The organism is Sediminibacillus dalangtanensis, from assembly GCF_017792025.1.
Classification (GTDB): domain Bacteria; phylum Bacillota; class Bacilli; order Bacillales; family Amphibacillaceae; genus Sediminibacillus; species Sediminibacillus dalangtanensis.
The window spans coordinates 114951-345636 of the sequence record NZ_CP046956.1; the positions used below are offsets into that span (position 1 = coordinate 114951).

Genomic DNA, 230686 nt, shown 5'->3' on the forward strand with positions numbered 1-230686 from the left:
ATGGATGTAAATTCTTTCTGATGTAAAAGCTGCAAAAGCGCCTTCCACGTGTTATGTTTTTGGACAACTTCCAGTTGGGACAGCATGTCTGCAGACAAAGCATCCTTGATGGTTTTCCACTCCGACTCCTTCTTTTCCAAACTGCTAAGCAACGGTGTATTGGTGATAGCGGCAATTCCCAGGGCGCATTCCCATAATAAGGAGGACTTTACTTCGACTTTGTAGGATTCTCTTTTTCGTGCACTCGTTTGGATAATCTCCATGTTCTTCCCTCCATAAGTGTCTTTTTCTGTATACTATACTTATAGAATATATAATTCAATATATTTTGAATATCTTTTTAGATTCTATCTGTAGGGAATTGGGAAAAGGATAGTAAGAAAATATATCCATAATGGAAAGCAGGTGAAACGATGGGTGAATGGAGGCAAGGCCATGACCCCCGTCAAAATGAGCAGTTAATTTCCAGGTATTTTCCTGGTGAAATACGACCAAAGCAAACCGCGCGCATTATCAAGAAACGATACCGGCAGGTCCAGTCTAATCGTCGTATAACAAGGTGTGAACAACAAAGCGGTACATCGTTATGCCAAAAGTTGTTGGAAAGCTTGAAAGGGATCTTTTCGCAAAGAGCAGCGCCCGAGCGAACGAATCAGGAGCCAGTGTTTGAAAACGCAAACACTGTCTACCCCAATTGGAAGATCACCCTGGATGCTCAGGAAAAATGGTTATTCAAAAAAGTAAAACGCGAGGTCGATGTGACAGATTTCGGGGCGGTTGGAGATGGACAGACGGATTGTACAAAGGCATTTCAAAAAGCGATTGGAAAAGGCAGCGTGAAGGTGAACATTCCGGCTGGCTGTTATGTGGTGAAAGGAATCAAGTTGCCTTCTTTCACTTTTCTTTTTGGAGCGGGAAAAGGGAAAACGATCTTAAAACTGGCCGATTCTGCGCCAAAATGGAAAAGACTGATTACCAATGCGAATCACTTTCGAGGCAATAGCCATTTATATGTGGAAGGAATGACCCTTGATTGGAATGTGGAAAGGCTAAAAGGGCACGAGAAGATCAGCTTTGGCAACAATTTTTCCAGCTGCTTGACTTATGCCCATGTGCTTTACGGCTGGGTAAGACAAGTGGAAGCTGTCAATCCGGGGCTTCATGGCTTTGACATCTCGTCAGTCTATTACATTTATGCTGGAGACGGTTTTCGCGGAAAGGGCGAAAGCAGTTATATCTGGCTTGATCAGCTAACAGGCCGTGGGTTTGGAGATGATGGCATCACTACTCATCACAGCAGGAAGATTTTAATCTCCAACTCCCACATGGCTGATCCAAGCGGACGTTCCCATCGCAAGGGGTATTCCAATTCCAACGGCTTCGAAGTGGATGACGGTTCCCAACATGTCTGGCTTGTAAACAATTCCTCGGCCCGGTGTTTCGGAGGGGTGGAGGTCAAAGCGCATGTTAATGCTTCTGCGGCCATGCATACGGTTATTGCAGGACATCTATCGACAAATGATAATCGATCCTACAATTTCCGACATATCGGACATCATTACCATGGAGAACCTTATTCCAAGACAGCGGAAGGTATCTTGGCCGTAAATCTGATTTCGATTTGCCCTGTTTATTCTCAACTGTATCAACCATCATCGCCGCGTGCTTTGGTAGTTTCCGGCTATCGTAATGTCGGCATAGAAAACTTTATAGCGATCGGTAACCCTGATTATGACTATCATGGCAATCCGGTTATCGCGGTACAATACCGAGCAGACAACACCTGGCTGAACAATATCTTTACAAAAGACTTTGTGATGGCAGGAGCAGACGTCCAGTTGTTTGGCGGCAAGCATCACGCCGGTGAAGTAGTGATAGGAAGGATGGATAGTGAGAATTCTGCCTCGGAAAGGCTGAAAATAGGAAAAGAAGTACTGGTTACGCCTCTCGAACAAAAGCGCTAGAAAAAACGAGCCTGCCGTCCTGAATGACGGCAGGCTGTCAATGCTGGTAAACTTCCTGGTTAGCCAAGAACTTCTTGACAAGGGGGATTGCTTCCTCGGTGCTTGTTGCATGTATTGTATGGTTATCGTGCTTGTTAGCTGAATAACTGTAAAGCGGATCATAATAATATTCTAGCAGCAGCCTGGTAGCTTGACCGTAATCCGCTTTCCGCAAGCTGGACTCGATTTCGGCGGCTACTGGTGTATGGATCCGCTTTTTGATCCGTTTAAATGCCTCGAGGGCTTCCTCGTGGTGTTCCCAAGGCTGGTAATCGTCTAAAATATTTTTCACCCGCTCCTCGATAGGGATGTCGATAAACAGGTGTGTTCCATGCTCTTTCTTTTCCACCATGAACTCGGGCAATGTTGCTTTTCCGATCCGCTTGCTTTCAGCTTCCATGACAACAAAGGGAGCCTGCTGTACCTTCAAAAGCTGATGAAGAAGAAGTGATTCGAACTTTTTCTGTTTATTTGGTTCCAAACCGATTTGGCCGAAAATTGAACCACGGTGATTGGCCATTTTTTCGAAATCGAGTACGGCATATCCATCCTTAGCCAACTCTTCCAAAATAATTGTTTTGCCAGCACCTGTATAACCATTGAGCACAATCGCTTGAGGTGCAAGCTCAAAGGATTCCAGTGTTTTGACTACCCACTGGCGATAAGAACGGATCCCTCCCTGCAGCCGGTTCACTTTGATTCCCATTAAATCAACCACCGTCGCAGCGGTTTTACTGCGCATCCCGCCCCGCCAGCAGAATACTGTTTTATCATTGTCTATTGCTTGGAAAGCATTGATGAACGCAGGAAGCTTGGCAGATACAACCTCGACGCCGCGCTGTTTGGCAGCTTCGGGGCTTTCCTGCTTGTACAATGTCCCAATCTCCGCTCGTTCGTCATCATCAAACAGGGGAATGTTGATGCTTCCGGGAATCGTCGCTTCGGCATACTCGGATGGCGAACGTACATCAATTAATGTATGTTCCCCAGTCTGCTGTAAATTGGCGATTTCTGTCCAACTGATATCTTGAAACAATTCCTTCACGCCTCTCTATGGTGAAATTGCAAAAAAAGTCTCTTAGAATTGGGTTCTCCCTCTATTTTAATGATAATTAGCCGATTTGTAAAAAAACGTCACTTTTTGCTTGTGCCGCACACGGAGCATATTTGGAAAAAACAGTATAATAGAACTGGAATGTAGCACATCATTATGCATAAATATGGAAATAAAAAAGGTTGGGGAAAAAATGAGACAGCTTAGAGCGAATGAACTGTTTAATGACGTGGATTTGGCAGGTCAATACTTACCTATCGTGAAAACAGGTTTGAATCCGGCTGGAAGTGCTAAGAAGGTCATCATTATTGGAGCGGGAATGACCGGTCTGGTAGCAGGCTCGTTACTTAAAGAAGCCGGGCACGAGGTAACGATCCTCGAAGGGAGTAATCGCGTGGGTGGCAGGGTTTATACCGTAAGAGAACCGTTTATCGGGGATGATTATATTGACGTCGGGGCAATGCGGATACCTGCCGACCATCAACTCACAATGGGGTACATAGAGAAATTCAAACTACCGATAAATCCGTTTATCAACAACTCTCCAGGTGACTATCTGCATTCCAACCATGTTACGTTGACGCGTCAACAATACGAACGAGATCCAGATTTATTTGGTTATCCGCTCCCGTCCCATGAACAAGGAAAAACAGCGACAGAACTTTTTCAGGAAGCAGTCGATCCATTTCTATCGCTTTATGAACAGTCGACACCGGAACAGAAACGGGAATTGATTGCCCATTATGATCGATATAGTATGGAAAACTTTCTGCGCCATAATCCGATAGGGCCGCAGCTTTCTTCGCAGGCTGTACGGAAAGTAAAAGTACTGCTTGGAATTGAAGGATTTCCCGAATTGTCGTTTCTCAATATTCTTTCTGATATTGTCGGTACGGTCTTCAATGGGGAGATAGACTTCTATGAAGTCACCGGCGGCAATGATCGGCTCCCGGCTGCCTTTGTACCACTTTTATCCGATAATATTCGTTTAGGAATGAAGGCGAATCGTATTATTCATCAGTCTGACGGTGTAACTGTCCATTGTCGGAATACGCAAACGGGTAGTTTGGAATGGTTTAATGGGGATTTGCTGCTAACTACCGTTCCATTTCCAGTCTTCCAATTTATCGAAGTGTTGCCGCATCACACCATAAGCTTTATGAAAAGAAAGGCTATTCATGAAATGCACCATGTTGCTTCCACTAAAATTGCGATGCAGTTCAAAAACAAGTTTTGGGAAGAACAGGGCCTGCGGGGTTCCAATATTATCAGTGACTTAACGACCAGGTTTACTTATACGCCAAGCCGAGGTATTGGCACACCGGGCCCAGGGATTTTACTCGTCAGTTATAGTTGGGGCGAAAACGCGACACCATGGGATGCGTTGCCACAACGGGAGAAAGTCAGGCAGGCAATGCAAGGCCTTGCTAAGTTTTTCGGCAACGTAGTGTACGAACAATTTCTGACCAGTTTTGCCTTCAGTTGGAACTTAAATCCATTCTCGGCGGGGTGCTTTACCTTATTCAAGCCAAATCAAATAACAGAGTTTTCTCAAGTGATGAAGGAACCGGAAGGCAGGATCCATTTTGCTGGAGAGCAAACTTCCTCTCATCATGGGTGGATCGAGGGGGCGATAGAATCCGGCATCCGGGCGGCACTGGAAATGGATCAGCGATAATCCTAGACGGCGGAAGGATAGAAGTGAAATGTAGAACTGGTCTGATTATGTCTAGCTTCAGCGTCTAATCATGCGGAAAAGACAGTTGCTCTGAGGCTTGGCTTAAGGTCTTCTTTTATGTTTGGTTTAAAAGAGCAACGACGTGTTTTGCGACACCTTTAGTGGATGCGGGATTTTGCCCGGTTACGATCCGTCCGTCTTTTCTTACACATGATTTGAACGGTAAAGCAGCCTGTTCATAGTCGGCTCCGTGGGCCTTCAATTTATCCTCTAAAGAAAAAGGTAGGTACTTGAACAACATCATTGCTTTTTCTTCTCGGTCGGAATACCCGGTTACTGTTTTTCCGGCAAGTAGATAATTGCCATTCGTCAGCTGAAGATCATAGAGTGCACTTGGTCCATGGCAAACAGCCGCCACAATTCCTCCATTTTCATAGATTGCCCGGGTAATGGCCTGAAGTTCGCGGTTTTTCGGGAAATCCCACATGGTCCCGTGTCCACCGGCGAAATAAATCGCTTCATAGTCAGACGGGTTTATTTCTCCGGGTGAGTATGGTTGTTTCAACCATTCCATGAAAGTCTGATCATTGTAGTAATTGCGGAGTTGCTTGCTTACTAACAGCTCCGTTAAACTGCGAGGGTCTATTGGAACTTCACCGCCGGAAGGGCTGACAATATCGATTGCAAATGTATGTTTAACCCGGTGATAAAATTTCGTGAACTCGCTTAGCCATAGTCCGGTTTCTCTCGAAGGATCACCTAATGATTTGTGATTGGTGACGACCATTAAAATCTTCTTCATTTTATTCCTCCTCAACCTTTTAGGTCTATAGACAACAATATTATTCCACATACAGGGTTGCCTTAACCGGCTTTTCTGAGTCAATGACAATACTGCTGCGGTATTGTTTCTTTCGAAAAGGTATGAATCCCTTGATTTATTGGCAATATGGTTTATAATGATAATGATTCTCAATTAAGGTCATATTTAGATATAGCAGCTTTGAAAGCGTTGTTATTACATAGTAGTTGAAACAGCAGAAGCAGATTTGCAGGAATAACGGCAAGGTGAGAATAGACAAGAATCCATAAAGGAGTTTTTTTGATGGCCAGAGACAAGGAGTTGTATGAGGTAACGATCGTCGGGGGAGGCCCAACTGGATTGTTCGCTGCCTTTTATAGTGGAATGCGGCAAATGAAAACGAAGGTGATAGAGTCCGGCCGGCATCTTGGAGGAAAGGTTGCTCAGTTTTACCCGGAAAAATACATTTATGATGTAGGAGGTATTCCACGCATATCCGGTGAGGACCTGGTTCGACAAATGCAAGAACAAGCGGAACGCCACGAACCGGAAATGATTTATAATCAATATGTAACAGCGATAGATAAAATGGAAGATGGAAACTTTGCTTTGACCACCGAATCGGGAGAAATACATTATTCGAAAACGGTAATCCTTGCGACCGGATTCGGCATATATGAGCCGGTTCGGCTTACAGCAGAAAACGCTTCTGCATACGAAGGCGGTCAGCTCCACTATTCGTTGAATAATAGAGACAAGCTCAGCGGGAAAACGGTCATGATCGTTTCAAAAAACCGAGTCGGGATTGACTGGGCGTTGGCATTGGAAGAGCAAGCAGAAAAAGTAATTCTTGTGAATGAATCTGGAGAATTCCAGCACGTTGGACCGGGAGACGAAGAGCGGCTTGCACAGTCGACGGTAGAAGTCAGACTGTACCATGAAGTGGTCGAACTGATTGACCAGGAGGGCCGTCTTAGTCAGGCAAGGCTGGTGAATCAGGAATCGGAAGAAGAAATTCAGGTAACAATCGATGAGGTATTGGTATATCAAGGTATTGAATTCAAAGCCGCCCCGTTTAAACAATGGAATCTGGCCGTTGAAAAAAGTAAAATCACGGTTGATGCAGGCATGGCAGCAAATGTAGAAGGGATATTCGCGGCCGGTGACGCTGTTCATTATCCGAGAAAATCGATGCTGATTGCATCTGGTTATACCGAAGCATGCACGGCGGTGAATAGTGCCAAGTTCTATATTGACCCCAAAGCAAGTGCGCAGGTTTACAGTACAGTAGAATACAAATACAGTGAATAACATATCGGGCTGTTCTCCTATGGGGATCTAGCCCGTTGTGTATTGGTCAGGAAGTTGGTGCGATGGTTCTCCGTAGAGGACAGGAATTGCACAAAGAATTTTCACGCTGTCATTGCAGTTTGAATCACTAACGGAATTGGTAAATAAAGAAAAGGTGGGGACATACTATCAACTCATTTTTAAAAACGATAACTGGATAGGAAGTATGAAAAGAATTTACCTTACCAATGAAAGAGGAAAAACAATCCACTTCGGCAAGGTACTTCGCTGTCCGTGGTATATAAAAACAAAAAACCGAACGAATTCGAAAGTTTAGCATTTCGAATCGTCCGGTTTTGGTTCGACACTAACTAGGGCTCCGCCGCTTGGTATCTTTAAAAGTACCTTTTACTGTTAAAAAGTGCCCTCTGTCTTTCGGATTGGAACAAAAAGCACGATTTTCTGACAAATTTGCCGAATAAAATATAGTAACTAATCAGAAACAGGATCATCCGGACGTTTGCCTCGTTTCAATTCATAGATGCTCAGTCCGAAATCCATCTGTAAATGGGGATAGTCTTTGAATCGAGCCCAATCGCCACCCCACTCGAATCCTAGCTCCTTGGCAATTTCGACGACTTCCATCCAATCTGATTCGCCATTGTTATTTCCATCATAGTTCATGTCCCAAATGGCCCGCCCTTTTTCATTCTGGAGGGCGAAATCGATGGCCAAGCCGTAATTATGATAGGATTCTCCTCCTTCCGCATAGGTGACAATGTCGCCCTCCTCTGAACGGCCTTGTTTGAACAATTCATCCTGGCGTTCTGCGGTGCGAAAGCCTTCGGTAATGATAATGGTGATCCCTTGTTCCTCCGCTCGTTCTACTAATTGGTTCTTTTTCTCTTCTACAATAGGGTGCAGTTCTTCAGGTAACTCGCTATTTTCCGCAATATCTTCCTTTTGGGGCTCAAACTCCAAACGTTGATTTTCTATATAGAATACAATAAACAGGACGCAAGCCGTCAGTATGACCAGCCATACTAATATATTGACTTTCACCTATCCTATTCCCTTCGTTGTCTAAGATTGTCTTAACTCTTTTTATGTGCACACATGAAAGACTATCATAATTCGAATAAAGCCGACAACAATTGCACTTGTTCTTTCCGTTCTTTTTACTGCTGAATAAATTGTTTCTCACGCCTCATTTCCGGGTACTTAGTCCATAGCAGCAAACGTGAAGGGGGATTTTTATATGTATCCGGATTTAGCAGGAAAAACAGCCATCGTTACAGGGTCTTCAAAAGGGATCGGTCAAGGGATCGCTGTGCGGTTTGGAAGGGAAAATATGAATGTAGTCGTTGATTACCATACCGATCCAAATGGTGCGGAAGAAACGGTGCGTTTGATTAAAGAACAGGGCGGCAATGCCTTGGCGGTGGAGGCCGATGTTTCCCGTGAAGAAGGGATGCGCCAGTTGATTGACGCCGCAATCCAGCGTTTCGGTGCTATCCAAGTAATGGTGAACAATGCCGGTTTCAGCAACGGCTGTCCTTCACATGAATTAAGCCTCCAGGATTGGCGGCGTGTATTGGAGGTCAATTTAACCGGAGCATTTCTCGGTTCCCGGGAAGCAATCAAGTACATGCTTGACCATGATATTAAGGGAAGCATCCTCAATATTTCAAGTGTCCATCAGCAAATCCCCAAAATTCATAATGTCCATTACTCTACTACAAAGGGCGGACTGAAGATGATGACAGAAACACTTGCCTTGGAATATGCCGGGCGTGGAATCCGAGTCAATGCCATAGCACCGGGAACCATTGAAACACAGCAAACCCTGCAGAGGAAAAACAAGGGAAAGAAAAGGAAGCGACTTTAGAAAAAATACCGATGAACAAAATAGGTAAGCCAGATCAGATTGCGGCAGCGGCGGCCTGGCTTGTTTCTGAAGAAGCTGGATATGTTACCGGGACCACCCTGTTCGTCGATGGAGGCATGACGCTGTATCCTTCTCAACTGGCATAATTGTTAATGTTCTCCAATTAGCAAAAAGCTGTTTGTCCGCCATCTGAAAAAGGAAAAGACAACTAGTTGTTGAATAGGAAGGGTGAAATAAATGCTACGAACCATCTTGATGATTATCGGAGCTATTGTAGTGATCAGTTTTATAATCTCTCTACTGTAATTCGAAAAAACGGGAAGGGAAGCTTGGATACAGGGCTTCCCTTCCCGTTTTTTTCGGGGAAGGAGTTTAACTATTTTGCTTTATTTTTCGTAAATCTGCAAAAACAGATAAATTTTTCAGAATAGAATAAATATATTGAAACCTTCTGAAAAAGCTATTATAGTTGTTAGAAAGAAAGAGGGAGGCATACATAATGGAAAAAGATTTACGGATCAAAAGCAAAGTGTTCAGCGATGACCCCAAACGGGCCCCGAATCGGGCGATGCTTCGCGCGGTAGGGGTGACGGACGAAGACTTCAAAAAGCCGATGATCGGGGTGGCAAGTACTTGGAGTGAAGTGACTCCTTGTAACATTCATCTGCATGACTTGGCAGTAAAAGCCAAAGAAGGCGCCAAAGACGCCGGTGGAGTTCCCCTGGTGTTCAATACAATTACAGTATCGGATGGCATTTCGATGGGAACGCAAGGAATGCGTTACTCACTCCCGAGCAGGGATATCATTGCTGATTCGATCGAAACTGTTGTAGGGGCAGAAAACTTAGATGCTTATGTAGCGATTGGCGGCTGTGATAAAAACATCCCGGGCTGTATGATCGCCATCGCCCGCTCTGATGTTCCGGGTGTATTTGTCTACGGAGGTACGATTTCTCCTGGATTTCACAAGGGACAAAAGCTCGATATTGTTTCTGTCTTTGAAGGAGTCGGTCAGCATAACAATGGCGACATCAGTGATGAGCAGCTGCATGGAATCGAGTGCCATGCATGTCCTGGAGCAGGGTCCTGTGGTGGGATGTATACGGCGAATACGATGGCCACTGCTGTGGAAGCATTGGGAATGAGTTTACCGGGCAGTTCTTCAAACCCGGCAGAATCGGAAGAAAAGCGGAAGGACTGTGTGGAGGCTGGTAAAGCAGCCTATAAGATGTTGGAGCTCGGAATTTATCCAAAAGACATTATGACGAAAGAGGCTTTTGAGAATGCCATCACGGTAGTCATGGCGCTCGGTGGCTCTACCAATGCGGTTCTTCATTTGTTGGCGATTGCTCAATCCGTCGAGGTCGATATCACCATCGATGATTTTGACAGGATTCAGAAGAAAGTGCCACATGTTGCCGATTTACGACCGAGTGGAAAATATGTCATGGAGGATTTACACAGGATCGGCGGTGTACCCGCTGTCATGAAGTTTCTTTATGAAGCTGGTTATTTGCACGGCGATTGTATGACCATTACTGGAAAAACAGTGGCGGAGAATGCAGCAGAAGCATCTTCCTTTAAAGAAGGACAGGAAATTATTATGCCGATTGACAAGCCTTTGCGGGAAAATGGTCCTTTGGTTATTTTAAAAGGAAACTTGGCTCCGAGTGGTGCGGTAGCCAAGGTATCGGGAGTGAAAGTGAAACGGCACACCGGCCCTGCTCGTGTTTTCGACACCGAAGAAGAAGCAACAGAGGCTGTCATCAACAATGAAATCAACGAAGGGGATGTATTGGTCATTCGTTATGAAGGCCCGAAAGGCGGACCGGGCATGCCGGAAATGCTTTCTATCTCGGCTATCTTAGTCGGAAAAGGGCTGGGTGAAAAGGTGGCATTGTTGACAGACGGACGTTTCTCTGGTGGAACGCATGGCCTGGTTGTCGGCCATATTGCTCCGGAAGCCCAATCTGGCGGACCAATCGCCTTATTGAAAGAAGGGGATATCGTCACGATTGACTCCGATAAACAAGAAATTACGATGGATGTTCCGAAGGCAGAATTGGAAACGCGCCGCGAACAATGGACAGCTCCACCGCTTTATAACAAAGGAGTGCTTGGCAAGTATGCACACACGGTTTCTTGTTCGTCGAAGGGAGCTGTCACCGACCAATTTTAATAACAAAAAACACCGGTTCCGAAGGGTTGGAGCCGGTGTTTTTCCATTAGGAACGCTGGTAGATACAATTGCCCCGAAAAAAGGTCGCTGCCACTTGCAGATGCTTTAATTCGGCTGGTTGTATTTCAGTGGGATGATCAGATAGCAGAATAAAATCTGCCTGATAACCAGGTTTCAGTTTTCCTTTTCTATGTTCATGAAATTCCAGCCATGCCGGGGTTTCACTATAAGCTCGGAAGATAGCATCGGTTGATAACTTCTCTTCAGGTATCCAGCCGCCCTCTGGATTGTCTTGTTTATCGGTACGATTCACTGCCGCAAACATATTCATCAGCGGAGCCAGCGGGCCGATCGGCGAGTCTGAACTGCCTGTAAACGGAATTTGCAATTGATGGACAGTTGCCCAGGGATTGCAGTAACGTTCTCGTTCTTTGCCTACCCATTCAACCGTCTGGTCGTGCTCTTCCATGATAAAGCCAGGCTGGGTTTCTAAAAATGGCTTGAGCTGTTGGAGCCGTTCAAGTAAATCAGGCGCCAAGACCTGCGCATGAATGATCCGATGGCGCATCCTGTGAGTACCGGTATTTTCCAAAGCGGTTATTGCCTGCTCGACCGCCCTGTCACCAATAGCGTGCATGGTAACTTGCATGCCGTTCTGGTCAGCGGTTTTTACCATTTCGTTTAATTCTTCCTGCGGGTATATTAAATTTCCTTTGGTGTCAGGCTTGTCGTGATATGGCTGACGCAAAGCGGATGTGTGCAGGCGTTGGGTGCCATCTAGAAAAATCTTGAACGCACCTACTTTTACTTGCTTGGTTCCATCGCCGGTTCTTTTGCTATTTGCTTCCAAATAGGCTTGAATGTCAGTTAGCTTGTAAACATAATGATGAAGTTGCACATCGATGTTCAGCTTCCCATCCTTTTCAAGTTGGGTATAGGCACTCCATAATCTTTGATAGTCCCCTGCATAGTTAAGGTCGTCCGTATGGACAGAAGTAATTCCCATTTTGGAAAGATGGGGGATGGCATCTTGAACCGCTTCATAAATTTCCTGTTTGCTCTTCTGGCGAAAATGGAATTTGATAAAATGGACAGCGGAATCCTTGAAACGCCCGGTCCAACGGCCATCTTCGTCTTTTTCAATAAACGGGTCATGTCCTTCAGCCAATCCATCATTCTCCTGTATAATGGATAACGCTTTATGATTGACGATGCATTCGTGTCCGTCGTCATGAAGCAAAAACATCGGTTTGTTGTATTCCAGTTCATCTAGATCAGCAGCGGTGAGCAAGTGATCGAGGTCGGTAAACTGGCTGTCAATAACGCCCCTTCCGATCACCCAATCGTTTTCTTCCATTTCTTCTTCTATAAAGCGGTCTTGGATAATTTGCTTCATGTCAGTCCAGCTTGTAACTTGTCGAAGATCCAATTCTTTTTTCATTAAACCGTACCGCAACAAATGTAAATGGGAATCATTAAAAGCAGGGGCAACAACTAGTTGTCTACCATCTATGGTATGTTCGTCTCGCTCTGTTGCGGTTCCTTTATAGATCCCTGTGATAAATCCTTCTTCGATTTTCATGTGATAGAGGTCATCAGGAGTCCCTTTTTCTCCCGGTCTGTATAAGCGAACATTATCTAGTATGGTCAAGATCCGTTCCTCCTCTTTCCTTATTCTATTTATCTATACCCGCCAGAATATGCCTTGACACAACCTTCCTTTTCTACAAAATACAGAGCCCTTTCTCGTAAAAATCTCCTGCAATATCAGCTTGTGTTTGTGATATAATGTAGCTTAAATCTTTTGTATCTTTTGTATGGATTGTCGTTTTAAAAAATGTTCTAAAGGTCCGTTGCGGCCGTTAGCAGTAGTGGTGCATGGCTTGGCTCTAAAACAGTGACTTTTTAGTAGACTGCCAAATATTTTTATTGATTTTACGGGAAAGAGCAGACTTTTACGTATCCGGCAGTTGGGGTAAACGAAAAATTGATGGTTCAACAAATTTCGATAAATGACGACAGAGATGGAGGACATAACATGAATGAAAAAGAATTGGAGATTTTGGAGATTCTTGAAGGAAATGCACGGACACCGTTGGCGACTATTGCCGATATGATGGAAATGGAGAAACAGGAAGTCGAAAAAATTGTCAAATCTTTGGAAGAGCGGGATATCATTCTGAATTACCAGGCTGTGATCAATTGGGATCATGTTCCATCCAATGACGGTGTAACCGCGATGATTGATGTGAAGGTGGCACCGAAGCGGGAAATCGGCTTTGATGGGGTAGCTGAACGGATTTATCGCTTTCCGGAAGTGAAAGCGGTCTATTTGATGTCTGGCGCCTATGATCTGTCGGTCCAGATTGAAGGAAAAACCATGAAGGAAGTAGCTTTTTTTGTATCAAAGAAATTGTCGACACTAGATTCCGTACTATCTACGACCACCCATTTTCTCCTGAAAAAGTATAAACACGATGGCGTCATTTTTGAACCGGAACAGAAGGATAAGCGGGCAGTGGTGTCGCCATGAAACAGCTATCTTCCAAACATTATCTTTCGGAAACAGCAAGAAGCATAAAACCTTCGGGAATCCGAAAATTCTTTGATTTGGCGAATGAAATGGAGGGAGTGGTTTCCCTTGGGGTAGGGGAACCCGATTTTGTAACCAGCTGGAACATTTGTGAAGCGGCTTATGCTTCGATGGAAAGTGGATATACTTCCTATTCAGCGAATGCAGGGCTGTTGGAGCTTCGTCAGGAAATTTCGGCTTATTTACAAAAGCAGTTTCAGCTGGAATACAAAGCAGAGAAAGAAATCATCGTCACCACTGGTGCCAGCCAGGCGATCGATATTGCCTTCCGGGCACTGGTCGATCCAGGTGACGAAGTTTTGATAGCGGAGCCTGGCTTTGTAGCCTATGCTCCGATTGTCCAACTGGCGGGAGGCACTCCGGCTCCTGTGCCGACTACGGCGGAAAACCATTTTAAACTGACGGCGGAGCAGTTGGAAAGTCATATTAATGAAAAAACGAAGATGATTCTGCTTTGCTTCCCTAACAATCCAACCGGTGCCACGTTGAAAAGAGAAGAGCTGGAGAAGCTGTCTACGGTCATCCGAAGGCATGATTTATTAGTGCTTTCCGATGAAATTTATGCCGAGCTGAGCTACGATCAATCTCATTGCAGTATAGCGTCACTTCCGGAAATGGCAGAGCGAACCGTGGTTATTTCCGGTTTTTCCAAAGCATTCGCGATGACGGGTTGGCGGCTCGGATACTTGGCCGGGCCAGAGCCACTTCTGCAGGCGATGTTGAAAATCCACCAATACACGATGATGTGCGCCCCTACGATTGCCCAGCATGGTGCCCTGGAAGCCTTAAGGAATGGACGCGAGGATGTCGATAAAATGGTGGCCAGCTACCGCAGGCGCAGAAATTATTTTGTGAAAGCGAGTAACCGGATCGGCCTGCCTTGCCATATGCCAGGTGGAGCATTTTACGCTTTTCCGTCCATCAGGGAAACGGGCTTGACGTCGGAACAGTTCGCCGAACAGTTACTGAAGGAAGAAAAAGTGGCAGTCGTTCCTGGTTCTGTGTTTGGAGCAGGCGGAGAAGGGTATGTACGCTGCTCTTACGCTGCATCCATGGAGGCATTGCAAACAGCAATAGAACGAATCGGACGGTTTGTGGAAAAGCGGTTATAAAGAAGGAAGAGCCTATGCCATAGCTGGCAAGGCTCTTTTTAGGATGGAGGGGAACAAAATTTGTATCTGAATAGTTTATATGGGAATAAGTTAATCAACAAGAGGTAGGGTTTTATTAGATTAGTAAATTTTTTCGATAATTTTTTTTACTAATTCAGGTTTATTTTCAACGGATACTAAATGGATGCTCATTTCGTGATCATTGTGGTCAGAATAAACGATTCGCCCACTTTTTAATAAAGCTAAATAAAAAACTGATTCTGTCGTTCTATTGTCTAAATCCTTTTGAGTATAGAATGATAATATATATGTTCCTTTCTCGTCTAACTGCGATTTAATTTTTTCTATCTGTTTAGTTCCGGGTGATTCTACTGGAACAGAATTAAGTAATTTTTTGATTTCGTTTATCTTATCCTTATCCCAAATTTTTTTATATTCGACATCTCCTATGTGTGAACTAAGTCTTTTTTTTACAAATAACTGAGTATAATTATAATTAGGAATCAAATTATCCGAGTTCCCAAAAGCACACCCACTGCAGATAAGCATTATTATTATGGTGATAGATGGTATAATATTTTTTTTGATATTTTCCCCTCCAGAATTAATTATCCTTTAGGTTTTATTTTAACTCTTTGTCATAGCTTAGTCTGTAATTCATAAACACACCCGATAATTAATCCAAATAACTTAAACCAACATAATCTTTGTGCATGCTCCAACCAGATCCAGTCTCTACATTTACAAAGAGTTCTGCTTTATTATTACTTCCATCTACTGCATCACGAACATCAAAAACATGTGACTCCCCGGTTTTAAGTCTAACGGTCTCTATTTTCTCGTAAGTATCACCGTCGTCATCCCATAATGTAAGCAAAAGGTCATCAGAACCAGTGTAGTTATAGTCCACACGGACTTTGTAATCTCCCCCACCGGAACTAACTGTTTCAAAGGTTCTAACATAACTTGGTGTTACAACTCTTTCAGAAATACAAGTGTTAACCGATTAAATACCTCCGCCAAGCGTCGAAGCACTTTACAGGTGTTGTTATGTGCCCCCGGCTATAGCTTCATCTTGCCAGCAGTCCAAGGAAGAAAGCGACCATAAAGATAATGAGAAAAAAAGATCCCAGTTTGATAAACCCTTTTTTGGTCAACGCCTTATCCTCGTTGACATCATTGCGAATGAATAGGTATAACAGTGGAAATCCGATAATAAAAGAAAGTGGAAAAAACCACCCTTGCATAGCTACACCTCCAAAGATACCGATTTAGTAGATTTTTGATAAAACAACCCAGGAAATAAAAACAGTGCAAATCATCAGGGAAGTAAGGATGCTGATGGTTTCTGAACCAGTCAGCTGAATGAGATTTGTGTGTAACAAAGTAGTCAATAGGATGGAGTAAAACAGAAAAGCAAAAAAGGAAAAAAAGATACCCTTCTGCCGGATAAGCTTCATCCGTTCGTCTTTTTGAATGAACTGAGGAAATAAATAACTTAAACAAAATGCCATGACAGCCATGGCAAGCCATATCAGGTTTTCCGACAGCAACCCGGTGTCACCGGTTATGGTGGCAGCGACAGCCAAAAAGACGAATAATACCAAGTCGACAATACCGATAAACAAAAACGCAAGCCGTGAATACTTCATGAAGCTCCTCCTTTTCGTGTAGCAACCACTATTCATCTAAAAAAAAGATATTTTCCACATAGGTGTTGAATAGCCGGGCAATTTGCAAAGCTAAAGGAAGTGAAGGGTTGTATCTGCCTTTCTCGATCGAAATGATGGTTTGTCTGGACACACCCAGCTTTGCTGCCAAACCATCCTGGGAAATCCCGTGTATTTTTCTGTATTCCGGTAGGTCATTTTTCAACGCTTCCTGCTCCTTTCGCTGTCATATCAAGCCTAACGTAAAGTAAGTTTAACGTCAAGCGAGCTTTACATCTGATGCCGAATAATAGGGTGCATCATGTCAATGCACCCGCTACATCATAAAGGTTTAAGTCAATTTCCGTCGTTTCTCCAAGCGCCAGTTTAGCAAGTTCGGAACCGATATACGGCCCCATCGTAAGGCCGGACGCCCCAAGTCCATTCGCAGTCAACAGGCCTTCAAAACCTGGAACAGCGCCGATGACTGGCAGAAAGCCGGGGGTGAACGGCCGAAATCCCACCCTTGCTTCCAGTAGCGTACTTTCCGATAATCCAGGAGCAGTTTGCAAGCTCTTGTCGAGGATTTCCTTTATACCGCCGGCAGTTGCCCGAGTATCATAATGTTCGATATCCTCGTGTGTAGTGCCAACTACAATTCGGTTCGGATCAAAGGCGAGTAGATAATGGTTGCTTGGCGGCATCACGACCGGCCAGTCAGCGGTTTGTGTATCAGGGAGTTCCAAATGGAGGATTTGGGCTTTTTGAAAGCGAACATTGAACGGGATGCCTGCTTGATTGAATAGTTCCTGTGCCCAGGCACCTGCTGTTACAATCACTTTATCTGCGTAAAAGACTTCCTTATCAACCCTAACGCCATATGCCTTGTTTCCTTTGACTGCGAGGGAGGCACTACCGTTTATTCTCTCGGCGCCATGTTTCGCTGCTGCACGCAATAAAGCGTTCAGCAGCAAACGGCCATCAACACGAGCGGCACCACTGACATGGACAGCCTCCATCTCACCTGAAAGCGGTGGGAATAAAGCTTTAGCCTGGTCTGCTGAAAGTCGGCTGATTTCTCCCATTTCTGGTGCACTCTCACGACGCTTCCATGCCCGTTCCTCCATCGCGTCCAATTTTTTTTGGTCATGGTGAAGACTGATGGCGCCTGATTTGGTGTATCCGGTGTTTTTTTCTCCATCGGATGTTAATTCCTTGATCAATTCAGGGTAATAACGGGCACCACCCTTTGCAAGCTGATACCAGGCTTTATTTCTTCGTTGGGACAACCAGGGACAAATAATTCCAGCAGCCGCGTCTGTAGCTTGTCCGGTATCCTTCCGATCAACGATCATCACTTCCGCTCCAGCCTTTGCGAGTCGGTAGGCGGTGGAAGCTCCGAGTATGCCGGCCCCGACTATAATAAATTTTTTCATTCTATCATCCTTACCGTTTATTCTGTGTCCTTTAAAATATATCAGACAAATTCCCACTGCAAAAGGAACACGTTGAAATTACAGACGTCTATATGGTCAAGAGCCAAATATCATCATAGTCCGCCATAGCTCCCCCCCGACTTATTAACTAGTTATGCATTATAGAGGAAAGATGGAATGCCATCCTGCTGCTAACTGCCCGGAATGACAGGGGAAAGTCCCAATACCCAAACGTTCGTTCTTTCTGTAAAATAAAGTAAATAAGAATTTTATAGACAAAGGTTGTTAGTTGGGGGAGGAGGACTTCTTTATAGAGTAAGCAAGCCAAGTCATATCATTAGGGGGGTTATCTGAATGGAGGAAAAGTCACTGTATCAGTTAACGACAGAGTCTAGGAGTAACCCGTCCGCCTTGATAGCCATTCTCGATGCATTCGAGCCAAAAGTCAAGAAATCCCTTTACCAGACAGAAGAGAAAAACAGGGAAGATATGTACCAGGATTTACAGTTGAAAATGGTAGAAGCCGTAAGCCGTTATGATATTTCTGCGGTTCCCGGATTTTTCGATTTTCAAGTTCAGGTAGAGAGTAACATTGTTTGAAAAAATGAAGGACAGGGAGGCGATGTTAATGAATTCTTTTGACTTTCCACTTTGGGTCACTTTGTTGGGGAATTTCGGTTTTCCTATCGCAGTCACTGTTTATTTGTTCTTTCGCTTTGAACGAAAAATTGAAAATCTGGAGACAGTGATTAACGAGCTCTCGACCAAGCTATCCCAGAAGTAGAGATGCTCATCCCGTTTTCAGGAAAACAGGAAGGGGGGATTAGTTGGTGAAAGAACGTGAAGATCCCTGTGCGTCCGAGGTAAAGAAATATATAGATGAACATCAGGAGTTCCTTAACAACACGATTGTCTCCGCTTTTTTGAAAGAGAAGGATAACTACCAGTTGTTTGTCCAGACCATTTGTTATCCATCCCATGCCAACACGAAAAAGTTAGATGATAAATTCCGCGCCTACTACTTTAATATCAGGCTGACCACTTATCTCTCTAATACCCTACATTTCAATGCCATAAATTATGATAAAAAATACAAAAATGTGAAAATGCGCAATCAGCTCATTCTTGACTCCCCTCTAACAGATGATTCCGAATACACGTTAAAAGATGTTATCGAAGACAAACAGCAGGAGTCCAGCCTGGAAGCAGTATTCTCCACTGGGCGGAATTATACGCTTGAGGATCTGGTCGTTGATGAAAGGCTGTATCAGGCCATCACCAAATTGACAGAGAACCAGAAAAAAATTCTCAACTTGGCCTATGTACACGAGCTTAGTGACACGGAAATAGCTGCAGTTCTAAAAAAATCCCAACAAGCTGTGTCTAAAAGCCATAAAAAAGCCCTTAAAAAACTGCGAAGGACTCTGAACGAGAAGGATGACCTTGTAAAATGAAAAGGAAGTGGATGGATTTTGTTGAATCAATATAATAACTTCCCCTCTTGGGATTCCAACTGCAAAAGGATGCGATTGGAAAACAGCCAGGAGGGGAAGGTAATACTGACCTTGAAAAAGGGGACGAGTTGCTATGTGCGTCATGCACAGGACGAGTCCTCTTCTTTTATGGCTTGACAATATTTTTACAAGGTTAGGGAATACTTCAGATGAAAGGTTTAATTGTTTTACAAAGCGATCTTAACTGGGGTATAATCACGTCTGGACAACAATTCCGATAAACATACTGGGGGTTTTCGATATGAAAAAAATAAGTGCATGGCTGGTTATCATCGGCCTAGTTGCTGTTTTGGCAGCATGTGGAAGCAATTCAGAGGGAGATTCCGGGGCCGACGAAAATAATGGCAGCTCGGACAGTGGCTCTGAATCGTCTGCGTCACTATATGATCAAATCATGGAAGAAGGAGTCATTACGGTAGGCACGGAAGGTACGTATGCACCATTTACCTTCCATAATGACGAAGGTGAGTTAACTGGTTATGATGTGGAAGTTATCCGGGAAGTGGCTGACCGGATGGGAATCGATGTGGAATTTGAAGAAACACAATGGGATTCCATGTTTGCCGGCCTGAATGCCGAACGCTTTGACGTGATTGCCAATCAGGTCGGCATTGATGAAGAACGTAAACAAAACTATGATTTCTCCAATCCATATACGTATTCCTCTGCGGTAGTAGTCGTCCCGAAAGATAACAACAATATCACTTCTTTCGAAGACTTGGAAGGCAAGCAATCCGCACAGTCATTAACGAGTAATTTCGGAGAAATTGCCGAGGAAAATGGCGCGGAACTTGTCAGCGTCGAAGGTCTGGCGCAATCCATTGAATTGATCAAGCAAGGCAGAGCAGATGTCACGGTGAACGATAAACTGGCGGTATTGGATTATATCAACCAGCAAGGGGATGAAAGCATCAAAATAGCCGCGGAGCAGGGTGATGCTTCAGAATCTGCCTTCGCATTCAACAAAGGAAACGAAGAATTAGTCGAGGCTGTCAATAAACAGCTAGAAGCCATGAGAGAAGACGGAACCTTAGCGGAAATCTCCAAAGAATGGTTTGGTGAAGATGTCTCTTCTCAATAATGTTTTGCTGACCATTACAGCAGACATGGGGGGCTGGGAGCTGTTTAAAAACTCCCTGCTCCCGATGATCACCGGGGGGATTAAATACACCATCCCTCTAACGCTGATTTCCTTTGCAGTAGGAATAGTACTGGCTTTGTTGACCGCGATGATGCGGCTGTCCAATTCCCGGTTTTTAAGGGCGCCTGCCATCGCTTATGTGTCCGCAATCAGAGGGACACCTATGCTGGTGCAGCTGTTCATCGTGTTTTATGGGATGCCCAGCCTAAATATAACGATTGATCCGTTTCCGAGTGCGATTATCGCTTTTTCCTTGAATGTAGGGGCCTATGCATCTGAAATTATCCGTGCATCTATTTTATCGATTCCAAAAGGCCAATGGGAAGCAGGTTATACAGTCGGCATGTCCCATTCTACTACCTTAAAGCGGATCATTCTTCCACAGGCGGCAAGAGTCTCCATTCCACCGCTGTCCAACACGTTTATCAGCCTGGTCAAAGATACGTCGCTGGCCTCGTTGATTCTGGTAACCGAGCTGTTTCGCCGGGCGCAGGAGATAGCTGCGAGGACGTACGACTTCATGCTGATATATGTGGAAGCCGCAATTTTGTATTGGGTGATCTGTTTCTTGCTGTCACTCGTCCAGGAAGCAATCGAAAGACGACTTTCGCGTTACACGGCAAGGTAGAGAGGAAGGTTGAGCAATGTATTTATCAATAAAGGGATTATCGAAATCCTTTGGCGAATTAGAGGTGCTGAAGGATATTGATGTCAGCGTGGAAAAAGGCAAAGTATTGACGATCATGGGACCATCCGGTTCCGGGAAAACGACACTGCTTCGCTGTTTGAACGCCCTGGAAGAGCCGAGCGGCGGTGTTTTCACCTTTGAAGATGGTTTTAGTCTTGATTTTGGCAAGAAAGTGAGTAAACAAGACTGGCTGCGGTTAAGAAGGAAATCAGGTATGGTTTTTCAGTCATATAATTTGTTCCCGCACAAAACGGCATTGGAAAATGTGACAGAAGGGCCGATCATTGTTCAAAAGCGCGAAAAAAACCAGGTTCAGGAGATGGCAGAACGGCTGCTTGCCAAAGTCGGCCTGAGAGATAAAATGCACTTGTATCCACATCAACTTTCCGGCGGACAACAACAGCGGGTCGGGATTGCCCGTGCTTTAGCCATCGAACCGGAACTGATGCTGTTCGATGAACCAACTTCCGCTCTCGATCCGGAATTAATCGGAGAAGTACTGGGAGTCATCAAAGAGCTGGCCAATGAAGGCTGGACAATGGTGATTGTCACACACGAGGTACAATTCGCGGAACAGGTTTCCGATGAAGTGTTGTTCATGGACGGTGGCTACATTATTGAACAGGGACCTCCTAAGCAGGTATTGAAAGAACCGAAGGAGCAAAGAACACAGCAATTCTTGCAGCGGATCCTCAACCCTTAAATGCAACATCCAGTCTTTACATGGACTGGATGTTTTTTTATACGGGCATTTGTTTAGACGATAGGCTTTCATAAGTGCGTGAAAAGTGAACTCCAACGCATGAGCAGACTTCTGCTTGACTGATTGCAGGTTAAACGACACAATAAAAGATAGAATAAGTAAAAAGTATTGTAAAGCCTAGGAAGTGATAGTAATGAACGAAAAAAAGAGAAACATAATCGAGGCTTCCATTGCGCTTTTTGCTGAAAAGGGGTTCTATGCTACCTCCGTTCAGGAAATTGTCGATAAAAGCAATTTATCCAAAGGATCGTTTTATCTCCACTTTCGTTCCAAGGACGAATTAATGCTCCGTATATTCGAATACTATTACGATTTGATGAATACCAAAGTGGAAGAAGTCAGGCAGGAAAATCTACCGCCAAAAGAAAGTTTCATCAAACAAATCCGTATTCAATTGGAAGAAATTCTAAAACATAAAGATTTTATCATCACCCAGTTTCGAGAACAGACCATATCCCTCAATGAGGAGTTATTTGAGTTTATAAGACAGAAAGATATCGAAATCAAGCGTTGGTATGAGCAAAATTTGTTAAATATGTACGGGAATCGAGCAGAAACATATGTTGTCGATTTGGGTGTTATTGTCGAGGGGATGCTGTCGAATTATATGCAATTGAGCATCAAGTACGATGTCGAACTTGACTTTCATAAAATGGCCGTCTTCCTTGTCCGGCGTTTGGATGATATCGTCAAAGGTATTTTTGAGAGTGGGGAAGAGCCGTTGATCACAAAGGAGCAACTGCTGGAATCCACAAAACATATGAAACTACCGCCGGACTCTGTTAAACAGGAAATGGAAAAAAACTTACTGGAAATGCAGGAGGTTGTCAATCAATTGGATATCGATTCTGCTAAGGCGACGGAACTCCAAGGTGTGATCGACTATTTGTCATCAGAAATGAGAAAAGCCGAGCCTAAAAAGTTTTTAATCCAGGGTTTGCTGGCAAATTTTAAAGGGATAAGCGAACTGGATGAGATCCGGCATCGTATAGCCGAGTGTCTGCAAATACGATTGCTGTGAAAGGTGCAACTAGCAAGAGGTAATAAAAAACACTGTACGGGGAGTCAGCTGTTCCTGTACAGTGTTTTCATTTTGGCAGTTGTAATTCATTTTAAGAAGTTTTTTTCCAATACACTGCTTTGTGGGAGGTTGGGGACGGTGGAAACTGTTCCCCTTCCTCGACATTGATTTCTGTGTCGTCTTGTTGGGAAGCGTCGTCTTCATTGACAAATCCGTCTACTTTGTACTTTCCTGTTTCAGGTACGTTTTCTCCAGTTTTTAAACGGTTTTCAGCCATTCTCTACACCTCCGTTGGATTTTTTGATAAGCTTGTACTGCTTTTCAAGTACACTAAACTATTTCACCAGTGGTGTTGAAATAAACTTTTTTGGCTGAATGTTACGCAAATGTAATGGCCGTCAATTACTCATCGTTCTGATAAACCAAGCCACTTTTTAAGCCTCGACTTTATCCCCCGTGAGCTGTCTGCTGCTCCGGAGGCTGGAGTCTCTTCTTCCTTCTCGATAAAGATTGTCTCACGGTCTACTGCAGCTTTACTCGTTAAAATAATCCCGATATCTGTCTCAGCCTGTTTATTCGTAACCGCTGTATAGTGGATGTTATGCTGACGTGCCAGCTTTTTGTATTCTTTAAAGAAACGGGAACTGATTTTTCCATTCAGCAATAACCTTGCATCCGGATTTGTATCCATCTCAGCTGCTAATTCCTCGAGCCCTTTTTGTTGCATGACCTGAGATTTTTTTAGTGCGAGCAGAATCCTTTCTCTTAACGTGCCTAAGTACCGTTTTCGCTCGGCCGGCTTTGTTTGCTTTGTGCCGTACATTCCTTCTTCTAGATAATTGTCTAAGTTTTTCTTGTTCATCCTGATGCTCCTTCTCACGATTGTCTAAGCCTGTCCTGCCCGTCTATCTATTATAAAACGGTGGAAGTTGCTTTTAAAGTATGGTGGAGATGGGCTTTGCCAGTGTGTTCTCTTCATAGAATGTCCAAATGAAGCATATAGATATTTTGAAAGGGGAGGGGGGAAGCAATCGACGATATTTAAAGAATTTCGCCAATTCATCCTGCGTGGAAATGCTGCCGACATGGGAATCGGCATGGTTCTTGGAGCTGCATTTAGCAGTATAGTGGATTCACTGGTGACGGATGTCCTGCTGCCTCCAATCGGATTGCTCCTTTCCCAAATGAATTTTTCCAACTTGTATATTGTCTTGGGGAGTGGTCGATATGAAACTTTGGCAGAAGCTCAGGCAGCAGGAGCTGCCACAATCAATTATGGACTGTTCCTTACTTCACTGATACGGTTTCTGATTATTTTTTTCGCTTTGTTTCTGGTCATCCGGCAAATGAATCGTTGGAAAAAACTTGATCGACATCCAGGAATGGCCATGCAGAAGAAAGAATGTAATTACTGTCGCATGCCCATACCGATTCACGCCGTCCGCTGTGCGCATTGCGGATCTGATCTTGTGAAAGTGGAGACAAACGATAGGAAGGAGCCATGGATTCATGTAAAATAGTCAAACAACGAGGCTGAGACAAAGCATAGTGACCATCAAAAAAAACGTTCTAGCCTTCTTTTGAATCGTGCACATCTCCACTCCGGCAAGGTACTTCGCTTTCCGCGGGCACGGCTTCAGCTAACTTGGTAAAGAAAATCGCTATACCAAGTGGATCTTCAGCTCGCGCTCTTCCCGCTGGAGTCTACATACCTTGCCTCCGTTGGAGTGAGATATTTCCCCTGCTGGTGTGGTTTCCGTTTTTGCTTCGTCCCTACATTTGAAAATACCAGGGGTACTTCTTTATCATTGTATAGGAAATAATACATTTTAACTGTCTAGGGATCATTATTGGCTGAAACAGCCACGTCCAGCTCCAGCGCCTACCCCCCTCGAGGTCTTAAGCCCACCCTCTGTGTGGCATAAAGCGCCACGCCGAAGCTGTTCTTAAGCTTGTCGGAGGCCCAAACGATGTGGGTTATGCAGGCGTTGCCACAGGACGTGGCGGCTCTAGCCTGTACTCCTTTAAACAGGCGCTTGCGCTTTTGTCCTTTTTATGCAGTTAGAATGCACACACTCCCATTGCCGAAAAATAAAGGAAACTCCCCATCCTGATTTTTAATCTCGCCAAAAATGAGTTTGTTATCGCTGTTTTTTATTGTTTTGAAAAGCTGTTTAGGTACTCATCAAACAATAGAAGAAAACGGCTTTATTCATACATATCTGATCATGTGGAAATCCGAACACGAAAACGGAGCGGTACGAAGCACTCATTTAGAATTCGTTCGGTTTTTGCTTTGGTGACTACGCTTTTGTCTTGGCCACATTCTGTATCTGTTAGCTGTGAATAGTTGTTCTTCCAATTCACTTTACAGGTTACAGATTATGTCCTTGTTATCGGAATAGCACACGTCCCGGGCAAGCGTGTTTATTTTTCCGATTTATTTTGTTCCTGGCGTTTATTCGCTTTTTTCATTCTTTCCATTGCTTCCATGTCTTCTGAGTCGGCCAGCTCATAGGAAAATTCGACTTCTTCTGTTTTCTCGATATTCTTTAGTGCTTTCCTGGCTTGTTTATTTTCGTCCATTACATACCATCCTTTCTGAAAAGGGATAAGGAATCTTCCTCTTCCTTCATAATATGGAAAAGACAACAGCATCCTATTCATATAGCGGATAAATAGAGACATATATTCCGGCTGAGTTGTGGCAAAGCCTTTACTCTGAGATTTATTTTGCCAAAAACATGGAGGAATTTCAGAGGGGGTAGTTGTATGTAATTTTCTTTTTTCTCTAAATCCGAAAGAAAAATCACCAGCATTTTACGAATGCTGGTGATTTTCTCGAATCCTGGGTTTGTGACCCGCTCGTCCATACTTGTTTACTGTTGAAAGTCATCCGGATTCTTTTCCTGGTTCTTTTTATTGTTGCTTTCAACTTCACGTTCAGGATCGGGGTCTTTATTGGGATCCTTCCGTTTCTTTTCTTGTTCTGGTGAATTGTTTTCATGATTGTCGAATAGTTTGTCTTTATTTTCAGCCATTATCGGACACCTCACTTATCCATTGCTCGATTTTTTGATTTCGCCTAAAGCATCTTCAGCGGATTGTTCCTTGTTGGAGACAGCCAAATCACCTAGAGAAACAACCCCTTTGATTTTTCTGTCCTCAGCAACGATCAGTCGTTTAATCTGGTGATCTTGCATGAGGCGCGAAGCTTCTTCCACCTGCATATTAGGAAGTGCTGTAATGACTTTTTCGGTCATGATTTGTTCAGCCGAAACGCCATTCGATTTGAAATCCTTGGCCAGTCCTTTGCGTACAATATCACGGTCGGTCACTACGCCGACAAGCTTGTCTTCATCTACAATAGGAAGGAAACCGACATCGCGTGCATCCATTTCCTGCGCTAACGATTCTAAGCTGTCACCAGGTTTAGCTTTTGTTACATTGTCTGTCATTACTTCCCGAACAGTTGTCATAAGCTAATCCTCCTTTTGTTTAGGAACTGACGTATAGTTATCAATATCCTTTATCGAGCAATACAAAACATCATCTTATAAGTAGGAAATGTATCCCCAAGGTGCATATCTTTTATTTGTAACGGGAACAGCACAAGGAGATCATTACTAAAAGGAGGATGACATTGGCACCATTAAAAGCATTGATTTTGAACTGCTCCTTAAAAAAATCGGATGAACCCTCGAACACCGATGCCCTGTTGAATGAATTCGTTAAGATTTTTGTAGGGGAGCAGGTAGAAGCAGAACTGATCCGGGTAGTCGACTATAATATTGCTTATGGAATAGCGGAAGATATGGGAGACGGCGATGAATGGCCACAATTATTCGAGAAAATTAAGGAAGCGGACATATTATTGATGGGTACTCCTGTATGGCTCGGTGAAAAAAGCAGTGTCTCGAAAAAAGTGCTGGAACGCTTTAATGGCTCTTCTACGGTTAAAAATGAAAAAGGTCAGCCAGTGTTTTATAACAAGGTGGCCGGTGCGGTGGTCACAGGGAATGAGGATGGAGCAAAAAATGCTGCCGGCGACCTTATTTTCGGATTATCGCAAATCGGTTATGCGATTCCGCCCAATCCAATTGCTTATTGGGTAGGCGAAGCAGGGCCAGGACCATCCTTTATTGAAGCAGAGGGATATAAAAACGAATTCACTCAGTCAAACGTTCAAATGGCCGGCCATAATCTGGTTCATCTTGCGCGCATCTTTCAACAACAGCCTATTCCGTTGAAGGGAAATGCTTCCTAATCCAAAAAGTGATCGGGAAAAATGGGTAGACATTAAAGCAAAACCGGACGAATTCTAAAAGCTAACTGAATTCGTTCGGTTTTTTGACTGTACAGGAAATTATAAATTTAACTGTCTGTGGAAAATTATTGGCTGAAACAGCCACGTCCAGCTCCAGTGCCTACCCCCTCGAGGTCTTAAGCCCACCCTCTGTGTGGCAAAAAGCGCCACGCCGAGGCTGTTCTTAAGCTTGTCGGGGGCCCAAACGATGTGGGTCATGCAGGCGTTGCCACAGGACGTGGCGGCTCTAGCCTGTACTCCTTTAAACAGGCGCTTGCGCTTTTGTCCTTTGTAAGTCCTTTTGATAAACATCCTTTTTATCCTGTTGTTTGATAGGTGCTGAATCGCTACGTTTTCGCGGTCTGATTTCCACATAATCAAGTGGTTCAAGCGATAAGGGAATGCCGGTTTCCTTTTTGCTAAGCCAGGTTATGAAAAAAGTCAACAAAGCCGAACGAATTGGATTCGTTCGGCTTTGTTTTGGTCACTATGCTTTTGTCCCGGTCACTTTGTCTCGTATATAGCTTCTTGCAGAAAATAGCAGCTTAAAGTTGATCAATGTGCGAGACTGCCTTTGATTTTCTTGATTTATTAGTCTTCGTCGACTGGATATACGCCATTTTCGTCATGAACTTCTTTTCCGGAAAGCGGTGGGTTGAATACACATACCATTCGCATATCCGTTCTGGCGCGAAGGAGGTGCTCGTCATGCTCATCCAGAGCATATAGTTCATCTTTTTTGATCGGCCATACTTTGTTATCTTTCAGGGTAACAACTTCGCCTTCCCCTTCGATGCAATAAACTGCTTCCAAATGGTTTTGATACCAAATATGAGTTTCTGTTCCTGCTTTGATAATTGTATCGTTTACAGAGTAGCCCATGCCATCGTCTTTTTTAATCAGACGTCTGCTTACCCAATTGCCTCCGTCTACATCATGTTCCGTTCCTAATACGTCATTTAAAGCTACAACTTTCATTTTTGGTTTCCTCCCGGTTTCGTTGTTTGATTGATGAAGCGCTTGTATAGCACAGTTTAGCGATTAGTTGACAACTGGTTCTTTCACGAGGCTTTTAATGCTTTCTTCGATGATGGCAAAGCCCTTTTCCAGGTTTTCTTCTTTAATATTCAATGGCGGGAAAAGCTTGAATACTTCATCTTTCGGACCGGAAGTTTCCATGATCAGTCCGTTTTCAAACGCTTTTGCAGCCACTTTGTTTGCCAGACCGTCCACTTCGGAAGCAATACCGGTCATCAAACCTCTTCCGCGCACTTCTCCTTTTAATTCAGGATATTTCTCGACCATTTTATCCAGGAAGTTCCGGACCATTTTGGCCTTGACTTGAATATTCTTTTCGAAGTCTGCATCTTCCCAATATTCCAAGGCTGCCGTAGCGGTAATAAAGGCATGGTTGTTACCGCGGAAAGTACCGTTATGCTCGCCTGGTTCCCAAATATCCAAATCAGGGCGGATAAGGGTGACGGCGAATGGCAGTCCATAACCGCTCAATGACTTGGAAAGACATACAATGTCCGGTTTGATGCCTGCTGGTTCGAAACTGAAGAATGTTCCGGTTCTACCTACTCCTGCCTGCACATCATCAATGATCAGCAGGATGTCCCAGCGCTTACAAATATTTTCCACGCGTTTCAACCATTCAAAACGGGCAGTGTTGATTCCGCCTTCGCCTTGAACCGTTTCCAGAATCATGGCTGCAGGGATGGCAACTCCGCTACCTGCTTCCTCCAGGAATCGCTCAAGATAATCTAAATCATCATTGACAAAATTATCATATGGCATGGTCACCACGTTTTGCAGCGGTACGCCTGCCCCTTTCCGCTTAAAGGAATTACCTGTTACGGATAGCGATCCAATGGTCATTCCGTGAAAACCATTTGTAAAGCTGATTACATCTGTACGTCCGGTAACTTTTCTTGCCAGTTTCAAGGCGCTTTCCACCGTATTTGTTCCTGTCGGTCCAGGGAACATCACTTTATAATCTAAGTCGCGCGGCTTGAGAATGACATCATGGAACTTGGTTAGAAATTCAGCTTTTGCTGTAGAAGCTTTATCCAAAGAATGGGTGATTCCATCATCCATAATATAATCAATTAACTTGGCCTTCATTTTGTTGTCATTGTGGCCGTAATTCAGGGCTCCGGCTCCGGAGAAGAAGTCTAAGTATTCGTTTCCATCTTCATCCCAGATTTTTTCCCCTTTGGCTTTATTGAAAACAGTAGGGAAGCTGCGTACGTAGCTTCTTACCTCAGATTCCAGTTTTTCGAAAATCGATAAATTTGTCTGGCTCATTTACAATTCCTCCTTGATTATAATTGTGTTGCGAAATTTTGTTCAGGAAGTCTGATTTACTTTTCAATCGGACCGATTCTGAAACTCAATTCCCCTTCATGGTCGTCCGTCGGAAACAGCTCCTCTGGAAACAACTCTTCTACATGGCAGCCTGTATTGTATTTTTGGGCTAGCCCGCGGAACAAGGATTGAGACGCGTCATTTGAAGGGGTGACTGTCGCTTCGACAAAGCGGACATCCCGACAGGCATCGCGGCTGACCAATTCTTGGAGCAACCTGGAAGCAACTCCTTTTCCACGTTGGTCAGAGGAAACGCCAATCTGCCATACGAACACCACATCTTGACGCTCTGGAGGAATAAATGCGGTAACGAAGCCAACTAATTTATCATTTTCCTTGGCAACTACGCAAGTCTCAGCAAAAAACTCACTCATCATAATATATTTATATACCGAGTTTTGATCGAGCGTCGAATTGTTTACCAATTCCCACATTGCTGCGCCGTCTTCAACAGCTGGCTTACTGAATGCCAGTTTGTCAGCTGCTTCTGCAGTCGCAGTTACGCTTGAACTGTTAATAGCAAGTGCCTCCTTTAATGGTTATTTTCATTTTTACAAAGCACATTAATAATCATAGGAGAGTTGGTAAATTTACTCAAATATCAATAAACTTGATTAAAAGGGATTAGGAATGCTTAGTCAGGCTTAGAAGCAAACAGCTAGTCAAAAACAAAAGAATGCTCTTATATTGTTAATTTTTCTAACAATTTTAATTTATCTGTTCAATTTTTAGATTGGTTAAAATCACCGCCACCGGTAAGTGTACCTGTCTAAAATCGAAATGCCTGGAGGATTTAGCTGTACCTTTATCAAATGGTTTAGGGGAGCAGGGAAAGGGAAAACTATCTATAAATAATTCGGGTAAAAGGAGTGGTAAATGTGCCTTGGACGATGAATGATTACCCTGCTTCATTAAAAAATTTCAAACCAGTCATTCGAAAAAAGGCGATTGATATAGCCAATGCGATGCTTGATGAGGGATATGATGAGGGAAGGGCTATTCCGATCGCGACAGACCAGGCAAAAGAGTGGTATGACAATGCATCTAAAAAAGAAATCGAGGAGTATAAGGATGAAGGGGATCCTCAATCACGTTCCAAAGAAGACGAGCAGTACGATAAGCGTCCCGAACTAATGGATGAGGGAGAGCATGTCGTAGCACATGAAAACGGCTGGGCTGTACAAGCAAAGGATGCAAAAAAGCCTTCAAAGGTTTTCGACAAAAAATCGGATGCTGTCGAACGGGCGAAAGAAATTGCTGAAAATAAAGGAACAGAGGCTGTTATCCACAAGAAAAATGGAGATGTCGAAAAGCGACACAGTTTTTCTGAATAAAGATTCGCTGCTTATCTTCTAGTTTTTTGAAATACATGCAAGTTGGTCGGAACATATGCATTTAGGCGGGAGAAAAGCAAAGTGGACGAAGGAGAAACCAAACGATGATTCGAAGCCTTAAACATTCTTCGAATTCGTTCGGTTTTTCTTTTTTTGTAAGAAAGCGTTTTGTGGTTTCTAAGGACTGGTTAGGAAGTATGAATAATTCCTTCTTATATTGGCCGATAGTAAGGATTCTGTTTCCAATGGACAAACCTTGCCCCCGTTTGGTTGAGATACTTCCCCCAGCTACGCTGTTTTTCATGTGATACCCCACTTGCTTTTTATCTAGACACAAATCGGTTGTCTTGAATCCAGAAACGCCACGGATAGAACTTCGCTTCGCCTGTATTGTCGATACCTACTCTCGGTCCTGCTTTCGTGACAAATTTATCTCTATCCGGGCCGGAGGCAATCCATAACGGAGGCTGATCCAGCCGATGGCCATAATCCTCCATGGATATTCCCAAAGCCTTGCAAAGCTTTCCCGGTCCATTGGTAAGTTGACGTTCGTTTTTGGCTTTTGGCCGCCGGGAGTGGATCAGAGACAGACCGGAATACGGCTCTACAGCCCGAATCAAGACGGCTTCCGGGACATCGACTCCTCCGCTGACAACATTCATTAGACAATGCGTATGCATCACATAAGTATAAGTACTACCAGAGGTACCGAACATGATTTCCGTACGTTTCGTGCGCCGGCTTTTGAAACTGTGTGCCGCCTGATCAAATGGGCCTTTGTAAGCTTCTGTTTCTACAATGATTCCAGAGGCCGTGCCTTCGGATGTTTCTTTTACTAAGAGACAACCTAATAAGGCGGGGGCAAGCTGCAGGGTTGGCTGATCGTAAAAATCGAGAGGTAATGGAGAAAAGATTTCCTGTTCCGTACTCATTTATTAAAACTCCTAACTAGGTGGGATTCCATCATGGTAAAGTCTCTAATTGCATGATACACAGTACTTCAGCATGGGGCAACAGCCAGGATTCCTAAACAGTGGGATATTTCCACTCTCCTATAATAAGCGCGGAACACCTTGTACAACGCCCACTAGCCTAAATCGAACCTGGGAGTGGTGGTTCTTTGCCACACGGAGGTTTGCTTAAAGTCCTCAAGGGGGAAGGCTAGAGCCGGACCACGTCACATCCCTACTAGGACTTTATTATCTCATAAAAAAAACCGCCCAAAAATGGGCGGCAAGCAATGTGGAATGGATTAGATAATGATTGTTGATTATGCTTTCACAGGCACAGACAAACCAAGACCTTCAGCTACACGAGTACCGTACTCAGGATCAGCTTTGAAGAAATGCTCGATTTGGCGTAGCTTGATTTCGTCTTTTTCAACAGGCTTCATGCCTTCGACGATATTATTTACAAGACGGGTACGCTCATCTTCACTCATTAAGCGGTATAAGTCGCCTGCTTGTGTATAATGATCGTTATGATCGTAAGCTACACTGTCTGCCATCCCGGTAACTTCATAAGCTGCAGGTTTGGTTTCAGGCGCTTCTTGCGGTCCGCCATAGCTGTTTGGTTCGTAGTTAAGAGAACCGCCGCCGTTTCCGTCAAAGCGCATTTGACCGTCGCGCTGATAGTTGTTTACTTCAGCGTGGGAACGGTTGATCGGTAATGCCTGGTGGTTGGCGCCGACACGATAACGATGAGCGTCCGCATAGGAAAACAGACGGCCTTGCAGCATTTTGTCAGGGGATGGTTCAATACCAGGTACCAATGTTCCTGGAGAGAACGTTGCCTGTTCTACCTCTGCAAAGTAATTTTCCGGATTTTTATTCAATACCATTTTTCCAACTTCGATCAATGGATAGTCTTTGTGAGACCATACTTTTGTAACATCGAACGGATCGAAACGATAAGTGTTGGCATCCTCGATCGGCATAATTTGAACGTAGACAGTCCATTCAGGGAAGTCTCCATTATCGATTGCATTATATAAATCCTCGATATGATAATCAGGATTTTCCCCGGCTAGTTTTGCCGCCAGATCAGGATCCAGGTTTTTAATGCCTTGATTTGTTTTAAAGTGGTATTTTACCCAGACAGATTCGCCTTCAGCATTCGTCCATTTGAACGTATGGCTTCCGAAACCATCCATATGGCGGTAAGTTGCTGGAATTCCACGATCAGAATGCAAAATTGTTACCTGATGCAGTGACTCAGGGGACAGGGACCAGAAATCCCATACAGCATTCGGATCTTTCAAGTGTGTTGCCGGGTTGCGTTTTTGTGTATGGATGAAGTCCGGGAACTTGATCGCATCGCGGATGAAAAAGACTGGGGTATTGTTACCCACTAAATCATAATTGCCTTCTTCTGTATAAAACTTGACAGCAAAGCCCCGTGGATCTCGAACGGTATCAGCCGAGCCCAATTCACCGGCAACAGTGGAAAAGCGGATGAACATTGGGGTTTGTTTGCCTACTTCTTGTAAGAAAGCAGCTTTTGTATATTTAGATAAGTCGTTGGTAACTTCAAAGTAGCCATGAGCTCCGGCACCTTTTGCGTGGACAACACGTTCCGGCACTCTTTCTCGGTTGAAGTGAGCCAGTTTTTCAAGCAGGTGTACATCTTGAATTAACGTCGGACCGCGATGACCGGCAGTCATGGAGTTCTGGTTGTCTCCTACTGGAGCGCCAGCAGCATTCGTTAAGTATCTTTTTTCATTTACCATCTATATAACACCTCTCCTTAACTTAGTACAACTATAATTATAATATAAATCTACTAAAAATCAATGTTTAATTATAATAATTTTAAATTATCAATGATTCTAATTAATAAATGATACGTTTCATAAGCGGTTACTATGCATAATCCCCGGAAAATTATCGATTGAGGAAACCTGTTGATAAAAGAATGGGAAAACGTTGCTGGGGAAGATAAGCAAAAAAGAAGACTGTCTAACTGACAGTCTTAAAAGAAGATCAAGGTACTCAAAGGGATGAAACAATTATTATTTTGGGGGGTAACAAAAGCATCATGTTAAAAAGAGTACCTTTTCTTCTGTAAAACTAAGCATAGGAAAGTGTATTTCCTCTTCATTATAAATGATAATGAGAATCATTTGCAATAAGGATGTGTGAATTATTTTCCCTTGTTGTCAAAATAGTCTTTTTGTACTAAAGAAGCAGGGCCGTTCGATCGAACGACACCCTGCTCTTTTATTCTTTCCGATCATGGGGGAACGCGATCCTCTGTTTTTCAGTGATTAATTAATTAGATAATCTATTTAAAAAATGAGCGGATGGATTGGAAGATCTCAATCCCCTGGTAGGTGAAGAGACATATAGCGGAAAATGAAAAAGCTCCGATTAATAAAAAGCGCACCAATGCAAACATCACTGTTCAACCTCCTTTATTTAAAGGGTTCTGAGGTCGAAACGATGGTTGCGGAGATAGGAAGATTGATAAAAGACGGTTACATAATGTGGATACCACTGCTTAATGGCTGTGCGTTTCCTGAGGAATGGATGAACCGTTGCGAATGCGGCTGTAAGAAAAGCCAGAAGCGAGAGGTTGATAATTTTGGAATCCTTGGAGGCTGTTTCGTTATCTGGAACCATGTGTGAATCGAGCATGAAGATCGTGCTTTCATCAATAAAACCTTTAGTTGGATGGACGTTGGCTTGAGGAGAAAGGGAGATGGACAGGGTAGATAAAAAGATTACTAGAATGGTGGTGACATGTATTCTTTTCATCATTTTCCTCACCTCCTTCTGTGTAGTATGTAAAAACAAATAATAATACATGAAACAGCAATTGTAAATAAAAAGCATTCTCCAGAAACATCGTTTGTTTGCAGGTAAAGCTCGAAGGGTATCTAAGAAAATCAGTTTGTGTTGTAAAGGGGCAATTGTTTTGCTATCGATGATGATCTTCTTTGTTACAGCGGTTATATCTGTCTTCTCAGCCATTAAACTATCGACCTATGCCGACATGATCAGTAGGCAAACCAGAATTGGCGGCATGCTTGCAGGCACACTGCTGCTGGCAGTAGCGACGTCGCTTCCGGAACTTACGGCTACTGTTTCTGCTGCTGTGATCGGCAATGCTGATATTGCGATAGGTAACGGTTTGGGAAGTATTATTTTCAATTTCCTGGTACTGTTTTTGCTCGATCTCTATTTTCGTAAACAACGATTATTTTTACGCGTGTCGCATAATCACTTTCATACCGGACTTCTATCATTGGGATTAGGGGTTATTGCTGGACTGGCGATCTATTTCCAGCCTGATCAGTCTTCCTTCGGAATAGGGCTGACCAGCTGGATTATTGCAGCTGTTTACTTCATTGGTATCAGCCTTATTTCACTGAAACAGCGGAAAGATAAAAAGAAAGAAGCGGATGTTCCGGAAAGCGAAAATACGATGTCCTTGCGAAAAGTAATAGCTTTATTTATTTTCTATGCTGGCATCATTTTTTTCTCCGGAAGTGGGTTAAGTATCTCCGGTGATTGGATGGCTAGTACCACCGGGATTTCCGCGACGGTTGTCGGCAGCTTGCTGATTGCCATGGCGACATCGCTGCCTGACGCTGTCGGTGTTTATGTGGCGTTGCGGAAGGCAAACATAAATTTGGCGATTGGAGCGATACTGGGTAGTAACTTATTTAATATCTTTGTAGTTACGATATCGGATGGTTTTTATCGGAGTGGAAGCATTTGGATAGCCGGAGATTCAATGAATATGTGGACGGCGATTGTCGGTTGTCTACTCACTTTTGCCATATTACTGTTATTGAAACGGGATAAAACAAAAAATGCATTCACGTATTCGTTGCCCTCGCTTCTTGCGATTTTCTGTTATATCCTTTTTACCGTTTTTATTCTATAGTAAAAGGAATTCGTAAAAAGGAAGTGAAGGGATGATTGTCCATCTGGATCACACCAATCCGGAAACAGCAGCAAAGCTGTTAAAGGTGCAAATACCTGCTTATCGGATGGAAGCTGAACGAATAAAATTCGATGGGATTCCTCCGTTGCATGATACAGTAGAATCCATCCAAGGCAGCAGGGAATCGTTTTTTGGCTACCTTGAAAATGGACTGCTGCTTGGTGCTCTTGCATACGAGCAAACAAATGACCGTTATGTTTTGTCCAGGTTGTTCGTTGGACCGGCGTATTTTCGTCAGGGAATTGCTTCCTCCCTCCTGCAATTTTTCCTGCACGAGATAGTCCGTGAGTCAAAACCTGTGACAGTTACTACCGGCACAGCAAACCTGCCGGCAATAAGCTTTTATGAAAAATGGGGATTTACCAAAATCAAGGAAATACCCGTTGCGCAGGGAGTTTCACTGGCTATGCTGCAGACCATCCGTTAAGGGATAACAGCCTGTTTTTCGTCTATGGAGTATATCTGCGTTCGATCATTGAATAGGATAGAGGAGAACAATGATCAGAGGTGAAGCGGATGATTTCCTGGTTTACGCTGGGTCTTTTAGGTTTGGCAGCATTCCGATTAACAAGGTTGCTTGTCTACGATGATATCGCACGATTTATCCGGGCCCCTTTCCATGAGGAAAAAGAAGAAACCTTGGCTGATGGTACTACTGAAATAGTTCTTTATATTAAAGGTAGAGGAGTCCGTCGATTCATAGGAGAGTTGTTGAGCTGTCAATGGTGTACGGGCATCTGGTCATCAGCCTGTTTGTATGCTGGATATGTATTCTGGCCGGTTTTATTTTTGCCGGTTATCATCATTCTGGCTGTAGCTGCCATCTCTTCGATGCTGGAAGTGCTGGTCGGCTTTTTTCTAAGCCAGACGGAGCAGTGAACGCCAATGAATGAAGGAAACCCTAGCTTTGTAATCAGCTAGGGTTTCTGCCGTTCTATTGTTTTATCTTTTATTTGCTACTTTTCGGATGCTTTTACCGCACCCGCACCCTTTTCCGCTTGCAGCTCGCATTCTTCTGGAGCGTGACTTCCTTCTATTTGTTTTCTTCCGTTCGATTTGTTCGGTCATGATTGACCACTCCTTCCTGTTTCATTATCCAGAGAAACCTCAAAATCCTCGTATGGTCCTCTGTGGCTTTCTTTTTGGAAAAAAGATGGCCTTAACTACTTTATATGCTGCTTTCTTGTTTCGGGAAGGGCGCAGCAAAAAAATTTGGAAGTACAAAACAGTAGGTCCTTATTATCGTTGGATTTTTTTGGCTCCGTAATTTTTACACCCGCATCCGCCCGTTTTTTTGGCGACATAATTTCCGGCAGCAACTTGTTGAGCCGGTACTGCTTTGACTCCTTTTTTGCCATTTAGGTATTCGATTTTCATGGTATCCACTCCTTGTTTGGGATTTTCATTTTCTTTATACAAGAACGATAGGCCGATGGTAATACTGGCCGTCAGCAATGGTATATCCTTGCCAGATAACTGGCTCTGCCTGCAAAGAAACAATCAGCATACAGATTTGCGGTTCCGGATGATGGAGAATATCTTCCTTGGAAGGGACCGGCTGTGCTGTTGGGTGGGAGTGATAGATGGCTAAAACTTGTTCGTGTCTTGATTGAACAGCTTCCATCGTTTTATTCACCGTCTCTTTACTTACAAAGTAGCGGTAGCGATGCTTGATTTCACTTTCCAGTTCCCAAATAGAGGAAATGTGGTTCGTTGTTCCGCTTAGAAGTCCGCACGTTTCGTAGGGAAGGCATTCACGGGTATGCTGGATCATTTTTTTTTCAATATATGCTGGCAGATAGATGGTCTCTAAATGGTTACCCATTTTGTTGTTTTTCCATTCCAAGTGCTTGCATGTTCATCTGCCATACTCCTTTATTGCTGAAATAAACCTTATATCTTTGGTATATGAACGATAGTGAGATTTGGAGCGGGCTGCAGTTTGCCTTTTACTGAATCCTTTCAAAATCCGCACCCTGTTAATATTCCGCTTCTGCTGTGCATAGGATGAAAATGATAAGCAATCATTACAAAGTGTTGGGAGGAAGGACCATTGGCTGGGTATGAGGAATTAAAGGAAAAGTTGACAGCATGGAATCAACAGACGGCTGCGTATTTGAATCAAATCAGCCAGTTAATAGAAGAAAAACAAAACCAGACACTGCCATTGCCACGGCTTACAAGTTATTTCACTTCATCCCTGCATGCAGCCCATCATAAAAAAAGGGAAAATATATTGTTCGGCGATTTTCACATAAAAAATACAGGCAGTCAGCCAGTACGTGATCTTGGTATTTGCTTGAGAATCCGGACCACGGTTCCCTATGATTTTTCGGGTAAATACCACCTTCCCAATTCCAATGCCTCGTCTCGCCAGCTGAGTGAGTGGGAACGAGTGGAACAGGAAAGCGAGGAAGATTACTGGTTTAAAAGGATGGGGGACGGTGAGTTGTTACCTGGGGAAACCGTTTCATTCTCCAATTTTCAGCTAAAATGGAAAGCTGACGACCACTACACAATGGTTGTAGAAGGTTTTGTCTATTGTGACCTTGATACAGATGGCATAACCGCCTTGAATCAACTTAACATAAGCGGTGAAATTTAATCCGGGGGAGGGCGCTGGCTTGGCAAAACATGAACTCTGGCCGATTTTATCCGGAGCAATCAGCCGGTACATTGCTGATAATGAAGCAGAAATATCGGACAAGGAAATCATTGATCTGTCTATTCTTCAGTTGTTGATTGAAATGAAAAGCGACAGGGAGGAATGGGGAAGTGAGAAGAGAGCTTCCGTTACGGAAGGTTTGCCAGTCGATGTGGAAAAGGAATTAGAAACGGCAATCGAAACCAATAAACGCCAATTCATTCAATTGATTGAATCCTTGCAGTCGAAAACGGAATAACAAGGTTTGAGAAACGGTATGTATGATCAGCGAAACTCTTTCCTATTTTTGATATAATAGATTGAAAGGATAATCTTCTTAAAAAGGATAATATTAAATAGGATGATAGATGATGCCGAAAAAGAAATTGTTTCGTAGATCCTCGCTGTCATACCGTTTTGCAAGGAGCGGACTGAAGACGATCGCTGTGCTTGCCGGTATGTTCTTTTGTTTTGCCGTGTTGTTTTCGCTGTATGAAAAACAGCATGAGAGCAGTAACCCAGAACATACAGAAAAGCAGCTGTCAGAGGAAGTCATAGAATACAAACCACTTGTGCAAAAGTATTTAAAACAGCATGAGTTGGAAGAATACACTGGAGTAGTGTTAGCATTGATGATGCAAGAATCCGGAGGAAGAGGGACAGATCCGATGCAGGCTTCCGAGAGCTATTGTGGCGAAATAGGCTGTATAGAGGATCCAGAGCTCTCGATAAAACAAGGGACGAATTATTTCGCCGGTGTATTGGAAGAAGCAGATGGTGATGTGAAACTTGCTCTGCAATCCTATAATTTTGGCAGGGGTTTTATCGGGTATGTAAAAGACCGTGGCGGAGAATATTCTGAAGACCTGGCGGTTAATTATTCTAAAAAGATGTACAAAAAATTGAAATCGACCATGGACTTTCGTTGTATTCGAGAGGAATCAAAAGAATTGAATGCCTGCTATGGAGATATTAAGTATGTCGATGCCGTCCTCGCTTATTATGAGGATGCAAAAACCAAAACCGGCACCGACGACGTGAGACTGGCAGCGTTGATCGAGTAAAAGGGTCAGAGACAAAAGCATAGTGGCAAAAGCGGTACCGAACGATGATTCGAAATCCAAGCTTTCGAATCACCGTTCGGTTTTTTTAACTGTGTAGGAAATGATAAATTTAACTGTCTGTGGATCATTATTGGCTGAAACAGCCACGTCCAGCTCCAGCGCCTACCCCCTCGAGGTCTTAAGTCGAGCCTCTGTGTGGCACTCTGTGTGGCAAGAAGTACCACGCCGAGGCTTGTCTTAAGCTTGTCGGAGGCCCAAACGATGTGGATCATGCAGGGTTGCCACAGGACGTGGCGGTCCTAGCCTGTACTCCTTTCAACAGCGCTTCCGCATTTCTCTGTCCAGCTCCAGCGCCTACCCCCTCGAGGTCTTAAGTCAAGCCTCTGTGTGGCAAGAAGCACCACGCCGAGGCTTGTCTTAAGCTTGTCGGGGGTGGGCAAGGCGCTTCCGCATTTCCGTTAACAATAAGCGGTTGTTTTTATACTGCCAATGGTGTTAACGTTCGGTTCTTGCACGGGCTTTTACGTTAAATTCCAACCTCTTTACTTTTTTGGAGAAAAAGCGTAAGGTAGTTGCTATGAAATTATTTACCTAGGTAAATAAAAGAGGTGTTAGCAGTTGGAGAAAGACAGAAAGCCGATTCACTTGTTAAAACAAAAGGTGCGTTATTTAAATAAACATATGGATGAAAGGTTGAGAGAATATGGTCTCTACCATTCCCAGTGGTCAATCCTTTTCTGCCTTTACCATAAAGGCCCGATGACGCTTACAGAGATTTGGCAGTATTTGCACGTAGAAGCGCCTACTGTGACCAGAACAATTAAACGGCTGGAAAGCAAGAAGTGGGTGTACCGGAAGCAAGGACAGGATAAACGGGAGAAAATCATCGGAATTGCCGATAATGCCTTCGACAAGGTAGTAGAAGTTGCAGAGATGATGGAAGCTTTTGAAGATGAAATGCTGAACGGACTGTCAAAAGAACAACAAAAAGAGTTGCTTCAGCTGCTGACGTTAGTCGGAAACAAGGAGTGAATGATCAAATGACAGATAAGCAACAACCAATATGGACTAGGAGTTTTGTCAGTATATCGTTAACCCATTTTATGGTGTTTGTCGCCTTTTATACCCTGCTGACGACGCTGCCGATGTATGTAATCGAGGAACTTGGCGGAAGTGAAGCGGAAGGGGGGCTGTTGGTGACGATTATGTTGATTTCGGCCATCATCGTCCGCCCCTTTTCCGGTAAATTATTGGAAGCAGCAGGAAAAAAGCGGATACTTCTTGCCAGTGTCCTTCTGTTTGCTGTAACTACTTGTTTGTATATGTGGGTGGACCAGTTTTCCGGTTTGCTAGTGCTGCGCTTTTTTCATGGACTTTCGTTTGGTGTGGTTACCACAGCCACTGGCGCGATAGCAGCAGACGTGATTCCTCCTGCCCGGAGAGGAGAAGGGCTTGGCTATTTCGCCATGTCAATGAACATAGCTGTCGTAGTTGGCCCCTTTATTGGTCTGACAATGCTGCAGTACACGTCGTTCCTAAGCCTGTTTCTGGTACTTAGTCTGATCATGGCCGCCGGTACAGTCGTTGCCTGTCTTGTTCATGTGCCCAAAGAATTGAATAAGATAAAGCCAGCAGGCAAACAGGGATGGAGCATTCATGATTTGTTTGAGGTGAAAGCATTGCCGATTGCTATTATCAGCTGTCTGGTGGCTTTTGCCTACTCAAGTATTATTTCTTTTATTTCCGTGTATGCAAGTTCGCTCGGTCTTTCTGCAGTCTCCAGTTACTTTTTTGTGGTTTTTGCCATGGTCATGATTTTGACGCGGCCTTATTTGGGGAGGGCTTTTGACGTGAAAGGGCCAAGCTTTGTCATTTTGCCTTGCTTATTGGTATTCGCAGTAGGACTTACGGCGCTAAGTATCACACATTCACCATGGATGCTGTTAGTTTCAGCAGCATTGATCGGCCTTGGATATGGTTCGTTGCTGCCAAGCTTTCAGACCATGGCGGTTCAGACGGCAGCCAACCACCGCAGCGGACATGCGACAGCTACTTTTTTCACGTTATACGATACCGGGATTGCTCTCGGTTCCTATGTCTTGGGTGTGCTTGTAGCCTATATGGATTTTGCGAACATTTACTTGCTTTGCGCGGTGATTCCGCTTGCGGTTATGGGCTTTTTTCTCTTTTATCAAGCGAAATCCAAGCAGCGAAATCAGGAGCCGGCATTGGGAGAGGCGGAATGACTGGACCTGGACAAGTGGTATGATAGGATAAAGATGAATGTAACCTGATGGAAGATAGGAAGTGATAAGGAATGTCCAGAAAAGTTTATTTCAATCACGATGCAGGGGTCGATGATCTCGTCTCCCTATACTTATTGTTAAAAATGGAAGATGTCGAGTTGCTTGGTGTTTCCGTGATACCGGCTGACGGCTATCTAGAAGCAGGCGTGCGTGCCAGCAGAAAGATTATCGACCGATTTGGCAAAGGTGGTTTTACTCAAGTCGCCAAGTCTAATTCCCGAGGGGTACATCCTTTTCCAAAGGAGTGGCGTATGCATACCTTCCATGTTGATGCACTGCCGATCTTGAATGAAGGAAGCATGATGAAAGCTCCTGTCAGCTATTTACCGGCCCATCAGCATATGATCGAGAAAATCCGGAACAATCCGGAGAAAACGACGTTACTGTTCACGGGGCCACTGACTGATTTGGCAAGAGCTTTGGAGGAAGCACCGGATATTGAAGACAAAATTGAAAAGCTGGTATGGATGGGAGGAACCTTCCAATCCAAAGGCAATGTGGAAGACCCGGAACATGATGGTACAGCCGAATGGAATGCTTTTTGGGATCCGGAAGCAGTGGCCAGAGTATGGGATAGCGGTTTGACTATCGACATGGTGGCACTGGAAAGTACAAAGCAGGTTCCGCTGACACCTCAGGTTAGGAATGATTGGGCGGCCCTGCGCGGATATGAAGGGATCGACTTTCTTGGCCAGGCATATGCGGCTGTTCCACCGTTAGTGTATGAAGAAACAAATTCCACCTATTACTTGTGGGATGTGTTGACCACCGCTTCTTTGGGTAATCCGGACTTAGTCCAGGCCAAGACCGTTTATAGTAAAATTCACACAGAATTTCCGGAGCAAGGAAGAACATCTCAAGATGAACATGGCCGTCCAGTCCAATTGGTTTACGATGTGGCGGCTGAACAGTTTTTTGCTTATATTGCCGAGCTGGCTAAAAAGTGAGCAGATGCAAAGAGGATATTTATTAGTGGAGAAAGACCAGGTCGTTGCTGCCCTGGTCTTTTTACAATTTTGCGATGTTTATAGATAAATGATCGAGCAGTGCTTATTCTCCAATAGTACGTGGAAAACCTTTTGACCATGTATTGATGGTAAGAAGAATGACATGGTGTTCCCTATGTAAGGGAATCGGTTAATGTGAATTTGAAATAATTGACGGAATTACTAAAAAAAGAAACCTTTTGAATGCTGTATCGTAACGTTAGTAATGGTTTTAAATTCAGGATTAGGAGGTGAAATGATGGATTACGGTTTACTGATTATTGGGGTAGCGCTTTTACTGGTTGCGTATCTAGTAGCAGTTAAAAAACAAACGAGCTTATTAGCTGGCTTCAATGAAAAAGCGATAAAAAACAAGGAGCTATTAGGAAAAGTGGCGGGTGGATTGTTTTTCCTTCCATTAGGCTTGTTGGTGATAATAAGTAGCTTCATTGATTATCCTTATGAAAATGCCGTTCTTGTAAGTGTCATGTTAATTTTATTAGGAAGTGTGTACTTGTTTATCAACCGAAAATTACTTGACTAACGTTAACAGAACTTGCGGATTGTTATCTCACAAGGAGTGTAGAAAAATACGCATGGACTTCCGGTCCAAGCGTATTTTTCTGGTATTTATTAACTTTTATGTGTAATGTTGTCGGATCACTTTGATTTAGTTTTGTCATATTTCTTACCATCTCATGCGGACAGAACTGGGGATGTCTTTTTTACTGTAATGATCAACGTCTGACACTGCCGGCGGAAATTTTAACGGATTCGCCGACGATGTTTTGTGCGGCATCCGTCAACAGAAAGCATATGGTGTTGGCAACTTCCTCTGGTTTTGTGATACGGCCGGAGGGAAGCCCTTCTTCGGTAATCTTAAGCTGCTCTTCAAACGAGCGGCTTTGTTTTTCCCCTTTGCGCTTGATGGCGTTTCTTCCCATACTCGTATCCACATAGCCTGGGCAGACTGCGTTTACCCTGACACCATGTGCAATTGCCTCTAACGAAAAAGAATGCGTGAACCCAATCAAAGCAAATTTCGAAGCTGAGTATGCCGTGTTTCCATGAGTCCCTCTTAAACCTGACAAGGAGGAAACGTTGACAATGGCACCTTTTCCCCTTGATTTCATTTGTTTATATACCTGCTGAGAAAGAAGGACGGGCACCGTATAATTGAGATGCATGATTTTTTCCATTTCTTCCTGCTCCAGTTCCTCGACGAGTCCGCCTCCGCCGATACCGGCGCAGTTGACAAGCAGCGTTATATCCCCAATTGCTTGTCCAGCGGCAGTCACAAGGTTGCTGCGCTCTTGTTCATCACTAATATCCGCCCGGTGGGCAAGTACCTTAACTCCCGGGTATTTATTGGCGATAGTTTGTTTTAACTGTTCCAGCTTCTCTTCATTTCTTCCCGTTATGGTCAAGCTGGCGCCCATATCGGCAGCAGCCAGCGCCGTCTCATAACCGATTCCGCCAGTAGCACCAGTTATCAAGGCATGCTCTCCTTCTAATGCATTAGAAGCAAATACACCCATATACCAACCATCCTTTCACAAAATATTATACCCCTAAACATTTCCCCACCGCACCTCAACCTAACCATGTATGGGGTCAGTCCCCTTTACAAGAAAATCCCTCGACGGGGACAGACCCCAATTCACCGAGAATCCAACTTATAAACGGGCGGAAATACTGGGGCGACAGGATTTCACAGGATGAGGGGACAGTCCCCATTAAGGTCGGATTTTGTCGAAACGATGGTATGAGGGTCAGTCCCTCCCAGCGATTTTACCAGGGTATATAGCGCGAATTGTCGGCGGGAGGGACTGACCCCCTCGTATAGGTTTAGAACGAACGTTGAGTGGCAATTAGTAGTGTAAATAGAAAGGGAGTGTTTAATCAATGCAAGCTGTAACCTTTCAGGGGAAGGATAATATCCAAGTTAAACAGGTAGAGGACCCAACGATTCATGAAAATACGGATATTATCGTTCGGATAACAGCCACAGGTATTTGTGGATCTGATTTGCATTTAATGAAGGGTAGTATCCCTTTAGGTGAGGACTATGTCATTGGCCATGAGCCGATGGGAATTGTGGAGGAAGTCGGTTCCCATGTAAAAAACCTAAAAAAGGGCGATCGAGTCGTCGTGCCATTTAATATTGGCTGCGGTGAGTGCTTTTATTGTAAAAACCAGATGGAGAGTCAGTGTGATAATTCCAATCCACATGGTGACGCTGGCGCATTATTTGGTTACTCTGAACAGTTCGGAAATTATCCGGGCGGCCAGGCTGAATACTTACGTGTGCCATACGCAGACTTTACTTCTTTCAAAGTCCCAGAAAACAGTGAATTGGAGGACGAAAGCGTACTGTTTTTATCCGACGTCATTCCGACTTCTTACTGGAGCGTGGAACACAGCGGAGTAAAATCCGGTGATACGGTAGTCGTTTTGGGATGTGGGCCGATCGGACTGATGACGCAGAAGTTCGCCTGGCTGAAAGGCGCGGAACGGGTCATTGGTGTAGACCAAGTTCCGCATCGTCTGGAACATGCCAAACGAGTCAACAACGTCGAAACGTATGACTTTAGCAATAACAGTGAGCTTGGTTCTTTGCTTAACGAAAAAACCAAGGGCGGCGCCGATGTCGTGATTGATTGTGTCGGTATGGACGGGACAGTCCCGAAAGGAGAATCGTTTGGCTCTGATCAAGATAATCAAGTTGGAACCATTCGCCCGATCGTTACCGCATCGCAAGCTGTCCGTAAATTTGGTACAGTCCAGCTTACCGGGGTATATGGCAGCAATGCAAACGATTTTCCGCTCGGAGACTTCTTTTCACGCAATGTTTCCTTGAAAATGGGACAAGCACCGGTGATTCATTTAATGCCGGAATTATACAATATGGTCGAAAATGGCTATGTCAATCCAACCGATATCATTACCCACCGAATGGACTTGAAGGATGCAGCTGATGCCTATAGAATCTTTGATGAAAAGTCCGATGGGAATATTAAAGTGGTATTGAAACCATAAAGTTGAACAATCGAACCATGAATTTTTCTTTTTAAATAATAGAAGATAGAGCACAACGATCCTACTTTAATCCGATATACGAAAGAATGGGAAAAAAATCACCCCTTGTCCATTTTGGGATAAGGGGTGATTGATTCATCGACCACAAATCTAGGCGGTTACAATCCCAGTACTTGTGGACTGCCTTCCTTGGTATTCATCAATCGGATTTCACTCGGCTTGATTTCCAGCACAATGTAGTCTGGATCGTCCGGACCTTCAAACCATGCTTCCAATTTATCGTTCCATATTTTTTTCTTGATGTCATTCGACTCTTTGATTGCCGCTGTCCCTTCAATCTCCAAGTAGGCATCTTCCAGCCCTTCCCCTTTATATCCAAGCAGGATGTGGACGCGATTGTTTTTGTCAATGTCTTCTACTTTATGGGTGTCCTTGTCGGTGGCAGTATATAACGTAAATTCCTCATTGAAAAACGTCATATAACGCGAAAATGGTTTGTCGTCTTTTACTGTAGCCATCGTTCCGATTAAATTACTATCCAGGATACTGACCACTTTATCTCTAACTTGATTTTGTTCCATTCATTCCTCACTCCTTCCATCTACACATGTATTGTTATGTTACCTATTATTCCAGAAACTTAACCAAATTATTGCTTTTAATTCCGAAGATCACATAGGCGGAGCAGGGAAACGATGGTATACTGTGATTCGAAAACATTAAATGTTAGGGGTAAAACGGACTATGATGATAATGGTATCCATTATTTGTGTAATTGTGGTGGCACTGATTATCGGATTATCATTGCTAACCACTTCGAAAGGGTATGCATATAAACATAAAGTTGACCCACATCCGGATGACTTGGCAGAACAGCAAAGGGATGAACGGGAACAACAGAAAGAAGCAAATGCACAGAATAACCGGACATGATAATTGGAATAAAGCCAGGGACCGTCTAAGCAGCTGATTTGTGCCTTCAATCAGCACGCTGGCGGTCCTTTTTTCAGAAACATATTAAAATGACTTGCAAGGTAAGTGTTTCGGTACCATAAAGAAAGGTTAAAGACATTTAGAGAATGGAGGGAAAAATGATGGCTGAACGAGCAAAATGGCCGTGGGTGGCAGAACAGCACTGGGATGATTTACTATTCATTCACTGGCCTGTTCCTTACGAAGCATTACGTCCGCATGTACCAGAGCCGTTTGAGCTTGAAACATTCAACGGGACCGCATGGATCAGTATCGTGCCTTTTCTTGGTAACAAAAATCGCTTCAGGGGAATGCCAGGTGTCATTCCGTTCGTATCTTCTTTTTTAGAGCTGAATGTGCGGACTTATATCCGATATAAAGGAGAATCCGGCGTTTACTTCTTTTCCTTCGATGCAGATAGCAATGCCGCGGTGGCAGGAGCTAGAACGGTGTTTTCTCTCCCTTATATGAAAGCAGAGATGTCGATGAAGAGGAATAGGAAAGAGAAGGAGGTTCTCTTTCGAAGCCAGCGTATCCAAAAAGATGCACCTCCTGCACACTTTTTCGCGCGATATCGACCGATTTCGCAAACTTCCCATGCAAAAGTGGGTTCCTTGACTCATTGGCTGGCCGAACGCTACTGTTTGTTTAATATAAAGGGAGACAAAGTCCTGAAGGGTCCGATCAATCACTCCCCATGGGAGTTACAGGAAGCGGAACTGGAGGTGGAGATGGATGATTTGGTTCCATTTCTTCCTAAAAAATATTTTTCCGAAAGGCCACTTGTACACTATTCCAAAAGGAAGAAGGTTCATTTTTATCCCTTTGAGACCGTTGGGGAAGTAAATAAATAATAAATAAACCCCGGCTGCACTGCCGGGGTTATGTCCTTACAAACTTGCTTTCAGGATTTCCAAGGAATCCTGTTTATTGAGTTTTTTGAAGTTGCCGTATTCGCTGTTGGCAGTCACGGTCTTTTCCGCCATTAATTCGATGCTGTCTTCCTTGATACCATAGTCGGATAAACGGGAAGGTGCATCAATGCTATTCCAGAATTCACGCAGTTTTTCGATTCCTTCCAGACCTACTTCCCGTTCGGATTTTCCTTCCGGATCGACGTCGAATACTCGTACGGCTAACTGCTTGAAGCGGCTTGGGTCTTCATCAATCGTGTGCTTCATCCAGTTAGGGAAGATGATCGCAAGGCCGCCTCCGTGAGGGATATCATGGACAGCCGATACAGCGTGTTCCAGGTTGTGGGTTGCCCAGTCACCCCGGTATCCCATGTTCACAACACCGTTAAGGGCCATTGTTCCATTATATAAAATCGTTGCCCGGTGCTCATAGCTTTCCAGATTGTCAAGCAGCTTTGGGGCTGTTTCCATCACGGTGAGCAGCAACGATTCAACCATGCGATCCTGCAGCAGGGTATTGCTTTCCTTGTGGAAGTAATGCTCCAGCGCATGGGACATCATGTCCACGATTCCGTAAATGGTCTGATCGCGAGGGACCGAAAACGTATTAACAGGGTCCAATATCGAGAATTTAGGGAACGTATAAGGGCTTCCCCATCCATATTTTTCATTGGTTTCCCAATTGGTGATAACCGAACCGGCGTTCATTTCCGATCCTGTAGCTGCCAATGTCAGAACGGTGCCGAATGGAAGGGCATCTGTAGCAGCCGCTTGCTTGGTTACAATCTCCCAGACATCGCCGTCATATTTAGCACCAGCTGCAATCGCTTTGGTACAGTCAATTGTACTTCCGCCACCGACAGCCAAAAGGAAGTCGATTCCTTCTTTTTTACAAATTTCAATCCCTTTCCGGGCAGTAGATACACGTGGATTCGGTTCGACACCGGATAGTTCGAAGACCTCTGCATTGATTTCGGCCAGTGTGTTTTTTACATCATCGTAAAGGCCATTCCGTTTAATGCTTCCGCCACCATAGACCATTAATACTTTCTTGCCGTATTGTGGCACTTCTTCTTTTAATTTTTCCAACTGTCCCTTACCGAAAATTAGTTTGGTTGGATTGTAATATGTAAAGTTATCCATATTATCAGCCTCCTTTCTCTAATAATGACGAATTAAAAAATCGTTGTAAAGAAATATACAATCAAGGAGGCTGTCATTTTACCCCGGAGGATTAGGAACTTACCATAGTGCCGCCGTTTACGTGGATGACCTGACCTGAAACATAGGAAGCATCATCCGAAGCAAGATAAACATATGCTGGCGCAAGCTCAAAAGGCTGACCGGCTCGTTTGAAAGGGACATCCTGCCCGAAGGTTGTCACATATTCCGCAGAGAAACTGGATGGAATCAAGGGCGTCCAAATTGGTCCAGGTGCTACCGCATTTACCCGTATCGGAATGCTGGCCAGGTTTTGAGACAAGGCACGGGTGAACCCAACGATCGCCCCTTTGGTGGCAGAGTAGTCGATCAATTTTTCATTCCCTTCATAAGCCACGACGGAGGCAGTATTAATAATGGCACTCGATTTTTTTAAATAAGGAAGAGCTGCCTTGGTTAAATAGAAAAACGCATAAATGTTGGTTTTGAACGTATCATCGAATTGCTCAGAGGATACGTCCAGAAGACTGTCTTGAGGAAATTGCACACCATGGTTATTAACCAGTACATCCAGCCGGCCGAAAGTTTCCAATGTTTCAGCTATTACGGCCCGACAGTTTTCCTCTTCTCGCAGGTCGGCAGTCATGAGCAGGCAGCGCTGTCCAAGACTTTCAATGCGTTGTCTGGTCCGGAAGGCATCTTCGTTTTCATAGGAAGAATAGTAAGCAATGGCGATGTCGGCACCTTCTTTGGCAAAAGCAATGGCAGTTGCGGCACCGATTCCACTGTCCCCGCCGGTGATAACAGCAACCTTGCCGGCTAGCTTACCTGAACCGCAGTAATCTGGGTCCTCCACGATGGGTTTTGGAATCATCAGTCCTTCGATACCCGGTTGCTGTGGTTGATGCTGTGGTGGAAATGCCGGTTTTGCTTTGTCGTTTTCTTCCTTGATATGGACATACGTTTTTTTCATCTTACCCCTCCTGGTCAAAAGTCTATTCTTCAGTACTTTATTCAGCCCACACTGGAGGGGTTCCTAATGGGCACGCAACCGGCTCAAATAATTGACACTCCGCCTTTTTTCTTACTATAATGCTCCATAGTATAAAAACCGGCGGGTATTTTTGTGACTTACCGGTCACGGAGGTGAGAGGGTTTGACGGAAAGGCGGATGGAAATCATACAATCAGCAATCAAATGTTTTTCCAGGAAAGGGTATTTCTCTACGTCGATGCAGGAAATTGCAGAAGATTGCGGTGTATCCAAAGGACTGCTATATAAGCTGTTCGATTCCAAAGAAGATTTGCTTATCCAGGTGTTTGAATCCAACCATAAGCGAATGTTCGAGAAAGCAAGGACAATTTATCTGGATAAGACGCTGGTTCCAAGGGAGGTATTTAAGCAGTCCATCCTGATCGAGTTAGAGGGGATGTTCGAGAACAAGGACTTTTTCAATATATTGTATAAGTCGCTCCCAAAGGAGAACAACAAAGAAATACAGGCGTTGAGTAAACGGACAAGAGCGGCAATGCTCAGCTGGCATAAAAAGCTGCTGCTGGATGCTTACCAGGAAGAAGCTGAACCGATCATCTGGGACCTAACCGTCACGCTGCAAGGAGTCATCAAGGAGTACGTCCAGCTGATAGTCCAGGAACAAAAACCTGCGAATTTGCATCGGATAGCAGAATATATTGTCGATACGCTCGATGCAACTGTCGAAAAACACAGCGATAAGCAAGCGGTATTGACGAAGGAATTGATGGAGGAATACGAAACATACCAGTTCGATTTAGAGCCGCTTGAGCGGCATGAGCAGCTTGAAAAATTGTTCCGTCAATTAAGGGAACAAATCGTTTCGCTGCCGAGGCCGGAGCGAAGCGAACTGGGTGATGCAATCAATTTAATGGAGCAGGAAGTGAAAGAAGAAAAGCCGCGCGAGTTTCTTTTGCAGGCTTTGCTCACCTACCTCAAACAACACGTCGAAACGATTGGGACGTTGGAACAAATAGAGAGACTGCTCTAATTCCAAAATAAAGGAGATGACAGCATGGCAGAAGTACAACCAGGACAAGTGCAGAATCGGTTTCCGATAGTAGCGGTACTGCTTGCTGGTGCGTTTGTAGCGATATTGAACCAGACTCTGATGGCAACAGCAATCCCGCATATTATGGGGGACTTTCATATTTCAGAGAACACCGCCCAATGGCTGACAACGATTTTCATGCTTGTTAATGGAATCATGATTCCGATCACTGCATTTTTAATTGAAACATTTACAACGAGAAAGCTCTTTATTACCGCAATGACCTGCTTTGCTGCCGGTACCTTGATATGCGGCATTGCCCCATCTTTTTTTATCTTAATGGTGGGACGGGTCGTGCAGGCTGCAGGGGCTGGGATAATGCTGCCTTTAATGATGACTGTATTCTTGACCATTTTTCCAATCGAGAAGCGCGGTGCTGCAATGGGGAATGTCGGTCTTGTCATTTCCTTTGCGCCTGCCATTGGCCCGACTTTATCAGGATATATCGTGGAAAGCTATCCATGGCGGGTCATGTTTTTCATCATTTTACCAATTGCAATCATTGATATTGTCATTGCTTATTTTGCATTGAAAAATGTAAACGAGCTCACCCATCCAAAAGTGGACATCATCTCCATTATTTTGTCTTCCTTAGGGTTCGGTGGATTGTTGTATGGATTCAGCAGCGCCGGCAACAGTGGCTGGGACAGCATACAAGTTGTTGCATCACTTATCGTCGGTGCATTGGCATTGTCGGTATTTATTATCAGACAGTTCAAGCTAGTACAGCCGATCTTGGAATTCAGGGTGTTTAAGTATAAAACGTTTACCATCACCACCATTATCGGGATGATCGTGTTTATGAGCTTGATTGGTTCTGAGACTATTTTGCCGATCTATATGCAAAACATGCTTGATTTTTCCGCGCTGGAATCAGGAATAATGATTATGCCAGGGGCTTTATTAATGGGGGCAATGTCGCCGATTACTGGTAGAATCTTCGATCGAATCGGCGCCCGCTGGCTGGCGATAACCGGGTTGACCATCATGACAATTACTACGTTCCTGTTTACCAATTTGTCGACAGAGACATCGCTGCTTTACTTAACAGTAGTATTTGGTATCCGCATGCTGGGCATGTCAATGGTCATGATGCCAGTCACCACAGCAGGGCTAAACCAGCTGCCACTGAAACTGATTCCTCATGGGACAGCGATGAATAATACCATGCGTCAAGTGGCCGCTTCAATTGGAACAGCCATTCTGGTTACCGTGATGACCAGTGCCGCTTTAGATAGCGGCCCCGACGCCGCGACCAGCGATCTGATCCACGGAGTAAACGTCTCCTTTTGGGTAGCCACCGCCTTATCTGTCGTAGGCTTGGCGCTCAGTTTTTTCATAAAAGGCACCACCCCCGCCCAAGAAAGAGCCGAGCAGGAAAGAAAAGCGGAAGCGACCGGGGAGCGGCGATAGAAGTGCGCCCCCGCAACGGGGGTGGTTCGGCATTGCCGCGCAAAGCGGCGGTTTTCGCCGAACTTCCCATGTACCGTAGGAGGTAAAGGAAATATGCCCCTGCAAAAGGGGTGTGCCGACGTTGGTGCAAAGGCCGAAGTTAGTCGACCATTCTTATAAAGCGATATAGTAAGATGGGGCTTATTTTCATGAAGCTGTCGGAAGCAAATCATTGTTTCTGGCAGCTTTTGGTGTTTTCGGAAAAACTCCTTTTCCTGGGTGCTAATCCAAAAAGCATCCAATCTTTTCCCCGTATAAATCCTCTGTTTCTCAGTAACAATAAACTCGATAAAGCTGGAGGGATACAGATGAAGAAGCAAGGGGAAAGCCAGAAAAAAATAAGATGGTGGCAGCTTTCCATGATTGGTATCGGGTGTATTATCGGTACCGGTTATTTTTTGGGATCAAGTATTGCCATCAGGCAAACCGGTCCTTCGGTATTGTTTGCCTTCATTTTAGCAGCGACAGGTACATATGTCGTATTTGATGCACTTGCTAGAATGACTGCGGAACATCCGGCAGAAGGTTCCTTTCGTTCCTATGCAAAAAAAGCCTATGGTCATTGGGCTGGATTCAGCAATGGCTGGGTATATTGGTCGTCGGAAATGCTGATCATGGGAAGTCAGCTGACAGCACTTGGTATTTTCTCGCAATTTTGGTTTCCAAAGGTGCCGTTGTGGATTCTTGCCTCGGTATTCGGTGTCCTGGGACTGATTGTCATCCTCACCGGAGTCAGTGGTTTTGAACGGTTTGAAAATATATTTGCTGTGGTAAAGATCGCAGCGATATTGATGTTTATCATCATAGCCATATTGGCGGTTTCTGGTGTTCTCAATGGCCAGAAAGAGTCTCCGTCTTTCGCATTTGGTTTTCAGGAATTATTCCCGAATGGCTTGGTCGGGTTTTGGACAGCTTTGATTTTTGCTTTTTATGCTTTTGGGGGAATCGAAGTAATGGGAATAATGGCTAACGAGCTGAAAGAACCGAAGGAGGCTCCTAAGTCGGGTAAGATCATGCTATTATCTTTGACGGTCATTTATTTAGCCTCCTTATGGCTGGCTCTGCATCTGGTGGCTTGGAATAAATTCTCTACGGATGAAAGTCCCTTTATTCTGGCGTTGGATAAGTACCATATTGCTTTTGTACCCCATGTGTTCAATGGAGCGTTAATTATTGCCGGCTTTTCCACAATGGTTGCCTCTTTATATGCGATTACCACCATCATTGTCAGCCTGGCGAAAGACGGGGATGCCCCGAAACTTTTCACCAAAAAAACCGGAAAAAGGGAGCTCCCCCTTCGGGCTTTATGTCTGACAACCAGCGGACTGATTTTGTCCATCATTGTTTCTTTACTATTGCCTGAAAAAATTTATGAGTATTTCACCACAGCGGCTGGCTTGATGCTGCTCTATACCTGGCTGTTTATTCTTTTTTCTTATAAAAAGGTTATGAAGCCTTCGGGGATGCAGCTGGCGAAAAGATATATTGGATTACTGCTGATTCTTCTGGCCGTATCGGGAACATTGTTTGATAAATCCAGTAGACCTGGCCTTTTTATCAGTTTGGGATTTTTAATCCTTATCGGCTTGATCACCTTATCAATGAAAAAGAAATGGAAACGCGGGACAAAAGCATAGTGACCAAAACAAACACCGAACGATAGTTTGAATTCGTTCGGTGTTTTATACTTTCATAATCTGCGAATTAACTTAGCAAAATTTATGAATAGTGCAAATCTCCACTCCGGCAAGTTCATTCGCTTTCCGCGGACACGGCTTCAGCTATTGTGCCCACGTTTTTCCCTAAGGATGTGTGGATTTTTTATTACAGAATGGTGGTTGTCCTTTACGTGATCCGAGTTTCCTTCATATAAAGTAGTATAGCGGTATCAAGGATATGGCTATGCCACTTATGGTGCTAACCAGGAAGGGGTTGAGTGACTGCTATGTTTGAAAATCTGACATTTATCCAGTTGATTAGTAATCTGGGCTTCCCTATCGCAATCACTGTCTATCTGCTCCATCGGTTTGAAAAACGAATCAAAGCATTGGAAAAAGCAGTAAATGACCTGGCCAAGCTAATTGAATCCAGTAGGGACTAACGTTGCTTCGGATGGAATGGACAGCTTTGACTGGAGGTTTGATCTTCCCTTAAAAAATATTGCTTCGCTTCAAAGTTATCCCCCTGGCCATAAGTATTCAAATCTGGATGAGGAGGTACCTCATCATAGGCAGTTAATCGTTGCCTTATTTTTTCTTTTATGGACAAGGCATACGGCTGGCTTGTGAATCGCTCAAATGCCCATCTCGGTGTAAAGGCAAGAAGAAAACAAGGAAAACTGCGGCTTTTGCGCTTGTGATGACTAGGAGTAGCCGTGTAAATGAAATACCGCTCTCCATGAAAGCAAAATTCCCATAGAGGTTCAGAGGGATGGACAGGAATTTCGGCTGGCCAATTAAAGGAATCGCTGTCATGGAGATCGGTCAACAGTTTCCAAAATAAATATTCATAGTCGGCAACTGAACGTTCCTTATCGTTTTCAAATAATAGAATGAGGGACGTGTAACGGCCGAATCCTTTATAGGAATGACTGTATTGTCCAAGCAGGTCAGCCAACGTTTCCACGGCATGGACATTGCCGGGCCGAGGTAGGAAGCCAAACCGAAAATGCTTCAAAGAACTCCCCTGTACGGCAGGAATACAAGGGAAACGGTCCTGTTTGTCAGCTAATTTTTCAAGAAATGCTTGATAGTTGGAAAAGTGAGAATGGCTAATATCTTCTGGTTTCCTGATTAGGTCCTCACTTGTATAAAGCCTCATGTTTGTCACCCTTTCCTTGATAAGTTATTATCAAATGCGAAAATGGGTGACTGTCATTTGTTTATTGAAGAGGAAACAGCAATGCTGCCGCCTGCCAACCGAAATAAATTCCGAAACAAATCAGGGAAAGTCCGGATAGGACGGAGATGATAATTAACACCCGATCGGTCAGGAGGCGACGGAAACTGCTGGCTATGAGGGCCATCGTAATATCCCAGATAATCAAGCCAAGGATAACGGCACAGCTGTATAGGACTAAATGGGAGGTGTCATATTGGGCGGCTGTTTTTGCCAATACGGACCCATAGATACCCAACCAGAACAAAATGGTCAAAGGATTGGATAGTGCTAAGAAGAAACCAGTAAAAAAGGTCTTTGCTGCCGAACTTTCATTGTTTCGATCTTGTTCCCCAGAGAGTTTTTTGGCACTCAGGAGGCTTTCAAAGCCTGTATATAGCAAGACAAAACAGCCGAAAGACCAAAGGAACGTTTTCATGAACGGGGTTTCCAAAAAATGAACGATACCGAAATAAACAGTCAACATGTACAAAATGTCTGCTGCTAAAGAACCGAGTCCTATCAACCAGGCGTGGAAGAAACCGCTTTTGATCCCCTTGTCCAATTGTGCAGCGTTGATCGGTCCGATCGGAGCAGCTAGAGAAAGCCCCAAAAATACATAGCTAAAAAAAATCCCCACTTTATCTCTCTCCCTTATGGATAGCTTGTACAGTTTATTCATCTGAAAGAAGAGTTAGCACAGGAAAATTTCAAATAAGGCAGACGTGACTGGAAGTAGTGGACAAACTGTTGGTAAAATGAATGGATAAATGTAAAAAAAGCTGGTGAGATACATGATAAACGAACTGATCATTTACCTGGTGGCGGTGTTCTTTGTTTTGGGTGCTGTCGACAAATGTATTGGCAATAAGTTGGGACTCGGAGAACGATTCGGTGAGGGGTTTCAGGCTATGGGTACTATTGCCTTGGCCATGGTTGGTATCATTTCATTGGCACCCGTGCTTGCCAAGTTACTTACTCCTTTGGTGCTGCCGGTCTATAGTCTGATAGGTGCTGATCCGGCTTCCTTCGCCAATACGATTTTGGCTTTGGATATGGGAGGTTATTCTCTGGCTGAAGCCATGTCACAAACAGAACAGGCTGAACTATTCTCCTGGGTGTTCCTGGGAACCATGCTAGGACCGACTATTGCTTTTACGATTCCTGTTTCGTTAGGGATGCTTGAAAAGCAGGACTATCCTTATTTTGCGAAAGGGATTTTGCTCGGTGTGATTACCGTTCCTATAGGATGCCTCGCTGGCGGCATGATTGCTGGTCTTGATTTCCTGATGATCATTCGTAACTTAATCATTCCTGTTCTACTGGCTATTTTCATTTCCATCGGATTGTGGAAACAGAAAGAGAGAATGCTGTTCATTTTTTCTCTATTTGGAAAAGCCGTACAGCTACTGGCTATTGTAGGCCTTGCCGCGATAGGGACGGAATCTCTTACAGGATTGGTGATCATTCCGGATATGACGCCGATCAATGAAGGGATACAGATTGTCGGAGCCGTTGCGTTATTTCTGGCAGGTGCTTTTCCGATGCTGGCTTTTATTCGGAAAGTATGTGGTAAACCGCTGCGGAGTATAGGAAATAAAGCTGGGATCGATGAGGCGTCAACAACAGGTATACTTGCCTCGCTTGCCCATATCATCCCCATGCTGGCAACGCTGAAATATATGGAACCGAGAGGGAAGGTGCTCAATGTAGCTTTTGCTGTAAGTGGGGCATTTACGTTTGGCGGTCATCTTGGTTTTGTCGCTGGAATCAATCAGAATGTTGTGTTTGCCGTTGTAGCTGGGAAACTGATCGGTGGCGGCAGCGCCATGATACTGGCTTTGCTTACGACCCCGAAGCATACTGGACGGAATGCTAAATGATGAAGTGGGTATGATGAACTGGTATTCGGCCAAGTTATTTAGCGGATTTTTATGTAAGACCTCTGGAGTAGGAAATAAAAAAACAATGGAAACATCAAAAAGTCCGGCCGGTATGTTGGCCGGACTTTTTTAACAGATAAGAAGGTATAAATCTCAGAGATGTCCAGCTCCAGCGCCTACCCGCTCGAGGTCTTAAGCAAATCCTCTGTGTGGCAAAAGCCCGCCACTTCGAGGCTTTGCTTAAGCTTGTCGGAGGCCCAAACGATGTGGGTCATGCAGGCGTTGTCACAGGACGTGGCAGCTTTAGCCTGTACTCCTTTAACAGGCGCATGCGCTTTTGTCCCTTCAATGGATTATCGATTGCTGTGTCTGCTTGAGGAGTCGTAACAAATCATCTGCTCGTTGGAGCTGCTGTTTCTCTTCTTCGTTTAACGAGTTTAAACTTTGGTGGGCCAATGCCAGTTGTTCTTGTGCATAGGTAAGGTGGTTTTGCGACTCCGTAAACTTGCCAGGGTCAGTCTGGGCAAGCTCTGTCCATTGCTGTGCCCGGTTGATTGCTGTCGTTGCAGCCTCCAAGGGGTTATCTTCTTTCTTCAAGCTCATCACCTCTGCTGTCAATGGACTTCTTTTGTTTCCTCAGCAATTGCTTCGTCATAAGCATCAATTAGTTTAGCCATTTCTTCTTCGGAGACGTCGAGCAAAAATTCATCATCGTCTTCATGTAGAATCCGTTTCATTTTAAGTTCTTCACCGGAAGAATACAGCACGTATTCTTTTTTATCCATTTCGATGACTGCATCGACTTCGTAATCCTTCTGGTTACCCGCTTCATCTTCTATGGAGATAGTTTCTAAATTATCTTCTGGTTGTTTCACCTGCATCACCTCTCCTATAGTTTTTACTGCATCGATGAATTTATACGAAGGGGAAAAACGGACAGGTTGTTTAAAAGTATCGAAAAAAAGGAAAATTAAAAAGGAACATAAAAATGCGAGGAGGATGATTTACTAATGAGTGATGTATTATTCACTTCCCATGCAACGGCAAAAGGCGGAAGAAACGGTCATGTAAAATCCGATGATGGAATCATCGATTTGGATTTAGTCAATCCAGCCGACGATCCCAAATCAAAAGGATCAAATCCTGAGCAGTTATTTGCTGCCGGTTATGCTGCATGCTTCGATGGTGCGTTGAACTTAGTAGCCAGCAAGCAAAAGAAAGATATTGATTCCACCATTACTGCTGATGTTGATTTTCTAAAAGATTCAGAAGACAACGGCTTTAAAATCGGTGTTACCTTAAATGCTGAGATTAAAGGGGTATCTCAGGATGAAGCTGAAAAACTGGTTGAGCAAGCCCACGAAGTATGCCCGTACTCGAAGGCAACCCGGGGAAACATTGAAGTAAAATTGAATGCAAAAGCTGTTTAAAACCAATGAATAGAAAGAACAGGAAGTCCGAGCTATTGAGCATGGGCTTCCTGTTCTTTATGTGGAAGATGTTAGAGGCTTAATGCTTTTTTCGCTAGCTGCATGTCATGCTTAAACAATTTCTTTAAATCGTAAGCTGGATAATTTCCTTGTTTGTGCATGAATTGGAAAATATCATCATGCATCAGAATCATCTTATTCAGTTGATTGACCAGCACCTTTTTTAAAGCCGGTGTCGCCGTTTCGGTAATGGCGATACTATAGTTGCGGACAGCAGTTTTAGTCAAAACCAGTAAATCTCCCTGGAACAGCGTTTCGTCCACTTGTTTTCTTTCTTCGTCTTCCTCTCTTGGTGTATGAGGATAAAATGCAAGCAGTTCCTTTATACTGGCTTCCATTAGTTTGATCGCTTGCTGATACAATCCTTTTAGTTCCGGATTTTTGATTTTTGGCAGTGTCGTCTTCAACTTCATCAGTCCAATAGAATTAAAAGCAGTAATTTCGTGCAATTCAAGTGATTCATGCCAGGCTAACGTATTATCCAATGTTCACAACTCCCCTGTCTGTTTAAATATGTCTTTTTAGTGTATGCGAACACCCATATACTGGTTCGGTTTTTTAGCTATGGAGAAATGGAGGGAAAATGACCCTTAAACAGGAGGCGGTTAATAGCGAAGTGTATCCCGCGGAATCGATTAGCTCGCTTCTCATTACGGATAGAGGAGCGTCATAAGCATTCATCTACAGTTTATATTTTTTGGTAAACTTTTTATTAAACTTTGTTTCACAATCTAAACCAAGCAGAAATCCGTGCGGCATGCTGGAATATTCAGGTCCGAGTAAAGGGATGCATGGCTCCAATCACCAGTAAATATAAAAAATACTTTCTCCTTGTTGGATGTTTGACTGTCACCTTAGGTATGTAGTTAACTTAATGACAGTACATCCTGTGGAAGGGAGCTAGTGCCATTGTTGGAGAAAAGCAAAATAGTATTTATTGGAGATAGTATCACAGACACCGGACGGAAAGAGGATAGGCAAGGAATAGGATATGGGTATGTAAGACTTCTTCATGATTATTTGATGACGGAGTTTCCCAATTCTTCTCCCGAAATTATTAATAGGGGAACGAACGGAAACCGGATCACTGATTTGGCTGCAAGGTGGAATCCGGATGTCATCGACCTACATCCGGATTTTGTCTCCATTTCCATCGGGATAAACGATGTATGGCGGCAATTGGATCATCCGGAAATGAAACAGGTTTACCCGGATATATTTCATGAAATCTATAGGCAACTGCTTGATTTGTTAAAGTCTTCTGGAGCTATTCCGATTTTAATGGAGCCTACCATCATAGAAGAGGATCCTGGTTCTCCCGGTAACCAGAAGCTAAAGCCGTATGTGGACATTGTCCGCCAACTAGCGGTACAGTATGATGGGTTCCTTGTTCCAACCCATCAAAAGTTTATAGCCTTTTTAACCGGTAATCATAAAGAAAAGCTGACCACAGATGGGGTTCATATGACATCCCTGGGGAATATGCTGATGGCGAAAACATGGCTTCAATCGGTTCTGGAGCAACAGGAGGAATGCAGATGTTCAAAATAAGACAAGGCAGTGCGGAAGATTTTGAAGAGCTTCTGGAGATATACAAAGAACTACAACAGCGAAGGGCTGCTGCGAAGCCGGAATACTTTAAACAAAACCAGGCACCAATTAACGAACAAGATTTTTTGAAAATCATAGCAGATGAACGGAAACGATTATATGTTGTAGAAAGAGCCGGAGCCATACAGGCCTTTACTATTTTTAAGGGCGAAAAACATGAGGAAACAGCTTTATATAAGGAACGCCGGATTATTAAGATTGAAGAGTTATACATTAAACAAGACCAGAAATACAAAGGGATCGATCAATATTTGTTTGAAAAAATCAAGAAGTTTGCTTCCAGTATCCAAGCTACGGAGATTGAATTGGAGCTTTGGGAAGATGATCTGGAAATGATCGATTATTACGAAGAAAGACTGGAACTGATTCCAAAAACAAGAACGATGGTTTTTCCGGTCAGCAGTCTGGAAGGAGAATGAAATGATACAAGAGACAACCAGAATTTTATTCATTGGAGCCGGTAGAATGGCGCAGGCTATTATCGGCGGCTTAGCAGGGAATCAACGGTTTGTCATTACTGCTTCCAATAATGGCAATCAAGGACGGCTTGAATATGTGGAAGGGACCTATGGTGTTTTCGTATCAGACAATTGGCGGCAGGAAGTAAGTCATGCTGATATCATTCTGTTGGCCATGCCGCCGGAGACCCATCCCGGGCTGTTAGAAGATTTGGCTGGACTGATGGACAAGCAGCTGGTGATAACAGTAGCCGCGGGTATTTCTCCATCTTACTTGGAAGAGGTGCTTCCAGAGGGAACACCTGCTGCCTGGGTCATGCCGAATACAGCAGCAAAGCTGGGTGAATCAAGCACGCTTTATGCCATAGGGAAACATGTCGACCAGCATCATAAACAGCTTTTGGAAGAAATTTTGGAGGGTATCGGGGCATTCGAAAAGGTTACGGAGGAGCAGCTTTATGAATTGACTGCGATCACCGGAAGTGCACCTGCTTTCATTTACCGGATCGCCGAGTCCTTGAAAAACCAGGCCGCAGCTGTCGGTATTTCTGAACAGCAGGCACGTAAGCTGGTTGCCCAGATGATCGCAGGTTCTGCCGAAATGCTGAAGACTGGTGAAGATCCGGCTGAATTGGCAGATCAGGTAGCAACTCCCGGAGGGTCGACTGCAGCAGGTTTACATCTATTGGACAATCATCATATCGACCAGCTCATGCAGCAAGCAATTATAGCCTGTCGGGAAAAAAGCAGGCAAGATCATTAATCAAGTAGAAGGAACAAGAAGGCCCAGGCGTGTTTATGCCTTGGCCTTTTCCTCAGTTTTCGTTCATTTGAGATGGATTCCGGGAAGGAGTAAGATTTTCCTTTATTTTGGTTTCACTGCTGGAAGCCACGTTGTCGAGCATTCCTTTGAGATCAAAGCCGGAGACATCTTTAAGGGTTTCCGGAAGCTGACTCATTAACTTTGTCACATAACTGCTCATTCTTGCAGCTCCGTCCCCTTCGCCATTGCCGTTATCGACCACCGTCACTTTGTCGATAGAGCGGACCGGTTCGGCAATTTTGCCGGCAAATTCAGGCAGCATATTTACGATCATTTCTAAAATAGCAGCTTCGCCATATTTTTCCATGGCCTCGGCGAGTTTTTCTTTTGCCTCCGCTTCTGCCAGTCCTTTTTGACGGATAGCATCTGCTTCCGCTTCCCCGTCCAAGCGAATTTGTTCGGCTTCTGCTTCCGCATTTTTAACACGGGTCCATTTGTCTGCTTCCGCCTTTTGTTCTGCAGCATAGCGCTCTGCTTCTGCTTTTTTCGATATGTTTGCTTCATATTGCCGTTGTTTTCGCTGTACTTCTCGTTCATCCAGGTCGATTTGTTTATTTTTCTCTACCAACTGGACTTGCATTTCTTCTTCCATGACCTGCTGTTGGGCTTTGGCTTCTTGTAACTTATAGGCCATGTCGGCCTCCGCTTTGGCTGTGTCTTGTTCTTGTTTATAGGAAGCTACTTTCAATTCTTTTTCTTTGGTTGATTCTGCGATTTGTGTTTCGCTCAACAACTCAGCACTTTTACTTTCACGCTCTGCGCTTGCCTTTTGAATACGCGCATCACGCATCGCATTAGCTTCGGCTATTTGAGCATCCCTTTTTACTTCAGCAATCCGCGGTTTTCCTAAAGCCTCCAAATACCCGTTTTCATCTTGAACATCTTTGATGGTGAACGACACAATTTGCAGACCCATTTTCTTTAAATCGACTGCCGCCTGGGTTTGCACTTCCTGGGCAAACCGTTCGCGGTTTTTATAAATTTCCTCTACGGTCATGGTGCCAAGAATGGCTCGCAGGTGACCTTCCAAGACTTCTTGCGCTTCTTTGCGAAGTTCCGAATCATCCTTGCCTAAAAATTGCTCACCGGCTGTCGCGATTCCCTCTGTCGTACTTTGAACTTTGATGATGGCTGTACCATCTGCCATTACAGGAACCCCGTTCTCCGTATACACATTCGGGGTAGAAATATCGAGGCTGTGGGAGCGAAGACTGATCCGTTCTTGCTGTTGAAAAATCGGCAGAATAAAAGCACCGCCGCCCCGAACAATTTTTATCCCGCTTCCGTCAGTTGCTTTATGTACATTTTTACTCCCGAGAAAGCTTCCGGTTACAATCATGGCATCATCAGCGCCTACTGTTTTATAACGAACGGCAAACAGAATGGCAAAGGCCAAAATCACGGCGGCTATGACACCGACTACAATGAAAACATCCATGGTTTATCCCCCTTATAATAATTCATCGTCCAACGTGGAGACGTAGACAGCTTCCTTGCTTACTTGTACGATGACAATCCTGGTTCCTTGTTTAATCTCTTTTTCATCAAAACTTTTAGCCGTTTCACTTCTGCTGCCATTGGGAGATTCGATGAATACTTCCCCCATTCCATCTGCGGGTACAGTGGTAATGACTTCTCCGATTTTGCCTTCTAAGTCAGCCATCGAAATCGATGTGGAGGCTTCGGCATTCGCCATCGGGATGACCAGAAAGTGATAGATGAGGAAATATGCAGCAGCTCCGACTAACACACTGAAGAGCAGCGTCACGAATGGATGAAACGAGGAGTATTTAGTGAATAGTACTCCGGATCCGCCAATAACGGATAAAGTGCCGAATAGTAGTAGCGGATTTAAAAACTCATCAAGCCCTTCAAACAGACCATCTAATAAATCTCCTAAAAATAAAGAAATAATGGCAATGGCCAGGCTTCCCCACAATAGCCACCAGTAAATGTCTAAAGCTCCAATAGGATAACCTCCTTTTTTACAGAATCTGTTGTAAGGTTGTAGTTGTTGATTGACCTCATTACTAACTTTTACGTCTTATTAGTCGAAAAGTTTCATTCTTTTACTGATTTGTTGAAAGATTCTTTTTTCTTATTGGTGGAAGCTAAATGGCATGATGCCGTTAGCAAAGGTTTGCTATAATATAGCGTATAGAAGCCAGGTAAGAATGATTACTGTCATCAAGTGTTGATAGCGATGATATATATTTTAGAAGAGAAAGGAGAAAGGGAATGAAATTTTTACGGAATGTGATAATCGTTGGCGTTATTTTAGCAGGAGTCGGATATGGCGTTTACCATATCGCCGCTGGGGTGATTGCAGATAAGGTGGTCGACCAGGTCGAACAAGAGATTTATTCCGGTACAGATGAGGAGAAGATCAAACAATCTCTCGACAACAATCCCGAGTTACAGAAATTCCTTGCAGATGCTCCGCAAATTGACCAAAGTCAATTACCGTTCACGACCAAGGAAGGGGCAGTGAAAAATTTGATCAAGAAGTTCAGCGTTGGGGAGATACAGGAGTTAAGTGAGACGGTAAACAACGGGATGTCGCAAGAAGAACAAATGGCTTTGCTTGAAAAAATCGAGAAAAAGCTGTCACCGGAAGAATTGGAAGCGATGAAGGTTGTTATGTATAATGAATTGAATAAGTAAAGAAAAAAGCGACAGTATTGTTGGGCGCAAGGGCCGGGATACTGCCGTTTTTTTTATACAATCATCGTTTAAACGTTTCAAGCAAGATAAGTACTATAGCTTAGACCAGTTTATTGCGCGCTGCACCCAATCCTGCGATGACCATAAACAATGAAACAGCAAGGATGGCGGCAATCGGAAGGTTCCACTTTCCTGTAGCATCGACGAGGAGTCCGATGAAAAAGGGACCAGCCGCAGCCAGCAAATAACCAAAGGACTGGGCCATTCCTGAAAGTTCGGCTGCTTGTTTTGCATCTGCAGCCCGCATGCTTAAAAAGGCGAGTGCAAGACTGATGCTGGCACCGAGAGCGAAACCGATAAAGGTGATCCACACAATCAACAGCCAAAAAGATCCGCCGGCTAATAAACCGCCATACCCTGTGACTGCAAACAATCCAATTAGCAGAATGATCCCCCGCTGGTTTTTAAACTTATCTGCTAAAATCGGAGCAATGAATGTAGCCGGAAGACTGACAAACTGCATATAGGATAGCAGCCAGCCAGCAGTTCCGATCGTCAACCCATAGTCATGGAGGATTTCAGGAAGCCAGGAGATGGTCACATAAAAAAGAAACGATTGCATGCCCATAAACAAGGTTACCTGCCATGCGAGCGGTGATTTTGTCAGCCGTGCCGCCGATGGTTCGAAAAATTGTTGTTTCGGCTGCTCGTTTTTTTGTTTGCGTAAATAAACCGACCAAACAGTAATGCCGATGAAGGCCGGGATCACCCAGCTGACAAGCGAGAGCTGCCACCCCAGTTGCAAGCTGTCAGCCAACGGAATGCTCAAACCGGAAGCAAGTGCTGCAAAGGAAGCCATACAGGTGGAATAGACACTCGTCATAAGTCCCACCTTTTCGGGGAACTTTTCTTTAATCAGCCCGGGCAACAGTACGTTACAAACCGCAATTCCCAGTCCTACCAGGGTGGTCCCGATATAAAGGGTTGGCGTATAGGCAATGGAACGGCTTATAATCCCGATAATCAACAAAAGGAGTCCGAGTTGTAAAGCGCGCCCACTACCGATGCGGTTGCTGAGTCGGGGAGCGATTGGAGACATTACCGCAAATGCAAGAAGCGGCAGGCTGGTAATCAACCCGGCCCCCCAGTTGGCTAGCCCAATATCATCTCGGATTGTTCCGAGCAACGGTCCGACAGAAGTAATGGCCGGCCTTAAGTTAAAGGCTATCAGAATAATTCCCGCAATTAGCAGGAAGCGGCCCGCGGGTTTTGTCGCATATAGGGATTTTGTATTCATATGTAAAATCGATCTCCTTCTATTTCTGGCCTTTTTCCATACCGAATGTTTTCTTTTTGATTGGTGGAACATACGTATAAGAGTATAAAAGAAGTAAGAACGTTCATCAAAGAAAAATGACTTGCCTGCTTAATTTACTGTTCTGTTTTCGGGATGGCTTCATAAAGTTTTTTTGTTTCCAAAAAGCGGGCATTTTCGTTTTCGGTGCCCATGATAACGGATAGGTACCGGACATTACCCCGTTTTATCGTACCGGTAAAACAATACCCCGCTGCATCTGTATAACCCGTTTTCAAGCCATCGACACCTGGATAGCTGATTTTTTCCGTATTCATTTCAGGAAGCATGGCATTGGTGTTATAATAAGTAGTACTATCCTGGCTGCCGTGGGAAACGGTGTCATCGGCTAGCGAAGATGTTTCCAGGATTTCCGGGTGCTTGTTCAGAAGCGCCAAACCTAACGTCGCTACATCTTTTACCGACATTGCATTATCTGCATGCTCTAGATCTTCGTAGCGATAGGCACCTAAATCTTGATTGTTCAGTCCCGTACTATTGACGAAAACGGTATCATCCATTCCGAATGTTTTGGCGGTATCATTCATTCTCCGGACAAAATCTCGTTCATTGCCAGCAACAGCTTCAGCAAGTGCGATAGCAGCTCCATTTGCGGAATGAATGGCTGTGGCATGGAATAGTTCTTCTATGGAATAGGTAAGGTCTTTTCTTAACCGTATCGAAGAGTAGCCGGGTGTATTAGAAATCGTGTACGCATAGTCACTAATGGGAATTTGTTGATCCCAGGTTATTGTTCCTTGGTCGATTGCTTCCAGGACGAGGTATTCGGTCATCATTTTTGACATGCTTGCTACCGGAAGCGATTGATTGATTTGTTTTTCATATAATATTTGGTGGGTATCTGCATTTACCAATATGGCAGCCTCCGCTTTAAGTTGAAGGTCCGGAAGAAGGACTTCCTCTTCCACATGGAGAGAGGAGTCCTGGTACCTGACTTTTGTCGATTTCTCTTCTTCTGGTTCATCTGGGATCCCGCTGTAGAATGAAATTGCGATAAAGCTGGCAATCAGTAACAGAAAAACAAAAATGAGTGTGTACGTAAATGTTTTCATTTGAATTACCTCCGTGAATAAAGACGAAACAAAACGCGATCAGTCTACAAAAAAATGCATCGAAAGTTTTTATCTTGCAGGATAAAATGTTTAGGAAGAATTACCTGTGGCTTTGTAACTCGTACTGGATTCGATTAGGTAAGGTTCTTCTACTAAGTTAAAGTAAAAGGTAGGAAGAATTTCGCTTTCTATTACGCGATGGGCTTCCTCTCAAAAAGGTTGGGGAGATAAATGAATAACAATAGCGTGAAGCATGAAGTGCTATCCTGGCTGAAAACGATTTTGGTGGCACTAACGATTGTCATCGTTTGCCGTCATTATCTGATTACGCCTTCGATTGTGGAAGGCGAGTCGATGATGCCGACTTTGCATGACGGTGATCGCATCATCCTCAGTAAAATAGGTAAAATTGAGCGTTTCGATGAGATTGCATTTCAGGCACCAGACTCTGACGATGCTTACGTGAAAAGGGTTATCGGCCTTCCGGGCGATAAAATCGAAGTGAAGGAAGATATCCTTTATATCAATGACAAGCAAGTGGAAGAGCCATACTTGGAAGAATACAAAAAAAGTTTATCGCAAAGCCAGTATCTCACAAACAATTTCACACTGAAAGAAGTTGCCGGCAAAAGCATCGTGCCGGAAGGCTGCCTTTTTGTTCTGGGAGACAACCGTCTGGTCAGTAAGGACAGCAGGTACTTTGGTTTCATCGAAGACGACAGTGTCATCGGCGATGTTAAATTGAGAATATGGCCCTTAAAAGCCATCGGCATACCCGAATAAAACTAAGGGGGCGGTTCCATAAGTCTTTCACCGACTTATGGAACCGCCCCCTTGTTGATGCGTGGATAACGGGGCCAGTCCCCAAAGGGTGGACTTCTCAACATATTGTTTTGGCCGCGCTGTTTTTAGTCTGTATATTGTGTTTGCCGTGTAAGAGATCTGTACAGGAGGGTCAGTCCCCAGAGCCAGTCATTAGCACTTCTGGGTTGTTGTCGGGGACTGACCCCGTTTTTTTATCCTGTTTTTTATAATAATTTTTGGGGGGATTGGGATAATAAGGTTATCTTGATGGAGAGTTGGGTGAAATGATGGAGTATAATCAGGGTTATATGCCAGGTGAGGTGGTTTATGTGATTATCCGGAATCCGCATGTGCAAGGGGTGGCCAATGTGCAGGAGGCTGCAGTGGTGGCTGATCCGGACAATGGAAATGAACTGGCGCTGTTTTTGTACGATACATACTATCCATTAACGGAAGAAGTGGCAGTATATCGCTCAGAACAAGAAGCAGAACACGCATATCAGGTTGCATTTGGTACAGAGGGTTCGGAGGGGTTGCATGGTTAAACCGTTTGTTCCGCAGCTGGTATATGTAGAGCCAAGGGCCATGGAGTATCCGCTTGGTCGCGAGCTTATCGATAAATTTAAGGGGATGGGAATCGAAATCCGGGAAACGACCTCCCATAATCAAGTCCGTAATTTGCCGGGGGAAAACGACTTTCAGAAATACCGTAATGCAAAATCGACGCTCGTTGTAGGGATAAGAAAAACACTGAAGTTTGATACATCCAAGCCGTCTGCCGAATATGCGATACCATTTGCGACAGGGTGCATGGGGCATTGCCATTATTGTTACTTGCAAACGACGATGGGCAGCAAGCCGTACATCCGGACATATGTCAACACCGATGAAATTTTTGACGCAGCGGAAAAGTACATGCGTGACCGGGCGCCGGAATTCACGCGATTCGAAGCTTCCTGTACTTCGGATATTGTCGGGATTGATCACCTGACCCATACGTTGAAACGTGCAATCGAATATTTTGGAAAGTCGACCTACGGGAAACTCCGATTTGTGACAAAATTTGCCCATGTCGATCACCTGCTTGATGCTGAACATAACGGCAGAACCAGGTTCCGGTTCAGTATTAACGATGATTATGTGATTAAGTATTTTGAACCAGGGACTTCCAGGCTTGCCGAACGGATAGGTGCAGCGACAAAAGTAGCGGAAGCCGGATATCCGCTCGGTTTTATTGTCGCCCCGATTTATTTGCATGAAGGTTGGCAGGAAGGCTATCCGGAAATGCTGGAAAGGCTGGCGGATGCGCTGCCGTCTTCCGCAAAAAAAGATCTGACATTCGAACTGATCCAACATCGATTTACGCAGCCAGCTAAACGGGTCATTGAAAAAAATTACCCGATGACTAAACTGGAGCTGGATGAATCGAAGCGGAAATGGAAATGGGGCAGGTATGGTATTGGCAAGTACGTCTATAAGGATGAGGAACAAGAAGAAATGAAAGATGTTTTGAAATCGACCATCCATAAGCTGTTTCCTAAGGCAACAATTGAATATTTCACATGATAATAGCTTGTTTGACATTCTGATCCATTCATGTTTTAGTAAAAGTAGTTAAATATTTTGGAAGTCCACTAGGGGCGCCTCTAAGGCTGAGATAAGGAATAACCTTGGTCCCTTTGAACCTGAACTGGTTAGTACCAGCGTAGGAAAGTGGAGACGGGATTCGTCTATCTTTGGATAAACCTTACCAAGATTGAATAAACCGCTCCAGTTTCCTGGAGCGGTTTTTTGCGTTCCGGGAACGGAGTTCGGCTTACCAATCAATTGTTCTTTTCTTCGATATTATTTCCCCTCCATTTCCCAGAGGTTCTGGGCTTCCTCCAAAACAAGGGAGGAGTTTTACCGTGACATTTTCTGAACAATTAAGAAAGCAGGCAGATGAAGTTTTTGAAGGAATTCTACAGCATCCTTTTATCAGGGGAATAGCGGAAGGGAATGTACCTAAGCAGGCTTTGATTCACTATGTAAAAGCAGATTATGAATATTTATCTGCTTTCAATCGAATATACGGCCTGGCGATTTCGAAGTGCGAGGACCGGTCCGACATGGGCTTTTTTCAGGAACAAATCGGATTCGTCCTCAACAGTGAAATTCATCCACATGAGAATTTCTGCCGGGTGGCAGGCGTCAACTACGACGACCTGCAAGGAAGTCCGTTGCCACCTACTGCTGATCACTATGTCGCTCACATGAGCAAAGCCGCATACAGCGGAACGATGGGCGAAACCCTGGCAGCGTTGCTTCCATGTCCATGGACCTATCTGGAAATCGGCCGGGCCATATTGGAAGAAAAACAGCCGGATACTTCCCATCCGTTTTATGAATGGATTTCCTTTTATGCAGATGGGGAAATCGCGGAAGTCACCCATGAGTTATGCAGGAAAATCGATCGTTGGGCATCCAACGCCAGTGAACAGGATAAGCAAAAAGCGGCCCAAGCCTTTATAAAAAGCTGCCAACTGGAATATCGTTTTTGGGATATGGCCTATACGCAGGAAGAATGGCCGTTTTCGTTATCGTCTGATCAACAGATACAGACGTTTCATTAAAAAAACAGAGAGGGGGAAGCAGCATGATTGCAAGTGCTTTGACCATTGCTGGGACCGATCCTACAGGCGGAGCTGGCATTCAGGCAGATTTGAAAAGTTTCCAGGAAAGAGAAGTGTACGGGATGAGTGTGGTCACTTCTGTAGTTGCCCAAAACACAATGGGAGTGAAGGATGTTCAGCACTTGCCAGTCGATTTTATCGAAAAACAGCTGGATGCAGTATTTCAGGATATTATGCCTGATGCGGTAAAAACGGGAATGATTGCTACCAGTGAAATGATGGAGTTGATTGCCGGTAAACTGGTAAATCAACAATCCCCTTATGTAATCGACCCTGTCATGGTGGCAAAAAGTGGTCATGAGTTGATGGAAGAAAAATCAAAACAAACAGTCCGAGATAAACTGATTCCCTTGGCAGCTATTGCCACACCGAATATTCCGGAAGCGGAAATACTGGTCGAGTTTCCGATAAAGAATTTATCAGATGCCAAACGGGCGGCCAGGCTGATTGTAGAAGAGCTTGGAGCTGGAGCGGCAATCGTAAAAGGCGGACACCTGCCGGGAGAGGCTGTTGATGTTTTATATGACAAACAGGGATATCAATTGTTTCAATCGCCAAGGCTAGAAACCAAGCATACGCATGGAACCGGCTGTACCTTTTCTGCAGTCATCACTTCTGAACTGGCAAAAGGAAGAACAATACCGGAAGCGGTTGCTATAGGCAAGGAATTCATCACTGCCGCTATTCACCATACACTAGGAATCGGTAAGGGGAACGGTCCGACCAACCACTGGGGATACCGGATGAACGGACTGCCCGGTAAGAAGAAAGGGGTGGATTCTAATGAATGAGATTGCCAGTTTACTAATGAATGTGAGAGATAGACAACCGTTAATTCACAACATTACCAACCAAGTCGTCACTAATTTCACGGCAAACGGGCTGCTGGCCATGGGGGCTTCCCCGGTCATGGCTAATGCGGAAGAGGAAGCGGCTGACATGGCAGCGGTAGCGGATGCGCTAGTATTGAATATCGGTACGCTGACTGCACCGCAGGTTACTGCGATGCTCAAGGCAGGACAGGCAGCTAATCAAAAGGGAATACCTGTTGTGTTTGATCCAGTAGGAGTCGGAGCAACCTCTTTTCGAAACATGGTTGCCTTGAGAATTCTGGAAGAAATCGACGTTTCCTTGATCCGTGGCAACGCCGGGGAAATTGCTTTTTTAGCCGGGGCGGATGCAGAGATGAAAGGCGTCGATTCCGCTTTTCAAGGAGATGGGCGAAAGATAGCGGTTGAAGCCGCGAAACAGTTGGAGACAGCCGTGGTGCTTACTGGGGAAGAAGATGTTATCACAGACGGGAATTCTCTTTACTTGAGCGGGAATGGTCACCAACTACAAACGAAGATTACCGGGGCAGGCTGCCTGCTCAGTTCGGTGACTGCAGCGTTTTTAGCAGTGGGAAGCGATAAACTGTCAGCGGCAGCAGCTGCTGTCAGCTATTATGGAGCAGCTGCCGAATTTGCTGCTTCAGCGAGTGATGGACCCGGCAGTTTTCAATCAGCATTTCTTGATGCCTTGCATCAGTTGGACGAGGAAGGTTGGCTGAAAAAAATGCAATTAAAACGGGTGGATGGATAACCGATGCATATACGTCAGTTTTTACAAGTCTACTTGATAATGGGAAGTAATAATTGTATCGAAAATCCGCTTTACGTTTTGGAGCAGGCGCTAGCTGGTGGCATAACCTTGTTCCAGTTCAGAGAAAAGGGCAGAGGTGCCAAGACAGGCGCAGATAAGCAAAAACTTGCATTGCAAATGAAAGAACTGTGCCGTCGTTACCATGTCCCTTTTCTTGTAAACGATGATGTGGATTTGGCCATCGAGGTGGGGGCAGATGGTATACATGTCGGTCAGGAAGATGAACCGATTGAATCCGTCCGCCGCCGCTGTCCAAAGAATTTTATTGTCGGAGTTTCGGCAACCAATGTGCAAGAGGCTGTCGAAGCCGGCTCTGCAGGGGCTGACTATATTGGAGCCGGACCGGTTTTTGTTACTGCTACCAAGCACGACGCTAAGACACCGATCGGGCTAGAAGGTTTAGCAGAGATAAGAAGGTTGATCGGCAACACACCACTTGTTGCGATCGGCGGTATTCAGGAAAAAAATGCAGCAGAGGTGATCAAGGCCGGGGCGGACGGTATATCGGTCATCTCAGCCATCAGCGGGTCGGAAAATGCATTGACAGCAGCACAGCAGTTAAAACATCAGACAATGCTAACCGAATAATATCTGTTGAAAAGGCAGTCTGATTTCACAGGAAACAGGCTGCTTTTTTCCTATCGCTCAGAAGCGGGGTTATTCATTTCGTAATTTGACGTTTGATGATAAACTGTAGGTTAGTAAAGTTGCCCAAAGGGCGAATGTAGTGAAGGAGGGTGCAAAAATGCGCTTGCAGGACAAAAAGGTCATTGCACTTGTGGCCCATGACTTCGAAGATTTGGAACTGTGGTATCCGATTCTTCGTCTTCAGGAAGAAGGGGCGACGGTGCATTTAGTCGGGGAAAAAGCCGGCGAAAAATACATTGGAAAATATGGAGTGCCTGCGGTCTCTGATTATGCCTATGCTGATGTGAAAGCAGAGGATTATGATGCAATCCTCGTCCCGGGAGGCTGGGCGCCAGATAAAATTCGTCGCTTCCCTGAAGTATTGGAAATGCTTCGGCATATGGATCATTATGAAAAACCAATCGGTCAGATTTGTCATGCCGGCTGGGTGTTAATTTCCGCAGATATTGTCAGGGGAAGAAACGTCACCAGTACACCTGGTATCAAGGATGATATGATCAATGCAGGTGGCAATTGGCAGGACTTACCGGTAGTAGTAGATGGTCATATCGTATCCAGCCGCCGTCCGCCGGATTTGCCTCCATATATGAAGGAATTTGCTGATTTACTTGCCGATTCCTGATAGAAAGCGGGCTGTACATGTTTTTGTACAGTCTCTTTTTCATGTTTGAAATGGTCTCAATCGGAGCAAGGGCCATGTAATCCTGGCCAAGCCTTTTTCTGTAGTTGAAATCGGCAGAAAGAAAGGAGGGGATTGTCATAGATATCGTCATTTGGATTTTGATTGTAGCTTGTTTTCTACTGAGCTTTGCCGGCATCATTTTTCCGTTGATTCCCGCTCCGGTAATGCTTTGGATCGGTTTTTTGCTGTACTTTTTCTTCATAGACGGCGATTTATCGCTTCTGTTTTGGATCGCCATGGTGATACTTACCATCATTCTGATAGTATCTGACATCATTGCCAATAGTTATTTCGTGAAAAAATATGGCGGTTCCAAGTGGGGAGAAAGAATTGCTGCTGTTGGAGTAATTGTTGGTTCCTTTATCATTCCGCCGTTCGGAATCATCATCGTCCCGTTTGTCGCCGTGTTCTTGACGGAAATCATCCAACAGAAAACAACCGAGGAGGCATGGAAGGCTTCGCTGGGTTCCTTGATGGGGTTTCTCGGAGGAGCTGCAGCCAAAGTGGTCATCCAGTTAATTATGATTATTTGGTTTTTCTTCGCTGTCTGAGAAATGGCAGCCTTTCATCGCCGGATGAGGCGGGAGGGCTGCCTTTTATTTCGTTCTTGTATAGGAAATGATAAATTTAACTGTCTGTGGATAATTATTGGCTGAACCAGCCACGTCCAGCTCCAGCGCCTACCCCCCCTCGAGGTCTTAAGCCCACCCTCTGTGTGGCAAAAAGCGCCACGCCGAGGCTGTTCTTAGCTTGTCGGGGGCCTACACGATGTGGGTCATGCAGGCGTTGCCACAGGACGTGGCGGCTCTAGCCTGTACTCCTTTAAACAGGCGCTTGCGCTTTTGTCCTGGCGAAGTACCTTGGCTTCTTAAGCCAAGCCTTTGTGTTGAAAAAACAACAGATTTGGAGGCGAGGACAAAAGCGTAGAGACCAATAAAAATCGAACGACTCCATAATTCGTTTCGGTTTTTATAATTCTCTCATAGCCTGGCTAAGCAAAAAGCAAACCGTTCTAACCCTTCTCATGTGAATAGTGCAACTCTCCACGCCGGCAGGGTACTTCGCTTTCCGCGGGCTAACTTGGTAAAGAGCGCTTTACCAAGTGGATCTTCAGCTCGCCTCTTCACGTTGGAGTTAGCATACCTTGCCCGTGGAATGGAGATACTTCCCCTTCTGGTGTATTTCCGTTTTCCCCTCGTACCATTACGCGTGGGTAAGCTAAGCGGCCTGGTTTTTTTAGACATAGCGTGATTTCTGCAGTCGATAATCCAATACATAGTTGCCAAAAGGGATGAAGGCTACCAGCAAGGAGCCAAAGAGCCACCTGAACGCCCAACGAATTTTAAATGTCGTATAGGCGATGACCAGCAGATAAACGATAAAGAAAAATCCGTGAAGGGAACCCACCAGGGTGACCACCTCGGGAAAGCCTGCTATGTACTTCAATGGCATGGCGATAAATAGAAGGATGACAAGAGAAGTTCCTTCAATCATGCCGAATATCCGGAACAGTCGAATCGGGGAGTTCAACATAAGCTACCTCCATTCCAAACATTTTTTCTTCTTTAGTATAATAGATAAAAGGATGCTAAACTATAGATTGCCAAATGTTCTGCATAAATTATCAATACAGAGGAGAGAATGCGTTGAAAAATATATTGCCGTTGATCCTGCCGACTTTCTTGATTGTTTTTGGTGTCACTAGCTATCTGACCACGGAAATGGCGGTGGGAGCACTCATTATCCTGTTGATAGGCATTGTTGTATTTTTAGTCGAGTTAAGATACATAAGAAAAGGCGTGCCGAGATATCGGACAGCTGTGACATTACTGACAGCCGGGATTGTTTATCTATTGTTCGTTGTGGTGGAACAGTACCTATATGGAAAGGTTTTTAACTACTTTTTCGCGACTGTTTTTGCTATTGGTGCAGGTGCGATAGTGAACGTACTGATGCGTGATGAAAAAGGGAATTAAAAAATGGAAAGGGGTTTCAATATGATTGCAAGAGTGTTGACGGTTGCTGGATCTGCGGCGCAAGGCAGTGCAGGTATCCAGGCCGACTTAAAAACATTTCAGGAACGGGACGTCTATGGCATGGCCGCGATTACAGCTATTGTCGCCAATAATCCGGTGACGAGTAAAGGAATGTTCACCAACTCGTTGGAAGCGATAGAAGCACAGTATTATACAGCAAAAAAAAATGTCGGAGTGGATGCTGTCAAAACCGGGATGTTGTTTACGAAAGAAATTATCAACCTGGTTGCCCGTCTTCTGGAGGAACATCCACCCGCAAATTTGGTAGTAGACCCAGTCATGATCGGAAAAATGGGATCGCAGCTTTTAAAAGATGACGCAATTGATGAAATGAGGAAAAGGTTGTTTCCACTTGCTACCGTTATCACCCCTAACTTGCATGAAGCCGAAAGAATATTGGAGAGCGGCCCGATTACCGACAAGGAAGAGATGAAACATGCCGCACGAGCGCTACATCGCTTTGGCTCGGATTATGTCATCATCAAAGGGGGTGCTCGGAAGGAAGATGCTGTCGACATCATGTATGATGGGAGCGAATTTAAGGAGTGGAAGCAGCCGCATATCGATACCATTCACACGAGCGGGGCAGGCTGCAGTTTTTCGGCAGCGATTGCCGCTGAGCTGGCTAAAGGAGCAACGATGGAGCAGGCGGTTGATACAGCCAAGGCATATGTCACTGCGGCGATCGAGCATGCCCTCGATTTTGGCAAAGGAATAGGTTCGACTTATCACGCGGCATACAGAAAACACCAGCCTCGCTAAAAGACGCGAAGGGTGGAGACAGGTGTGATTATTTGCTTTAGCGAAAGATAGAATTGCGCTGCAACGATCAAATGTTTAGTAGATGCATCCTTTTGCATGTAAAAGATACAACGTCGATGTGCCTCCATTTCTCCCTTTCTTAAACAAACGTTTGATCAATAATCTCGGAACCCAGCTATCTTTCCTTTCGGTTGAAGGAAATAGTCATTTTTAATGAAACCTCTGGAAAGGCAGATACGTACATGAAAGAAGAACGCATTACAAATGGAGGTGTCCAGTAAGTGGCAGTAGAGCCGGCAATGAAGTTAATCGATTTAAAGAAAGATATCGGTAAAAAGCAAATAATCAAAGGGTTGACGTTTGATATAAACCCAGGCGAAGTGTTCGGTTTTCTTGGACCAAATGGAGCAGGAAAAACAACGACAATCCGGATGATGGTCGGATTGATGAAAATCAGCGAAGGGGATGTGTTGATCAAAGGCAGCAGTATCAAGTCCAACTACAAGGATGCTATTCGACATGTGGGAGCAATCGTGGAAAACCCGGAAATGTATCCCTTCATGAGCGGTTGGAAAAACCTTCTCCATTATGCAAGAATGATGCCTGGCATTACCGAGGAGCGGATCAAGGAAGTTGTTTCATTAGTAGGGTTGGAGAAGCCGATTCACGAAAAAGCCGGTAGATACTCTCTTGGAATGCGCCAACGGTTAGGTATCGCCCAAGCCTTGTTGCATCGACCGTCGGTTTTGATTTTAGATGAACCAACCAACGGACTCGACCCGCATGGCATTAGAGAAATCCGTCAGTATATCCGGACTTTGGCGGAAAAAGAAAACGTGGCCGTCATTGTCTCCAGTCACCTGCTTTCCGAAATAGAAATGATGTGCGACCGCATCGGCATTATAAAAAACGGGGATCTTGTCGCAATCGAAACAGTCAAAGCGCTGACAAAAACAGACGAAGATATGATACATATTGAGGCTGTGCCGCTTGACCGGGCAAACGAGCTTCTGCGCCAGACGTTACAGCTCGAACCAACCATGGAAGGCGATCATATCAAACTGACAGCGAAACGTGAGGAAATTCCGAGCATTGTAAAATGTCTTGTACAAGGGCAAGTGGACGTATTTGGTGTACAAGTGCAACGCTCGACACTTGAAGATAAATTTTTAGATGTGATTGGGGAGAATGCGATTGAGTAATTTTTTCAGGCTCGTCTATAACGAGCAAGCGAAGCTTTTTGCCAGAAAGTCTACCTGGATCATGTTCGGCATCCTTGCAGCTATCATCCTTGGTGTAGCCATTCTCGGTAAAACAGTAGGAGATGTGGACGAAGCACAGTATGGTGATGACTGGCGGCAGCAGTTGGAGCAGGAAAATGCCGAAATTGCCGAGGGAAGCAGTGAGGAGGATGTCGCCAATCATTGGGGGATACAGGAAAACAACTATTATCTGGACAATGACATTAAACCTTTAGAGTACGATGCGTGGCAGTTTGTGGTGGAAAATGTGATGTTGTCCGCTCTGTTGAGTCTATTCACCATCATTGTAGCAGCAGGCATCATTGCCCACGAGTTTCGGTGGGGAACGGTCAAACTTTTGTTGATCCGGCCGGTTGCCCGGACAAAAATCTTGTTTGCTAAATATGCATCTGTTTTGTTGTTTGCCTTTACATCGCTTGTGTTTTTGCTTGTGTTTTCCTGGATTACCGGGGCGGTATTTTTTGGGGTCAATGGTGCCAACCCTTTGCTGGTGATCCAAAACCAAGGTGATTATACGCAAATAGCTGCTTGGGCAGAGATGGGCCGATCTTATGGATTGCAATTGATCAATCTGGTGATGATGGCCACTTTTGCATTTATGATTTCCTCGATTTTCCGAAACAGCGGCTTGGCGATTGGGTTTGCGATTTTCCTGATGATGGCCGGGAACTCGATCATAGGCTTTTTCATGCAATACGATTGGGCCAAATATATTTTGTTTGCAAACACAAACTTGGAGCAGTATTTTAGAGGAACACCGTTGATTGAAGGCATGACGTTGTCATTTTCGATCGGTGTTCTGATCGTTTACTATGTTATTTTCATGGTCCTGTCCTGGTTGTTTTTCACAAAACGGGACGTAGCGGGACACTAAAGAATTCAAAAAGAGGAGGAATTGGAAATGAAACGAACGGCAGAAATTGTACTTGGGGTTATCGGGGCTATCCTGTATGCTCTTTTCACGTTTTTCGGGATAACGCTAATGACGTTGAAAAATAACGATGATTTTGTACAGGAAATGGAAAATATGTTTGCAGAACAGGGTATGGAGAATATGGGAAGCATCTCTGAAATGATTTCCGGCGGTAGCTGGTACTTGATCATTATTTCGCTGCTGGCCATTATTCTGGGAATTGTAGCCATCGTATTGTTGAAAGGCAATAAAAAGCCAAAAACAGCAGGAATCATGTTGATTATCACCGCTGTTTTGTCTTTCGTCTTGTTTATGGGAATGAGTCTGATTCCGGCAGTGTTGTACTTAATTGCTGGTATTATGGCCTTGGTAAGGAAGCCTAAAACAACGATAACGGCCTAAATAATGATATTATCACAAAGCCTGGATGCTATCCAGGCTTTATTTCTGCTTGAGATTCACTTATTTCAGTTTGTATAAGTCAGTCCGACGGTCGCTGTATATCGGAATGGTCGCTCTGATTTTCTCTACTTCCTCCAAATCAATGGTTCCCGTCAAAATCGTCTCCTCCAGCCCTGCTTCTGCAAGAACTTCTCCCCATGGGCCGATAATCATGGAATTTCCGCCAAACTCGTTATTAGGATCAGAACCGGAGCGGTTGCAGGCAACCACAAAGCATTGGTTTTCGATAGCCCTGCTGATCAGGAGAGCCCGCCAATGATCAATGCGCTGTTTCGGCCATTCAGCGACGACATAGAGAACCTTTGTGTCATCCAGCATGTGCGTCCGGATCCATTCCGGAAAACGGATATCATAGCAAATAACCGCTGCACTCTTTTGGTTTTCCAATACAAAAGTTCCGTCGCTGTTTCCTTCTATTAAATATTTTTCCTCGTCCATCAATCGGAACAGATGCGCTTTGCTATATTGCTTGATAATATCCCCTGTCCGGGCAACTACTAGCAAGGTGTTGCTTGTCGCTTCGTCCACTCGATTGGCTACCGAGCCTGCTATCATATTAATGTCCAGTTCCTTTGCCAATCTGCTCAGAAATGCAATCGTCACATTGGCATCTTCATCAGCGATTTCATCGAGGCGTGTCAAGTCATATCCAGTTGTCCAAAGCTCCGGCAGCAGAATGGTATCTGGTGCTCTTTTCTCCACCGCTTCTCTAATTAGTTCTTCCGCATGCCGGAAATTGGTTTGCGGATCACCGAAAGCGATGTCCATTTGGATTAGTGCGTAGGTCTGCTTCATGAATGGTCCGGTCCCCTTTCCTTATTGCCGATTACGGAGCCGCATTCTCCAGCCACTGTTCCAGCTGTTGAATGCCGTCTGCCACCTGATGTGTTTCCGTTATATTCATCAAATGAATCGACTCTCCCGGCGCTGTCGCGGCAGCGGCAATCGTTTCTATTGCACCCTTCCGTTCCGGTTCAATGCCTAAATCGGACAAGCTTGTTGGCAGCCCCAGCTCCCGATAATGCGGAAGCAGTCTGTTGATTTCATCCGGTCGCCCTTCTAACGCTAATTGAACCAAAATACCATAGGCAACTTTGTCTCCGTGCAGAATCGAATGGGTTTCCGGCAAGTGGGTTAATCCATTGTGAATGGAATGGGCCCCTGAAATGCGTCCGTATTGATCCCCGAAACCTCCCACCATTCCTCCGGCCATAATGATGGTTTCAACCGTCCGTTTAAATGAATCAGTGACCGAACCGGCTTTGAGTGCCTTCAGTGCTTCCGTGCCTTCTGTAAGCAAAGTATCCCGACAAAGGCGGGCAGCCTGCAACGCGATTTCTAAGGGAATCGCTTTTGTCGGAAGATCGCGTGTTAGTACGTCAGCCTCATACCATTTGGCGATAGTATCCCCGATTCCTGCACGTAAAAAGGAAGATGGCGACTCGATCAGTATGTTCGGCTCCACGAGCACCATCCAGGTGCTTCGAGGAAAAACAATGTATTCTTCGAAGTTCCCCTCCTGGTCATAAAATACGCTAAGCGGTGTCCAGGCTGCACAGTTCGAGGCCAAGGTCGGGATCAAAATCACTGGCAGTCCTGTTTGATTTCCGGCTGCTTTTGCCAAATCCAGAACTTTCCCCCCGCCTACTCCGATAATGAACTCGGAATTTTCCTTAAGAGCTGTTTTGCCAATCCGGCCGGCTTCTTCATGGGTGCATTCATGATGATAAGATAGGTAGGTCAGCGGCACTCCGGGATCGACAAAGTGACGCTTCGCTGCTTCCCATGATTTCACGCCATGCAGCAGCAGCCCGCGGGAAAATCGTTGTTCCGCAATTTTTTTAGGAAGTAATTCCAATACCCCTTGATAACAATGATAGATGGCAGGAGCACCTTGCACTTGGATTGAACTCAATGTAAGCACCTCGCTTTCTATTAATATAACAATAATCCATCTCCATATAAAAACCTCTTCCACAAAAGGAAGAGGTTGCGTGCCGGCTCTTCCTCTTATCTTGCAGCAGTGCTGCAGGATTTAGCACCGTGTGAGTCTATTCACCGGTTGCCGGGCTTCGCAGGGCCATTCCCTCCACCTTCTCTTGATAAGAGTATAAGATTCTCTATAGATGCTTGCATTATCCCACCACGAGTACATCCTGTCAAGAAAGGCTGTTGTTCCTGCTCTATTGTAATGCCTGTAAAGTTCTAGCCAGAAGACTGTAAGAGTTGGCATCATTTCTACTTGTAATACGTAAGTACGTATAAATGTATATTAACTAAAATATCATAGTTGTACGTATGAATAACCGAGTGTATAATGGAAAAAGAAGGAGGGAGAAAATGAAAAATCCAACAGTGGAATCGTTTACAGTTGAAACGAAAACAGGAATGGAACCGGTTTTACCCGGAACAGTGAAATTGGAGATGGAAGGAGGAGTAACCGGGGATTTTTGTGTACAGTGGGAGACGATAACTGAAGAAATGTATTCCACCCCAGGATGGCATACCATTCACGGAAAAATAGTTGAGTCATCGTTTGTCAACCCATTGATTGAACAACGAGCAGACCCTTATATACTTAAACATACAGATGGCTACTATTATTTTACCGGTTCCTATCCGCTTTATGATCGGATTGTTTTAAGAAGAGCAAAGACAATCGAAGGGCTTCGGACTGCGGAAGAAACAGTAATCTGGAGAAAACATGAAAGTGGGATAATGTCAGAGCATATTTGGGCTCCGGAAATACATTTCATTGATGGAAAATGGTATATGTATTTTGCAGCCGGTGATCAAGAGGATATATGGGCGATTCGTCCGTACGTTCTAGAGTGTTCAGACGCCAATCCATTAGAAGGTGAATGGGTCGAAAAAGGAGCAATAAACACCGATTTCCAAAGCTTTTCACTCGATGCTACAACTTTTGAGCATCACGGAGACCGCTATCTTGTTTGGGCGCAAAAGGTAAACAATGATACCATTTCCAACCTCTATATTGCGAAGATGAAAAATCCCTGGACTATCGTGGGACCGCAAGTCTTACTGGCCACACCGGAATTTGAATGGGAGCAACAAGGGTTTCATGTAAACGAAGGCCCTGCGTTTCTTGAACGGAATGGGAAAGTATTTATTGCCTATTCAGCAAGCGCTACAGATGACCGCTATGCGATGGGACTGCTTTCAGCAGAATCGGACAGTGACCTTCTTAAGAAAGAATCTTGGTATAAAGAAAAAGAGCCTGTTTTTCAATCATCAGAGGTAACCGGGGAATATGGACCAGGTCACAACAGTTTCGTTGTAGATGATAAGGGGATTGACTTCATTGTCTATCATGCTCGTCCATACAAGCACATCACTGGGAATCCTCTATATGACCATAATCGCCATGCAAGAGTACAACAGTTGTTTTGGGAAAAGGACGGGAAGCCTTATTTTGGGATTCCTGGCCAAAAAGTGACGTTGCCTACTGACACTGTGCAGGCCAGGCTTTACGTGAGATAAAAAGCAGGAGGTTACATGGTGAAAAAAAGAATCGTTTTATTCATGATGGCTTTGTTTGTTCTCGCGGCGTTTTCCTATGGAGTTGAAGATCAGAGCGATGGACAGGTTGTGGTGGCAAATGGAAAGCCGCCCGTTGGTAAAGTGCCGATGTCAGGAGATATTGGGGATTACGTCGAAGGGGTGGTCGATGACCCTGTTCATGATCCGGCTTTATTTAAAGATAACGGCACCTATTATGTCGCTTCCACGGGTATCGCCAGAACCCCGGACGACCCGGGCGGTATATATTTGCGAAAGTCGAACGGAACTATAGGCGGCCCCTGGGAAGCTATCGGAGAAGTACCAGCACCCGATTGGGTGCAGTCGTATGGAGTAAGTCATTTATGGGCACCTGACGTTGTGAAAAAGGGGAATACCTTTTATTTATATTATGCTGTTTCCACTTTTGGTACGAATCGTTCTGCAATAGGTGTTGCCACAACACGTACTCCTGAAGATCCTGAAAGCTGGATAGACAAGGGGCCGGTACTGACTTCTACTCCGGGGCAGGAGCAGTATAACGCGATTGACCCCATGGTATTTCATGACAACGGAAAGTGGTGGTTGGTGTTCGGTTCCCATTTCAGCGGTATCCATTTGCAAGAGTTGCAGAATATGACAACGCCGACAGGACCAGTATATACACTGGCAAGCAGAGCATCAACAACTGAACATAATGCCATTGAGGCACCAACTATTTTCAAAAAGGGCGATTACTATTACTTGGTTACCTCCTGGGATCGTTGCTGTGCAGGACTTAGCAGTACATACAAAATTGCTGTCGGACGATCCGAGTCGATTACAGGGCCATACGTTGATCAAAATGGTGTCCCTTTGATAGAAGGAGGAGGAGAAGTGATCCTGGGAAATCTGGACAACCAAATCGGTCCGGGCGGCCAGGACTTTCTGAAAGACAGAGGTATTGATTATATGGTTCATCATTACTATGACGGAAATGCTGGAGGAATTATCCGTATGCAGATATGGGGAGTTTCCTGGCGTGATGGATGGCCATATTTAGAAAAGAAGCCTTCGAAAAGCTCTTGAGAGAAAATTATACGTATAAGTTACCCAGAATATCGACCAAACTTATTGACGAGTTATTGGAAAGGTGCTAATATTCAGATAAACGAAGAATACTTGATGGAGTTGGGTGCCTCTGAAAGCTTGTAATAAAAGTAAAATGTATGCGTTATCATATTGTTCATACAAGTTAAGTCATTGGTAACGCAGCCAGTCATTTCAGCGATTTTTTATGTGTAGAAATGTAAGCGATTTAAAAAGGGGAAGGGGATAAAAAAATGGAAAAAAAGACTTTGTTATCCATCATTATTGGACTGATTGTTCTTTTACTCGCCGCGTGCGGTGGGGGAGGGGAAGAGGCCTCTGGAGAAGCGGAAGAGACAGAAGTGATAGGTGGTGATTTGGAAGGTGCTACAGAGTTGACCTATTGGACGTTTGTCGGTCAGCACGTTGACTTATTTAGGGATGCTGCGGAAAGATGGAATGAAGAAAATCCGGATAGGCCAATCAAACTTGTGGCAGAAACGTATCCTTATGACCAGATGCATAACAATCTTCTTCTTTCGCTACAATCAGGAAAGGGTGCTCCGGATATTGCAGACATTGAATTAGGACGTTACGCGAACTATATGCAGGGAGAACCGCAGCTTGAACCAATGAATGAGTATATTGAGCCTGTACTGGATCAAGCAGTTACTTCACGTTTTGAATTGTATGCGAAGGATGGAAACTACTATGGTGTTCCCACACATGTGGGCGCTACGGTGATGTATTACAATACAGAAATCATGGAGGAAGCCGGGGTAGATATTGATTCGATTAAAACGTGGGACGATTATGTCGAAGCAGGAAAAAAAGTAACGGAAAATACAGATGCTGTTATGTGGAATGTTGGTACAACTGATTTTCTGATGGATTTTTGGCCAATTGTTTCGCAGAGAAATTCCGATTTTTTCAATGAAAATGGAGACGTAACGATTGATAACGAGGTCAATACAGAGACGCTGCAATTTTTGCATGATGTAATCTATAAGGAAAAAATTGCGGAAATAACACCGGGTGGAATGAACCAGTCTGAAGAATTTTATGGATACATGAACGATGGTGGTGCTGCGTCAATTCTTGCTCCTATTTGGTATATGGGAAGATTTATTGACAGCATGCCTGATTTGAAAGGTAAGATAGCAATCCGTCCAATGCCTGCCTGGGAAGAAGGCGGCAACCGTTCCGCAGGAATGGGTGGAACAGGTACAGTAGTTACCAACCAGTCAGAGGACCCGGACCTGGCCAAGGAATTTTTAGCATACGCGAAGCTCTCGGAAGAAGGCAGTGAAAAGTTGTGGACAGTGCTTGGTTTTGATCCTCCGCGCTGGGACGTTTGGGAAAGTGAAGTAGTACGCGAAGACAACAAGTACTATGATTACTTTGGTGATAATATTTTTGATGTCCTTCTGGATGTCCGCGATGAAATTAACACATTGAATATTACAGAAAAAACGCCGGATGTTGCTACAGAATATAACAGTAACACTGCGGAAAATGTGCTGCGACAGCAGTCGAAGAGTCCAGAGGAAGGTCTGAAGGATTTAGCAGAGTATGTAAGGCAGCAACAATAAAGTAAAGGCGTAAAAGGGAAGCATGGCAAAAAGGGCTCTGCTTCTCTTTTTTATTGGAAAGGTAAAACATTGACGAAAACCCTCACCTTTTATTTGAAAAGTAAAAAAACTGTTGATAAATTCAATCCATTTAGGTATACTTTATATAACTTATACGTACATATTATAAATAATAGTGATGTTTTTATTAGACGTTCGTATAATACGCAAACAAACTTCCTTTTTGCAGACACTATTGGAAGCGTATTCAGAACGAGGGATAATCATTTCATCACCCGCTCTATGGATAAGATCAGTTAAAGGAGTGAGTAAAGTGGCAGATAAATGGAAGGCAAGCATGATACTGGATAAAAGTTATCAAATCGCTAAGGTAGATAACCGGATTTATGGATCGTTCATTGAACATTTAGGACGTGCGGTTTACGGAGGAATCTATGAGCCTAGTCATCCGGAAGCAGATGAACAAGGATTTCGCCGGGATGTAATGGAATTAGTAAGGCAGCTACAAGTTCCCATTGTAAGATATCCAGGGGGAAATATGGTATCCGCCTATAATTGGGAAGATGGTGTGGGACCTAGAAAAGAACGCCCGCGGAGATTGGAGTTAGCTTGGAGAACGATTGAAACGAACGAAATGGGGACCAATGAATTTGCTGATTGGGCTGCAAAGGTAAATGCCGAAGTAATGATGGCGGTTAATCTCGGTACTCGCGGGGTAGATGCAGCAAGGAATTTAATTGAATACACAAATCATCCTGGCGGTACGTATTGGAGCGAATTAAGAAAGCAACATGGTTATAAAGAGCCACATAACATCAAAACCTGGTGTTTAGGAAACGAAATGGACGGTCCGTGGCAGGTCGGCCAAAAAACACCTTATGAATATGGAAGAATTGCACAAGAAACCGGAAAGGCAATGAAACTAGTCGATCCGACCATTGAATTAGTAGCATGTGGAAGCTCCAATTCAAGCATGCCTACGTTCCCTGAGTATGAAGCGACTACCCTGGATCTCGCTTATGAACAAATAGACTACATTTCTTTACATCAGTACTATGGAAACAGATCAAACGATACGGCAAACTATTTGGCCAAAAATCTGGATATGGACAACTTTATCAAAACGGTGATCTCAACTTGTGATTATATAAAAGCAAAGCATCGAAGCAAGAAAACAATCAACTTAAGCTTCGATGAGTGGAATGTCTGGTACCATTCCAACGAGGCGGACAATTTGATTGAGCCTTGGTCTGTAGCTCCTCCCCAGTTGGAAGACATCTATAACTTCGAGGATGCATTATTAGTGGGCAGCATGCTGATCACTTTCTTACAACATGCAGACCGTGTCAAAATGGCGTGCCTTGCACAACTGGTAAATGTAATCGCTCCAATCATGACGGAGAACAATGGACGTGCGTGGAAGCAGACGATATTTTATCCATATTACCATGCCTCTGTGTACGGCAGAGGGATTTCTTTGAAGCCAATACTGAACAGTCCTAAATATGACAGTGCGGATTTTACGGACATACCATATGTGGATAGTGCTGCTGTGCTGAATGAAAAAGAGGACGAGGTAACGATTTTCATGGTAAATAAGCATTTGCATGATTCCATTGTGTTAACTGCGGATCTTCGAAGTTTCGAAGGGTTTGCCTTAAAAGAACACATTGTACTGGAAAATGATGATTTGAAGGCTGTAAACACAAAAGAACGGGAGGAAGTAAAACCGCACAACAAGGGAAAATCTGTTTTACGCGAAGGAATTCTGGAGGCTGACTTACCGAAGACATCCTGGAATGTGATTCGGTTGGCCAAAAAGAAAGTATGATTGTATGCCGAACGAGTTCGGATCGAACAGACCATATTTAGAATAAAACGATGAATAGGGAGGGGTTCTGATGTCTTCTATTTCTTCTGCTGATACAAAAACGGAGACACGTACTAGAAGAGAGCCAAATAAATTATTGCGATTTTTGAACTCGAAAAAAGTTGTTCCATACATTTTTGTAAGCCCTTTTATCCTAACGTTCCTTGTGCTTACACTTTATCCTGCTATTCAGGGAATAATCATGAGTTTTCAAAGTGTATTGCCAGGACAGGTGGAGTTTATTGGGATGCAAAATTATACACGGATATTTAACGATACGTTCTTTACGGCTCTTTCCAATACAACAATATTTGTCGTATTGACAGTGTTGATCCTGACGATTCTGCCGATGCTGTTGGCCGTTTTACTGGATTCCAAGTATGTTAAATTGAAAACTTTATTCCGTGCTTCATTATTTGTTCCGGCTCTTACTTCTACTATTGTAGGCGGTATGATTTTCCGGTTGATGTTTGGCGAACAGGACACAGCAGTTGCTAACCAAATACTCAACTTTGTTGGAGGAGATTCCGTCAACTGGAGATTTACAGCTTGGGCAGGGATGTTTCTAATGGTAGTGCTTGCTTCCTGGCGCTGGATAGGAGTCAACATTTTATATTTCCTGGCCGCACTGCAAAATATATCTGATGAATTGTACGAAGCGGCCGATATTGATGGCGCATCTGCTTTTCAGAAGCTGCGGTTTATCACCATTCCCCATTTGAAGCCTATCATCATTTTTGTCAGCACGATTACGATTATCAATGGATTCAGGATGTTCGAGGAAAGCTTTGTTTTTTGGGAAGCAGGTTCTCCGGGAAACATCGGTTTAACGGTTGTCGGCTATATCTATCAACAGGGGATACAGCAAAATGACATGGGCTTCGGCGCTGCTGTCGGGGTTGTTCTGATGCTGATTATTTTCCTGGTAAGCTTTGTTTATTTACTGCTTACAGGAACCTTTAAAAAGGGGGAAGAGTAAATGGCTAAGGACCAAAAAAATAAAACGTTATGGAAATGGGTTGCCAATATAGGTTTGGGTATCATTTGCTTTATCGCTTTATTTCCGATAATCAGTCTGGTGGTTTCGTCTTTTATGCCTTCTTCTGTGCTAATGCGAAATGGGATAACATTCAATATTGATTGGGAGCAACTAAGTTTCTATAACTATCAATATATTTTTACTGAGGCTGCCAGTTACTGGTCTTGGTACGGAAATAGTTTAGTCATATCGGCTCTTACGATCGTCCTTTCGTTGTTCTTTTCTTCCATGGTCGGTTACGCCTTGGCAATGTATGAATTCAAAGGAAGGAATTTCTTTTTCGTGCTGGTGTTATTCATCCTGATGGTTCCTTTCGAGATTTTGATGCTGCCGCTATATCAGTTAATGATCAGTACACAATTAATCAATACGTATTTAGCTGTTATTTTGCCTATGGTTGTGGCTCCAGTCGCTGTTTTCTTTTTTAGGCAGTATGCACTCGGGCTGCCGAAAGCATTGATGGATGCAGCGAGAATAGACGGATCGACCGAATACGGTATTTTCTTTAAAATCATGCTTCCGCTGATGGGACCGTCGCTAGCTGCCATGGCGATTTTACAAGGACTGGCCAGTTGGAATAACTTTTTGTGGCCGTTATTGGTCCTCCGTTCCAATGATATGTTTACCTTACCAATCGGGTTAGCCACATTGCTTACTCCTTATGGTAATAACTACGATGTCTTAATAGCGGGCTCTGTTATGACAATTATTCCGATTATCATCCTGTTCATTGTTTTTCAACGTTTCTTTATATCTGGCTTGACCGTCGGGGGCGTAAAAGGATGAAAAATATCTATTGGGAGATTGCGATTTTCCAGCTCTATAGTCTGTGAAATAAACGGAGGAAGGTGCCTGAAGTGAACGCCAAAACAGTGGTGACGACATTAGATACAATCTTAAACTGGATAACGAAATTGGCTTTGCTTAATTTCCTTTGGATTTTGTATACGTTTAAAGGACTAATTATCGGTGGGGTTTTCCCAGCAACAGCAGCCGCAATGGGAATCGTTAGAAAATGGTTGAGAGGGGAAAGGGATTTGAAAACCTGGCAAACTTTCGATCAATTTTTCCGGATCGAGTTTAAAAATGCAAATGTTCTTGGATGGATTCTTGCTGCTTTTGGGATGCTTCTCTATCTAAACTACCAAGTGATCGCATCATCGTCTGATGAGTTGTTTTTTGTTATTCCTTTTGCCTTTTACTTTGTTTTATTTCTATACAGCTTAGTGGTCATTTGGTCGTTTCCATTACTGATTCACTACCAGACAAAAGTCTATCAATACATAAAAAATGCACTCATCATCGGTCTTACCAAACTGCACATTTCCGTGAGTGTTGCCGTATTAATGTTCGTCTTGCTATACGTTTCCGTTGATTATCCATCGATCATCCCTTTCTTTCTGTTTAGTTTGGGCGCTTTGGCCTGGCTATGGCCGACTCTGCCGATTCTGATGAAATTGGATGCCAAATTATCAGGCAAATAAACAGTCGACCTTATGCAGAAAGAACGGTGATTTAAAAAATACGTTTGCAATTGTTTACTTATCTGTTTGTAAAAGGAGGGGCTTATTATGAGTAATAGCCTGGTTATCAATGCCGACTTAAAGGAAGGAAAAATAAACAAGAATATCTATGGGCACTTTGCTGAACATTTGGGGAGATGTATTTATGAAGGTATCTGGGTTGGAGAAGAGTCCGAAATCCCCAATACGAATGGCATCCGTAATGATGTACTGCAAGCATTGAAGAATTTAAACATCCCGGTGCTTCGCTGGCCTGGAGGCTGTTTTGCTGACGAGTATCATTGGAAAGATGGTGTCGGTCCGAGAGAGAAGCGGAAACGAATGGTCAATACTCACTGGGGCGGTGTGGTTGAAAACAACCATTTCGGTACCCATGAGTTTATGATGCTATGCGATATGCTTGGAGCGGAACCATATATTTGCGGAAATGTTGGCAGCGGCACAGTGCAGGAAATGGCGGAATGGGTGGAATACATGACGTTTGATGGGGAATCCCCTATGGCTGACTGGCGCAGACAGAACGGGCGGGAGGAACCGTGGAAGCTACAATTCTTTGGTGTCGGAAATGAGAACTGGGGCTGCGGTGGCAATATGCGTCCCCAGTATTATGCAGATCTGTATCGCCGCTATCAAACGTATGCCCGGGATTATGGAGATAACAAGCTATTTAAGATTGCCGGCGGCGCTAACATAGACGATTACCATTGGACAGAGGTATTAATGAGAGAAGCTGCACCATTTATGGATGGGCTTAGCCTGCATTATTACACCATTCCAGGCGACTTCTGGAAAGGAAAGGGTTCTGCTGTAGATTTTACGGCCGATGAGTGGGATACCACGTTAAGGAAGGCTTTGTATATGGAGGAGCTAATTACCAAACATGGCACAATCATGGACAAATACGATCCTGATAAACGGATCGGCCTGATTATCGATGAGTGGGGAACCTGGTTTGATGTGGAGCCTGGTACAAACCCAGGTTATCTGTTTCAGCAGAATACAATTCGGGACGCACTGGTAGCAGGTGTCACGTTAAACATTTTTAACAATCACCAGGATAGGATACAAATGGCCAATATAGCACAGACAGTAAATGTTTTACAGGCAATGGTGTTAACAGAAGGCGCACAGATGATCCTTACTCCGACTTATCATGTGTTTGACATGTATAAGAAACATCAAGATGCTGAAAAACTTTCTATCAACCTTAATTCAGACAGTATTGCAACTTCAGATCAACAGGTATACCAACAAGTAAGTGCTTCTGCTTCCATATCGGAAGAAGGGGAAGTACTTGTTACACTTTGTAATTTAGATCAGGAGAAACAAGCTCCCCTTCATCTTACGGTCCGCGGCATGTCGTTTGCAAAGGTAAACGGCAGAATTTTAACAGCAAATGAACCGAATGCCAGAAATACATTTGAACAACCGGATTCTATTAAACCAGAAGAGTTTACGCAGTTTCAGCAGGATGAGGATATGCTGCACGTGGATCTTCCTTCTAAATCTATCGTGTCATTGACGATCAAGTAGCCGAACGAGTGGAAAATTTTGTGAGAAGGAGCTGTAGGATGAATATTTCACAAAACATATACAAGCTAGCTGACCAAGTCTCCGGAACAGCCATTGACTTGCCGGACATTCAGGTGTCCCGCTATGCGATAGAACAGGTTCCTGATTATGTTAAGGAAAATACGTATAAACAAACTGTACTTGTAGCCGATGAAAATACAAAGTACGCTGCAGGTGAAAAACTGCAAAATCTTTTGACTGAAACAGGGGTCGACGCGAAATTAGTCCTTCTTCGGCCGAATAGGCATGGCCAGGTGATAGCTGATGAACAAACGATTGTCCAGCTATTATTGGAAACACCACCAAAAACGGAATTATTGATTGCGGTTGGATCAGGAACAATTCATGATATTGTTAGGTTTGTCGGTTTCAAAATGAACATACCCTTTCTATCTGTCCCGACAGCTGCATCTGTCGACGGGTTCACATCCAAAGGAGCTCCATTGATTTTACGCGGAGAGAAAAGAACGATTCAAACGGCTTTCCCTATTGCGGTGTTTGCTGATATAACAGTGTTGAAAGCAGCGCCTCGACAACTGACCGCTGCGGGGTTTGGAGATATAATCGGAAAGTATACATCCTTGTTGGATTGGGAAATCTCCGCACTCGTCGGCGGCGAGCCATACAATAAACTGGCTGCAGATATCACCAGGAAATCTTTAGTAACTTGCGTTGAAAACGTAGAAAAAATAGCCGCTGCGGATGAAGAGGGAGTTCGGATATTGACAGAAGCTCTCATAGAGTCGGGATTGGTCATGCTCTTATTGGATTTTTCCCGTCCCGCCTCAGGGGCTGAACATCATCTGTCCCATTACTGGGAAATGGATTTGTTAAAATCGGATAAACCGCAAATCTATCATGGAGCGAAAGTGGGAGCAGCAACAGCAATTGTCACTGAATTATATAAACGATTTGCATCCTGCTATCAACCAGCCGGTGACCCTGGCAAGGGGACAATTAGTGACAAAATCGAAAAGCTATATAAAAATTGGAGTTACATTGAAAAAGCAATCGAAGCGTTGCCTGATCCTTCTTCTATAATACAACTGTTGCGAAAAGTGGGTGGTCCTGGCGTTCCAGGAGAATTAGGGATTCCGGAACGGCTTGTCGAGCAAAGCTTAAATGAGGCCTACCAATTGAGGGACCGTTGGACCGGCCTGCGCTTGATAAATATGATTAAAAAAGAACCGTTAAATTACCCCTTATCGGAAATGTGTTGGCCGGATGAGTTGTAAAGGCTGTATGCAGATAGTGGATACTACTGATGAAGTGAAACAACTTGTCGCTGAACAACTGAAATTAGAAACAAATTTAGTAAGTGACAGCGAATATGAAGACAGACTGAAAATTTGTAAGGACTGTCCGTCATTGTCAAGTGATATAACTTGTATGCACTGCGGATGTTATATACACTTTCGGACAAGATTAAAAGATAAAAGCTGTCCTCACCCTTCTGGCGCTAAATGGTAAGCTCGTGCAAGAAACCTTATCCGTTATATTGGATAGGTTTCTTTTTTTGTAAATTCAAAAACAGATTGTTCATAGCTTTACAAATACCAGGTTAGTAGCTATGATTAGATACTATAATTTTATTGATCAATCGGGAGTGTGACACAGTGTGAAAAATTTTGAGCAATCGGATTTATTGAATAGACTGCCTGATCAGTTTTTTGCCAATCTAGTGGCAAAAGTGAAAGGCTTGGTTGAAGAAGGACACGATGTAATTAATTTGGGGCAGGGAAACCCGGATTTGCCGACACCTGATGCCATTGTAAAAGAATTGCAGGCCGCGGCGGAAAATCCGGCTTATCATAAATATTCGCCATTTCGTGGCTTTTCGTTTTTAAAGCAGGCTGCAGCAGATTTTTATAAACGGGAATACCATGTAGACCTGGATCCGGATTCGGAGGTTGCTGTTTTATTCGGTGCAAAAACAGGGCTTGTAGAATTAAGTCAATGCCTGCTTAATCCAGGGGACCTCGCATTGCTCCCTGATCCCGGCTACCCGGATTACATGTCGGGTATCGCTTTGGCGAATGCTGAAACGTACTTGATGCCATTACTGAAAAGCAATGCATTTCTGCCAGACTATCAATCCATTAATCCGGAACAGTGGGAAAGAGCCAAACTGCTGTTTTTGAATTATCCTAATAACCCGACTTCTGCTGTAGCGGACAAGTCTTTTTTTGATGAAACGATTGCGATGGCAAATAAGCATAATGTGTGTGTCATCCACGATTTCGCTTACGGGGCACTGGGGTTTGACGGAGAGAAGCCGCAAAGCTTTCTCCAGTCTGAGGGTGCCAAGGAAGTCGGTGTGGAAATTTATACGCTTTCCAAAACCTATAACATGGCAGGTTGGAGAGTGGCTTTTGCAGTCGGAAACCGCTCGGTAATCGAAAGCATCAACCTGTTGCAGGACCATATGTATGTCAGCTTGTTCGGTGGAATTCAGCATGCCGCTGCCAAGGCGCTTACTGGAGACCAGACAGCAGTGTCTCAACTGGTGCAAACCTATCAAAATAGAAGAGATCGATTTATTGATCGATTAAATGAAATCGGTTGGAAGGTAGAAAAGCCGAAAGGAACTTTCTTCGCCTGGCTGCCGGTGCCAGATGGCTTCACCTCTGAATCTTTTGCCGATTTATTACTGGAAAAAGCCCATGTGGCGGTGGCACCGGGTAACGGATTCGGGGAGAATGGCGCAGGCTATATACGTGTTGGCTTGTTGGACAAGGAAGAACGCTTGGAGGAAGCAGCAGATAGGATAGCGGCATTGGGGCTATTTGATAAGTAGGAGTGAAAAGGGCTGCCACCATAAGTATCTGGATTGATGACTTATGAGGGCAGCCTCTTAATTTTTTTATCATAATGGGGTCCCCGAACTGGTTGATGAAGCTGCTTGTGCTCTTCTACAATTAGTCAGCTGACCGCACAGCGGTTAGGGCCTGCTTCCATCACCTGCTGCTGCTGTGGTTCAGGCTGGACGAGACCTAAATTAGCTTGCCTGATTTCCTGATAGCTGTTTGGCTGTGGCGGCAGGTTTTCTGTAACCAATTCGATAAACCGTTCCTGCGGGGAAACATTCAGTCGCTGATTGTTTGTGTATAACGCTTGTAATGTACTCAGGACCTTGCCGTTATTTGTCAATTCCTCACTGCTGCTGAAATGAGTCGGCAGTACCACCAAGTCTTGAGAAAGAGAAGGGAAGCGATCATACAACGTGTTATGCAGATATTTCGCCCACTCGTCTGCTTTTCCTGCTAAATCCGGTCGACCGATCGATTGGACAAATAGCGTATCACCCGTCAGCAGATACTCCTCATCCACTAGGAAGCTTGTACTTCCCAATGTATGACCTGGGGAAGCTAAGATGGTAACAGCCTGCTGATTGTCTCCCAAAGCAATGGGCATGCCATCTTCGAGTGGAGTATAAGCAAACGAAGCCCCTTCATCATCTTCTGGCGGGAACCAATACATAGCCCCGGCAGCTTCCGCTAGATTCTTTCCTCCTGATAGATGATCTGCGTGAAGATGGGTGTCGGCTACATGCTTAATTGTCCACCCATGCTTGTCTGCAAAGGCTTGATAAACTTCCGTAAATCGGCTCGGATCAATTACCATGGCCTCATTATCGATGACTATCATATAAGACAGACAGCCTTTTCCCAGCCGGATGAATTGATAAATACTTCCTCCGCTTGCGAGAGTTCCTGCCTTTACCGGTTCCAAATGTTCTCCCCAGCCGGTTATGCCGCCGATCAAGTATGTAACGTTATGCATGCCTTCTCTTTTCAGAAGACCTGTGGCTGTCTGGGCGGATATGCCTCTGTAGCAAACGATGTAGACTGGACGATCTTGGGGAAGCTGCTGCTTGGTTTCAGCTGGAGCTGTCTTTATTTCTGCCAGCGGTATGTTGATGCTTTCTACGTTCCTGCCTTCAATTTTCCAATCTTGGTAATCTTCCCGCCTGCGGATATCCAAAATAAAAATATCCTCGTGATGTAACACACGATTGGCAAGCTCTTTTACAGTCAATGGATCCATATTCCGATCTCCTCCTCCTTTTTTCAACCAGTATAACAAACTGTGATTCCAGTTGATAATATATATGCAAGTACCCCCGATTGGTTGTAAAGAAACGAAAAAAAGCCATACAGTCTCAGATTATATGGGATGGCTGCTCTCGAGATTCAATAATAAGGCACAGCCCGAAGCTAGCTGAAAAAAGGTGACAGAGTGCTCTCAGCTTATCTGATGAACTCTAACCAACTATCACGGAAAAATGCCCATAGGATTTTTGGTGGAACCAGACTTCTATCAGCGAAGGAAATACACGTAGACTCCCGCGGGAGGAAAGGCCTAGGGGAGACCCCGGAGAGCGTTAGCTCGAGGAGGCTCACCAGCCGCCCGCGGAAAGCGTAGTGTATTTCCGTAGCGCAGGATGTAGAACCAATATAAGAAGTCTGGGGAAGTCTAAAATAAATTATCATAGCTGATAAAAATCTTTTGTGTTAGCAACTAGCTGATGGTAGACCGCTTCAACTGGAAGTCGCTTCAATTCAGCGATTTTGGCAACACTGGCGTGGATCATCTTCGGGTGCGTCATCAATCCATGGAACGGTCCTTCAAATGGCCAGGGCCCATCTGTTTCAACCATCAATGAAGTGAGGGGAATTTGCCGAATCAACCGCTGTATTTCCGATTCATACAAACAGTCTGGCGTAACGGAAAGCATATATCCGTTTCCGACTATACGTCGGACGGTGCTTTTGTCCCCTTTAAACCAGTGAAAATGAGCTTGGCGAATTGAATGCTTTTCCAATAGTTCACAGACAATTGGGGCATCTTCATATATAGCGTGTAAGACCACTGGTTTATTCCAGTTTCCTGCATGGATGATCATTGTTTCTAATAGTTGCTTATAGGGTTCGATGCTTATTGTCGGATCCTCTTTGCGCATGTAGTAAGGCAAGCCGACCTCCCCTACTGCTTTCATGTCAGTGTGATGCTGTTCCATAAAGCCTACCAATTCATATAGTTCTTCAGCTGTCGGAAGCTGCTGTTCGGGGTGGTACCCAAAAGCAGGTTGGATACGCTTATCGACTTTGGCAAGCTGCCATGTCTGTTTAGCCGAAGAAAGATGGTTTGATACTGCAACCAACCCCTCTATATGATACTCGTCCAGCTCCTGCAACAACTGTCGCTGTTGTGTATTTGTGTACATATCAAGGTGTATATGGGCATCGATCACTTGCTTCATGCCATCACTCGCAGTTCCTGGTAAATTGTTTTTTTCCACTCTAAGAAATCTTGGGATAAAACCATGGATTCCTTGCGCGGGCGGGGAAAAGGAATCGTGAAATCTGCCTTTACCCGGGCTGGACCACTGGATAAGACAATTACCCGGTCCGAAAGGAATAGTGCTTCTTCAATATTATGGGTGACAAACAGGATGGAGCGTCGGTGCTCCTCCCACATAGAAAGCAGCCATTGCTGCATGTCCAATCGGGTAAACTCATCCAATGCCGAAAAAGGTTCATCCAGACACATTAGCGGCTGAGGGCTCAACATGCTGCGTATAAAGGCAGCACGCTGCTTCATCCCGCCTGACAGGTAATCAGGATAAGCATCTTCGTATCCTGCCAGCCCAGCTTTTGCCATCATATTGATCGCTTCGCTCCGATTTTTCTCCCCTATGATTTCTACGCCGAGCATGATATTCTCCAAGACAGTGCGCCAGGGCAGCAAAGAAGGGGACTGCGGCATGTAACTGATTGCTCCTCTTTTTCCATTCACCCGCTTGCCATCCAAGTAAATGTCGCCGCTATCCGGTTCCAGCAATCCGCCAATCAAATGAAACAAAGTGCTTTTACCGCTTCCGGAAGGACCGACAATCGAGACAAATTCGGCATCAGAAACAGACAAGGAAACGTTCTCCAATACTTGTCTGCCACCGAATGATTTGGAAATATCGATAAGTGATAATTCAGCCATGCTGTTCAGCCCCTTTCTTTTTCCAGCGGATGACTCGTTTTTCTATGGTGATAATGACGACAAAAAAAAGAAGGCACAACACCATGATAAAAAAGATCGCGACAAAAACCCTATCGGTCCTGAACGATGAAGATGCTAAGGTCATGTACACTCCGATTCCTTGTTGTGCACCGAGCCACTCGGATATCACGGCTCCCATTACGCTGTAGGTAGCGGAAATCTTAAGGCCGGAAAACAACGATGGAAGGGCGGTAGGCCATTCCAGTTTCCAAAATATTTGCCGTTTGTCTGCCCCGGCCATTTTTAAGTAATGGAGCAGCTCCGGACTTGTTTGACGGAAACCATCCAATGTAGCAACGGCAATCGGAAAAAAGCAGACCAACGTAATGATGATCAGCTTGGGAAGAATGCCGAATCCGAACCAGATAACCAACAACGGGGCAAGGACGATGATTGGAATGTTTTGCGAGAGAATCATCAACGGATAAACAGTTTCTCTCAGTTTAGGAAGCAAATGCAGACAGACAGAAGCTGTAATCCCGATACTGGTACCAAGGAGAAATCCGATCAGGGTCAGCTTGATAGTCGAGAACAAATGCAGCTTGTAATCCCCCCATCCTGCGACTGCCTCCTGCCATATTTGTGACGGTGTCGGCAGCAGCCAGGAGGGTATTTCCGCAGCTCTGCCTGCTGTCTCCCAAATCACCAATAAAAGCAGGATGGCTATAACCGGGCGCCATCCTGTCTTTAATTGTTTCATTTACGGTATTTCTCCGTCAGTTTATCCATGGAAGCGCCGTCGGGCTGGTAAAGAATTTTTACTTGGGAAATGACATTAAGGCTCCCCAGCTCGATCATCCGTTTGTTCATTTTTTCGATAACAGCAAACAGCTCGGTTAAATCTCCCTCCATCGTCGTTTCCAGCGGGTTTACCTGATAACGTACCCCGGATTCCTCGATTACCGCGATTGCTTCATCTACATAAGGAATGACATCTTCGCCGTTTTTGGTTTTTGGGATAATTTGAATACTTACCAGTGAATCACTCATTGTTTTCTTCTCCTCCGTCCGGTAAAAATTTGTTGGTGAAAGCTTTTTCGGCTTCTAACTCATGATCGAGCAGGCCATTGTCATACATCCAGTCGGCATAGTTTTCCCAGACTTGCTGTTGTTGTTCGCCCCATCGGGGTGCATCATCCTGATATTTCGGAGACAACCATTGCTGACTCGCTTTAACCAGTTCGGCGTCCAAATCTGGAACCGCATCAATGAGAATGTCGGCGGCTTCATCTGGCTGATCCGCTGCAAACTGATAACCTTTGGAAACGGCAGCTACGAAGGCTTCGACGGTCTCTGGCTCATCGGCGATTTTCTGTTCACTTGTCGTGAGTACAGGTGTATAGTAGTCCAGTTTTTCGGAGTAGTCTGTCAGGTACTGCATATTCAACTCTTTCCCGCGAAGCTCTGCTTCAACGCCGGTCCAGCCGTAATAAATCCAGGCGAAGTCAATATCACGCTCGACTGCTGTAAAGAAGTCAGTATCTCCCATATTGACGATATCGACTTTTTCTACATCGGCATTTTCCTGCTTCATTAGGGAATCGATCACCGCTTTCTCCACGGGTGCACCCCAACCGCCATACGTTTTTCCTTCAAAATCTTTTGGCGAAGTGATTCCTTTTTCTTTTGGTGAAGCAAAACCGGAAGTATTATGCTGAATAATGGCAGCAATCGAAACAATCGGTATATCTTGTACACGGGCTTCCGTCAAGGCTTCCTGGGCGCCTATTCCAAAATCTGCTTTCCCAGATGCGACTAATTGATCTGCCCCTGCTTCTCCGGGCATCAGAATTTCCACATCGAGCCCTTCTTCCTTGAAATATCCCTTTTCCTGAGCAGCATATATGCCAGTGTGGTTTGTATTAGGCGTCCAATCCAGCACGAGGGACACTTTCTTTAATGCGTCCTTTTCTTGTGAACCGGAGTTCTCTTCGCTACTGCAGCCAGCTGCCAACAGCAGCAGGGCGGTAAGTAAAATTAGTAACTTTTTCATCCTATTTCCTCCTAGCGGTTAATGATGAAACACTTAGACGATGCAGGACTGAAATAGGGAACAGGAACCGTGTGAACTGCCACGAAAATTGCTTACGGTTCTGTTGAAGGTTAGCCATTGAAGGGCAATAAAAAAATGCACCATAGGCCATACCCAGGGTGCATATTATCGCATACTACCGTTCAAATATGTTCCCTACGCTGGTGTCAGCCAGATCAGGTTCCAAGGGTCAGTATCTTGACGGATACAATCTCAACCAGCAGCAACTGGTCCCCCTACATGAAAGTGATTCATTTAATTGTCTTGATTACACTATAACCTTGCCACAGCCTGCTGATTTTTTCAAGAGCTAGTTTTCCGTTTTATCCCGCTGCTTCGTTTTCTGGACTGCTTTACGTGCGATGAAAATCCCCAAAAATACCAGAACGCCCAGCAACAGCAGTATCGGCAGGTTACCAAATAGAAACACGATCAATCCTGAAAAGAAAGATAAGAGAAGATCGATACTTTTGACAAACTGTTCCTTTGTCTTTTGCCAGGTAGTGGATTCCCCACTGCTGCCGGAGATCCGCACATCATTCTCCTGAAGGTTAATATCAACAGTGGCCAAGTCCGTTTTATTTTCCAGATAGTTGATTCTTCCAGTGATCGTCTCAATCTCTTCTTGTACACCGGCTAAGTCTTCGGATATTTTCAGCAAATCTTCGGTTTTCTCTGCTTCCTCCATAAAAGCCATCAACCTTTTTTCGACAGCCTGCTTGGACTTGAGGCGGGATTGCAGGTCGACGTATTCTTCGGTGACATCCTGTCCGGAAACATTGTTTTCCAATACTTTGCTGCTGCCCTCTTTGACAAAATCGATGAACGGCTGGAATTGTTCTTGAGGAATCCTTGCGGTGATATGTCCCTCGGTACGGTCATCTTCAGGGTTTTGATAGGTACTCGATTCAACCACATAACCGCCGGCTTCTGTCACTTGTGATTGAATATTTTCCAAAGTCTGCTGGTAATCTTTTACTTCAATCCGCAAATTTGCGTGGTAAATCACTTTCCGGTTTGCTTGACTTGCTTTCTCGACTGCTTTTTCCTCTTCCTGTTGGGCTCCCTCTTCTCCGTTTTCCTCCGCCATCTTGTCGCTTAAAGCTGCATTGTCTTGACTGCTTTCTGTTTCAGCGCTGTCCATCTCCATGGGCATGTCGGCACTTTCCTTGGAGTCGTTGCTGCAAGCTGCCAAAAGCAGGAATAAACAGACTGAGAATAAATGGAAATACCGCTTTTTCATGTTTTGACCACCCTTTAGTTTTTTAGGTAGACGTCGGTAAGCCGTGAAAGTTACAACTAGCTTTCCTTTTTTGCATGGGTATGAATGAATATGTATAAATTCATGCATTTTTAGAGGAGGAGAACAAAGGAGAACCAGAAATCAATTGACGGCAGTGTTTTCGACCGGCGTGATGGAAAATGGGCGGTGGGCAAGAATCACAACTGTGTCCGCCCATCATAAATTACATTATAAATAGATGGCATGGAAAAATGTCACCGAAAAAAAGAGTGTATTATTAATAGATTTACAGGATAATTCACTTTTTCCTAAAAAAATGAGTTTTTATTGTTGAATTAATATACCTAATAGTGCATAATAATTCATACAAACTAAACATGATCAAACTATTAATAGATAACAAGCAGAAGGGGAGCGTTAATCAAATGAAAAAAGAAAAGATTGTTTTGGCATATTCAGGTGGTCTTGATACTTCTGTCGCCATCAAATGGCTTCAGGATAAATATAACTTCGATGTGATTGCAGTCGCTTTGGATGTTGGAGAAGGGAAGGACCTAGAGTTTGTTAAGAATAAAGCGCTCGATGTTGGAGCGATCAAATCATATGTGGTGGACGCGAAATCACTCTTTGCAGATGAATACGTACTTCCGGCCTTGCAAGCCAACCTATTGTATGAAAGCAAATACCCCTTGATTTCAGCGTTGTCCAGACCTTTGATCGCCAAAGTCCTTGTCGGGATTGCGGAAAAGGAAGGTGCTGTGGCTGTAGCCCATGGCTGTACGGGGAAGGGTAACGACCAAGTAAGATTCGATGTGGCATTTACCGCCTTGAACCCGGATTTGAAAATTGTAGCACCAGTACGTGAATGGGCGATGTCAAGGGATGAGGAAATTGCTTATGCTGAAGAAAATGGGATTCCTGTTCCGGTTGATATCGATAATCCGTACAGTGTTGACCAGAATTTATGGGGAAGAAGCAATGAATGCGGCATTTTGGAAGATCCTTGGGCGGAAGCACCTAAAGGCGCTTACGATTTAACAACAGACCCGGTCGATGCGCCCGACAAGCCTCAGGTCGTCCAAATCACCTTCGAGCAAGGAAAACCTGTATCACTTGATGGAGAAGCCATGGAGTTTTCTCAGCTCATCCTGAAATTGAATCAAATCGCCGGGAAGCATGGTGTCGGACGGATCGACCATGTGGAAAATCGTTTGGTCGGTATTAAATCACGCGAAATCTATGAGGCGCCGGCTGCTCTGACATTGATCTCGGCACACCAGGAATTGGAAGCATTGACCCTTCCTCGTGAAGTGGCTCAATTCAAGCCGACGGTGGAACAGAAGCTGGCACAAACCGTCTACGATGGTTTATGGTATTCTCCATTGACAAAAGCATTACAGGCGTTTATTGAACAAACGCAGACCCATGTGTCCGGAACGGTCAAGGTCAAGCTGTACAAAGGTCATGCACAAGTCATCGGCCGGGAATCGGCACAATCGCTTTATGATTTTGATTTGGCAACCTATAAACCAGAGGATTCTTTTGATCATGAAGCAGCTCTTGGCTTTATCAAGCTTTGGGGTCTTCCTACAAAGGTCCATGCCGCAGTCAATCAGACCAATGCTGTAACAGATGAGGCGATTGAAAATGTTGTCGTCGATGTAAAGGAAGCTGTTAAACAATGAAACTATGGGGCGGACGGTTCACCAAGCCGACAAATGAATTAGTCGATGAATATACAGCATCTATTCATTTTGATCAAAAACTGGCAGTCTACGATATACAAGGGAGCCTTGCCCATGTGGAAATGTTGAAGGTTTGCGGCATCGTATCGGAAGAAGATGCAGACGCCATTACAGCTGGCTTGAAAGCCGTAGGGGATAAAATAGCAGCGGGTGAGGCAGTCCTCAGTGAAGAAAACGAAGACATTCATATGAATATAGAGAAACTGTTGATCGAGGAGATAGGCTCTGTCGGTGGAAAACTTCATACCGGCCGGAGCCGGAATGACCAAGTCGCTTTGGATATGCGGTTGTATTTACGGGAAGCCGTGGTGACGATCAGCCAGTTACTGTTGGATCTGCAAAGGGCATTGCACAAACAGGCCGAGGGCCATTTGGAAACAGTGCTTCCCGGGTACACCCATTTGCAGCGTGCCCAACCTGTTTTGTTTGCCCACCATATGATGGCGTATGTATTTATGTTTCAACGGGACATCGAACGGCTATCTGACAGCTGGAAACGAGTTAATCAGTCGCCGCTTGGTGCAGGAGCGCTGGCTGGGACAACATTTCCGATCGACCGGCAATACGTAGCCGACAAACTGCGATTTGAAGGAATTTGCGAAAACAGCCTCGATGCGGTAAGTGACCGGGATTTTGTCGTCGAGTTTTTGGCCAATGCCTCCCTGGTATCCACGCATTTGTCCAGACTTTGTGAGGAGCTTGTCCAATGGTCTAGTGCTGAATTCAACTTTATCGAGCTGGATGATGCATTTTGTACAGGAAGCAGCATGATGCCGCAAAAGAAAAATCCGGATGTCGCGGAGCTTGTCCGGGGCAAAACGGGTCGAGTCTATGGACATTTGATGGGAATGCTGACGACTTTGAAAGGACTGCCGCTTGCTTATAACAAGGATATGCAGGAAGACAAAGAAGGAATGTTCGACACGGTGGAAACGTTAAAGGGGGCACTAGCGCTGTTCGCCCCAATGATCGAAACCATGGAAGTAAAGGCAGACAATATGTACCAGGCGGTTGCGAAGGATTACTCCAATGCGACGGACCTGGCGGATTATTTAGTGGGAAAAGGAATGGCCTTCCGGGAATCCCATGCTGTTGTCGGGCAGGCTGTTCTGTACGCTATTAATCAACAGAAATTTCTATTGGATTTGTCCTTGGAGGAATTCCAGCAGTTTTCTTCTTTGATTGAGGAAGATATCTATGAGGTGTTGACGCCAAAGGCAGTTGTGGACGCAAGGAATGTAGCTGGAGGTACTGCGCAAAACAGGGTGGAGGAACAGATTGCTTCTGCAAAACAACTTTTCCAATTGAGTTTGGAATGGATTGAGCAGCATAAACAGTTGATCAGCTACCAATAGCTTCTTTCAGAAAGGGTTGAGGTGACGGCTTGCTCCAGAGAAAATGAGAGCAGGCCGCATTTTCCATTTTAAATGTATAAATATTCTTATTTACGAATAAATATCAAAGAGCCGCGAGAGGAGTGGAACAATGATTGAAACACCAGGCTATCTTGTATTGAGCACTGGGGACGTGTTGGAAGGAAAATGGCTGGGAACAGAAATTGCCGTTGAAGGGGAATTAGTATTTAACACGGCAATGACGGGTTATCAGGAAGTGATGACAGACCCTTCCTATGCCGGACAGATTGTCACCATGACGTATCCGCTTATTGGCAACTATGGAGTGAATGAAATAGATCACGAAAGTATCAAACCGGCACTGGCAGGACTGATTATCTCTAGTGCCTGCCGTACACCTGAACATTATCAGGCAAAGTACACTGTAAAAGAAATGGTGGAGCAGTATAAGGTGCCGACTTTGTATGATATGGACACCAGGGCATTGACCAAGATTATCCGTGAACATGGGGAAGTATATGGAAAAATCACAACGCAACCGGAAGATCTGCCGGAAGATCGGAAAGTAGATCCGGAGATTGTCAAACAGGTTTCCGTTAACAATATGATCGAGATCTTGGCAAAACCAATGCCTGCTTTCTCCGGCCAGAAGACCAAACATATTGTCTTGTATGATTACGGTTATAAACACTCCATTACACATACCTTGACGGAGCTTGGCTGTAACGTGACAGTCGTGCCCTATGACACCGATCCGGCAGTACTGCACAACCTGAAGCCTGACGGAGTTGTGTTATCCAACGGACCTGGAAATCCGGAGGACTTGGCCGGATTAGGCAATAACATCAAACAAATCACTGAGACCTATCCAACCTTGGGCATTTGCTTAGGACACCAGCTGGTGGCTCTCGCATATGGAGGGAAGACAGAACGTCTGCCATATGGCCATCGGGGGAGCAATCACCCGGTGAAGGATTTGCTAACAGGGAAGGTATTCATCACTTCGCAAAATCACGGGTATGTAGTGGATGAAAACTCGATTTCCCTGACCGAGTGGGAAGTATCCCATATCAATGTCAATGATCGATCAGTTGAAGGATTGATTCATCGTCACAAGCCTGTCCTGACCGTCCAATTCCATCCGGAAGCACATCCAGGCCCGGTTGATACGTATTCGATTTTCCGAGAATATTTACAGATGATACCGAGCAAGGGAGAGAAGCAGCATGCCTAAGTTTTCACACATCCATAAAGTTTTGGTCATCGGTTCGGGTCCGATTGTCATCGGCCAGGCTGCAGAGTTTGATTATGCGGGTACACAAGCTTGCCTTGCATTAAAAGAGGAAGGAATCGAAGTGGTGCTAGTCAACAACAACCCTGCCACGATCATGACGGATCATAACATTGCAGATCAGGTATATTTAGAACCGCTGACTTGTGCTTCTTTGACGGCGATTATCGAAAAGGAAAGACCGGACGGTATTTTGCCGACACTGGGCGGACAGACAGGCTTGAATCTGGCAGTTGCTTTGTCCGAATCCGGTGCATTGGAAAAATACGGGGTCGAACTGTTGGGAACGCCGCTTGATACCATCCAAAAGGGAGAAGACCGAGAAATTTTCAAATCGATGATGACGGCTATCGGTGAACCTGTTCCCGAAAGCATCACCACCAGTTCGGTAGAAGAAGCTGTTCATTTCGCGAGTATAGCCGGTTACCCGATGATCATCCGGCCCGCCTATACGTTGGGAGGCGGAGGCGGAGGAATCGCCAACAATGAAGCAGAGCTTAAGGCAATCGTCCGTAATGGCCTGCATGCCAGTCCAATCGGCCAAGTCCAAGTCGACCAAAGTGTGAAAGGCTGGAAGGAAGTCGAGTATGAGGTGATGCGCGACGCTAATGATACATGCATTATTGTCTGCAATATGGAGAATATCGACCCAGTCGGTGTTCATACCGGCGACAGCATCGTTGTTGCACCTTCTCAAACGCTTAATGACCGGCAGTATCAGTTGCTTCGTTCCACTTCGTGCAAAGTAATCCGGGAATTAGGGGTCGTCGGGGGCTGCAACATCCAGTTTGCCCTCAATCCCGATAGTGACGAGTACGTCATCATCGAGGTGAATCCGCGAGTCAGCCGCTCCAGTGCCCTTGCATCAAAGGCAACTGGTTATCCGATTGCCCGCATTGCTGCCAAGCTGGCATTGGGCTATCAACTGGATGAAGTGATCAACCCGATCACCGGTCATACTTATGCAAGTTTTGAACCTGCAATCGACTATATTGCCGTTAAAATTCCACGCTGGCCGTTTGATAAGTTCACAGGTGCAGACCGGCTGCTTGGTACGCAGATGAAGGCAACAGGGGAAGTCATGGCACTTGCCCGCAATTTTCCAGCTGCCTTGAACAAGGCCGTCCGCTCGCTCGAAATCGGAACGGAGTACCTGAGCTGGCCGGCACATGCCGAACTGGATGACGCTGTAATCGAGCAAGCGCTTGTCCATGCGACAGATGAGCGGCTATTCATCATAGCAGAGGCTTTTCGCCGCGGATACTCTGTAGAAAAAATACATCAATTAACGGAAATCAATAAATACTTTTTAAGTGAAATGGCAGTGATGGTCGAGACGGAAACCGAGCTTCGCAGTAAAAGCTGGCAATCCCTTGATAAGCAGGAATTGAGCAGGCTTAAATATTATGGATATTCTGATCGGCTGTTGGCGGATATTTACCAGATCAGCCAGCAGGAGGTTCATCAACGTTGCAAAGAACTCGGGTTAACTCCGGCTTATAAAATGGTCGATACATGTGCCGCAGAATTTTCAGCAGAGACGCCTTACTTTTATAGCTCGTGGAAGGAAAGCGATGAAGTAGAACCAATCAAAGGCGATAAGAAAATTGTGGTACTTGGTTCTGGTCCGATCCGCATCGGGCAGGGAGTGGAATTTGATTATTGCTCGGTTCATGCCGCCATGTCGTTACAGGCACAGGACATAAAGGCAATCGTCATCAATAACAACCCGGAAACAGTTAGCACCGACTTTAATACAGCAGACCACCTTTATTTTGAACCATTGACAAAGGAAGATGTTCTGCATGTCCTGGAAAAAGAAGAGGCAGATGGAGTGCTCGTACAATTTGGCGGCCAAACTGCCGTGAACTTGGCAGATGGGCTAAGCAAAGCAGGCATGCCAGTTTGCGGCACCTCGCTGGCTGCAATTGAAGCCGTTGAAGATCGCGATCAATTTTACCGTTTATTAAAACGGCTGGCGATTCCGCATATTCCGGGTGAAACAGTGATGGATACGAAGGATGCAGAGGAAATAGCAGAACGAATCGGTTATCCGGTTTTGCTTCGTCCTTCTTATGTGATCGGTGGCCGCGGCATGGTCGTCATCCAGAACCATGAGCAGTTGATCAGCTACATGAACAGCTTGAAACAGGAAGCATCCGATTCGCGGATATTCCCGCTGTTGATCGACCGTTTCATCTCCGGTTATGAGGTGGAAGTGGATGCGGTATGTGACGGAGAAGACGTCCTGATTCCTGGGATTTTTGAACACATCGAAAAAGCCGGTGTCCATTCCGGGGACAGTACGGCCGTATTTCCGGCACCAGGCCTGACGGACCAACAGCGCAATACAATTGCGCAATACACAAAAAAGATTTCGACAGAACTGGATTTAAAGGGAATCATCAACATTCAATTTGTCATCAGCGAAGACAGACAGGACCTTTATGTACTGGAGGTTAATCCCCGGGCTTCCCGGACAGTACCGATTGCCAGCAAGGTTACCGGTGTCCCGCTTGTCGATTTGGCTACTCGGGTGCAAATGGGAGAATCCCTAGCAGAGACGGAATGGAATACCGGTCTTCATGAGCCCGTCGGCTACTATGCTGTAAAGGTTCCGGTTTTCTCGACCAACAAGCTGCCAGGCGTCGATCCGTTTCTCGGTCCGGAGATGAAGTCCACCGGGGAAGCGATAGGTTTGGGAATGACGGTGGAATCAGCAATGGCCAAGGCATTCGGATGGAAAGAAAACAACCTGCTGGAACTGGATGGCAATCAGCCAATATATTTGTCCTTTGGAAAGGATTTCGGCAAACTACCTGCAGAGTTAGTTGCCCTGCTGGAGAAACTGCCGGTGGAAATCTGGGCTGACCAAGCTACTGCTGATGCCCTTGAGAGCTGGGATATTGCTGTTAGTCAGGTTTTATCCCTTGCCGAGGCCGGACAGAGATGTCTGGACAATGCTTTTGCATTGGTAGGTGATCTACTGCATGGTTCTGGAACGGATGATCACATGCAACTTAGAGAAGATGCCTTAAAAACCGATACTTTATGCATTACTTCTGTGGAAACGTTGACGGCTTACTTGAAAGCCTCCACTCAAATAAAAGAACAACCCTATGCAATGAATCAATATTTGTTGATGAGCGAAGGGTTAAACAAAGCAAAGGAGCGTGTGTGAAGATGGGATTGACGAAAGAAGTCAGTATGGAGCAGCAACTGGCAGGAAAGGATTTTTTGACGCTTGCCGATCTCAGCAAACCGGAAATCGCCTATTTACTGGAACTGGCTGCTTATCTGAAAAAACAACGTCTGCGGGGAATAGTAGAGCAGCCTTTGCAGGGTAAAACCCTGGGAATGATTTTTGAAAAATCGTCGACCCGTACACGCGTTTCTTTTGAAGCTGGGATTTATCAATTGGGTGGCACAGGATTGTTTCTAAGTTCTGATGATATCCAAATTGGCAGAGGGGAACCAATTTCGGATACAGCCAAAGTGCTTTCCGGTTATTTGGACGGCATTATGATTCGGACTTTCTCCCAGCAAGTGGTAAAGGAGCTGGCTGAAAGTGCCACAATTCCAGTTATCAACGGTTTGACGGACAGTTATCATCCATGTCAGGTTCTCGCAGACCTGCAAACGATTGAAGAGGTAAAGGGCGGATTGTCCGGAGTCAAACTTGCTTATATCGGTGACGGCAATAACATGGCCCATTCCTTGATGCTTGGTGGGGCCATCATGGGTCTGGATGTTTGTATAGCTGCTCCTGGAGGATATCAACCCGAAAAAGCTATCACCCAGCAAGCCCAGTCGCTTGCGGCACTGAATGGAAGGAAAGTAGAGGTGACTACTGATGTTCACGCTGCTCTCGATCAAGCAGACGTCGTTTACACCGATGTATGGGCCAGTATGGGGCAGGAAAGCGAACAATCGGTGCGTGAGCAGGCATTTATCGGTTTTCAGGTGAACAAGAAGTTACTTGAACTGGCTCAACCGGATGCTGTTTTTATGCACTGCCTGCCCGCCCACCGTGGGGAAGAAGTAGCGGCAGACGTGATTGATGGGGAAAGTTCGGTCGTCTTCCAACAGGCAGAGAACAGACTCCATGCCCAGAAAGCTTTAATGACCGCCCTGATGGGATGAGGAACATGGAAACGTATTGGCACATCAGTCGTACCGATGTGGAGATGTGGAAGCATTCTCCCCGGAAATCGAGTGTTTTTCCGTAACGCAGGATTAGCACTTTATCTCATGTGCAGCTTCTATCAAGCATGCCGATTAATAAACAACAACATTTGAATAGAGCCAAAAAAGGGGTTGTCCAAAACCAATCGGACAACCCCTTTAACAATATCTATATGTTTTTGTTTAAGTTTAAGGTGCCTGCACTATAGTTTTGTTCCACTCGTTGATTGACTAAATACTCATCGAGGGCTTGCTGCAAGGTTCCTTTTATTTCCGCTTTGTTATCGAAAATCAGGTCCTGTGCCATCAAATTTCGAACCGTTTCCGGACGTAACCCTGTGATAACTGGGGTACAGCCCATCATGCCAATCCCGTCTAACAGTTTTAAAAAGTTTGTGGCGATATTGGACTCCATTTCCAAAATACCTGACAAATCCATAATCAAGGTGCGAATGCGCAGCCTGCCAATTTCCATTAACACCTTTTCCTCGATGGTGTTGACACGGGAAGCGTCAATTTCGCCAATCAAGGGGAGAATACACACATTTGGTGTAACAGGTATAATCGGGACGGAGAGATTTTCAACCATCTCCTGCTGTGCTTCGATCAATTCATCTTTATATTTGGAATAACTGATAAAAAATCCGTTAAGAAATTCGTCGATTAAAGCATTGATGTTGCTTTCCGTTTCGTAGAATCGCTCTCTGTCTACATCCATTCCGGACAGCAACTCATAGTCGTGTAAAGCAACCCATAAGGTTCTGCGGATCGCCTGTACCCACTCCAGTTTAAATGCAAGTGTCAGGGAATAATTGGCCCATGCAATTCCTTCTTTTCTTGCAAAAGCCACCACTTCATCTTTTTGACCGTCCACAACATAGAGGACAATCTTAAGCGCGTTCTCCAATAAATTGATATTGCCAATAACACGAATTTCTTCGATTTTATCCCGGACATTTACTGCTTCATTTAGTAATTTTTCTTCAAATGGCTGTTTGTTTTGGATGAGAAAATCCTTAACGCTCATCCCTTCTTCGTAATACCAATCCAAGATTCTTCACGTTCCTTTCCTTAAAATAGGAATTATAAGATAAACTGACTGTTTCTATTTCAAGCGTTGCTGCTTAACATTTTAATAGTGACACTATTATATCAAAATCCTTGTACGTTTAAAATTAATAGGGTGCCATCAAGGATGATTGGAAAAAATTGTTGTCAAACTCTAAGAATATGAGTATGATAAAAGTGAGTAATCACTCACAAGAGGAGGGCCTGATATGGAGATAGTGAAATTGCGGCATGTATCGCATTCATTCGATAGGCAGCAGGTTTTGCAGGATATTAACCTGTCAATCGGCTCGGGAGGAATATTTGGTTTGCTCGGTCCATCCGGGTCAGGAAAAACGACGCTTGTAAAAACGATCGTTGGCACGCTAACACCAACTGCAGGAGCAGTGGTTGTATTGGATACCAGGATGCCGTCACTGCAAACGATGGGATCCATTGGTTATATGGCACAGGCGGATGCCCTCTATCATGAGCTGACTGCAAAGGAAAACCTCGCTTTTTTTGCAGCCATTTACGGAGTGCAGAAAAAACAAGCGGCCGTACGTATCGACCAAGTGTTGGAGGATGTTGAATTGCAAGACAGCAAGCATAAAATCGTCCATGGTTTTTCTGGCGGTATGAAGCGGCGGTTATCATTAGCAGCTGCGTTGATTCATCAGCCGGAATTGTTAATTCTGGATGAACCGACGGTTGGGATCGATCCTTTATTGCGCAATAAAATTTGGGGCAGGTTTGCTGATTTGAAAAGACGGGGGACAACAATCATCGTAACCACCCATGTGATGGATGAAGCGGAACGATGTGACACGTTAGGGCTGTTAAGGGATGGGAATATCATTGCCCATGGTTCTCCTGATGCGTTAAAGCAGGAAACCGGTACGGATTCGATTGAGCAGGCATTTCTAATTTATGGGAGGGGAAAGGCATGAAAATAAAGGCGATTGTAGTTCGGATTCTGCGTCAATTTATTCACGATAAGCGGTCCCTTGCCTTGATGATTGTTGCCCCGTTATTGATTTTGACGTTGACCTGGCTGGTGTTGGACCAGGAGGCTTCTCAACCAAAGCTAGCAGTCGAGGGGGCTCCTGCTCCGCTTGAAGCAGCAGTGCAGGATAGCATGCTCGAAATCGTCGACGTGGAGGATCCCGGCCAGGCGCTTGCCGATTCGGAAATCGACGCCATCCTCGAAGCAGATGGACAACGTATCCATGTCACGGTGGACAATAGCGAACCTAATCAAAGCGAGGCTGTGAAAATGGGATTGCAGGAGGCATTGGCATCCCGGTCAGACAGGCAGGCTCCGGATATATCCATGGAATATTTATATGAAGAGAATGCAGAGACAACATTTGATTATACGGGGCCGGTTTTGATTGGGTTCTTTGCGTTTTTCTTCGTGTTTTTAGTAGGTGGTATTTCCTTTTTGCGGGAAAGGTCACAGGGCACGATGGAGCGGCTGTTCGCCATGCCGCTGAACGGTTGGGAAATCATTCTCGGTTATATCAGCGGTTTTGGGTTGTTCGCAGTGCTTCAGTCGTTTATCGTCGCGTTGTATGCTGTTTACGTTTTGGGAATTCCGCTTAACGGATCCTTATGGCTTGTCATTCTGGTTACCATGCTACTTTCATTGAGTGCACTCACACTCGGCATCCTGCTATCCTCTTTTGCCAGAAATGAATTTCAACTAATGCAGTTTATCCCAATCGTCATCGTTCCACAGGCGTTTTTTTCAGGGATGTTCAGTCTGGATAACGCTGCTGACTGGGTGGCGTATTTAGAATACGTTATGCCGATTTCCTATGGAGCTGATGCCCTCAAGGAAATCATGATTAAAGGGAACGGACTGGCGGAAATACAGGTCGATCTCTATGTTGTCCTTGGATTTTCTCTGTTATTTTATCTTTTGAATCTTGGTACACTTAAAGCATACCGAAAATAACGATAAGGTGAGGGTCAACATATGCAAGAGTCCTATTTAAGAGAATTATTGAAAGTGGATGAACAAGAGATAAGGTTAACCGAAAAGCAAGCAAACATACTTGCAGCTGCAATTGAAATATTTGCCGAGAAAGGGTATGCAGCAACAGCCACAAGCGAAATCGCAAAGCGTGCCGGGGTAGCGGAAGGGACCATTTTTCGCCATTACCCGGCAAAAAAGGATCTGTTATTGGCTATTGTGAAGCCAGGAGTGCTCAAGCTTGCTGTTCCTGTGTTTGCCAGCAATATGGTCGAAAATATTTTTAATCGGGAATTTCATGGTTTTGACGAGCTGTTAAGAATATTCATTTACAATCGGTTGGACTTTGCTAGACAGAATGTCGCGATTTTGCGGATAGTACTCCAGGAGTTTGCCTTTCACCCGGAAATCAAGATGATCATCGAGGAATCGTTCCTTGAACAGGTGTATCCGAGAATCAAGCAGACAGTTACGAGATTTCAGGAAGCGGGACTGCTTAAAGAAATGCCGATTAATACTATGGTCCGTTTTATAGTCTCCCCCATACTAGGATTCATCGTCACCCGTTTTCTTTTGAATCCTGATGCTGAGTGGGATGAGGCGCGGGAAGTGGAGCATCTCATTGATTTTATTTTGAAAGGCATTGAAGCATAACATAGAAAGAGCCTGGGTCAAAAGCATCGTGACCAAAATAAAAATCGAACGATTCCACAATTCGTTCGGTTTTTGTTTTGGTGTCCGTGCTTCTGTCCCGGCCTCTTTGCATTTTTAGGATGTTTGGCTGGTCGGCCAACGGGTAGGTGATAGGGGGATCGGATGAATAGGCACGAATTCTTCTGAGTAGACATAACCTTTTAATGAAACAGATAAAGATTGGGAAAATCGGAGTTGGCGCTGTTACGTCCACCTGTTATAATCAAGGTTATGGGAAAAGAGATTTCTGTGTCGCTTTTAACCATCAACGAAGAGGACAATCCAAAGGAATGATTTAATTTGATAAATATCGAACATGTTTATCAGGAAATATCACATATAACAGCTGAAGAAAATATTATGCTGGATGAGCTGCTGAAAAACCATACGTACACCCGTCTTGGCGGAAAGGCGGATATTCTTGTCACGCCGGAAACATTTTCTGAAGTTCAGGAGCTGGTGAAGCTTGCCAGGCGGGAAAACATCCCGTTCACGCTTCTTGGCAACGGCTCCAATATGATTGTGAAGGACGGTGGAATTCGCGGCATTGTCATGAGTCAAAAGCAATTTCAGGATATTCGGGTCGAGTCCGGTACGATATTTGCCCAAAGCGGTGCAGCTATTATCGATGTTTCACGCCGGGCATTAAAGGAGAGACTGACCGGCTTGGAATTTGCCTGCGGAATCCCAGGTACAGTGGGAGGCGCCCTGTTTATGAATGCAGGGGCTTACGGCGGGGAAATCAAAGATGTGTTAGAAGAGGCGGTGGTCGTCGATCGGGATGGGACACTATTGACCCTTCCTGCCAAAGACCTCGATCTGGAATACCGGACCAGCAATATCCCCGACAATGGATACATCGTTTTAGAAGCGAAATTTAAACTCCAGCCAGGAAAATATCAGAGCATCAAAGCAGTTATGGATGACCTGACGTATAAACGGGAGTCCAAGCAGCCTCTCGAATATCCATCATGCGGCAGTGTTTTTAAGCGCCCGCCGGGTTATTTTGCCGGCAAGTTGATCCAAGACAGCGAGTTACAGGGGAAAGGAATCGGGGGCGCTGAAGTCTCCACGAAGCATGCTGGTTTCATTGTCAACAAAAACAATGCGACAGCAACCGAATATATCTCTGTTATTGAGCTGGTACAAAAGACAGTCAAGGATAAGTTCGGTGTGTTCTTGGAAAGAGAAGTGAAAATCATCGGAGAAGATGCCGATGCGGAAACGGTTAAAGCAGTAAAGCAAAATTGAAAAAGTGACTGGGGCAATTTAGAGACCAAAGCAAAAACCGAACGATGATTCGAAATCCTAAAGATTCGAACCCGCTCGGTTTTCTTTCATATCAGTGGGCAAATCGAAGGTTTCTGCAGTCATCTCATCCGATTTTGGCAGCTGGCGAAGTCCGGAATGACAGAGCCAGACGATTGTCACAATCAGCAAGCCCACTCCGGCACAGCTGAAAATCAGGGAAGGGGAGAATGCAGAAGCAAGGTATCCGCCAGCCAGCGACCCAATCGGCATAGCTGAAGCACTCATACTGCGGGAAACGGTATTGACACGTCCTAATAAATGGAGCGGGACAACGGATTGCATTACGGCAGCAAACAAAACATTGGTCGCACCAACCGGTACCCAAGCCAACCCGAATAGTACCGCTCCCAAAAGGACAGGTGATAGAAATGTACTGGCGACCCAGCAACAAGACCCGAAAAAAAACGTCAGAATGGAAAGCTTCCCCACAGGAAACCGGCCGAAAAAAGTACTGGTCAATGCTCCAAGCAGGGAACCGGTAGACATAGCCGCCAAGTAAAAACCGTATATTTCCGCTCCCCCAAGCTCCGCCCCCAAACTGGGAAGGACGGCTAATCCCGCGCCTATTGCAAAGTTGCAGACGACCGATCCAATTAAAAAACTCGCCAGCAATGAACGGAAAACAAGTGAAAATCCCTGCTTCAATTCCGTCTTATAGTCCAGGAATGTCTGTTTTATTGATGCTTTTTCTTTCTTCTTTTCTTCGGCCCATGGAAGTTTACACATAGTGAACAAGAGAGCTGCCAAAGCAAATGTCATGGAATCTGCAAGATAGAGAGAGACAGCCCCTACGATAGCAACGAGGATTCCGGAAACGGCATTGAATAGCAAGTCAATCCCCTGATAGGCAAAAGCGAACAAGGAATTTCCCTTTACAAGCTGTTGTCTGGAAAGAATATGGACAAGCGCTTTTGTTTGGGAAGGATAGGCAAACTGTTCAATAAAAGCGACCAATGGCATGATGATCAGGATGAGATGAACGGTCAAAAAACCGAGCCAGTGAGCCATCGGAATGATTAAAATCAGGAGGCATTGCAGCAGCTGGGTAAACACAAGTACTTTTTTAATCGGCCATTTATCGACAAACGGTCCCGTGAAAAACTGTAACGCCGTCGGAAGTAACGTTAAAAATCCCGCCAAACCAGAGTAAAATGCACTGCCGCCTAAATCGTAAACAAGCCACATGGCAGCTACATAGTAAATGCTGTCCCCGATATTGGTGACAATTCTGCCAATAAACAACAATAGAAAGTTTCGATTGGTCCATAGTAAGTTCATTTTCCGCCTCCTAGTTTTAAAAAAATCACACGGTCAAAAAAAAATGACCGTCACCTTAAAAAAAGAACCTATTCGGATTCTTTTTTTGATTGATTTTTTATTTCTCGTTTTTGAAATAACGACTCGTCGATTTCAAATCCAAAGGCTGTAATGCTGTATAGCTTTTGGTCCGGATGGTTTTCCGTCTCGGCGCTTAGGGCCCTTAATTCATCTATTAGATCAAAAAACTTTTTGATCCATTGCTTGAAATCTTCCTCCGTTGCCGAGATTTCCCATGTCGAGCCAAGATGTGACCATTCCGCAGGTTGGGTTATAGCAGTCTCTTGCTTAAAGGCATTCTCTGGAGCGGTGATTACCCTCATTTTCGTCCTTTCCAGCATGCGGGTGTACATTTGCCGGATTGATTCACTTAATTCTTCTTTATACGGAAGCAGTTCTTCCGAAGGCGTAAACCCTCTTGCGGTGGATTGGTAAAATTTTTGAACGATTCCGTTTTTTTCTTCTGTTTTCACAATCTCGACTAGTCCATTTTTGGCTAACTCCTGCAGGTGATAATGAATCTTTGCCCTGGAGAGGTTGAATTGGGCGGCTAATTGCTGCCCGGTGTATGGCTGTTCCATCAGCCGCATCACTAGCTGACTCCGGAAAGGATCGCTCAAAGATTTTAACTGTTCATAAGTCTCTAACACCATTAATTGTTTCATCCCAAGTCACCCCTTTGTTAAAATTACACGGTAAAATTTATTTAACCGTATACTAACATGTTCATAGGTTACACACAAGGTAATTTGGAGAAATTTTCACAAGGCTAGTTAGATGCATTTTTCACAAAATAATGCTATGATGTCTTTAATTAAATACGAAATTCCTTTGGGGCAGGGTGTAAATCCCGACCGGCGGTGATGGACAAGTTCATGTCCTCAGTCCGTGACCCGTTTGCGTACGCAGCGGTGGATTTGGTGAAATTCCAAAGCCGACAGTTAAAGTCTGGATGGGAAAAGGAAGCGAAACAGCACAGTAGTGACGTTTTATTCAGGATACGGAAAAAGCCGCGGGCATAAGCATGCCTTCTGCATTCTTTGCCGTATTCCCGAAGAAGATCGTCCCTGCTTAACTTTACCGATTTTTAAAAGCCCCGGCATCTACCGGGGCTTTTTTACGTTCAAAATGAGAAATGGAAACTCTTTGCTCCAGGGAATGAGAGGATGAAGGATTTGGCATCAAAAGAAACCTATATGGATACAGCGTTGGCATTGGCAGAAGTGACCATTGGACAAACGAGTCCGAACCCTTCTGTCGGTGCGGTCGTCGTGAAAGACGGCAACGTGATCGGCATGGGCAGCCACTTGCAGGCAGGGAGTGCACATGCAGAAGTGCATGCGTTGAGACAAGCGGGAGAAGCGGCGGCAGATGCAGTGATGTATGTCACCTTGGAACCGTGCTCCCATCATGGCAAAACTCCGCCATGTGCCGATTTAATTGTGGAACATCAATTAGCGAAAGTCTACATTGCGTGTTTGGATCCCAATCCCGAAGTGGCGGGCCGTGGTGTGGAAAGGTTGCGTCAGGCAGGAATCGAGGTCGAAGTGGGCTTGAGACAGGAAAAGGCGGTGGAGCTCAATCGCCGGTTTTTTAAACAAATCAGAGAAAAGTCACCTTTCGTTACATTGAAAGCGGCCATGACTTTGGACGGCAAAACGGCAGCCAGTACTGGTGACAGCCGCTGGGTCACGTCGGCAGCGGCAAGAGAGGATGTTCATCGGCAGCGTGACCTTCATGACGCTGTTCTGGTCGGTATTGGAACAGTAATGGCAGATGACCCGCGCCTGACTGTCAGGCTTCCGGAAGGCGGCAAACAGCCGATCCGTATTGTGCTGGACAGCGATTTGCGCATTCCTGCTGGCAGCCACCTGCTGACTAGTCCCGAAGCGCCAACGTGGTTGATTTGTGGCTCCTCAGCCGACACGGAGCAATCCAAGCTGATAAAACCGCATGTGAAAGTATTCCAGCTCGGCACAAAGAAAGTAGAACTGGACTCCGTGTTGAAACTGCTGGGAGATGAGGGTGTTCAGTCTGTCTATGTAGAAGGCGGAAGTGCCGTTCATGGCTCTTTTATCGAAACAGGATTGTTTGATGAGTGTCATTGGTATATTGCTCCGCTCCTTCTTGGTGGCAGTGATGCCATTTCAGTGGTGGGTGGTGTCTCGCCGGAACGGATGGGACAAGCAAAACAGCTGGACATTAAATCGGTCGAAAAAATCGGCGGCGACCTCAAAGTCATTGCCATACCAAAAAAGGAGGCGGAGTGATTGTTTACTGGTATTGTCGAAGAAAAGGGAAAAGTAACATCCATTCATCGCAAGCAGGAGTCGTTGACGATGAACATAGCGGCTGAAACGGTGACAAGCGATGTGAGAATAGGCGACAGTATTTCGGTGAATGGTGTCTGTCTGACCGTCACGTCTTTTCAAGAGACTGACTTTACGGTGGACATCATTCCCGAAACATTCCGTACCTCCTCGCTGTCCGATGTCGCTCCTGGAACTTACGTTAATTTGGAACGGGCCATGCGTGCTCAGGATCGATTCGGGGGGCATTTTGTCTCCGGGCATGTAGACGCGGTAGGTATCATCACCCATAAATGGAAAGAAGCAAATGCAGTTTATATAACCATCGAAGTCTCCTCAGAGGGGATACCATATCTTTCGGAAAAGGGGTCAGTCGCAGTGGACGGCACTTCCTTGACCGTGTTTGCCGTCCATCCATCGGCTTTTACGATCTCGTTGATTCCCGAAACGCAGCGGGCAACCATTCTCGCTGAAAAGCAGACAGGAGAAACCGTCAACCTGGAATATGACGTGCTGGCAAAATACATCGATCGTCTCCTGGCGGCAAAATATCAATCTTCTGCAGAAGGAACGGCCGGGAAAGTAACCGCGGAAAAACTACAGCAATTTGGCTTTTTAGATTAGGAGGACTAGTTATGTTCCAAACGATAGACGAGGCATTACAAGACTTGCGGGCAGGAAAAATGGTCATTGTCGTTGACGATGAAAACCGGGAAAACGAAGGGGATTTGGTTATGCTTGCAGAGCATGCCACTCCTGAATCGATCAACTTCATGGCCAAGGAAGGCAGGGGGCTCATCTGTGCCCCGATGGACAAAGAGCTGGCCGATAAATTGCGTCTGCCGGCTATGGTGGAAGAAAACAGCGACACCTATGGAACGGCGTTTACCATCAGTATCGACCACGAGGAAACCGACACAGGAATCAGTGCTTACGACCGGGCACTGACCATCCAAAAATTGATTGAGGAGAAGACAGAAGCGGCTGCTTTTAAACGGCCGGGTCACGTGTTCCCGTTGGTCGCCAAACAGGCCGGTGTTCTCGAGCGTACGGGTCATACGGAGGCTGCAGTCGACCTGGCGAAACTTGCAGGTTCTAAGCCCGCAGGCGTGATCTGTGAAATCATGAACGGGGATGGCACCATGGCGAGGCTGCCGGAGTTGGAGAAAATGGCAGAACGGTTTGACTTATCGCTGATCACCATTCAAGACTTAGTTGCCTACCGTAAAGTGAATGATATCTTGATCAATAAAGAAATAACGATCAAGCTGCCGACAGCCTATGGGGAATTTAATCTCACTGCTTACACGGAAAAATTCACAGGCAAGGAGCACCTCGCCCTTTTCAAGGGTGAGATAAGTCCAGAGAAACCTGTCCTCGTGCGGATTCACTCAGAATGTTTGACGGGAGATGTTTTTGGTTCCCATCGCTGTGATTGCGGACCACAGCTCGAGCAGGCTCTGCAAGAGATCGAGGCAGCTGGAACTGGCGTGCTGATATACATGCGTCAGGAAGGTAGAGGAATTGGCTTGCTGAATAAACTGAAGGCTTACAAGCTGCAGGAGCAAGGTTTTGACACTGTCGAAGCAAACCACCAGCTGGGTTTTCCAGCAGACTTACGAGACTATGCAGTTAGTGCCCAAATGTTAAAGGACCTTGGCGTCCGGAAGCTGCAGCTATTGACCAATAACCCGCGGAAAATTTCCGGGTTGAGCGATTATGGGTTGGAAGTGACGGAAAGAAAAGCAATCCAAATACCGGCAAACAAAAACAATGAAAGATACTTGCAAACGAAAAAAGCAAAGCTTGACCATTTATTTGATTTTCCCAGCAGCAACTGATTTCAAGGAGGATAATAAAATGACAAATGTTTATGAAGGAAACCTGGTAGGTACAGATTTAAAGATCGGAATCGTGGTTGGAAGGTTCAATGAGTTCATCACCAACAAATTATTAAGCGGTGCCCAGGATGCATTGAGGAGACACGGAGTGTCGGAAGACGATGTATCGGTTGCCTGGGTTCCTGGCGCGTTCGAAATACCGTTGGTTACGAAAAAAATGGCTGCTTCCAAAAAGTATGATGCGGTGATTGCCCTAGGGACGGTTATCAGGGGATCGACTCCACATTTTGATTATGTAAGCAGTGAAGTTTCAAAAGGAGTAGCAAATGTTTCCATACAGGAGGATCTGCCGGTTATTTTTGGGGTGCTGACGACAGATACGATTGAACAAGCGATCGAAAGGGCCGGGACAAAAGCCGGCAACAAAGGAGCAGAAGCAGCTGTTTCAGCAATAGAAATGGCCAACTTGTTGAAAAACCTGGCTTGAAGCACTAAATGCAAAGAAAACCGGGCAGCCCTGCCTTGAGGGTTTTGCGGTTTTTTACTGCTCGATGGAAAATTTTTAGCAACGTTATTCTCTAGCACAAGGAAACGTAGTAATCAGATGGAATAATGCCGTATATTTTTCAATATCCCAAAGATGATTGTCTAGTGGTAAGATAACCATAGGAGGGATTCGGTGATTACGTATGAAATCTTTGAAAGTAATTTAGGCAATGTAAAGCCTATGGATGAACAGTTCATTTGCGATGAAATCGAAGAACTGATCGAGCGCTTTGCTTTGACCATCACCCAAAGAACCACCTTAAGTACAAAAAAAGGCTGTTACCATTGGCACGCAAAAAAAGAAAGACAAAAAGGGGTACTCGAGGTCACCTATTGGCCAAAACACGGAAGGCTTTGGCTGGAAATAGCGGATAACCGTAAGGCGGAATGGAATATCGAGCTAATTGCCGAGCTTGCCGATGAGCTCGCTGAAAGATACGGCGGCCAAGTAGGGTAGCAGTGTTTCAGCAAAAACGAAAAGTTTGACAACTGGAAGAAACCTAGATAAAATGGAAACTAGAAAAACTGAATAAGTTTCCATGATTTATTTTATTCATGGAGATAATCTAGAAGGGGTCATAGCGTGAAAGAAAGAATTATCAAGCAGGTTGTCGAGGAAATACAGCAAAGCGGGATGCGTTTCACGGTAGATGATATTACCAACCAACTAGGGATTAGTAAAAAAACGATTTATGAGCATTTTTCCTCGAAGGAAGAAATAATTGAAACCATCGTAGATAATATTTTAGAAGAGACAGATCAGAAGACGAATCAATTGATGGCTGATGATTCTATTTCATTCATCGACAAAATCAAGCAATTGATGCAAGTGCTGCCGGAATATCACCAAATCTATGATCGCCCGATACTGGATGAAATGAAACGGTATTATCCCGATCAATGGGTGAAGATGGAAGATGCACTGGAAGAAGACTGGGATGATTTGCAGAAATTGATCGAGCAGGGCATCGAAACGGGTGAAATTGTTTCCAACTACTCGATTCCTGTTATCATGAAGGTGCTGATCGAGGCAATCAATACGACGTTAGACCAGCACTTTTTCAATAAAAACAACATAACCGTAGCAGAAGCTTTGTCCCAAATTGTCGATATCCTGTTATATGGATTGGTACCAGAGAATAAAAGATAAGACGCTTTTATTCTTTGATTTTTGTATAAATAAACGATAAAAACGTTTATAGTTTATTGGTTTTTTAACCGGGAATCCGGGAAAGAAAATCAGAAAACGGAAGCAGGGAGGTATTCAAGATGGCATATTTACTATTGGCAGGAGCCATTATCAGTGAGATCGTCGGAAGCTCGATGTTGAAGATGTCTGCAGGGTTTACAAAGCTGATTCCGGGTGTAATGGCGATCATGAGTTATGGTGCATCCTTTTATTTTCTGGCATTGGCGTTGAAAGAACTGCCAATGGGGCTTACTTATGCTTTGTGGGCCGGCATCGGCACCGTGATGACCGTGATGATTGGCATTGTATTTTGGAAAGAGCAATTTTCTATTCAAACGCTGGTTGGAGTGACGGCTATTGTAATTGGTGTCGTGGTCCTGAATATGCCACAAGGGGCCTGACCTTTACCGCGTAGCCTGGACAACTTGACAAGGAGCCGGTTAATTCATATAGTATTTATACATTTGAATTTACGAAAAGCAATGACAAGGATTAGTACTGGAAGTAGCGGTGCCGCAGAGAGGAAATGGTTGGTGAGAATTTCCGTACAGCTATCCAGGAACCTGCCTTGGAGCTCAGTATCGATAAGATACAAGCGGAGACATCCGTTATCAAAGAAAGAGTGCACAGGTAACTGTGAACAAGGGTGGTACCACCAGACCTCGGTCCCTTTTTAGGGATCGGGGTTTTTTGTTTATCAACGTACTAACGGAAAATAGGAAAAGAAAAGGTGGTTGAAAATGGCCAAAAAGAACAAGCAATTTGTAGAAAAAGTCACCGCAATGGAAGACGATTTTGCCCAATGGTACACGGACGTCGTAAAGCAGGCTGACTTGGTCGATTACGGTCCTGTACGAGGATCGATGATCATCAGACCTGAAGGATACGCAATTTGGGAAAACATCCGGGACATTCTCGATGCAAAAATAAAAGAAACCGGGCATGAAAATATGTATTTTCCACTGTTCATCCCGGAAAGTATGCTGCAAAAAGAAAAAGACCATATCGAGGGATTTGCTCCGGAGGTTGCCTGGGTAACACACGGCGGTGATGAAGAGCTACAAGAGCGACTGGTTGTCCGTCCGACCTCCGAGGTGCTTTTTGCTGAGCATTATGCAAAAATCATTCACTCCTACCGCGATTTACCAAAGCTGTACAATCAATGGAGTAACGTTGTGCGCTGGGAAAAAACGACCAGGCCGTTTCTTCGCTCCCTTGAATTCCTGTGGCAGGAAGGACATACTTGTCATGCGTCTGAAGAAGATGCGGCGAAGGAAACACGGCAAATGCTCGATGTGTATGCGAGTGTTTTCGAGGATTACATGGCGATTCCTGTTCTAAAAGGAAAGAAAACAGAGAAAGAAAAGTTTGCTGGGGCAGCTTATACGTTGACGATTGAAAGCTTGATGCATGATGGGAAAGCACTGCAGGCGGGAACATCCCACCATTTGGGGACCGGTTTTGCAGAAGCGTTCGATATCCGCTTTACCGATGAAGCGGGTGAATTGCAGCCTGTTCATCAAACATCCTGGGGGTTCACGACTAGATCGATCGGAGCCATGATCATGGTTCACGGGGATAACCGCGGCCTGGTAGTCCCGCCGAAAATCGCCGCTAAGCAAGTGATGATTGTACCAGTCGCCCAACATAAAGAAGGGGTGCTCGACAAGGCGTATCAGTTGAAAGAACAGCTTGGCAACATCGCCCGGGTCGACATCGATGCCAGTGATAAGATGCCTGGTTGGAAATTCAATGAGTATGAGATGAAAGGTGTTCCGATCCGGTTGGAAATCGGACCGAAGGATATCGAAAAAGGGCAAGCTGTATTGGTCCGCAGAGATACCGGTGAGAAATTGTTTACACCGATCGGTGAACTGGAAAAGGCCATCCCGGAATTGTTGGAGGATATCCAGCGGAACTTGTTTGAAAAGGCCAAGAAGCATCGCGAAGAGAAAACCAGTGTTGCGACAAACATGGAGGAGTTCAAACAGAATTTGGAGCAAAATCCCGGGTTTATTAAAGCAATGTGGTGCGGAGATCAGCAATGCGAGGATCAAATAAAAGATGAAACCACCGCAACTTCCCGCTGTATCCCGTTTGAACAGGAAAAAGTCGCGGACACCTGTGTCTGCTGCCAAAAACCAGCAAAAGAGCTGGTCTACTGGGCTAAAGCATATTAATAAAAAAGCGGAGGATACCCGAAAATCACGGTACGGAGGCAAAGGAAGTCTCCGCTAGTTGCTGGGGTCTATGGCTAATCAAAAAAAGCATAAAAGGAAGACGCAGAAACAGGTTTGTCCTCCTGCCCCTGAAGGGAACAGTAAAGAAACACTTCATAGTGGAGGGTGGTAGCATGGACAAGTCGGAACGTGAGAGGGGCAGCATGCTCCCGGACCAAAAGGATGAAATCAAGTTCAAGGAGTCCAAAGAAAAACAGGATAAACGTGATACGTTTGCTGAACCGCAGGAGGATTTCCCGATTGATCAGGTAGAAAAAGATGAAAAAGCGGACAGAAAGAAAACGACTTCTTATAAAGATATCGAAACCGATAAAGAAAAGGAAAAAGATCAATAACTTAAGGCTGCGGCTTCTCCCTTCGGGGGGAGGCCGCAGCCTTTTAGGAAGAAAGAAGCTGTTGGATGTCCGTTTCTATACTCTCTGGTTTGGTCGACGGGGCGTATCGTTTAACGACATGTCCGTCCTTATCGACTAAAAACTTAGTGAAGTTCCACTTGATTTGTCCGGAAAGGATGCCAGGAGCTTGCTTACTTAAATAAGCAAAAAGTGGATGGGCGTTTTTTCCTTTGACGTCGATTTTGCTGAACAATGGAAAGGTTACCCCATAATTTACTTCGCAGAAGGTTTGGATTGTTTCCTCTGAACCTGGCTCCTGATTCATAAACTGATTGCTGGGAAAGCCCAGCACGACTAAACCATCATCCTGGAATTTATCATACAACTGTTGCAAGCCTTGATACTGAGGTGTAAATCCACATTTGCTGGCCGTATTGACGATCAACATCGCCTTTCCTTTATACTTTTGAAGCGGTAATTCTTCGCCTGAAATCGAAGTGGCAGAAAAATCGTATATGTTCATGCAAAACGCCTCCTTTATTGAAGGATAGCATAATCGAGTAACAGATCTGATAAAGGATGCTCAAATCTCTATAGAATCCAGCTTTTTGGCACCTTATGCAGGGTATAGCTCTCGGATTTCCCGTTTCTCTGCAAATGCTGCGGGGTGGTTTTTTGCTCGACCAACTCTTTATCGAAAGGCTTATTCCATAAAAATAGCGATTACACTTAGGCCGCAGAGGAAATAAAACTCGCTTTCCGCGGACGAACGCCCAAGCCTCCTCGCAAAGCCCGCTGTGGGGTCTCGATCGCCCGTATTTCCGCAGGAGTCTCGCTTATTTCCTCTGCTACGCTTTTTCGCTCTAAAGAGCCAACCGCTTGCTACCATAAAAGTCTATCACTAATCCCCGATAATTCGGTGACAAAATGGGGTTGTACTCTATCCCGATCTTTTACCGTAGTTTTAAGCAATTATCTAAATCAAGGCAGGGGCATCACCACATACAGTATGTAACAAGAATTCCCCCTTAAAAAAAGACGACCAGTACGGCCGTCTTTCACATGTGGTGTTCCTCTTTAGATAACGCTTGATTAGCACTTTGAAAGGAAACCAGACTTATTGATGGGCTACTCCATCTTCACGTTCGATTCTTTCCAGTCTTGCTTGGATTTCTTCCTCAGATAAATTGTGCTCTTCCACATACATGTTGCGTGGTGATACACGGCATTCATGCGTACATCCGCGCATGTACTTATGCTCATTCTCTTCTGAGCAAAGGAATTGGCGGTTACATTCAGGGTTTGCACAGTTTACATAGCGTTCACAAGGCTTCCCATCAAAGAAGTCTTTTCCTACTACTACATGTTCTTTACGGTTGACCGGTACGGAAATCCGTTCATCAAACACGTAAAGCTGTCCGTCCCACAGCTCGCCTTGTACTTCCGGATCTTTTCCATAGCTAACGATTCCGCCATGTAATTGGCCGACATCTTCAAATCCTTCCTTTACCAGCCATCCAGAAAATTTCTCGCAGCGGATACCGCCGGTACAGTAGGTAAGGACTTTTTTGCCTTCTAATTTGTCTTTATTTTCTTTCACCCATTCAGGTAATTCCCGGAATGTTTCAATATCAGGACGGATGGCACCGCGGAAGTGGCCAAGGTCATACTCATAATCATTCCGTGCATCTAAAACAACCGTATTTTCATCCCGCATGGCTTCATAAAATTCTTGGGGACTTAAATATTGGCCGGTTGTTTCATTCGGGTCAACGTCATCCTCGAGACGGAGTGTAACAAGCTCGGGACGCTGACGTACATGCATTTTTTTGAACGCATGGCCGTCAGATTCATCTACTTTGAAGACCATTTCGGCAAAACGAGGATCAGCGTGCATGTCGTCCATATATTTATTGGTTTGTTCCACTGTTCCAGAGACCGTGCCGTTGATACCTTCTTCGGCAACCAGAATGCGACCTTTCAAGCCGAGTTCTTTACAATACTTGAGATGCTCGGCTGCATAGGTCTCCGGATCATCGATTGGAACATAGTTATAATACAATAATACTTGATACTTTTCTTGGTTTTCCATTTTATTACCACCTATCAATTCATATTTGCAAGATATAAATGTAGGGTGGGATCTATTATAACATTGTCTCTTGCAAGCATATATTTTAACAGAGGTTTAAGAGAAAAATCAACTTGTATTTAAAGGTAATCATAGCTATCACCTGGTTTAGGTGAAGGGAAAAGTGGAAATGAAAATAAAGAAAAGAAAGTGGGAGTTGAATATTTCGTTCCCATTTCTTTCACAATAAAGAGATGTAAGGGAATAGCTTTAATCCGTTACCCGCATTTTTTGTAAGAAGGAGGTTTTTTCATGACAGGGAAAGTCAAATGGTTTAATGCCGATAAAGGGTTTGGGTTCATTGAAAGAGAAGATGGCGACGATGTATTCGTACACTTCTCGGCTATCCAGACTGAAGGTTTTAAAACGCTTGATGAAGGCCAGGAAGTCGAATTCGACATTGTCGAAGGCGATCGCGGTCCGCAGGCGTCCAATGTTCAACCTTTATAATCTGCTATTACAAAAAAGCGCATCTGTTGATGCGCTTTTTTTGACAGATAAGAAAGTATAAATTTCAGAGATGTCTAGCTCCAGCGCTTACCCCCTCGAGGGCAAAAGGCCGCCACTTCGAGGCTTTGCTTAAGCTTGTCAGAGGCCCAAACAATGTGGGTCATGCAGGCGTTGCCACAGGACGTGGCGGCTTTAGCCTATACTCCTTTTGTCCTGGGCGGAAAAACGATAAAATAGTAATTGACTACATTTGATTAGTAAGCTTTACTGTTAAAACACGGAGGAGGAAAGCAAAGTGGATGACAAAACGTTTGACTGGCATCAAGAGGCAGGGAAGCAGTGGGATGAAAGGGCATCATTTTGGAATCAAAACAGCAAAAGTATGTGGGATACCGGCAGCAGAAAAGAGATTATCCCGTTTCTGAATCACTATTTGCATCCAGGTGCTACCGTGTTGGACGTTGGCTGCGGAGATGGTTATGGTTCTTATAAGCTGAGCCAGGCAGGCTATAAAGTGACAGGTATGGACCTTTCAGAAGAAATGATCGAGAAGGCAAAGCGCTTGGCCGGAGAATTCATCACTTTCCGAAGGGAAGATATCATTCATCTCTCGTTTGCGGACGAAAGTTTTGATGCCATCATGGGAATCAACGTTTTGGAATGGACAGAGCATCCACTGAAGGCCCTAAAGGAGTTGGACCGGGTTTTGAAGCCGGAAGGAAGCGTGTGTATCGGCCTATTGGGACCGACAGCAGGGCCGCGGAACAACAGTTTTCCAAGGCTATACGGTGAAAAGGTGATCTGTAACACGATGATGCCTTGGGAGTTAAAAAGGCTGGTTGAAGAGGAGATCGGCTGGGAGACGATCGGTGGAAAAGCTGTCTCCAAAAAGGATGTAACGGAAAAAGAGATGGCTGCTTTACCGGAAGAATTGCAACAGGCAGTGAGCTTTATGTGGCTGTTTTTGTTTCAAAAAGAGTGAGGTGACGGATATGGATAAAAAAGAGATGGAAGAAAAAATTATCGAACAGTATCGCCAGGACGAAAACATGATGATTCTTGTTTTTGCCCAATGGTGTGTCAATAACGGCCTCAAGCCGGAAGAGCTCTATCATGAAGCTTATCCAGAGCAGGGGAGCAATAAAGAGCTGGAAAAAACACTGGAATTGACCGTGCCGAAGGAGGAGTCGGAACCTATTCCGGATACCACCGTATTGAATGTATTGCAGTTATACGGAAATGATGACCTGGCTTTCATCGTGAACAGGGAAATCGAAAAGCGTAAGAAGCAGGAGAACGATTAAAAGAGGCCCGGACAAAAGCATGGCCACAAAAGCAAAAACCGAGCGAATGCTAAATGCCAATCAAATTCGTTCGGTTTTCATTTTGGTCACGATGCTTTTGTCCCAGGCTCTTTTTCATTAACCTCTGAACAATTTGATCAACGCATGTGTTCCGTGATCTTCGCCTCCAGACTCAGCCAACCTTTGATACAGCGACAGGGACAGCTCCAATCCTGGGGTGAGAAGCTCCATTTCCTTTGCAGATTCCAAGGCAATCTTCATATCTTTAATAAAGTGTTTGACATAAAATCCCGGATCGTAATCACCGGCAATCATCCTGGGAGCAAGGTTGCTTAACGACCAGCTTCCTGCAGCCCCGGTAGAGATGCTGCTTAATACTCGTTCTGGATCCAGGCCAGCCTTCTCTGCATAGGTGATCGCTTCACAAACCCCGATCATATTGGAAGCAATGGTGATTTGGTTGCTCATTTTTGTGTGCTGGCCTGATCCGGCTGGACCCTGATGGACAACATTGCTGCCAAGTACGTCGAAAATCGGCTTTAGCTCCTGATAAGCAGCTTCAGACCCGCCGGCCATGATGGCGAGTGTTCCGTTTTTTGCCCCGACGTCCCCACCCGAAACTGGTGCATCGACAGATTCGATTTCTTTTTTCGCCGCTTCTTTATAAATTCTTTCAGCAAGCTTGGGCTTGGAAGTGGTCATATCGATGACGAAGCTGCCGGCCTTGGCGTGAGCCAGGATACCGCTGTCACCGAAGTATACTTCTTCTACATCAGAGGGGTAACCGACGATAGTAATAATCACATCTGATTCTGCTGCAAGATCAGCTGCGCTTTCCTTCCAGACAGCTCCAGCTTCCAAGAGTTCCTCTGCTTTTGTTTTGGTTCGCGTATATACATTCAAAGGGAATCCGGCTTCCATCAGGTTGGCAGCCATACTTTTTCCCATCACACCTGTACCGATAAAGCCAATGACTGTATCTTTTGCTAAGGCCATCATTCATCCTTCCTTTCTGTCTCTTTATGTCTAAACTTAGTTCGATAAAAAAACGAAAAATCCTTTCTATAAAATCACGATACTTCGACAAAAAATTTTTTAATCCGGCATTTTCCGCGTAACGCCAGGGTTTACTCCTAGTGAAAGAACAATCAGGGAATTATTTGGATTGCAACAAAAAAATGATTGTGATAAAGTCATAATTAACACAATATATTGTTTAGTTATTGAAAGTGAATACTATATGTTGATTCCGTGCAAGAATAGGTGACAGCATTGTCTTAAAAGGGAATCCGGTGAAAAACCGGAACTGTCCCCGCAACTGTAAGTGTGGACGAACGAGAAGTTCCACTAAACCGCTTTGCTTTACGGCGCCGGTTTGGGAAGGTCTCTAGTAGGCAGAAGCACGAGTCAGGAGACCTGCCTTTTCTTGTAGCGTTTCATTTCTTCGGGGACTGGGGAGTGAAAACGATAGGGGAAAAGTGGCTGTTTTTGCCATGTTTACTGTCTGTCGTTTTCAATCCGTCCATGTCTCATGGGCGGATTTTTTATATGCATAAAAGTGCCTTTACCGGAAGAAAGAGATACATAACCTCATTAGAAAATCTCAACATGATAGTACCTTAACACTTATAAGGTGACTGGGCTCTGCCCTTCAACCTGTGTTCACTTGGACAAAAGGAGGAGTAAATAATGATCGAAACAGAAGTTAAACGAAGTGATTGGAAGAGAGAAATACCGAAGATTCTGACCGGTCGTTTTCCGGATTTGGATATTCAAGCATTAGTTGAACACGGTGACAAAGTATTGGAGCAAAAACCATGGCTCCCCGATGATGAATGGATCCACCAGTTGATTTTGGAGGCGCTGGCCAACCTGGACGAAAATGCACCGGATTGGACCTATGCAGCAGCAGCTTTATACTTACAGCAGCTGTATCAGGAAGCAGCCGAGAACAGGGGATACGATCCAGGCAGGAAATACGGTCCGTTTGGGCAAGTCATCCGTCATCTGACGGACATCGGCATCTATGACCGCTTCTTACTTGATACTTATAGTGAACAGGAAATACAGGAACTGGAACAGGCGATCGATCCAGACAAAGACAACATGTTCACATACATCGGTCTCCGGACATTGGCAGACCGTTATATTGCCAAGGATTACCAAGGCAAGGTTTATGAGCTGCCACAGGAACGATTCATGATCATTTGTATGACGTTGATGAAAAATGAGCCTGCAGAAAAACGGATAGAGTTGATTAAAGAAGCATATTGGGCATTGAGTAACCTGTACATGACGGTGGCTACACCGACGCTTTCCAACGCAGGAAAAAGCTATGGTCAGTTATCCAGCTGCTTTATCGATACAGTAGACGACAGTCTGCAGGGGATTTTCGACAGTAATACCGATATCGCCAACCTGTCTAAGAACGGCGGCGGAATCGGCGTTTATTTGGGAAAAATCCGCAGCCGCGGCAGTGCGATTAAAGGGTTCAGTGGAGCATCATCCGGTGTTTTGCCATGGATGAAACAGTTGAACAACACAGCGGTCAGTGTCGATCAGCTTGGCCAGCGCAAAGGAGCAATCTGTGTCTATCTGGATATTTGGCATAAAGATATATCTTCTTTTCTGGATGCGAAACTGAACAATGGGGATGAGCGGCTTCGGACACACGATTTGTTCACAGGAGTATGTCTTCCGGATCTTTTCATGGAGCAGGTAGAAGCTAGAGAGAACTGGTACTTGTTCGATCCTCATGAGGTCCGGACAGTAATGGGGTATTCGCTTGAAGATTATTTTGACGAGTCAAAGGGCGATGGAAGCTTCCGGGAAAAATATTGGGAATGTGTTCAACACCCAGATCTTAGTAAACAAGAAATCCCTGCAATTGACCTGATGAAACGGATTCTGAAAAGCCAGCTCGAAACCGGTGGTCCTTTCATGTTTTATCGGGATGAAGTGAATCGGCATAATCCGAACAGCCATCTCGGCATGATTTATTCGAGCAATCTTTGCACGGAAATCACGCAAAACCAAAGCCCGACTGTAGTAGAAGAACAGCAGACCGTCGACGGGAAAATAGTCGTGAATAAGCAACCTGGTGACTTTGTTGTCTGCAACTTGTCCTCCATCCATTTGGGCAGGGCAGTGACAGAAGGCGTTCTGGAACGATTGGTTCCTATCCAGGTGAGGATGCTCGATAACGTAATCGATTTGAACACGATTCCGGTATTACAAGCACAGCTCACCAATCAAAAATACCGGGCAGTCGGTCTTGGTACGTTTGGATGGCACCATCTTCTGGCGTTGAAAGGAATCCGTTGGGAAAGCGAGGAAGCAGTAGCCTATGCGGACAAGCTGTACGAAAAAATCGCTTTTCTGACAATCCGGTCCAGCATGGAACTGGCTAAAGAGAAAGGTGCTTGTGCCGCATTTGAAGGTTCAGACTGGCAAACAGGCAAATACTTTGAAAAGAAGGGCTATACAACTGAAACAGATTCAGACTATGCTTGGTCCGATTTGCAGGAACAGGTGCAGGAATTCGGAATCCGGAACAGCTATTTAATGGCAGTTGCGCCGAATTCCTCGACATCTTTGATCGCGGGGAGCACCGCCAGTATTGATCCGATTTTCCAAAAGTTTTATGCCGAGGAGAAAAAGGATTACAAAATTCCTGTGACCGCTCCGGATTTGAACGCGGATACCACCTGGTATTATAAATCGGCTTATTTTATCGATCAGCACTGGAGTATCAAACAGAACGCAGCCAGACAGAAGCATATCGACCAAAGTGTATCCTTCAACATCTACGTACCTAACACCATCCAGGCCAAAGAATTGCTGAGCCTTCACCTGGATGCTTGGGAATCAGGGCTTAAAACTACCTATTATTTACGGTCGACCTCATCCGAACTGATCGACTGTGAATCATGTTCCAGCTAAGGAGAGGAGACTAACGATGGTTGTATCATTGAATAAACGGAATATCATGGACAAGACGGCACCGAACAATTCTACAAGTATTATCAACGGAAAAAGCTCTAATATACTCAATTGGGATGATGTCCGCTTCGCCTGGGCATATCCCAAATATAAAAAAATGCTTTCGAACTTTTGGACGCCTTTTGAAATCAACATGTCGCAGGATATGCGGCAGTTTCCAGGGTTATCTGACGATGAAAGGGACGCCTTTTTGAAAATCATCGGGTTACTGGCTTTGCTCGATAGCATCCAAACGGATTACGCCGGGAAGGTTGCTGATTATTTAACGGATTCGAGTCTGAATGCGCTCATGATCATTCTCGCCCAGCAGGAAGTCATTCATAACCACTCTTATTCCTATGTCTTATCCAGTCTTGTATCCAAGCAAGAGCAGGATGAAGTCTTCGAATTTTGGCGGACGGAACCCATTTTGGAAAAGCGTAACGATTTCATCACAGACGGTTATCGAGCATTTGCAGAAGAACCGACGGTAGATAACTTGTTGAAATCCGTTGTTTTCGATGTAATTCTGGAGGGACTATTCTTTTATTCAGGGTTCGCCTTTTTCTATCATTTGGCAAGGAATCAAAAGATGGTCGCCACCTCTACGATGATTAATTATATCAACCGTGATGAACAGCTGCATGTCGATTTGTTTGTACGAATATTCAAAGAAGTGTTAACGGAGCATCCGGAATATCATACAAAAGAACTGGAAACCTTTGTACAAGATACCTTTAAGCAAGCGGTGCACCTGGAGACAGAATGGGCTCGCCACATAATCGGCAACAAAATCGATGGTATTCTGTTGCAGGACGTGGAGGATTATATTAAATTTTATGCCAATACACGTTGTAAACAACTTGGCTACGAAAAACCGTATCCGGAAATCACCAAAAATCCGCTGCGCTGGATTAAAGCATACGAAGAAGTGGATTTGGGCAAGTCCGATTTCTTTGAACAGAAGTCCCGACAGTACACCAAAGTAAATTACACCGATAATGGTTTTGACGATTTGTAATAGGACGGGAAATCCCTGCTGATCATCAGTGAGGGATTTTTTTTTTCCCGATCCCGCGCTTTACAAATTTGTCTGCATTGGGGAAAGTAATAACTGTGCACATATACTTTGCTATCTTGCAACAGGCTAAACAAGGAGGATTTTGATGGACTGGATTCGCAAGTCATTTGGTGAGTTGGATACAAAAGAACTATATACCATCATTCAAACAAGAATCGATGTTTTTGTCGTTGAACAGCAATGTCCGTATCGTGAGCTCGATGGACATGACTATCGTGCTATTCATTTATTCTGCAAGGATGGAGAAAAGATTGTAGCATACGCACGCTTGCTTCCGAAAGGAACAGTATATGAACAAGCGTCCATCGGAAGGGTGCTGGTACATAAGCAATACCGCGGACAAGGCTTTGCCAGAGAGCTCTTACAAAAAGCAATTTCCCATATAACCGAACAGTGGCAGGAAACAATGATAAAAATCCAGGGTCAGGAATACCTGCGGAACTTTTACGCCTCCTTTGGCTTCCAAGAGATATCCGATGTCTATCTTGACGACGATATCCCTCATGTCGACATGTTGCTCACTACTTTTCCAAAGGAACTTGATAGCCCGATGGGTGACAGTCCCCGGTGAATTTCCAAAATCTTAACTGGTTGGCGGATTGTTTTCGGATATACTAAGAATGTTCTGCATGATCTTTCACAGCAGGAGGCGATAATGTGCTAACGCAACAACAGCTGCAAAAGTGTGAAAAGATGTTAACAGAACGCAAGCGTCACCTGGCCGACCATCTTGAGGACCATTATGGAACGCAGTATGAATTGATCAAGGAATCAATGGGAGAGTTATCGAATTATGATAACCATCCCGGCGACCATGGATCAGAGCTTTTTGAACGGGAAAAGGATATAGCCTTGAATGATCATGCAGAACAGGAAATGAAAGATATCAACCATGCCTTGACCGCGATACAAAATGGGCAGTATGGTGTATGTGAAGTGTGCGGCAAAGACATTCCGTTTGAACGGCTGGAAGCGATGCCGACCACCACAAGGTGTCTGAAACATGCCGAAGACGACATTTCCAACGACCGGCCGGCAGAAGAAGATGTCTTCCATCCGAGTGTCAACGAAATGGAGACAGAAGTGGAGGAAGAAGAATCCACCATTTTTGATGCGGAGGATTCCTGGCAGCGCGTTGCAAAATATGGTTCATCCGAAAGTCCGTCCGACTTTTATGACACGGAAAAGGATTATGAGGATATGTTTTTCAATTCCGATGAATTAGTAAGTGGAACGGAAGAAATCGAAAACTTTTTGACAGCCGATATCGATGGGAAATTCAGCGGTGTAAACCCCGCACACGAAAAATACGAAGACTACCTTGACGAAAACGAAGTAAACTCCATCCTTTATGATTAGAAGAAAAATCAGGCTGGATTAACCACTATGCAAGCCTTCTTTTATCTTACGCAAGCAAAGAAGGCACTTAGTTGCTGGTGTCGAAGCCGGACAAAGAAGAGGTTGGGCAAAAGCATCGTGGCTAAAACAAAAACCGAACGATGATTCGAAATGGGTAAACATTCGAACTCGTTCGGTTTTTGCAAGTGGAATTAGGTTATATCCTAACTTAACATATCCTTATTTTTTCCGTGGAATGAGAAAAGCGTTGTCTGCTTTTTGAAAGCCTGCTTTCGGATAGTATCCCATTGCTGAAGGCGCGGAAAGGAGAATCAAAGCTGTTTCTTCACCGATTTCCTTTTGAACGCGGGAAATCAACTGACTTCCAATGCCTTGATGCTGGTACTGTTTGTCGACTGCCAAATCCGACAAGTAACAGCAATAGCAATAGTCAGTCAATGCTCTGGCTATGCCAATCAGCTTACCGTTATCTCGTGCTGTAACCAGTAAATCTGCTTGTTCAATCATTTTTTCCATCCGGGCCAGATCTTCATAAGGCCGCTTTATGCCGGATGAGGCAAACACGTCTGCCAGTTCCTCGCGCAAAATCTTCTCATGGATAGCATAGTGAACTGTCATAAAAATCCTCCCTGTTTTATAATGCTTTTCAGGTTAACTGCTTTGAGAGCCGAATCATATCCCTGCAGATAATCCCGTTTTCTTCAATCTTTTCATCATAATGGTTCGTAAAAAAGTCTTTGATAATCGATTGCATGTGAAAACCACACTTTTGATAGAGAGCAAGCTGCCCGATGCTTGAATTACCTGTGCCGACCTCAATAAGTTCGAACCCCAGGCTTTTGGCTTCGGCAATGGCGTGCTCGATCAGTTTACGACCGATCCCCTCGTTTTGGCGATCGGGATGGACAGCGATATTGGCAATTTCTGCTTTGGTTGAGGATTTTTTAATTAATACATAGACACCGACCAGGCTGCCCCTCTCATTGGCCCCGTAACAGTGTCCGTCAACCAGGTATTTCTCCACCATCTGTCTATTGGGATCTGCCAGTAACAATAAATCCATGGGAGCATTTTTCCTGTCCGTGATTTGTTTTATTTCCATTGTCTTTCCCCCTCTGTTTTTCATTATGGATGATTTTATAGAGTCCTGTATATCTATCTCTGTTAACGCCCAATGGCGTTCTTTTTAGCAGGGGTAAACAAGGCGCCCCGCGTTTTTTCATTGTATCAAATTATCCGTGTTTGATGCCGAGGAGCGCAGGGAAATTTAATAAGAGGATTTGGTTGCGGAGGGATGTTACCATGAGCACTTTGTTTTTATTGTTGCTGTTTATTCTCAGTCTGGTTTACCTGGCCGTCAAACATAGAAAAACGATTCGTCGTTTACACCCGCTTGTGACCGGGGGAATTGCTATCTTGTTTGTGATGGCAGCCGCCGTTGCATTCGTTTGTTTTTACTATGGCGGCCAGTGGCTGGCGGGAAATGTTGATAATATTTTTGCGCTGGTGATTTTGCAGTTTGTCCTGTTGTTTGTACTCATTGGTTTGTGTCTGGGCATCTTAACGATAATTCTTGATCGAATGGAAAATCTGGAAAATAGTAAGCGGCATCTGCGATAGAAGCAGGTGCCGCTTTGTCATAGTAAGAGGAGGATCATTATTAATTGCCAGTCTGCATTTTTTGCAGACTGGACTATCTATATAAAACCCCAGCGTTCGGGGGAGTTGTCCGCCGGGGTTTGTTTGCTGCTTGCTACTTAGCTTGTTTGCTCGTCCTGTTCACTCAGGGTCAGCGAGGTGTTCTGCTTTTTACCATCGCGGTAATAGGTGACTTCCACTTGGTCGCCGACCTCGGTTTCATCATAAAGGTATTTTTTTAAATCAAGCATCGACCCGATCGTTTGATCATTGATTTGAGTGATGACATCATACTTCTTCAATCCTGCTTGTTCTGCCGGAGAGCCGGTTTGTACCTGGGCAACAACGATTCCTTCTTCTACATCTTCAGACAGCTGCAGTGTTTCCTGTTTATGTCGCTCTGGAACAGTTGCCAGGTCCATGGCACTTATCCCGACAAACGGACGGGTGACGGAACCTTCTGTTTCAAGCTTTTCGATAATTGGTTTTGCTGTATCGATTGGAATGGCAAACCCGATTCCTTCTACAGCACTCTCGGCAATTTTCATCGAGTTGATGCCGATCAACTCACCATTTCCGTCGACCAATGCACCGCCGCTGTTACCCGGATTTATCGCAGCATCGGTTTGGATGACTTCTGTGGTCCAATCTGCTACCCCATCTTGATTAGAGTCTATTTCAACCGAACGTTCCAGTCCGCTGATGATTCCTTTAGTGACCGATCCAGCAAATTCCATGCCAAGCGGGTTCCCGATGGCAATTGCTGTTTCACCGACATTCAAGTCATTGGAAGAACCTAGTGTAGCGACAGTATCGACATTGCTGCCGTCAATCTCCAACACGGCCAGATCGCTCAATTCATCAGCGCCGAGAATTTTGGCGCTGACCGTCGTACCATCTTGTAAATAAACTTCTACTTCGCTAGCGCCATCTATGACGTGATTGTTCGTAACGACATAGGCTTTGCCGTTTTCTTTTTTATAGACGACACCGGATCCTGTTCCGGCTTCTTGCGTATCATCTGGTTGCTCCCAGAAATTCGCTGTTGTTTTCTGTAGGTTGGATACGCCGACAACAGCTGAAGCAGATTTTTCAAGTGCGCTTTCTACTTCCGGGTCGTCCGACGTGTTTGCCGTCAGGGTGATGTTATCACTGTCGGCGGATTCTGATCCTGTTTGCGTGTCCGCGCTTTGCGATTCAGAATTCAGGGATTGTAATGGTAGAATATTTGTATAGATTAATAACAGACCAATGATGGCGACAATCAATCCACCAGTGATGCCGCTGATAAAGTAACCTTTTTTACTTGAACTGGAACCGCTGTCCGGTTTTTTTGGTTGCGAAGCCGGCGGTGTGTTTGCATCTTGTTCATTTTCGATATATACCTGCTTTTCACTTTCCGGGCCGTGTTCGTGATCATGCTCGTGTTGATGTTCATTTTCGTGCATGTAAACTCACACCTTTCTTTGTGCTATTTATTAGGGAAATATGTTTGCTCTCGCGTCTACATTTCTTATTGTAAACAGCGGGTTCGGCAGTCCTTTGGTAAAATTGTGTAAAAAGTGTGGAATTCTTAAAAGGGAATCGATAATCGGTGGATATATGCGACAATATAACGAGTAGGGAGGCATTTGGATGAAACACAGCATTGTTGTAGTGGAGGATGACGTGAACATTCGTAATATCGTTTCGGCTTATCTTAAAAAAGATGGATACCAGGTTACGGTAGTGGAAAGCGGAGAGGATGCGTTGACGATATGGAAAAACGATCCGCCTGATATGTGGATTCTCGATATTATGCTGCCGGGGATAGATGGCTATGAATTATGCAAAACCATCCGGCAAGAGAGCGAAGTCCCGATCATCATTATTTCGGCGAAGGATGAAGAACTGGATAAAATCCTCGGGTTGGAATTGGGCGGGGATGACTACTTAACCAAGCCATTCAGTCCAAGGGAGATGGTGGCCCGGGTCAAGCGGTTATTTAAACGTGTGGACAGAACCCGTCCGGAAAAAAAGGATGATATGAAGAAGCTTCAAGCAGGCAGCCTCGTACTTTATCCAGATGAAAGGCTGGTCTTGTGGGAAGGGGAGGAAGTGGAAATTACCGCTAAAGAGTTTGAGATTCTGAACATTTTTATCACCAACCAAAACCGTGCCTTTTCAAGGGAAGAATTGCTTACCAAGGTATGGGGCGAAGATTACTTCGGCAGTGATCGTGCCGTTGATGACTTGATCAAGCGGCTGCGTAAAAAGATAGACGGACTTCCGGTTGAGACGGTGTGGGGCTATGGATACCGTCTGAAAATAGAAAAAGAGGAATCAAAATGAAGCTTCAATCCCAACTTAACATTGCCTTCACCACTTTACTGGTAGTCATCATGTCTGTTGCCGCGTTCACCATTTATTCTTTGATTCTGAATTTGCTGATTCACAACGAACAGACCCAACTGGAGAAAAACGGCAGGATTATCACTGGTATGATCAATGAATCTCCCAGCCTCAATATGCAGCAGTTATCTGGATTATTGGAGGATTTGAAGCTGCAGGGGATCTTTTATTACCGTAGCGGAGGCTCGGAAGACACGATTATTACCAACCTGCCCCGTGATGTTGCAGAAAATTGGGTGAATAACTACGATTTATCGCAAAACGAACAGCCGTTATGGAAAGCGGGGAATGAGCGTTATGTGGTGTCCAGAATGAGTTTTTCGCCACGTTTTCCTGCCTGGGAATTGATTCTGGTGACGCCGCTCAATGATTTACAGGCAGTCCAGCGGAACTTTATCGGTATCTTGCTTATCGTATTTGTTGTAGGAATTCTTGTGGCAGTATTATTGAGTTATTACATGACCAACCGTTTGGTGACACCATTGACAAGATTGAAGGAACAGGTCAAAAAAATCGAAAAACGGCAATTCAACGAAATTCAATCGGTAAATGCCAGTGGCGAAATCAAAGAGGTGGAAGAAAGTGTCATGGAAATGGCCCAGGAATTGGAACGTTATATTCAGTCGCAACGCCAATTTTTTCAAAATGCCAGCCACGAACTGAAGACTCCGTTGATGACCATCCAGGGTTATGCTGAGGGGATTAGAGACGGGGTATTTGAAAGAGAGGAATCCGAGCGTGGATTCGAGGTGATGGTGGCTGAAATCGGCAGGTTGAAAAAAATCATCAACGAAATGATTTTACTGGCAAAACTGGATAGTGAAGAAAACATTTATCGGGAAGAAAACATAAAAGCAGCTGATTTAATCAAACTAACGATGGAGAGGGCGCTGCCACTAGCCAATGAAAGGAACGTAAAACTGGACACATCAGGTATCGATGATGCAACCCTGACAGCCGATAAAGAAAAGCTGTTGCAGGCGATGATGAATATTGTGGCCAACGCCATCCGGCACGCTAATTCTGTGGTAACAGTCAGCGTCGAGAAAGTCGATGGTGTGATCATCAGAGTAGCGGATGATGGAGCAGGCGTACCGCCAGACTTAATGCCACATCTCTTCCACCGATTTGTCAAAGGGGAAGGTGGCGAAACAGGTCTGGGCTTGGCGATTTCCCGGGCGATCATTGAACGATCAGGCGGACGGATAACCGTTGGCAGCTCTGAGAGCGGCGGTGCCTTATTTTCCATCCATTTATAAGAAAGAACGTGAAAATACTTTTAGATGTTTCGCTGAAAGGGAATAGTATACCATCTTCTTTATATTTGTGTTACAATAGATTGGTTGTAGTCGGAATGTAGAATTCGATACAAAAGAGGAGAGTATATTCATTATGCAATTAAGAGAAGATCTTCGCAATATTGCAATCATTGCCCACGTTGACCATGGGAAAACAACGTTAGTGGACCAGCTGTTGAAGTATTCTGGAACCTTTCGTGAGAATGAACAGGTCGATGAACGTGCGATGGATTCAAACGATTTGGAAAAAGAACGCGGAATAACAATTTTAGCGAAAAACACGGCTATTAATTATAAAGACACTCGTATTAATATTCTGGACACACCAGGACACGCCGACTTCGGCGGAGAAGTAGAACGGATCATGAAAATGGTTGACGGTGTTTTGCTTGTGGTCGATGCTTACGAAGGCTGTATGCCGCAAACCCGTTTTGTCTTGAAAAAAGCGCTGGAGCAAAAACTTACTCCAGTTGTTGTCCTAAACAAAATCGACCGGCCGAATGCCCGCCCGGCAGAAGTCATCGATGAAGTACTTGATTTGTTCATCGAACTTGGTGCCGATGACGACCAGTTGGAGTTCCCGGTGGTATATGCTTCTGCGCTGAATGGTACTTCCGGCAATGAACCGGAAGAACAGGAAGAAACAATGGAACCGGTTTTCTCTACCATTATGGATCATATTCCGGCGCCAATTGATAATTCGGATGAAGGATTGCAATTTCAGGTTACCTTGCTGGATTATAATGATTATTTAGGAAGAATCGGCGTTGGCCGGATTTTCCGTGGATCGATCAAGGTTGGGCAGCAGGTGGCACTGATGAAAAAAGACGGTTCTGTCAAGTCTTTCCGCGTGTCCAAACTGTTCGGTTTTATTGGTCTGAAACGGATTGAAATCGAAGAAGCGAGAGCGGGAGACATCATTGCTTTGGCAGGAATGGAAGACATCAACGTCGGCGAGACGGTCTGCCCGCAGGATCAGCAGGAAGCCTTGCCGATTCCGAGAATTGACGAACCAACCTTGCAAATGACATTTGTGATTAACAACAGTCCTTTTGCCGGCAAGGAAGGAAAGTATATTACGTCCAGAAGAATTGAAGAACGCTTACTGACCCAGTTGGAAACAGACGTCAGCTTGCGTGTAGAACAAACGGAATCGCCGGATGCCTGGACTGTATCAGGACGCGGTGAATTACACTTGTCGATTCTTATTGAGAACATGCGACGTGAAGGGTATGAACTACAACTTTCGAAACCGCAGGTCATCATCCGGGAAATTGACGGTGTGCAGTGTGAACCGGTTGAGCGTGTTCAAGTAGACGTGCCGGAAGAACACCAAGGCGCTGTCATGGAATCGCTCGGTTCCCGCAAAGGGGAAATGATTGACATGGCCAATCACGGAAACGGACAAGTCCGTATGGAATTTAAGGTTCCTTCCCGCGGTTTGATCGGTTATGCAACCGAGTTTATGACACAAACAAGAGGGTACGGAATCATTAACCATACGTTCGATTCTTATGAACCTCTCTTGCCAGGACCAGTAGGCGGAAGGCGCCAGGGCGTTCTTGTGGCGCTGGAAAATGGCAAAGCCTCCACGTATGGCATCATGGGTCTGGAAGATCGCGGTACGATTTTCGTCGAACCAGGAACAGATGTATATGCAGGAATGATCGTCGGGGAGCACAACCGTGACAACGACCTGACAGTTAATATAACGAAAGAAAAACATTTGACTAACGTCCGTTCTGCAACGAAAGATCAAACGGCAACCATCCGTAAAACGCGGACGTTGACCCTTGAGGAAGCAATCGAGTATTTGGACGATGATGAATATTGTGAAGTAACACCGGAGTCCATCCGCCTTCGCAAAAAGATACTCAACAAAAATGAACGGGAAAAAGCAGCTAAAAAGAAAAAAACGGTATAATTGAAATTCGATTAACAGCGGCTGAGGCCGCTGTTTTTTTATTAAAAAATCCAGATTGTGCATCATCCCATACTTTAAGCCAATCCCTCTTGTGACAAAGACACGCACATTTGGTTTGCCCCAGCGCTTAAGCTGGTTGCTGCATTATTTTTTTACGAAAGGGTTATCGGTAAGGATAGTCGAAACAGAAGGTAATGAAGGAATAATGGAGGGAAAATATGAAGAAAACGGCTTTGACAGGACATTATTCCTGCTAATTGCTTCAGGATGTTCTGATTCCACCAAGCCAGAAGGTAACCAATTGGATGACAATCAACCGGAAGGCCCGTTATCCGGTAAACATGAGGTCGACACAATCGCCTCCGAACTGGAAGAGCCATGGGAAATAGTAAGATGGGAAAACACCCTTTATATAAGTGAGCGGACGGGTACTATTGTGAAAATTTCTTTAGATGATAGGGATTTAGCAAGAAAACCGGTCCAATTGGATGAAACGTTGGCAGAGGTGTCAGAAGCCGGATTGCTCGGATTCGCGTTCCCGGATTCATTTTCAGAGGATAAGGAAGCGTTCGTTTACTATTCTTATTCCAAAGGTCAAAATGTCTACCAGCGGGTAGCCAGAGTGGAAGAAAAAGCGGACAGGTGGAAGGAAACCGGGGTCCTGCTCGATAACATCCCCGGGGGACAGGTACATCACGGAGGAAGGATAGAAATTGGACCTGATGATAAATTGTATGTGACCATAGGGGATGCTACGAAACAAAGTGCCGCTCAGGACCTGGGCAGCTTATCGGGAAGCATTTTGCGGATTAACCAGGATGGCAGCATTCCAAAAGACAACCCAGATCCACAGTCGCCCATCTATAGCTGGGGCCACCGCAATCCTCAAGGTTTGGCATGGGATGATCAGGGTAATTTATATGCAACGGAACATGGTGACCAGGCCCACGATGAAATTAATTTAATCAAACCGGGCAACAATTATGGATGGCCGCAAATAGAAGGTGACCGGAAACAGCAGGAAATGGAAAGACCGCTGGTTCACTCCGGGGAAAAAACATGGGCTCCATCCGGAATGGATTACAAAGATGGAGTTTTTTTGTTTGCCAGTTTGCGGGGCGAGGCACTTCGCAGGTTTGACCCGGAATCAAACAGGCAGGAAGTGGTCGTCGAAGGATATGGCCGCATCCGGGACGTACTAGCAACCAACGATGGTGTGTACTTTATCACCAATAATACCGATGGACGTGGAACGCCAGTGAAGCAGGATGATCGGCTGCTGTTTATGGCTGATGATTGACCAAAAAAGCTTAACAAAGAAGAAAGGGAAGGCATATATGTTGAGGTTTGTACGCAGGTTGAAGTTTCTGGTTAACTTTAGAAAGTCATTGCCTTTTTTAAAGGATTTTTTCTTATCGAAACAAGTAAGTTTGGCAACCAAAGCAATATCGATTGTGCTTATTATCGGTTATATTTTGTTTCCGTTCGATATCATCCCCGACTTTCTTCTTGTTTTCGGGATATTCGACGATGTAGCGGTTGCAGGTTTTATTCTCCAGAAACTGGTAAAGATGGCCCCGGAAACGTTGAAAGAAAAACACGGCCTTTACAAAGCATAAAGAAAAAAATCCTGCCTGCCGGCAGGATTTTTTTCTCGCTGTATAGGAAATTATAAAATTTATGATTAAGAGTCTTAGTTGATAGGTCTAATAGTTGATGAAAAATAAAAACCGAAATGGATTGACACTTTAGATAGAGAGTCATACACTGATGAAGGGATAGTTTTTCCTTAGGTAAACAAAAATGCGCAAGTCAAAAACGCATGTTGGTTTGGAATAGATGTGTAAAAGGAGATGTCTCTGTGGCGGAATGGTTTTCTGAGTTGAGTCCAGTGTTACAAGCATTAGTCATTACGATATTTACCTGGGCCAGTACGGCTTTAGGTGCTTCGTTTGTGTTTTTTACCAAGAAGGCGAATCAAAAGCTGTTTGACAGTATGCTCGCTTTTGCGGGCGGTGTCATGATTGCAGCCAGTTTTTGGTCACTGTTGGCCCCGGCTATTTCAATGGCAGAAGAGCAGGGATTTCCCCCGGTGATTCCGGCGGTGACCGGTTTTTTACTTGGCGGATTATTTCTGATGCTCGTAGATCGCGTGATGCCGCTTATCGACGAACGTTTATATTTCAAGGATATTAAAGATAAAAAGGCAAAGCGGCGAACCGCAATGCTGGTCTTCTCCATTACATTGCACAATATCCCGGAAGGCTTGGCAATCGGGGTGGCATTCGGTGCCTTGTCGTCAGAATTCACCACCGCGTCCTTATCGGGGGCGATTGCGTTGGCGATAGGAATTGGAATTCAAAATATCCCGGAAGGTACGGCCGTTTCCCTGCCGCTTCGAAGAGATGGGATGTCGAAATGGAAAAGTTTTTACTACGGACAATTTTCCGGAATGGTGGAACCGATGGCGGCTGTTGTAGGCGCATTGGCTGTCGTGATTATTCAGCCGCTTTTGCCTTATGCGTTAAGCTTTGCCGCTGGAGCGATGATCTTTGTAGTCGCAAAAGAGGTCATACCTGGATCACAGGAAAAAGGGCATGTCCAGCTGGCTACGATGAGTTTGATGGTCGGTTTTGCCGTTATGATGATATTAGACGTAGCACTAGGATAATTAGAAAAGCGGAAGTGGCTGTTTAAAGGAGTACAGGCTAAATGCGGCTACCCCTGCATGATCCACATCGTGTGGGCATCGTGTGGGCCTCCGACAAGCTTAAGCTAAGGCTAGAAGTGGCGTTGTTTGCCACAAAGAGGACGGGCTTAAGACCTAGAGGTGTAGGCGCTGTAGCTGGACAACAGCACCACAAGAACTTCTATTTTCTGATATGTGAAAAAAAGGAGACGAACCTGGCCACACAGGTCCGTCTCCTTTTTCGCATGTACTCCTATTTTGCAGTTATTTATACCTCGCGACGCATTGCTTTTAATACATCAATTTGGGTTGCACGTTTTGCTGGACGTAAACCGGATAAAACCGTGACCAACAAGCAGATGCTTGCAGCAATTAGGACAAGCGACCATGGAATCATGGAAAAGCGCAGTTCGGGTGGCAGTTCCTCCTTGGAGATACTTTCGAGAATCAAAGGAAGCGCAAAGTTCACAGCCATACTAACGATATAGGCGACAGCTGTACCGATAATAGCTCCGGCCAATCCGATCATACCGCTTTCCAATATAAATATCCGTTTAATCGTTTTCGGTTTGGCCCCGATCGCTTTCATGATTCCGATGTCGGGTGCCCGTTCGGTTACAGCCATGGTCATCGTGTTGTAGATGCCGATGGATGCAATCAACACAGCGATCGTACCGACGATGATGAGTCCTGTTTTGATGATGGTAAATATCATGTTGATTTGCTCGATTTCGCTAACCACGGAATAGGAAGCATAGTTCTTGTTTTCCAATTCATCGGAAATGGCTTGTACCACTTCCATATTTTCAGCATAAATGGTCACCTGATCATAGAAATCTTCTTGTTGCTGACCGGTAGATAAATCTTCTTGACCAGGTGTGGTAACCATTCCCCGATCCGTCCCGGTAAATTGTTCTACTTCTTTTAGTACCGATTCAGATATATATACACTCTGATCCTGAAACCATTCTCTGGTAGGGGCTTCGGTAATCCCTGTAACCGTTAAAGGAATCGTATGGGATTTTTCCTCATTGTCTTCAATTTGAATCACTTTCATCTCGATTTCTTTACCAATCAGGTCCCCATCGTACTGGTATTCTTCTTTGATCTCACCTTGCTCATTAGTAAGCTCTTCGTCACTTACTGTGTTTTTCTTGAGATTGGAGACGAAATCATAGCCGATAACAATTTCGTTGTCTTTTTCAGGAAGCCTGCCTTCTGACAATTCGAGGCCGGCCTCCAATTCAGATGGAAAGTCGGTTGTCATTGCCTCCGTCTGAATTTGATAGTCATCAATCGAGAAAACGGGTGACTGTTGGAGTCTTTTATTTCTTGTTACTGCCTTGACACCGCTGATCGATTCAAAATAATCAATATCCCCATCCGTCAACGATTGATAAGATCCATCAACTTCCTTACCGTGTACCTGAATTTCTGTCACAGCTCGATCTTGCATAGTATTTTGTATCAAGGAATCATGAAGGCCGAAGCCCACAGAGGCCAGCACGATCAGAAAAGCACATCCGATAGCCGTGGCCAGCATTGTCATGAATACCCGGACTTTGTTTTTCCCCATATTTTGTCTGACAAATTGGAACTGATCCTTAAATTTCATGGGTAACGCCTCCTTCCACCAATGCCCCGTCGGCAATTTCGATTGTTCGATTACCGATCCGGGCAACTTGCTCATCATGGGTGATAATCAGAAAGGTGATGCCCATCTCTTCGTTTAGCTGTTGAATTAGTTCCAACAGATTCTCTTCTGTTTCGCTGTCGAGGCTTCCGGTTGGTTCATCGGCCAATATGAGCGGCGGATTCAACACAAGTGCCCTGGCGATACTCACTCGCTGCTGCTGTCCTCCGGATAGTTCGCTGGGGTAATGTTCACCGTGGTTTTCCAATCCTACTTTGCGCAATGTATCTTCGACGATTTTTTTTCGGTTTTCTAGTGCCATGCCACCCAGGATCAACGGTAGCTCTACGTTTTGATAAGCCGTCATACTCGGAATCAGTTGAAAGTTTTGGAAGATGAATCCAACGTGCTGTAAACGGAAAGCGGCAAAATCAGTCTCATTCAAATTGGTTACTTTGGTGCCGTCAATCCAAATTTCTCCATGGACGGGGCGGATGAAGCCGCTGATTAAATGAAGCAGTGTTGACTTGCCAGAGCCGCTCCTTCCTTTGATGGCTACGATTTCTTTTTCCTTTACCTGAAAGGAAATATCCTGTAATACGGAAAGGGTTGTTTTATTCCCTTTTTTGCCAAGTTCGAAGTGATGATATAAGTTTTTTACGGTTATCACGTTTTTCCCCCCTGAATTCTGTTCACTATGTAGACGGCTAGAACAAAGAAAGGACTACAAAGAATTAAGAAAAAAGTCGGGTTTTTTTATTACCAGGGAACATATGTTCGTTTTTGTGTTATACTAGGCGATAGGATAGGCTGTTCTCGGAGGGTGGGTCGGCTAGCTCCCATAGCAGGGAAGATTGGGGGTGATGCCAGTGGAAACGTTTGAGGTGTTCATGGTTATGTTTTCGTTTGGAACTTTTCTCATTGCGTTGTTCACATTGGTGATTAAATTGACCAATAAAAAATAGACCTCCCTGCCGGTAAAAAGGGAGAGGTCTATTCGCCAGGCCGATCCCCTGAAGGAACGGCTATCCAGGGCCGCAGTTGCAGCTGCGGCCAATTTCATGCATGTTATCTCTTATTATGATACCACATTTTGTTTTCCTTTTGATAAAAAAAACAAGAAAAATGGTCAAAAACATTTCCCATTTTTCGTGGCGATGTTTACACTCTTCCGGAAATCCAGTGGTTTAATGCACAAAAAGGGCTGTCCAAGAATGCCACATGCGACTTTCGGGACAGCCCCTATACAAAACGAATGGATTATTTCAACAAGTCAGGATTTTCACTTTTTGCTTCTTTTACTCTTTCCCGTCGATAGCCACCGGCTATGTCAGCCTGCTTGAATTCTTTTGCATATCGCACTTCCTGTGCATCCGACAACTGTACCCCTTCTCCTTTAATAGGCTGATACTGCGTTTTTTTCGCCATTTTGTTTCATCCTTTCATTGGATTTGGGATTTCCGTATACCTGTACCCTGGATGCTTGGGAGGTAAAACCTAAAAGAAAAAAACTTGCATAATTTGATCGTTTCTCTATAATGGAGATAACATTTAGATTGTCGATCAGGAAGAGAGTACTCCTTTGAAAGCCTTAGCGAATTGGGGATGGTGGAAGCCCAATGGCGGAAAAAGCGGGGAACCGGACTTTCTGGACAGCGGTTTTGAACGGACAGTAGGGACCGCCGGTTAGTGACCGATATCTCATCAAAGCAGGTTCAATTTGAACAATTAGGGTGGCACCGCGGGAACAGACTCTCGTCTCTTTTTTACAGGAGACGGGAGTTTTTAATTTTAGGATAAGAAAGTATAAATTTCAGAGATGTCCAGCGCCTACCCCCTCGAGGTCTTAAGCAAATCCTCTGTGTGGCAAAAGGCCACCACTTCGAGGCTTTGCTTAAGCTTGTCGGAGGCTCAAATGATGTGGGTCATGCAGGCGTTGTCACAGGACGTGGCGGCTTTACCTGTGCTCCTTTAAACAGGCGCTTGCCTTTTGTCCTAGCGGAGAGTGTATTTAGGAAAGGAGTAAACAAATGAAGATAAAGGAACAATTTGCTGGGGATTTGGAAAAACAATTCGGGGAATACCTTGACCGGAACAGCATCTTTCATCTGATTGAAGTACCGAAACAACCAGAGCATGGTGATTTGGCGTTCCCTTGTTATACACTGGCTGGAAAGATGCACAGAAATCCGGCATTGATTGCCCAAAAAGCAGCAAATGAGTTAGAAAACAACGACTATGAAAGAGTAGAAGCTGTAGGGGCCTATTTGAATGTATTTCTTAATAAGCAACAGACAGCCAATGACATTTTGAAAAAGATCATCCAAGAGAAGCAAAACTATGGAAACAGCCAGGGTGGTCTGGGAGAGGTTGTTGCCATTGATATGTCGTCACCCAATATCGCCAAACCATTTTCCCTTGGTCATCTGCGCTCTACTGTCATCGGCCATTCGTTGGCCCTGATAGCGGAAAAATGCGGGTACAAGACAGTGCGAATCAATCATCTGGGGGATTGGGGAACACAGTTTGGCAAATTGATTGCTGCCTACAAAAAATGGGGCAGTGAAGAAAAGGTGAAGCAAAACACGATAAAAGAGCTGCTAGCCCTTTATATCCGTTTTCATGAAGAAGTAGAACATTCTCCTGAACTAGAGGAAGAGGGGCGCTTTTGGTTTAAACAACTGGAAGAAGGGGATGCGGATGCGTTAGCGTTATGGAAATGGTTCCGTGCAGCATCCTTGCAGGAATTTGATGAAATTTATAAGCTGCTCGGTGTTTCGTTTGACTCGACCAACGGGGAAGCCTTTTTCAATGACAAAATGCAGCGTATTGTCGATATATTGACAGAGAAGGAGCTGCTGACCGAATCAGAAGGAGCGATGGTGGTGGATTTAAGTGAAGACAACCTGCCTCCATGCCTCATTAAAAAGTCTGATGGAGCAACGCTTTATGCCACAAGGGATTTGGCAGCTGCCGTTTATCGCAAGGAAACCTATCAATTTGCCAAGTCTATCTATGTGGTCGGCAACGAGCAAAATTTACATTTTCAGCAACTCAAAGCTGTTTTGCGTAAAATGGATTATTCCTGGTGGGAGGATATCCGGCATGTTTCTTTTGGAATGATCCTGAAAGAAGGGAAAAAGATGTCGACACGAAAAGGGAAAGTTGTCCTTTTAGAAGATATCTTACAGGAAGCGATTGAGTTGGCAAAAACCAATATAGAGGAAAAAAACCCCGGGCTTGCTGATAAGCAATCGGTTGCTGAGACTGTCGGAGTCGGAGCGGTTATTTTTCATGATCTAAAGAACCACCGTCATAATGACATCGACTTCTCTTTGGAGGATATGCTTCGAGTGGAAGGAGAAACAGGCCCTTATGTACAGTACACATTTGCGAGAGCTTGCTCTCTATTGCGTAAAGGAGGGTATCAACCGGCTGCGGAAGAGCTGATCGGGTGTGACCAGGAAGCATGGCCAGTCGTGAAACGATTGGACGCTTTTCCGACGGTGATCCACCGGGCGGCAGAACTGGATGATTCATCCGAAATAGCAAAATACGTCGTCGACCTTGCCCAGGCTTTCAACAAATATTACGCTGGTACGCGGATCCTGGAGGAAGGGAAATGGAAAGGGCAACGTTTAGCGCTTACTTTTGCGGTGTCCGTTGTCTTAAAAGAAGGCTTGCGTTTGCTCGGTATCCACGCCCCCGAAGAAATGTAGGCAGAGGAATGGCTGTCCTGTTGAATGACGGACAGCCATTGCTGTTTCTCTGTTAACCTTTTGTCCATAATGCCAACAGCGGCCCGTCTTCTGCAAACACTGGATCCAGGTCCGGGACAGGAACTTCTGCGATATTTTCGAGTGCTTGCTCCCTTTCCTCTGGTTTGCCGGTCAGTAAATCATGCGTAGCCCCATCAGGGTATGCGCCTACCACACTGAAATCGGAACTTGCTTCGACTTTTTTGTGGCCGACACCTGCAGGGATCACGACTACATCGCCGGCTGCAACAGGGATTTCCCTCCCCTGTTCACCGCCAAACGCAATCAGCGCCTTGCCGCTGATAATGCCGAGTACTTCGTGGGTATTGCTGTGGAAGTGATGGTAATCGAACACTCCGCCAGTCCAGCTGTTAAGCCAATTGTTCCCGTTAAAGATCATTTCACAATCGACTACCCGGTCCAATAACACTTCCGGATACACCACTAACGGAAGGGTGGAGTTGTTCGGGATCTTTCCGTCATCCGAAAACAAAAAAGTGGAAATCCTATCTCTAGTCATCGTATCACTCCTTCAGCAAACTTGTTCCACTATCGGTGTAAAGCCAAACCAGTTGGAAGACTGTTTGCAGGAGAAAGAGGGTTCACAACGGTAATTTCATGATCAATGGGGATCTTTTAGTCTCGGCGAGGTCGGATCACAGTCGGGAGGGGCCGACTGGGTGGATTCTGCCAGTTTCATCAAGTAGTAGCATTCTTCCCGGTACATATGATCGGCCATTAAACCGGAGAATGTGCCGAGCACCGTTTCCGATAACTCCATTTCTTCCAGTTCATGCAAAAACGTCTTGAACAGGTTGATCTCGATTTGTACGTCGCTGTTAAATCGATTTAAGGCAGGGAATGACTCCAGGTTAGTCCGGAGATAGCCAGTAAGCTCGACGGCTTTTATATAGAACTGGTCGAAATGCTTGCTGAAGTCTTTGCTTTTTTTCTTGAGCCGCTTTTCTACTCCATCAAGCTCGTCGTTAATGGCGCCGGCATGGCCGGATGCATCCAGAAGCCAGATTAAATGATGATGCAATTCATGGAAGATCGGTGGTGATTCCCCTTGTTTTAAATAACGGATGACGAGCTGGTATTCTTCCAACTCGTTGACCATATGATTGATAAACGTAGGAGTCAAATGGATACCGATTTTTCCGGTTAAATGACGTTCAATGATTGACAGCTTGAAACCCTTCATCTCATCCACGGCGGACTCTGCCTGTTTGGTAAAGGCAATCACATTTGAATGAGTAATCGTTTCCGTTTCTTCTAGCAGCGTGTCAAATCGGTTGACGAAACGTTTGGCCAACTCGACATCCTTTCTCTCCGATGGGTACAGGGAATCACGGATAAAGCGTGCGTGATCTCCCAAAACCTGTAGCCAGAACCGATGTTCAAACATGGCACTTTCAATAAAATCGCCCATAACACTCATCCCCCTATAAAGAAGTATCAATTAAGTTTATTTACACGACAGGAGGATTATCACTGTTTTTCCAAGCAAGGAAATCGAGGGACAGTCCCCCATCGAAGTAACACTGCGTCGCGCTAAATCGGTGGGGGACTGTCCCTCGATATACTATCGCAATTGATGGTTCAGGATGGTGAAATGGTCCAGGATTTGTTTTTCTTCTGGATGCAAAAGTTTATTGGCGTTTTTACGTCTTTTTTTCGATGTCTCGGATTCCAGCATGTGCAGGCTGATAAGCTTAGCTGTGGAGTGAACAAAATCATGAGAATAATCCAGGCTTTTCAATAGTTGAATGGCCAGATAGGCGCTGACGTTTTCGTGCCCGTCAAAGTGGGCGTATTTCCGTTTCACTCCCTTGAAATGGAGGAACGATTTGCAGATCCCTTTACCAAGGTCATGCAACATACTAAGCCAGAGCAATTTTTCCTTGGCCGGGCTGTGATAATGATGTAACACTTCTTGATGGAGGTAGTAACTATGCCTGCTTACCGATAAATGATGCAGTCTGGAATCGTGAGGGAGCTCGTAAATTTCCGGAAATCCGGGAAAGTGATTTAGCACCCGGAAAAAATCCTGATAGGAAACAGCTTCACCCATGATACGCTTGACGTCTTGTTTATGGACACAATCAAGCGATAAATCGGGAGTATAGTACGCCACCCGGTAGAATCCTTCTTCGGAAAAAGGCAACTCGAATTGTTTATACATCCGGTTCAATACCTGTTCATCCACCTTGCGTCCCCGCTGCTGGTTTCTAAGCAGACAAGTATGATAAGGAGTGCAAAGGACATGGGCGACCACCGGGAAGCCGCGCACGTCGTTACGGGTGAAATGGATCCGTTTCCTTCTGGATAGATTGGTGGCATCGAAAACGACATCGCTGCCATCTGCCAGATGGTTGCGGATCATCCTTCGAATGGCATCAAAAATCCTGCTGTTGTCTCCCTGGATACCGGCATTTCCGTACCACTGTTTTCGTATATCATCACTCGATATGTAAACCGCTTGATTTGATACGGCCAGTTTTTTTGCAAAAAAACTTTTGCCGCTGCCGGGAATGCCTGCCATCAAATGAACGGTCGGCATTGCAAATCCACCTCCCATCTTTTTTCTGTTTCCCGCGAATGAATCTTTCTATTCCCGTGGCCTGAATGATAAGTATTACCCGGTGGGCAGGGGGAGAAAACCATATAAATGTGGACACATTTTTGGTATGATATTTTCTGTAACAAGTCGTTAATTAAAGGAGACCATAAACGTATGGAATGGAAAAATATTTATCGAGGTTTGCTGATGGGGGCCAGTGATGTGGTTCCGGGCGTAAGCGGCGGAACGATAGCAGTAATACTGGGAATATATGATCGGCTGATCGCTTCGGTGAACGGTTTCTTCAGCAAGGAATGGAAACGGCATCTCGGCTTCCTGGTCCCTCTGGGAATTGGGATCGTCGGAGCAGTCTTTGCTCTGGCTAACCTGATTGAATGGCTGTTCGAGCATTATCCGGGCCCGACACAGTTTTTCTTTCTCGGGCTAATTATCGGTGTCCTGCCTTTCCTGTTTCATAAAGCGGAAGCGAAGAAAACTTTTAAGGTGAAGCATGTCATCCTGTTGTTGCTGGGTGCCATTCTGGTAGCGTCAATTGCCTTTTTCCCGGCCGAAGAACCGGATCAAATAGCCAATCTTGACTTCGGTACATACGTGTACTTGTTTTTTGCCGGTTTTATTGCAAGCAGTGCAATGATCCTGCCTGGTATCAGCGGGTCTTTGATTTTGCTGATAATCGGAGCCTATACGACCATCACCTCTGCTATTTCCAATTTTAAGCTGGACATTATTTTTGTGGTAGGTGCCGGAATCCTTATCGGAATCGTCGTAATGAGTAAAATCATTCATTACTTTATGGCGAGGTATCCATCAGCTACCTATGCACTGGTGATCGGGCTTGTCATCGGTTCTGTGGCGGTGGTTTTTCCCGGATGGCCGCAGGAGATGCCCATGGTGATCGTCAGTATCGTCACTTTTGCGGCCGGTCTGGCTGCAGCGGTATTGCTTGGCAGGGTTGAATACGAGTAGGCGGGCATTTTCACTCGATGAATGATTTCTATCAAGCGTAAAACTTGAATATCAGCGGTACCGGTGGTAGTTTTATTGCAAAGAAAGGGGTGTAGAACAATGGAAGAAATCAAAACGCACGAGCAGTTCCAGGAAGTAATCAATTCTGCGGATCCTGTCATCATTAAATTTTATGCAGATTGGTGCCCGGACTGCAAACGGATGGATATGTTTATTGGCGATATTCTTGATGAGTATAATCAATATAAATGGTATCAAGTCAATAGTGATGAAGTGAAGGGATTGGCGGAAGAGCATGAGGTAATGGGAATACCAAGCCTGTTGATCTTTCAGAATGGGGAAAAGCTTGCCCATCAACACAGCGCTTATACGAAAACACCTGAAGAAGTACAGGAGTTTCTCGGTCAGCAACTGGGTTAATCCAGGCAGAAACCTTACCGTCAAACGGTAGGGTTTTTTTTAAGTATAGGAAATTATAAATTTAACTGACTGTGGATAATTATTGGCTGCAATAGCCACGTCCAGCTCCAGCGCCTACCCCCTCGAGGTCTTAAGCCCACCCTCTGTGTGGCAAAAAGCGCCACACCGAGGCTGTTCTTAAGCTTGTCGGGGGTGAGCAAGGCGCTTGCGCTTTTGTTCCTTTATAGGAAATGATAAATTTAACCGTCTGTGGATCATTATTGGCTGAAACAGCCACGTCCAGCTCCAGCGCCTACCGCCTCGTGGTCTTAAGCCCGCCCTCTGTGTGGCAAAAAGCGCCACGCCGAGGCTTTCTTAGCTTGTCGGAGGCCCACACGATGCGGGTCATGCAGGCGTTGCCACAGGACGTGACGGCTCTAGCCTGTACTCCTTTAAACAGGCGCACTTTTGTCCCAGACACCAGGAGGGAAATGAATGATCAGAAAAGCGGAAATGAAGGATTTAAACCGGATTATGGAAATCGTCAACGCTTCCGTTGAGGTGATGAATAGACAGGGAAATTATCAATGGGACCACACCTACCCTTTACCAAGTCATTATCAGGGTGACATCGAGGCTGGCGATTTGTATGTGGTCGAACAGGATGGACAAGTTATCGGGACGGCTTGCCTCAGTGAAAAGGAACATGACGAGTACCCAACCATCAACTGGCGAAGCCCAGCAAAGGCGATCACCGTGAAACGGGTGGCAGTCGATCCAAAGAGTCGCGGTTTGGGGATAGCCACTAGCCTATACCAGCATGCCGAGAAGGTCGCGGCAAAAAGGGGCCTGAATTACATAAAGACCGACACGTTTTCTAAAAACGCTTCCGCCCGGCATCTGTTCGAAGCAAATGGATATCACTATCTACAGGAGAAGTATGTAGAAGAAAAAAACGATTCCCTACGTTATTATGATAAAATGCTGTAAAAAAAGCGGGAAGTGGAACTCATCCGATCCAGAAGGAGAGTCCATTTCCCGTTGCCAATTCCAGTCTGGCGTTAGCCAGTTCCCATGGGCCGACATCCGTTTCATCCAAATGATAAATCCCTTCCATCTTCTTCTGAGCCTGCTGCACGTCCTTGACACCCAGTCGGACCGTGTGGATGGAAACAGGATTGACGGTATTCACATCTGGAGCTGTATTGCCTGTGCCGCTCCATTCAATCAAAAATGGCAGCTTAAGCCCCGCTTCTCCTACTGGAAACAGCATCCGCCATTCCAATTTCGTACCGTCCTTCCTGATTCTGCTGCCTGGATACGGGCCTGTGAAAGGGATGGATTGCCGACGAAAATGTTCGATAAAGGAATCCATGTTTTCTGTTCGCAAGGCAAACTGCATTGCGTTACCTGCAGATGGGGCGGTTAAATGGTCAAGCAAATCATGAATCAACGGATTTTCTGCAACCCTGGCTTTGTTGTAATCGTAGGGGGAAAGCCATTCGACATAGCATGCATTTTTCAGGTAGCCGAGATAGTTATAGGTTCCCCATTGCTCATGCGTCCCTCCCTGCACGGCGATCAGCGAAGATTCTCCGCTTTGTTGTTTTGCATTGGCGCAACCAACAATAAGATGGTCTAATGCAAGCATATCTCCGATTACCTCCTGTTCTCCATTTAGCGTGAAACAATTCCTGTCAAAAAAGATACCGGCTTGAATGTGCCTTCGTTTCTATGGAAAATTTGCCGCCAAGGAACGAGATTTTCTTTAATAGGTGTTACAAATTGTGTTCCGGCCTGTTGGTATCCTTTTTCGCTATCCACGATCCATTCTCCTGTCGAAGCCCCAGAGGCTATGCCCTGGTAAACATCCATGTTGAGACCAAGTTCAATCGGACGCAACTCCAATCTTCCGTTCTCGTTCAACACCCAAAGGGAAGGAATTAACTTGTCCTTTGCCAGCTGACGGGTGAACACAGCAGCCGAATCGAGTTCTTGTTCGGTTATAATTTCCAAATCTGCATGGTAGCCCGCTAACAGGGTTTCTTCCGGTTCGGCAACGGTATCTTCTTCTTCAGTTGTTTGTCCGTTTGTTTCACCCGTTAGCTCTTCTGTTATGCCACCCTCATTGTTTTGGTCGGGTTCTTCGTTAAACTCTATTTCAAAATGGTAGTCGCTTTGCTTTTTTTCATTATCTTGCTCGGGAACGTCAGCCAAGGACTGGATGGTTCCATTTAACTGGATAGCGGCATCCGGAATCGAAATCCTTACTTCCATTCCTTGTTCGATCATTTTTCGCTTCCCTTCCGGCAGTGTCCCCTCAATTATCAACTCTTCACTCGAAACGACAGTCAGTGGATTTGCCAAGGACTGATTTAATTCCGTCACAATTCCGGCCACAGGACTCTCGATCGTTACCGTGTCCCCTCCGGCGGCCAGTTCTGCTAGCTGTGATTGAGCGTTGTTCAACGCCGCTTGTTTTTCTGCCAGCTCGATTTGCTTTTCTGCTATGTATTGTTCTTTTAGATACTTGGCTTCCTCTGCAGAAGAGGAGTCAGATTCTATGTCTGTCTCCGTTTCTGCTGCTGAATCCGTATTGCTGGTGGTGTCCGGTCCAAACGGTGCAAGCGAACTCGGTAAAGAGGACGGCATGGTTTCTGATTCAGAAAATTGATAGGCATTGATTTGTGCAATCGCATTTTCGATTGCAGCGATTTCCTCTTCAAGTTGTTCCGTTTGCTGCTGTAATTGTGCTTCTGTTTCTTGGTAGTCGCTTACCTGATACTCGAATAATCCGTCTCCCGTTTGTACATGTTCCCCTTTTTCGACGAGAAATTGGAGGAATCGTCCTTGGTCATCATCGAAGTAAACCGGGGTATCTTCTGCAGGTGTCAGAATCCCTTCTGTAGAGGAAGTATGATACAAATCATGCGTGAAAACCTGCGTCCACTGTTTCACATAGGATTTTTTGTCAACTGTCTGATCGGCGTCGAAAATGACTAGTAAGATATTGATGCCGATAAACAAGAGGATTGCAGGAACCACGATTCTTTTTTTGGCTTTTTTCCTTAGCATGCTAGTTCCCCCTTTCCGTAATCAAATCGACCAAGTACATCCCATCCATGGAGAATATCGCCGTACAAATCCAATATGCCAAATGAAGCAGCAGTACACCTGTCCACACCCAGCGTAGTCGGACAGAACCAAGACTGGCTATGCATCGGACTTGAAAAAAGATAATCCATAGCTGGAAAAGGGACGCAGCACCGAAAAAATAGATGAAAAATGGAGCATCGGTTATGTAAGAAGCGAGAATTCCGAACGAAAGCGGTGATACCTGCCATTCTAATCCAGTGTAAACAAATAATGGAATCCAAATCACTCTTTCGAAAAGCATAGCAAGCAAAACGACCAGTTGGACAATCAGCAGTTTGCTGTAACTGATTTGATATGCTGCATGAAAAATCAGCGATGGGATGAACAAAATAAAGAGAGCGAACAACAACCCGTACAGCAGACGACCAGCGAAGAACCAAACTTTTTCCAGTTCGTATTCTGTTGGCGGACTGGTCAGTGCCTGGGAAGACAATGGTTCAGATCCGATTCCCAGCCATGCGCTCCATCCGAAAATGACGATAGACAAACCGGTCAACAGGAAAATCAATTTTATCACGTTGGTTATTTTTTCTGCCTCTCTTATGCGAAAGAGATGGTCCTCGGTATGGAAAAGCAGCCTGATCAAATTGCTACGATAAATCATGAAGTCATCCCCTATTTCTCTATTGTTTCGACTATTATTCTTTTATTTTATCTTACCTTTCCAAAAAATTCTAACAGAATCATAAAATACGTCGAAAGTCCTGATAAACAGTCGTTGGTCGCATATAGTTGTTTTGAATCATGCATAATAAGGAATCTATTACTATAAAAAGGGCGGTTGTTGAAGAACTCCGCTAATATGACGTTTTACATCAACTGTATGGTTTAAAAAGCAACAATCAATCTGAAAATGTGTTTTTAAGGGTTTATCTAGTCGATAACAATGAACTGCTCGTGGTTAGAGCAAAGGAAAGAAAGCGAGTGTCAGACGTGAACCAATATGAATCAGGGTTATTTTTATACAATGGAAATAAAAAAGAAGAAGCCGGACAGAATCTGCAGCAGGTGCTGCCGGTTCTGGCAAAAGCAATCAGCAGATTGCATGTCATGCAAACGACAAGCTTGGAAGAGCTTCATGAAACGTGTAAAGAGTATGCACCTGCAGTAGATGTCATGATTATTTTAGGAGGCGACGGGACGATCCATGAATGCATCAATGCCATAGCCGGTTTGAAAAAGCGGCCTGCAGTAGCCATTTTACCTAGCGGTACGTGCAATGATTTCAGCAGAATGCTCGGGATGCCACAAAACATGCGGCAAGCTGCAGAAGCAATTGCGAATGGGCAAACCAGAGCTGTCGATATCGGGCAATCCGATTCCCGCTATTTTCTCAATTTTTGGGGGATAGGACTTGTCACTGAAACCTCGATTAACATTGACAAGGAACAAAAACGTCGTTTAGGCGTATTGAGTTATTTTTTAAGCACATTGCGGACCATTAATCAGGCAGAGCCTTTTGGTTATCGGATCAAGGCGGATGGAGAGGAGATAAAAGGGGAGGCGGTATTGATTGTCATTTTAAATGGGAAGTATATCGGAACACAGGAAATTCCAGTGTCAGCCATCACCCCCCACGACGGTATGCTTGATATTCTCATTGTCAAAAATTCGAGTCTTGCCATGTTCCGGGAGCTGATGATGATGAACCAGGAGGATGTGAATACAGAGACGTTGACAGAGCTTTCCCATCTGCAAGTAAGTCAGGCGGAAATTGAAGTAAAGGGACAGGAAGAACGACAAATCGATATGGACGGGGAAATCGTCGACACCGTCCCCGCATCTATCCGGGTTTTGCCCAAACATGTGAAGATGATAGTTAATGAATAACGGATTATGTTTAACATCCTCCTTTATGAGAAATAGAACATTAGAATATACATTGAAGGAGGATACATCATGAGGAAAAAAATATTAATAGTTGCAGTATTGGGCATGCTTGTCCTCTTGCTTGCGGCTTGCGGAAGCAGCAGTGATGATGAGTCAGGCGAAACAAAACAGGAAAGCGATGAAAATACAACAGAAGAAACGACAACAGGTGATGGAGGAATGGCGGAAGAAGGCTCCTCCGATAATACACTTAACATATCTGCAACAAACTTTAAGTTCGACCAAGAAGAATACACGGTACAAAGTGGTGAAGAAGTAACCATCAACCTGACCAGCGAGGAAGGGAACCACGGACTGGCTATCGATGAATTTGATGTAAATATTGAAGGGGATGGAACAGCCACCTTTACTCCGGAAGAACCAGGAGAGTATGAGATTTATTGCAGTGTCCCATGTGGTGAAGGACATTCCGATATGAAATCTACCTTAGTGGTTCAATAATAGATTGAAAGAAAAGTGGCTGGGATAAAAGCATCTTGGCCAAAGCAAAAACCGTACGATGATTCGAATTTTAAAGCATTCGAACTCGTACGGTTTTTTTTTCGTTCTATCAGCATTTTAAGATTTGATGTAATGCTGATAGTTCCAGCAACTACCCCTTCGAGGCAGTAAACCGTCCTTTGTGTGGTAGAACCTCCTTTTCTGCGAAGAAATCAGAAAGATAAAAGAACGGGAATCCCATCCTTTTTCATATTGTGGTAGTATAAACATGAAATGGAAGGAAAAAGGGAGAACGTGATCAAACCCTTGGAAAGAGGCAGGAGAAGAAGAAAACGGGATGGAAAACAAGATATGGGAGGGCGGTACCTATGACGAAAAAGTTAGCAAAGTCTGCGAATGATAAAGCGATTTATGGTGTATGCGGAGGAATAGCGGAATTCTTTGGCATCTCCTCTTTCATTGTCAGGCTCCTTTTTTTCCTCACCGCTTCCACGTCGGTCTAGATTTATCTGTTGCTGGTTTGGTCATTAAGAGAGAAGCCGCTTTAAAATAACCTGGTTAGAGGGAGGATGAAAGAAATGGGGGCATATGGAAAACTTGATGAAGGGAATGGAAGATACAGCTGACGTTTGAGCGTCGTTTCCCATACAACCAGAAAACGTATTCAATGCCGTGACAAATCCTGCTAATTTCGTTCAATGGTACCCTTATAAAGAAAAATTCAATTGAGTTGACTTTGGTAAGGCTGATGGACGGATAAGCCTATGCTTCTCCACCCATTTCAACCTTTTATCAGTCCTTGCAACTCCGGCTCTGGGAAGTCAGGCTGCTTTTTTACAGACGGCAATCCCCAGTGGATAGTCCTTCGTCTCTTGAGCTGGTACGATCAGCACACCCTTTTGATAAAAAAAGGTAGTTTCCCGATACTGGCTGAACAATGCCTGAAATTCCTCCGGCTTCAGCTGGTGAACGTGAAAGGGAGATCCGCATGGTACACCGCGGCCTTTGCCGAAGGGGGTGGAAACTAGTAGCGTGCCGCCCGGCTTCAGTAATTGAAAGTAGTTGTTCAACAGCTTTTCTTCTTCTGCAATGTGTTCCAATGTTTCGAAGCTGACAATCGTATCAAAATGGCCGAGTTTATCTACAAGCGTTTCATCTGTAGCATCCGCCTTTTGAAAAGAAGACTTCGGGTGATAGTAAGCGCCTCTGGCATATTCGATAATGTCCTGATCGATATCGATTCCGACCACTTCTTCAATTTGATTTTTCTTTTCTTTGGCAATCATATGGGTGCCATATCCGGCTCCGCAGGAAAGATCCAGCACTCTTCCGCTTATATAAGGCAGAGCAAATTGATACCTTGCAATATGCTCCAACAACAGTTTGTTTGTAGGCTTCATATACTCTGGAATTACCCGTTCTCCTGTGTCTAAGACCAATGTGTCCACCGCTTTCTTTTCGTTCTTCTTTTATTATGACATAAATGGAAGGCCTTGTTTAATACGGAGGACTAAGTTGACATGAAAATCGAGCTTCTACTATACTATTTTTAATTTGAGTTAAAAGGATGAGCGGAATGGATGTTAATCAATCATATGCAGAAAAAAAGCAAGATCCGTCTTTAAAACTATTCGTTGTACTCTCGAAAGCATACCGTTCCATTGCCGACCAGGTCGAGGTCGATATCAGAAAAAAAGGACTGAATCCGACGGAGTTTGGTGTGTTGGAACTTCTCTATCATCAGGGGGACCATACCCTTCAAAAAATTGGAGATAAAATTCTGTTAGCCAGCGGCAGCATTACGTATGTTGTCGACAAACTGGAAAAGAAGGGCTACCTGGAAAGGAAACCATCCATCGAAGATCGGCGGATAACGTATGCTTCCATCACGGACACCGGGAGGGACCTTTTGCACCATATCTTCCCTGATCATTGGGCGCAAATTGAAAAGATAACCGGTGGTTTGTCCCAGCAGGAAAAGCAGCAAGCCATCGAGCTGTTGAAAAAATTAGGGCTGTATGCAGAACAATTAAAGCTGGATAAGAGTTAGAAAATTTAGTACAATAGAAATAGCAAGGAAAATTTGCCGGAAAAGGAGGGAAAAAGATGCCATACACAGAAACGCACGCGTCCTACAAAAGCAACCTGTATATGTACCGTGCGATTATTCATGATTTAGCTGCTAACGGGATACGTATGTCCTTTTTTAGCAACTGAATAATGAATCTGTGTAGGATCTTACACCCAACTAAACAAGCTTGCCACAGCGAGATCCACACATTACGTGTGGATTTTTTTATCCTGAAAATAGAAGTTCAGCAGAGGGATTTACGCCCTCCTGCAAGCAGGATAAGGGAAACAGGGGCTTTGCTATTTGTCTCAAGATCCGCCGGTTTCGTAATACTCTTAATCATCGGCGGTATCTTTTGACGAGAGCATACCTCTCAGGGCAGTTACCATGGAGACTGTTTTCGAAGAGAAGCGGAGCAGGAATATGGAATTTGTCCGGAACGTATTGGCCGGGGGTGAAAGACACCCCCGGCCTTTTTTATGACCACTTCATAAAGGAGCATGAATATGTTAGTCACATTAAAGGATATAAAGAAAATAATCGGAGGCAGTATCCTCTTTGAAAAACTAAACGTGGAAATAAAGGCTGGAGAAAAAATAGGATTGGTGGGGAGAAACGGTTCTGGTAAAACAACGATATTCAAACTGATTGTCAAACAAGAATTATTTGACAAAGGAGACTTGTTCATTAAAAAGGGAACAAAAATTGGCTATCTTAGACAAGTACCGCAGTATTTTTCTGGTACTGTGAAGAGCTTTCTCTTGTCTGGGCTGGAAGAACTTCTTGCATTCAAGCAAAAGATGAAAGAACTAGAAACAAAAATGCAGGAAGAGGGGAATCTCGAAACGATATTGCAGGAGTACGGGAAAGCCCAGGAAGCATTTACCGCAGCCGGCGGTTATGAGATGGATGCCCAACTGGATAAGATAGCCAACGGTTTAGGTATTGACCACTTGATTCACCTGTCCTTCTCCTCGCTGAGTGGCGGAGAAAAAACAAAAGCAGGATTGGCGAGACTGTTGTTGCAGAACCCTGATTTACTTTTGCTGGATGAACCAACCAATCATTTGGATTTGACTGCAATCGAGTGGCTGGAGCAGTACATTGCCAACTATCAGGGAGCAGTATGTGTGGTTTCGCACGATCGGAATTTTTTAGATCATAGTATAGAAAAAATCATCGATCTGGAAAATGGAGAAGCCAGTTATTACAAAGGGAATTATTCGCATTTTGTCCGACAAAAGGAGGCGAAACTGCTTAGTGAGTTTGCCGCCTTCCAGGAACAACAGCGAAAAATCAAAAAAATGAAGGAAACAATTAAACGCCTGAAACAGTGGGCCAATCAGGCAAATCCGCCAAATGAAGGATTGCATAAACGGGCAAGGAACATGGAAAGAGCCTTGGAGCGAATGGAAAAAATCGAACGGCCCGAAATCGACCCGGATAAAATGAAATTGACGTTGCAAGCTGACCATCGCTCCGGAAAAGACGTCATTAAAGCGGAAGCGATATCCAAACAGTTTGCTGGGAGAGCTATTTTGAAGGAACTGGATTTGCATTTACGGTACCAGGATCGCTTGGCAATCGTCGGCGACAATGGAAGCGGTAAGTCTACTTTGATGAAAATTCTTCTGGGGGAGCTGACTCCTGACAGAGGCAGGGTCGCAGCCGGAACACAGCTGGAAATCGGCTATCTTTCCCAACAGCCAATCGAAGAAGAAGAGGAGGAAAAACGCTTGATTGACAGGTTCCGGGAAGAAGTTTCGGTCTCCGAGGGCCAGGCCCGCGGCTTGCTAGCCAACTTCATGTTCTATGGGTTTTCTGTCTTCAAGAAGTTGGGACAGCTGAGCGGAGGAGAAAGAATGCGGTTGAAACTCGCTATTTTTATGCACAGAGGAGTCAATGTCTTATTTTTAGATGAACCAACCAATCATTTGGATATGGAATCGCAGGAAGTACTGGAGGAAGCCCTGGCTAAATTCAAGGGGACAGTGCTTTGTATATCGCACGACCGCTATTTTTTGAATACGTGTTTCCCGGAAACGGCCTATTTAGTTGATGGCAAACTGGAACGGATGCCGGGGACTTATCAAGAGACGAACCATAGATGGAAGCACTGGAAAGAGTCGACAGCCAAGAAGGAAACTACACCAAATAATCAAAATCCGCCGATCAACAGGGACCCGGTTGATTATGAAGGGGCGATTTTGGAGTTGGAGGAACAGCTTGCGTCACTAACCCAACGTAAGGAGCTATCGAATGGTCAAATAAAAAAGGAAAGACAACAGATCGAAGAAAAAATAGAAGCCTGCTATGCAGCATGGTTGGAATAAATGCTGTTTTTTATGGTGAACGGGCATGGTGTTCTTAGCTATATGATGTTTGACTGCTTTTTTCCATGGGAAGATATTGGCAGCATTCATTGACGTAGTTGTAGCGGGATGAATGGAATCGTTAGGCGAACCTGTAGAGAACTGTAGAAAATTATCGTCTTTTAGCATGATGAGTGGTTGATGCCGAAATGGTGCATGGCCTTGTCATCGATTCGTAATATTTGTCACGAAAATTAAATATTTAGGTTTTGACACAGTAACGGCGGGTATATGGGTATAGATAAGTTTTAGTAGGTAACGGTAAATAGGCCAAGTGACTAGAAAAAATAGCCCAGGAGGTACATCTATGACAGAGCAGAATGTCGTCGTTTATGTCAGTGACAATTGTTCACAATGCCACGAACTGACAGCACAGCTTGACCGCTGGGGAATCGAATATACAGAGAAAAACATTTCCAGGCACAAAGCTTATACTCAGGAGATGCAGAGTCATAATATTTATGGAACACCAGCCGTTTTTATAAATGACTACAAAATTTTAGGATTTCAGAAGCAAAGACTACGGAATGCTTTGATGGTGAAAGGCGGCCGCAGTGTAATGCAAGAAAAACAGCCCTTTGTTAAAAAACAGTAGGAACGAGATGTTCCTGCTGTTTTTTGTGCGGCTTTACTCCGGGATGGAATGGGGTGAACGGATCTTAATGAAGGGTTCGCTCTTTGCTTAACCTTTTTCATGATAGACGCATAGGGTATTGTAAAAGGCAAGAAGGGGTGTTCATATGAATCAGTGGAGAGCGCCATATTCAGACTATGGTTACCAGCCATATGAAAGCTATCAGCTGCCTGGACTACCGAACCAGCTGCATCCGTTTATGACTCCAAACCAAAATGCCGGGATTCCACCAGCTGGTCCGCCTTACAATCAATTTATGAAACCACCACATCCTTCTCCTTGGCCCCAGCAAAATCCTTCTGCATCCGGATCGGGAGGGCCGTTCGGCCAAGCACCTGGAGGAGGGTTCATTCATTATTTCCAAGACAAAAACGGTCAGATGGACATCGACAAAATGCTGAATACGGTTGGACAGATGGCAACTACTTTTCAGCAGGTTGCACCGCTGTTTAAAGGTTTCGGCTCTTTTATAAAAGGAATAAAGTGAAGACCCTTTGCCATCGTTCCGGCAAGGGGTCTTTATCCTGAATGCAAAAAGGAGTTGTTCGAAGGGGGAAAGACAGCAATAAAAGATAAGTGCAGCTGCAGTTCACTTTTGGCTTCATCGGGTTTCCTTTTTGGATTAGCAGGCAGGAAGAGGGGTATAAATAAATAGTCCCTAGTGTAATGTTTTGATTTATAGGGGGCAGTTCGCATAAAATTGATATAGCAAAGGAGATGCAACATGATCGGCTGTTTATGTATTCACGGATATACGGGCGGTCCTTATGAAGTAGAGCCATTGGCAGAGCGGTTAAAAGAAAATACCGACTGGCAGGTGGTAGTGCCCTGTCTCCCCGGCCATGGAAGTACGCTGGCATTGAAAGGTGTTCCTTTCGAGCAATGGGTATCAGCTGCAGAGGAAGAAATGAAAAAGTTAGTCAGGAAATGTGACAGTGTCTATGTCATTGGCTTTTCAATGGGCGGGATGATTGCAAGTTACTTGGCAGCCAAATACCAAGCAACCAAACTGGCATTGCTGTCACCAGCAGGAAAATACTTAAATTTTAAACAAATGGGCATTGAAATGGCCCGCTTTATGGTAAAAGGGGTCAAGGGACAGCTCAAGCAGGATCCGCTTTACAGCAACTATAAAGAGAAATTCGGGTCCGTACCCTTCACTTCCATGCTGGAATTTCAAAAATGCGTCCGATTCACACGTCCGTATCTCCGGAAGATCGAATGCCCGGTGCTGATTGCCCAAGGCCGTCAGGACAGCATGGTTCCATATAAAACTGTACTTTACCTGGACAAAGAGATAGCAGCGGAAACCGAACTCATCTTGTATGATCAATCGAAACATCATATATGTCTGGGAGAGGAAAAAGAAGAATTGATCCAGAATGTTTATTCATTTTTAACTAGCAAAAAAGGGGTTTTCGATAAAGGTGAAGTCATTATCCAATAATCAAGTTTTGGTTCATCCACCCTTCTTTTATGGGTGGATCATTGTGTTTATCGCCGGGTTAAGTGTGTTTTTTTCCGGACCCGGCCAAACGTATTCCATTTCGATTTTCATTGATTACTATATTGCAGATTTTGATTATTCACGTTCTTATGTATCGGGAATTTACTCGACCGCCACATTGGCTGCCGGGTTTTCTCTGTTCTTGGTCGGGAGACTGGTCGACCGTTTCGGGCAGCGGGTAATGATGGCAATAGTGGCCATCATGCTGGCAATTGCCTGTTTTTGGAACGCTCTTTTGACAGGGGCGGTTATGATGTTTCTCGGTATTTTCATGCTTCGTTTATTTGGACAAGGTTCGATGACTCTCCTCCCCAATACCCTGGTTCCGCAGTGGTTCCGGGCGAAAAGGGGAAGGGCACTGAGCCTGATGACCATCGGTGGTTTCGCAGGTCCTGCTTTGTTTCCACCAATCAATACCTGGTTGGTCGACGAGGTTGGCTGGAGGTGGACATGGACGTTTTGGGGTATCATGCTGCTTATTGTTTTTGTCCCCTTAGCAATCTTTTTCGTGCGAAACCAGCCGAAGGACATTGGAGAAAAGCCAGATGGAGAGTTAAAACAAGGAACTGCACAAAACAGTTGGAGCCTGAAAGATGCTGCCAGGACGAAGTTGTTCTGGGTTATCCTTGCAGCCCTTTCTCTGATTGTGAGTATCTGGATAGGTATCAGCTATGGTTGGCAGACCGCATTGATTTTTTGGAGTGTGCTCCTAATCGTAGCCGGTCCTTCTGCCTATTTGTTTAAACGATTTTGAGCCAAACAGAAATCTAACGGAAAACAACCGATTAATCCGAATGTCGATGAAAATGAGGTCAGCTGGACACTGAAAGAAGCGATGAGGACCCGGGCTTTCTGGTTTATTCTATTTGCTGTCAGTGTGCCCGCATTGGTCAATACTGGTATAACCTTTCATATTGTTTCCATTGCGGACGAAAGGGTTGTCGGCGGAAACAGCAGCCCTTGTGTTATCGTTGATGGCGATATTCGGCTTTCCGGTCAGCTTTGTCGTCGGTTACCTGGTCGATCGGATTTCCGTCCACTATATCTTGGCGATCACGTTTCTTGGCCACATTATATCGCTGGTTGTATTGTTGTTTACTGATTCAGCCGCCATGGCGATAGCTTTTGGGGTGATATGGGGAGTGGTCAACGGGTTTGAACGAATCACCCTCAACATCGTCTGGCCAAATTACTTCGGCCGTGAACATCTTGGCAGCATAAAAGGACTGGCCCAAACATGCATGGTTATTTCATCTGCCTTCGGGCCGCTGCCGTTTGGCTTGTTTTATGACTTGTTTGGCGGTTATCAAGAAATCCTGCTGGTCATGCTGCTGCTTCCGATAACTGCAGGAACATTGAGTTTGTTTGCTCCTCGGCCGACTTATCAAAAAAATTAACAAACGGTTAGGATTTTAGGTTCTCCGGCAAATGTAGTGGTGTGATTTTTCGCTCCGCTCTCTCTTTATCGAAAGGCTCATTCTATAATAAGTAGCGATTTTACTAAGGCCGCAGAGGAAATAAACTCGCTTTCTGCCGACGAACCCGAGCCTCCTCGCAAAGCTCGCTGTGGGGTCTCGTATGCCCGTTTTTCCGCAGGAGTCTTGCTTATTTCCTCTGCTACGCTATTCCTCTATAGAGTCTTTTTAACCGCTCGTTTCCTTAAAAAGCAAAAAATGCCTGGAGCATAATCTGTTCCAGGCATCTTTCTAATTATGCGGGATGTCAGGGGAGAGAACAATTGGTTGATCAAACGTTTGATCAATTCATCAATCTTTGAAAAAGGCAATAACCAGGCCGCCTTCTCCGGCATAAGTCGAGATGAGCGGTCCCATTTCCGTTAAAATGGTATCTTTGAATGGATACTTTTTTTTCACATCTTCCAATACTTTCTTGGCTCGCTCTTCCGCATTGCAATGGGTCATGGCTATAAGCTTGTCTTCGAAGTTGCGGGTATACTCCCCGATTTGTTCGATAAACCTGCGGATCGATTTTTTATCACCGCGCACTTTTTCACTGACTTCGATGACTCCCTCTTCCTCACTTGCCTTCATCAGCAATTTAATGTTAAGTGTTTTGGCGATCGTTCCTTTCATACGGTCCAATCTTCCCCCTTTAATGAGGTTATCGATTGTTTTCAGAACGAACAGGGTAGTGGTCTGCTCCACTTTGATATGCAAGTGTTGAACAAGCTGTTCATAGGAAAAACCTTCATCCATCTTTTTAGCAGCTTCATGCAGCAACAAGATAAGGCCGGACGATGCTGTTTTTGTATTGATTACTTCAATTTTTCGCTCAGGCTCTTCCTGGAGAAGCATTTCTTTCCCGGCTTCAGCATTCTCGTACGTACTGCTTACGCCTTTGGTCAGGGAAAGCATAATAATCGGTGTTTCCGGATCGACTTCTTTGTATGCATTGTAAAAATCATTTGGGTTCGGTGCAGCAGAACGGGGAAGCTCCTCTGCTGCTCGCATCATTTGATTGAAGGCAGGTATGTCTAGGTCTATCCCGGTCCGATATTGCTTTTCGCCAAAGTTCAGGTAAAGCGGAACCACCTTCACTTGCAATTCCTCTTCCATTTGCTTAGATAGGTCTGCACTTCCGTCTGTCATTAATTGAATTCTCATGGCATCTCCTTTAAATACGTTAGTCAAAATTAGTTGTTTTCATTATAGCACGGGAAACGGGCGGTATAATACCTATTACGATAGCCACATTTCGCCATACTTTTTGGCATTATTATCGCGGTTGACAAATACAGCCGGCACTACATCAGGTGATTTAATAAAATTTAAATCGAATCATTGCTAGTACTGCGTTACGAAAATACAATGCGCATTCCGTGGTTGGCTGCTAAGCCCTTTGAGTGGAATATCACCATGGCCATCTCTCCCGCTGCACAAGTATTTCGGTGGGACGGTTAACCGCAGTCCCAAGGATGCTTTCGGCAGCACCCTCGTACGGGAAATCAGCACGTATTTTTGAAGCTTCTTCGTGTATTTCCCGCGCTGAAGGTGTGCGTCGTGTTTTAATCAACCCTAAGATTTGCCTATTGTTATTGTGGGACGATGTTTATGATCGGTGTTTACTACCGTTTGCTTGTTCGGGACAATGTAAGCCTGGATTTTCTCCCAGAGGTACTGACGATAAACAGAAACAAACCGAAGAGGATAATCGTTCCTCCCAGCCACTGTGACCAGGTAATTTGCTCGTCGAGAATAAGGTAGGCTAACACCGAAGCGCCGATGGGTTCGAAAATAATGCTCATTGAAATTACAGCTGTACTTACCCATTTGATCGCCCAATTAAACAGGGTATGGCCAAAAAAAGTTGGGATGATGGCTAAGGCAATAAAGACAAGCCAATCGTTGGCGGGATATCCGGTAAATGGTTGCCGCAAAATCAGATTATAGATGATCAAGGTGACGGCGCTTATTCCATACACGACAAAGGTGTAAGGCATCAAGGCAAGCCTTTTGCGGGTATTCTGTCCCAACAGTAAGTATCCAGTCACCATGATAGCGCCAAACAGAGCGAGAAAGTCGCCGAACAAAGCCATCCCGCTTACTTGAAAATCACCCCAACTGATGATGACGCTGCCTGTCACGGCGATGGCCATACTAAGCAGTGCTCCTGGCGAAAACCTTTCCTGAAAAAACAGGAAAGTACCGAGAAATGCAAAAATCGGCTGTAACGTGACCAGAACGACAGAGCTGGCGACAGATGTATAATTTAACGACTCAAACCAAAAAATAAAGTGGAAGGCGAGAAATATCCCTGCGAGTGCTGCCAGCAGCCAATCTTTTCTGGAAATGGCCGTCAAGTCCCTGCGATGCTTGAGAAGTACATAAGGAGACATGATGAAGACAGCCAGCAACAGCCGATAGTTTGCAATGATGGAGGCGGGAGCTGTTTCGGCCAGCTTAACTAGCACGGCTGCGGTCGATACAGCAATCACCCCGATACTGATAGCGATCGATGGATGTACCGATGGTTTGTTCATGGCGTTTCTCCTTATTCTCAATGTTTTTTTACATTCTAACACTCATTTATTTGAAAATCATTTTTAATACAGGTAGAATTAGGACATAGAGTGTGATAAGATTTATTAATCCATTGAATGCTTGCCATAAAAGCCTCTTTCGGGAAGGTGAAGGAAGGCTTTTTCATTTGCAGCAGAGCGTATTTTCAAGAAAGAACGAAAACTGGACGCAACAAGGATTGTATCGCCTGGTTTTTTCATCACACGGCAGGACTGTGGAACTTGAAGACAGAAGTCGATTCGACACAAATGAATTGTTTAAATAGATGTATTTGTTTCTAAGAGCGGTTTAGAAGCCAAGAGGATCGGCTTGAAGGACAAGTTCTCAAATCGTGCTGAATACGTGCATATGAGAATTTTGTTAAAAGGAGTAGAAAAAAATAGTGACAACTTTTAAATCATTAGACATATCCAACCCAATTATGAAGGCTTTGGAAAAGATGGGGTTTGAAGAGGCGACCCCGATTCAGGCAGAAACCATTCCACTGGCCAAGCAAGGAAATGACGTTATTGGGCAGGCTCAGACAGGTACTGGGAAAACAGCTGCTTTCGGAATACCGATGATCGAGAAAATCGACCAGGATCTGAAGCGAATCCAGGGATTAGTCGTAGCACCGACAAGGGAACTTGCTATCCAAGTCGGGGAAGAAATCAACAGACTCGGACGTTTTAAAGGAGTAAGAACGTTGCCAGTCTACGGTGGACAGCATATGGAACGTCAAATCAGAGCATTAAAGGATGGTCCGCATATTGTGGTTGCCACACCAGGACGATTGCTGGACCATATCCGCAGAAAGACCATCAATATCAGCAATGTCCATACGGCTGTGCTGGACGAAGCAGACGAAATGCTTAACATGGGCTTTATTGATGATATTCGTGATATTTTGAAGGCTATTCCGGAACAGCGTCAAACGTTGTTGTTCTCGGCTACAATGCCAAAAGAAATCCGGGATATCGCCACCACTTTGATGAAGAAACCGGAAGAAGTCCGCGTAAAAGCCAAAGAGATGACGGTCGAAAATATCGATCAGTTTTTCGTGGAAGTCCATGAAAAACAGAAGTTTGATACATTGACCAATCTGTTGGATGTACATGTGCCGGATCTGGCTATCATCTTCGGAAGGACGAAAAAACGAGTAGATGAAGTAACAGAAGGTCTGCAAGCACGTGGGTTCCGCGCGGAAGGCATTCATGGGGACCTGACACAAGGCAAGCGGATGTCCGTTCTCAACAAATTTAAAAACGGACGCATCGAGATTCTTGTGGCCACCGATGTGGCGGCAAGAGGATTGGATATTTCCGGCGTTACCCACGTATATAACTTTGATGTACCACAGGATCCGGAAAGCTATGTGCACCGAATCGGACGTACCGGAAGAGCTGGCAAAGGCGGTGAAGCCGTTTCTTTCATCACACCGAGAGAAATACCGCATTTGCACTTGATTGAAAAAGTCACCAAAGGCAAAATCAAACGGCTACAGGCTCCGTCCATGGACGAAGCGCTACGCGGCCAACAGCAAATCACGGTCGAAAAAATGCAGTCTACGATTGAAAAACAGGATTTGCAGTCTTATCGGGAAACAGCCAATGAATTGTTAAATCAGTATGATTCGGTCACAATCGTTTCGGCTGCCTTGAAACTGTTGACTAAGGAACGACGCAATGCACCGGTCAAACTGACTTCGATTGCGCCTGTCAGTGTAAAACAGGCACACAAAGATAAAAACAAGAAAAAGTATCGCGGTAACGATAAACGGAACTATTCCCGTAAAGGCAAGCCATCCGGCAAACCTTCCCGAAACCGTAAGTTCCAGAATAAGCGTAATTCAAACAATAATCGCGGCCAAAACTATTAATAAAATGGAGATGGCTGGGAAAAAAGCAAAGTGACGAAAGCAAAAAACCGAACGACGATTCGAAACCGTAAGTATTCGAATCCGTTCGGTTTTTCTTTTTTGCTTTATAGGAAATGATAAATTTAATTGACTGTGGATCATTATTGGCTGAAACAGCCACGTCCAGCTCCAGCGCCTACCCCCCTCGAGGTCTTAAGCCCACCCTCTGTGTGGCAAAAAGCGCCACGCCGAGGCTGTTCTTAAGCTTGTCAGGGGCCCACACGATGTGGGTCATGCAGGCGTTGCCACAGGACGTGGCGGCTCTAGCCTGTACTCCTTTAAAAAGGCGCTTGCGCTTTTGTCCCTTTAACTTACAAAGGAATTTGGCAACGAATAAACCCTTCTAAAATACAACTCCGGTAAGGTACTTCGCTTTCCGCGGGCACGGCTTCAGCTAACTTGGTAAAGTAAAGCGCTTTACCAAGTGGATCTTCAGCCCGCGCTCTTCCCGCTCGAAGCACCTTGCCTCCGTTTGGTTGGAACATAGTGATTATTGTGGAGTCCCGACTTTCAAAATGTTTTGCTTAATGACATCTAAAGAAAACCAAAAAAATCAATCGATTTCTTTTAATGCAATAATCAATCCGCGAACATAGCTTTGTGAAAGTACATCCAACACACTAAAATCAGAACACTGTAACATAGCGAAGGCAAGATACGGAGACTCCTACGGGAACAGCACGAGCTGAAAATCCCGCAAGAAAGCGTCTTGTGCTTTCTGAGGAAGTTGAAGCCGTGCCCGTGGAAAGCGTAGTATCTTGCTTTAGCGGGTAGAAACACTTTTTAAACAACAGAATGAAAGGAAGTCTCTATTGAAGGAGTTTGCTTACACTCGCTGTTTTTTATTTCGAAATCACCTGCATGGATAAAGAAGTTCTTTTCGCTAAAAAACAGTTGTGTTGAATACTTTCTCTGTGCACAAGGATAACTGTGAAAATGAAACCCAAACTCTCTCTGTTCCGTATTTACTAGAAGGCATTGTGTGGTACGATGCTAATAGAAAGTAAATACGGTTTCCCGGAGAGTTGGGGACGAGAAGGCTGGTGAAAAATAGTGCGGCAACCACCTGAGAATTATATTGCAAAAGAAGCGGTGAAGGTTTGGAGAATCACGGCACTTATCCCTACGGTCATTTTATGGATCGTTTTAATCGTGCTTACTTTTCTGGCGGGGAAGTTTTCGATTCCGGTCTGGGTTGTTCTGGTGGCTTGGGCAGTAATGGCTGTGGATACATATGTTACAGGCTTCCTGATTCCTGCCATAAAATGGCGCAGATGGAGGTATCAAGTATTTGAGCAGGAAATTGATATCCAACATGGTATTTTGATCATAAAACGGACACTTGTGCCGATGATCCGGGTACAACATGTCGATACCAAGCAGGGTCCGCTGCTGAAGCGGTTCAAATTGGCGACGGTGACCATATCGACCGCAGCCACTACGCACGAAATACCCGCGCTGCTCGAAGAAGAAGCCTCTGCTTTAAGGGACAAAATCTCCCAGCTGGCTAGGGTGGATGAAGATGATGTCTGAAGCGAAACGGATGCACCCTGCTGCCACGATATTTAACTTTATTGCCATGATCAAGGATGTTCTTATCCCGGCCGTGATTGGTTCGTTTGCTTTGATCCGCAATATTGATGCCCCCTCCTGGGTTTGGGCGCTGGTCATCCTTGGGTTGCTGCTCGCGATAATTGGATTCAGTTTCTTATCCTGGTACCGATTCACCTATCGAATCGAAGGAGAAGAGCTGCGGATTGAATCCGGTATTTTTATCCGGAAAAAGCGGTACATCTCCAAAAATCGGATTCAATCGATCGATCTCACCGCTGGTGTTATCCACCGGATATTCAGACTCGTAAAAGTGGAAGTACAGACGGCGGGAAGCGATAATGCAGCGGAAGCGGGTTTGAAGGCAGTGTCCCGGAAAGAGGGAGAACTGCTGAGAGAAGCGTTGAAAAGAGCCAAAGCAGAGGCAACTGCTGAAACGGAGGAATCATCAGGGGTTGAGGAACCAAAAATGGTTGCACAACGGACAATCGGAGTGAAACGTTTGCTGCTTGCAGCCACGACATCCGGAGGAATAGGTGTTTTCTTATCCTTGTTTGCTGTAGTCGGATCCCAAATCAATCAAATCATCCCTGATGGATTTTTTACCAATGTTTATAATTGGGCTATTCACTTAAGCATTGTGCTCCTGCTCGTTTTCATTTTGCTTGTTTGTGTGGTTGTATGGCTGATGGCGGTAGCAGGAACACTGCTTCGTTATAGCTTCTTCTCTATCCGCAAGTATGAAAAAGAATTGTTCATTACGCGCGGTTTATTGGAGAAAAAACAGGTGACCGTACCACTGAACCGAATTCAGGGAATTCGCATCCAGGAAAACATTTTCCGGCAGCCGCTTGGCTATGCGGCCGTTTATGTAGAGGTTGCTGGAGGTGCACTGGACAAAAATGATGATTTTTCGATTGCGCTGTTCCCGTTGTTAAAAAGAACAGAAATACAATCATTTGTACAGGAGTATTTACCTGGCATCCAGATTGAGGATAGGTGGGGACTCCTTCCGACACGTTCAGCCCGCCGGTTTGTTCTGCGCAGTACAATCCCGGTTGTCGTGATTGCTGCACCATTACTGTACTTTTTCCCGTCTTACAGCTGGATGGCTCTGATCGTAATAGCTGCGGCAGCCGTTTTAGGCTACTTGCGTTTCAGGGATGCCGGTTTTATCCTCACCGAAAAACAGCTGTCATTCCGTTCCAGGATGTTGAGCAGAGAAACAATTGTGGTAGATAGGAAACGGATACAGTCTTTGTCAACATCCAATCATTGGTTTCAGCGGAGAAAATCATTACAGACAGTGTATTTTTCAATTGCCTCACACAGTGGTGTCGGGAAGAGCTTCCTTGTAAAAGATATGGAGAATAAGGATGCAGAAGCTATACGGGACTGGTATTCCTTTCATTCCCAGTAGCTATCGTGAAAAAAGGCTTGCATAAAGAGGCCGGGAAAAGCATGGCCACTAAACAAAAACCGAACGAATTCAAATGCTTATTGAATTCGCTCGGTTTTTTTGTGGAGTTAGACTTCCTTTTATCCTGCTGTTGGATGAGTGCTTCGAGTCGCTACGGCAAGACACTACGCGTTCCCGCGGAAAGCGAAGTACCTTGCCGGAGTGGAGAGTCACACTTTTCATAAGAGAAGGATAGAACCGTTTACTTTTTTCTAATCAAAAAAACCGAACAAATCGTTGGTTTTTATTTTTGTCACGATGCTTTTGTCCCAGTCTGTTTTTTTGCTCTCCGGGACAAGAAGTTCGATGCAGTGAGGGTGGGTATCGAAGAAACGAACCAGCGAAAGAAGAACGGAATAACCGATCCCTCTCTCTACTGTTTGAACTTCTGCTAAAGAAACCTTCCCAACACACCCAAAACAACCAACAAGCCGATAAAAACCCACAAAGCAGGAACAAGATACTTTTTCCATGGAATCCTTTTTTTGTTCCAGCGGTTTGGGTCGAAGTGTACATTGCCATCCTGGCTGCGGCCGCGATTATTCCGCCACATGGCGAACGGCTTGACATTGTTCAAGAAAATCGGTGCAAGCGCCAGTCCCCCGATGAAACCAAATAGATGACCGAGAATATTGATTCCCGGACGCAGGAATGTCATAATCAGCCCGATAACCAAAATGGTTGTGACAATTTGGGCATTGGCCCGGTCGATTAAATGCTTACGGAAAAATACCATATACATATACATTCCGAACAATCCATAGATTGCTCCCGAAGCCCCAACGTGAACGTAGTAGGCCGAAGGGTCAACGATAAAGGTAAATAAATTGCCGGCAAACCCGGTCAATAGATAAATCAATAAAAATCGCAGTTTTCCGGTCATCTGCTCAAGAGCGGGACCGAAAAGCACTAGCGAAAAGGAATTGAATAGTACGTGCATGACCCCGTTTGGATCATGAAGGAATATTGGCGTGATCAACCGCCAGTATTCGCCGTTTTCGATAAACAAGTTGACTCCGGCACCCATTTGGAACAAAGGTCTTCCCGGCCCCAAGATAATTAGAAGCCAGACGACAAGCTGTATGGCAACGAGTGCTGTGACCACCGGATAGAAACGGATAAAGTCTCGAAAGCTTTCATTTCTGATGAACATTTGTCTGCCCCTTTGATTGGTTAATGATTCTACATATGTATAATACTTTATTATTATAGTTATTCACAAACATCACGGATTTCTCCTGCCTGTCCGACTTGAATTTTTTCTGTGACCTTTTACATTTACACTTTTTTATGCAGTCTGCTTGTTAGCAATGTTCTTTGCAAAGACGGGTAAACTCAGGCAAATGACAGTAGCAGTAAATCCATATGTACTGCTCGTTAAGAAAAGGAGCTTAGTGTATTTCCTTAGTGTAGGTTTCGAACTCGCCCCCTGGTTAAGGATAAAAGTTAGTGTAGTTAATATATTTTGTACGAAAGTATTAATCTTCTAGCAAATGCTTATTCAGCCAAGCCGAAAGAGGCTGGGACAGGCTTACTTCTAGAGAAACGAACGAGCAGAAGTTATACTGATGGTAGATGAATGAAAAGGTTGGGGTTGGATGATTGTCGGGATTGGAATCGATATAATCGAGTTGAATAGAATCCAGGACAGCTTTTTAAGAAATCCGCGATTAGCAGAGCGGGTGTTAACAGACAATGAACTTGCTGTTCTGCAGAAACTGGAAGCTCCGGGCAGGCAGATTGAGTATTTAGCAGGAAGATTCGCTGCAAAAGAAGCTTACGCCAAGGCGCTCGGAACCGGCCTCGGAAAATTAAGCTTTCAGGCAATCGAGGTCATGCCTGATGAACAAGGTGCACCGCAGCTGAAAGTCAAAAGTGACCATAACCGAAAGCTATTCTTGTCGATTTCCCATAGCCGAGAGTATGCGGTGGCGCAAGTGATCATCGAAGCATAGGCATTTTTAAAATGTTCCTTGGCTTGGAAACTGGAACGATAAGGAGAAAAGCAACAGCGAATAGGGACTTTTTCTAGAGGTTGTCAGGCTAGTCTGCATATTCCGATAGGTTGTCTCATACTATTTTAGTGCGGGTAGGAGGGAACATTGTGCATATTGTCACCGCAAAAGAAATGTACGAAGCTGATCGTTATGCAATGGAAACGATAGGAATCGAAGGGAAACTGCTGATGGAGAATGCCGGCAGGGCGATAGCTGATAAAGCGGCAGAACGGATGTCCAAAACCATGCGTATACTGGTGATGTGCGGAAGTGGCAGCAACGGCGGAGATGGCTTTGTAATTGCCAGGACGCTATTGAACTGGGGATATACTGTTCGAGTATTCCAGCTTGCCCCTGACGGGAAAATCACCGGCGATGCTGCTTATCATAAGCAGCTTTATCAAAACATCGACGGAAAAATCGAACGGTGGGAAAGTGCCGCCAATCTGGTTGTTGCCTTGCAGGAAAGCGATGTGGTCATCGATGCAATGCTTGGAATCGGCGTAACAGGTAAGCTTCGGCCGCCGTATGATCAGGCGGTAGAGACGGTCAATGAAGCTGGCTTGCCGGTCATATCCGTGGATATTCCAAGCGGTGTACCTGCAGATGAGGGGCACGATGGATTTGACGGTATAACAGCAGATCACACAGTGATTGTGGCTGAGCCCAAACAAAGCTTATTCGCCCAGCAGACCGCTTCTTACTATGGCAGCTGGGAGGTAGTGGATATCGGTTTGCCATCCCGGGCATGTGCTGATTCCGGCAGGTACGTGTGGGGCATGGAAGAAACGCGGGCCCATCTGGGGGAACGAGGCCGTTTCTCGCATAAAGGCAGCCATGGCAAAGCGTTGTTGATCGGCGGTTCCCAGGAAATGCCCGGGTCGATAACGCTGACAACAAAGGCAGCATTACGAGGCGGGTCCGGTCTTGTAACAACGGGGACTGTCCCTCAAGTTATTCCGTCTATCGCTGCCCACTGTGCAGAAGCAACCTATCTTTCTTTAAACGCAGATGGTCGAGGGCGAATTGTCCTTCAGGATGTCGATGTTTCCGGTTATGATGCATTGGCGGTCGGAATGGGGATGGGCAGGGAACAAGCAACCGCAGATTTTACTAGAAAATTAGTTTCCGAGGCGAAAATTCCGGTGCTGGTAGATGCTGATGGGCTGCATCACTTGAAACAGGATATGCGCATTCTGACACAGCGTCGTCATCCTTCGATTCTTACACCGCATCCTGGTGAGATGGCAATGCTGACGGGGTTCGGGGTGAAGGACATCATCCAGCGGCCGTTTGCGACTTCCCGGCAATTTGCCATTGAGTACGGTGTTTATCTAGTCCTGAAGGGTTCATTTACCATTGTTACTGATCCGGAGGGGAATCAATGGGTCAATACCTCAGGTAATGCCGGACTCGCCAAGGGAGGGAGCGGTGACGCTTTATCTGGTATATTGCTGGCTCAAGTCATGCAGCAGCAAAACATCCAGCAGGCATTGTCCACTGGATGTTATATCCATGGTATGTCCGCGGACCAGCAAGTCACCGGCAACCATTCCATGCATGATTTAACAGCCAGTGATGTCATCGATGGACTCGCCTCTGTGTTTCGTACACTTTCTTGACTCGGACACTTATGCGTTCCCTTTGTCCTTTGAAATGAGACAAAGGAGTTGTGACCATGAGAAAAAAACTCGGATTAGGGGTCATGCTGTTATTATTGATCCTGGTCTTGGCTGCCTGTGGGGAAAAGTCGAAAGAAGACGTTGCGGATAAGTTGTCGGGGAATTTAGAGAAAATGAATGGCTACAAGGCGGAAGCAACCATGAGCCTGCAGACAGGCGAAGAGAGCCAGGCATTCGACATTGAAATTTCCCACAAAAAGAAAGATTTCTACCGGGTGCTGTTGAAAAACGAGAAAGATGAAAAGGGCAGCCAAATCATTCTGAAGAATGAAGATGGAGTGTTTGTCCTGACCCCCGCTCTGAATAAAAGCTTCAAGTTCAAGAGTGAATGGCCGAACAACAGCAGCCAGCCTTATTTATATCAGTCGTTGGTGAAAGACGTTTTAGAGGATTCAGAGGCTTCTTTCAAAACAACCGAGAACTATTATGTGTTTGAAACAAAAACGAATTATCAAAATAACAACAACCTTCCTTATCAAGAAATCTATTTTGACAAAAAGGCCTATACACCGGTAATGGTGAAAGTGTTGGATAAGGATAAAAACCCGGTAGTGGAAGTTCAGTTCTCATCCTTCGAACTTGATCCGGAATTTGCCGGAGATGCTTTTGAAATCGAGAAAAATATGACCAGCGGAACATTGGGTATTCCAGTATCTGCTGAAGAAAATGACAACGGCGAACTGGAAGTCTTTTATCCATTAGAACGTGCCGGCGCCGAATTGGTGGAAAAGAAAGAGGTAGAAACGGAGAACGGTGAGCGGGTGATCCTATCCTTTGCCGGAGAGAAAAATTTTACACTCGTTCAGGAAAGAGCGGATGCTTATCCAGCCAGCGCGATGGTTCCGGAGCAGGTCAACGGAGAAATCGTCAACTTAGGTTTCACGATGGGAGCTTTGAGCGAGGCGTCCTTGCAATGGCAGGCCAATGGCAATACGTATTATTTAGCCAGTGAAGATCTCACCAAACAGGAAATGATTGAAGTAGCAAGCTCTGTTACAGGGCAGGAAATAAAATAAAATTCGCTAGCAGGCTCCATTACCAGGGTCTGCTTTATTTTTTTGTGGATGGGTTTCTATACGAATGGACGATGGAGACCCCAATTATTGACACTGTTCAGTGTGATTATCATCCACGGGGTGAGTGCCATTCAGGTGCTGCGGGAAAGCGAGTGCTTCTTCGAGAGCGGCGGATCAGCATTTGTCTTAAAAGGATAGTAGGAATTCTTGGTAGCCATATTGCCTTTTGTTTTCACTCAGAGAGCAATAATTATGGCAAAAGAGATTTTCGGTAAAGTATATCATCGGCATCTCCCGCTGTTTTCGCTATGCGTGTCCGAACTATTTCTGATACGATAGAAGAAAAATGATAGGAGAGGTCACCTTGCAAAACTTTTACCGGGACTCCTGGGTGGAAGTCGATTTAGACAACATCGCATTCAACATTCAGCAAATACGCCGACACCTCTCGTCAAAAACAAAAATTTTCGCTGTGGTTAAAGCGAATGCCTACGGTCATGGCGATGTAGAAGTCGCTGAAAGAGCCTTAAGGTCTGGTGCAGACAGATTAGCTGTATCATTACTGGATGAAGCGGTTAAGCTTAGAAGTAATGGAATAACTGCTCCAATCCTGGTAATGAGCAGGATCCGGCCGGAAGATGTTCCGGTGGCAATCAAGCATGACATCGCCGTTACGTTTTATCAAGAGGAATGGATAAAGCAGGTCAAGCAGTTGAGTCTGTCCGGCACACTCAAGCTGCATTTGAAATGGGATACGGGAATGGGGCGAATCGGCATCAGGCGCGTGGAAGAGCTGGATGCCATTTTGGAAGAGTTGACGGACCACAGGCTGGAACTGGAAGGGATTTTCACTCATTTTGCTACGGCCGATGAAGCTGACACCGATTATTTTGAACGTCAGCAGACTCGTTTTGATGAATTGCTTGATGCCTTCGAAACCAGATGGCACAAGCCTGTGCTTCTGCACACCGGCAATAGTGCCGCAAGTATGAGGTTTCCGGAACGAATGGCTCACTTTGTCAGATATGGAATCAGCATGTATGGATTGTATCCATCTTCCCAAGTGAAACAGGAAAAGCCTGTCGAACTAAAACCCGCCTTCTCCCTTCATAGCCGATTGACACAGGTGAAAAAATTGCCAGCAGGAGAATCGATCAGCTATGGAGCCACCTATACAACCGAGAAGGAAGAGTGGATCGGCACAGTTCCGCTCGGTTATGCAGACGGAATCCTCCGCAAACTGCAGGGCAAGGAAGTACTTGTTGATGGAAAAAGGTTTCCGATTGTCGGGCGCATCTGCATGGACCAGTTCATGATTCGCCTGGATGGACCATATCAAGTGGGGACAAAAGTGACCGTGATCGGCCGCCAGGGAGAAGAAGAGGTGACCATGGACGAGGTAGCTGATTATTTGGAAACGATCAATTATGAAATTCCGTGTACGATCAGTCCCAGGGTGCCGCGCGTCTATCTGGAACAGGGGAAAGTAACGAAAATCAGCAACCCGCTGCTGACTTGACCAAGCTTTAAGCATGTTCGTTTTTAGAAGTCCGGGAATTTGGCTTTTCCTGCTTCATCCAGCAATTGGCAGAGGAAATTTATTTTTTAATGAAAAGTTCCAGAATGCCTTTGCAATGCAGTTTATACAATGATATGATTAGGTTGGATTAAAAAAGACTGGGCTTGTAGATATGGTGGAGGTGTATGGTTGTGTCAGAGAGCTTACAAGAGATAATTGTGAGACTGCCAAAAAACCTGCTTAGCGAGGTGGATGGGTTAATGGAAACCGAGAACAGTGATCTGAGCGACTTTATTTGTCAGGCAACAAAATCGTATTTGCGTGAAAAGAAAAAACGTCATATTCGTGAATCTATGCAAAGAGGCTATATGGAAATGGCCAAAATCAATCTCAACATTGCTTCAGAGGCTTTTCAAGCTGAAGAGGAGGCCGAAAACACCCTAGAACGTTTAGTGAGTGGGGTGTAAGGGGTTGATTGTAAAAAGAGGCGAAGTTTATTTCGCCGATCTTTCCCCTGTAGTGGGTTCCGAGCAGGGGGGCGTTCGTCCAGTATTGGTTTTGCAAAACGATATCGGCAACCGTTTTAGCCCTACGGTTATCGTTGCAGCCATTACCGCGCAGATACAAAAGGCAAAACTGCCGACGCATGTTGAAATCGATGCGAAGAAGTATGGATTTGAGCGCGACTCTGTCATTTTGCTCGAGCAAATTCGAACAATAGACAAACAGCGTCTAACTGATAAAATCACCCATTTAGACAAACACATGATGGAAAACATTAATAAAGCCTTGGAAATAAGCCTGGGTTTAACCGACTTTTAGAAGTTATTAACGTATAAACTGAACACCCAAACATCCATGTCCCGGGAGGCCGGCGCATGGATGTTTTTTCATGTCTTATCCAATATGGGAGAGTACGCTTCAGTATGTCGGGGAAGCAGACACTTGCGCTATTCTTACAGAACCTCCGACGGAAAGGTAAATAATGGTTAGAGGAGTAGAATGAATCGCTGTATTACCGTGGCTGGCCAAGGAGGAATGAACTCCTATCGCATCAAAAAATTTGCGCGTCAGCCATAAACATGTGACAATAAGTATATCTATTTTAGGGAGATTTGGCAGGGGGTAGTGGAATGGATAGAAAGCTGAAAGATCTTGTAATAGAAAATAGTGATACAATCGTGAAAATGTGGCTGGAGGAGATATCGAAAAGCAGACAAAACGATTATACATCGACGATATCCGAAGAATTGTTTGAAAGTACTAATCGGGAATTTGTCAATGTCATTTTTGCAAGTGTGGAAAAGCAGGGTATCACCACGGCATTAGAGGACTTTTCGGAAAGGCTTGTCAACCTGGGATGGCCGCTCAGTTATTTGACCGACGGGTTGCAATCATTCCGCAGGGTGACAATTAATTATATCTTAAGCGAACAAAATCAGGTAGGGACAGATTACTTTTCTGAAGTTCTGCAGGCGGTGGATAATTGGGTCGATCCGATTATCAATAAATTGGTCAATGAGTACTCTGGCAGCTGGGAACACATAGTATCTCTGCAACGGGTAGCCTTGCAGGAGTTGTCGGCACCACTGATTCCGGTGATGGAAAATATTACCGTCATGCCGCTGATTGGCACGATTGATACCGAAAGAGCAAAGCTGATTATGGAGAATCTGCTTGACGGTGTCATCAAACACAATGCAGAAGTCGTGCTGATTGATATCACTGGTGTCCCGGTTGTAGATACCATGGTAGCTCATCATATCATTCAGGCGGCTGAGGCGGTACGCTTGATTGGTTCGACTTGTATTCTGGTGGGGATCCGGCCGGAAATTGCACAAACGATTGTCAACTTAGGAATCGATTTAAGTAAGTTCCCGACGAAGAGTTCGTTGAGAAAAGGATTCCAGTCGGCACTGGAATTGACCAATAGAAAAATCGTGAATACGGCAGACAGTCATGAAAATGATATAGAACGATTAGTAGATTCTCTGGATGGGGAGTGAACGGGGTCATGAGAATACCGATTTTAAAGCTTCATAATTATTTATTGATTTCTATCCAAATTGACCTGGATGACCAGAGCGCCATTCAGTTTCAAGAAGATCTTTTGAGTAAAATTCACCAAAGCGGAGCTACCGGCGTAGTAATCGATTTAACGTCTGTCGATATTATTGACTCCTTTATTGCTAAGGTGCTTGGAGACGTAGTAACAATGTCGGATTTAATGGGGGCAAAAGTCGTGTTGACTGGCATTCAGCCAGCGGTAGCTATGACGCTGATTGACTTGGGCATCCATCTGCAAGATGTTCCAACAGCCTTAGACTTAGAGCAAGGCTTGATAAAATTGCGTCAGGAATTGGAGGAGTGAACATGGATTTCCAATCCTGCGTTAATATCAATAAAGAGTGGGATATAGTTGGCGCCCGCCAAATCGGACGGGACTTCGCCAGAAAAATCGGGTTTGGAACAGTGGATCAGGCACGTATTGCCACTGCTATATCTGAGCTCGCCAGAAATATCTATTTATACGCTGGAACAGGAAAAATCTGCTTTGAAACCATTGAAGAAATTGACCGTAAAGGATTAGTCATTTTAGCAATGGATGATGGCCCCGGAATAGCAGAAATCAGCAAAGTGATGGAAGACGGCTATTCTACTTCGGGAGGCCTTGGCGCGGGATTGCCGGGTGTGAAAAGACTGATGGATGAATTTGATATTATTTCCGAGCAAGAAAAGGGGACAAAGATAAAAGCAGTAAAATGGGTTCGTTGAGGGGGGGTAAGCGATGAATACGTTGAACTTGGATTTAAGCAATTATCGTGACTTACTAAAACAGTATATTCGAACACAAGACGAGACTGCCCTGTACCAGGCTGAACAATTCAGTAAGCTGTCGATGCAACAAAACATTTCCCCAGAAGAAATAATCAATGTCCATATCCAGGCATTGCAGGATTTGTATCCTGAACTGCCTGAAGGGATCGAATCCTCGATGAATTTCCTGCTGGAGGCAATGATTTCCTACGGACTAGCCTACCAGGAATTCCAATCCCTGCGGGAACAGCAGCTGGCACTAAAATCGGAAATTTCCGTCGCAGCCAGTATGCAGCAAACACTTCTCACAACGGTAAAGCCGGAGGTGGAGGGGTTGGAAATCGGAGCGATCAGTATCCCTGCCAACCAAATGAACGGAGATTATCATCATTTCGTGCAAAACGATGATAACAAATTAGGAATTGCGATTGCAGATGTTATCGGAAAAGGGATCCCTGCTGCACTAGCCATGTCGATGATCAAGTACTCCATGGATAGTATTCCGGAGAATCGGATGGATCCCAGCAACATACTGGAAAGCTTGAACAGGGTGGTTGAGCGAAACGTAGATCCGAGCATGTTCATCACCATGTTTTACGGCCTGTACGACCCTGGCGATGCAAAGTTTTACTATTCTTCGGCAGGGCACGAACCCGGCTTTTATTATAATGCGGCAGAAGATAAATTCGAGGAAATAGAAGCAAGGGGAGTCGTACTTGGCGTGACCCGGGATACGAAGTATCGTCAATATGAACGGAAGGTAAGCGCGGGGGACATGATTATTATGTTAACTGACGGGGTGACGGAGTGCCGGCAGGGAGACCGCTTTATCGAACCGGAGGAAGTGCTTGATGTAATCAAGGCCAATATGCACCTGCCTGCCCAGAAGTTGGTTGAGCAAGTGTATAAGCACTTCGAACGCCTCCAGGATTTTCATTTGCGGGATGATTTTACTTTGATTATTTTACGTAAGGAAGTTTGATGGGGATCTGGTCGGGGTAATATCCAATATTGAGTGAATATTACGGAAGTAGGAGGATAACCATGAACTTAGATATTAATGTCTCAGATAATGACTCAACGGCAGTTGTGACACTTGCTGGAGAGATTGATGCTTATACTGCTCCTCAATTGAAGGAACAGCTGCTGCCCTTGACGAAAGTGTCGGGCAAAGTAGTAGAAGTGAATTTGGAAAATGTCAATTACATGGATAGCACAGGACTCGGTGTTTTTGTCAGCGCATTAAAATCGACAAAAGAAAACAACAGCGAATTGAAACTTGTTCAGCTGCAGAACCGAGTAATGCGATTATTTGAAATAACAGGCTTAACCGATATTATAAATATTGATTCTACAGTACGGGGTGGATCTTAATATGGAACCTTTTGACTTCATTGAAATTAAAGTTCCGGCTAAATCAGAATATGTAGGGGTCTTAAGATTAAGCACATCTGGTGTCGCAAATCGAATGGGGTTCAATTATGAGGATATTGAGGACCTGAAAGTGGCGATATCGGAAGCGATGACCAATGCGGTCACACACGCATACCGGGAGGCAGAAGAAGGAGAGGTCACGGTTGGTTTCGGAGTTTATGATGATCGATTGGAGGTAATGGTAGCAGATCATGGCGGCAGCTTCGACCTGGGTAAAGTAAAAGCCGAAATCGGCCCTTATGAACAATCGGAGCCGATTGAGAACCTGCGTGAAGGCGGATTCGGCCTATTCTTGATCGATGCTTTGATGGATAAGGTAGAGATAACCAGCGACCATGGGGTTATCGTATTGATGACGAAATATATCCAGGAAAATAAGGTGGGATTAGATGACGACCAAATCTCAACCACACAATAGACGTGAGGATGAGGTTTACCAATGGATAAAGCATCTGCAGGAAAATCCCACAGACGAAACGGTTCAAGAAAAAATTGTATTGGCTTATCAGGATCTTGTGGAGTCAATAGCCCGCAAGTATTCCAAAAACAGTTCGATACATGAGGATTTAGTGCAAGTTGGGATGCTGGGGTTACTGGCGGCGATTCGCAGGTATGACCCTGAATTTGGTAAATCCTTTGAATCATTTGCAATACCGACCATCATCGGTGAAATCAAACGATTCATCCGGGATAAAACATGGAGCGTTCATGTCCCGCGTCGAATCAAGGAATTAGGTCCGAAAATCAAGAAAGCAATCGAAGAATTAACGTCGGATAATCAGCAATCTCCTTCTGTAACCGAAATAGCTGCTTACTTGGAAGTAAGCGAAGAAGATGTCCTGGAAACGATGGAAATGGGCAAAAGTTACAAAGCTCTATCCGTCGACCGGAAAATCGAGGCAGATTCCGATGGCAGCACGGTTTCCATATTAGACTTGATCGGGAACCAGGATACAGGTTATGAGAATGTGGATCAGCGTATGCTGCTTGAAAAAATTCTGCCGATTTTAACAGAAAGAGAACAGGAGATTCTGAAGTATACCTACTTTGAAAACATGAGCCAAAAAGATACCGGCGAGATGCTTGGCATTTCGCAGATGCATGTATCCCGCTTACAAAGGCGCGCATTAAGAAAACTTAGAGAAGCATTGCAGTCAGAAAGCTCGGAGGTTTTCTAGTGAGTGAATTAGACAAGCAGCGAATGCAGGTTTCCGTCTATCAGACAGCGAAAAAAGGCAACTATTATTGTGGTGACAGCTATTACTATAAAGAAACAGAAGACGAGTTTATCTGTGCTTTAGCTGATGGTTTGGGCAGCGGGGAATACGCTAAAGAGTCTTCACAGGCTGTTATGGACGTTATTGAGGAAAATATTTTCGCGAGCGTCGATGAAATAATAAAAGTTTGCAATGAAAGACTGGTTGGAAAACGCGGCGTCGTGTTAGGTGTATTGAAAGTCAACTTCATTTCGAATGCTTATTCGTTTAGTTCCATTGGAAATATCGGTATTATGACGATAACAGACAAGCAAGAGAAAAAACGCAGCATTCCTAATGCCGGTTACTTGGGCGGCTACAAACGCCCTTTTAAAGTATTTGACGGGACAATGATACCAGGTATGATTTTTATTATGTTTTCAGATGGGGTCAACTCCATGGATTTATCTTCCAAATATTTTTTAGGCAAAGATGTCGAAAGAATTACCGAAACATATGCTACCATGGTTGGGCAGAACAAAGATGATGACACCACTTTGATTGCCATGAAGTTTGCCAAAAATGAATAGTTTGTCGAAAGCATACTCTTATCTTGGCTGATGGGAGTATTCGTTTTTTAGACAGCCCTTGACCGGTCCGCTCTAAGTGAGAAGTGGGCTGGTCTTTTTTAGATGGTCATGAGTTGGCACGGAAAGATAATTATTTAGAGGAGTTAGTCGACGTGGTTAATTTGCAGAAGCGACGGATTGCGCAATGACGCCTCTCTTATCGTCTGCAGGCTCGTCGATCGGCAAGTTTTCTTCAGCGGAGAAGCAAGGTATCTCATCTTACGTTTATTCTCTCTGTGTAACAGGGAGACTGATTTGGTACAATGGAGACAAGAAGTGTAAGGAGGAAATTGATATTGAATGAAGCAAACGAACGTAACCAGTTAATAAAATGGGTGGCAGGAGAAACAAAGGTTTCAGCTGCACCTATCAAGCAAGTGATTTCCTTATTGGAAGAAGGGAATACGGTTCCGTTTATCGCCAGGTACCGCAAAGAGCAAACGGGCGGATTGGATGAAGTACAAATCAAAGCGATTGAAGATAAATGGACGTATGCGCAAAACCTGGCAGAACGTAAGCAGGAAGTCATTCGCTTAATCGATGAACAGGGCAAATTGACTCCCGAGCTGGAAACGAGTATACGGAATGCAGCGCAACTGCAGCGGGTGGAAGACCTTTACCGTCCTTATAAACAAAAAAGAAGAACGAAGGCAACCATTGCCAAAGAAAAAGGATTGGAACCATTGGCGGAAAAAGTGTGGAGTCATCAGGTGGAGGATATAGATAAAGCAGCATCAGCTTATTTGTCGGACGAGCATGAATTGAACTCTACGGAAGAAGTAATAGGTGGAGTCAACGATATAATCGCTGAGTGGATTGCTGATGATCCCCAATACAGGGAATACATAAGGGATAAAACGTTCAAGGCCGGAACGATTCGTGGGGATGCCAAGGACCAAGCGAAGGACGAAAAAAGCGTTTTTGAAATGTACTATGATTACGAGGAGCCGATCAGATCGATTGTCGCCCATCGTGTACTCGCTCTTAACCGTGGGGAGAAGGAAGAGGTCATCAAAGTATCTGTGCATCCCCCGGTAGAACAAATAACTGAATACCTGAATAAAAGGCTTGTAAAACGAAACGATACAGCTGTCATAAAGCAATTCTGGAAAGCGGTTATCGAAGATAGTTACAAGCGCTTGATCCAGCCGTCGATTGAACGGGAAATCCGGAACGGCCTATCGGAAAAAGCAGAGCAACAAGCGATCGATATCTTTTCGACTAATTTAAAAAACCTTCTGCTACAGCCACCGCTTAAAGGGAGAGTAGTGTTAGGGGTCGATCCGGCATTCCGTACAGGCTGTAAGCTGGCGGTTATCGATGAGACAGGCAAGGTTCATGCGATTCAGGTAATCTATCCAACTGCCCCTAAGAACGATAAAAAGGGGGCGGAAAAGGCACTGTTGTCGTTGTTAAAGGAGTACCCTATCGAGCTTATCGCAATCGGCAATGGTACTGCTTCGCGAGAGACCGAGCAATTTATTGCAGACTTCATCAGTGACCATCAGTTAGATATCGCCTATATCATCGTAAATGAAGCCGGGGCTAGTGTTTACTCTGCTTCAAAACTGGCCCGCGAAGAATTTCCGGATCTGCAGGTGGAAGAACGAAGCGCTGTTTCGATTGCAAGAAGGGTACAGGATCCGCTGGCGGAGCTGGTGAAAATTGATCCGAAATCCATAGGGGTCGGACAATACCAGCATGATGTCAGCCAAAAAAGCTTGAACGGGTCCTTGACCTTTGTGGTGGAAACCGCCGTCAACCAGGTCGGGGTTAATGTCAACACTGCGTCAGCTTCCCTGCTACAGTATGTATCAGGATTAAGCAAAACAGTTGCGGGAAATGTGATCAAGCAACGAAACGAAAACGGCAAATTCACCAGTAGAAGCCAGCTGAAAAAAATCCCGCGTTTAGGCAATAAAACGTACGAACAGTGCATTGGCTTTCTCCGGGTACCCGACGGTGATGAACCACTGGACCGGACGGCGATCCACCCGGAAAGTTATTCCGCGGCCAACCAGTTGTTGAACATGCTTGGCTTTTCCACGGATGATTTGGGTTCAGAAGCATTGAAACAAGCGCTATCCGAAGTTGCACTAGGGGAAACTGCTGAAAAACTCGGTATTGGGGTACCGACTTTGGAGGACATCATGAAAGCATTGGCGAGCCCTGAGCGTGATCCACGGGACGACTTTCCGCAACCGCTTTTGAAAAAGAACGTGTTGGCCATGGAAGATCTACAGCCTGGAATGGAACTTCAGGGAACGGTAAGAAACGTCGTCGACTTCGGAGTGTTCGTGGATATCGGTGTTAAACAGGATGGTTTGGTTCATATTTCAAAAATGTCCAAGCAATTTGTGAAACATCCGACAGATGTTGCGGCCGTCGGAGATGTAGTCACCGTTTGGATAGACAGTGTCGACGTAGACAAACAGCGAATTGCTTTGACAATGGTACAGGAGTAATAAAAACAAAAGGGCTGTTCCTGCAGCCCTTTTGTTTATGGTTAAGTAGAAGCATTTCCCGACTGTTGGTTTATTTAATGGGAGTTTGTATCCCGGTAAAAAAACCAACATTGATTCAATACTTTGATTTGGTATAAATCTTTGGAAAGGAAGGCTTTTGTCATTTGCTTTTTAAACCAATTGGGCATCTGAACCATCCTCCTGGACAAATAGTGGTGGAAATCAGGCAGAAATCAAGTTATTGTAGGGTATGCAAATCAAGTAAAAGGTGTGACAATAATGGAGGAAACAATCAGTCAGGAAAAATTAGAGGAATTGGTAGACGAACTGTCGAAAAAGTACTTTGATAAGCCTTTTATCGACGAAGTAACTTTCAACAACCGTTTGCGTACAACCGGAGGAAGGTACATTCCTTCCAGAAGAACAATTGAACTGAACCCGAAGTTTCTGACAGAACTGGGAGAAGAGGAATTTCTCGGCATCATCAAACATGAGCTTTGTCATTATCATTTGCATATTGAAGGAAAAGGATATAAGCATCGCGATCCTGACTTTAGAGAGTTGCTGCGTAAGACTGGATCCCCTCGTTTTTGTCAGGCTCTTCCTTCTGCTAGAAAGCAAACCAGACATCGGTATCAATGCAAGGATTGCGGGCATGTATATGAAAGGGCGAGGAGAGTGGACACCAAAAAGTATCGATGCGGGAGATGCAGGGGAAAGCTTGTCAAAGTATCGTGTTGAGGGTGTCAAATAAAATGGCATTTGAAAAAACGTAAGAAACCATTGACGAATCATGTCTTCCGTGTTAAATTAAATAAGCCCTTGAAAAAACAAAGCTTTTTACCGTTTTTTCTTTTTTATTTTGTCGATTACTTTCTCGAAGAAAGTTTTAAAAAGCATTTGACAAACCGGGCAAAATAATGTATTATACTTAACGTCGCTGTTATTCAAGGCGATATAAATACTTTTTATTCCACCGTAGCTCAGTGGTAGAGCAATCGGCTGTTAACCGATCGGTCGTAGGTTCGAATCCTACCGGTGGAGCCAGTGGAGAAGTACTCAAGTGGCTGAAGAGGCGCCCCTGCTAAGGGTGTAGGTCGCGTAAGCGGCGCGAGGGTTCAAATCCCTCCTTCTCCGCCATTGTTATGTTGGCCCGTTGGTCAAGTGGTTAAGACACCGCCCTTTCACGGCGGTAACACGGGTTCGAATCCCGTACGGGTCACTTTCATTTTCGCTATATAGTAATCGGTAAGGTCCGGTAGTTCAGTTGGTTAGAATGCCTGCCTGTCACGCAGGAGGTCGCGGGTTCGAGTCCCGTCCGGACCGCCACTTTGTTGGGCTATAGCCAAGCGGTAAGGCATCGGGTTTTGATCCCGTGATTCGCTGGTTCGAATCCAGCTAGCCCAGCCATTTTCTTTTATAAGGAACATAAACATGAGCCATTAGCTCAGTTGGTAGAGAAACCGTAAGCCTCATTGAAAATTATCAATGAAAGGTTTTGCGAGGAGCGTGTGCTTCGCCGGGTTCCCTTTCAACGTGACGAGCACAAAAGAGTATGCTTCACTCCTGTAAAGGGGTAAGCACACAACATGGTTAGGTAGTATGACAATAATTAATCATGAGCCATTAGCTCAGTTGGTAGAGCATCTGACTTTTAATCAGAGGGTCGGAGGTTCGAATCCTCCATGGCTCATCAAAGAAGTTGTGGTTCGGATTCTCATCTACGGTTCCCCTTGCTTCCATTCACAAAAAGGGATGCAAGGACTAGCCTGCGGCGTCGGAATCCTCCATGGCTCATCAAAACAAAGGAAGTTCTTAACTGGATTCTTCTATAAGTTGAATCCAGCTCATTCCTTTTAGTCATTATATTACGCGGGTGTGGCGGAATTGGCAGACGCGCTAGATTTAGGATCTAGTGTCTTCGACGTGGGGGTTCAAGTCCCTCCACCCGCATTGTGTTTTGTCTACTGCTGTGGGATCTGCACGGCATTTTATTTTTGCTTGAGCGGTCGTGGCGGAATGGCAGACGCGCTAGGTTGAGGGCCTAGTGGGGGCGACCCCGTGGAGGTTCAAGTCCTCTCGACCGCACCAAAAAAACTATTGACACCGATTGATCGATATGGTATATTAAAAGATGTCGCTTCAACGAGCGCCCGTAGCTCAATTGGATAGAGCGTTTGACTACGGATCAAGAGGTTAGGGGTTCGACTCCTCTCGGGCGCGCCATTATCGGGAAGTAGCTCAGCTTGGTAGAGCACTTGGTTTGGGACCAAGGGGTCGCAGGTTCAAATCCTGTCTTCCCGACCATGCTTCACCATTTCATATATTTACTCACCATGCGGGTGTAGTTTAGTGGTAAAACCTCAGCCTTCCAAGCTGATGATGAGGGTTCGATTCCCTTCACCCGCTCCATTAAGGGGCCTGTAGCTCAGTTGGTTAGAGCGCACGCCTGATAAGCGTGAGGTCGGTGGTTCAAGTCCACTCAGGCCCACCATTTTGATCTTTGAAAACTGAACAAAACAACCAGTATGTCAAGCAAGATATACAAGCTAGTTTTTGAACGAGCAAGCAAGCTCGCTTTTTATGGAGAGTTTGATCTTGGCTCAGGACGAACGCTGGCGGCGTGCCTAATACATGCAAGTCGAGCGCGGGAAGCAGGCAGATCCCTTCGGGGTGAAGCCTGTGGAACGAGCGGCGGACGGGTGAGTAACACGTGGGCAACCTGCCTGTAAGATCGGGATAACTCCGGGAAACCGGGGCTAATACCGGGTAATCCCTTCCTCCGCATGGAGGAAGGTTGAAAGGCGGCCTTTTGGCTGTCACTTACAGATGGGCCCGCGGCGCATTAGCTAGTTGGTAGGGTAATGGCCTACCAAGGCAACGATGCGTAGCCGACCTGAGAGGGTGATCGGCCACACTGGGACTGAGACACGGCCCAGACTCCTACGGGAGGCAGCAGTAGGGAATCTTCCGCAATGGACGAAAGTCTGACGGAGCAACGCCGCGTGAACGATGAAGGTCTTCGGATCGTAAAGTTCTGTTGTCAGGGAAGAACAAGTACCGTTTGAACAAGGCGGTACCTTGACGGTACCTGACGAGGAAGCCCCGGCTAACTACGTGCCAGCAGCCGCGGTAATACGTAGGGGGCAAGCGTTGTCCGGAATTATTGGGCGTAAAGCGCGCGCAGGCGGTTCCTTAAGTCTGATGTGAAAGCCCACGGCTTAACCGTGGAGGGTCATTGGAAACTGGGGAACTTGAGTACAGAAGAGGAGAGCGGAATTCCACGTGTAGCGGTGAAATGCGTAGATATGTGGAGGAACACCAGTGGCGAAGGCGGCTCTCTGGTCTGTAACTGACGCTGAGGCGCGAAAGCGTGGGGAGCGAACAGGATTAGATACCCTGGTAGTCCACGCCGTAAACGATGAGTGCTAGGTGTTAGGGGGTTTCCGCCCCTTAGTGCTGAAGTTAACGCATTAAGCACTCCGCCTGGGGAGTACGGCCGCAAGGCTGAAACTCAAAAGAATTGACGGGGGCCCGCACAAGCGGTGGAGCATGTGGTTTAATTCGAAGCAACGCGAAGAACCTTACCAGGTCTTGACATCCTCTGATCCCTCTAGAGATAGAGGTTTCCCTTCGGGGACAGAGTGACAGGTGGTGCATGGTTGTCGTCAGCTCGTGTCGTGAGATGTTGGGTTAAGTCCCGCAACGAGCGCAACCCTTGACCTTAGTTGCCAGCATTCAGTTGGGCACTCTAGGGTGACTGCCGGTGACAAACCGGAGGAAGGTGGGGATGACGTCAAATCATCATGCCCCTTATGACCTGGGCTACACACGTGCTACAATGGATGGTACAAAGGGAAGCGAAACCGCGAGGTGAAGCAAATCCCATAAAACCATTCTCAGTTCGGATTGCAGGCTGCAACTCGCCTGCATGAAGCCGGAATCGCTAGTAATCGCGGATCAGCATGCCGCGGTGAATACGTTCCCGGGCCTTGTACACACCGCCCGTCACACCACGAGAGTTGGCAACACCCGAAGTCGGTGAGGTAACCTTTTTGGAGCCAGCCGCCGAAGGTGGGGCCAATGATTGGGGTGAAGTCGTAACAAGGTAGCCGTATCGGAAGGTGCGGCTGGATCACCTCCTTTCTAAGGATAAATTAGCTCTTACGAGCTAAACACAGGACATACTTGGTTGTTTGGTTCAGTTTTGAGGGATCAATTCCCTTAATTACTTGTACCTTGAAAACTAGATAAGATAAATAGGAAGTGAAGGCGACTGCTCAGCAGGAGCTGGAACTAGACTATGCAAGACATTCAACGACATTGAAGTAACACGTCATTCACGAACGATAAGTTAAGTGAAGAAGGGCGCACGGTGGATGCCTTGGCACTAGGAGCCGAAGAAGGACGGGACAAACACCGATATGTCTCGGGGAGCCGTACGTAGGCATTGATCCGGGAATTTCCGAATGGGGGAACCCCCTGCCCGTAATGGGGCAGGACGCTTATCTGAATTCATAGGATATGCGAGGCAGACCCGGGGAACTGAAACATCTCAGTACCCGGAGGAAGAGAAAGCAAATGCGATTTCCCAAGTAGCGGCGAGCGAAACGGAAACAGCCCAAACCAGAGAGCTTGCTCTCTGGGGTTGTAGGACACTCCATCGGAGTTAACAAGAAACAGTTTAAGCGAATCGATCTGGAACGATCAGCCAAAGAAGGTAAGAGCCCTGTAGTTGAAAGATTGTTTCCTCCGGAGTGGATCCTGAGTACGGCGGAACACGAGGAATTCCGTCGGAATCCGGGAGGACCATCTCCCAAGGCTAAATACTCCCTAGTGACCGATAGTGAACCAGTACCGTGAGGGAAAGGTGAAAAGCACCCCGGAAGGGGAGTGAAAGAGAACCTGAAACCGTGTGCCTACAAGTAGTCGAAGCCCGTTAATGGGTGACGGCGTGCCTTTTGTAGAATGAACCGGCGAGTTACGATCTCCTGCAAGGTTAAGTCGGATAGACGGAGCCGCAGCGAAAGCGAGTCTGAACAGGGCGAATAGAGTAGGGGGTCGTAGACCCGAAACCGTGTGATCTACCCATGTCCAGGGTGAAGGTCAGGTAACACTGACTGGAGGCCCGAACCCACGCGTGTTGAAAAACGCGGGGATGAGGTGTGGGTAGGGGTGAAATGCCAATCGAACACGGAGATAGCTGGTTCTCTCCGAAATAGCTTTAGGGCTAGCCTCAAGAGTTGAGTACTGGAGGTAGAGCACTGATTGGACTAGGGGCCCTCATCGGGTTACCGAATTCAGTCAAACTCCGAATGCCAGCCACTCGATCTTGGGAGTCAGACTATGGGTGATAAGGTTCATAGTCGAAAGGGAAACAGCCCAGACCGCCAGCTAAGGTCCCAAAGTATACGTTAAGTGGAAAAGGATGTGGAGTTGCTTAGACAACCAGGATGTTGGCTTAGAAGCAGCCATCATTTAAAGAGTGCGTAATAGCTCACTGGTCGAGTGACTCTGCGCCGAAAATATACCGGGGCTAAACGTATCACCGAAGCTGCGGATTGTTCTTGCGAACAATGGTAGGAGAGCGTTCTAAGTGCAGCGAAGTCAGACCGTGAGGACTGGTGGAGCGCTTAGAAGTGAGAATGCCGGTATGAGTAGCGAAAAAAGAGTGAGAATCTCTTTCACCGAAAGCCTAAGGTTTCCTGAGGAAGGCTCGTCCGCTCAGGGTTAGTCGGGACCTAAGCCGAGGCCGAAAGGCGTAGGCGATGGACAACAGGTGGATATTCCTGTACCACCTCCTTTCCGTTTGAACGACGGGGGGACGCAGAAGGATAAGGAAAGCGCACTGCTGGTCATGTGCGCCCAAGCAGTAAGAGAGTCGGATAGGCAAATCCGTCCGGCAATCTCAAGCTGTGATGGGGAGGGAAATAAAGTACCGAAGTTCCTGATTTCACACTGCCAAGAAAAGCCTCTAGTGAGGAAAGAGGTGCCCGTACCGCAAACCGACACAGGTAGGCGAGGAGAGAATCCTAAGGTGATCGGGAGAACTCTCGTTAAGGAACTCGGCAAAATGACCCCGTAACTTCGGGAGAAGGGGTGCTTCTTTTGCGAGAAGCCGCAGTGAATAGGCCCAAGCGACTGTTTAGCAAAAACACAGGTCTCTGCGAAGCCGTAAGGCGAAGTATAGGGGCTGACACCTGCCCGGTGCTGGAAGGTTAAGGGGACGCGTTAGCCGCAAGGCGAAGCGTTGAACCGAAGCCCCAGTAAACGGCGGCCGTAACTATAACGGTCCTAAGGTAGCGAAATTCCTTGTCGGGTAAGTTCCGACCCGCACGAAAGGTGCAACGACTTGGGCACTGTCTCAACGAGAGACCCGGTGAAATTATACTATGCGTGAAGATGCGCATTACCCGCGACAGGACGGAAAGACCCCGTGGAGCTTTACTGTAGCCTGATATTGAATGTTGGTACAGCTTGTACAGGATAGGTGGGAGCCTTAGAAACCGGAGCGCTAGCTTCGGTGGAGGCGCCGGTGGGATACCACCCTGGCTGTACGGACCTTCTAACCCAGGACCGTGATCCGGTCCGGAGACAGTGTCAGGTGGGCAGTTTGACTGGGGCGGTCGCCTCCCAAAGAGTAACGGAGGCGCCCAAAGGTTCCCTCAGAATGGTTGGAAATCATTCGCAGAGTGTAAAGGCAGAAGGGAGCTTGACTGCGAGACCTACAAGTCGAGCAGGGACGAAAGTCGGGCTTAGTGATCCGGCGGTGCCGTATGGAAGGGCCGTCGCTCAACGGATAAAAGCTACCCCGGGGATAACAGGCTTATCTCCCCCAAGAGTCCACATCGACGGGGAGGTTTGGCACCTCGATGTCGGCTCATCGCATCCTGGGGCTGTAGTCGGTCCCAAGGGTTGGGCTGTTCGCCCATTAAAGCGGTACGCGAGCTGGGTTCAGAACGTCGTGAGACAGTTCGGTCCCTATCCGTCGTGGGCGTTGGAAGTTTGAGAGGAGCTGTCCTTAGTACGAGAGGACCGGGATGGACACACCGCTGGTGTACCAGTTGTTCCGCCAGGAGCATAGCTGGGTAGCTACGTGTGGAAGGGATAAGTGCTGAAAGCATCTAAGCATGAAGCCCACCTCTAGATGAGACTTCCCATCATTTTAAATGAGTAAGATCCCTCAGAGACGATGAGGTTGATAGGTTCGAGGTGGAAGCGTGGTGACACGTGCAGCTGACGGATACTAATCGATCGAGGACTTAACTTAAAACAAAAAGTGAAGGCGACTGGTCAACAGCGTATGGATAGATCAGTCAGATTGTAGTACGCCGCTTTGAGCGTACGAAAAGCTGGATGAACTATACACTAGCTGTTAGGAGCCGTAACTGGATTAAAACAAAAAGCGTCGCGGGCTTCGGCCCGCAGAGCTGGATTAAAACGTGTGAAGTTCGTTGATGTCTTCCTTCTTATCTAGTTTTGAAGGTACACTTTTCTTAAAAGCATACCGATGTCTGGTGGCAATAGCGGAGAGGCCACACCTGTTCCCATGCCGAACACAGCAGTTAAGCTCTCCAGCGCCCATGGTAGTTGGGGCTTTGCCCCTGCGAGAGTAGGACGCCGCCAGGCATAAATATCTTTTCTTATAAGTAACATATAAATGTTATTTACACTGTCGCGGGGTGGAGCAGTCTGGTAGCTCGTCGGGCTCATAACCCGAAGGTCGCAGGTTCAAATCCTGCCCCCGCAACCAATTAATTTTCTTACAACGTTGAATTTACTTCTTCGCAAGAAAATGATAGTAGTACTTGAAAGAGTGCAACCAAAATATTTCACTTACTACGTCGAGTTACTCCTTGGCAAGTGAAAATCCAGGTACTTGTAAGAGTGCAACCAATTAATTTTCTTACAACGTTGAATTTACTTCTTCGCAAGAAAATGATAGTAGTACTTAAAAGAGTGCAACCAAAATATTTCACTTACTACGTCGAGTTCTTGCAACGTTGATTATACATAGTGGTCCGGTAGTTCAGTTGGTTAGAATGCCTGCCTGTCACGCAGGAGGTCGCGGGTTCGAGTCCCGTCCGGACCGCCACTTACATATCAAACAATAATGACAAGCCTTAGGAATACTTCCTAGGGCTTTATTTATGTCTGTTTAACAGATAATCCTAAACAATTAAAGTTAAATAAAGGAAAAAAGCTATGGGATGCGAAAAGAGCCTTTCATTTGTAAAACTTTTTCCTCTTATCATACCTCTCAACGTGACGCCTCCTTTTCTTTTTCTTACCTGTTTTGCTATGATGGAAATAACATTATAAACTGAGTGAGGAAATTGCGAATGGATGAGTTTTCTTTTATTCGATCCATTGCCCCGAAAGTGCATCGTCAATCCGGACTAATCAAAGGGATCGGCGATGATACGGCAGTGTTTCGACAACCGTATCAGGATATTGTTACAGCTGTGGATACTTTCGTAGAGGGTGTTCATTTCACCAGCGAAACGATGGATCCATATCATGTTGGCTATAGAGTATTAGCGGCAAATATAAGCGATATTGCCGCAATGGGAGGTACGCCTGCCTTTTATATGATAGCAATCGTTATCCCGGAAGGATGGACAGAAGAAGGCTTGGCATCCATCTATAAAGGGATGGATGATCTCGCTTCCTTGTATCATATCGATTTGATTGGCGGGGATACTGTCTCAGGAAATGAATTATCCATTTCTGTCACCATCATCGGGTATGTAGAACAGAATAAAGTACGGTACAGAAGCCATGCCAGAGAGAAGGACATCGTTTTTGCCACCGGTACTTTGGGAGATTCCTCGGCTGGGTTGTATTTGCTGACCAATGAGGATAGTCGTCTGTCGGAAGAGGCAAGAAATTACTTGATTAACAGACACCGGATGCCGTCTCCGAGGGTTGCGTTTGCCAAAGCGCTGCATGCCGCCGAAAGAGTCGCTTTGAATGATATCAGTGACGGGATAGCCAATGAAGCTGCAGAAATTGCAGAAGCATCAAATATTTCCATTCATTTATACGACGAGCAGATTCCTGTTCATCAGAGCCTTAAAAGGTTCAACAGGGAACAGCAGCGGAAGTGGAAGCTTTTTGGCGGAGAGGATTTTGAGTTGATCGGAACGGTGCCTGAGCAAGATTGGCCTATCGTTGCAGCGGCATCAGGTAAGGCGAAGATTCCTGTCACAAAAATAGGCTTTGTAACCAATCCGGCTTCTGAGGCAGGAAGCGTTGTATTGCATGAAGGAAACCGCCAGACAATCCTGGACAAAGCAGGCTATACACATTTGAAATAGGTGAGAATAGAGATGGAAGAGTTAACGATAACGACACAGACAGAGGCAGAAACAAGAAAAATAGGAGAGAAGCTTGCATTATTACTGAAGCCCAATGATGTATTGACACTTGAAGGGGACCTGGGAGCCGGAAAAACAACCTTTACTAAAGGGCTGGGTGCGGGTCTTGGAGTACGTAGAACGATTAACAGTCCTACTTTCACCATCGTAAAAGAATACACTGGTGAACTCCCGTTGTTCCATATGGACGTGTACCGTTTGGAAGACAGCGATGAAGACATCGGTTTTGATGAATATTTTCACGGTGGAGGGATCACGGTGGTCGAATGGGCTCATTTTATCGCTGATTTTTTGCCGGTCCACCGCCTGGATATTGACATACGATTGAATGAACAACAGGAACGGGAGATTACATTCTACCCGAGAGGACATCATTTTGAATCCATTTGTAAGGAGCTAGCTCGATGAATATACTTGCGATAGATACCTCCAACCAAGTAATGGGGATTGCCATTCTTAAGGATGGTTTGCTGGCCGGAGAGTATACAACCAATGCCAAGAAAAATCATTCCGTTCGCCTGATGCCGGCGATCGACCAACTGATGAAGGAAACAGAGATGACACCGGAGCAGCTCGACCGGATAGTGGTGGCTAAAGGACCCGGATCTTATACCGGTGTAAGGATTGGTTTGACCACTGCAAAAACAATGGGATGGGCACTGGATATTCCCGTGACGGGTATGTCGAGTTTAAAGGCACTCGCATTGCAAGCACAGCTGACGGACGCGGCGATCTGTCCGTTTTTCGATGCCCGCAGAGGGCTCGTTTATACCGGTCTTTATAAAAACAAGAACGGCGCCCTTTCGTTAGAAGAAAATGAAGTGAACATCCTGTTTACCGAGTGGTTGGAAAAATTGGCGGACCGTGGTGAACCGGTCGTGTTTCTAAGTCCCGATATCGAATTGCATCGTCCGGTTATCACTGATTGTATGAAGGATTTGGCCATCATTCCGGAGCTCGTCAGCCATTATCCGCGGGCTGGATATCTTGCCGAAGCCGGAGCAGTTGAAGATTCGGAGCCGGTCCATGCTTTGACACCAGAATATTTACGGCTAGTCGAAGCAGAGGCCAAATGGCTGGAACAACAGGGGAAGAACTAATATGTCAGATACAATCATCAGGCAAATGAGGGTAGAGGATATCGATCAAGTCATGCAAGTGGAAGCAGTCAGCTTCGGAACACCCTGGACGAAGGACATTTTCGTAAATGAATTGAAGGAAAACCCGTATGCCGTTTATTTCGTCATTGAAAAAAGCGGTACGGTCATCGGCTATTGCGGATTATGGGTGATTATCGATGAAGCACAAATCACCAATATCGCGATTCTCCCGGAGCACAGAGGAAAAAAGTACGGCCAGGCATTATTCCACTTTGTGATCAATCAGGCAGTAGCCTTAGGGGCAAAGCAGCTTTCTCTGGAAGTGAGAGTATCCAATCTGCCTGCTCAGAACATGTACAAAAAATTCGGGCTCGTTCCGGGCGGCATCAGGAAAAACTATTACACAGACAATTATGAAGATGCATTAGTAATGTGGGTGAAACTATGACAAATAACGATGTATATATACTAGGAATAGAAACGAGCTGTGATGAGACAGCAGCGGCCATCGTCAAAAATGGAACGGAAATTGTCTCGAATGTGGTTGCTTCTCAGATCGAGAGCCATAAACGGTTCGGCGGAGTGGTGCCGGAGGTGGCGTCCAGGCACCATGTAGAGCAAATCACCATGGTATTGGAGGAAACATTCCAACAGGCCGATATGACTGCTGAAGAAATGGATGCCATCACTGTGACAGAAGGACCTGGATTAGTCGGCGCTCTGCTTGTAGGTGTCAATACCGCCAAGGCGCTTGCTTTCGCCAAACATAAACCATTAATCGGCGTCCATCACATCGCTGGGCATATTTATGCCAATCGTCTGGTTAAGGAGTTCCATTTTCCGCTATTGGCGCTCGTTGTTTCCGGCGGTCACACAGAATTGATCGTCATGCATGAGCATGGCTCTTTTGAAGTAATCGGTGAGACGCGCGATGATGCAGCGGGTGAAGCTTATGACAAAGTTGCCAGGACATTGAAACTGCCTTACCCAGGTGGCCCGCAAATGGATCGCCTCGCTGCCGAAGGAGCAGCAAACATTGACTTTCCAAAGGCGTGGCTGGAAGAAGGCTCGTATGATTTCAGTTTCAGCGGGTTAAAATCTTCCGTCATCAACACCCTGCACAATGCAGTGCAACGCAAGGAGACGCTGAAGGATGCGGATGTAGCAGCCAGCTTCCAGGCGAGTGTTGTGGAGGTATTGTCGGAAAAAACGTATCGGGCGGCACAGCAGTACGATGTGAAGCAAGTCATTGTAGCAGGCGGAGTCGCTGCCAATAAAGGATTACGTACAGCCCTGAATAATAAGTTCGACGATGCCAAGCAGGAGTTGTTGATACCTCCTCTAGAGTTGTGTACAGATAATGCAGCGATGATCGCTGCTGCAGGCACAGTCGCTTACCAGCAAGGACATCGGGCGGGATGGGACTTAAATGCCAATCCATCGCTTGATTTGGAGCGGTATGGAAACAGAGGCTCAGCCCGGTAATATAGGTATAAGGAAAAGAAGCTGTTCCCTGCATTTTCTTAGGGGACAGCTTCTTTTCTGTTATGAGTAAAACACTTATCAACAGGATTACTATTGTTATGTGGAAAAAAACAAGTAATCCTTGGGAGAGTAAGCGTGGATATGTTGACAGCTTCTGTGGATAAACGGAGGTTTCTATGTGGATGATGGGGATAAAACGGTGGAAAACTTATTATATCGGTCTTGGTATGTGTGTAAGTCTGTGCATAAGTCACTCGTTTGAATGGATGTAACCTTTCGATTTGGTTATAGGCTAGATGAGCTAGGTTATCGATGCACAGCACCGGCAAAATTTCTCCATTAAAAAAGGATGGCACCTTTTACTGGTACCATCCTTTTTCAATCTTCATGAAGCTCTTCCCATTCTTCCATCAACTTTTCCAACTGTAAATCCTGATGTTCTTTTTCTTCCGTCAGTTCCAGCGCCTTTTCGTGATCCTGATAAACCTCGGGATCACAGAGCAATGCATCGATCTCTTCCACTTGTTTTTCTGTTGCTTCAATTTCCTGTTCAATTTCCTGAATCCGCCGTTCTTTTCTCCGCTTTTCTTTTTTCAATTCTTTTTCCTGTTCGAAAGTCGTCTTTGCAGCGGCTGCTGGCTGCTCAGGAGTGTTTTCCTGCTCGCTCAGCTGTTGCAATTCATATTCCTCTTGTTTTTTATCGAGGTAATAATCATAATCCCCTAAATAAATGGTGCTGTTAGCAGGCTGCATTTCGATAACCTGTGTTGCCAGTCTGTTAATAAAGTAACGATCGTGGGAAACGAACAGAATCGTGCCAGGGAAGTCGATCAATGCTGACTCCAGTACTTCTTTGCTGTCCAAATCAAGATGGTTAGTCGGTTCGTCGAGTATCAGCAGATTGGCTTTTTCCATCATCAGCTTGGCAAGAGCCAGTCTGGCTTTTTCGCCTCCGCTCAAGCTGGTTACATTTTTCAGCACATCGTCTCCGGAAAAAAGGAAGTTCCCCAGAACGGTACGGATGTCCTTTTCATTGGTCATCGGATACTCGTCCCAAAGCTCGTTTAAGACCGTTTTGTTGGAATGCAATCGGGTTTGTTCCTGGTCGTAGTAGCCGATTTGCACATTGGTTCCGAGCTGGATGTTCCCCTTGGCTTGTTTCAAGTCGCCGACAATCGTTTTCAGCAGTGTGGTTTTACCGACGCCATTCGGTCCGACCAGGGCGATACTATCTCCGCGAGAAACATCGAAGGTTAGATTGGAAAAGACAGGCTCGTCGCTATCCTCGTAACGAAACGCAAGGTCCTTCACTTTCAATACGTCATTCCCGCTGCGGCGGTTGATATCGAAGGCAAATTTTGCCGAGGACTCGTCTCCCTGCGGCTTATCGAGCCGTTCCATTTTTTCCAGCTGTTTCCGGCGGCTCTGTGCCCGCTTTGTTGTAGAAGCACGGACGATGTTTTTCTGTACAAACTCTTCCATCCTTTTAATCTCAGCCTGTTGTTTTTCAAATTGTTTTACATCCCGTTCGTAATTGGCTGCCTTCTGTTCCAAGTATTTGCTGTAATTCCCATGGTATTTCGTTGAATGATTCCGGGATATTTCGTAGACGGTCTCGACCGTTTTGTCCAGGAAATAGCGGTCGTGGGAAACAATCACGACAGCGCCACTGTAATTGTTCAAATACCCCTCCAGCCAGGAGAGGGTTTCGATATCGAGATGGTTGGTTGGCTCGTCCAAAATCAGGATGTCCGGCTTGGATAAGAGCAGTTTGCCCAGTGCCAGGCGGGTCTTCTGGCCACCGCTCAACTCTGCGATCGACGTGTCCCAGTCCTGTGCATAGAAATGAAGCCCGTTCAAGACGGACTTGATGTCGGCTTCATATTGATAGCCGCCCTCCATTTTGAAGGCCTGTTGTTTGGCGTCGTAAGCAGCCAGCAGTTTTTGATAGGCATCCTGATCTTCAAGCACATCCGGATCGCCCATTTTCAATTCCATTTCCCGAAGTTCTTTTTCCGTATCGACAAAGTGCTGAAATACGCCCAGCATTTCCCGCCAGATTGTCTGATCTGATTCAAGACCCGTATTTTGGGCGAGATAGCCAAGCGTGGTTTCTTTCGGTTTGTGGATTTCGCCCTCGTCATAGGGCAGGATTCCCGCGATTATTTTCAACAGCGTCGATTTACCGGCACCGTTGCGGCCGACGACCGCAATCCGGTCATTAGTCTGCACTTCTAATTTTATATTGGATAAGATAAGCTCAGCGCCATATCTTTTTGTGATGTCATTGACTTGCATTAAAATCATTTTGTTCACCTCAATGCTTTAAGTGTATCTTAATCCTCTTTACGGTGGCAAGCATCACAGCAATGCTCTCGGCGATTATTTGGTTTCATACATTCCGTCGATTTCGAGGCATGGAAAAGAATGTGAATAAAATCACGACTTATTGCTGAATTTTTGATAAACTAAAGAAGTTAAACAAAATAAGCAAAAGTACTTGTATAAAGGAAAGCTCTTTCCCAAACTTTGTAACATTGTAAATGATAAACAGCATCTATTTGATAGAGACTTTAATAACTTCTTTGATTTTCTAATAAGGTGTACTGCTAGAGCGAACTCCATATAACACTTCGCTTTTGATGAGCACGGTTGTACATGGTTTTGTTACTTGCGAGGAGTCGAAGCGATCCTTGTCTTCATAAGCTAAGTACTTCTTCTAGGGTAGCAGAATCATGTTATATCATTGGAGTCTGCACATTCAGAAGCCGCTGATAATACCGACTACAAAGGAAAAAGCTCGGTGAAAAACAATAACATACTTACGGCGGAGGAAATCCACGGAGACTCCTGCGGGAGGAAAGGCCTAGGGGAGACCCCACAGAGCGCAGCTCGAGGAGGCTCACCAGCCGCCCGCGGAAAGCGTAGTGGATTTCCGCAGCCACACCCATTTGTCCAGAGAACAAAGCAAAGTGTTTGTGGAAAACTGTCTAATCAAAAAAGATAACGGTTACGAAATGATAGGATGCACAGGAGCTTTATAGCTGGTCATCGATTATCCGAAAAAGGCATCGATAAACCTGAACCACCGCACGAATGAGCGGGAACAGGACAGAAGGGCAACTGTAAGGAGGATATGTATGAATAACGAGCAAAATAAAATACCACAAGCAACGGCAAAGCGCCTGCCACTATATTACCGATTTATCAATAACCTGCACCATCAAGGGAAACTGCGCGTTTCTTCCAAGGAGCTGAGCGACGCGGTCAAAGTAGATTCCGCAACCATCCGCCGGGACTTTTCTTATTTCGGTGCATTGGGAAAAAAGGGATACGGCTACAATGTCGAATACCTGCTCAGTTTTTTCCGGAAAACCCTTGATCAGGATGAAGTGACCAAGGTCGCACTTATCGGTGTCGGGAACCTTGGAACGGCTTTTCTCCATTATAATTTCATGAAAAACAACAATACGAAAATTGAAATGGCCTTCGACGCCGATCCCAATAAAGTCGGTTCAGAAATCGGCGGGGTACCGGTTTACCATGTAGATGATTTGGAAGATCATTTGCAAAACACGGCTGTCGCCATACTGACGGTTCCTTCCACAGAAGCCCAGGGAATTACCGAACGATTGGTCGAAGCAGGTGTCTCCGGCATCCTTAACTTCACACCCGCACGGATTACCGTTCCCGATCATATACGGGTGCATCACATCGATTTATCCGTCGAGCTACAGTCGCTGGTATACTTCCTCAAGCATTATCCGCTGGAAGAAGAAGAGGGAGAGTAACCCTGCATACCCTCTCGCGGAAAAGGGTATAGGTTTACGATTTACCGTAGACTTATGGGGGGTGGACGTATCAAGAAAATAGACGCCAAATGGCTGGTTGTCGTTTCTGTTTTATTTGGCACTTTCACCGTGATTTTAAACAACAGCATGCTGAATCCGACCTTGCCGCACTTCATTGAGTTGTTCGACTCCAACGCTGTGTCGGTGGGCTGGATTTTGACGATTTTCATGGTATCGATGGGGATGACGATGCCGCTGACTGGATACCTGGGCGATCGTTTCGGCAAGAAAAAGATTTACTTGATTGGTTTATCGATTTTTTTGGTCGGCTCGTTGTCCGGTGCATTGTCGCATACCTTGGGGATGATGATCGCTTCACGGGCGGTGCAGGGCATGGCAGGCGGTCTGATGATGCCGATCGCTATGGCTTTGATCTTCCAAGCGTTTCCCCGGGAGGAACGCGGGCTCGCTGTCGGTATCTATGGAGTTGCCGCGATGGTTGCCCCGGCAATCGGACCTACCATCGGCGGCTTAATCATCGAATTATTGCCGTGGAATTTTCTGTTTTTATTCAATATTCCGTTTGGACTTATCGGATTGATTATCTCTAGTAAATATTTGATTCCGACCAATCCTGACCCGAATTTGAAATTTGACTTAGCCGGCTTTCTGCTGGTGACGGCTGGTGTCGGGGCGATTTTGTTTGCTCTCGGCAGGGGCTCGACATGGGAACTGTTGACACAGCCGTTCAGTCTGCTCCTGATCTCTGGAGGCGTGGCAGCCATTATCCTGTTCATTATCTATGAACAAAGGCAAAAGCAGCCGTTGCTGGAATTGAGTGTCTTCAAAGTCCCGACTTATGCTGTTTCCATCGTGGTGACGGCCACCGCATCGATCGGACTGTTTTCGGGTATTTTTTTATTGCCGCTGTTAATCCAGAATGTGTACGGGCTAAATGAAATCCAAACCGGACTGTTGTTTCTGCCAGCGGCTTTATGCAGCGGGCTCTTCATGACCCTTGGCGGGAAACTATTGGATAAAAAAGGACCGCGTTATGTGGTTCCACCAGGGTTGCTGCTGTTGGCGGCTACCACCTTTGCCCTGGGGAACCTGCAGCTGTCGACACCATTTTGGCTGATATTGTTGATCAACACGGTCCGTGGGGCAGGACTTGGCATGTCGAATATGCCGGCGACCACCGCCGGGATGAATGCCATTCCGGAAAAACTGGTTGCACAAGGGTCGGCAATGAACAATGTATTGCGGCAAATTTTTTCCGCCTTCGGTATTGTGTTTTTCTCGATTTACTATGAGGTAAGAAGAGCACAAATTTCCTCTGTCAGCGGTTTGGCCGGAGAAGAGGCGGCATTGCAGGCAATCAATGAAGCCTTTCTTTTTTCGTCGCTATTGATGCTGATTGTTGTCCCAATTTCTTTTATCCTGAAAGGGAAACCGAACGACGATACAAAAAACAGCTGACTCGATGTCAGCTGTTTTTTCATGGCCAAAGCTATTTGTTTTTTTTCGACTTGCGGATTTTAACATGCAGACCGATCAATCGGAACGAAACGACAAAATCGAGCGTGGCAAAAATGGCCAGCAGGATCGTAATGAAGTTCCAAATCGTGTCTTCAACTGATTGAGCTGCGATATAGGTGAATACAGCTCCCATTGCAAAATACAAGAAAGCCATAAACAACGGGGATGTTCTCATAAATTGATTAGCCTCCAATTAAAATCATTTGCATTTTTTCCCATTGTTCAAGCATTTGATCAAGTTCTTCCGGGTCTATACTGAACTGGGCGATAACCGTGATGGTGTTCATGGCCATATGGGTGATAATCGGAACGATGATCCGGTTGGTGTGTACATAAAGAAAGGCAAACACCAGTCCCATGCCCGTGTACGTAATGATGTGGGTGACATCCATATGGACAAGTCCGAAAATAATGGAAGATGCTAGCGCGGCGATGAAAAAGTTCATCCGCTTGTACAGACTGCCGAAAATAATCTTCCGGAAAATGATTTCTTCCAAAATCGGTGCAATGATAGTAGGAATGATAATGAAAATCGGAGCTGCTCTGGCGATTTCCATGATCTGCATGGTGTTCTCGGAACCTGGTTTGATACCAAGAACCATCGTTTCAATGATGACAGCTGCATATTGTGCCATGTAAGCCATCGCCACACCGAGTGCACTCCAGCCGATGATACCGCCTGCTCCGGATGCGTTGCGGTCACTGCCCTGCCGCATGTCCGGCCGTAATAACAGCAAGGTGATGACAAGGGCGGCAACAAAGCTGATAATGCTCCAGCTGACACTGAAGGTGAACCGATCTATGTTCAGCATATCGATGAACGGTACGAGAAAAGCTCCGGAAAGCTGCATGATTATATAGGTCATGATGACATACCAATATCGTTTAGGCACCTTTAACTACTCCTTCAAAAACAGATTTACTTTACTACATCATTGTACGTATTTTAACATACAATTAGAATAGTCATGTAGTAGAAGGACTGAAGAGCTCCTGCTGCAGCCTGTAGATGAAGGTTGGCGGGAGTACTTTTTTGCTGTCTGCAGGCCGTTCGTAATTTGTCGAAAAAATTTATGATTACATTGCTTGCAAAATGAAATTGAATTGATTATTATAATAACTGTGTTAGCACTCATCACTGACGAGTGCTAACAAACAAACCAATTAAATAACGGTTAGGGAGGGTTTCACACATGTTAAAGCCACTAGGTGATCGTGTCATTATTGAACTTGTCGAGCAAGAAGAAAAAACAGCAAGCGGTATCGTGCTGCCTGATTCTGCAAAGGAAAAACCGCAGGAAGGGAAAGTCGTTGCGGTAGGTTCTGGACGTGTCACAGAGCATGGAGAAAAAGTTGCTCCAGAGGTAGCTGAAGGAAACCTCATCATTTTCTCGAAGTTTGCTGGTACAGAAGTAAAATACGAAGGCAAAGAATACTTAATTCTTCGTGAGAGCGACATTTTAGCTGTAATCAGCTAAGGAAGCGAAGGACCATTTACAATAACATAATTTTTAAAAGTTCAAGGAGGGCATACAAATGGCTAAAGAAATCAAATTTAGTGAAGACGCTCGCCGTGCGATGCTACGCGGTGTAGATACATTGGCAAATGCGGTAAAAGTTACATTGGGACCAAAAGGCCGTAACGTGGTACTGGACAAAAAATTCGGCTCCCCATTAATCACGAACGATGGTGTCACCATTGCCAAAGAAATCGAATTGGAAGACCATTTCGAAAACATGGGTGCGCAATTGGTATCCGAAGTTGCTTCGAAAACAAACGATGTTGCCGGTGACGGTACGACCACCGCTACTGTGTTGGCTCAAGCAATGATCCGTGAAGGATTGAAAAACGTTGCTTCCGGCGCTAACCCTGTCGGTGTCCGCCGCGGTATCGAACAAGCGGTAGAAGTTGCAACAGAAGAACTTAGAAAGATCTCCAAGCCGATCGAAGGCAAAGATTCCATCGCGCAAGTAGCGGCTATTTCTTCTGGTGACGACGAAGTAGGTAAGCTGATTGCGGAAGCGATGGAGCGCGTTGGTAACGATGGCGTTATCACGATTGAAGAATCCAAAGGCTTCAACACCGAGCTTGAAGTAGTGGAAGGTATGCAGTTCGACCGCGGATATGCATCTCCTTACATGGTTACAGACCAGGATAAAATGGAAGCTGTCCTTGAAGATCCATACATCCTGATCACGGACAAGAAAATCTCCAACATCCAGGAAGTACTGCCTGTACTGGAGCAAGTCGTACAACAAGGCAAGCCGCTTCTAATGATTGCTGAGGATGTAGAAGGCGAAGCACTTGCTACATTGGTAGTAAACAAACTCCGCGGTACATTCAACGCTGTTGCCGTTAAAGCTCCTGGCTTCGGTGACCGTCGTAAAGCAATGCTTGAAGACATCGCTACCTTGACTGGTGCAGAAGTCGTAACAGAAGATCTTGGACTGGATCTGAAAAACACCAGCATCGAACAGCTGGGCCGCGCTTCTAAAGTTGTCGTAACCAAAGACAACACTACTGTTGTAGAAGGAAGCGGAGATCCAGAAAAAATCTCTGCTCGTGTAGCACAAATCCGTGCACAAGTAGAAGAATCTACTTCAGAATTCGATACAGAAAAACTGCAAGAGCGTCTTGCTAAACTTGCAGGTGGTGTTGCTGTCATCAAAGTCGGTGCAGCTACCGAAACAGAATTGAAAGAGCGTAAACTTCGCATCGAAGACGCCTTGAACTCTACTCGCGCTGCAGTAGAAGAAGGTATCGTTGCCGGTGGTGGTACAGCACTTGTCAACATCTACAATGCTGTCAAAGGATTGACGCTGACAGGCGACGAAGAAACGGGCTCCAACATCGTACTTCGTGCGCTTGAAGAGCCAGTTCGTCAAATCTCCCACAATGCCGGCCTGGAAGGTTCTATCATCGTAGAACGCTTGAAAGGCGAAAAAGTCGGCGTAGGCTACAACGCAGCAAGCGGCGAATGGGTAGACATGGTTGAGTCCGGTATCGTCGACCCAACAAAAGTTACCCGTTCTGCGCTTCAAAACGCAGCATCTGTTGCAGCTATGTTCCTGACAACCGAAGCAGTAGTAGCAGACCTGCCTGAAGAAGAAGGCGGAGCTGCAGGCGGCGGCATGCCAGACATGGGTGGCATGGGCGGAATGGGCGGCATGATGTAAGCTGTCCTCAAACCCTTTGCTACACAAGGATTTAAAGCACTATAATTAAATATTGACTGGATTTCTTTAAATTTGGTCATAAAAACATTAGGCCTTTCAAGAGTTCTCCTGAACTTTTGAAAGGCCTTTTAAATTAGGAAGCTCCCTATATGGTTAGTGAATATACAAATTAAGCGGTTTAGCCGGTTGGATAACCATATTTTTACTATCCACATCCGTAATACATGTTATTATTTAAGTAAGTAGAAATTTTGGTCTGCAAAGTATTAGAGAATTATTTATAAGTTCAATAATGAAAAAGGAGTTAAGGTATGGGGATAAAGTTAAAAGAATTGAGAATTAGGTACTTTAAATCATATAAAGAAGCCGATGTTGTTTTTTCTAATAATTCTGTTTTAATTGGTGCTAATAATGTAGGAAAAACATCGTTATTACAAGCTTTACAGTTTGCTTTCACACGTACAAAAAAAGTTAATATTGAGGATATATATATAGAACCAGATAAAAGTTTGCCTAAAAGTAGAGAAGCAATTATAGACGCTTTAATATTACCGGTAGATGAAGATGGAAATGAATTGGAAGAATTTGACGAAGTGTGGTTTGAGCATTTTGGAGAGCTTAGAAGTGAAAGTTCTGACACTCTAAATCAATTTGTAGGAATTAGAACGATATTAAAATACGATAAAGTTAAAGATGAGTACGTATCAGAAAAGAAAGGTTTAGTTGAATGGCCCGCAACTGAGGAAGTTTTGGAATATTCTAACTTCAAGAGGGCAACAATTACTGAAAAAATCTTACAATCTGTTCCTGTATTTTATATGGATGCGAGAAGAGATATTGTTTTAGAGATGAAAGATAAAACTTCCTTTTGGGGAAGAATGGTTAGAGATGTTGGGTTGGAAGAAGAAGAAATAGAAGAAATAGAAGAAACCCTTGATCAAGTGAACGATCGAATTATAGAACGGAGTACAGTTTTAAAACACTTATCTAAAAATCTTAGCAAAATTTCTAAAACCGTTAACTCTCCAGAAGAAAGTATTAAAATAGATCCTGTGTCCAGAAAAATAAGAGATCTAGATAGAGGTATTGACTTAACCTTTAAAGATAGAAATTCTGAAAGGTTTCCGATCTCTAATCATGGAATGGGAACTAGGAGTTGGATAACATTCCTAACCGTTGTAGCATATATTCAATGGAAAATAAAACAAATGAGGGATCAAGAAATTCCCTATCATCCATTAGTATTATTGGAAGAACCTGAAGCACATTTACATCCACAAGCGCAGAGGAAAATTTTTCATCAAATAAATGAACTTGCTGGCCAGAAAATTGTAAGCACTCACTCCCCGTTAATTGTAGGGCAAGTAGATATTGAAGATATAAGGCATATATCTAAAGTGAATAGTGGTACGAAAGTGAACTCGATCGATACATCTGAATTAGATGAACAAGAGATCAGAAAAATCCGACAAGAAATATTTAAAACAAGGGGGGATCTCTTGTTTGCTAATGCAATAATTTTGTGTGAGGGAGAAACTGAAGAACAAGTTATCCCACGGTTTTTTAGAGAGTACTTCGGTTGTGAATCCTTTGAAGTTGGCACAAATGTAATAAGTGTTGGTGGGAAAGGAAAATATAAACCGTTCTTAAGAATCGCATACGATTTCAATATTGATATTTATGTTTTAAGTGACGGTGAACAAGAAACAATAAAGAAGGTAAAGAAAGATTTAGAAAGAGTACATGGAGAAGAAGTCAACGTGGAAGAGATGGAGAACATTAAATTTCTTCCAAATGAGTTTGATTTTGAAGAATATCTCATAAGTAAAGGCTATGAAAGAGAGTTGCTTATGGCAATAGAAACCTTATTTGGAGAAGGCTATTTAGATAGTTACATACAGAAAAAAGATCAAAAGACAAAAGGAAGGAAACCCACCTCAGAAAAATGTGATATATGCCACCAAATTATTTATGAAGATAAGCTTCGAGATTATACAGGAATTGAAGGTAATAAAGAAGCGTTACTTGATTGTATTCATGAGAACAAAACTGGTTATTCATCTATAATAGCTGAGATTATAATTGAAAGTAGAACTGATGATAAAGTTCCTGAAATTATTAGAGATTTGTTTAAGGTAATGAATAGAAAGTTACAAATAATCGAAGATTAGGTGGTGAGATTAAAGTGGTATTTCCTTTGACGAATACACAAGATGAAATTGTTAAACACATCGATGGACCATTATTAGTAACAGCAGGTCCAGGGAGCGGGAAAACAAGAATACTAACTGAGAGAGTAATTAAATTAATAAACTCAGGAAAAAAAAGGGTGCTAGCCTTAACCTTTAGTAATAGAGCAGCTGAAGAGATTTCAAATCGAATTGAAGAGAGTATAGATGAAAGAAGTCAAGAGAATATCTTTGTAGGTACAATCCATAGCTTTTGTTTAGATGTAGTAATGAATCGTGGCCACTTGATAGGCTTGCCAAATGGAATGGTTATTTTAAACTCTGAGGAAGATAAGTTAGAAATTATAAAAAAGGTTACTTCAGAATTACCAGAATTCAATAATAACTCCCCGAAATATGAAGGGAAGATGGATCAACTCAAAAGTTACCTTAAATCAATAAGTAATTATAAAAAACAATTCATTACACCAGAAATATTACTTGACTCAAATGAAGATCAGGGGGAATTTGCTAGAATTTATGAAGCATATAATAATATGATGTTAGCTCAAAGAGCTTTGGATTTTGATGATATTTTATTTTATGCTTACAGAATATTTACAGAAAGACCTAAAATAGCGAGATCTTATACAAGATTATACAAATATATCTGTGTAGATGAAGCTCAAGATTTAAATGCAACTCAATACAAAGTGATAAGAGCTTTATGTGTAGATTTTAATAATATTATGATGGTTGGAGATCCTGCACAATCTATTTATGGTTTTATAGGCTCGAACAGTGATTATATGACAAAGCATTTTATTAAAGACTTTAACCCTAAGGAATATAAATTATCAGAAAATTTCCGTTCAGCAAAAAAGATTATTGAGGCTGCAAAAAATATTCGAATAGACGCCGGTAACAATGCAGTGTACCCTCTTGAAGGTGAACTAAAAGTTTGCGAGTTTAAGGAAGAGGAAGAGGAAGCTACATGGATAGCAAATAAAATAAGATGTTTAATAAAGAATGGAAGTCCACTTGTTGAAGAAGATTTAAGATATGAGGATATCGCAATAATCGGAAGAAATAGGTATGTTCTTACAAATATTTTTGAACAATTAGCGGAACTTGATATCCCTTTCAATCAGGGTTTTTCTTCAAGAAGAATAGAGAGTGAATCAATTCCTATTAAAATCTTTGAAGCTGGCTTGCAAATCATCATAAACCCTTATGATGAAGTTCACTTTAATCAAATTTTAAATCTGGCACAAATTCATCCGAACGATAATATTCAAACAGAAGGTAATTTTTTGGATTTGCTTCTTGAATTAAATGGAAGCCAGGTTAGTAATGAGAATATTACCCATTTTAATTCTATAAAAAAGGCTTGGTCAAAATTATTAGATAATGAAGAAAATTTTTCTAAAGCACTAGATATTCTTACAGATAATTTAATTACAACTGACCATAATAGCTTCGAAGATTTTGAAAATGAACAATATATGATTTTGAAAGATTTAGACATGTGGAGAGCACAATGGAAAAAATATTGTAGTCAGACTATTTCAGGTCAGAGGTCTTTATCTCATTTTAGAAATCAAGTTTCTCTTGGGAAAACACAAACGCACAATACAAGGGGAGTCTCAGTGTTAACAGTTCATATGTCAAAAGGATTAGAATATAACGTAGTTTTTTTAATAGGGATGAACGAAGGTACATTTCCTGATTATAGAGCTAAAAGTAATAATGCTCTAAATGAGGAATCCAATAACATGTTTGTGGCGTTAACCAGAGCAAAAAGAATTTGTTATTTAACTTATCCAAGGTACAAGTATATGCCATGGGGAGAAATGAAATTGCAGCGTCCTTCACGATTTATTAACTTAATTGACCAATAAGAAATATTTTATAAAGTAATTTAGCCCAGTATGTCATACATTTACCTACTGGGTTGAATTTATCCAATAATATCTTTAATCTAATACACTTTTCATAAGTTTACTAAACTTTTGTGATGCTTTTTCTTCCTTGTTTTTTTGTGATATGTGCATTGATATATCAGGGGAAGGCGACTATCTTGAAACTTTCCTACTTTCATATAACTAGCTTGAGTTGGTATAAAGTTGACAAAGGTTTGGTTCTCAAATCCAATGTTATGAACATTTAAATCAGTCGTGTTCCTAACAGAAGCTTTGGAAAAGTATTATGTCGATAAAAAGGTTGATCCATTTTGGAAACAAGGTATTGTAGAGATATTTGAAAAGAGAGTTTGAGTTTACTAAAAACGTTTTTGGGTCAGTTCAGCATACACGTGCTGGCTTTTTTATTATGCTCAATAGCTTGTGATCCAAGGTGTTGTTATGCATCCGGAATCTTATATGGTTCTACTTAAGAGAAGATGGTAAGATATCTCTGTGGTAATATATGTATAACGTAAATTTCATTTATCTTAATGAGGTGTTTAGTTTTGTGTGATGATAGTACATTGACAAGGGAACTTGTCTTAGGTAAATTATTCGATTCATTTAATTTTGGTAACTTAGGATTATTTATCGGAGCTGGTTTTTCAAAAGCGGTTGTTAATGATGATTTCAAGGAGGCGCTCTCTTGGGGACAATTAATTGAAAAAGCATGCGCGGAGCTAAATGTTGAAATGCCTGATGGTAGTAGCATGCAAGGAATGGCTTATCCTGAAGTTGCTTCGACCATTTGTGATTCTATTTCGAAAAATGAAGGTATAGGATACATTGAAGCAAAAGAAAAGCTAAAAAGAACTTTAGCAGATTTGACTAATTGGTTACCAGATGAAGAGAAAACCGATATCTTCAGCCCTTTAATTGAGAAAGTTAATCCTAATTGGGTGATTACAACAAACTACGATTTAGTAATTGAGAGGCTCTTAACCGGGAAGTCTGTTTCAATCAGCCCAAACAATTATCTGGCACACCCTAAGGGTGTTATACCGATTTATCATTTACATGGTCTTCGCACTGATCCGGATTCTATTATTATTACTCAGGAAGACTATGTGCAGTTATTTAGACCGAATGAATACCGGCAAATAAAACTAGCACTGACAATAAAAGAATCCACTACATTAATTTTAGGTTATGGGCTAGGGGATGTTAACGTCCTATCTGCGGTGGACTGGTCTAAAAATTTGTATGATAAGGCTACAAAAGAATACCCACATGAAATAATCCAAGCAATAAGGGTAGAGAATCCTTCAGCAACACCTTACAGAGATAAAAATGGTAATATTATTATAGAAGTTTCAGAATTAGAAGACTTCTTTAGCGAACTTGTAGAATATCTAGAGATACAAGACGAAGAATATAAGAAACGGTTAGCAGAAATAAGGAGCATTATAGGCGAATTAGAGGAAAATAAGGATGAAAAAGTAGAAAGCTTCATTAATAACAGAGATAGAAGATTGGAATTACTTCAACTGTTATCAGAGTTTGAACTGCATATGGTTTCTCCTTTTATTAACTTTATTTCAGTTTGTATAGGTAAAACGTGGGAGGAATCCTCTAAGTACGGAGCTTTCAATGCATATAAAAAAAATCTAAATATCTTACTAGATATAATTATCAACTACCCTTATGAAAGAATGCCACCTGCTTTATTTGATTTTGTTGCTTATTCCCTAAATCGCGTATTGAATTATGTAGGTGTAGACAATTCCAAGCGTATTGTAGGGAATAGTTTTGACGCTCAGGAGAGATGGCATAATGCTAAAAATGATATTCCTCATAAGATGGTCCAAGAGTTGTATAACTATTCTAGACAAAGTTACCTTGGGACTCTTGCAAGACATTTAAAGACGATGGTTTAGTTTTTATTCATATACATTCATGAAGTGTGGAAAAGTTAATAATAGCTGCATAGTGGCTAATGATTATTGCGTTAACGGGAGCAGGTGAGTTGAAGAAGGATATTAAAAAAATTAAAAAGCCTTGATTTTCAGAGGGATTTTTTAAAATTAGATTGAATATTTCTTATATAAAATTCTTTTGGAGCTGTGAGGGATTATGAATAAGAGCTCATCTATATTTGTATGATTCATTGCGATCAAAATTTAAGGAACCTTATAGATTGTATATTGAGACATATACAAAAAAATAGCCCCAGTATTTGATAACATTGAAGAAGAAGCAACCCAAATTGCTGATGAACATTACAGAGAAATAGGTACCTATTTCAATTCTGATCATCACGACGAAGGAGATTTCGCTGAAGCTGCTTTGGAAAAAGGATTAGAGCATTTCGAGGGATTATCCTTGATTCGATATAATACTAAATTAATGTGGATTTCTACAATCTATCAGTTTTAGGAGCAACAAGTAAGAAAGTTTTTATTTGAAGAAATTTCTCGTACTCATAAAATGTACGACAAAAAGAATAATGAAATCACTTTTAAAAATTTCTGTGCCAGAGGTATAAACGAAATAAAGGAAGCGTTTTTAGAATTCAATTACAATTTAGAGACCCTTACTATATGGTCTGATATTGATGAATTAAGATTGTTAGCAAATGTAATTAAACACGGAGATGGGCGATCAGCGTCACAATTGGAACAATTGAACCCAAGTTTTTTTAGAAGCCAAGTAAAATTTATTAGAGCTATATAAAAGCACATTAACAGAAATAGTCTTAAATCTTGATGACTTAGACTTAATAAGATATGGTGATTCTCTAATGAAATTTTGGGACGAACTTCCTGAAAGAATGAATTCAAAATAATAAATCCTGGTGACATACCTTAAACAAAAATGAACTTGTTGACTATCGGTCGCTAAAGTTATACTGAGACACCTTTTCATATTGTGCTAATGGAGCAGTTTAGTTGGATACTAGACAAAGAAACAGTAAGCGGTATCTTGAATTCGAGTCTTACATAAACGGGCAAAATTCTTTTATATCTAGTGACTATGGATGAATACGATTTCAGCTCGGTATGAAATTAGGGATTAGAGGATATTGAGATAATCAAACGAGCCGTATTAACTGGTGGCTCGTTGTAGCATTTAATTTTAACTCGGTAATACTAATTGTGTATTTTGAGTTACTAGTGATCTTAAAGATAACTATCCAATTTTATAAAGAAAGAAAACTCGATAAATACATTTATTGGTTAAATGAGTGTATTCTAAATATACTTGGGAATTTTAAATTACAGAATCATTTGATCTAGTATAAGTAGAAAATTCTTTAGTTGATGTAGAGGAGTTACTTGCAAGAAAGTTTTTCTTGGCTAACTAGTATCAAGGTCAATAGAATTATGACGTGGGATGCTTACAATATAAGGCTAGCAATCATTAACTAACCCTAAGGAGTGGTTTGCAAATGAAAGAGTATGGAGAGCCGTTGTTTACCCATGGAGACTTGAATGATCACTTAAGAAATTCTAAGAAAGAAATAAAAGATAAAATATACGCTAATGAAGAGAACTATATATTGAATGTTGGTGAATCACAGTTTATCGATTACATGGTAAGTCAATACGAGAAAGAACAGTTACAAGTTTATACAAATGATGGAGAAGTTGAAGAAAGAGAAGAAGTAGTACCAGCAGAATATTTTCAAAATCCAGCACTAATCGGTTTAAGAGGAGGTGGAGATGTAAGAGCTAGTGTTTATTACTATAGTATTCCTTATAGTGGCGATTCATATTTATTAAGAATGCGCCCATCAAAATTTTTATTGGTAACATTATATGCAAGAATAGGTAGCAATAAACTAACTACCAAATTAATTAGTTTTGATGGAAATATAGATAGTGTTAATAACGAGATAATGTCATTTAATCAGAGATTAGAAGAATATATACAGAATGTTAATAACGATCTAGCACCATACAATAATAGTTTAAGGAATTATATTGGACAAATCTTTCACCAAAGAAAACAAGAAATATTAGAAAAAAGAGATAAACAAGAAAAACTTATTGTTCCTATAAAAAGAAGTAGTGAAGATTCAGGTTCATATACAGCACCTACTCCAAATTTGAAAAAGAAAATAGAACCTAAACCAATAGTACCTTCAGACAAACAGTATGAAACTTACCCTACGTTAGCCAATGGGGATTATTTAGATATACTGAAAAATATTAATGGTACTGGCAAAGCCTTAGAAAGAAAGCCATCTGTTTACGCAGAAAAAGATGAAGAAACATTGAGAGACCACTTTCTTATGAATTTAGAACCGGTTTTTGAGGGAAGTGCAACAGGAGAAACATTTAACCAAAAAGGAAAAACTGACATTCTTTTAAGACATGATGGTAATAATATCTTCATAAGTGAATGTAAATTTTGGAAAGGTGAAAAATCTCTATTATTAACAATTGACCAATTACTTAGTTATTTGACGTGGAGAGATTCTAAAACTGCAATTATAATGTTTGTAAGAAATAATGATTTTAGCTCCATAGTCAATAAAGCTAAAGAAGCTATGAATAAACATTCCTGTTTTTTAAAAGAAGAAACGCAAAAAGATGAAACATGGTTTAACTACACATTCCATATGGAGGGGGATAAAAACAAAGAAATAAAAGTAGCTTTACTATTGTATCATATGAAGCCGAAATAAGTTGTAACCGTCAAGTTAAATTGAACATTTTTTACTCATTTATTTTGAGCAGTTTTGCTCCCGAAAATGGTAATTCGGTGTTTCAGACGATGGCTGTCGCCATTCAGATTGATCACCTCACAAATAATCGATTAAGGATGTTACTTGGATATCTTGATCAATTAAATGGTAAAGGGTGAAATACCTTTATCATGCAAAATTACTATAAGGCTTTTTACATGATGCCAAAAAAGAAGCTCTAGCCCAATAAGTTAAAGAGGACTAAAAGACAAAGCAAAGTCAATCAACAAAATTTTCAAAAAACACTTTGACATCACCTGTGTAAGCGGTTACTATAGTGGTAGTTCTTTAGATATTAGAAGAGAGTGATCGAACTTGCTTTTACAGGTTGACCGAAGAATTGGCAAGCAGGCGATGTTGTTGGTATTAAATGAACAATTTGAAAACGATCCTGATTTCAATAAGCAAATTGAGCGTCAAAAGTGGCAGTTTTGCACAGGGAAAGTAGGTTCGATGGATTCACACAAGGTCGTTGCAGCTATCGAAACAGCGGCGAAAAGAAACGGTATTATCAAGGCCGATCTTTACAGGGAATTGCACGCCTTGTACCACGCGACCATCGAAGCGCTTCACGGTGTGACCCGCGGGCAAGTCCAGTTGGGTACAATATTACGGACGGTCGGGTTAAGATTCGCGCTTGTGCGGGGAAATCCGTACGACAACGAAGAAGAAGGCGAATGGTTGGCCATTGCGCTTTATGGAACGATTGGTGCTCCTGTCAAGGGATTGGAGCACGAAACCATTGGATTGGGAATCAATCACATATAATGTAGCCCATAGATATTAGCGAATAGGGGGCTGTACCGAAGAAATCAAATTTTCTTTGGTACAGCCCCTTTTTATATCCACTTTATTACGGTAAAGGAAAGGAGCATACAATGATTACATTAGAAGGACATTCATTAACATTAGATGATGTCAAACACGTGTTGTATGATCAAGAAAAAGTGCAGGCTTCAAAGGAGAGCTGGGAATGTGTCAGCAAAAGCCGCCAGGCAGTAGAGAATGTAGTCAACGAAGGAAAAACCGTTTACGGAATCAACACCGGATTTGGAAAGATGAGTGACGTACTAATCGAAAAAGGAGATGTCGAAGAACTGCAATTGAACTTGATTCGCAGCCATGCTTGCGGCATCGGGGAACCGTTTCCCGAAATCGTCAGCCGTGCCATGGTGTTGCTTAGGGCGAATGCGCTTCTGAAGGGGTATTCGGGTGTAAGAAAACAACTGATAGAAAAATTGTTAGCTTTACTGAATGAGAATGTTCATCCCGTTGTTCCCCAACAAGGTTCACTTGGAGCCAGCGGTGACCTTGCTCCCCTTTCACACTTGGCATTGGTCTTAATCGGGGAAGGGGAAGTGTTTTATAAAGGTGAGAGAATGCCGACAATGAAAGCTTTTGGCACTGTCGGACTTACGCCGATTACATTAACCGCGAAAGAAGGCCTGGCTCTGATTAATGGTACGCAAGCCATGACAGCGGTGGGAGTTGTTTCTTATTTGGAAGCGGAAAAACTCGCACTGCAAACCGAAGCGACTGCTTCCATGACGATGGAAGGGTTACGCGGGATCATTGATGCGTTTGACGAAGATATCCATTTCGCAAGAGGGTACCCGGAACAAGTTGACGTGGCAAAACGGATGCGTCGATATCTTGATGGAAGCAATCTTATTACCAGGCAAGGGGAAATCCGGGTTCAGGATGCTTATTCACTACGCTGTATTCCTCAGGTACATGGCGCAACATGGCAAACTCTTAACTATGTAAAGGATAAGCTCGAAATCGAGATTAATGCAGCCACGGACAACCCACTCATTTTTGAAGGCGGCCAGAAAATTATCTCAGGCGGCAATTTTCACGGCCAGCCGATTGCATTGGCCATGGACTTTTTAGGTATTGCAGTTGCCGAACTTGCCAACATCTCGGAACGCCGTATTGAACGGCTAGTCAATCCTCAGTTAAATGATTTGCCGGCGTTTTTAAGTGCCAAGCCGGGGCTGGAATCTGGAGCAATGATCATGCAATACAGTGCGGCTTCCCTCGTGTCTGAAAACAAAATACTTGCACATCCAGCCAGCGTCGACTCGATTCCGTCATCAGCTAACCAGGAAGACCACGTCAGCATGGGAACGATCGCGGCCAGACACGCTATGCAAATCATTGCTAATACAAGAAGAGTTGTTGCAATCGAAATGATCTGTGCATTACAGGCTTCAGAGTTTTGTGGTGTCCAACACATGGCTCCACGAACACAGAGGATACACAGGAAAGGGCGTGAGGTTGTGCAATCCATAACAAAAGACCGTGCCTTTTCAAAAGATATTGAGTCTGTTGCACGATGGATGAAACAAGGAAATTGGGATTCAATTTTGCACCCAGTAAGTAAAGAAAAACAATTCATATAAAGGGAGAGAATGATCATGGCAGAGGTAAAAACAAACATTCGTGCACCAAGGGGAACCACATTAAATACGAAGGGGTGGATTCAGGAGGCCGCTTATCGAATGCTGATGAACAATCTTGATCCGGAAGTGGCTGAAAAGCCTGAAGAACTTGTGGTATATGGCGGAATCGGAAAAGCGGCCCGCAACTGGGAAAGCTATCATAAAATTGTCGAAACGTTAAGGACGCTTGAAAATGATGAAACGATGCTTGTCCAATCCGGAAAACCAGTTGCCGTATTCAAATCACATACCGATGCGCCGCGTGTACTGCTCGCCAATTCAAATATTGTTCCAGCGTGGGCAAACTGGGAAACGTTCCGGGACCTTGAAAAAAAAGGCTTAATGATGTACGGCCAAATGACAGCCGGAAGCTGGATTTATATCGGCTCACAAGGTATTTTACAAGGAACATATGAAACGTTTGCGGAAGCAGCACGCCAGCATTTTAACGGCTCACTTAAAGGGACGCTAACGGTTACTGCAGGTCTCGGTGGTATGGGTGGAGCTCAGCCTCTTTCTGTCACGATGAATGAAGGGGTGGTCATTGCCATTGAATGTGATAAAAAGCGGATTCAGCGCCGGATTGATACGAAATATTGTGACTTGATGGTAGAGTCTTTGAGTGAAGCGCTCACGATGGCGAAGGAAGCAATGAATGAAGGCAAACCCCTGTCGATCGGCCTTCTTGGCAATGCTGCTGAAATTTTGCCAGAACTCGTTCGTCGTGGTGAAGTTCCGGATCTTGTGACAGATCAAACCTCTGCACACGATCCATTAAACGGTTACTTGCCGACAGGGATGTCCCTTCATGAAGGCGAAGAGCTTCGAAAAACCAATCCTGACGAATACTTGAAACGAGCGAAATCAAGTATTAAAGACCACGTTCAGGCGATGCTTGAGTTGCAAAAGGCGGGTGCTGTTACGTTTGATTACGGGAACAACATTCGGCAAGAAGCTTATAACGAAGGTCTAAAAAGTGCGTTTGATTTTCCTGGTTTCGTCCCGGCATTTATTCGCCCGCAGTTTTGTGAAGGAAAAGGTCCGTTCCGCTGGGTTGCGCTTTCGGGTGATCCAGAAGATATTTATAAAACAGATGAAGTGATATTAAGAGAGTTTGCGGATAACGAACACCTATGCAAGTGGATCAAAATGGCAAGGGAGCAGGTATCTTTTCAGGGACTTCCTTCCAGAATCTGCTGGCTCGGTTATGGAGAAAGAGCAAAGTTTGGAAAAATCATTAATGAAATGGTCGCATCTGGTAAAATTTCAGCACCGATCGTCATAGGTCGCGATCACCTTGACTGTGGTTCGGTTGCATCACCGAATCGAGAGACAGAAGGGATGAAGGACGGCAGTGACGCAATTGCCGACTGGCCGATCTTAAATGCCATGATCAACAGTGTGAACGGGGCCAGCTGGGTGTCCGTCCACCACGGCGGCGGTGTCGGAATGGGGTATTCTATGCACGCGGGTATGGTTATAGTTGCCGATGGGACAGAAGAAGCGGCGAAACGTTTGGAACGAGTCCTCACCTCAGACCCGGGTATGGGTATTGCCCGCCATGTTGATGCCGGTTACGATCTTGCGATTCAAACCGCGAAAGAAAAAGGTGTTCATTTACCAATGATGGAATAGACATTACGGGAGTGCAGGCAGTCTAGAATACTGTCTGCTTCCCATTATCTTTTACAGGGAGTGGAGAAGAGTGACACAAGAAGCAGATATACTGTTATATCATATCGGACAATTGTTAACGATGGACGGCAGCGAGGGGCCGGTGAAAGGCCAAAATATGAGCAAACTCGATGTTTTGGAGGACGGCGCAGTTGCTATCAAAGACGGCAAGGTCATTGCTGTTGGAAAAACACATGACTTAAAACACATCGAGGCAAAAGAAAAAATTGACTGCCAAGGAAAATTAGTGACACCAGGACTTGTCGAGCCGCACACGCATCTCGTATTCGGCGGATCACGTGAGCACGAAATGGCGTTAAAACAACAAGGCGTGCCATACCTTGATATTTTAAAACAGGGCGGAGGTATTCTTTCAACCGTCCAATCCACCCGTGAAACGCCAGAGGAAGAGCTGCTCGAAAAAGCAAGATTTCATCTCAACCGGATGATGAGCTATGGAATTACAACCATGGAAGCGAAAAGCGGATACGGGCTTGACTACGAAACGGAAATGAAACAAATGCGGGTTGCGAAACAACTTCAGGAGGAGCACAAACTTGATGTGGTTTTGACCTTCCTGGGCGCCCATGCGATACCTGAAAATTATAAAGACGACCCTGATACGTTTTTAAATGAAATGATAGCAATGCTTCCTGATATCAAAGAAAAAAACCTTGCAGAATTTGTTGATATCTTCTGTGAAACGGGTGTTTTCAGTGTTGAGCAGTCCCGTGAGTATTTACAAAAAGCAAAAGAATCCGGGTTCGAGGTTAAAATTCATGCTGATGAAATTAATCCTCTCGGGGGAGCAGAAATGGCTGCGGAAGTCGGGGCGATTTCAGCTGATCACCTCGTCGGCACAAGCGATAAAGGCATCCAAATGCTTGCAGAAAACAACGTGATTGCTACATTGCTTCCCGGAACTTCGTTTTATCTTGGGAAAGAAAAGCACGCAAGAGCAAGAGACATGATAGAAGCAGGTGTGTCGGTTGCACTTTCGACCGATTTCAATCCGGGTAGTTCCGTAACCGAAAACTTGCAATTCATTATGAATCTGGCTGCCTTAAATCTGAAAATGACTCCGGAAGAAATTTGGCATGCGGTAACAGTGAATGCGGCTCATGCAATCGGCCGCGGGGATCAAGCAGGAATAATTGCTGTGGGCCGAGCTGCGGACATCGTCATCTGGGATGCGTCAAACTACTTATATATTCCATATCACTATGGAGTGAATCATGTTAACACTGTATTGAAAAACGGTGAAAAAGTGTTTGAAAGAGGTGGTTGGCATGGCTGACATCCCCCATTTATGCCCTGCGGGAAAAGCGACTTTCAAAGATAGTGAAGTGACAAAGGCGCACGAACTCATCGTGCCATGGAATGGGGAAAAAGTGAAAGGCTTTGGCGTTCTTGGTGCCCCGCTTTCCAAATCGTCTATCAGTCATTCTGGTGCGGCAAGTGCACCCGGGGCCATTCGATCTGCTTTTTCTTCCTATACCACCTATGCGATTGAGGACAATGTTGATCTGAAGTGTATCCAGTTACATGATTTTGGCGACGTGCACATGCACGTGACGGACCTGATTAAATCCCAGCAACGCATTGAAGATACATTTTATGAAGTATTCCAATCACAGACAGAAATGACTCCGATCATTTTCGGAGGTGACCATTCGATAAGCTCCCCGAGTATCAAAGCTTTTTCCAAAGCAAGGGGAACAGTCGGCGTTATTCAATTCGACGCCCATCATGATTTGCGGAATTTAACAGATGGGGGGCCTTCCAACGGTACGCCTTTCCGAAATCTAATAGAGTCCGGTACGTTAAAAGGAGAAAATCTCATCCAAATCGGCATCCGCAATTTTTCAAATAGCCGCGAATACCATGATTACGGGAAGGACCACGGTGTATCAATTTATACGATGAGGGATGTGCGGCGGCGCAGCATCACTGATATTTTGCGAGAAAGCGTAAATCGTTTGAAAGAAAAAGTCGATGTAATCTATGTTTCCGTTGATATGGATGTATTGGATCAAGCGTTTGCTCCCGGGTGCCCCGCAATCGGCCCAGGAGGCATGGACAGCGAAACACTTCTGGAGGCGGTTCATTATCTTGGAGGCGAAAAATCTGTACGTGCCATCGATATTGTTGAGATTGATCCGACGATTGACTTTCGTAACATGACAAGCCGGATTGCAGCGCATGTGGTATTACAATTTCTGAATAGAAGTCATAAGGGGGAAGGTTAATGGAATGGGTTGTTATTATTTCAGTTCTTGTTCTCATCGCATTAAGTTTAATGCGGGTGAATGTCATATTTGCCATTATTGTGGCTGCTGAGGCAGCAGGACTGCTGACCGGTCTCTCCTTAACAGAGACAACGAATCTCATGATTTCCGGCATGGGCGGGTTGGCCGATACCGCATTAAGCTATGTTTTGTTGGGGATATTCGCTGTAATGATCGGTTTTTCAGGAATCGTAGGTTTTTTGGTGAAAAGACTTGTAAAACTAATAAGCGGGAAGCGTTCGATTCTTTTACTAGTGATTGCCGGAGCAGCATGTTTATCTCAGAATGTCGTACCAGTTCATATTGCGTTTATTCCAATACTTATTCCACCGTTGTTGCACCTGTTTGACAAGATGAAGGTGGACCGACGCGGTGTAGCAGCGGCGTTGACTTTTGGTCTGAAAGCACCTTATTTGACGATACCAGCTGGTTTTGGGTTGATTTTTCAGGGAATCATCGTAAGTGAAATGTCTGCTAACGGCATGGACGTAGCACTTTCAACTGTTACAAAAGCGATGATCTTTCCGGGTGTTGGTATGGTTGTCGGTTTACTATTTGCCATATTTATTACCTACAGAAAAGACAGGGAACTTAGTGCAATAAGTGATTCCCCGTTAGCAGAAGGGGAGATTGCTGCGTCGGCGGAACACGAACAACTCGTATTTTCAAAACATCATTTCCTTACATTAATAGCCATTGCCGCCGCCCTCGTTGTTCAACTGATTACCGAGTCTCTAGTTTTGGGGGCGCTTACAGGAATTGTTTTCATGTTTGCACTCGTTGTCGTCCCGTTTAGAAACGGGGATCGTTTTGTGAACGAAGGTATTCATATGATGGGTATGATTGCATTTGTCATGCTAATTGCTTCAGGTTATGCAAAGGTCTTGACAGATACAGACGCAATCAAAGCACTTGTTACTTCAGCCTCCCAGTTTCTGGGCACCAGTCATCTTGTTATTGCGGTGGTGATGTTGCTTGTTGGGCTATTGGTAACGATAGGGATCGGCTCTTCTTTCGGCACCATTCCGATTATTGCCGCCCTGTTCGTGCCGATTTGTTTGGAAGTCGGTTTTTCACCGATGGCTACTGCGGCTTTGATTGGAACGGCTGCAGGATTAGGGGATGCAGGCTCGCCGGCTTCCGATAGTACGTTAGGTCCCACCTCTGGGTTGAATGCGGATGGAAACCACCACCATATATGGGATACATGTGTACCGACATTCATGCATTACAACATACCTCTGTTTATTTTTGGTGTGCTGGCTGCTGTGGTGCTATAACGGAATCGCACTGGATGAAGTCCTTAAATTGGGGATTTTAACGGAGGCTTCTCCTACGTTCACTGAACTTTTGATAAAGTTATCCACGACTATCGAATTCTTAGATTCCTAGCAAGAAGTACAAAGCCTCGGTTCCTCCTAATGGCGGAACCGAGGGCTAAAGAGTATAACAGAAAGATATGAGTTTTGTCGATGTAATTTAGAACCGCTCTACAGTGGTGTGGAGACTAGTGACTGTTCCTTTCCCAATTTTTCATTTCTGATTGTCAGGCGTAAGAATGAAGTCCTGCAATGACAAGGTTGACAAATATAAGATTAAACATAATGATCGCAAAACCGATCACTGCTAGCCAAGCTGATTTTTCACCTGCCCAACCTTTAGAAAGTCTGAGATGCAAATAGGCGGCATAAAAAAGCCAAGTGACTAAAGCCCATACTTCTTTTGGGTCCCATCCCCAAAAACGATCCCACGCAATTTGAGCCCATATCATAGCGAAAATCAATCCCCCAAGTGTGAAGACCGGAAAACCTATTGTGATAGAACGGTAACCAATTTCATCAACAAGGGTAAAATTGACATGTTTTGTGAGTGGTTGGAGAGCTGCCCCGATTCGTTTTCGGAAGATAAGCCGGAATAAACCATATAGAATAATTCCAGCGATTAAAGACCAGATAACCGTGTTGAATTTCTTTGCATTGATCACTGCAGGTGTTGTCATAATCGGATCCAGTCTGTTTTCCGTTTGTACCTTTCCATTTGGCGGACCGAATAACGGGGGTATCGAGTAATCAAGCACTGTTTCTTCTCCATTCTTGTCTGTCCATTCTATACTATTATGGTAGTTAGTGGCAGAAAAAGAAGTGGATACAAGGATAAATCCAAACGTACAAACAAGACAAAACAACACGAACTCAAGCCAGAACGTCTCCTTCGATTGCTTTGATTGATTGACTGATTTCACAAGATAAATCAAACCAGCAGCAAAACTAACGGCGAGAATAGCTTGCCCGATTGATACAGTAGTAACGTGGATGTAAAGCCAATGACTTTTAAGAGAAGGAATTAATGGTGAGATTTCATTTGGAAACATGCTGGCGTATGCAATGATTAATAAAGCAATAGGAAGTGTGAAAAGCCCTAAGAGCGGTATTTTAAATATGAAATATAGAACCAAAAATGCACCAACTAAGGCAAGGCCGAAAAAAGTTGTGAATTCAAACAAATTGCTGACTGGAGCATGATGAGAAGCTATCCATCTGGTTATAAAGTATCCAAGATGAGTTATAAAGCCTCCTATAGTAATCAAAATGGCAATCGTTTCCCAAATGTTCTTCTTACTAGAATGACTTTTGATTAATTTTCCGACTCTAGGTTGATTTTCAATATATTGGGGAGCACAAACTACTAACAGCTCGACTGGACGCTGATATCCTATGATTAACAATCTAGCATAACCTGCTCTTTCTATTGATTGATCTCCCTCTCTTTCTGTCATCGAAAAGCCCTCCCTATATAAAAACCAAACAAAAACTTTACTTGACATCTTGCTGACACTTTTCTGCTTTAACATAACAAATGTACCAGGAAGGAGGAAGGCAAGATGTCATTGGGAAGACAGGAATTAAAACACGCCATCTCGCTTGCGGAATATCAAGTGTTGAGAAAAAAACTCGCTCATTTTATGACGATTGATCCGCATGCAGCGTCAGATGGAAAATATATGATTCGCTCTACTTACTTTGATAATTTTGACAACAAAGTGCTGCAGGAGAAAAAGGAAGGTTATTTAAACCGCGATAAGTATCGGGTGAGGATATATGGAAAGTGTGATCATGTCATTAATTTAGAAAGAAAAAGCAAGCGGAATAATCTTACCTTTAAATCAAAATGCCAGATCACAAGGCGTGAATTCGAGAAGGTCAGAAAATCAGAGATTGCCTGGATGGAAGAGGATGACCGTCCTTTAGTAAGAGACTTGTTTTTTGAAATGTATCATTATCAGTTAAGGCCAAGGACGGTCGTTGATTATATCCGGGAACCTTATGTCTATCCGTTCGGGAATGTACGAATCACGTTCGATTTGAAAGTACAGACAAGCATGCACAATACGAACATGTTTGCCCGGGATTTGCCGATGGTGGACGTATTAGAGCCGGATGTCGTGATTCTGGAAGTGAAGTATGATGAATATTTGCCAGATGTGATTAAGCATTTGCTTCAGCTGTCAGATACGAGGCAGGAAGCATATTCCAAATACCAATTAAGCAGAATGTATGGATAAAGAAGAGGAGAGAAAAAAGTGCTATATACAACAACAACCACAACTACAACCAATTTTTCAGATATATTTAAATCCAGTTTTATGGAGAATACTGCGTCATTTTCGATTATTGATTCCTTGCTAGGACTGGGTGTTGCGTTCTTGATCGGTTTGTTTATTTACGGAGTCTACAAGAAAACTTTTAAAGGGGTGATCTATTCCCATTCCTTCAATATATCGCTCGTGATTATGACGATGGCAACCTCGCTTGTGATTATGGGAATAAGCCAGAACGTCCTCTTGTCACTTGGAATGGTCGGTGCTCTGTCAATCGTTCGTTTCCGTACTCCGATAAAAGATCCGATGGATTTGGTGTTCTTGTTCTGGTCGGTGATTGCAGGAATTCTGAGTGGAGCAGGTTTCGTTTTATTAGCCGCGGTAGGCTCGTTTTTGATCGGCGTAGTGATTGCCTTATTCTCGAACAAAATCAAAGTCGAAAATCCTTATTTGTTAGTGGTGAAATTTGATAAGGATGCAGTTGGAGAGAAAGTGGAGCAAGTTATCGGTAACAAGGTGAAGAAATATGTACTGAAATCAAAATCAATGATGCAAGGCGATGAAGTGGAAGTAACGTATGAAGTCCGCGTGAAAGAAAACGATGCGCAAGTAACATCGACCGTTTCCCAAATCGATGGTGTCCGTTCAGCTGTGATGCTGAGCTATGATGGGAATTTCACTGCGTAATCCAGGAGGGAATAACATGAAAAAAACAAACAAGGGAAGGTTCCTCCTTCCTTTTTTTATAGGAACGGCGATCATGATTGCTGGCTGTAGTAAAACAAATGATAATGGAACATTAACCGAGTCGGCAAAATCAGCAGTCAGCTATGATGCTGAGGATACGTACAGCGAATGGGAAGAGCAAGATGCTACGAACATCACTTTTGATGATCAGTCAATTGACGTAGAAGATGATAATAACGGTGTCATAGTCAATGAGAATACAGTAGAAATCCATACCTCTGGCACCTATGTTTTAGAAGGAAGCGCAACAGACAGTCAGGTACTTGTGGATGCAGAGGATGAAGGAACCGTTCGACTGATACTGAACGGACTGTCATTAGAGTCAACATCAACCGCTCCTATTTTTGTCAAACAGGCGGATAAAACCGTTATTTCAGTAGAAGAAGGGACAAGCAATACCCTCACGGATCCTTCGGAATATGTATATGAAGAGGATACCGATGAACCGAAAGCGGCCATCTACAGCAAGGATGATCTGACGATAAACGGAACAGGCAATCTAAATGTAAACAGCAATTATAATGATGGAATCACAGGCAATGATGACTTGAAAATCATTGGAACAACGATAGACATTACAGCAGAAGACGATGGCATCGTGGGACGTGATTTGTTTGCAATGAATGAAGCGCTGATTACGATCGATGCAGGCGGAGACGGGGTGAAATCCTCCAATGATACGGATGAAGATAAAGCAAACGTCGTATTGGAAAGCGGCTCCTTAATCATAAATGCTGGCGGTGACGGTGTACAGTCAGAAAACACGGTAACCATATTGGACGGAGAATATGAGATTACGGCCGGAGGAGGCAGTCCGGAAACAATCGAGGCTACAACCGAATTTGGAGGTGGCTTCGGCGGTCAGAGACAGGGCGCAATGCCTGGTGGACAGGACTTCTCCGAAGATAACATGCCGGCGGAACGGCCGGACGGTGCAGAGGGAATGGAGCCACCGACAGAAGGTGATGGCGGTGAATTTGAAGACAGACAGCCTCCTGAACAGATGGAGGAAGAACAAGCACAAACTAATGCAGAAACAGAAGAAGACGATACACCAAGTACCAAAGGAATCAAAGCAGAAAACAGTCTGGAAATCGCAGGTGGCACCATTGCGATCGATGCGAATGATGATGCCTTGCACAGCAATAAAGAATTGACCGTTGCAGCTGGGGAAATGACGTTGGCCACCGGAGATGATGCGGTTCACGCAGATGAGGAAATCATCATCACGAATGGTTCCATCCAAGTCGACAAAAGTTATGAAGGAATCGAAGCGGAATCAATAACGGTGTCAGATGGAACGATCCATCTTGCTGCAGAAGACGATGGTTTTAACGTGAATGGCGGGACAGATCAGATGGGGATGCAAGGATTTTGGGAAAACCAAACGGAGAATGAAGAGGAAAGCACGGAAGAAGAAGCAGATCAAGGAAAATTGTTGATTGAAGGTGGGTACATTTATGTCGATGCAAATGGCGATGGCCTTGACTCCAATACTTCCGCCGAAATGACAGGCGGCACGGTACTCGTGTACGGTCCAACGAACAATGGCAACGGAGCCTTGGATTACGACCAATCCTTTGAAATCAAGGGTGGAACTTTGATTGCTGCTGGGAGCAGCGGGATGGCTCAAGGCGTTTCCGACAGCTCGGAACAAGCTTCGTTTATGATGACTTTTCCTGAAATGCTCGAAGCCGGTACTACGGTTTCCGTACAGGATGGCAATGGAGACATAGTTGTTGCGGTTGCACCCGAAAAGGATTTTCAATCGGTTGTCATCAGTTCACCAGATTTAAAACAGGACCAATCCTATACGCTTTACACAGATAATGGGCTGTCCGGCGATGAAACAGATGGATTCTTTGAAGATGCCACAAT

The 230686-nt window shown here is 44.6% G+C and carries 227 protein-coding genes, 14 tRNA genes, 3 rRNA genes, 1 pseudogene, 5 riboswitches and 1 other annotated feature (2 of these 251 only partly in view); of the genes and pseudogenes, 171 read left to right on the forward strand and 74 right to left on the reverse strand.

Annotated elements, in window-relative coordinates; translation table 11 throughout:
- Nucleotides 1–263 carry the beginning of an ArsR/SmtB family transcription factor gene (locus ERJ70_RS00640; protein ID WP_209366486.1) on the reverse strand. The gene continues 787 nt to the left of window position 1, outside the view, so the window shows 263 of its 1050 coding nt (coding positions 1–263); the start codon lies at nucleotides 261–263; its stop codon lies off the left edge, out of view.
- Between the two features lie 150 nt (nucleotides 264–413).
- Between ERJ70_RS00640 and ERJ70_RS00645 the strand changes: the two genes are divergently transcribed.
- Nucleotides 414–1964: a glycosyl hydrolase family 28-related protein gene (locus tag ERJ70_RS00645; protein ID WP_209366487.1), complete on the forward strand. Its 1551-nt coding sequence runs from the start codon at nucleotides 414–416 to the stop codon at nucleotides 1962–1964.
- A 37-nt stretch (nucleotides 1965–2001) separates the two neighbouring features.
- On the opposite strand, the gene mnmH is transcribed toward ERJ70_RS00645, so the two are convergent.
- Nucleotides 2002–3039: a tRNA 2-selenouridine(34) synthase MnmH gene (mnmH, locus tag ERJ70_RS00650; protein WP_209366488.1), complete on the reverse strand. Its 1038-nt coding sequence runs from the start codon at nucleotides 3037–3039 to the stop codon at nucleotides 2002–2004.
- Nucleotides 3040–3250: 211 nt separating this feature from the next.
- Between mnmH and ERJ70_RS00655 the strand changes: the two genes are divergently transcribed.
- A complete protein-coding gene (locus ERJ70_RS00655; RefSeq protein ID WP_209366489.1) occupies nucleotides 3251–4735 on the forward strand; it encodes a flavin monoamine oxidase family protein in 1485 nt (494 codons plus the stop codon).
- A 115-nt stretch (nucleotides 4736–4850) separates the two neighbouring features.
- Here the strand turns inward: ERJ70_RS00655 and ERJ70_RS00660 are convergent, their stop codons facing one another.
- Nucleotides 4851–5537, reverse strand: a complete 687-nt coding sequence (locus tag ERJ70_RS00660; protein ID WP_209366490.1) for a type 1 glutamine amidotransferase domain-containing protein — start codon at nucleotides 5535–5537, stop codon at nucleotides 4851–4853.
- A gap of 303 nt (nucleotides 5538–5840) precedes the next feature.
- Here ERJ70_RS00660 and ERJ70_RS00665 point away from each other — a divergent pair, with 303 nt between their 5' ends.
- A complete protein-coding gene (locus ERJ70_RS00665) occupies nucleotides 5841–6848 on the forward strand; it encodes an NAD(P)/FAD-dependent oxidoreductase (protein WP_209366491.1) in 1008 nt (335 codons plus the stop codon).
- A gap of 471 nt (nucleotides 6849–7319) precedes the next feature.
- On the opposite strand, the gene ERJ70_RS00670 is transcribed toward ERJ70_RS00665, so the two are convergent.
- Entirely contained in the window at nucleotides 7320–7889 is a 570-nt protein-coding gene (locus ERJ70_RS00670; RefSeq protein ID WP_309507196.1) for a M15 family metallopeptidase, read from the reverse strand.
- A 196-nt stretch (nucleotides 7890–8085) separates the two neighbouring features.
- On the opposite strand from ERJ70_RS00670, the pseudogene ERJ70_RS00675 reads away from it, so the two are divergent.
- Nucleotides 8086–8861: pseudogene (locus tag ERJ70_RS00675) on the forward strand (glucose 1-dehydrogenase).
- Between the two features lie 353 nt (nucleotides 8862–9214).
- Nucleotides 9215–10894, forward strand: coding sequence for a dihydroxy-acid dehydratase (gene ilvD, locus ERJ70_RS00680; RefSeq protein WP_209366492.1), 1680 nt, complete (start codon nucleotides 9215–9217; stop codon nucleotides 10892–10894).
- A 46-nt stretch (nucleotides 10895–10940) separates the two neighbouring features.
- Here ilvD and ERJ70_RS00685 read toward each other — a convergent pair whose 3' ends face one another.
- Nucleotides 10941–12545 carry an amidohydrolase gene (locus ERJ70_RS00685; protein ID WP_245208078.1) on the reverse strand — a complete coding sequence of 535 codons (1605 nt, stop codon included), beginning with the start codon at nucleotides 12543–12545 and terminating at the stop codon, nucleotides 10941–10943.
- A gap of 387 nt (nucleotides 12546–12932) precedes the next feature.
- On the opposite strand from ERJ70_RS00685, the gene ERJ70_RS00690 reads away from it, so the two are divergent.
- Nucleotides 12933–13427, forward strand: coding sequence for an Lrp/AsnC family transcriptional regulator (locus tag ERJ70_RS00690; protein WP_209366493.1), 495 nt, complete (start codon nucleotides 12933–12935; stop codon nucleotides 13425–13427).
- Nucleotides 13424–14599 (forward strand): aminotransferase, encoded by a 1176-nt coding sequence (locus ERJ70_RS00695; RefSeq protein ID WP_209366494.1) that lies wholly within the window; start codon nucleotides 13424–13426, stop codon nucleotides 14597–14599. Before ERJ70_RS00690 ends, ERJ70_RS00695 begins: the two co-directional genes overlap by 4 nt.
- Before the next feature lie 120 nt (nucleotides 14600–14719).
- Here ERJ70_RS00695 and ERJ70_RS00700 read toward each other — a convergent pair whose 3' ends face one another.
- The 6 genes from ERJ70_RS00700 to ERJ70_RS00725 form a co-directional block, all read right to left on the reverse strand.
- The gene (locus ERJ70_RS00700; protein WP_209366495.1) at nucleotides 14720–15106 is read right to left on the reverse strand and encodes a hypothetical protein; all 387 of its coding nucleotides are present in this window, start codon (nucleotides 15104–15106) and stop codon (nucleotides 14720–14722) included.
- 169 nt (nucleotides 15107–15275) lie between these two features.
- The gene (locus ERJ70_RS00705; protein WP_508493494.1) at nucleotides 15276–15590 is read right to left on the reverse strand and encodes a YndA family protein; all 315 of its coding nucleotides are present in this window, start codon (nucleotides 15588–15590) and stop codon (nucleotides 15276–15278) included.
- 79 nt (nucleotides 15591–15669) lie between these two features.
- Nucleotides 15670–15846, reverse strand: coding sequence for a DUF3976 domain-containing protein (locus ERJ70_RS00710; RefSeq protein ID WP_209366497.1), 177 nt, complete (start codon nucleotides 15844–15846; stop codon nucleotides 15670–15672).
- 24 nt (nucleotides 15847–15870) lie between these two features.
- Entirely contained in the window at nucleotides 15871–16251 is a 381-nt protein-coding gene (locus tag ERJ70_RS00715) for a permease (protein WP_209366498.1), read from the reverse strand.
- Nucleotides 16252–16279: 28 nt separating this feature from the next.
- Nucleotides 16280–16474, reverse strand: coding sequence for a helix-turn-helix transcriptional regulator (locus ERJ70_RS00720; RefSeq protein ID WP_209366499.1), 195 nt, complete (start codon nucleotides 16472–16474; stop codon nucleotides 16280–16282).
- Nucleotides 16475–16568: 94 nt separating this feature from the next.
- Nucleotides 16569–17684, reverse strand: a complete 1116-nt coding sequence (locus tag ERJ70_RS00725; protein ID WP_209366500.1) for an NAD(P)/FAD-dependent oxidoreductase — start codon at nucleotides 17682–17684, stop codon at nucleotides 16569–16571.
- Between the two features lie 354 nt (nucleotides 17685–18038).
- On the opposite strand from ERJ70_RS00725, the gene ERJ70_RS00730 reads away from it, so the two are divergent.
- The 7 genes from ERJ70_RS00730 to ERJ70_RS00760 all read left to right on the forward strand — a co-directional run bounded on the left by ERJ70_RS00730 (nucleotide 18039) and on the right by ERJ70_RS00760 (nucleotide 22811).
- Complete coding sequence (locus ERJ70_RS00730) at nucleotides 18039–18284, forward strand: helix-turn-helix domain-containing protein (RefSeq protein WP_209366501.1); 246 nt, start codon at nucleotides 18039–18041, stop codon at nucleotides 18282–18284.
- A 28-nt stretch (nucleotides 18285–18312) separates the two neighbouring features.
- Nucleotides 18313–18468 carry a YvrJ family protein gene (locus ERJ70_RS00735; protein ID WP_209366502.1) on the forward strand — a complete coding sequence of 52 codons (156 nt, stop codon included), beginning with the start codon at nucleotides 18313–18315 and terminating at the stop codon, nucleotides 18466–18468.
- 46 nt (nucleotides 18469–18514) lie between these two features.
- On the forward strand, nucleotides 18515–19138 hold the full coding sequence (locus ERJ70_RS00740) for a sigma-70 family RNA polymerase sigma factor (protein ID WP_209366503.1): 624 nt from the start codon (nucleotides 18515–18517) through the stop codon (nucleotides 19136–19138).
- A gap of 301 nt (nucleotides 19139–19439) precedes the next feature.
- Nucleotides 19440–20279 (forward strand): amino acid ABC transporter substrate-binding protein, encoded by an 840-nt coding sequence (locus ERJ70_RS00745; RefSeq protein ID WP_209366504.1) that lies wholly within the window; start codon nucleotides 19440–19442, stop codon nucleotides 20277–20279.
- A complete protein-coding gene (locus tag ERJ70_RS00750) occupies nucleotides 20263–20967 on the forward strand; it encodes an amino acid ABC transporter permease (RefSeq protein WP_209366505.1) in 705 nt (234 codons plus the stop codon). Before ERJ70_RS00745 ends, ERJ70_RS00750 begins: the two co-directional genes overlap by 17 nt.
- A 16-nt stretch (nucleotides 20968–20983) precedes the next feature.
- The gene (locus ERJ70_RS00755; RefSeq protein WP_209366506.1) at nucleotides 20984–21730 is read left to right on the forward strand and encodes an amino acid ABC transporter ATP-binding protein; all 747 of its coding nucleotides are present in this window, start codon (nucleotides 20984–20986) and stop codon (nucleotides 21728–21730) included.
- A 193-nt stretch (nucleotides 21731–21923) separates the two neighbouring features.
- Nucleotides 21924–22811 (forward strand): TetR/AcrR family transcriptional regulator, encoded by an 888-nt coding sequence (locus tag ERJ70_RS00760; RefSeq protein WP_209366507.1) that lies wholly within the window; start codon nucleotides 21924–21926, stop codon nucleotides 22809–22811.
- Nucleotides 22812–22902: 91 nt separating this feature from the next.
- Here ERJ70_RS00760 and ERJ70_RS00765 read toward each other — a convergent pair whose 3' ends face one another.
- Nucleotides 22903–23088, reverse strand: a complete 186-nt coding sequence (locus ERJ70_RS00765; RefSeq protein ID WP_209366508.1) for a YjzC family protein — start codon at nucleotides 23086–23088, stop codon at nucleotides 22903–22905.
- A 129-nt stretch (nucleotides 23089–23217) separates the two neighbouring features.
- Nucleotides 23218–23673, reverse strand: a complete 456-nt coding sequence (locus ERJ70_RS00770) for a YueI family protein (RefSeq protein WP_245208079.1) — start codon at nucleotides 23671–23673, stop codon at nucleotides 23218–23220.
- A gap of 67 nt (nucleotides 23674–23740) precedes the next feature.
- Here ERJ70_RS00770 and mscL point away from each other — a divergent pair, with 67 nt between their 5' ends.
- Nucleotides 23741–24331: a large conductance mechanosensitive channel protein MscL gene (mscL, locus tag ERJ70_RS00775; protein ID WP_245208080.1), complete on the forward strand. Its 591-nt coding sequence runs from the start codon at nucleotides 23741–23743 to the stop codon at nucleotides 24329–24331.
- Nucleotides 24332–25238: 907 nt separating this feature from the next.
- Here mscL and ERJ70_RS00780 read toward each other — a convergent pair.
- The 3 genes from ERJ70_RS00780 to ERJ70_RS00790 all read right to left on the reverse strand — a co-directional run bounded on the left by ERJ70_RS00780 (nucleotide 25239) and on the right by ERJ70_RS00790 (nucleotide 26290).
- Entirely contained in the window at nucleotides 25239–25397 is a 159-nt protein-coding gene (locus tag ERJ70_RS00780) for a YfhD family protein (RefSeq protein WP_209366510.1), read from the reverse strand.
- A gap of 293 nt (nucleotides 25398–25690) precedes the next feature.
- Nucleotides 25691–25852: a hypothetical protein gene (locus ERJ70_RS00785; RefSeq protein ID WP_209366511.1), complete on the reverse strand. Its 162-nt coding sequence runs from the start codon at nucleotides 25850–25852 to the stop codon at nucleotides 25691–25693.
- Nucleotides 25853–25867: 15 nt separating this feature from the next.
- Nucleotides 25868–26290, reverse strand: a complete 423-nt coding sequence (locus ERJ70_RS00790; protein ID WP_209366512.1) for a CBS domain-containing protein — start codon at nucleotides 26288–26290, stop codon at nucleotides 25868–25870.
- Nucleotides 26291–26448: 158 nt separating this feature from the next.
- On the opposite strand from ERJ70_RS00790, the gene ERJ70_RS00795 reads away from it, so the two are divergent.
- Nucleotides 26449–27078, forward strand: a complete 630-nt coding sequence (locus tag ERJ70_RS00795; RefSeq protein WP_209366513.1) for a flavodoxin family protein — start codon at nucleotides 26449–26451, stop codon at nucleotides 27076–27078.
- 630 nt (nucleotides 27079–27708) lie between these two features.
- Here ERJ70_RS00795 and ERJ70_RS00800 read toward each other — a convergent pair.
- The 3 genes from ERJ70_RS00800 to ectA form a co-directional block, all read right to left on the reverse strand.
- Nucleotides 27709–28095: an ectoine synthase gene (locus ERJ70_RS00800; RefSeq protein ID WP_026571490.1), complete on the reverse strand. Its 387-nt coding sequence runs from the start codon at nucleotides 28093–28095 to the stop codon at nucleotides 27709–27711.
- Nucleotides 28096–28158: 63 nt separating this feature from the next.
- Nucleotides 28159–29427 carry a diaminobutyrate--2-oxoglutarate transaminase gene (gene ectB, locus ERJ70_RS00805; protein ID WP_209366514.1) on the reverse strand — a complete coding sequence of 423 codons (1269 nt, stop codon included), beginning with the start codon at nucleotides 29425–29427 and terminating at the stop codon, nucleotides 28159–28161.
- A gap of 56 nt (nucleotides 29428–29483) precedes the next feature.
- A complete protein-coding gene (gene ectA, locus ERJ70_RS00810; protein WP_256439088.1) occupies nucleotides 29484–29960 on the reverse strand; it encodes a diaminobutyrate acetyltransferase in 477 nt (158 codons plus the stop codon).
- A 405-nt stretch (nucleotides 29961–30365) separates the two neighbouring features.
- Between ectA and ERJ70_RS00815 the strand changes: the two genes are divergently transcribed.
- Complete coding sequence (locus ERJ70_RS00815) at nucleotides 30366–30821, forward strand: DUF2188 domain-containing protein (protein WP_209366515.1); 456 nt, start codon at nucleotides 30366–30368, stop codon at nucleotides 30819–30821.
- Between the two features lie 323 nt (nucleotides 30822–31144).
- Here ERJ70_RS00815 and ERJ70_RS00820 read toward each other — a convergent pair whose 3' ends face one another.
- From ERJ70_RS00820 to ERJ70_RS00830, 3 genes are all read right to left on the reverse strand, one after another.
- Nucleotides 31145–31753, reverse strand: coding sequence for a DNA-3-methyladenine glycosylase (locus ERJ70_RS00820; RefSeq protein WP_209366516.1), 609 nt, complete (start codon nucleotides 31751–31753; stop codon nucleotides 31145–31147).
- 338 nt (nucleotides 31754–32091) lie between these two features.
- Nucleotides 32092–33549: a catalase KatA gene (katA, locus tag ERJ70_RS00825; protein WP_209366517.1), complete on the reverse strand. Its 1458-nt coding sequence runs from the start codon at nucleotides 33547–33549 to the stop codon at nucleotides 32092–32094.
- A 688-nt stretch (nucleotides 33550–34237) separates the two neighbouring features.
- Entirely contained in the window at nucleotides 34238–34579 is a 342-nt protein-coding gene (locus ERJ70_RS00830; RefSeq protein WP_209366518.1) for a hypothetical protein, read from the reverse strand.
- 166 nt (nucleotides 34580–34745) lie between these two features.
- Here ERJ70_RS00830 and ERJ70_RS00835 point away from each other — a divergent pair, with 166 nt between their 5' ends.
- The 3 genes from ERJ70_RS00835 to ERJ70_RS00845 all read left to right on the forward strand — a co-directional run bounded on the left by ERJ70_RS00835 (nucleotide 34746) and on the right by ERJ70_RS00845 (nucleotide 36650).
- Nucleotides 34746–35711 carry a sodium:calcium antiporter gene (locus tag ERJ70_RS00835; RefSeq protein ID WP_245208172.1) on the forward strand — a complete coding sequence of 322 codons (966 nt, stop codon included), beginning with the start codon at nucleotides 34746–34748 and terminating at the stop codon, nucleotides 35709–35711.
- 31 nt (nucleotides 35712–35742) lie between these two features.
- Nucleotides 35743–36198 carry a GNAT family N-acetyltransferase gene (locus ERJ70_RS00840; protein ID WP_209366520.1) on the forward strand — a complete coding sequence of 152 codons (456 nt, stop codon included), beginning with the start codon at nucleotides 35743–35745 and terminating at the stop codon, nucleotides 36196–36198.
- Nucleotides 36199–36287: 89 nt separating this feature from the next.
- Nucleotides 36288–36650: a DUF1360 domain-containing protein gene (locus tag ERJ70_RS00845; protein WP_209366521.1), complete on the forward strand. Its 363-nt coding sequence runs from the start codon at nucleotides 36288–36290 to the stop codon at nucleotides 36648–36650.
- A 360-nt stretch (nucleotides 36651–37010) separates the two neighbouring features.
- Here ERJ70_RS00845 and ERJ70_RS00850 read toward each other — a convergent pair whose 3' ends face one another.
- Nucleotides 37011–37148 carry a hypothetical protein gene (locus ERJ70_RS00850; RefSeq protein WP_209366522.1) on the reverse strand — a complete coding sequence of 46 codons (138 nt, stop codon included), beginning with the start codon at nucleotides 37146–37148 and terminating at the stop codon, nucleotides 37011–37013.
- Nucleotides 37149–37182: 34 nt separating this feature from the next.
- Nucleotides 37183–37596, reverse strand: a complete 414-nt coding sequence (locus ERJ70_RS00855) for a M67 family metallopeptidase (RefSeq protein ID WP_209366523.1) — start codon at nucleotides 37594–37596, stop codon at nucleotides 37183–37185.
- Between the two features lie 228 nt (nucleotides 37597–37824).
- Here ERJ70_RS00855 and ERJ70_RS00860 point away from each other — a divergent pair, with 228 nt between their 5' ends.
- The 7 genes from ERJ70_RS00860 (at nucleotide 37825) to ERJ70_RS00890 (ending at nucleotide 43315) form a co-directional block, all read left to right on the forward strand.
- Nucleotides 37825–38376, forward strand: coding sequence for a hypothetical protein (locus tag ERJ70_RS00860; RefSeq protein WP_209366524.1), 552 nt, complete (start codon nucleotides 37825–37827; stop codon nucleotides 38374–38376).
- A 19-nt stretch (nucleotides 38377–38395) separates the two neighbouring features.
- Nucleotides 38396–38674, forward strand: a complete 279-nt coding sequence (locus tag ERJ70_RS00865) for a hypothetical protein (protein ID WP_209366525.1) — start codon at nucleotides 38396–38398, stop codon at nucleotides 38672–38674.
- Between the two features lie 112 nt (nucleotides 38675–38786).
- Entirely contained in the window at nucleotides 38787–39479 is a 693-nt protein-coding gene (locus ERJ70_RS00870; RefSeq protein ID WP_209366526.1) for a lysozyme family protein, read from the forward strand.
- 618 nt (nucleotides 39480–40097) lie between these two features.
- A complete protein-coding gene (locus ERJ70_RS00875) occupies nucleotides 40098–40511 on the forward strand; it encodes a MarR family winged helix-turn-helix transcriptional regulator (RefSeq protein ID WP_245208082.1) in 414 nt (137 codons plus the stop codon).
- 8 nt (nucleotides 40512–40519) lie between these two features.
- Nucleotides 40520–41725, forward strand: coding sequence for an MFS transporter (locus ERJ70_RS00880; RefSeq protein WP_209366527.1), 1206 nt, complete (start codon nucleotides 40520–40522; stop codon nucleotides 41723–41725).
- Nucleotides 41726–41796: 71 nt separating this feature from the next.
- Nucleotides 41797–42732, forward strand: coding sequence for a nucleoside hydrolase (locus ERJ70_RS00885; protein ID WP_209366528.1), 936 nt, complete (start codon nucleotides 41797–41799; stop codon nucleotides 42730–42732).
- A gap of 295 nt (nucleotides 42733–43027) precedes the next feature.
- Nucleotides 43028–43315, forward strand: coding sequence for a DUF3784 domain-containing protein (locus tag ERJ70_RS00890; protein ID WP_245208083.1), 288 nt, complete (start codon nucleotides 43028–43030; stop codon nucleotides 43313–43315).
- Nucleotides 43316–43508: 193 nt separating this feature from the next.
- Here the strand turns inward: ERJ70_RS00890 and ERJ70_RS00895 are convergent, their stop codons facing one another.
- Complete coding sequence (locus ERJ70_RS00895; protein ID WP_209366529.1) at nucleotides 43509–44309, reverse strand: SDR family NAD(P)-dependent oxidoreductase; 801 nt, start codon at nucleotides 44307–44309, stop codon at nucleotides 43509–43511.
- A 367-nt stretch (nucleotides 44310–44676) separates the two neighbouring features.
- Here ERJ70_RS00895 and ERJ70_RS00900 point away from each other — a divergent pair, with 367 nt between their 5' ends.
- Entirely contained in the window at nucleotides 44677–45810 is a 1134-nt protein-coding gene (locus tag ERJ70_RS00900) for a zinc-dependent alcohol dehydrogenase (protein WP_209366530.1), read from the forward strand.
- A gap of 158 nt (nucleotides 45811–45968) precedes the next feature.
- Here ERJ70_RS00900 and ERJ70_RS00905 read toward each other — a convergent pair whose 3' ends face one another.
- Complete coding sequence (locus ERJ70_RS00905; RefSeq protein ID WP_209366531.1) at nucleotides 45969–46391, reverse strand: pyridoxamine 5'-phosphate oxidase family protein; 423 nt, start codon at nucleotides 46389–46391, stop codon at nucleotides 45969–45971.
- 163 nt (nucleotides 46392–46554) lie between these two features.
- On the opposite strand from ERJ70_RS00905, the gene ytzI reads away from it, so the two are divergent.
- Both ytzI and ERJ70_RS00915 read left to right on the forward strand, forming a co-directional pair.
- Nucleotides 46555–46743: a YtzI protein gene (ytzI, locus tag ERJ70_RS00910; RefSeq protein ID WP_209366532.1), complete on the forward strand. Its 189-nt coding sequence runs from the start codon at nucleotides 46555–46557 to the stop codon at nucleotides 46741–46743.
- 161 nt (nucleotides 46744–46904) lie between these two features.
- Nucleotides 46905–47636, forward strand: coding sequence for a YqjF family protein (locus ERJ70_RS00915; protein ID WP_209366533.1), 732 nt, complete (start codon nucleotides 46905–46907; stop codon nucleotides 47634–47636).
- Nucleotides 47637–47672: 36 nt separating this feature from the next.
- On the opposite strand, the gene ERJ70_RS00920 is transcribed toward ERJ70_RS00915, so the two are convergent.
- Nucleotides 47673–48839 (reverse strand): iron-containing alcohol dehydrogenase, encoded by a 1167-nt coding sequence (locus ERJ70_RS00920; RefSeq protein ID WP_209366534.1) that lies wholly within the window; start codon nucleotides 48837–48839, stop codon nucleotides 47673–47675.
- Nucleotides 48840–48930: 91 nt separating this feature from the next.
- Nucleotides 48931–49830 (reverse strand): SDR family oxidoreductase, encoded by a 900-nt coding sequence (locus ERJ70_RS00925; protein WP_209366535.1) that lies wholly within the window; start codon nucleotides 49828–49830, stop codon nucleotides 48931–48933.
- Between the two features lie 183 nt (nucleotides 49831–50013).
- On the opposite strand from ERJ70_RS00925, the gene ERJ70_RS00930 reads away from it, so the two are divergent.
- The 4 genes from ERJ70_RS00930 (at nucleotide 50014) to ERJ70_RS00945 (ending at nucleotide 54493) form a co-directional block, all read left to right on the forward strand.
- Complete coding sequence (locus ERJ70_RS00930; RefSeq protein WP_209366536.1) at nucleotides 50014–50880, forward strand: TetR/AcrR family transcriptional regulator; 867 nt, start codon at nucleotides 50014–50016, stop codon at nucleotides 50878–50880.
- A 24-nt stretch (nucleotides 50881–50904) separates the two neighbouring features.
- Nucleotides 50905–52353, forward strand: coding sequence for an MDR family MFS transporter (locus ERJ70_RS00935; protein WP_209366537.1), 1449 nt, complete (start codon nucleotides 50905–50907; stop codon nucleotides 52351–52353).
- A gap of 347 nt (nucleotides 52354–52700) precedes the next feature.
- Nucleotides 52701–54029: an amino acid permease gene (locus tag ERJ70_RS00940; protein ID WP_209366538.1), complete on the forward strand. Its 1329-nt coding sequence runs from the start codon at nucleotides 52701–52703 to the stop codon at nucleotides 54027–54029.
- A gap of 308 nt (nucleotides 54030–54337) precedes the next feature.
- Nucleotides 54338–54493, forward strand: a complete 156-nt coding sequence (locus ERJ70_RS00945; protein ID WP_209369067.1) for a YvrJ family protein — start codon at nucleotides 54338–54340, stop codon at nucleotides 54491–54493.
- On the opposite strand, the gene ERJ70_RS00950 is transcribed toward ERJ70_RS00945, so the two are convergent.
- On the reverse strand, nucleotides 54490–55212 hold the full coding sequence (locus tag ERJ70_RS00950) for a YqcI/YcgG family protein (protein ID WP_209366539.1): 723 nt from the start codon (nucleotides 55210–55212) through the stop codon (nucleotides 54490–54492). The two genes, ERJ70_RS00945 and ERJ70_RS00950, sit on opposite strands and share 4 nt — an antisense overlap.
- A 61-nt stretch (nucleotides 55213–55273) precedes the next feature.
- Nucleotides 55274–55909: a LysE family transporter gene (locus ERJ70_RS00955; RefSeq protein ID WP_209366540.1), complete on the reverse strand. Its 636-nt coding sequence runs from the start codon at nucleotides 55907–55909 to the stop codon at nucleotides 55274–55276.
- Nucleotides 55910–56063: 154 nt separating this feature from the next.
- Between ERJ70_RS00955 and eutH the strand changes: the two genes are divergently transcribed.
- Nucleotides 56064–57152, forward strand: coding sequence for an ethanolamine utilization protein EutH (gene eutH / locus ERJ70_RS00960; RefSeq protein ID WP_209366541.1), 1089 nt, complete (start codon nucleotides 56064–56066; stop codon nucleotides 57150–57152).
- A gap of 345 nt (nucleotides 57153–57497) precedes the next feature.
- On the opposite strand, the gene ERJ70_RS00965 is transcribed toward eutH, so the two are convergent.
- Both ERJ70_RS00965 and ERJ70_RS00970 read right to left on the reverse strand, forming a co-directional pair.
- Nucleotides 57498–57749 (reverse strand): hypothetical protein, encoded by a 252-nt coding sequence (locus tag ERJ70_RS00965; RefSeq protein WP_209366542.1) that lies wholly within the window; start codon nucleotides 57747–57749, stop codon nucleotides 57498–57500.
- A 17-nt stretch (nucleotides 57750–57766) separates the two neighbouring features.
- The gene (locus ERJ70_RS00970; RefSeq protein ID WP_209366543.1) at nucleotides 57767–58027 is read right to left on the reverse strand and encodes a hypothetical protein; all 261 of its coding nucleotides are present in this window, start codon (nucleotides 58025–58027) and stop codon (nucleotides 57767–57769) included.
- Between the two features lie 135 nt (nucleotides 58028–58162).
- Here ERJ70_RS00970 and ERJ70_RS00975 point away from each other — a divergent pair, with 135 nt between their 5' ends.
- The gene (locus ERJ70_RS00975) at nucleotides 58163–58582 is read left to right on the forward strand and encodes an organic hydroperoxide resistance protein (protein WP_209366544.1); all 420 of its coding nucleotides are present in this window, start codon (nucleotides 58163–58165) and stop codon (nucleotides 58580–58582) included.
- A 71-nt stretch (nucleotides 58583–58653) separates the two neighbouring features.
- On the opposite strand, the gene ERJ70_RS00980 is transcribed toward ERJ70_RS00975, so the two are convergent.
- Nucleotides 58654–59127, reverse strand: a complete 474-nt coding sequence (locus ERJ70_RS00980) for a spore coat protein (protein WP_245208084.1) — start codon at nucleotides 59125–59127, stop codon at nucleotides 58654–58656.
- 418 nt (nucleotides 59128–59545) lie between these two features.
- On the opposite strand from ERJ70_RS00980, the gene ERJ70_RS00985 reads away from it, so the two are divergent.
- From ERJ70_RS00985 to proC, 3 genes are read left to right on the forward strand one after another with little or no spacing between them, the layout of a single operon-like run.
- Nucleotides 59546–60193 (forward strand): SGNH/GDSL hydrolase family protein, encoded by a 648-nt coding sequence (locus ERJ70_RS00985; protein ID WP_209366545.1) that lies wholly within the window; start codon nucleotides 59546–59548, stop codon nucleotides 60191–60193.
- Nucleotides 60181–60672 carry a GNAT family N-acetyltransferase gene (locus ERJ70_RS00990; RefSeq protein WP_209366546.1) on the forward strand — a complete coding sequence of 164 codons (492 nt, stop codon included), beginning with the start codon at nucleotides 60181–60183 and terminating at the stop codon, nucleotides 60670–60672. Before ERJ70_RS00985 ends, ERJ70_RS00990 begins: the two co-directional genes overlap by 13 nt.
- Nucleotide 60673: 1 nt before the next feature.
- Nucleotides 60674–61474, forward strand: a complete 801-nt coding sequence (gene proC, locus ERJ70_RS00995; protein WP_209366547.1) for a pyrroline-5-carboxylate reductase — start codon at nucleotides 60674–60676, stop codon at nucleotides 61472–61474.
- 52 nt (nucleotides 61475–61526) lie between these two features.
- Here the strand turns inward: proC and floT are convergent, their stop codons facing one another.
- Together floT and ERJ70_RS01005 are read right to left on the reverse strand one after the other, a co-directional pair.
- Nucleotides 61527–62972: a flotillin lipid rafts scaffold protein FloT gene (gene floT / locus ERJ70_RS01000; RefSeq protein ID WP_209366548.1), complete on the reverse strand. Its 1446-nt coding sequence runs from the start codon at nucleotides 62970–62972 to the stop codon at nucleotides 61527–61529.
- 12 nt (nucleotides 62973–62984) lie between these two features.
- Nucleotides 62985–63503: an NfeD family membrane protein gene (locus ERJ70_RS01005; RefSeq protein ID WP_508493495.1), complete on the reverse strand. Its 519-nt coding sequence runs from the start codon at nucleotides 63501–63503 to the stop codon at nucleotides 62985–62987.
- Nucleotides 63504–63772: 269 nt separating this feature from the next.
- Here ERJ70_RS01005 and ERJ70_RS01010 point away from each other — a divergent pair, with 269 nt between their 5' ends.
- Nucleotides 63773–64198: a hypothetical protein gene (locus ERJ70_RS01010; protein WP_209366550.1), complete on the forward strand. Its 426-nt coding sequence runs from the start codon at nucleotides 63773–63775 to the stop codon at nucleotides 64196–64198.
- Between the two features lie 100 nt (nucleotides 64199–64298).
- Here ERJ70_RS01010 and ERJ70_RS01015 read toward each other — a convergent pair whose 3' ends face one another.
- Nucleotides 64299–65495, reverse strand: coding sequence for a CynX/NimT family MFS transporter (locus ERJ70_RS01015; protein WP_209366551.1), 1197 nt, complete (start codon nucleotides 65493–65495; stop codon nucleotides 64299–64301).
- Between the two features lie 134 nt (nucleotides 65496–65629).
- Nucleotides 65630–66625 carry a D-alanyl-D-alanine carboxypeptidase family protein gene (locus ERJ70_RS01020; RefSeq protein ID WP_209366552.1) on the reverse strand — a complete coding sequence of 332 codons (996 nt, stop codon included), beginning with the start codon at nucleotides 66623–66625 and terminating at the stop codon, nucleotides 65630–65632.
- A 231-nt stretch (nucleotides 66626–66856) separates the two neighbouring features.
- Here ERJ70_RS01020 and lepB point away from each other — a divergent pair, with 231 nt between their 5' ends.
- From lepB to ERJ70_RS01065, 9 genes are all read left to right on the forward strand, one after another.
- Nucleotides 66857–67408: a signal peptidase I gene (gene lepB, locus ERJ70_RS01025; RefSeq protein ID WP_209366553.1), complete on the forward strand. Its 552-nt coding sequence runs from the start codon at nucleotides 66857–66859 to the stop codon at nucleotides 67406–67408.
- A gap of 308 nt (nucleotides 67409–67716) precedes the next feature.
- The gene (locus ERJ70_RS01030) at nucleotides 67717–67974 is read left to right on the forward strand and encodes a transcriptional regulator SplA domain-containing protein (RefSeq protein ID WP_209369070.1); all 258 of its coding nucleotides are present in this window, start codon (nucleotides 67717–67719) and stop codon (nucleotides 67972–67974) included.
- Nucleotides 67967–68995: a spore photoproduct lyase gene (gene splB / locus ERJ70_RS01035; protein WP_209366554.1), complete on the forward strand. Its 1029-nt coding sequence runs from the start codon at nucleotides 67967–67969 to the stop codon at nucleotides 68993–68995. Before ERJ70_RS01030 ends, splB begins: the two co-directional genes overlap by 8 nt.
- 60 nt (nucleotides 68996–69055) lie before the next feature.
- Nucleotides 69056–69158, forward strand: a riboswitch (TPP riboswitch).
- A 178-nt stretch (nucleotides 69159–69336) separates the two neighbouring features.
- Nucleotides 69337–70041 carry a thiaminase II gene (tenA, locus tag ERJ70_RS01040; RefSeq protein ID WP_209366555.1) on the forward strand — a complete coding sequence of 235 codons (705 nt, stop codon included), beginning with the start codon at nucleotides 69337–69339 and terminating at the stop codon, nucleotides 70039–70041.
- Nucleotides 70042–70064: 23 nt separating this feature from the next.
- Nucleotides 70065–70892: a bifunctional hydroxymethylpyrimidine kinase/phosphomethylpyrimidine kinase gene (gene thiD / locus ERJ70_RS01045; protein WP_209366556.1), complete on the forward strand. Its 828-nt coding sequence runs from the start codon at nucleotides 70065–70067 to the stop codon at nucleotides 70890–70892.
- Nucleotides 70885–71682, forward strand: a complete 798-nt coding sequence (thiM, locus tag ERJ70_RS01050; protein ID WP_209366557.1) for a hydroxyethylthiazole kinase — start codon at nucleotides 70885–70887, stop codon at nucleotides 71680–71682. Before thiD (ERJ70_RS01045) ends, thiM begins: the two co-directional genes overlap by 8 nt.
- A gap of 3 nt (nucleotides 71683–71685) precedes the next feature.
- A complete protein-coding gene (thiE, locus tag ERJ70_RS01055; protein WP_209366558.1) occupies nucleotides 71686–72330 on the forward strand; it encodes a thiamine phosphate synthase in 645 nt (214 codons plus the stop codon).
- A 157-nt stretch (nucleotides 72331–72487) separates the two neighbouring features.
- Nucleotides 72488–73012, forward strand: a complete 525-nt coding sequence (locus ERJ70_RS01060) for a type 1 glutamine amidotransferase domain-containing protein (RefSeq protein WP_209366559.1) — start codon at nucleotides 72488–72490, stop codon at nucleotides 73010–73012.
- Nucleotides 73013–73116: 104 nt separating this feature from the next.
- Nucleotides 73117–73623: a DUF456 domain-containing protein gene (locus tag ERJ70_RS01065; protein WP_245208085.1), complete on the forward strand. Its 507-nt coding sequence runs from the start codon at nucleotides 73117–73119 to the stop codon at nucleotides 73621–73623.
- Between the two features lie 685 nt (nucleotides 73624–74308).
- Here the strand turns inward: ERJ70_RS01065 and ERJ70_RS01070 are convergent.
- The gene (locus ERJ70_RS01070; protein ID WP_209366560.1) at nucleotides 74309–74605 is read right to left on the reverse strand and encodes a DUF3817 domain-containing protein; all 297 of its coding nucleotides are present in this window, start codon (nucleotides 74603–74605) and stop codon (nucleotides 74309–74311) included.
- Nucleotides 74606–74718: 113 nt separating this feature from the next.
- Here ERJ70_RS01070 and ERJ70_RS01075 point away from each other — a divergent pair, with 113 nt between their 5' ends.
- From ERJ70_RS01075 to ERJ70_RS01095, 5 genes are all read left to right on the forward strand, one after another.
- A complete protein-coding gene (locus ERJ70_RS01075; RefSeq protein WP_209366561.1) occupies nucleotides 74719–75048 on the forward strand; it encodes a hypothetical protein in 330 nt (109 codons plus the stop codon).
- A gap of 21 nt (nucleotides 75049–75069) precedes the next feature.
- A complete protein-coding gene (gene thiD / locus ERJ70_RS01080; RefSeq protein ID WP_209366562.1) occupies nucleotides 75070–75870 on the forward strand; it encodes a bifunctional hydroxymethylpyrimidine kinase/phosphomethylpyrimidine kinase in 801 nt (266 codons plus the stop codon).
- Between the two features lie 299 nt (nucleotides 75871–76169).
- Complete coding sequence (locus ERJ70_RS01085; protein WP_209369074.1) at nucleotides 76170–77072, forward strand: ABC transporter ATP-binding protein; 903 nt, start codon at nucleotides 76170–76172, stop codon at nucleotides 77070–77072.
- Nucleotides 77059–78006: an ABC transporter permease gene (locus tag ERJ70_RS01090; protein ID WP_309507213.1), complete on the forward strand. Its 948-nt coding sequence runs from the start codon at nucleotides 77059–77061 to the stop codon at nucleotides 78004–78006. The genes ERJ70_RS01085 and ERJ70_RS01090 overlap by 14 nt, the downstream gene beginning before the upstream one ends.
- 27 nt (nucleotides 78007–78033) lie before the next feature.
- Complete coding sequence (locus tag ERJ70_RS01095) at nucleotides 78034–78447, forward strand: DUF4064 domain-containing protein (RefSeq protein ID WP_209366564.1); 414 nt, start codon at nucleotides 78034–78036, stop codon at nucleotides 78445–78447.
- Nucleotides 78448–78507: 60 nt separating this feature from the next.
- Here ERJ70_RS01095 and ERJ70_RS01100 read toward each other — a convergent pair whose 3' ends face one another.
- Together ERJ70_RS01100 and ERJ70_RS01105 are read right to left on the reverse strand one after the other, a co-directional pair.
- The gene (locus tag ERJ70_RS01100; RefSeq protein WP_209366565.1) at nucleotides 78508–79302 is read right to left on the reverse strand and encodes a carbon-nitrogen family hydrolase; all 795 of its coding nucleotides are present in this window, start codon (nucleotides 79300–79302) and stop codon (nucleotides 78508–78510) included.
- 31 nt (nucleotides 79303–79333) lie between these two features.
- The gene (locus ERJ70_RS01105; RefSeq protein ID WP_209366566.1) at nucleotides 79334–80422 is read right to left on the reverse strand and encodes an iron-containing alcohol dehydrogenase family protein; all 1089 of its coding nucleotides are present in this window, start codon (nucleotides 80420–80422) and stop codon (nucleotides 79334–79336) included.
- A gap of 92 nt (nucleotides 80423–80514) precedes the next feature.
- A riboswitch (SAM riboswitch) is annotated at nucleotides 80515–80616 on the reverse strand.
- A 231-nt stretch (nucleotides 80617–80847) separates the two neighbouring features.
- Between ERJ70_RS01105 and ERJ70_RS01110 the strand changes: the two genes are divergently transcribed.
- The 11 genes from ERJ70_RS01110 to ERJ70_RS01155 all read left to right on the forward strand — a co-directional run bounded on the left by ERJ70_RS01110 (nucleotide 80848) and on the right by ERJ70_RS01155 (nucleotide 93487).
- Complete coding sequence (locus ERJ70_RS01110) at nucleotides 80848–82008, forward strand: family 43 glycosylhydrolase (protein ID WP_209366567.1); 1161 nt, start codon at nucleotides 80848–80850, stop codon at nucleotides 82006–82008.
- A 15-nt stretch (nucleotides 82009–82023) separates the two neighbouring features.
- On the forward strand, nucleotides 82024–83094 hold the full coding sequence (locus ERJ70_RS01115) for an arabinan endo-1,5-alpha-L-arabinosidase (protein WP_209366568.1): 1071 nt from the start codon (nucleotides 82024–82026) through the stop codon (nucleotides 83092–83094).
- Between the two features lie 254 nt (nucleotides 83095–83348).
- On the forward strand, nucleotides 83349–84686 hold the full coding sequence (locus ERJ70_RS01120; RefSeq protein ID WP_209366569.1) for an ABC transporter substrate-binding protein: 1338 nt from the start codon (nucleotides 83349–83351) through the stop codon (nucleotides 84684–84686).
- Between the two features lie 337 nt (nucleotides 84687–85023).
- Complete coding sequence (arfA, locus tag ERJ70_RS01125) at nucleotides 85024–86517, forward strand: arabinosylfuranosidase ArfA (RefSeq protein ID WP_209369075.1); 1494 nt, start codon at nucleotides 85024–85026, stop codon at nucleotides 86515–86517.
- Between the two features lie 70 nt (nucleotides 86518–86587).
- Complete coding sequence (locus tag ERJ70_RS01130) at nucleotides 86588–87535, forward strand: carbohydrate ABC transporter permease (protein WP_209366570.1); 948 nt, start codon at nucleotides 86588–86590, stop codon at nucleotides 87533–87535.
- Entirely contained in the window at nucleotides 87536–88381 is an 846-nt protein-coding gene (locus ERJ70_RS01135) for a carbohydrate ABC transporter permease (RefSeq protein WP_209366571.1), read from the forward strand.
- Nucleotides 88382–88452: 71 nt separating this feature from the next.
- Nucleotides 88453–89079, forward strand: a complete 627-nt coding sequence (locus ERJ70_RS01140; RefSeq protein WP_209366572.1) for a YesL family protein — start codon at nucleotides 88453–88455, stop codon at nucleotides 89077–89079.
- A gap of 87 nt (nucleotides 89080–89166) precedes the next feature.
- Nucleotides 89167–90651, forward strand: a complete 1485-nt coding sequence (locus tag ERJ70_RS01145) for an alpha-N-arabinofuranosidase (RefSeq protein ID WP_209366573.1) — start codon at nucleotides 89167–89169, stop codon at nucleotides 90649–90651.
- 38 nt (nucleotides 90652–90689) lie between these two features.
- Complete coding sequence (locus ERJ70_RS01150; protein WP_209366574.1) at nucleotides 90690–91925, forward strand: sn-glycerol-1-phosphate dehydrogenase; 1236 nt, start codon at nucleotides 90690–90692, stop codon at nucleotides 91923–91925.
- A gap of 7 nt (nucleotides 91926–91932) precedes the next feature.
- A complete protein-coding gene (locus tag ERJ70_RS19945; RefSeq protein ID WP_245208086.1) occupies nucleotides 91933–92160 on the forward strand; it encodes a DUF6171 family protein in 228 nt (75 codons plus the stop codon).
- A 148-nt stretch (nucleotides 92161–92308) separates the two neighbouring features.
- Nucleotides 92309–93487: a pyridoxal phosphate-dependent aminotransferase gene (locus tag ERJ70_RS01155; RefSeq protein WP_209366575.1), complete on the forward strand. Its 1179-nt coding sequence runs from the start codon at nucleotides 92309–92311 to the stop codon at nucleotides 93485–93487.
- Nucleotides 93488–93612: 125 nt separating this feature from the next.
- Here ERJ70_RS01155 and ERJ70_RS01160 read toward each other — a convergent pair whose 3' ends face one another.
- The 7 genes from ERJ70_RS01160 to ERJ70_RS01190 form a co-directional block, all read right to left on the reverse strand.
- Nucleotides 93613–94737 carry an MBL fold metallo-hydrolase gene (locus ERJ70_RS01160; protein WP_209366576.1) on the reverse strand — a complete coding sequence of 375 codons (1125 nt, stop codon included), beginning with the start codon at nucleotides 94735–94737 and terminating at the stop codon, nucleotides 93613–93615.
- A 442-nt stretch (nucleotides 94738–95179) separates the two neighbouring features.
- Complete coding sequence (locus tag ERJ70_RS01165; protein ID WP_245208087.1) at nucleotides 95180–95992, reverse strand: TatD family hydrolase; 813 nt, start codon at nucleotides 95990–95992, stop codon at nucleotides 95180–95182.
- Nucleotides 95950–96687 carry an ABC transporter ATP-binding protein gene (locus ERJ70_RS01170; protein WP_209366577.1) on the reverse strand — a complete coding sequence of 246 codons (738 nt, stop codon included), beginning with the start codon at nucleotides 96685–96687 and terminating at the stop codon, nucleotides 95950–95952. Before ERJ70_RS01170 ends, ERJ70_RS01165 begins: the two co-directional genes overlap by 43 nt.
- The gene (locus ERJ70_RS01175) at nucleotides 96680–97447 is read right to left on the reverse strand and encodes an ABC transporter permease (protein ID WP_209366578.1); all 768 of its coding nucleotides are present in this window, start codon (nucleotides 97445–97447) and stop codon (nucleotides 96680–96682) included. The genes ERJ70_RS01170 and ERJ70_RS01175 overlap by 8 nt, the downstream gene beginning before the upstream one ends.
- The gene (locus tag ERJ70_RS01180) at nucleotides 97444–97737 is read right to left on the reverse strand and encodes a thiamine-binding protein (protein WP_209366579.1); all 294 of its coding nucleotides are present in this window, start codon (nucleotides 97735–97737) and stop codon (nucleotides 97444–97446) included. The genes ERJ70_RS01175 and ERJ70_RS01180 overlap by 4 nt, the downstream gene beginning before the upstream one ends.
- A complete protein-coding gene (locus tag ERJ70_RS01185) occupies nucleotides 97730–98740 on the reverse strand; it encodes an ABC transporter substrate-binding protein (protein WP_209366580.1) in 1011 nt (336 codons plus the stop codon). Before ERJ70_RS01185 ends, ERJ70_RS01180 begins: the two co-directional genes overlap by 8 nt.
- A 175-nt stretch (nucleotides 98741–98915) precedes the next feature.
- A riboswitch (TPP riboswitch) is annotated at nucleotides 98916–99027 on the reverse strand.
- A 62-nt stretch (nucleotides 99028–99089) separates the two neighbouring features.
- Complete coding sequence (locus tag ERJ70_RS01190) at nucleotides 99090–100022, reverse strand: DUF4349 domain-containing protein (protein ID WP_209366581.1); 933 nt, start codon at nucleotides 100020–100022, stop codon at nucleotides 99090–99092.
- A gap of 425 nt (nucleotides 100023–100447) precedes the next feature.
- Here ERJ70_RS01190 and ERJ70_RS01195 point away from each other — a divergent pair, with 425 nt between their 5' ends.
- The 5 genes from ERJ70_RS01195 (at nucleotide 100448) to argF (ending at nucleotide 108556) form a co-directional block, all read left to right on the forward strand.
- Nucleotides 100448–101707: an argininosuccinate synthase gene (locus ERJ70_RS01195; RefSeq protein WP_209366582.1), complete on the forward strand. Its 1260-nt coding sequence runs from the start codon at nucleotides 100448–100450 to the stop codon at nucleotides 101705–101707.
- Nucleotides 101704–103122, forward strand: a complete 1419-nt coding sequence (gene argH, locus ERJ70_RS01200) for an argininosuccinate lyase (RefSeq protein WP_209366583.1) — start codon at nucleotides 101704–101706, stop codon at nucleotides 103120–103122. The genes ERJ70_RS01195 and argH overlap by 4 nt, the downstream gene beginning before the upstream one ends.
- 130 nt (nucleotides 103123–103252) lie before the next feature.
- A complete protein-coding gene (locus ERJ70_RS01205) occupies nucleotides 103253–104356 on the forward strand; it encodes a carbamoyl phosphate synthase small subunit (RefSeq protein ID WP_209366584.1) in 1104 nt (367 codons plus the stop codon).
- Nucleotides 104349–107594, forward strand: a complete 3246-nt coding sequence (gene carB, locus ERJ70_RS01210; RefSeq protein WP_209366585.1) for a carbamoyl-phosphate synthase (glutamine-hydrolyzing) large subunit — start codon at nucleotides 104349–104351, stop codon at nucleotides 107592–107594. Before ERJ70_RS01205 ends, carB begins: the two co-directional genes overlap by 8 nt.
- A gap of 2 nt (nucleotides 107595–107596) precedes the next feature.
- On the forward strand, nucleotides 107597–108556 hold the full coding sequence (gene argF, locus ERJ70_RS01215) for an ornithine carbamoyltransferase (RefSeq protein WP_209366587.1): 960 nt from the start codon (nucleotides 107597–107599) through the stop codon (nucleotides 108554–108556).
- 211 nt (nucleotides 108557–108767) lie between these two features.
- Here the strand turns inward: argF and ERJ70_RS01220 are convergent, their stop codons facing one another.
- On the reverse strand, nucleotides 108768–109625 hold the full coding sequence (locus ERJ70_RS01220) for an STAS domain-containing protein (protein ID WP_209369077.1): 858 nt from the start codon (nucleotides 109623–109625) through the stop codon (nucleotides 108768–108770).
- 250 nt (nucleotides 109626–109875) lie between these two features.
- Here ERJ70_RS01220 and ERJ70_RS01225 point away from each other — a divergent pair, with 250 nt between their 5' ends.
- The 4 genes from ERJ70_RS01225 (at nucleotide 109876) to murB (ending at nucleotide 113567) form a co-directional block, all read left to right on the forward strand.
- A complete protein-coding gene (locus ERJ70_RS01225) occupies nucleotides 109876–110595 on the forward strand; it encodes an ABC transporter ATP-binding protein (RefSeq protein ID WP_209366589.1) in 720 nt (239 codons plus the stop codon).
- The gene (locus tag ERJ70_RS01230) at nucleotides 110592–111605 is read left to right on the forward strand and encodes an ABC transporter permease (RefSeq protein WP_209366591.1); all 1014 of its coding nucleotides are present in this window, start codon (nucleotides 110592–110594) and stop codon (nucleotides 111603–111605) included. The genes ERJ70_RS01225 and ERJ70_RS01230 overlap by 4 nt, the downstream gene beginning before the upstream one ends.
- A 21-nt stretch (nucleotides 111606–111626) precedes the next feature.
- Nucleotides 111627–112277: a TetR/AcrR family transcriptional regulator gene (locus ERJ70_RS01235; protein ID WP_209366592.1), complete on the forward strand. Its 651-nt coding sequence runs from the start codon at nucleotides 111627–111629 to the stop codon at nucleotides 112275–112277.
- A gap of 339 nt (nucleotides 112278–112616) precedes the next feature.
- Nucleotides 112617–113567 carry a UDP-N-acetylmuramate dehydrogenase gene (murB, locus tag ERJ70_RS01240; protein ID WP_256439064.1) on the forward strand — a complete coding sequence of 317 codons (951 nt, stop codon included), beginning with the start codon at nucleotides 112617–112619 and terminating at the stop codon, nucleotides 113565–113567.
- A gap of 57 nt (nucleotides 113568–113624) precedes the next feature.
- On the opposite strand, the gene ERJ70_RS01245 is transcribed toward murB, so the two are convergent.
- Nucleotides 113625–114905, reverse strand: a complete 1281-nt coding sequence (locus ERJ70_RS01245; protein WP_209366594.1) for an MFS transporter — start codon at nucleotides 114903–114905, stop codon at nucleotides 113625–113627.
- Between the two features lie 68 nt (nucleotides 114906–114973).
- Entirely contained in the window at nucleotides 114974–115609 is a 636-nt protein-coding gene (locus tag ERJ70_RS01250) for an ArsR/SmtB family transcription factor (RefSeq protein ID WP_209366596.1), read from the reverse strand.
- A gap of 158 nt (nucleotides 115610–115767) precedes the next feature.
- Nucleotides 115768–115912: riboswitch (FMN riboswitch) on the forward strand.
- Nucleotides 115913–116119: 207 nt separating this feature from the next.
- Here ERJ70_RS01250 and ribD point away from each other — a divergent pair.
- The 9 genes from ribD to ERJ70_RS01295 all read left to right on the forward strand — a co-directional run bounded on the left by ribD (nucleotide 116120) and on the right by ERJ70_RS01295 (nucleotide 123404).
- Nucleotides 116120–117214 (forward strand): bifunctional diaminohydroxyphosphoribosylaminopyrimidine deaminase/5-amino-6-(5-phosphoribosylamino)uracil reductase RibD, encoded by a 1095-nt coding sequence (ribD, locus tag ERJ70_RS01255; RefSeq protein WP_209369079.1) that lies wholly within the window; start codon nucleotides 116120–116122, stop codon nucleotides 117212–117214.
- Entirely contained in the window at nucleotides 117215–117877 is a 663-nt protein-coding gene (gene ribE, locus ERJ70_RS01260; protein WP_209366598.1) for a riboflavin synthase, read from the forward strand. It abuts the gene before it with no gap.
- A gap of 11 nt (nucleotides 117878–117888) precedes the next feature.
- Entirely contained in the window at nucleotides 117889–119094 is a 1206-nt protein-coding gene (locus ERJ70_RS01265) for a bifunctional 3,4-dihydroxy-2-butanone-4-phosphate synthase/GTP cyclohydrolase II (RefSeq protein WP_209366600.1), read from the forward strand.
- Between the two features lie 19 nt (nucleotides 119095–119113).
- Nucleotides 119114–119581, forward strand: coding sequence for a 6,7-dimethyl-8-ribityllumazine synthase (gene ribH, locus ERJ70_RS01270; protein WP_209366602.1), 468 nt, complete (start codon nucleotides 119114–119116; stop codon nucleotides 119579–119581).
- Nucleotides 119582–119773: 192 nt separating this feature from the next.
- Nucleotides 119774–120097 carry a hypothetical protein gene (locus tag ERJ70_RS01275; RefSeq protein ID WP_209366604.1) on the forward strand — a complete coding sequence of 108 codons (324 nt, stop codon included), beginning with the start codon at nucleotides 119774–119776 and terminating at the stop codon, nucleotides 120095–120097.
- A gap of 126 nt (nucleotides 120098–120223) precedes the next feature.
- Nucleotides 120224–120790, forward strand: coding sequence for a TetR/AcrR family transcriptional regulator (locus tag ERJ70_RS01280; RefSeq protein WP_209366606.1), 567 nt, complete (start codon nucleotides 120224–120226; stop codon nucleotides 120788–120790).
- A gap of 119 nt (nucleotides 120791–120909) precedes the next feature.
- Nucleotides 120910–121230 (forward strand): DMT family transporter, encoded by a 321-nt coding sequence (locus ERJ70_RS01285; RefSeq protein ID WP_209366608.1) that lies wholly within the window; start codon nucleotides 120910–120912, stop codon nucleotides 121228–121230.
- Between the two features lie 72 nt (nucleotides 121231–121302).
- Nucleotides 121303–121503, forward strand: a binding site (T-box leader).
- A 66-nt stretch (nucleotides 121504–121569) separates the two neighbouring features.
- The gene (proS, locus tag ERJ70_RS01290; RefSeq protein ID WP_209366610.1) at nucleotides 121570–123009 is read left to right on the forward strand and encodes a proline--tRNA ligase; all 1440 of its coding nucleotides are present in this window, start codon (nucleotides 121570–121572) and stop codon (nucleotides 123007–123009) included.
- Between the two features lie 173 nt (nucleotides 123010–123182).
- Nucleotides 123183–123404: a hypothetical protein gene (locus ERJ70_RS01295; protein ID WP_209366612.1), complete on the forward strand. Its 222-nt coding sequence runs from the start codon at nucleotides 123183–123185 to the stop codon at nucleotides 123402–123404.
- 43 nt (nucleotides 123405–123447) lie between these two features.
- Here ERJ70_RS01295 and ERJ70_RS01300 read toward each other — a convergent pair whose 3' ends face one another.
- Complete coding sequence (locus tag ERJ70_RS01300) at nucleotides 123448–123927, reverse strand: glutathione peroxidase (protein ID WP_209366614.1); 480 nt, start codon at nucleotides 123925–123927, stop codon at nucleotides 123448–123450.
- Nucleotides 123928–124521: 594 nt separating this feature from the next.
- The gene (trhO, locus tag ERJ70_RS01305) at nucleotides 124522–125496 is read right to left on the reverse strand and encodes an oxygen-dependent tRNA uridine(34) hydroxylase TrhO (protein WP_209366616.1); all 975 of its coding nucleotides are present in this window, start codon (nucleotides 125494–125496) and stop codon (nucleotides 124522–124524) included.
- A gap of 291 nt (nucleotides 125497–125787) precedes the next feature.
- On the opposite strand from trhO, the gene ERJ70_RS01310 reads away from it, so the two are divergent.
- From ERJ70_RS01310 to yxiS, 3 genes are all read left to right on the forward strand, one after another.
- Nucleotides 125788–125985, forward strand: a complete 198-nt coding sequence (locus ERJ70_RS01310; RefSeq protein WP_026571405.1) for a cold shock domain-containing protein — start codon at nucleotides 125788–125790, stop codon at nucleotides 125983–125985.
- 295 nt (nucleotides 125986–126280) lie between these two features.
- Entirely contained in the window at nucleotides 126281–126967 is a 687-nt protein-coding gene (locus ERJ70_RS01315) for a class I SAM-dependent methyltransferase (RefSeq protein ID WP_245208088.1), read from the forward strand.
- Nucleotides 126968–126977: 10 nt separating this feature from the next.
- The gene (yxiS, locus tag ERJ70_RS01320) at nucleotides 126978–127289 is read left to right on the forward strand and encodes a protein YxiS (protein ID WP_209366618.1); all 312 of its coding nucleotides are present in this window, start codon (nucleotides 126978–126980) and stop codon (nucleotides 127287–127289) included.
- A 117-nt stretch (nucleotides 127290–127406) separates the two neighbouring features.
- Here yxiS and ERJ70_RS01325 read toward each other — a convergent pair whose 3' ends face one another.
- Nucleotides 127407–128288, reverse strand: coding sequence for an NAD(P)-dependent oxidoreductase (locus ERJ70_RS01325; RefSeq protein WP_209366620.1), 882 nt, complete (start codon nucleotides 128286–128288; stop codon nucleotides 127407–127409).
- A 245-nt stretch (nucleotides 128289–128533) separates the two neighbouring features.
- Nucleotides 128534–128727, forward strand: a riboswitch (cobalamin riboswitch).
- 251 nt (nucleotides 128728–128978) lie between these two features.
- Here ERJ70_RS01325 and ERJ70_RS01330 point away from each other — a divergent pair.
- From ERJ70_RS01330 to ERJ70_RS01345, 4 genes are all read left to right on the forward strand, one after another.
- Nucleotides 128979–131231 (forward strand): ribonucleoside-diphosphate reductase subunit alpha, encoded by a 2253-nt coding sequence (locus ERJ70_RS01330; RefSeq protein WP_209366622.1) that lies wholly within the window; start codon nucleotides 128979–128981, stop codon nucleotides 131229–131231.
- Nucleotides 131232–131247: 16 nt separating this feature from the next.
- Nucleotides 131248–132291, forward strand: a complete 1044-nt coding sequence (locus tag ERJ70_RS01335) for a ribonucleotide-diphosphate reductase subunit beta (protein ID WP_209366624.1) — start codon at nucleotides 131248–131250, stop codon at nucleotides 132289–132291.
- Nucleotides 132292–132436: 145 nt separating this feature from the next.
- Nucleotides 132437–132922, forward strand: a complete 486-nt coding sequence (locus ERJ70_RS01340) for a GNAT family N-acetyltransferase (protein ID WP_209366626.1) — start codon at nucleotides 132437–132439, stop codon at nucleotides 132920–132922.
- 86 nt (nucleotides 132923–133008) lie between these two features.
- Nucleotides 133009–133710, forward strand: coding sequence for a TraR/DksA C4-type zinc finger protein (locus ERJ70_RS01345; RefSeq protein ID WP_209366628.1), 702 nt, complete (start codon nucleotides 133009–133011; stop codon nucleotides 133708–133710).
- A 219-nt stretch (nucleotides 133711–133929) separates the two neighbouring features.
- Here the strand turns inward: ERJ70_RS01345 and ERJ70_RS01350 are convergent, their stop codons facing one another.
- Together ERJ70_RS01350 and ERJ70_RS01355 are read right to left on the reverse strand one after the other, a co-directional pair.
- Nucleotides 133930–134328 carry a GNAT family N-acetyltransferase gene (locus tag ERJ70_RS01350; RefSeq protein WP_209366630.1) on the reverse strand — a complete coding sequence of 133 codons (399 nt, stop codon included), beginning with the start codon at nucleotides 134326–134328 and terminating at the stop codon, nucleotides 133930–133932.
- Nucleotides 134329–134356: 28 nt separating this feature from the next.
- Nucleotides 134357–134812 (reverse strand): GNAT family N-acetyltransferase, encoded by a 456-nt coding sequence (locus ERJ70_RS01355; protein ID WP_209366632.1) that lies wholly within the window; start codon nucleotides 134810–134812, stop codon nucleotides 134357–134359.
- 200 nt (nucleotides 134813–135012) lie between these two features.
- Here ERJ70_RS01355 and ERJ70_RS01360 point away from each other — a divergent pair, with 200 nt between their 5' ends.
- Nucleotides 135013–135330: a hypothetical protein gene (locus tag ERJ70_RS01360; RefSeq protein ID WP_209366634.1), complete on the forward strand. Its 318-nt coding sequence runs from the start codon at nucleotides 135013–135015 to the stop codon at nucleotides 135328–135330.
- Nucleotides 135331–135467: 137 nt separating this feature from the next.
- On the opposite strand, the gene ERJ70_RS01365 is transcribed toward ERJ70_RS01360, so the two are convergent.
- Nucleotides 135468–136796, reverse strand: coding sequence for a S1C family serine protease (locus ERJ70_RS01365; RefSeq protein WP_209366635.1), 1329 nt, complete (start codon nucleotides 136794–136796; stop codon nucleotides 135468–135470).
- Between the two features lie 187 nt (nucleotides 136797–136983).
- Here ERJ70_RS01365 and ERJ70_RS01370 point away from each other — a divergent pair, with 187 nt between their 5' ends.
- The 6 genes from ERJ70_RS01370 (at nucleotide 136984) to ERJ70_RS01395 (ending at nucleotide 143632) form a co-directional block, all read left to right on the forward strand.
- On the forward strand, nucleotides 136984–137679 hold the full coding sequence (locus tag ERJ70_RS01370; RefSeq protein WP_209366637.1) for a response regulator transcription factor: 696 nt from the start codon (nucleotides 136984–136986) through the stop codon (nucleotides 137677–137679).
- Nucleotides 137676–138998 carry a sensor histidine kinase gene (locus ERJ70_RS01375; RefSeq protein ID WP_209366638.1) on the forward strand — a complete coding sequence of 441 codons (1323 nt, stop codon included), beginning with the start codon at nucleotides 137676–137678 and terminating at the stop codon, nucleotides 138996–138998. The genes ERJ70_RS01370 and ERJ70_RS01375 overlap by 4 nt, the downstream gene beginning before the upstream one ends.
- Nucleotides 138999–139131: 133 nt before the next feature.
- Nucleotides 139132–140961 (forward strand): translational GTPase TypA, encoded by a 1830-nt coding sequence (typA, locus tag ERJ70_RS01380; RefSeq protein ID WP_209366640.1) that lies wholly within the window; start codon nucleotides 139132–139134, stop codon nucleotides 140959–140961.
- Between the two features lie 205 nt (nucleotides 140962–141166).
- Nucleotides 141167–142261: a PQQ-dependent sugar dehydrogenase gene (locus tag ERJ70_RS01385; RefSeq protein ID WP_209366642.1), complete on the forward strand. Its 1095-nt coding sequence runs from the start codon at nucleotides 141167–141169 to the stop codon at nucleotides 142259–142261.
- A 37-nt stretch (nucleotides 142262–142298) separates the two neighbouring features.
- Complete coding sequence (locus ERJ70_RS01390) at nucleotides 142299–142580, forward strand: YkvA family protein (RefSeq protein WP_209366644.1); 282 nt, start codon at nucleotides 142299–142301, stop codon at nucleotides 142578–142580.
- A gap of 242 nt (nucleotides 142581–142822) precedes the next feature.
- The gene (locus tag ERJ70_RS01395) at nucleotides 142823–143632 is read left to right on the forward strand and encodes a ZIP family metal transporter (RefSeq protein WP_209366646.1); all 810 of its coding nucleotides are present in this window, start codon (nucleotides 142823–142825) and stop codon (nucleotides 143630–143632) included.
- Between the two features lie 286 nt (nucleotides 143633–143918).
- Here ERJ70_RS01395 and ERJ70_RS01400 read toward each other — a convergent pair whose 3' ends face one another.
- Nucleotides 143919–145265: an ABC transporter permease gene (locus tag ERJ70_RS01400; protein WP_209366648.1), complete on the reverse strand. Its 1347-nt coding sequence runs from the start codon at nucleotides 145263–145265 to the stop codon at nucleotides 143919–143921.
- The gene (locus ERJ70_RS01405) at nucleotides 145255–145953 is read right to left on the reverse strand and encodes an ABC transporter ATP-binding protein (protein WP_209366650.1); all 699 of its coding nucleotides are present in this window, start codon (nucleotides 145951–145953) and stop codon (nucleotides 145255–145257) included. Before ERJ70_RS01405 ends, ERJ70_RS01400 begins: the two co-directional genes overlap by 11 nt.
- Before the next feature lie 199 nt (nucleotides 145954–146152).
- On the opposite strand from ERJ70_RS01405, the gene ERJ70_RS01410 reads away from it, so the two are divergent.
- Nucleotides 146153–146248, forward strand: coding sequence for a putative holin-like toxin (locus ERJ70_RS01410; RefSeq protein ID WP_110943307.1), 96 nt, complete (start codon nucleotides 146153–146155; stop codon nucleotides 146246–146248).
- A gap of 295 nt (nucleotides 146249–146543) precedes the next feature.
- On the opposite strand, the gene ERJ70_RS01415 is transcribed toward ERJ70_RS01410, so the two are convergent.
- Nucleotides 146544–146711, reverse strand: a complete 168-nt coding sequence (locus ERJ70_RS01415) for a YfhE family protein (RefSeq protein WP_209366652.1) — start codon at nucleotides 146709–146711, stop codon at nucleotides 146544–146546.
- A gap of 602 nt (nucleotides 146712–147313) precedes the next feature.
- Between ERJ70_RS01415 and argS the strand changes: the two genes are divergently transcribed.
- Nucleotides 147314–149002, forward strand: a complete 1689-nt coding sequence (gene argS / locus ERJ70_RS01420) for an arginine--tRNA ligase (protein WP_209366654.1) — start codon at nucleotides 147314–147316, stop codon at nucleotides 149000–149002.
- A 52-nt stretch (nucleotides 149003–149054) separates the two neighbouring features.
- Here the strand turns inward: argS and ERJ70_RS01425 are convergent, their stop codons facing one another.
- From ERJ70_RS01425 to ERJ70_RS01435, 3 genes are all read right to left on the reverse strand, one after another.
- On the reverse strand, nucleotides 149055–149561 hold the full coding sequence (locus ERJ70_RS01425) for a cupin domain-containing protein (RefSeq protein WP_209366656.1): 507 nt from the start codon (nucleotides 149559–149561) through the stop codon (nucleotides 149055–149057).
- Between the two features lie 102 nt (nucleotides 149562–149663).
- On the reverse strand, nucleotides 149664–150473 hold the full coding sequence (locus ERJ70_RS01430; RefSeq protein WP_209366658.1) for a DUF2935 domain-containing protein: 810 nt from the start codon (nucleotides 150471–150473) through the stop codon (nucleotides 149664–149666).
- A 153-nt stretch (nucleotides 150474–150626) separates the two neighbouring features.
- Nucleotides 150627–151604: an AAA family ATPase gene (locus tag ERJ70_RS01435; RefSeq protein ID WP_209366660.1), complete on the reverse strand. Its 978-nt coding sequence runs from the start codon at nucleotides 151602–151604 to the stop codon at nucleotides 150627–150629.
- 174 nt (nucleotides 151605–151778) lie between these two features.
- Between ERJ70_RS01435 and ERJ70_RS01440 the strand changes: the two genes are divergently transcribed.
- The 3 genes from ERJ70_RS01440 to ERJ70_RS01450 all read left to right on the forward strand — a co-directional run bounded on the left by ERJ70_RS01440 (nucleotide 151779) and on the right by ERJ70_RS01450 (nucleotide 153980).
- Nucleotides 151779–152591: a DUF368 domain-containing protein gene (locus tag ERJ70_RS01440; RefSeq protein WP_209366662.1), complete on the forward strand. Its 813-nt coding sequence runs from the start codon at nucleotides 151779–151781 to the stop codon at nucleotides 152589–152591.
- 99 nt (nucleotides 152592–152690) lie between these two features.
- Nucleotides 152691–153011, forward strand: a complete 321-nt coding sequence (locus tag ERJ70_RS01445) for a thioredoxin family protein (protein ID WP_209366664.1) — start codon at nucleotides 152691–152693, stop codon at nucleotides 153009–153011.
- A gap of 474 nt (nucleotides 153012–153485) precedes the next feature.
- Nucleotides 153486–153980: a GNAT family N-acetyltransferase gene (locus tag ERJ70_RS01450; RefSeq protein WP_209366666.1), complete on the forward strand. Its 495-nt coding sequence runs from the start codon at nucleotides 153486–153488 to the stop codon at nucleotides 153978–153980.
- A 19-nt stretch (nucleotides 153981–153999) separates the two neighbouring features.
- Here ERJ70_RS01450 and ERJ70_RS01455 read toward each other — a convergent pair whose 3' ends face one another.
- Genes ERJ70_RS01455 through ERJ70_RS01465 form a run of 3 tightly spaced genes read right to left on the reverse strand, consistent with a single transcriptional unit; the run spans nucleotide 154000 to nucleotide 156750 of the window.
- On the reverse strand, nucleotides 154000–154641 hold the full coding sequence (locus tag ERJ70_RS01455; protein ID WP_209366668.1) for a VOC family protein: 642 nt from the start codon (nucleotides 154639–154641) through the stop codon (nucleotides 154000–154002).
- A 26-nt stretch (nucleotides 154642–154667) separates the two neighbouring features.
- Nucleotides 154668–156065, reverse strand: a complete 1398-nt coding sequence (locus ERJ70_RS01460; RefSeq protein ID WP_209366670.1) for an efflux RND transporter periplasmic adaptor subunit — start codon at nucleotides 156063–156065, stop codon at nucleotides 154668–154670.
- A gap of 1 nt (nucleotide 156066) precedes the next feature.
- Complete coding sequence (locus ERJ70_RS01465) at nucleotides 156067–156750, reverse strand: hypothetical protein (protein ID WP_209366672.1); 684 nt, start codon at nucleotides 156748–156750, stop codon at nucleotides 156067–156069.
- Between the two features lie 320 nt (nucleotides 156751–157070).
- Here ERJ70_RS01465 and ERJ70_RS01470 point away from each other — a divergent pair, with 320 nt between their 5' ends.
- The 3 genes from ERJ70_RS01470 (at nucleotide 157071) to ERJ70_RS01480 (ending at nucleotide 158980) form a co-directional block, all read left to right on the forward strand.
- Nucleotides 157071–157976 carry a YegS/Rv2252/BmrU family lipid kinase gene (locus ERJ70_RS01470; RefSeq protein WP_245208089.1) on the forward strand — a complete coding sequence of 302 codons (906 nt, stop codon included), beginning with the start codon at nucleotides 157071–157073 and terminating at the stop codon, nucleotides 157974–157976.
- 69 nt (nucleotides 157977–158045) lie between these two features.
- On the forward strand, nucleotides 158046–158477 hold the full coding sequence (locus tag ERJ70_RS01475) for a cupredoxin domain-containing protein (RefSeq protein WP_209366674.1): 432 nt from the start codon (nucleotides 158046–158048) through the stop codon (nucleotides 158475–158477).
- A 368-nt stretch (nucleotides 158478–158845) separates the two neighbouring features.
- Nucleotides 158846–158980 (forward strand): PspC domain-containing protein, encoded by a 135-nt coding sequence (locus tag ERJ70_RS01480; protein ID WP_209366675.1) that lies wholly within the window; start codon nucleotides 158846–158848, stop codon nucleotides 158978–158980.
- A gap of 318 nt (nucleotides 158981–159298) precedes the next feature.
- Here ERJ70_RS01480 and ERJ70_RS01485 read toward each other — a convergent pair whose 3' ends face one another.
- Entirely contained in the window at nucleotides 159299–159916 is a 618-nt protein-coding gene (locus ERJ70_RS01485) for a class I SAM-dependent methyltransferase (protein WP_209366677.1), read from the reverse strand.
- A 137-nt stretch (nucleotides 159917–160053) separates the two neighbouring features.
- On the opposite strand from ERJ70_RS01485, the gene ERJ70_RS01490 reads away from it, so the two are divergent.
- The 8 genes from ERJ70_RS01490 to ERJ70_RS01520 all read left to right on the forward strand — a co-directional run bounded on the left by ERJ70_RS01490 (nucleotide 160054) and on the right by ERJ70_RS01520 (nucleotide 166458).
- On the forward strand, nucleotides 160054–160527 hold the full coding sequence (locus tag ERJ70_RS01490) for a MarR family winged helix-turn-helix transcriptional regulator (protein WP_209366679.1): 474 nt from the start codon (nucleotides 160054–160056) through the stop codon (nucleotides 160525–160527).
- Between the two features lie 56 nt (nucleotides 160528–160583).
- Nucleotides 160584–160694, forward strand: a complete 111-nt coding sequence (locus ERJ70_RS20155; protein WP_281242228.1) for an RAxF-45 family protein — start codon at nucleotides 160584–160586, stop codon at nucleotides 160692–160694.
- 360 nt (nucleotides 160695–161054) lie between these two features.
- Nucleotides 161055–162881, forward strand: a complete 1827-nt coding sequence (abc-f, locus tag ERJ70_RS01495) for a ribosomal protection-like ABC-F family protein (protein WP_209366681.1) — start codon at nucleotides 161055–161057, stop codon at nucleotides 162879–162881.
- 346 nt (nucleotides 162882–163227) lie between these two features.
- Nucleotides 163228–163515 (forward strand): glutaredoxin family protein, encoded by a 288-nt coding sequence (locus tag ERJ70_RS01500; protein WP_209366682.1) that lies wholly within the window; start codon nucleotides 163228–163230, stop codon nucleotides 163513–163515.
- A 145-nt stretch (nucleotides 163516–163660) separates the two neighbouring features.
- Complete coding sequence (locus ERJ70_RS01505) at nucleotides 163661–164041, forward strand: YppG family protein (protein ID WP_209366684.1); 381 nt, start codon at nucleotides 163661–163663, stop codon at nucleotides 164039–164041.
- A gap of 237 nt (nucleotides 164042–164278) precedes the next feature.
- A complete protein-coding gene (locus ERJ70_RS01510; RefSeq protein WP_209366685.1) occupies nucleotides 164279–165001 on the forward strand; it encodes an alpha/beta hydrolase in 723 nt (240 codons plus the stop codon).
- On the forward strand, nucleotides 164982–165815 hold the full coding sequence (locus ERJ70_RS01515) for an MFS transporter (protein ID WP_209366687.1): 834 nt from the start codon (nucleotides 164982–164984) through the stop codon (nucleotides 165813–165815). Before ERJ70_RS01510 ends, ERJ70_RS01515 begins: the two co-directional genes overlap by 20 nt.
- A 184-nt stretch (nucleotides 165816–165999) precedes the next feature.
- Nucleotides 166000–166458: an MFS transporter gene (locus tag ERJ70_RS01520; protein WP_245208090.1), complete on the forward strand. Its 459-nt coding sequence runs from the start codon at nucleotides 166000–166002 to the stop codon at nucleotides 166456–166458.
- Between the two features lie 369 nt (nucleotides 166459–166827).
- Here ERJ70_RS01520 and ERJ70_RS01525 read toward each other — a convergent pair whose 3' ends face one another.
- Nucleotides 166828–167685 (reverse strand): DegV family protein, encoded by an 858-nt coding sequence (locus ERJ70_RS01525; protein ID WP_209366689.1) that lies wholly within the window; start codon nucleotides 167683–167685, stop codon nucleotides 166828–166830.
- Nucleotides 167686–168146: 461 nt separating this feature from the next.
- Entirely contained in the window at nucleotides 168147–169061 is a 915-nt protein-coding gene (locus ERJ70_RS01530) for a DMT family transporter (protein WP_209366691.1), read from the reverse strand.
- 422 nt (nucleotides 169062–169483) lie between these two features.
- Here ERJ70_RS01530 and cshA point away from each other — a divergent pair, with 422 nt between their 5' ends.
- The 3 genes from cshA to ERJ70_RS01545 all read left to right on the forward strand — a co-directional run bounded on the left by cshA (nucleotide 169484) and on the right by ERJ70_RS01545 (nucleotide 173969).
- Entirely contained in the window at nucleotides 169484–170959 is a 1476-nt protein-coding gene (gene cshA / locus ERJ70_RS01535) for a degradosome RNA helicase CshA (protein WP_309507226.1), read from the forward strand.
- A 1092-nt stretch (nucleotides 170960–172051) separates the two neighbouring features.
- Nucleotides 172052–172531 (forward strand): PH domain-containing protein, encoded by a 480-nt coding sequence (locus ERJ70_RS01540; protein WP_209366693.1) that lies wholly within the window; start codon nucleotides 172052–172054, stop codon nucleotides 172529–172531.
- Nucleotides 172521–173969 (forward strand): PH domain-containing protein, encoded by a 1449-nt coding sequence (locus tag ERJ70_RS01545; RefSeq protein ID WP_209366695.1) that lies wholly within the window; start codon nucleotides 172521–172523, stop codon nucleotides 173967–173969. The genes ERJ70_RS01540 and ERJ70_RS01545 overlap by 11 nt, the downstream gene beginning before the upstream one ends.
- A 430-nt stretch (nucleotides 173970–174399) precedes the next feature.
- On the opposite strand, the gene ERJ70_RS01550 is transcribed toward ERJ70_RS01545, so the two are convergent.
- A complete protein-coding gene (locus ERJ70_RS01550) occupies nucleotides 174400–175161 on the reverse strand; it encodes a rhomboid family intramembrane serine protease (RefSeq protein WP_209366698.1) in 762 nt (253 codons plus the stop codon).
- 445 nt (nucleotides 175162–175606) lie between these two features.
- Between ERJ70_RS01550 and acpS the strand changes: the two genes are divergently transcribed.
- From acpS to ERJ70_RS01625, 15 genes are all read left to right on the forward strand, one after another.
- A complete protein-coding gene (gene acpS, locus ERJ70_RS01555) occupies nucleotides 175607–175963 on the forward strand; it encodes a holo-ACP synthase (RefSeq protein WP_209366699.1) in 357 nt (118 codons plus the stop codon).
- A gap of 149 nt (nucleotides 175964–176112) precedes the next feature.
- Nucleotides 176113–177627: an NAD(P)H-hydrate dehydratase gene (locus ERJ70_RS01560; protein WP_209366701.1), complete on the forward strand. Its 1515-nt coding sequence runs from the start codon at nucleotides 176113–176115 to the stop codon at nucleotides 177625–177627.
- A gap of 56 nt (nucleotides 177628–177683) precedes the next feature.
- Nucleotides 177684–178703 (forward strand): LolA family protein, encoded by a 1020-nt coding sequence (locus tag ERJ70_RS01565; protein WP_209366703.1) that lies wholly within the window; start codon nucleotides 177684–177686, stop codon nucleotides 178701–178703.
- A 364-nt stretch (nucleotides 178704–179067) separates the two neighbouring features.
- Nucleotides 179068–180222 carry an alanine racemase gene (gene alr / locus ERJ70_RS01570; protein ID WP_245208091.1) on the forward strand — a complete coding sequence of 385 codons (1155 nt, stop codon included), beginning with the start codon at nucleotides 179068–179070 and terminating at the stop codon, nucleotides 180220–180222.
- 185 nt (nucleotides 180223–180407) lie between these two features.
- Nucleotides 180408–180689, forward strand: a complete 282-nt coding sequence (locus tag ERJ70_RS01575) for a CopG family ribbon-helix-helix protein (RefSeq protein WP_026571355.1) — start codon at nucleotides 180408–180410, stop codon at nucleotides 180687–180689.
- 4 nt (nucleotides 180690–180693) lie between these two features.
- Nucleotides 180694–181044, forward strand: a complete 351-nt coding sequence (locus ERJ70_RS01580; protein WP_074600801.1) for a type II toxin-antitoxin system PemK/MazF family toxin — start codon at nucleotides 180694–180696, stop codon at nucleotides 181042–181044.
- A 311-nt stretch (nucleotides 181045–181355) separates the two neighbouring features.
- Nucleotides 181356–182228, forward strand: coding sequence for an RsbT co-antagonist protein RsbRA (rsbRA, locus tag ERJ70_RS01585; RefSeq protein ID WP_209366706.1), 873 nt, complete (start codon nucleotides 181356–181358; stop codon nucleotides 182226–182228).
- A gap of 8 nt (nucleotides 182229–182236) precedes the next feature.
- On the forward strand, nucleotides 182237–182593 hold the full coding sequence (locus ERJ70_RS01590; RefSeq protein ID WP_026571352.1) for an STAS domain-containing protein: 357 nt from the start codon (nucleotides 182237–182239) through the stop codon (nucleotides 182591–182593).
- 2 nt (nucleotides 182594–182595) lie between these two features.
- Nucleotides 182596–182997 (forward strand): anti-sigma regulatory factor, encoded by a 402-nt coding sequence (locus ERJ70_RS01595; RefSeq protein WP_074600594.1) that lies wholly within the window; start codon nucleotides 182596–182598, stop codon nucleotides 182995–182997.
- A 13-nt stretch (nucleotides 182998–183010) separates the two neighbouring features.
- A complete protein-coding gene (locus ERJ70_RS01600; protein WP_209366708.1) occupies nucleotides 183011–184021 on the forward strand; it encodes a PP2C family protein-serine/threonine phosphatase in 1011 nt (336 codons plus the stop codon).
- A gap of 62 nt (nucleotides 184022–184083) precedes the next feature.
- A complete protein-coding gene (locus ERJ70_RS01605; protein WP_209366710.1) occupies nucleotides 184084–184413 on the forward strand; it encodes an STAS domain-containing protein in 330 nt (109 codons plus the stop codon).
- Nucleotide 184414: 1 nt separating this feature from the next.
- Nucleotides 184415–184891 (forward strand): anti-sigma B factor RsbW, encoded by a 477-nt coding sequence (gene rsbW, locus ERJ70_RS01610; RefSeq protein WP_209366712.1) that lies wholly within the window; start codon nucleotides 184415–184417, stop codon nucleotides 184889–184891.
- Nucleotides 184863–185651, forward strand: a complete 789-nt coding sequence (sigB, locus tag ERJ70_RS01615) for an RNA polymerase sigma factor SigB (RefSeq protein ID WP_074600590.1) — start codon at nucleotides 184863–184865, stop codon at nucleotides 185649–185651. The genes rsbW and sigB overlap by 29 nt, the downstream gene beginning before the upstream one ends.
- Nucleotides 185651–186259 carry a PP2C family serine/threonine-protein phosphatase gene (locus ERJ70_RS01620; protein ID WP_309507230.1) on the forward strand — a complete coding sequence of 203 codons (609 nt, stop codon included), beginning with the start codon at nucleotides 185651–185653 and terminating at the stop codon, nucleotides 186257–186259. The genes sigB and ERJ70_RS01620 overlap by 1 nt, the downstream gene beginning before the upstream one ends.
- 335 nt (nucleotides 186260–186594) lie before the next feature.
- Nucleotides 186595–188763, forward strand: a complete 2169-nt coding sequence (locus ERJ70_RS01625) for a Tex family protein (protein WP_374099745.1) — start codon at nucleotides 186595–186597, stop codon at nucleotides 188761–188763.
- Between the two features lie 74 nt (nucleotides 188764–188837).
- On the opposite strand, the gene cmpA is transcribed toward ERJ70_RS01625, so the two are convergent.
- On the reverse strand, nucleotides 188838–188951 hold the full coding sequence (gene cmpA / locus ERJ70_RS01630; protein ID WP_209366716.1) for a cortex morphogenetic protein CmpA: 114 nt from the start codon (nucleotides 188949–188951) through the stop codon (nucleotides 188838–188840).
- Between the two features lie 91 nt (nucleotides 188952–189042).
- Here cmpA and ERJ70_RS01635 point away from each other — a divergent pair, with 91 nt between their 5' ends.
- The 23 genes from ERJ70_RS01635 (at nucleotide 189043) to tsaD (ending at nucleotide 200728) form a co-directional block, all read left to right on the forward strand.
- On the forward strand, nucleotides 189043–189504 hold the full coding sequence (locus tag ERJ70_RS01635; protein ID WP_209366718.1) for a SprT family protein: 462 nt from the start codon (nucleotides 189043–189045) through the stop codon (nucleotides 189502–189504).
- 231 nt (nucleotides 189505–189735) lie between these two features.
- Nucleotides 189736–189810, forward strand: a tRNA-Asn gene (locus ERJ70_RS01640).
- Between the two features lie 2 nt (nucleotides 189811–189812).
- A tRNA-Ser gene (locus tag ERJ70_RS01645) sits at nucleotides 189813–189903 on the forward strand.
- Nucleotides 189904–189913: 10 nt separating this feature from the next.
- A tRNA-Glu gene (locus tag ERJ70_RS01650) sits at nucleotides 189914–189985 on the forward strand.
- Nucleotides 189986–190015: 30 nt separating this feature from the next.
- A tRNA-Asp gene (locus ERJ70_RS01655) sits at nucleotides 190016–190092 on the forward strand.
- Between the two features lie 6 nt (nucleotides 190093–190098).
- Nucleotides 190099–190173, forward strand: a tRNA-Gln gene (locus ERJ70_RS01660).
- Between the two features lie 210 nt (nucleotides 190174–190383).
- A tRNA-Lys gene (locus ERJ70_RS01665) sits at nucleotides 190384–190456 on the forward strand.
- Between the two features lie 179 nt (nucleotides 190457–190635).
- A tRNA-Leu gene (locus ERJ70_RS01670) sits at nucleotides 190636–190716 on the forward strand.
- Nucleotides 190717–190768: 52 nt separating this feature from the next.
- Nucleotides 190769–190854 (forward strand) — tRNA-Leu (locus ERJ70_RS01675).
- A gap of 58 nt (nucleotides 190855–190912) precedes the next feature.
- Nucleotides 190913–190989: transfer RNA gene (locus tag ERJ70_RS01680), tRNA-Arg, on the forward strand.
- A gap of 4 nt (nucleotides 190990–190993) precedes the next feature.
- Nucleotides 190994–191070: transfer RNA gene (locus ERJ70_RS01685), tRNA-Pro, on the forward strand.
- Between the two features lie 31 nt (nucleotides 191071–191101).
- Nucleotides 191102–191175, forward strand: a tRNA-Gly gene (locus ERJ70_RS01690).
- Between the two features lie 5 nt (nucleotides 191176–191180).
- A tRNA-Ile gene (locus ERJ70_RS01695) sits at nucleotides 191181–191257 on the forward strand.
- Between the two features lie 86 nt (nucleotides 191258–191343).
- A 16S ribosomal RNA gene (locus tag ERJ70_RS01700) occupies nucleotides 191344–192909 on the forward strand.
- A gap of 206 nt (nucleotides 192910–193115) precedes the next feature.
- Nucleotides 193116–196033, forward strand: a 23S ribosomal RNA gene (locus tag ERJ70_RS01705).
- Between the two features lie 243 nt (nucleotides 196034–196276).
- Nucleotides 196277–196392: ribosomal RNA gene (gene rrf, locus ERJ70_RS01710) — 5S ribosomal RNA — on the forward strand.
- The 16S, 23S and 5S rRNA genes sit together here with 14 tRNA genes alongside, the layout of an rRNA operon.
- Nucleotides 196393–196439: 47 nt before the next feature.
- A tRNA-Met gene (locus tag ERJ70_RS01715) sits at nucleotides 196440–196516 on the forward strand.
- A gap of 265 nt (nucleotides 196517–196781) precedes the next feature.
- Nucleotides 196782–196858, forward strand: a tRNA-Asp gene (locus ERJ70_RS01720).
- Between the two features lie 247 nt (nucleotides 196859–197105).
- Nucleotides 197106–198083 carry a thiamine-phosphate kinase gene (gene thiL / locus ERJ70_RS01725; protein WP_209366720.1) on the forward strand — a complete coding sequence of 326 codons (978 nt, stop codon included), beginning with the start codon at nucleotides 197106–197108 and terminating at the stop codon, nucleotides 198081–198083.
- A gap of 12 nt (nucleotides 198084–198095) precedes the next feature.
- Nucleotides 198096–198551, forward strand: a complete 456-nt coding sequence (gene tsaE / locus ERJ70_RS01730; RefSeq protein WP_209366722.1) for a tRNA (adenosine(37)-N6)-threonylcarbamoyltransferase complex ATPase subunit type 1 TsaE — start codon at nucleotides 198096–198098, stop codon at nucleotides 198549–198551.
- Nucleotides 198548–199243, forward strand: a complete 696-nt coding sequence (gene tsaB / locus ERJ70_RS01735; protein ID WP_209366724.1) for a tRNA (adenosine(37)-N6)-threonylcarbamoyltransferase complex dimerization subunit type 1 TsaB — start codon at nucleotides 198548–198550, stop codon at nucleotides 199241–199243. The genes tsaE and tsaB overlap by 4 nt, the downstream gene beginning before the upstream one ends.
- A 1-nt stretch (nucleotide 199244) precedes the next feature.
- A complete protein-coding gene (gene rimI, locus ERJ70_RS01740; RefSeq protein WP_209366726.1) occupies nucleotides 199245–199691 on the forward strand; it encodes a ribosomal protein S18-alanine N-acetyltransferase in 447 nt (148 codons plus the stop codon).
- Complete coding sequence (tsaD, locus tag ERJ70_RS01745; protein WP_209366727.1) at nucleotides 199688–200728, forward strand: tRNA (adenosine(37)-N6)-threonylcarbamoyltransferase complex transferase subunit TsaD; 1041 nt, start codon at nucleotides 199688–199690, stop codon at nucleotides 200726–200728. The genes rimI and tsaD overlap by 4 nt, the downstream gene beginning before the upstream one ends.
- Nucleotides 200729–201106: 378 nt before the next feature.
- Here the strand turns inward: tsaD and ERJ70_RS01750 are convergent, their stop codons facing one another.
- The gene (locus ERJ70_RS01750; protein ID WP_209366729.1) at nucleotides 201107–203035 is read right to left on the reverse strand and encodes an ABC-F family ATP-binding cassette domain-containing protein; all 1929 of its coding nucleotides are present in this window, start codon (nucleotides 203033–203035) and stop codon (nucleotides 201107–201109) included.
- Nucleotides 203036–203868: 833 nt separating this feature from the next.
- Between ERJ70_RS01750 and ERJ70_RS01755 the strand changes: the two genes are divergently transcribed.
- Both ERJ70_RS01755 and ERJ70_RS01760 read left to right on the forward strand, forming a co-directional pair.
- Nucleotides 203869–204519, forward strand: a complete 651-nt coding sequence (locus tag ERJ70_RS01755) for a redox-sensing transcriptional repressor Rex (RefSeq protein ID WP_209366731.1) — start codon at nucleotides 203869–203871, stop codon at nucleotides 204517–204519.
- Between the two features lie 54 nt (nucleotides 204520–204573).
- Nucleotides 204574–205998, forward strand: coding sequence for an MDR family MFS transporter (locus ERJ70_RS01760; RefSeq protein ID WP_245208092.1), 1425 nt, complete (start codon nucleotides 204574–204576; stop codon nucleotides 205996–205998).
- A 31-nt stretch (nucleotides 205999–206029) separates the two neighbouring features.
- On the opposite strand, the gene ERJ70_RS01765 is transcribed toward ERJ70_RS01760, so the two are convergent.
- A complete protein-coding gene (locus ERJ70_RS01765; protein ID WP_209366733.1) occupies nucleotides 206030–206233 on the reverse strand; it encodes a YdiK family protein in 204 nt (67 codons plus the stop codon).
- A gap of 7 nt (nucleotides 206234–206240) precedes the next feature.
- Nucleotides 206241–206951, reverse strand: coding sequence for a CPBP family intramembrane glutamic endopeptidase (locus ERJ70_RS01770; protein WP_209366735.1), 711 nt, complete (start codon nucleotides 206949–206951; stop codon nucleotides 206241–206243).
- Between the two features lie 300 nt (nucleotides 206952–207251).
- Here ERJ70_RS01770 and groES point away from each other — a divergent pair, with 300 nt between their 5' ends.
- From groES to ERJ70_RS01830, 12 genes are all read left to right on the forward strand, one after another.
- Nucleotides 207252–207536, forward strand: coding sequence for a co-chaperone GroES (gene groES / locus ERJ70_RS01775; protein ID WP_209366736.1), 285 nt, complete (start codon nucleotides 207252–207254; stop codon nucleotides 207534–207536).
- A gap of 58 nt (nucleotides 207537–207594) precedes the next feature.
- On the forward strand, nucleotides 207595–209235 hold the full coding sequence (gene groL, locus ERJ70_RS01780) for a chaperonin GroEL (RefSeq protein ID WP_026770876.1): 1641 nt from the start codon (nucleotides 207595–207597) through the stop codon (nucleotides 209233–209235).
- 311 nt (nucleotides 209236–209546) lie between these two features.
- Entirely contained in the window at nucleotides 209547–211406 is a 1860-nt protein-coding gene (locus ERJ70_RS01785) for an ATP-dependent nuclease (protein ID WP_209366737.1), read from the forward strand.
- A gap of 26 nt (nucleotides 211407–211432) precedes the next feature.
- Nucleotides 211433–213304 carry an ATP-dependent helicase gene (locus ERJ70_RS01790; RefSeq protein ID WP_245208093.1) on the forward strand — a complete coding sequence of 624 codons (1872 nt, stop codon included), beginning with the start codon at nucleotides 211433–211435 and terminating at the stop codon, nucleotides 213302–213304.
- Between the two features lie 569 nt (nucleotides 213305–213873).
- Complete coding sequence (locus ERJ70_RS01795) at nucleotides 213874–215244, forward strand: SIR2 family NAD-dependent protein deacylase (protein ID WP_209366739.1); 1371 nt, start codon at nucleotides 213874–213876, stop codon at nucleotides 215242–215244.
- 1511 nt (nucleotides 215245–216755) lie between these two features.
- Nucleotides 216756–217997, forward strand: coding sequence for a hypothetical protein (locus tag ERJ70_RS01800; protein ID WP_209366740.1), 1242 nt, complete (start codon nucleotides 216756–216758; stop codon nucleotides 217995–217997).
- Between the two features lie 375 nt (nucleotides 217998–218372).
- Nucleotides 218373–218825 carry a histidine utilization transcription antiterminator HutP gene (hutP, locus tag ERJ70_RS01805; RefSeq protein WP_026569163.1) on the forward strand — a complete coding sequence of 151 codons (453 nt, stop codon included), beginning with the start codon at nucleotides 218373–218375 and terminating at the stop codon, nucleotides 218823–218825.
- A gap of 110 nt (nucleotides 218826–218935) precedes the next feature.
- The gene (hutH, locus tag ERJ70_RS01810; RefSeq protein ID WP_209366741.1) at nucleotides 218936–220462 is read left to right on the forward strand and encodes a histidine ammonia-lyase; all 1527 of its coding nucleotides are present in this window, start codon (nucleotides 218936–218938) and stop codon (nucleotides 220460–220462) included.
- Between the two features lie 15 nt (nucleotides 220463–220477).
- On the forward strand, nucleotides 220478–222136 hold the full coding sequence (gene hutU, locus ERJ70_RS01815) for a urocanate hydratase (RefSeq protein WP_209366742.1): 1659 nt from the start codon (nucleotides 220478–220480) through the stop codon (nucleotides 222134–222136).
- 121 nt (nucleotides 222137–222257) lie between these two features.
- Nucleotides 222258–223472, forward strand: a complete 1215-nt coding sequence (gene hutI, locus ERJ70_RS01820; RefSeq protein ID WP_245208174.1) for an imidazolonepropionase — start codon at nucleotides 222258–222260, stop codon at nucleotides 223470–223472.
- Nucleotides 223465–224424, forward strand: coding sequence for a formimidoylglutamase (gene hutG, locus ERJ70_RS01825; protein ID WP_209366744.1), 960 nt, complete (start codon nucleotides 223465–223467; stop codon nucleotides 224422–224424). The genes hutI and hutG overlap by 8 nt, the downstream gene beginning before the upstream one ends.
- Nucleotides 224424–225743, forward strand: a complete 1320-nt coding sequence (locus ERJ70_RS01830) for a Na+/H+ antiporter family protein (protein ID WP_209366745.1) — start codon at nucleotides 224424–224426, stop codon at nucleotides 225741–225743. Before hutG ends, ERJ70_RS01830 begins: the two co-directional genes overlap by 1 nt.
- A gap of 266 nt (nucleotides 225744–226009) precedes the next feature.
- Here ERJ70_RS01830 and ccsB read toward each other — a convergent pair whose 3' ends face one another.
- Nucleotides 226010–227239, reverse strand: coding sequence for a c-type cytochrome biogenesis protein CcsB (gene ccsB / locus ERJ70_RS01835; RefSeq protein WP_209366746.1), 1230 nt, complete (start codon nucleotides 227237–227239; stop codon nucleotides 226010–226012).
- 105 nt (nucleotides 227240–227344) lie between these two features.
- Between ccsB and ERJ70_RS01840 the strand changes: the two genes are divergently transcribed.
- The 3 genes from ERJ70_RS01840 to ERJ70_RS01850 form a co-directional block, all read left to right on the forward strand.
- Nucleotides 227345–228025, forward strand: a complete 681-nt coding sequence (locus ERJ70_RS01840; RefSeq protein WP_209366747.1) for a polyphosphate polymerase domain-containing protein — start codon at nucleotides 227345–227347, stop codon at nucleotides 228023–228025.
- A gap of 81 nt (nucleotides 228026–228106) precedes the next feature.
- Complete coding sequence (locus tag ERJ70_RS01845; RefSeq protein ID WP_209369088.1) at nucleotides 228107–228748, forward strand: DUF4956 domain-containing protein; 642 nt, start codon at nucleotides 228107–228109, stop codon at nucleotides 228746–228748.
- Between the two features lie 16 nt (nucleotides 228749–228764).
- On the forward strand, nucleotides 228765–230686 hold the 5' portion of the coding sequence (locus ERJ70_RS01850; protein ID WP_209366748.1) for a carbohydrate-binding domain-containing protein. It continues 163 nt past the right edge of the window; only the first 1922 of its 2085 coding nucleotides appear in the window; it begins with the start codon at nucleotides 228765–228767; the stop codon falls past the right edge of the window.

Excerpts from the sequence above, each read along its gene's own strand:
- ERJ70_RS00645 (WP_209366487.1), top strand. The coding sequence starts at position 414 with ATGGGTGAATGGAGGCAAGGCCATGACCCCCGTCAAAATGAGCAGTTA.
- ERJ70_RS00655 (WP_209366489.1), top strand. The coding sequence starts at position 3,251 with ATGAGACAGCTTAGAGCGAATGAACTGTTTAATGACGTGGATTTGGCA.
- ERJ70_RS00660 (WP_209366490.1), bottom strand. The coding sequence starts at position 5,537 with ATGAAGAAGATTTTAATGGTCGTCACCAATCACAAATCATTAGGTGAT.
- ERJ70_RS00665 (WP_209366491.1), top strand. The coding sequence starts at position 5,841 with ATGGCCAGAGACAAGGAGTTGTATGAGGTAACGATCGTCGGGGGAGGC.
- ilvD (WP_209366492.1), top strand. The coding sequence starts at position 9,215 with ATGGAAAAAGATTTACGGATCAAAAGCAAAGTGTTCAGCGATGACCCC.
- ERJ70_RS00690 (WP_209366493.1), top strand. The coding sequence starts at position 12,933 with ATGAATGAAAAAGAATTGGAGATTTTGGAGATTCTTGAAGGAAATGCA.
- ERJ70_RS00695 (WP_209366494.1), top strand. The coding sequence starts at position 13,424 with ATGAAACAGCTATCTTCCAAACATTATCTTTCGGAAACAGCAAGAAGC.
- ERJ70_RS00710 (WP_209366497.1), bottom strand. The coding sequence starts at position 15,846 with ATGCAAGGGTGGTTTTTTCCACTTTCTTTTATTATCGGATTTCCACTG.
- ERJ70_RS00715 (WP_209366498.1), bottom strand. The coding sequence starts at position 16,251 with ATGAAGTATTCACGGCTTGCGTTTTTGTTTATCGGTATTGTCGACTTG.
- ERJ70_RS00725 (WP_209366500.1), bottom strand. The coding sequence starts at position 17,684 with ATGAAAAAATTTATTATAGTCGGGGCCGGCATACTCGGAGCTTCCACC.
- ERJ70_RS00730 (WP_209366501.1), top strand. The coding sequence starts at position 18,039 with ATGGAGGAAAAGTCACTGTATCAGTTAACGACAGAGTCTAGGAGTAAC.
- ERJ70_RS00735 (WP_209366502.1), top strand. The coding sequence starts at position 18,313 with ATGAATTCTTTTGACTTTCCACTTTGGGTCACTTTGTTGGGGAATTTC.
- ERJ70_RS00745 (WP_209366504.1), top strand. The coding sequence starts at position 19,440 with ATGAAAAAAATAAGTGCATGGCTGGTTATCATCGGCCTAGTTGCTGTT.
- ERJ70_RS00750 (WP_209366505.1), top strand. The coding sequence starts at position 20,263 with ATGTCTCTTCTCAATAATGTTTTGCTGACCATTACAGCAGACATGGGG.
- ERJ70_RS00755 (WP_209366506.1), top strand. The coding sequence starts at position 20,984 with ATGTATTTATCAATAAAGGGATTATCGAAATCCTTTGGCGAATTAGAG.
- ERJ70_RS00760 (WP_209366507.1), top strand. The coding sequence starts at position 21,924 with ATGAACGAAAAAAAGAGAAACATAATCGAGGCTTCCATTGCGCTTTTT.
- ERJ70_RS00765 (WP_209366508.1), bottom strand. The coding sequence starts at position 23,088 with ATGGCTGAAAACCGTTTAAAAACTGGAGAAAACGTACCTGAAACAGGA.
- ERJ70_RS00770 (WP_245208079.1), bottom strand. The coding sequence starts at position 23,673 with ATGAACAAGAAAAACTTAGACAATTATCTAGAAGAAGGAATGTACGGC.
- ERJ70_RS00780 (WP_209366510.1), bottom strand. The coding sequence starts at position 25,397 with ATGGACGAAAATAAACAAGCCAGGAAAGCACTAAAGAATATCGAGAAA.
- ERJ70_RS00785 (WP_209366511.1), bottom strand. The coding sequence starts at position 25,852 with ATGGCTGAAAATAAAGACAAACTATTCGACAATCATGAAAACAATTCA.
- ERJ70_RS00790 (WP_209366512.1), bottom strand. The coding sequence starts at position 26,290 with ATGACAACTGTTCGGGAAGTAATGACAGACAATGTAACAAAAGCTAAA.
- ERJ70_RS00795 (WP_209366513.1), top strand. The coding sequence starts at position 26,449 with ATGACATTGGCACCATTAAAAGCATTGATTTTGAACTGCTCCTTAAAA.
- ERJ70_RS00800 (WP_026571490.1), bottom strand. The coding sequence starts at position 28,095 with ATGAAAGTTGTAGCTTTAAATGACGTATTAGGAACGGAACATGATGTA.
- ectB (WP_209366514.1), bottom strand. The coding sequence starts at position 29,427 with ATGAGCCAGACAAATTTATCGATTTTCGAAAAACTGGAATCTGAGGTA.
- ERJ70_RS00820 (WP_209366516.1), bottom strand. The coding sequence starts at position 31,753 with ATGAGTACGGAACAGGAAATCTTTTCTCCATTACCTCTCGATTTTTAC.
- katA (WP_209366517.1), bottom strand. The coding sequence starts at position 33,549 with ATGGTAAATGAAAAAAGATACTTAACGAATGCTGCTGGCGCTCCAGTA.
- ERJ70_RS00830 (WP_209366518.1), bottom strand. The coding sequence starts at position 34,579 with ATGATGAAAAGAATACATGTCACCACCATTCTAGTAATCTTTTTATCT.
- ERJ70_RS00835 (WP_245208172.1), top strand. The coding sequence starts at position 34,746 with ATGATGATCTTCTTTGTTACAGCGGTTATATCTGTCTTCTCAGCCATT.
- ERJ70_RS00840 (WP_209366520.1), top strand. The coding sequence starts at position 35,743 with ATGATTGTCCATCTGGATCACACCAATCCGGAAACAGCAGCAAAGCTG.
- ERJ70_RS00845 (WP_209366521.1), top strand. The coding sequence starts at position 36,288 with ATGATTTCCTGGTTTACGCTGGGTCTTTTAGGTTTGGCAGCATTCCGA.
- ERJ70_RS00850 (WP_209366522.1), bottom strand. The coding sequence starts at position 37,148 with ATGAAAATCGAATACCTAAATGGCAAAAAAGGAGTCAAAGCAGTACCG.
- ERJ70_RS00855 (WP_209366523.1), bottom strand. The coding sequence starts at position 37,596 with ATGGGTAACCATTTAGAGACCATCTATCTGCCAGCATATATTGAAAAA.
- ERJ70_RS00870 (WP_209366526.1), top strand. The coding sequence starts at position 38,787 with ATGCCGAAAAAGAAATTGTTTCGTAGATCCTCGCTGTCATACCGTTTT.
- ERJ70_RS00880 (WP_209366527.1), top strand. The coding sequence starts at position 40,520 with ATGACAGATAAGCAACAACCAATATGGACTAGGAGTTTTGTCAGTATA.
- ERJ70_RS00885 (WP_209366528.1), top strand. The coding sequence starts at position 41,797 with ATGTCCAGAAAAGTTTATTTCAATCACGATGCAGGGGTCGATGATCTC.
- ERJ70_RS00890 (WP_245208083.1), top strand. The coding sequence starts at position 43,028 with ATGATGGATTACGGTTTACTGATTATTGGGGTAGCGCTTTTACTGGTT.
- ERJ70_RS00895 (WP_209366529.1), bottom strand. The coding sequence starts at position 44,309 with ATGGGTGTATTTGCTTCTAATGCATTAGAAGGAGAGCATGCCTTGATA.
- ERJ70_RS00900 (WP_209366530.1), top strand. The coding sequence starts at position 44,677 with ATGCAAGCTGTAACCTTTCAGGGGAAGGATAATATCCAAGTTAAACAG.
- ERJ70_RS00905 (WP_209366531.1), bottom strand. The coding sequence starts at position 46,391 with ATGGAACAAAATCAAGTTAGAGATAAAGTGGTCAGTATCCTGGATAGT.
- ytzI (WP_209366532.1), top strand. The coding sequence starts at position 46,555 with ATGATGATAATGGTATCCATTATTTGTGTAATTGTGGTGGCACTGATT.
- ERJ70_RS00915 (WP_209366533.1), top strand. The coding sequence starts at position 46,905 with ATGGCTGAACGAGCAAAATGGCCGTGGGTGGCAGAACAGCACTGGGAT.
- ERJ70_RS00920 (WP_209366534.1), bottom strand. The coding sequence starts at position 48,839 with ATGGATAACTTTACATATTACAATCCAACCAAACTAATTTTCGGTAAG.
- ERJ70_RS00925 (WP_209366535.1), bottom strand. The coding sequence starts at position 49,830 with ATGAAAAAAACGTATGTCCATATCAAGGAAGAAAACGACAAAGCAAAA.
- ERJ70_RS00935 (WP_209366537.1), top strand. The coding sequence starts at position 50,905 with ATGGCAGAAGTACAACCAGGACAAGTGCAGAATCGGTTTCCGATAGTA.
- ERJ70_RS00940 (WP_209366538.1), top strand. The coding sequence starts at position 52,701 with ATGAAGAAGCAAGGGGAAAGCCAGAAAAAAATAAGATGGTGGCAGCTT.
- ERJ70_RS00945 (WP_209369067.1), top strand. The coding sequence starts at position 54,338 with ATGTTTGAAAATCTGACATTTATCCAGTTGATTAGTAATCTGGGCTTC.
- ERJ70_RS00950 (WP_209366539.1), bottom strand. The coding sequence starts at position 55,212 with ATGAGGCTTTATACAAGTGAGGACCTAATCAGGAAACCAGAAGATATT.
- eutH (WP_209366541.1), top strand. The coding sequence starts at position 56,064 with ATGATAAACGAACTGATCATTTACCTGGTGGCGGTGTTCTTTGTTTTG.
- ERJ70_RS00975 (WP_209366544.1), top strand. The coding sequence starts at position 58,163 with ATGAGTGATGTATTATTCACTTCCCATGCAACGGCAAAAGGCGGAAGA.
- ERJ70_RS00990 (WP_209366546.1), top strand. The coding sequence starts at position 60,181 with ATGTTCAAAATAAGACAAGGCAGTGCGGAAGATTTTGAAGAGCTTCTG.
- proC (WP_209366547.1), top strand. The coding sequence starts at position 60,674 with ATGATACAAGAGACAACCAGAATTTTATTCATTGGAGCCGGTAGAATG.
- floT (WP_209366548.1), bottom strand. The coding sequence starts at position 62,972 with ATGGATGTTTTCATTGTAGTCGGTGTCATAGCCGCCGTGATTTTGGCC.
- ERJ70_RS01010 (WP_209366550.1), top strand. The coding sequence starts at position 63,773 with ATGAAATTTTTACGGAATGTGATAATCGTTGGCGTTATTTTAGCAGGA.
- ERJ70_RS01015 (WP_209366551.1), bottom strand. The coding sequence starts at position 65,495 with ATGAATACAAAATCCCTATATGCGACAAAACCCGCGGGCCGCTTCCTG.
- ERJ70_RS01020 (WP_209366552.1), bottom strand. The coding sequence starts at position 66,625 with ATGAAAACATTTACGTACACACTCATTTTTGTTTTTCTGTTACTGATT.
- lepB (WP_209366553.1), top strand. The coding sequence starts at position 66,857 with ATGAATAACAATAGCGTGAAGCATGAAGTGCTATCCTGGCTGAAAACG.
- ERJ70_RS01030 (WP_209369070.1), top strand. The coding sequence starts at position 67,717 with ATGGAGTATAATCAGGGTTATATGCCAGGTGAGGTGGTTTATGTGATT.
- splB (WP_209366554.1), top strand. The coding sequence starts at position 67,967 with ATGGTTAAACCGTTTGTTCCGCAGCTGGTATATGTAGAGCCAAGGGCC.
- thiD (WP_209366556.1), top strand. The coding sequence starts at position 70,065 with ATGATTGCAAGTGCTTTGACCATTGCTGGGACCGATCCTACAGGCGGA.
- thiM (WP_209366557.1), top strand. The coding sequence starts at position 70,885 with ATGAATGAGATTGCCAGTTTACTAATGAATGTGAGAGATAGACAACCG.
- thiE (WP_209366558.1), top strand. The coding sequence starts at position 71,686 with ATGCATATACGTCAGTTTTTACAAGTCTACTTGATAATGGGAAGTAAT.
- ERJ70_RS01060 (WP_209366559.1), top strand. The coding sequence starts at position 72,488 with ATGCGCTTGCAGGACAAAAAGGTCATTGCACTTGTGGCCCATGACTTC.
- ERJ70_RS01070 (WP_209366560.1), bottom strand. The coding sequence starts at position 74,605 with ATGTTGAACTCCCCGATTCGACTGTTCCGGATATTCGGCATGATTGAA.
- thiD (WP_209366562.1), top strand. The coding sequence starts at position 75,070 with ATGATTGCAAGAGTGTTGACGGTTGCTGGATCTGCGGCGCAAGGCAGT.
- ERJ70_RS01085 (WP_209369074.1), top strand. The coding sequence starts at position 76,170 with ATGAAGTTAATCGATTTAAAGAAAGATATCGGTAAAAAGCAAATAATC.
- ERJ70_RS01090 (WP_309507213.1), top strand. The coding sequence starts at position 77,059 with ATGCGATTGAGTAATTTTTTCAGGCTCGTCTATAACGAGCAAGCGAAG.
- ERJ70_RS01095 (WP_209366564.1), top strand. The coding sequence starts at position 78,034 with ATGAAACGAACGGCAGAAATTGTACTTGGGGTTATCGGGGCTATCCTG.
- ERJ70_RS01100 (WP_209366565.1), bottom strand. The coding sequence starts at position 79,302 with ATGAAGCAGACCTACGCACTAATCCAAATGGACATCGCTTTCGGTGAT.
- ERJ70_RS01110 (WP_209366567.1), top strand. The coding sequence starts at position 80,848 with ATGAAAAATCCAACAGTGGAATCGTTTACAGTTGAAACGAAAACAGGA.
- ERJ70_RS01115 (WP_209366568.1), top strand. The coding sequence starts at position 82,024 with ATGGTGAAAAAAAGAATCGTTTTATTCATGATGGCTTTGTTTGTTCTC.
- ERJ70_RS01120 (WP_209366569.1), top strand. The coding sequence starts at position 83,349 with ATGGAAAAAAAGACTTTGTTATCCATCATTATTGGACTGATTGTTCTT.
- arfA (WP_209369075.1), top strand. The coding sequence starts at position 85,024 with ATGATACTGGATAAAAGTTATCAAATCGCTAAGGTAGATAACCGGATT.
- ERJ70_RS01130 (WP_209366570.1), top strand. The coding sequence starts at position 86,588 with ATGTCTTCTATTTCTTCTGCTGATACAAAAACGGAGACACGTACTAGA.
- ERJ70_RS01135 (WP_209366571.1), top strand. The coding sequence starts at position 87,536 with ATGGCTAAGGACCAAAAAAATAAAACGTTATGGAAATGGGTTGCCAAT.
- ERJ70_RS01145 (WP_209366573.1), top strand. The coding sequence starts at position 89,167 with ATGAGTAATAGCCTGGTTATCAATGCCGACTTAAAGGAAGGAAAAATA.
- ERJ70_RS01150 (WP_209366574.1), top strand. The coding sequence starts at position 90,690 with ATGAATATTTCACAAAACATATACAAGCTAGCTGACCAAGTCTCCGGA.
- ERJ70_RS19945 (WP_245208086.1), top strand. The coding sequence starts at position 91,933 with ATGCAGATAGTGGATACTACTGATGAAGTGAAACAACTTGTCGCTGAA.
- ERJ70_RS01160 (WP_209366576.1), bottom strand. The coding sequence starts at position 94,737 with ATGGATCCATTGACTGTAAAAGAGCTTGCCAATCGTGTGTTACATCAC.
- ERJ70_RS01170 (WP_209366577.1), bottom strand. The coding sequence starts at position 96,687 with ATGGCTGAATTATCACTTATCGATATTTCCAAATCATTCGGTGGCAGA.
- ERJ70_RS01175 (WP_209366578.1), bottom strand. The coding sequence starts at position 97,447 with ATGAAACAATTAAAGACAGGATGGCGCCCGGTTATAGCCATCCTGCTT.
- ERJ70_RS01180 (WP_209366579.1), bottom strand. The coding sequence starts at position 97,737 with ATGAGTGATTCACTGGTAAGTATTCAAATTATCCCAAAAACCAAAAAC.
- ERJ70_RS01185 (WP_209366580.1), bottom strand. The coding sequence starts at position 98,740 with ATGAAAAAGTTACTAATTTTACTTACCGCCCTGCTGCTGTTGGCAGCT.
- ERJ70_RS01190 (WP_209366581.1), bottom strand. The coding sequence starts at position 100,022 with ATGAAAAAGCGGTATTTCCATTTATTCTCAGTCTGTTTATTCCTGCTT.
- ERJ70_RS01195 (WP_209366582.1), top strand. The coding sequence starts at position 100,448 with ATGAAAAAAGAAAAGATTGTTTTGGCATATTCAGGTGGTCTTGATACT.
- argH (WP_209366583.1), top strand. The coding sequence starts at position 101,704 with ATGAAACTATGGGGCGGACGGTTCACCAAGCCGACAAATGAATTAGTC.
- ERJ70_RS01205 (WP_209366584.1), top strand. The coding sequence starts at position 103,253 with ATGATTGAAACACCAGGCTATCTTGTATTGAGCACTGGGGACGTGTTG.
- carB (WP_209366585.1), top strand. The coding sequence starts at position 104,349 with ATGCCTAAGTTTTCACACATCCATAAAGTTTTGGTCATCGGTTCGGGT.
- argF (WP_209366587.1), top strand. The coding sequence starts at position 107,597 with ATGGGATTGACGAAAGAAGTCAGTATGGAGCAGCAACTGGCAGGAAAG.
- ERJ70_RS01220 (WP_209369077.1), bottom strand. The coding sequence starts at position 109,625 with ATGAGCGTTAAGGATTTTCTCATCCAAAACAAACAGCCATTTGAAGAA.
- ERJ70_RS01225 (WP_209366589.1), top strand. The coding sequence starts at position 109,876 with ATGGAGATAGTGAAATTGCGGCATGTATCGCATTCATTCGATAGGCAG.
- ERJ70_RS01230 (WP_209366591.1), top strand. The coding sequence starts at position 110,592 with ATGAAAATAAAGGCGATTGTAGTTCGGATTCTGCGTCAATTTATTCAC.
- ERJ70_RS01235 (WP_209366592.1), top strand. The coding sequence starts at position 111,627 with ATGCAAGAGTCCTATTTAAGAGAATTATTGAAAGTGGATGAACAAGAG.
- ERJ70_RS01245 (WP_209366594.1), bottom strand. The coding sequence starts at position 114,905 with ATGAACTTACTATGGACCAATCGAAACTTTCTATTGTTGTTTATTGGC.
- ERJ70_RS01250 (WP_209366596.1), bottom strand. The coding sequence starts at position 115,609 with ATGAAACAATTAATGGTGTTAGAGACTTATGAACAGTTAAAATCTTTG.
- ERJ70_RS01265 (WP_209366600.1), top strand. The coding sequence starts at position 117,889 with ATGTTCCAAACGATAGACGAGGCATTACAAGACTTGCGGGCAGGAAAA.
- ribH (WP_209366602.1), top strand. The coding sequence starts at position 119,114 with ATGACAAATGTTTATGAAGGAAACCTGGTAGGTACAGATTTAAAGATC.
- ERJ70_RS01285 (WP_209366608.1), top strand. The coding sequence starts at position 120,910 with ATGGCATATTTACTATTGGCAGGAGCCATTATCAGTGAGATCGTCGGA.
- proS (WP_209366610.1), top strand. The coding sequence starts at position 121,570 with ATGGCCAAAAAGAACAAGCAATTTGTAGAAAAAGTCACCGCAATGGAA.
- ERJ70_RS01295 (WP_209366612.1), top strand. The coding sequence starts at position 123,183 with ATGGACAAGTCGGAACGTGAGAGGGGCAGCATGCTCCCGGACCAAAAG.
- ERJ70_RS01300 (WP_209366614.1), bottom strand. The coding sequence starts at position 123,927 with ATGAACATATACGATTTTTCTGCCACTTCGATTTCAGGCGAAGAATTA.
- trhO (WP_209366616.1), bottom strand. The coding sequence starts at position 125,496 with ATGGAAAACCAAGAAAAGTATCAAGTATTATTGTATTATAACTATGTT.
- ERJ70_RS01310 (WP_026571405.1), top strand. The coding sequence starts at position 125,788 with ATGACAGGGAAAGTCAAATGGTTTAATGCCGATAAAGGGTTTGGGTTC.
- yxiS (WP_209366618.1), top strand. The coding sequence starts at position 126,978 with ATGGATAAAAAAGAGATGGAAGAAAAAATTATCGAACAGTATCGCCAG.
- ERJ70_RS01325 (WP_209366620.1), bottom strand. The coding sequence starts at position 128,288 with ATGATGGCCTTAGCAAAAGATACAGTCATTGGCTTTATCGGTACAGGT.
- ERJ70_RS01330 (WP_209366622.1), top strand. The coding sequence starts at position 128,979 with ATGATCGAAACAGAAGTTAAACGAAGTGATTGGAAGAGAGAAATACCG.
- ERJ70_RS01335 (WP_209366624.1), top strand. The coding sequence starts at position 131,248 with ATGGTTGTATCATTGAATAAACGGAATATCATGGACAAGACGGCACCG.
- ERJ70_RS01340 (WP_209366626.1), top strand. The coding sequence starts at position 132,437 with ATGGACTGGATTCGCAAGTCATTTGGTGAGTTGGATACAAAAGAACTA.
- ERJ70_RS01350 (WP_209366630.1), bottom strand. The coding sequence starts at position 134,328 with ATGACAGTTCACTATGCTATCCATGAGAAGATTTTGCGCGAGGAACTG.
- ERJ70_RS01355 (WP_209366632.1), bottom strand. The coding sequence starts at position 134,812 with ATGGAAATAAAACAAATCACGGACAGGAAAAATGCTCCCATGGATTTA.
- ERJ70_RS01360 (WP_209366634.1), top strand. The coding sequence starts at position 135,013 with ATGAGCACTTTGTTTTTATTGTTGCTGTTTATTCTCAGTCTGGTTTAC.
- ERJ70_RS01365 (WP_209366635.1), bottom strand. The coding sequence starts at position 136,796 with ATGCACGAAAATGAACATCAACACGAGCATGATCACGAACACGGCCCG.
- ERJ70_RS01370 (WP_209366637.1), top strand. The coding sequence starts at position 136,984 with ATGAAACACAGCATTGTTGTAGTGGAGGATGACGTGAACATTCGTAAT.
- ERJ70_RS01375 (WP_209366638.1), top strand. The coding sequence starts at position 137,676 with ATGAAGCTTCAATCCCAACTTAACATTGCCTTCACCACTTTACTGGTA.
- typA (WP_209366640.1), top strand. The coding sequence starts at position 139,132 with ATGCAATTAAGAGAAGATCTTCGCAATATTGCAATCATTGCCCACGTT.
- ERJ70_RS01385 (WP_209366642.1), top strand. The coding sequence starts at position 141,167 with ATGGAGGGAAAATATGAAGAAAACGGCTTTGACAGGACATTATTCCTG.
- ERJ70_RS01390 (WP_209366644.1), top strand. The coding sequence starts at position 142,299 with ATGTTGAGGTTTGTACGCAGGTTGAAGTTTCTGGTTAACTTTAGAAAG.
- ERJ70_RS01400 (WP_209366648.1), bottom strand. The coding sequence starts at position 145,265 with ATGAAATTTAAGGATCAGTTCCAATTTGTCAGACAAAATATGGGGAAA.
- ERJ70_RS01415 (WP_209366652.1), bottom strand. The coding sequence starts at position 146,711 with ATGGCGAAAAAAACGCAGTATCAGCCTATTAAAGGAGAAGGGGTACAG.
- argS (WP_209366654.1), top strand. The coding sequence starts at position 147,314 with ATGAAGATAAAGGAACAATTTGCTGGGGATTTGGAAAAACAATTCGGG.
- ERJ70_RS01425 (WP_209366656.1), bottom strand. The coding sequence starts at position 149,561 with ATGACTAGAGATAGGATTTCCACTTTTTTGTTTTCGGATGACGGAAAG.
- ERJ70_RS01430 (WP_209366658.1), bottom strand. The coding sequence starts at position 150,473 with ATGGGCGATTTTATTGAAAGTGCCATGTTTGAACATCGGTTCTGGCTA.
- ERJ70_RS01435 (WP_209366660.1), bottom strand. The coding sequence starts at position 151,604 with ATGCCGACCGTTCATTTGATGGCAGGCATTCCCGGCAGCGGCAAAAGT.
- ERJ70_RS01440 (WP_209366662.1), top strand. The coding sequence starts at position 151,779 with ATGGAATGGAAAAATATTTATCGAGGTTTGCTGATGGGGGCCAGTGAT.
- ERJ70_RS01445 (WP_209366664.1), top strand. The coding sequence starts at position 152,691 with ATGGAAGAAATCAAAACGCACGAGCAGTTCCAGGAAGTAATCAATTCT.
- ERJ70_RS01450 (WP_209366666.1), top strand. The coding sequence starts at position 153,486 with ATGATCAGAAAAGCGGAAATGAAGGATTTAAACCGGATTATGGAAATC.
- ERJ70_RS01455 (WP_209366668.1), bottom strand. The coding sequence starts at position 154,641 with ATGCTTGCATTAGACCATCTTATTGTTGGTTGCGCCAATGCAAAACAA.
- ERJ70_RS01460 (WP_209366670.1), bottom strand. The coding sequence starts at position 156,065 with ATGCTAAGGAAAAAAGCCAAAAAAAGAATCGTGGTTCCTGCAATCCTC.
- ERJ70_RS01465 (WP_209366672.1), bottom strand. The coding sequence starts at position 156,750 with ATGATTTATCGTAGCAATTTGATCAGGCTGCTTTTCCATACCGAGGAC.
- ERJ70_RS01475 (WP_209366674.1), top strand. The coding sequence starts at position 158,046 with ATGAGGAAAAAAATATTAATAGTTGCAGTATTGGGCATGCTTGTCCTC.
- ERJ70_RS01480 (WP_209366675.1), top strand. The coding sequence starts at position 158,846 with ATGACGAAAAAGTTAGCAAAGTCTGCGAATGATAAAGCGATTTATGGT.
- ERJ70_RS01490 (WP_209366679.1), top strand. The coding sequence starts at position 160,054 with ATGGATGTTAATCAATCATATGCAGAAAAAAAGCAAGATCCGTCTTTA.
- ERJ70_RS20155 (WP_281242228.1), top strand. The coding sequence starts at position 160,584 with ATGCCATACACAGAAACGCACGCGTCCTACAAAAGCAACCTGTATATG.
- abc-f (WP_209366681.1), top strand. The coding sequence starts at position 161,055 with ATGTTAGTCACATTAAAGGATATAAAGAAAATAATCGGAGGCAGTATC.
- ERJ70_RS01500 (WP_209366682.1), top strand. The coding sequence starts at position 163,228 with ATGACAGAGCAGAATGTCGTCGTTTATGTCAGTGACAATTGTTCACAA.
- ERJ70_RS01505 (WP_209366684.1), top strand. The coding sequence starts at position 163,661 with ATGAATCAGTGGAGAGCGCCATATTCAGACTATGGTTACCAGCCATAT.
- ERJ70_RS01510 (WP_209366685.1), top strand. The coding sequence starts at position 164,279 with ATGATCGGCTGTTTATGTATTCACGGATATACGGGCGGTCCTTATGAA.
- ERJ70_RS01525 (WP_209366689.1), bottom strand. The coding sequence starts at position 167,685 with ATGAGAATTCAATTAATGACAGACGGAAGTGCAGACCTATCTAAGCAA.
- ERJ70_RS01530 (WP_209366691.1), bottom strand. The coding sequence starts at position 169,061 with ATGAACAAACCATCGGTACATCCATCGATCGCTATCAGTATCGGGGTG.
- ERJ70_RS01545 (WP_209366695.1), top strand. The coding sequence starts at position 172,521 with ATGATGTCTGAAGCGAAACGGATGCACCCTGCTGCCACGATATTTAAC.
- ERJ70_RS01550 (WP_209366698.1), bottom strand. The coding sequence starts at position 175,161 with ATGTTCATCAGAAATGAAAGCTTTCGAGACTTTATCCGTTTCTATCCG.
- acpS (WP_209366699.1), top strand. The coding sequence starts at position 175,607 with ATGATTGTCGGGATTGGAATCGATATAATCGAGTTGAATAGAATCCAG.
- ERJ70_RS01565 (WP_209366703.1), top strand. The coding sequence starts at position 177,684 with ATGAGAAAAAAACTCGGATTAGGGGTCATGCTGTTATTATTGATCCTG.
- ERJ70_RS01575 (WP_026571355.1), top strand. The coding sequence starts at position 180,408 with ATGGTTGTGTCAGAGAGCTTACAAGAGATAATTGTGAGACTGCCAAAA.
- rsbRA (WP_209366706.1), top strand. The coding sequence starts at position 181,356 with ATGGATAGAAAGCTGAAAGATCTTGTAATAGAAAATAGTGATACAATC.
- ERJ70_RS01590 (WP_026571352.1), top strand. The coding sequence starts at position 182,237 with ATGAGAATACCGATTTTAAAGCTTCATAATTATTTATTGATTTCTATC.
- ERJ70_RS01595 (WP_074600594.1), top strand. The coding sequence starts at position 182,596 with ATGGATTTCCAATCCTGCGTTAATATCAATAAAGAGTGGGATATAGTT.
- ERJ70_RS01600 (WP_209366708.1), top strand. The coding sequence starts at position 183,011 with ATGAATACGTTGAACTTGGATTTAAGCAATTATCGTGACTTACTAAAA.
- ERJ70_RS01605 (WP_209366710.1), top strand. The coding sequence starts at position 184,084 with ATGAACTTAGATATTAATGTCTCAGATAATGACTCAACGGCAGTTGTG.
- rsbW (WP_209366712.1), top strand. The coding sequence starts at position 184,415 with ATGGAACCTTTTGACTTCATTGAAATTAAAGTTCCGGCTAAATCAGAA.
- sigB (WP_074600590.1), top strand. The coding sequence starts at position 184,863 with ATGACGACCAAATCTCAACCACACAATAGACGTGAGGATGAGGTTTAC.
- cmpA (WP_209366716.1), bottom strand. The coding sequence starts at position 188,951 with ATGCCCAATTGGTTTAAAAAGCAAATGACAAAAGCCTTCCTTTCCAAA.
- ERJ70_RS01635 (WP_209366718.1), top strand. The coding sequence starts at position 189,043 with ATGGAGGAAACAATCAGTCAGGAAAAATTAGAGGAATTGGTAGACGAA.
- thiL (WP_209366720.1), top strand. The coding sequence starts at position 197,106 with ATGGATGAGTTTTCTTTTATTCGATCCATTGCCCCGAAAGTGCATCGT.
- tsaE (WP_209366722.1), top strand. The coding sequence starts at position 198,096 with ATGGAAGAGTTAACGATAACGACACAGACAGAGGCAGAAACAAGAAAA.
- tsaB (WP_209366724.1), top strand. The coding sequence starts at position 198,548 with ATGAATATACTTGCGATAGATACCTCCAACCAAGTAATGGGGATTGCC.
- rimI (WP_209366726.1), top strand. The coding sequence starts at position 199,245 with ATGTCAGATACAATCATCAGGCAAATGAGGGTAGAGGATATCGATCAA.
- tsaD (WP_209366727.1), top strand. The coding sequence starts at position 199,688 with ATGACAAATAACGATGTATATATACTAGGAATAGAAACGAGCTGTGAT.
- ERJ70_RS01750 (WP_209366729.1), bottom strand. The coding sequence starts at position 203,035 with ATGATTTTAATGCAAGTCAATGACATCACAAAAAGATATGGCGCTGAG.
- ERJ70_RS01755 (WP_209366731.1), top strand. The coding sequence starts at position 203,869 with ATGAATAACGAGCAAAATAAAATACCACAAGCAACGGCAAAGCGCCTG.
- ERJ70_RS01760 (WP_245208092.1), top strand. The coding sequence starts at position 204,574 with ATGGGGGGTGGACGTATCAAGAAAATAGACGCCAAATGGCTGGTTGTC.
- ERJ70_RS01765 (WP_209366733.1), bottom strand. The coding sequence starts at position 206,233 with ATGAGAACATCCCCGTTGTTTATGGCTTTCTTGTATTTTGCAATGGGA.
- groES (WP_209366736.1), top strand. The coding sequence starts at position 207,252 with ATGTTAAAGCCACTAGGTGATCGTGTCATTATTGAACTTGTCGAGCAA.
- groL (WP_026770876.1), top strand. The coding sequence starts at position 207,595 with ATGGCTAAAGAAATCAAATTTAGTGAAGACGCTCGCCGTGCGATGCTA.
- ERJ70_RS01785 (WP_209366737.1), top strand. The coding sequence starts at position 209,547 with ATGGGGATAAAGTTAAAAGAATTGAGAATTAGGTACTTTAAATCATAT.
- ERJ70_RS01800 (WP_209366740.1), top strand. The coding sequence starts at position 216,756 with ATGAAAGAGTATGGAGAGCCGTTGTTTACCCATGGAGACTTGAATGAT.
- hutH (WP_209366741.1), top strand. The coding sequence starts at position 218,936 with ATGATTACATTAGAAGGACATTCATTAACATTAGATGATGTCAAACAC.
- hutU (WP_209366742.1), top strand. The coding sequence starts at position 220,478 with ATGGCAGAGGTAAAAACAAACATTCGTGCACCAAGGGGAACCACATTA.
- hutI (WP_245208174.1), top strand. The coding sequence starts at position 222,258 with ATGGACGGCAGCGAGGGGCCGGTGAAAGGCCAAAATATGAGCAAACTC.
- hutG (WP_209366744.1), top strand. The coding sequence starts at position 223,465 with ATGGCTGACATCCCCCATTTATGCCCTGCGGGAAAAGCGACTTTCAAA.
- ERJ70_RS01830 (WP_209366745.1), top strand. The coding sequence starts at position 224,424 with ATGGAATGGGTTGTTATTATTTCAGTTCTTGTTCTCATCGCATTAAGT.
- ccsB (WP_209366746.1), bottom strand. The coding sequence starts at position 227,239 with ATGACAGAAAGAGAGGGAGATCAATCAATAGAAAGAGCAGGTTATGCT.
- ERJ70_RS01840 (WP_209366747.1), top strand. The coding sequence starts at position 227,345 with ATGTCATTGGGAAGACAGGAATTAAAACACGCCATCTCGCTTGCGGAA.
- ERJ70_RS01845 (WP_209369088.1), top strand. The coding sequence starts at position 228,107 with ATGGAGAATACTGCGTCATTTTCGATTATTGATTCCTTGCTAGGACTG.